The sequence below is a fragment of the Kangsaoukella pontilimi genome (genome assembly GCF_009830125.1).
GTDB lineage: Bacteria > Pseudomonadota > Alphaproteobacteria > Rhodobacterales > Rhodobacteraceae > Kangsaoukella > Kangsaoukella pontilimi.
Genome location: NZ_WUPT01000001.1, coordinates 553,721 through 779,463, shown reverse-complemented (window position 1 = coordinate 779,463; position 225,743 = coordinate 553,721). Strand labels below are relative to the sequence as shown.

Here is a 225,743-nt window from a genome sequence, read left to right as displayed (position 1 = left end):
CGAGCCGGTCGACCGGCCCGTCACCGCCACCTCGCCCTCGCTGTCATAGCTGATCGCGTCGATGGAAACGTTGTCCTGCACCTCGGGCGCGTCACCTGCGGATTGCAGGACGCGCACGCCGGTGCTGTCGGCCAGAAGAACGGTCGGGGCCGAAAGTTGCTCGGGCGCGTTTTGGCTGACCGGGGATGTGGCGGGTGCATCGGGCGCGGTCTCGGGCGCTGCAGCCACCTCAGCTGCGCCAGTCCCTTCAGCGCTTTCCGAAACCGGCGTTTCGGTGAGTGGTTCGTCTGCCGCCGCGATGTCTTCGCCCGAAACGCTTTCGGTCGCGGTGCCTTCGGTCACTTCCTCAGTAGCCTGCTGGTCGGAGATGACGGTCTCGGCGGGCGCGGCGGGGGCGTTTGCGACTGTCTCATCCGCTTGGGTTGGCTCGACGGTCGCTGACGCATCACCGGCTGTTTCGGTCGTGGGCGCTTCAGTCGGCGCCGCCGCGGGGTCCGCCTCGGCGACCATGATCTCGGGGCTCGGCGCGAGGATGATGGTCGCCTCGGCGATCATCTCGCTGCCATCGGCAAAGACCTCTGACAGAGACACGACGCGGGGCCGGTCCGACCGGCCAAGCGACAGAAGCGCCACGAAGCCGCCATCCGGTCCGACCAGCGCCTCGCCTACCGGCTCTCCGTCCAGAAGCACCGTCACGGTCGACCCGGGCGAGGCCCGCCCCGCGATAACGGTCTCGCCATCCGGCTCGACGCGTACGATGTCGAATGTGGCGGAGGGTCGGGCGGGTTCAGCGTCGGTGTCGGCGGCCTGTGCGGGCTCGGCGGCGGCGATGTCGGATACCTCTTTCCCTGAGGCTTCTGCGTCCGACTCGTCGTCAGACACAGCGTCGGCGCTATCCTCTGGCGCCGGAGACGGCTCGCTTCCGCTGTCGATCACGACCGGCGCAGGCACTGGTTCGGATGCCTCGGGGACCGCTGCAACCGGCACCTCATCGGTGTCGCGCAGCGCGAAATAGACGATCAGCAAGATCGCGATAATGACGGCCAGAGCGCCGCCAACCCATGTCCCTTTCACCCGATCGTCTCCTGTACCGGGGCCCCATCCCTTTGAGCGCGGCATCAACTTGTCCCCACCGCGCTTGAGAGACCATAGCAACGCCGCTATCAGGGGTCAAAACCCCTTTCGCCAGAAGGATTTGGACCATGACAGACCGCCCGTTCTCGCTTTGCGTCTATTGTGGCTCTCGCGACGGGGCCGATCCGGCGTACCGGGACGCGGCGACGGAGCTCGGCCGATCCATCGCGGCACGCGGCTGGCGACTGGTCTATGGCGCGGGCGATGTGGGGCTGATGGGGGCGGTGGCGGATGCGGCGACAACCGCGGGCGCGCCGACCCTTGGCGTCATTCCGACCCATCTCTTGTCCACCGAAGCGCCGCGCCGCGCCTTCGGCGACCGCGTCATCACCGAGACCATGCACGAGCGAAAGAAGGTGATGTTCATGAATGCCGATGCTGTCGCCGTTCTGCCCGGCGGCGCGGGGTCGCTGGACGAATTTTTCGAGGTTCTGACATGGGCTCAGCTCGGTCTGCACGCCAAGCCCATCGTCCTTCTGGACGTGAACGGTTACTGGCAACCTCTTGTCGCCCTTGTAGAACATGTGATCCATGAGGGTTTTGCCGCGGAAACGCTGCGGGGGCTGTTTACCGTTGCTGCGACCGTCGATGACCTTGTGGCCGTTCTGGAAAAGGGAACGCCCGCCTGAAGACTCAGACGGGCGCTCTGTCATTCTGCGAGATGCCTGATCAGGCCGCCTTCAACTCCGACTTCACGATTTCTTCGATCTCGTTCACCGGATGGTTGGTCAGCGTCTTGTCGATCTCACCCACGATCTTGCTCTTCACTTCGTCGTGCAGTTCGTCGCGAAGGACGCCCAGCACCTGGGGAGAGGCGACAAGGACGATACGGTCGAATTCTCCGGCGTGAGCTTTCTTGTAAAGAATGTCCGCCAAGTCCTTGGCAAATCTGTCCTTCTCGAACTCGTGCCAGTCGGTGTCCGAATAGGCGTGGCTGCCCACGTTGGCGCTTTGCTGCACGCGTCCACGCCGGTTCGCCGCCCAGTCCTGGGTCTGCGGGTTCTCTTTCGTTTCTTCATCCGTCACGTCGAGATGCGGGTCCTCGCCGTCGGTGAGGTTTTCAAGGATGAGGGCCTTCTGCCCGTCAGCCACCAAAACCCATGTTCCGTTCTCAAGAATGCTCATCGTTGTCTCCCGTCCCGTGGTGACCGCCAAGATCGCCCTGGCCTTTTTCGTCGGACTTCAGAACGCGGGTCGTGACATCGCCCTTTTCGATCTGACGCTCCTCGTCGCGGGTGCCGACCTTGCGCTCGAGATTGCCCTGCGCCCGTCCTTGCTGACTGGGCGTTTCGATATCTTCCAGCAGTTCCTCGGTCTCGCTCCGGCCGTCTTTCGATCTGTGTCTCTCAGCCATTTCCGAACCTCCATTTCATCTGTGAGAGAAACCCGCTCCCCCCGATGACAGTTCCGAGAAATCCGGACATGAAAAAAGGGCCGCACCAAGGTGCGACCCCGTTTTTCCAAGCCTTGAAAGGGGCTTACATGCGGCTTGCGACGTTTTCCCAGTTCACGAGGTTTTCCAGGAAGTTGTCCAGATAGGCCGGGCGCTTGTTCCGGAAGTCGATGTAGTAGGAATGCTCCCACACGTCGCAGCCCAGAAGGGCGGTCTGACCAAAGCAGACGGGGTTCACGCCGTTCTCGGTCTTGGTCACCTTGAGGCTGCCGTCGCTGTCCTTGACGAGCCAAGCCCAGCCCGAGCCGAACTGACCAGCACCGGCGGCGGCGAATTCCTTCTTGAAAGCGTCCACCGATCCGAAGTTTTCGGTCAGCGCCTGCTCCAGTTCACCCGGCATTTTGCTGTCGCCGGGGCCCATCATCTCCCAGAACTGGTTGTGGTTCCAAAGCTGGCTGATGTTGTTGAAGATACCGGACTGGGCGACGGCGCTGGCGTCGTAGGTGCCCTTGATGATCTCTTCCATGGACTTGCCGTCCCACTCGGTGCCGTCAATCAGCTTGTTGCCGTTGTCGACATAGGCCTTGTGGTGCAGGTCATGGTGATATTCGAGCGTCTCGGCGCTCATGCCTTTCGAGGCAAGCGCGTCATGTGCATAGGGCAGATCAGGAAGTTCAAAAGCCATTGGGTCCCTCTTTCGGTTGGTCGCGTCGCTTGGGCCTTTACCTGTGTCCAAGAGGACGCAGGGTCAAGCCGGTTTCAAAGAATTAACGGGCCGGGCCGCGCGCTTGTTCCTTTCTATCACCGAAAATAGCCGACCTCGGCACCCGGTTTCGACGCATTGGCGAGAAGACCGAAGACATAGGCAGCGACGGACCTGAAACAGACGACCGTCGCCGTTCCCTCGTCTTCGAACCAGACTGCCGCCGCGACCTGCGCCAGACGCGTCCGGCGCACCATCCCCACCGGCAGAGCCGAGGGCCGCAGGTCAGCGGGCGTCAGCTTGGCAAGAGCGTCGCGGATCGCCGCGCCCTCGCCGGTCAGACGAAAGACGGCGCGCGCATCAGAGACGTTGCAAACCAGGTGGTGGTGACCGGACAGCGCATCGCCAAGCTTGGTGACGAGATCCGGAGCTTCGGAATGTGCGGCAGTCAGCATGAGCTCGTCCGGCGACATCCAGAGCAATGCCATACCATCCCCTGCCCCCCGCTGTCCCTTTTCCGGGACTGTCAGACCGACAACCTTTTTGAGAGCGTCCGAGACCCCCTTGTCTCCCAGATCGCCGCGGATCGTGACCATGCCCTGAAGCCCGGCTTCTTCCACGCGGATGCTGCCCGATGATGCCGCGCCGGGCAGTGCGCTAATCCTGTCAGACATTCTGCTTCTCCCCGTCCGGGTCATAGAAGACCGGGCTGACGATCTTGGCCTTGACCGACCCGCCGCCGATGAGAGGGAAGTCGATGACCTCGCCCATGCGGTCCGGCCCACGCTCGACCAGGCCCATCGCGATGCCACGGTCCAGCGTCGGCGAATAGTAGGTCGAGGTCACGCGGCCCTCGGTCTTGCGCTGACCGTTGAGGTTCAGCCCCTCTTCGGCGGCATAGGCACCGTCGGGGATGACCGAGCCGTCGAGCGTCTCAAGACCCACCAGCTTCCAGCGGAGCGGATCGGTCATGTGATCCCTCTCTTGCGCGCGTTTGCCGAGATAGTCCTCTTTCTTCTTTGAGATCGCCCAGTTCAGCCCCAGATCCTGCGGGATCACCGTGCCGTCGGTCTCGTCCCCGATCATGATGAAGCCTTTCTCGGCCCGCATGACGTGAAGCGCCTCGGTCCCATAAGGCGTGATGCTATGCTTCCGGCCCGCATCGAGAAGCGCATCCCAGAAGGCGCGACCCTGGCTCGCCGGCACGGCGACCTCATAGGACAGCTCGCCCGAGAACGAGATGCGGAAGACGCGCGCGTCGAAATCGCCGATCCGCCCTTCGGCCCACTGCATGAAGGGCAGCGCCTCTTTCGACAGGTCCATGTCACCGCCGAGCGCCTGAAGAACCTCACGCGCTTTCGGGCCGACCACGGCCACCTGCGCATATTGCTCGGTCACGTTTGCCACGTAGACCTTCCAGTCCCACCACTCGGTCTGGAGCCATTCCTCCATATGGGCGTGGATGCGATCTGCACCGCCGGTCGTCGTGTGGCAGAGCCACGCGTCGTCGGAGAGCCGCGCGACGACGCCGTCATCTGTCAGGAAGCCGTTTTCGGTGCACATCAGCCCGTACCGGCATTTGCCCACCGGCAGGGTCGACATCATGTTGGTGTAAAGCATGTCGAGGAAGCGGCCCGCATCCGGCCCCTTGACGATCAGCTTGCCGAGTGTCGAGGCGTCCAGAAGGCCCACACGCTCGCGCGTCGCCCGCACCTCGCGGGTGACGGCGTCATGTGTGCTCTCGCCCTCTTTCGGAAAGGCATAGGGACGGCGCCAGTGACCGACCGGTTCCCAATGCGCGCCGTTTTCCTCGTGCCAGTCGTGGATCGGCGTGCGGCGGACCGGCTGGAACAACTCGCCCCGCGCCTCGCCACCGATCGCACCCATCGAGATCGGCGTGTATGGCGGACGGAATGTGGTGGTCCCGACGGCAGGGATATCCTCGCCCAACTCGCGGGCAAGGACTGCCAGACCGTTGATGTTGGACAGTTTCCCCTGATCCGTCGCCATGCCGAGCGTGGTGTAACGCTTGGTGTGCTCGACTGACTGGAAGCCTTCGCGCGCGGCAAGCTCCACGTCCGTCACCTTCACGTCGTTCTGGAAATCGAGCCATGACTTCGCGCGCAACGCATAGGGCGCCTGTGCGGGCATGGCCCAGACGGGCATCATCGGCTGACGGTCTTCCGCGTCCGCCTTCGGTGCCTCGCCCGATCCGCCTCCCGCGGCCCAGGCATCGGCCAGAACCTCGGCGGTCGTCACGGCACCGTTGGCGGCACCGGCGGCGGCCACAAATGGCGTACCGTCGGCCCCGGTGGGCGCGCGGTCGGGGTCGGGCCGGAAGCAGGCGTTCTCGTCATCCCAAGTGAGCTTGCCGCCGCAATGGGACCAGAGATGCACGACCGGCGACCAGCCGCCCGACATGGCGACGCAATCGGCGCGGACCTCTTCGACGACGGCACCCGCACCCGCCTGATCGCAGATGTGCACGACCTCGACCTTGCCTTTGCCAGTCACCTTGGCAATGCCGCGACCGGCAGCGACGCGGATGCCCGCCTCGCGCGCGGCGTCGGCCAGCGGGCCGGTGGCCTGCTTGCGCGCGTCCAGCACGACAGGCACTTCCAGCCCCGCCTCTTTCAGCGCAAGCGCGGTGCGATAGCCGTCATCGTTGTTGGTCACAACGACCGTGCGTTTGCCGGGCGCGACACCATAATTCACGACATAGTCGCGCACGGCGGCAGCGAGCATGACACCGGGCAGGTCGTTGCCCGCGAAGGACAAGGGCCGCTCGATGGAGCCGGTCGCAGTGACGATCCGGCCGGCGCGCACCTTCCAGAGCCGATGACGCGGGCGGCTCGGGTCAGGGGCGTGGTCCGTCAGGCGCTCATAGACCAGCGAATAACCGTGGTCATAGACCCCTGCCCCCATGGCGCGGGTCCGAAGACGCACATTCGGCATCGCCTCGAGCTCGGCCACCGTCGCGGCGACCCAGTCTTCGGCGGGCTGCCCGTCGATCACAGCGCCATCGACAGGCGCGCGGCCGCCCCAATTGGCGGTCTGTTCGACCAGCATGACTTCGGCGCCGCTCACGGCGGCGGCCTTGGCCGCCGTGAGACCGGCGATGCCGCCGCCGACCACGAGGACGTCGGTGGTGACATGCATGTATTCGTAATGATCCGCATCCCGGTGGCGCGGCGCCTTGCCCAGACCCGCAGAGGCCCGGATGACCGGCTCGTAGACATGTTTCCAGAAGGCGCGCGGCCAGAGGAACGTCTTGTAGTAGAACCCGGCGGGCAGAAAACGCGAGAGCTTCGCGTTGATCTCGCCCACGTCGAATTCGAGGCTGGGCCAGTGGTTCTGGCTTTCGGCCGTCAGCCCGTCGAAAAGCTCGGTCGTAGTGGCGCGCGCGTTCGGCTCGAAGGTCTTGGCGGTGCCGAGGTTCATCAGCGCGTTCGGTTCCTCGCCGCCGCTCGTCACGATGCCGCGCGGACGGTGATACTTGAACGACCGCCCGACAAGGGTCTGACCGCTGCCCAGAAGCGCCGCGGCGAGCGTGTCGCCCGCGAAGCCGGTCATGGTCTTTCCGTTGAACCGGAAACTGCGGCGCTCGGACCGGTCGATCAGGCGGCCGCCGGTGGACAGACGATGGCTCATGAAAAGTCCCTCCACGACCAGCCGGGCCGTTTCTCGGAGATGGTCTTGCGCAGCTCTGCAGGCGGTTCGGTCGTTTGCGCCGGATAGGTGCCGAAAACTTCCATGGTCATCGTGTCACGGGCTGCGTGGAACCACTTGCCGCAACCATGGGCGTGGCGCCAGCGCTCGAAATGAACGCCGCGCGGGTTTTCCCGCATGAAGAGATAGCCTTCGAACTCGTCTTCCGACGAGCCGGGACCGAAGCGCGTCAGATGCGCCTCGCCTCCGGGGGAAAGTTCGGTCTCGTCGCAGGCGATGCCGCAATAGGGACAGTCTAGGATCAGCATGACAGCGGGGCCTTTCTTGCCGATGCGCTTCCGGACAGGCGCGCGCTGGCTTTGTCATTCGCAGGCATTCGAATAGACTGCCCCGCGAAGTGCGACGCCATGACAACGCGACCGGAGTGTGTATGAAGGGGTTTCTGTTCGTGATCGGCCTGATCGGCGCGCTCTTGCCGCTCAACGCCTTTCAGGCGCGACGTGCTGCAAAGCGCGACCCGATCGACCCGGAGAGCCTGAAGAAGGCGAGCTTCCCGCGCGCCAGCGGCAACGACTGGCCGTCCAAATGACAGCGAAGGAAGATCAGAAGTTCGTGTAGACCGGCGGCATCTGCGGCGGTTCGTCCGCGATTCCGTAGCCCCGGAACGATACGAGAAGCAGCCCCGCCAGGACGAGCGGCACGAAGATGCCCGCGACAAATCCTGCGATGGCGCCACGGCGGCGGTGGATGGTTTCAGCGTCCGGCAGTCGGTCGAGAATGCGCAACGGTTCGGTCCTTTTTCCTCTGCAGCGGCAAATATGTCGCTTGGCAGAACGATCAAGTCCCGATGCCACTTGCGCGCCGCAATCGGCAGGCATAGGTCGCGATTATGAAACCGTATCTTCAGATCGCACCCCTCGCGGTGCTCCTTGCCGGAGCGGCCATCGCCGTTTGGCGCGGCTTCGACACCCCCAAGGATCGTAGCCGCAACAAGAAACCCCGGTTGCCGCGCAAGTAGCGCGACAGCCACCCCTGGCCCCATATTAGGCCGCGATGCCGAATGGGCGTCCGCGACACCCATCAATGTGCCACCCCGGCCGCAACGCTTTCGTCGATGAACCGGCCTTCGCGGAACCTGTCCAGACCGAACTCGGCGGCGAGCGGCCCCGACGCACCCTTTGCGATCATCTCGGCCGTTGCCCAACCCGAGCCCGGAATGGCCTTGAAGCCCCCCGTTCCCCAGCCACAGTTGATAAAGCAATTGCCAAGCGGCGTCGGTGAGATGATGGGCGAGCGGTCGCCCGTCATGTCCACGATCCCGCCCCACATGCGCAACATTTTCAGACGCGAGATAATCGGGAAGGTCTCGTTCAGCGCGCGCACCGTCTCCTCGATATGGTGGAAAGAGCCGCGCTGCGTATAGTTGTTGTAGCCGTCAGCACCGCCACCAATCACCATCTCGCCCTTGTCGGACTGGCTCATGTAGCCGTGGACCGTATTGGCCATGACGACGACGTCCATGCAGGGCTTGATCGGCTCGCTGACGAGCGCCTGAAGCGCCACCGACTCGATCGGCAGACGGAAGCCCGCCATGTCCGCTACATGGCCCGAATGCCCCGCAACGACGATCCCCAGCTTGTCGCAGTCGATATCGCCCCGGTTGGTGGTCACGCCCTTCACGACACCGCCGTCCGAGCGGATCCCTGTGACCTCGCATTTCTGGATCACGTCCATGCCCATTTCCGAGCATTTCCGGGCATAGCCCCAGGCCACCGCATCGTGCCGCGCCGTGCCGCCCCGCGCCTGCCAGAGCGCACCCAGAACCGGATAGCGCGGCCCCCGGATCTCGATGATCGGGCAAAACTCCTTGACGCGTGCGGGCGAAATGAATTCGGTCTTCACCCCCTGCAGCGCGTTTGCATAGGCGGTGCGCTTGTAACCCCGGACCTCGTGCTCGGTCTGGGCCAGCATCATGACGCCGCGCGGGCTGAACATGACGTTGTAGTTCAGATCCTGGCTCAGGTCCTCGTAAAGCGAGCGCGCCTTCTCATAGATCGCGGCTGACGGGTCCTGAAGATAGTTCGAGCGGATGATCGTTGTGTTCCGCCCCGTGTTGCCGCCGCCCAGCCATCCCTTTTCCAGAATGGCCACGTTCCGGATGCCGTGGTTCTTGCCGAGATAATAGGCCGTCGCCAGCCCGTGCCCGCCCGCGCCGATGATGATCACATCGTATTTGCGTTTCGGTTCGGGGCTGGCCCAGGCACGGGTCCAGCCCTGATGGTCGCGGAACGCTTCGCGTGCGACGGCAAATGCGGAATATCGGGTCATCGGCCAAATGCTCCTTCGACTCGCCCGGGGAAGCCCGGCGGTGCGCCCCTGTTTCTTGCCAAATTCCGGGGCAATGAAAAGGCGACAAACGGCGCTCGAACACGGTTATGCGACATGCGCGCCGCGGCGATGCGACAGGGGGCAGAATGCCGCTTTCCCCTTTCGTCCCGCATGGGTCATGTTTATGTGGGCCTGAGGAGGACCGCATGCTTTTCTGGATCATCGCCGGGATCATCGTCATCGCCGTCACAGCCATTCTGGCCGGTGCGATCCGTGCCGCGCGGGTGGATCGGGGCGTGACGCCGCAAGCCTCCGACATGGCGGTCTATCGCGACCAGCTGGCGGAAGTGGACCGGGATCTCGCGCGCGGCGTCCTGACCGAGGCCGAGGCCGAGGCCGTTCGCGTCGAAGTCTCCCGCCGCCTGCTCGACGCCGACCGCCGCGCCGCCCCGTCGGCTCCTGCCGCCAGCGACCGTGCCGGCATTCTCGGCGCGATCCTCGTTTTCGCGATCGTACTGGTGGGCGGCCTTGCGCTTTATTCCACGATCGGCGCGCCCGGCTACGGTGACCGCCCCCTCGCCCAACGCCTGGCCGAAGCCGAAGCTGCCCGTGCGCTCCGCCCGACGCAGGCCGAGGCCGAAGCCGAAGCACAGGCCGCCGGCGTTCTGCCTCCGCCACGCGAAGCGACGCCCGAATTCAACACACTCATGGAACAGCTGCGCGCCGCGGTCGCCGAACGCCCCGATGACCGCGAGGGCCTGACGCTTCTGGCTCAGAACGAGGCACGGCTCGGCAATCTCTCGGCCGCACGCGCCGCGCAGGAAGCGCTGGTTGCCAGCTACGACGGGAACGCGCCGCTGGACCAGCGTCTCGCTCTTCTCGATCTCATGGTGTTCACCGCCGCAGGCACCGTCAGCACCGATGCCGAGGCCGTCCTCCGTGATCTCGAAACGGTGGCGCCCGGCCGGGGTGAGGTTCTCTACTACCGTGGCCTTGTCGAAGTGCAGAGCGGGCGCCCTGACCGTGCGTTCCCGATCTGGCGCCGCCTCTACGAACAAAGCCCCCCTGACGCACCGTGGATGCCCGTCATCGAAGGCGAAATCCGCGCCATCGCCGCTGCCGCCGGTGTCGATTACGTCCCGCCCGAGCGCCGGGGGCCAAGTGCTGCCGATATCGCCGCAGCAGAAGACATGAGCGCCGAGGACCGCGACGAGATGATCCGGGGAATGGTCGCGGGTCTTGCCGACCGTCTTGCCACCGATGGCGGACCGGCCGAAGACTGGGCACGCCTGATCCGCGCCCTCGGTGTTCTGGGACAGGCCGAACGCGCGGGGCGCATCGCCGAAGAGGCCGAAACCGCCTTCGAAGGCAATGAGGACGCGATCCGCATGATCCGCTCGGCCAGCCAGGACGCGATGCGGAATGCCGGGGGCGCCGGCCAATGATCACCGACGATATCGCGGATTTCGCAGGCCGCCTGCCGTCCTTTGGCGCTCTGATGGGCCTCGATCTTGGGACCGAGACCATCGGCGTCGCGGTCACCGACGGGATGCGCAGCGTCGCCACCCCGCTCGAGACGATCCGGCGCAAGAAATTCGGGATCGACGCGGATCGGCTTCTCGCAATTGCCGGGGACCGCGCCATTACCGGCATCATCCTTGGCCTGCCGCTCAACATGGACGGCAGCGAGGGTCCCCGCTGCCAGTCGACCCGCGCCTTCGCCCAGAACCTCTCCGGGCGCACCGACCTGCCCATTGGCTTCTGGGACGAACGCCTCTCGACGGTGGCCGCCGAACGCGCGCTCCTCGAAGCCGACACCAGTCGCAAGCGCCGGAGCGAGGTCATCGACCACGTGGCGGCATCCTACATTCTGCAGGGCGCCCTCGACCGCCTCAGCCACATGGAGCGCAGCCAATGACCGACACCGTCTGGCGCCGGAACGAGATCGAAAGCCCCTGCATCCGTGTGTGCGTGCTCAATCCCGACACGCGGCTCTGCCTCGGCTGTCACCGCACGGCAGACGAGATCGCCGGATGGTCCCGGATGTCGCCCGAGGCCCGGCGCGATATCATCGAGGCCCTTCCCGAGCGCGCAAAATCCCAGCCTCGGACCCGCAAGGGGGGCCGTGCTGCCCGCTTGGCCCGGCGCACCTCCTGACACCTTCTTCTTGGCGAAAATACTCCCCGCGCGGAGCGCGAAACGCGGCGCCTGGAGGGCGGCGCAGACAGCGCGTGCGGGCGCAAGCCCGCGCAACTCGGGAGCAGCCACGAAAAAGCCCGGTCACCGAGGTGCCGGGCCTTGCCAGGTCAGGCGATCGCGCGATCAGTCGTCGCGATGAACCTTCTCGCGGCGCTCATGGCGTTCCTGCGCCTCGAGCGACAGCGTCGCGATGGGCCGCGCGTCGAGACGCTTGAGCGAGATCGGGTCGCCCGTCTCTTCGCAATAGCCGTACTCGCCCTCTTCGATCCGGCGCAGCGCCGCGTCGATCTTGGCCACGAGCTTGCGCTGCCGGTCACGGGTCCGAAGCTCCAGCGCGCGGTCGGTTTCCTCGCTGGCGCGGTCCGCGATATCGGGGATGTTCCGGGTCGAGTTCTGAAGATCGGTGATGGTCGACTTGCTGTCGCCCATCAGGTCCGCCTTCCAGGCCAGAAGCTTGCGGCGGAAATATTCGAGCTGACGCTCGTTCATGAAGGGCTCGTCCTCGGCGGGACGGTAATCCTCAGGCAGAAATACCTCGGCCTTCATTGCGTTCCCCTTTTTTATCATTGCCAAAACCCCCCTAAATTGGGGCCATTGGTCGGAAGCTCGGTCAGGTGGCCTCTCATGGGCGGGCGTGTACCGCATCGCAAGGGGGTTGTCCACGGAGAACGGCGGGCTTGAAGGTCTTTCAGGCGCGGGCTAGCCTCGCTTCTCAGCCCCGCGCGGGAACAGGACCGGATATGCATTTTCAGGGCACAGACGCCTATATCGCCGCCGACGATCTCAGAATCGCCGTCAATGCCGCGATCCGGCTGGAACGCCCTCTTCTGGTCAAGGGCGAGCCCGGCACCGGCAAGACCGAACTGGCCCGCCAAGTTGCCGCCGGCCTGGACCTCCCGCTGATCGAATGGCACGTGAAATCCACCACGCGCGCCGCGCAGGGCCTTTATGAGTACGACGCGGTCAGCCGTCTCAGGGACAGTCAGCTCGGCGAGGGCAAGGTCGAGGATATCGGCGCCTATATCCGCCCGGGCAAACTCTGGGAGGCATTCGCCGCCGAAGAGCGCGTGGTCCTGCTGATCGACGAGATCGACAAGGCCGATATCGAGTTTCCGAACGACCTTCTGCAGGAACTCGACCGGATGGAGTTCCACGTGTACGAGACCGGCGAAACGGTCCGCGCGAAACACCGTCCCGTCGTGATCATCACGTCCAACAATGAGAAGGAACTGCCCGACGCATTTCTGCGCCGCTGCTTCTTTCACTACATCCGCTTTCCCGAAGCCGAGGTTCTGGAAGCCATCGTCCGCGTCCATTTCCCGGATATCAAGGACCGACTTCTGACCACGGCGCTGACCCAGTTCTACGAGCTCCGCGACACGCCGGGGCTGAAGAAAAAGCCGTCGACTTCCGAGGTCCTCGACTGGCTCAAGCTGATCCTCGCCGAAGACCTGTCGCCCGAAGATCTCCGCCGCGACAGCGGTGACGCGCTTCCGATCCTTCATGGTGCGCTTCTGAAGAACGAGCAGGATGTGTCGCTCTTTGAGCGCCTTGCCTTCATGTCGCGGAGCGGTCGCTCGTGAGCGGCGCAGCCCGAGAATGTCATGATGTCTTCGGCGGAGTGGGCACGTCCGCGGAATTCTGGAGGCCCGCATGAAAGCTGCCCTGTTCCTCGCCGCCGGTCTGGCGTTCGCCGCCTGCGCGCCCTCCGAGACCACGCGCCGCGCCGACCCCGGCCTGTCGCTTCCTCCGATGAAGACTTTCGCACCCAGTCCGGCGTCCCGACCGCAACTGCCCAATACCGATCTGGCGCGCGACTTTCTCGAGCTGACCTTCGTGCTGGAAAACGGCACCGAGATGGACCGGTTCACACGTTTCGAGGGCACCGTGACCGTCGGCGTCTCGGGCGAGAGCGGCGCGGTGCCGCCCAGCCTCGACGGCGATCTTGACCGCCTGCTTACGCGTCTCCGCTCCGAGGCCGGGATCGACATCCGCCGCGCCCGCCCGGGCGAGATTCCGTCGATCGTGATCGAGCCGGTCAAGCGGTCGAGCATTCAGCGCGTCGCCCCCTCAGCCGCCTGTTTCGTGCGGCCGAACGTGGCCGGTTGGGACGATTACAAGCGCCGCCGGAACGACCCGACAACCTACTGGAATACACTCCGGGCGCGCGAACGCATGGCGATCTTCCTGCCGAACGACGTCAGCCCGCAAGAGGTGCGCGACTGTCTTCACGAAGAGATCGCTCAGGCCCTCGGCCCGGTGAACGACGTTTATCGCCTCAGCCAGTCGATCTTCAACGACGACAATTTCCACACCGTTCTGACCGGCTACGACATGATGATCCTGCGCGCCTATTACGACCCGGCGCTTCGAAACGGCATGAGCGAGGGCGAGGTCGCGCGGCGCCTGCCCGCAGTCCTGTCCCGCGTGAATCCGGGCGGTGGCCCCATCGGCGCGGTCAAGCGCGGTGGCTTGAGCGAGGACTGGGACCGCGCGATCGACACCGCCACCACACCGCGCTCGCCCCGCGCAAAACGGCTCAGGGCCGCGAATGACGCCGTTGCGCTGGCCCGCGGCTTCGGGCAGTCCGATACGCGCCTCGCCTTCTCGCATTACGTGCTGGGGCGCCTGCTTCTGAGCGAAAGCCCGGACAAGGCCCTTGCGGCGTTCATCGCCGCCGGCCGCATCTATCAGCGCCGCCCGGACACCTCGGTCCAGGAAGCTCATGTCGCCATGCAGATGGCCGCTTTCCAGCTTTCGCTCGGGCGGGCCGACACGGCGATCGGGCTGGTCGATCAAAGCCTGCCTGTCGTCCGACGTTCGGAACATGCCGCGCTGCTGTCGCTGCTTCTGATGGTCAAGGCCGAGGCGCTGATGTTGAAGGGCGACACCGCCGATGGAGAGCGGTTGAAGACTGAAGCGCTCGGCTGGGCTCGCTACGGCTTCGGCTCGGCCAGTGAAATCGCCGCCCGCACCGCCGAGATCGAGGCGATCAGCCCGCGGACACGCAAAGGAGACCCCGCATGATCATTCTCGGCACGCTGATCATCGGCATCGGTCTTGGCCTCAGAACCGCGCGGAAGCGGAACGGCACGAGGCTCGACATGGCGCAATATGCGGCCGGATACGGTATTGCCTTCGCGCTTCTGGGGGTGCTCGTCACCATCGTGATCGAGCGCTCGATCACCTGATGTTCCGCCCGTTCTTCGAGACGCTGCGCCGGAGCGGCGTGCCGGTCTCGCTCAGGGAATACCTGTCCTTCCTCGCGGGTCTCGATGCGGGCCTTGTCACCTATCACGTGGATGGTTTCTATTACCTTGCCCGCGCCACGATGGTGAAGAACGAGGCCCATATCGACCGCTTCGACCGCGCCTTCGCAGAAAGCTTCAAGGGCATCGAAGGACTAACCGAGGCCGATGTGCTGAACGCGCTCGACCTGCCCGAGGACTGGCTGAGGAAGATGGCGGAAAAGCATCTGAGCCCCGAAGAGATGGCCGAGATCGAGGCCCTTGGCGGGTTCGACAAGCTGATGGAGACGCTGCGCGAACGGCTGGAAGAGCAGAAGGGCCGGCATCAGGGCGGCAACAAGTGGATCGGAACGGCTGGCACGTCACCGTTTGGCGCCTACGGGTACAACCCCGAAGGCGTGCGCATCGGTCAGGACCGCTCGCGTCACCAGCGGGCGGTCAAGGTCTGGGACAAGCGCACGTTTCGGGATTTCGACGACACGCGTGAAATCGGGACACGCACGATCAAGGTGGCGTTGAAACGGCTCAGGCAATGGGCGCGCGAGGGGGCGGCGGACGAGTTGGACCTCGACGGTACCATCGACGCCACCGCGCGGCAGGGCTGGCTCGACGTGAAAACGCGGCCCGAGCGGCGGAATGCGGTGCGGGTGATCCTGTTTCTGGACGTTGGCGGCTCGATGGACGGCCATGTGAAGATCGTCGAAGAACTGTTCTCGGCGGCCCGCACCGAGTTCAAGCATCTCACGCATTTCTATTTTCACAACTGTCTCTACGAAGGCGTCTGGCGCGAGAACGCCCGGCGTTGGAATGCCCGCACGGCGACCTGGGACGTGCTGAACACCTACGGACCGACGCACAAATGCATATTCGTGGGCGATGCGGCCATGTCGCCCTATGAAATCGCCATACCGGGCGGCGCGAACGAGCATTGGAACGACGAAGCGGGCGCTGTCTGGCTGGAGAGAGCGCGCACGCACTGGCCCGATTTCCTATGGATCAATCCGGTGCCGGAAGAGCACTGGCGCTATACGCAATCGACCGCAATGATACGCGAGATCATTGGCTCGGAGCGCATGGTGCCCCTTACCCTGGATGGCCTGACGCGGGGTATGAAGCTGCTCGGCTGAGCGAAATCAGCTATTCTTTTCAGATGCTTCGGAGGCTTCTTCGGCCTCACGAAGGCGTTGCAAGAGCCCCTCGAACGCGTCATCGCCTTTGCTGGATGGGGTGCCCATCGCAAACCGTAACGCGTCGTCGAGCAAATCCTCATCTGATTTGCGCTGGCGATATTTTTGCCGAATAAACATAGCTGCCTCGTATGCTAAACTTCGTTTGCGGCAAAAAAGTTTCCACAGATTGAACTTTTTTTGTTCGCGAGAGACATTTTCATATCCGGGGGGCCGCGACACGGCCATTGCTCCACCCTCTCCCTCGCCCCATATGGTGTGCCATGCTGAAATTCACACCGATCCTGCTGGCTATTCTTTACGGTCTCGTCCTCTACCGCTTTTCGGTCTGGCGGACGGGGCGCGAGCTTGATCAGAAGTCGACCGAACTGGCCGATCCGGTTCTGAAACGGCTGACCGATCAGATGGCCGCGTCGCTCGACCTGCCCCGGATCAAGGTGCATATCTACGAGATCGACCCTGTGAACGGCCTTGCGGCGCCGGACGGGCGCATCTTTATCACTCGAGGGTTCTACCGAAAGTACCGCAATGGCGAGGTTTCGGCCGAGGAACTGGCAAGCGTCATCGCACACGAGCTTGGCCATGTGGCGCTTGGGCATTCGCGGCGGCGGATGATCGACTTTTCCGGCCAGAACGCGCTGCGCACGGCCCTCGCGATGATCCTGTCGCGCTTTGTGCCCTTTGTCGGTGTCTATATCGCGGGGTTCCTGACCACGCTTCTGGCTGCGCGGCTCAGCCGGTCGGACGAGTACGAGGCCGACGCCTATGCCTCGGCGCTTCTGGTCAAGTCCGGGATTGGCACGGGGCCGCAGAAGACGCTCTTTACCAAGCTCGAAGACCTCACCCAATCACGCGGCGGCTCGGCCCCGGCCTGGCTGATGAGCCACCCGAAGACCGCCGAGCGGATCGCAGCCATCGAGAAGAACGAGGAACGCTGGAGCGTCTCCGGTCAGGACGCGTAAAGCGCCTTTCCAAGGCGCGGCAGCCGCGCGCGTTTGAGAACGGCGCGCGGATTGCTGACGTCGATCCCGTATGCTCCGGCTATCCTCAGCACATCCGCAACCACGGCCCCGACCCCATCTGGATCGGCGTGCCACGCCTCGCGGGTAAAGCCGTCCGGATCGCGCCGTACGATCCCATGTGAGGACAGCACGTTTGTCGGGAAATCCTTGAGGTTCTGCGTCAGCAGTTCGTCCGCGCCCCCGGCAATAGCTGCGGCAAGAACGTGGGTGTCATCAGGGTCGGGCAAGGACAGGTCGGCCCCGGCGCCGTCCGGCACGGGGACCATCGCATCCGGGAAGCGTGCCTTCAGAGCGGCGATTTCGGCCTCGGCCACCGGCCCGTCGCCCACGCGCACTGCGGCGCGGCGCCATTCCTCGAGAATGCGCTCGGACCAGAGCGGCGTGAAATACCCTCGTTCGGCCAGCCCCATCACGATCTGCCGAAGCACGGTCGGAAACAGAACGTTGGCGTCAATCAGAACCTTCATGGCAGCAGGCGGAAGGTCAGAGCCTTCAGGTATCCCGTCTCGGCAAGATGCGCATGTTGCGGGTGGTCCGGCCCGGCAAAGCCAGTCCGGATCAGCTGCGCGGTCCGACCGGCGCGCCCGATGCCTCTGAGCGATGCCTGCCGGAACTGGGTCAGGTCGGCGGCGTGGCTGCAGGAACAGAGCGTCAGCGTGCCGCCCGGCGCGACCAGCGGCGCGGACAGGCGTGCAACCTTTTCGTAAGCGCGCAGCCCGGCGTCGAGCGCGGGTTTCGCCGGCGCAAAGGCGGGCGGATCGCAGATGACGGTCCCGAACTGCCTGCCCTCTTCCGCAAGAGCGGTCAGCGCGTCGAAGGCGTCGGACTGGAGCGTCTCGAAACGGTCACCGGCGCCGGTCAGGTCAGCGCCGCCCCGCGCAAGCTCCAGCGCCGGAGCGGAGCCGTCCACCGACAGTGCAGACCGCGCGCCCCCCGCAAGCGCGGCAAGGGCGAAGCCGCCCACATGGCTGAACACGTCGAGCACATCCGTGCCCTTCGCCAGCCGTGCCACGAAGGCATGATTGGGCCGCTGGTCGTAGAAAAGCCCCGTCTTCTGCCCACCTTCCACATCGGCCAGATAGGTCGCGCCGTTCATCGGCACAGGGATCGGCCCCGCGACACCGCCCGCAAGCACGGTCGAGACATCATCCAGTCCCTCAAGCGCCCGTGCACGGCCAGAGGCGTTCTTGATCACGGTCGTCACGCCCGTGACATCGATCAGCGCCGCCGTCAGTGTATCGGTCAGGACGTCTGCCCATGCGGCGTTGGGCTGAAGAACGGCGGTATCTCCGAACCGGTCAATCACGACGCCGGGCATCCCGTCGCCCTCGGCGTGGATCAGGCGGTAGAAGGGCGCATCAAAAAGCATCTCGCGCAGGTCCAGCGCCGCGCGCAGCCGTGCCGCCAGCCAGCCCTCGTCGATCACGGCCTCGGGGTCCAGGTCGAGCACGCGGGCGATGATCTTGGAATTGGGATTGACCGCGACTGTCGCGATCGGGCGGCGCTCGGCGTCTTCGAGGCGGGCGATGGTGCCGGGGGGCAGCGCCTTGGTGCGGCGGTCGGTGACCGCTTCGTTCTCGTAAACCCACGGCGCACCGCGCCTTATGCGGCGCGGGTCGGTTTTCGGGCGAAGGCGGATAACGGGGCGCGGATCGGTCATTGCCGTCCTCTACCCCGCTCCGCCTCCGCCGGAAAGCGTTATGTCAGCGCTTGAAGCCGAGCGCGCGGGCAAGCCACATCGCACGCTCTTTCCGGGCGCGGATCTCAATGGCGGTGTAGTCGAGGTCGTAGGCTTTGTTACGGGTCATGGTCCTTGGTCTTTCCATATGCTCTATTGCATTTGACCATCAGCTATTCTTGGGGCGTGGGCGCTTAAACCCACAAAGCTGCAACCCCGTCATGCACGCGCCTCATGGCAGGCAATCGCGACGAAATGCCCGTTGTTAGCGGTAACACGAAGTGATATGAGCGCCCCGACACGAAAAAGGACTCACACCCATGACGACATTGAACGACACCGTCCAGCGCGTCACGGACAGGATTATCGAGCGGTCGCAAGGCGCGCGCGGCAGCTATCTGGACAAGATCGCGCGAGCCCGCGACGCGGGGGTGAAGCGGGCTCACCTCTCCTGCGGGAACCAGGCCCATGCCTATGCCGCGATGGGCGATGACAAGGCCGCGCTTGTGGCCGAAGACGCCCCCAATATCGGAATCGTAACGGCCTATAACGACATGCTGTCCGCGCATCAGCCGTTCAAGGATTATCCCGACCGGATCAAGGCCGCAGCCCGCAAGGCAGGCGCAACGGCCCAGGTGGCAGGCGGCGTTCCGGCCATGTGTGACGGCGTCACCCAGGGACAGCCGGGGATGGAGCTGAGCCTCTTCAGCCGGGACGTGATCGCGCTCGCCACCGGCGTGGCGCTCAGCCACAACACCTTCGACGCCGCGCTTTACCTCGGCGTCTGCGACAAGATCGTGCCGGGCCTGATCATTGCGGCTGCCACCTTCGGCCACCTGCCCGGCATTTTCGTGCCTGCAGGACCTATGACCAGCGGTCTGCCGAATGACGAGAAATCCAAGGTCCGCCAGCAATTCGCCGCCGGCGAGATCGGCCGCGACAAGCTGATGGAGGCCGAAATGGCCTCGTATCATGGCCCCGGCACCTGCACCTTTTACGGCACCGCGAACACGAACCAGATGCTCATGGAGTTCATGGGTCTGCATCTGCCGGGCGCGTCGTTCGTGAACCCGAATACACCGCTCCGCGATGCGCTGACCGACGAGGCCGCGCGACGCGCCGCCGCGATCACCGCGCAGGGCAATGACTATCGCCCCGTAGGCGACATTCTGGACGAACGCGCCTTCGTGAACGGCATCGTCGGCTTGATGGCGACGGGCGGCTCCACGAACCTCGTCATCCACCTGCCCGCCATGGCGCGGGCGGCGGGCGTGATCCTGGACATCGAGGATTTCAACGACCTCTCCGCCGCGACGCCCCTGATGGCCAAGGTCTATCCGAATGGTCTTGCGGACGTGAACCATTTCCATGCCGCGGGTGGCCTCGCCTATATGATCGGTGAGCTTCTGGACCTCGGCCTTCTGCACCCCGATACCCGCACTGTCGCGGGCGATGGGCTGTCGCTCTATGCCTCCGAACCTAAGCTGAAGGACGGCGCGCTCGTCTGGGAGGACGGACCGAAGGAAAGCCTCAACGACAAGATCCTCCGACCTGCCGGCGATCCGTTCCAGCCGTCTGGCGGTCTGAAAGAGTTGAAGGGCAATCTGGGCCGCTCGGTCATGAAGGTCTCGGCCGTCGCGCCCGAGCACCAGATCGTCGACGCACCCGCGCGCATCTTCCACGATCAGTCCGAGGTGAAGACGGCGTTTCAGGCTGGCGAGTTCACCGAAGACACCGTCATCGTCGTCCGGTTTCAGGGACCGAAGGCCAACGGGATGCCCGAGCTGCACTCGCTGACACCCATCCTGTCGGTTCTTCTGGGCCGTGGACTGAAGGTTGCCCTTGTGACCGACGGGCGAATGTCAGGCGCGTCCGGCAAGGTGCCTGCCGCAATTCACCTGTCGCCTGAGGCCGCCGATGGCGGACCCATCGCGCGGCTCAAGGACGGGGACCGGGTGCGCGTGGATGCCACTACCGGCAAGATCGAATGTCTTGCCGACGATTTCGACACCCGCGAGCCAATCTCGATCGACCTATCGGCTAACGATGTCGGGCTTGGCCGAGAGCTTTTTACCGCCTTCCGCAGGAATTGCGGTCTGGCGAGTGACGGCGGCGCAACCGTCGTCTGATCAGGATAAAGGAAGACCGGAATGACACCCCAGGACATCAGCCGCCAAACCGCCGAGATCTGCCAGCTGGCCCCCGTGGTGCCGGTACTCGTGGTCGAGGACGCGGCCCATGCGCGCGGTCTGGCCGAGGCCCTTGTCGCAGGCGGGCTGCCCGCTCTGGAAGTGACGCTCAGAACGCCCGCCGCGCTCGACGTGATCCGCGAGATGGCGGGTGTCGAGGGCGGGGTCGTCGGCGCAGGGACTCTGCTGACGCCCGAGGACGTGATCGCGGCGAAAGAGGCGGGCGCGCTGTTCGGCGTCTCGCCGGGGGCGACCGACCGGCTTCTCGATGCCGCCGAGGACGCGGACCTTCCAATCCTGCCCGGCGCCGCCACGGCGACCGAGGCGATGCGGCTGCTCGAACGCGGCTACAGCGTCCAGAAATTCTTTCCTGCCGAAGCCTCTGGCGGTGTGCCAGCGCTCAAGGCCATCGGCGCGCCCATCCCGCAGGTCCGCTTCTGTCCGACAGGTGGCGTGAGCCTGTCCAATGCACGCGACTATCTGGGTCTGTCGAACACGCTCTGTGTGGGTGGTTCATGGGTTGCGCCGAAGGACGCGGTGCTGGCGGGCGACTGGGAACGGATCACGGCGCTCGCGTCGGAAGCGGCAGCGCTGTCGGCCTGACCTGACCGGCGGCGGTCAGGAGCCTGCCCCGCCGCCGCTCCGGCGCCCCCGCGCGCCACCGCGCCGCCCCGAGCGCGGCGTCTCAGCCAGCGCTTCGGTCAGAACCTTCGTCATGGGGTGGTCGGGATGGCCGGCGGCGTAACGGTCCAGAAGCTGCCGCACATGTTCTGCGCTGTCTTCGCCGACGGGCACGCCAATCGCCCAGTCCAGAAAGATCGACCGGCATTCCGGTTCCTCTATCCCTTCGATGCGATAGCTCTCGCGGATCAGCCCTTTCGGGTCCGAGCGGTCGGTGTCGTTGCGTGGCATCGCGTGCTGTCCTTCGAAAACGGCTTTTGCGGACTTAATCCGGCAGGTCGCTTTCGCCAAGGCCCTTGTCGATCAGGGCGGCGGCTTCGCCCGCCATGTCGTCCAGCGTGGTCATAAGCGCCTCCAGGCTGCCCTGCCCCGATTGCCGGACGAGAAAGTCGGCGGCGCTTGCGCCCGCATCCTCGGCGCGAAGCGGACCCGAGGACATCAGCCGCGCCGCCGCCTGCACCTGCCAGAGCGTCTCGTATATCTCGTCGAGGATCGCAGCATCCTCAGCAGCGAGGCCAAGCGCCGGGGCCGCCGCCGCGATCTGCGCGTTGATCCGGCGGACAGGGCGCCCTGCCAGAAGCGTTCCGGCTTCGGCAAAAAGCTCGATATCCTGAAGCCGCCCCGCCCCCGCCTTGACGTCGAGCGCATGGGAGGCGGGCCGCGCCTCGGCCAGACGGCGGCGCATGTCGCGGACATCCTTGAGCGTGCTCTCCCGGTCCCGGTCCCGCGCCAGAAGTTCGCGGCGGAATGCCTCGACCCGGTCGCCAAGCGCCGCGTCACCCGCAACGCGACGGGCGCGGGTCAGGGCCAGATGCTCCCATGTCCAGGCCTCGTTGGTCTGATATTCTCTAAACGACTCGAACCCCGTCGCCACGGGCCCCTGCCGTCCTGACGGCCTGAGCCGCATGTCCACTTCGTACAGCCGCCCCTCGGCGGTCGGAGCCGAGACCGCGGTCACGAGGGCCTGCGTCAGGCGTGCGTAATAGGCGCGGGTCGCCAGCGGGCGTCGGCCTTCAGACGCCTCGACCCCCTGCCCGTCATAGATGACGATCAGGTCAAGGTCCGAACCGGCATTCAGCCGCCCGGCCCCGAGCGACCCCATGCCCAGAACCGTCGCCCCGCCGCCCGGTGGCTGTCCGTGCTTCTCGGCGAAATTCGCTACCACGACGGGCCAGAGCGCCGACAGCGTCGCCTCGGCCAGATCGGCATAGTCGCGGCCCGCCTCGGCGGCGCTGATCAGGCCGCGCAGGTGGTGGACGCCGATCCTGAACTGCCATTCCTTTTGCCAGAGCCGCGCCCGGTCGAGCCGCGCCTCATAGTCCGGCTGACTGTCCAGCTCGCGGGTCAGGTCCGCCGTCAACGCCGCGCATCCCGGCCAGTCCGAAAAGAAGCCCCCGCCGATGACCGCGTCGAACACCCCGCTGTTCCGCGACAGGTACTGACCCAAGGCCGGTGCCGTGTCGACGATATCCACGACGAGGTCCAGCAATTGCGGGTTTGCCTCGAACAGAGAAAACACCTGAACGCCCGCCGGTAAGCCACTGAGAAAACCATCGAAATGCAGAACGGCCTCGTCCACGCTCCGGGCTTCGCAAAGCCGCCGGATCAGGGCCGGCCGCATCCGGTCGAAGATCTCGACCGCGCGTTTCGAGCGAAGAGCGGGATAGCTTTTCCAACGCTGCACGATGCTCTCAGAGTTCTCGGAGAGTTCTGGCTGATCCTCCGCCGCACTCTCCTTGGGCGCGCCCGGCACGAAAAACGGCTCGGTCAGACAGGAGACACGATGGAACCGTTCCTCGATCTCCCTGGAATATTCAGCAGCCTCGACACCCGACAAAGCCGCAATGCGGGCAAAGTCCTCTTCCGTGGCAGGCAGCGTCTGGGTCTGCTGGTCGGCCACCATCTGCAAGCGGTGTTCCAGCTCGCGGAGCGCGCGGTAATCCTCGGTCAGTTGCCGTGCGTCGCCCTCTCCGATCCAGCCTTTCTTCGCCAAAAGCGCCAGCCCCTCGACCGTCCGGGGCGATCTCAACTCCGGATCGCGCCCGCCCGCGATGATCTGCCGGGTCTGGGTGAAGAACTCGATCTCGCGAATGCCGCCCTGCCCCAGCTTCACGTCATGGCCCAGATGCGAGACCGGCCGCGTCAGCCCTTTGTGGTCGCGGATCCGAAGCCGCATGTCATGGGCATCCTGAATGGCCGCGAAATCTAGATGCCGCCGCCAGACGAAAGGCGTCAGCGTCTTGAGAAACCGCTCGCCCGCCGCGATGTCGCCCGCCGCTGCGCGCGCCTTGATATAGGCTGCGCGCTCCCACGTCCGGCCAAAGCTTTCGTAATAGCGTTCCGCGGCTTCCATCGACAAGGCCACCGGCGTGACCGAGGCATCGGGCCTGAGCCTGAGGTCGGTGCGAAAGACGTACCCGTCCGCCGTCCGTTCGGAAAGTGTCTTGGTCATGCGCCGGACCGCCCGCACGAAGCTGGCCCGCGCGTCGGCATAGTCGGCGGGATCGAATCGGGTCTCGTCGAAAAGGCAGATCAGGTCGATGTCCGAGGAATAGTTCAGCTCGCCTGCGCCCATCTTGCCCATGGCGATCGCGACAAGGCCGCCGCCCGTGGCCACGTCATCGGGTCCCTGCCCCGGAAGCTTGCCGCGCCGGACCTCAGCCGCGACAGCTGCCGTCAAGGCGCGAGAGGTTGCGAGGTCGGCAAAATCGGTGAGCGTCTTCGTGACCTCTTCCAGCGACCAGACACCGCCCAGGTCCGCAAGCGCCGTCAGAAGTGCGATCCGCCCCTTGGCCCGGCGGAGCGCGTGATCGAGCGTCTCGTCCGGCGCGTCGCGCGTCTCTGCAAGGACGCCCTCGCGTGCGGTTTCGGGATCACCGGCGAGCGTATCCATCAGCCAGTCGGCCTCGCGTACGGCCAGTTCGTGCAGAAAGGGCGACGCCCCTGCCGTTCCCGCAACGAGCTCGACAAGCGTCCGGTCCAATCCGCCAAGGCGGCTCTCGATATCTTCGGCACGATCCCGATCCACGGGGCGCGGCAGACGGCTGAGGCGAGCGGCGAATGTCACGCGGGTTTCCTTCCGTTTTCCCGAACGCTATCAGGCCCGTGAACCCGACGCCAAGCCCGGAAGACCCATGAGCAAGAGCCTGAAGCGCGTTCGCGCCGCAATCGAGGCCGCGGGCCTCGACACCACCATCCTCGAGATGCCCGGCGGTACAAGAACCGCCGCCGACGCGTCCCGAGAAGCTGGCTGCGAGATCGATCAGATCGCCAAGTCGATCATTTTCCGGGGCGAGACCACCGGCAACGTTGTCCTGTTCATCACCGCGGGCGGAAGGCAGGTCGATCCGGTGCGTGCCGCCGCGCTTGCGGGCGAGGCTCTTGGGCGCGCGGATGCCGATTTCGTTCGCCAGACAACGGGCTTCGCCATCGGCGGCGTGGCCCCTCTCGGACACCTGACCGAGCCACGCATATTCTTCGACAGAACCCTGTTGGGATTCGAAACGGTCTACGCCGCAGCCGGGACGCCCAGGCATATTTTCTCGGTCGAACCGCGGGCGCTTCAGCGAATTTGTGATGCGCAAGTGTCTGATTTCATATCATAATAAAATAAATGTAAAAAACATTCACATAAAGTCTTGATTGAGAAGCCCCGACCTCCGATATCTGGGATGTGAAACGAATTCACATTCAACCGAAACGGATATTGGAGCACCACAGATGACCACTGCCTCTCTTCACGCCACCCCTGCTCATCGCGGGACCTGGCTGACCCGCGCCGAGGCCTGGCTTGACGACCGGGGCAAAGGCGCCTGGATCGCCGCGATGGTCCTTGGGTTCATCTTCTTCTGGCCGGTCGGCCTGGCGCTTCTGGCCTACATGATCTGGAGCAAACGCATGTTCAACGGTAGCTGCGCCAAGCGCACCCGCTACGCCCACACCGCCTTCAAATCCTCGGGCAACAGCGCCTTCGACGCCTACAAGGCCGAGACGCTGCGCCGCCTGCAGGACGAACAGGACGCCTTCGAGGCCTTCCTCGACCGGCTCCGCGAAGCCAAGGACAAGGCCGAGTTCGACCAGTTCATGGCCGACCGCGACAGCCGCAAGAGCCGCGATATCGACGGCGACGCGGCAGAAGCCTGACACGAATGTCCGGCGGCCCCCAAAACGGGGGCCGTTTGGCGGATGAACGGGGACAGCCTACATGACAGATATGACCCAATACCAAACTTTTGACGCCGGCGGCCTGCCCGACCCGGTCACCGAAGCCGAGTTCTACGCCGATGTCCCGACCAAGCGTCTCATTGCGTGGTTCGTGGATATCGTTCTGATCTCGCTTCTGACCGCCCTGGTGACCATCCTGAGCCTTTTCACGGCACTCTTCATTCTGCCCGTGGTCTACGGCGTGATCAGCTTCGTGTACCGCTGGGTGTCTCTCACGCGGCGCTCGGCGACGCCGGGAATGCGTCTTGTTGCGCTAGAGATGCGCCGCGCCGATGGCGACCGTTTCGACGGACCGACCGCGCTGATGCACACTGCCGGATATTTCGTCAGCGTGGCGGTGTTCCCGCTGCAACTGATCTCGATCGTTCTCATGCTGATGAGTGAACGCCGCCAGGGCCTGACCGACATGGTTCTCGGGACCGCGGCGCTCAATCGCGAGGCGCGCTGACGCCCTCGAAATTGGCTGCATAAAAATGTGGCGGGTCGACGATTGGATTGCTAACGTCCCGATGGACAGCTTGATCGATCGACCCGCCCAATGCGCCACACGCTACCCTTAGCGCCGCAATTCTATGTGACGGCTCCGCAGCCCTGCCCCTACCTCGAGGGCCGGATGGAGCGGAAGTTGTTCACGGCGTTGCAGGGCGAATATGCCGAGAAGCTGAACGACACCTTGTCGAAGCAAGGCTTCCGGCGGTCCCAGAACGTGCTTTACCGTCCGTCCTGCGCCGAGTGCTCTGCCTGCCTCTCGGCCCGTATCCGTGTCGCTGATTTCGAGCCTTCCCGCAGCCAGCGTCGTACTGCGGCCCGGAATGCCGACCTTCGCCGCGAGGCGACGTCGCCCTGGGCCACCGAAGAGCAATACGCGCTGTTCCGCGCCTATCTCGACAGCCGCCATGCAGACGGCGGCATGGCCGATATGGATATCTTCGAATTCGCCGCGATGATCGAAGAGACCCCGATCCGAAGCCGCGTCATCGAATATGCACGGACCGGAGACACGGGCCGGGACGAGCTTGCCGCGGTCTGCCTGACCGATGTCCTTGATGACGGCCTGTCGATGGTCTACAGTTTCTACGACCCCGATCTCGCCCGGCAGAGCCTCGGCACATACGTTATCCTCGATCATATCGACATCGCGCGCGATGCGGGTCTGCCCTACGTCTACCTCGGCTACTGGGTGCCGGGGTCGTCGAAGATGGGCTACAAGGCCAAGTTTTCGGCGGTCGAGATCTATACCGGCGGCGAGTGGCGCGATCTTGGCGATCCTGCCGAATATTCGTCTGACACGCATCCGCTCTCGACCGATCCCATCGCGGAACAGGTCGCCCGGATCAATCTGCCAGACACCCGCCCGACGCGAGGCTGAGACACGGACCGTCGCAGGGGCTCTGCCCCTCGCCGCTGGTGCGGCTCACCCCGGGATATTTCCGAACAGGCGAAGACAATTTGATTTAAATTGTCGCTTCTTCTTGACGGAAATACTCTGGGGGAGCCGAGCGGAGCGAGGCGGGGGCGAAGCCCCGATAGCGCCGCGCCGGGGGATGCCCCGGCGCGGTTCTCATCGGGTCAGTTCGGGATCAGGTCCGGAACGATGGTCACGATAGAGGGGAAGAACCAGAGGATACCGAGCCCCACAACCTGGATCAGCACGAAGGGAATGATGCCCCTGTAGATGTGCTGGGTCGTGACCTCTGGCGGGGCGACTCCTCTTAGGTAGAAGAGCGCGAAGCCGAAGGGGGGCGTCAGGAACGAGGTCTGCAGGTTCACCGCGATCATGATCGTCACCCATTTCGGATCGAACGTGCCGCCATAAATGACCGGCCCCACGATCGGGATCACGATGTAGATGATCTCGAGGAAGTCGAGCACGAAGCCAAGGATGAACAGCACCAGCATGACGATCAGGAAGACCTGGAATTCGTTGTCGAAGGAACGCAGGAACTGCTGGATGTAATGCTCGCCTCCGAAGGAAATGACCACGAGGTTCAGAAGCTGCGACCCGATCAGGATGGTAAATACCATCGAGGTCACCTTGGCCGTCTCGCGCACGACGGGGCTGAGCACGCCCGAGCGGAACAGGACCCAGCACGCGTAGAAGATGCCGAACATCGCGAAGAGATAGGCACCCGTGGCCACGATGTAGGCGACCCAGTTCTCGAAGCCGACCTCGGTCTGCGTTATGCGCAGGTCGAAGTTCACGCCGACGATGATCATGATCACGATGGCGAAAGCAGACTGGATGATGATTTTTCCAGACTTCTCTTCGTCGCGAAGCTTGCGGTAAGCCGCCAGCATGATCGCACCACCCGCGCCGAGCGCCGCCGCAGGCGTCGGGTTGGTGATGCCGCCCAGGATCGAGCCGAGCACCGCCACGATGAGGACGAGCGGCGGGAAGACCACGCGCAGCAGTTCGTTCTGTCCGAGGAGCCCCACCGCGTAGCGACAGGCCCAGAGCGCCACGATCAGCGGGATGGCGATCAGGAGGATCGTCGCGCCGGGCGACGTCACCGGCGAGACCAGCACCACGTCGACCAGCAGCACCGCCGCAAGCGCACCCAGCCCGATCCAGAGCGGACGCGGGTCCGACGACGGCGAGATGCCTCGCGCGGTGGTCAGCACCAGCGCCAGCAGCAGAACCGCGATGGCGATGCCGGTGCCGATGGGCGCGGCATTGGCGATGTTTTCCTGAAGCTGGACGACGCGTTCTTCGTCGGTCAGTTCATGCGACTCTTCGATACCGCCTGCAGCGTCGATGGCACGCTGCTCCTCGACCGCCTCATCCCAGGCCTCCTGCCCGTGCAGGTCGATCATCGCCTGCTGGCATTCGGGCGAGACATTCGTGCGGAGCGACGCGCCCGACCCTGCCTCGCTGAAGCTGTCCACATTCACGTTCTGGGACCCGATGACGTTAGCGCTCGACAGGACCATGAGACCAACGATCATCGCCACCGGCACGCCAAGGAACCAGGTCAGCCCCTCGTTCCGGGTTATGACCTCGGAGTTGGTCGCGCCCATCTCGACCGCCGGCGCCTTGGACGGGTTCAGAAGCGCGAAGCCGAAGGCGTAGAGACCGTAGAGCACCGCCAGCATAATCCCCGGCAGCAGCGCCGCCTGGAACAGCGTGCCGACCGAGACAACGGCGGGTTCGCCGAGATAGGTCAGCGCATCCGAGCAGCCCACCGTCTGCGCGCGCTCTTCCTGTGCCGCCGAGTAGAGGTCACCCGCCAGCGTGCCGAGAAGAACGATGACGATCGACGGCGGAATGATCTGCCCCAGCGTGCCAGACGCCGCGATCACGCCCGTGGCCAGTTCCGGCGAGTAGTTGTTCCGGAGCATGGTCGGCAGGGCCAGAAGGCCCATGGTCACGACCGTCGCGCCCACGATGCCGGTCGACGCAGCGAGGAACGCGCCCACGACGACGATGGACACCGCAAGGCCGCCAGGCAGCGGGCCGAAGACCCGCGCCATGGTCAGAAGAAGGTCATTGGCGATCCGCGACCGCTCGAGCGTGATGCCCATGAGCACGAACATCAGCACCGCCAGCAGGGTCTCGATGGACTGGCCCGCGAGAACGCGCTCGTTCATGCGGTTGACGATAAAGCTGACATTCCGGTCGAGCGCCGTTTCCCAGCCCTGCGGGAAGACCGGTTCGCCGAGGCGTGGCAGCTCGGGATACTTGAATATGGATATGTTCTCTGGCCGGACCCCCTCGGCGATCAGCGCCGCGTATTCCGCCGTGCCGCTGTCGATGGCCTGGTGGATAAGAAGTCCTGCGCTGTCCAGCCCGGCAATGATGCCGAAAGAGATGACAGCCGAACCGCCGATGGCGAAAGCCACGGGAAACCCCGAAAGGATACCGCCGAAGAGGCAGAGAAAGACGATCAAAAGGCCAATCTCGACGCCGTCTAGTCCGAAAAGCATGAGTTCTGTCCCTGTAAGTCGTCTTAGTGGTTAGCGTGCGCGTAGGCGGGGTCTTCGCCCGGCTCGAGCGTGTCCCGATCGAGGTATTTGTCCTCGCTGTCGGGGCCTTCCTTCCATTCCAGATAGGAGCGGTAGAAGAAGGCGATGGCCTGCAGGAAGACCAGAGCGGTGAAGAGCACCAGCAGGATCTTGAACAGGAAGTAGCCGTTGAAGCCGTTGGGCGAGAAGCCGATCGTCTCGACGTTCCAGCGGAAGGCGCGCGCCTTCATAAGCAGCCGGTCCAGTTCTTCCGAGGCCGAGGGTTTCGGCACAACGAGGTGGCGCCACAGGAAGTACCAGCCGTACATCCAGGTCAGAACGGCGGCGGGCATCATGAAGAGAAGCGCGCCGAACATGTCGATGACGCGCTTGGCGCGATAGCTGACCGCCGAATAGATCAGGTCGACGCGGACATGGCCGCCCTGAATGAAGGTGTAGCTGACGCAAAGGCAGACGACGATCGCGTTATAGAACTTCAGCTCTTCGGACCACCATGAGATGTCCTTGGTGAAGGGCACCCCGAAGCCGAGACCGATCTCGGCGGTGGTGAAGATGCGTTGCACGAAGACGATGACGATCTGCTGGAGCACCATGATGAGGCCGGCCCAGGCGGCAACGCGTCCGACCGTGTTGCCGAACGCTTCGAGGACGCGGACAGCGCCCCACATGATGCTGTTCCGCCAGAGGCCGACGACCGTGAGAATGAGAAACGCGGTGAAGACCACGAAGAAGAATTCGACCGACCCGCCGTAGTAGATGAAGCGCATCACCGCTTCGGGATTCGACCAGTCAAGCCAGAGGCCCGGATGCGTCAGCGCATAGAAGAAGTTGTAGAATGCGAGCGCAATGTTCGTGAAGAACCAGACGATACCGTCGACCACGGGTCCCCTCCTCCTGGTCAGGTCGTTCAATCAGATGGACGGGTCCCCGGATGGGAACCCGCCGTTTTCTGTTTTCGGGGTGATTAGCCCAGAACGCGGTCGCGCTGCGTCCGGTAGGCGCCTTCCGAACGGGTCAGCCAGTTCGACGAAGACCGCATCGACGCCATCGCGCTGTCGTGGATGCGCTTGAACAGGTCGTCGCCCATGTTCTCGTCCAGCGTCGCGCGGGCTGCGTCGCCCATGGCATCCCAGACGCTGTCGGGGAATTCGCGAACCGTCACACCGCCCGACTGCAGACGCTGAAGCGCCGCACCGTTGTTGGTGAGGAACTGAGCAAGGTTCCACTGGTGCGATTCCGCAGCAGCGATCTCGATGACCTTCTGGTGGGCCGGCGAGAGCGACTCGAACACTTCGCGGTTGGTCGCCAGCGACAGACCCGCACCCGGCTCGTGGAAACCGGCGGTGTAGTAGATCTTGGTGATCTCCTGGAAACCGGCCTTTTCGTCGGCCCAGGGACCGATCCACTCGGTGCCGTCGATCGCACCCGAGGCGAGCGCCTGGTACACTTCCGAACCCGGCAGGTTCTGGACGCTGGCGCCCATCTTGCCGAGCGCCTGGCCGCCAAGGCCGGGCATACGGAACTTGAGGCCCTGGAAATCTTCCGGACCGTTGATTTCCTTCGCGAACCAGCCGCCGGCCTGTGCGCCGGTGTTGCCGCCGAGGAACGACTTCAGGCCGAAGATCTGGCCCAGCTCGTCATGCAGCTCCTGGCCGCCGTCATGGTAGTACCAGTTGGCCAGTTCCTGCGCCGTCATGCCGAAGGGCACGGCGGTGAAGAAGGCGTAGCCCGGGTGCTGACCGACGAAATAGTAGTCGGCACCATGGTACATGTCGGCCTGTCCGGCGGTGACGGCGTCGAACACTTCGAACGCGCCGACGAGTTCGCCAGCGGCCTTCAGGTCGACCGTCAGCGCGCCATCGGTCATCGCGGTGATGGTGTCGGCGCAACGCTGCGCGCTGTCATGCACGCCGGCAAGGCCGCGACCCCAGGTCGTGACGAGGGTCAGCGTCCGCTTGCCCTGCGCATAGGCCGGAGCGGCCAGCGTCGAAGCGGCAGCAGCCGCGGTGCCGCCGAGCGCGGTATTTTTCAGAAAAGAACGACGATCCATATGAGTTGGTCCTCCCAGTCGTTAACTGCCCGCGCGTCCGAAGACGCCCGAGCGGATCGTTGCAAGTGCGGCGGACCCTAGCGGGGCGACACCAGCGAATAAATACCCGTTAGTGGGTATCATGCGGTCGAATTGCCGATTTTTTTACCAAGTCTTGCACGAAACCCCGTCTCGGATAGGTTGATTCCCCAGATTTCGGCGGGCGACTCGCCCGGAGGAGACACGCTCATGGCGCCGTCCGCGCCCCCCAACGATCAGCGTCAGACCGTGCGCTACCGCCGCAAATTCTTCCTGATGGCGGCGGTTCCTCTCGTTCTGGCAATGGCCGCTCTGGCCGTTCTCGTCGCGATGCAGTCCCGCGACCTGGCCGAACGTGAAATCGCGGCGCTGGAAACGCAGCTGCTGAACGCCAAGAAGGAAGAGCTGCGCAACTATATCTCCATCGCGCGCACCGCCATCGGGGCGACTTACGGCAATGCGCTTCCCGACGACGAGACCGCGAAAACCGAGGTGGCGCAAACCCTGGCCGCAATGCTCTACGGTCAGGACGGCTATTTCTTCGTCTTCGACTATGACGGCAAGAACCTCGTGGCGCCGCGCCAGACCCATCTGATCAACCAGAACTGGCTGGGCCTCACGGATATCGAGGGCACGCCGATCACGAGCGAATTCATCCGTATTGCACGCTCGGGCGGCGGCTATCACACGCATCTCTGGTGGAAGCCGACCACGGGCGAACAGGCCGAGATGGTGACCTTCGTCATCGGGCTTCAGGATTGGCGATGGGCGCTCGGCACGGGCATTTTCATTGACGACATCCGCGACACGGTTGCGGCGGCACGCGCGGGCGTGGAAGAGCGGATTCAGAGAAATTTCCTCTATATCGGCGGCATCACGGCCCTCGCCCTGCTTCTGGTCTTTATTTCGGGGCTCTGGATCAACCTTCGTGAACGCTCGCTGGCGGATGCGGAACTCAAGCGGCTCACACAGCGCATCATCGACACTCAGGAAGAGGAGCGCGGGCGCGTGGCGCGCGAGCTTCACGACGGGATCAGTCAGATCCTCGTCAGCGTCCGCTATGCGCTCGATCTGGCGAGGCGGCGCGTGGCCACAGGCGACGCGCGCGCGGGAGAGAGCCTCGACAAGGGGATCGGCAGCCTGACCACCGCCATTCAGGAAGTCCGCCGGATCAGCCGGGACCTCCGCCCCGGCACGCTGGACGACCTTGGCCTCGGCCCGGCGCTGAAGACCCTGACGGACGAATTTTCGGACCGGACCGGTATCACCAGCGAGCTTGAGACCGTCGTGTTCCGGAACCGACTGGACGAGGATGCGAAGACCGCGCTTTTCCGGGTGGCGCAAGAGGCGCTGACGAATATCGAGCGGCATTCGGGCGCGAGCCATGTGGCGATGCGGGTCTGGGGCCACAAGACCGGCGCGACACTCAGGATACAGGACAACGGCCACGGGTTTCAGCCGACCGAAAAAAGGGGCGGTCTGGGGCTCCGCAACATGCAGGAGCGTGTCGAACAGCTTGACGGCACGCTTCGTGTGCTGTCATCGGAAAGCGGCACCGTGATCGAGGCCGAGGTCCCGCTGACCCACCTCCTCCGTCCCAACGCCAACACGAAGGAAACCGCATGAGCGAGCGCGTCCGCGTCCTGATCGTTGACGATCACCCGATGGTTGCCGAGGGGATCGAGGCCATTCTCGACACCTATGACGATCTCGAAGTGGTCGGCACGCTTTCGAACGGGCGCGACGCGGTGAACCGTGTGGACGAGCTCTGCCCCGACGTGGTGCTTCTCGATCTGAACATGCCGGGCGTGACGGGCTTGTCCGCGACCGAACTGATCCTCGAAAAGCGGCCAGAGACGCGCATCCTGATCCTGTCGATGCATGACGCCGCCGAATACATCTCGACCGCGCTCAGCCATGGCGCGATGGGATATATCCTGAAGGACGTGCCCACCGAAGAGATCAAGACCGCCATCGACAAGGTCATGAACGGCGAGCAGTACCTCTGCACCGGCGCATTTTCCTCGCTCAATCCCAAAAAGATCTCGGACGGGCGCGAACCGCTGACGTCACGCGAGCAGACGATCCTGCTGGAGCTGGCGCAGGGCAAGTCCAACCGCGATGTGGCCGATGCGCTGGAAATCTCTGTGCACACGGTCGAGACCCACCGCAAGAACATCAAGCGCAAGCTGGGTATCAGCTCGACCGCCGGCCTCACCCGCTATGCGCTGGAGCATGGCGTTCTGCAGGGGACGGGACGGCTCTAATCGTAGGTCTTGCCGAGCGTATCGGCCTTAGTCGCGCCCCGCTCTCCCATGGGACGATCCGGCCCGATGGTCGAATCGCGGGCGGTCTGATGTTCGATCTCGGCGTCGAACAGTGCGCCCAGAAGCACGATGAAGGCCGAAAGCCAGAGCCATGTCAGAAGCACGATGACGCCTCCGAGGCTGCCGAAGGTCTCGTTGTAATGCGCGAAGTTCGCGACATAGATCGCGAAGCCGATCGATCCGATGAACCAGAGCGCACTTGCCGCCACAGCCCCCGGCGTCAGCCAGCGCCACCGCGCGCGGCGTCTGGACGGCCCCCAGCGGTAGAGCATGGACAGACCGGCGACGAAGACCACCGCGATGAAGCCCCATCGTGCGGTACGGATCGTGGCCTCGGTTTCGATATCGAGAGGGATGAAGTTCAGGAGCGTTGGAAGGCCCACAAGAAGCAGCAGCAGCAAAAGCCCCCCGAAGAGAAGAGCGCCCGTCATCATGATGATCATGCCCCAGAAACGGAAAAAACTCCGGCTTTCAGCCTCTTCGAAGACGATGTTCAAACCGTGAATCAGGCTGGTGGTGGCGCGGGTCAGAAGATAGATCGCGAAACCCACACCGAAGGCGAGCGTCAGTGACAGCCCCTCGTCATCGGCGCCCGCGACCTCGTTCGCCTGATCGAGCAGGATTTGCGCCGCCTCTTCTGGCAAAAGAGCGGCGACGCCCTGAAGCTGGATCACGACAGCGCCCGGATCTGTGAAAAGGCCGGCCAGTGCCATCAGCGCGGCGATTGCCGGCAGAACGGCCAGAAGGGAATAGAAGGCGACACCGGCGGCGATCAAGCCGATCTGACTGGTGATCGTGCGCTTCACCACCCGGCGGATGATGTCTTGCCAGCCGCGCCAAGGAATATGGGACGGGCGTGCCGCATCGCGTCCGCGGGCCTCTTCTTCGGTGGGGTCGACTGAGCTCATGACAGAAGTGTAATCCGCGCGGACGCTCCGAACACCCCTCGAAGGAAATTTCAAACGAGGCCTTTTTTGCGCAATAACCGCAAATTCGCTGTTGACCCCCCTGACCTGCCCGCCTAGTTTCCCGGCACCTGATGGGAGCGGGACATGACCCCGATTGTCGTACTTGTAGGAACATGGCGCATGGGCCGGTAACGGACACCCAGACGGTACCCCATGCGCCCCCGAAAATCTCGGGGGCTTTTTTTTGCGCGGAACAAAGGACACGGGCGCGATGGCGAAGACGCAGATGACTGGAGCGAAAATGGTGGTCGAGGCCCTGAAGGATCAGGGTGTCGAAGTCGTATTCGGATATCCGGGCGGCGCGGTCCTACCGATTTATGACGAAATCTTTCAGCAGAATCAGATCAAGCATGTGCTGGTGCGCCACGAGCAGGGCGCCGTGCATGCTGCCGAGGGCTATGCGCGTTCGACGGGCAAGCCCGGCGTGGTTCTGGTGACCTCGGGTCCGGGTGCGACCAACGCGGTCACCGGGCTGACCGACGCGCTGATGGATTCGATCCCGATTGTCGTTCTGACGGGCCAGGTGCCCACCTTCATGATCGGCTCTGACGCCTTTCAGGAGGCGGACACCGTCGGCATCACCCGGCCCTGCACCAAACATAACTGGCTCGTGAAGGATACAGACCGGCTGTCCGACACGATTCACCAGGCCTTTCACGTCGCAACCAGTGGCCGTCCCGGCCCGGTTCTGGTCGATATCCCGAAGGACGTGCAGTTCGCCAGCGGCAGCTACGTGACGCCCAAGGCGGCGAAGCCGAGCCACTACCAGCCGCAGGTCAAGGGCGACATCGACACGATCACCGATCTGGTGAAGGCGATGGAGACGGCCAAGCGCCCGATCTTCTACACCGGCGGCGGTGTCATCAATTCGGGTCCGGCCGCCAGCCAGCTTCTGCGCGAACTGGTGGACGCCACCGGTTTCCCGATCACCTCGACGCTGATGGGCCTCGGTGCCTACCCTGCGTCGGGCAAGAGCTGGCTGGGAATGCTGGGGATGCATGGCCTCTACGAGGCGAACCTCGCCATGCATGACTGTGATCTGATGATCAATATCGGCGCGCGCTTCGACGACCGGATCACGGGGCGCATTCAGGACTTCAGCCCGCGCTCGAGGAAGGCGCATGTCGATATCGACCCGTCGTCAATCAATAAGGTCATCCATGTGGACTGGCCCATCGTCGGTGACGTGGCCCACGTTCTGGAAGACATCCTGAAGGTCTGGAAGGCGCGCGGCCGCAAGACCAATGCGGAAGGGCTGTCCAAGTGGTGGGCAACCATCGAGGAATGGCGCGCGGTCGACTGCCTGAAGTTCGAGCAGAAGGGCCCGACGATCCGCCCGCAGCACGCCCTTGCCCGCCTGGAGGCGCTGACCAAGGGGCACGACCGCTACGTATGCACCGAAGTGGGCCAGCACCAGATGTGGGCCGCGCAGTACATGGGCTTCGAGGACCCGAACCGCTGGATGACCTCCGGTGGCCTCGGCACCATGGGTTACGGCTTCCCTGCGTCCATCGGCGTGCAGATGGCGCATCCCGATGCGCTGGTCATCAACGTCGCGGGCGAGGCCTCGTGGCTGATGAACATGCAGGAGATGGGAACGGCGGTGCAGTACCGCCTGCCGGTCAAGCAGTTCATCCTGAACAATGAACGGCTCGGCATGGTCCGCCAGTGGCAGGAACTGCTCCATGGCGAGCGCTACAGCCACTCGTGGTCCGAAGCGTTGCCCGATTTCGTGAAGCTGGCCGAGGCTTTCGGTGCCAAGGGCATCAAGTGCGATGATCCGGCCGACCTCGATGACGCAATCATGGAGATGATCAACCACGACGGTCCGGTGATCTTCGACTGCCTCGTCGAAAAACACGAGAACTGCTTCCCGATGATTCCGTCGGGCGAGCCGCATAACAAGATGCTTCTGGGCGAGGCATCGACCAAGGACGCGATCAAGGAAGGCGGCGCGGTGCTCGTCTGAGCACCGCCCCGAAGGACGAAGACATGTCAGCACTCAAGATCAAAAAAGGCACTTCGCGGCACTCGGCCTACGACCTCCGCGATCCTCATGCAGAGGCGATCGAACGGCACACGCTGGCCGTCGTGGTCGACAACGAGGCCGGCGTTCTGGCGCGCGTCATCGGGTTGTTCTCGGGGCGCGGCTATAACATCGAAAGCCTGACCGTGGCCGAAATCGATCACACCGGGCACCGCAGCCGCATCACAATCGTGACGACGGGAACGCCCCATGTCATCGAACAGATCAAGGCGCAGCTTGGCCGGATCGTGCCGGTGCACGAGGTCCATGACCTTACCGTGGACGGCCCCGCGGTCGAACGGGAGCTTGGTCTCTTCAAAGTGGCAGGCACCGGCGACAAGCGCGTCGAGGCACTGAGGCTCGCCGACATTTTCCGCGCGAATGTCGTGGATTCGACGCTGGAAAGCTTTGTGTTCGAAATCACCGGCAGCCCCGAGAAGATCGACGCCTTCGCCGACCTCATGCGCCCACTCGGCCTGACCGAGCTGGCGCGGACAGGCGTGGCAGCCCTGTCGCGGGGCGAGATGCCTGCAGCCTGATCAGCCTTCGAGGTCTGCGATCAGGCGCTTCATCTCCTCAATCTCACGGCGTTGGGCGGCGATGATCTCGTCGGCCAGCGCCCGCACCCTCGGATCGGTGATGTTCGCGCGCTCGCTGGTCAGAATGGCGATCGAATGGTGCGGGATCATGGCCTTCATCCATGACACGTCGTCGACCGTCGATTGGCTGCGCACCAGCCAGAGCGATACAACGAAGACGAGGGCCGATCCCATCAGTATTGCGGCCTTCTTTCCGGCGCCGTCATACATCCCCCACATCCATGCCAGCATGACCACGGCCATGACGGCGCCCATGTAAAGCACCATGTAGGACCGCGTCTCGCTGAAGAAGACGTGGCTGAACTCCCAGGAATTTGCGTAAGTCAGAACGAACATCGCCACGACGGAGGTGGCAATCATGGCGAAGAAGCGCGGATAGCTGCCCATCGTAAATCTCCTTTTCCGTAAAACGCCGCCCTGCCCTGCACCGTTCCAAAAGAAAAGCCGCCGGCCCTTTCGGACCGACGGCCTCTTCGCCTCCGATCAGGCGATCAGAGGTTCTTGCCAAGCACCACCAGCGCATCGGCATCGTAGAGCTCGTCGAAGGACACGCGGTTGTCGTTGTTCGTGTCGATCTCGTTGAAGTCGATGGCGCTCAGATTGCGGTAGGTGGCCGCAAGTTCACCGAGCGAGGCAAAGCCCGAGCCGTCGGTGTCCACGTCGCTCAGCGACACAAGAACGTTCGAGCCACCGGCGTCATAGCGGCTGACGATGACCTGAGCCTCGGCGCCATAGAGTTCCAGCGCACTGATACGGTTGTCGTCATTCGCGTCGATATCGCTGAAGTCGCTCGCCGTCAGGCCGGGATAGGCCGCGACCAGCTCGGCTTCCGAGACGAAGCCCGAACCGTCGGTATCGAGCGCGGCAAGACCCTGGACACCACCTTCGACGGCGACGCTCCGGCCAAGGACAACCTGGGCGGCGGGCGCAGTGATCTCGACATTCGAGATCCGGCGGTCATCGTTCAGGTCGATGGCGTTGAAGTCGGACGCGGTCAGCGTCGGATAGGCTGCCGTCAGTTCGGCGCGCGAGGCGAAATTGTCGCCATTGGTATCGACCGATCCGATACCCGCAGCAGCGGCGGCGGTGGCAGTGAGGGCGGTGGTGGCAAGGGCCAGAGCAAAGGTTTTCATGTCAGTCTCCAATCAGGGTTTCTGTGTTTTCAGGTGGGTGGCGCAGTGTCCGTCGCCGCCCGTGTGAGAGGCATTTGGGGCCGTGCGAGCGCGCAAAAAACCCCGCTTTTCACACATTTACCTCTGCAAAAATGCAGTTTTTACCATTTTATTTCAGATACTTAACAAAAACGCGATCACGTGCGTGATCGCGCGTGATCGCCAGTGCCTTGAAGGGGTCTGAAACGGAAAACGGCCGCCGGGTTTCCCCGACGGCCGTCCCCTGGGGGTACGATCAGGTCGCTCAGTTCACGGAGCGGCCGAGGATCGTACGGGAGTCGATGTCGTAGAGCTCATCGAAGGACACGCGGTTGTCGTTGTTCGTGTCGATCTCGTCGAAGTCGAGCGACGAGAGGCCGGGATAGGCGCTCTGCAGTTCGACGAGCGAGGCGAAGTTCGAGCCGTCGGTGTCCACGGCGTTCAGCGCGACGAAGGTCCGGTCGGCAACGCGGCGATCCAGGATCACCTGCGTCTCGCCGGCGTAAAGCTCGGACGCATTCAGGCGACCGTCTTCCGAGCCGTCGATTTCGTTCCAGTCAGTCGCGGACAGGCCAGGATAGGCGCCCGCCAGTTCGAAAAAAGAAACGAAGTTGTCTCCGTTCGTGTCGACGGCGGCGACGTCCAGAAGACCGTTCGCGCCCACCTTGTGACGGTTGACGATCGACTGGGCCTCGGGGGCCTGAAGTTCGACGGCCGAGACGCGGCGATCCTTGTTCGCGTCGATGGTCCGGAAGTCCGATGCGGTCAGACCGGGATAGGTGCTGGTCAGTTCCGCGAAGCTGGCGAAGCGGTCGCCGTTCCGGTCGACGGACGCGATATCGCCCGAAGCGAGCGCGGCGGTGGCAGACAGGGCGGTTGCGGCAATGGCAAGGGTCAGGGTTTTCATGTGTGTTTCCTTCGGTTCGTTTTGGAATGTCTTGGCGGCGTCTGGTGGCGTCGTCATGACTGGCAGATGGGAGACCCCTGCCCCTCGAAAAACCGGAAAAAACGCACACTGAACTGTGTAGTTTTGTTTTTATCAATGTTTTTCAGATACTTCACGAAATTGAGAGCAGAAAGTCGCATTTCCGTGAGTCGCGTCGCCTTGAAACGTTGCTGATCGGTCCAAAGCAAACGGCCGCCCCCAGAGGGAGCGGCCGTCAGTGGGTGCGCGTGTCACCCTAGCGTGTCAGCGCTTACGATTCCGAGCGCGAGACGATCTGCTGGGCTTCCGGCGCATAGAGCTCTTGGCTGCTGATGCGGTTGTCGCCATTGCCGTCGATTTCGTTGAAATCGTTCTGGCTCAGGCCCGGATAGGTCGCGACCATCTCTTCAAAGTCGGCAAATGCGTCGCCATTCGTATCGATCTCGGCGATGTCGGTGATCGTACCGATATAGTAGCGGGCAACGATTTCCTGCGCTTCAGGGGCGTAGAACTCCTGATAAGTCACGCGATTGTCGTCATTCGCGTCGATGGTCTGGTAGTCTTCGGCGTCAAAGTCCGAATAGACCGAAGCCATCTCTTCGCTTTCAATGTAGCCATTGCCGTCGAGGTCCAGCACGATCAGGCGCTGTTCTTCAACGGGGGCCATGTCGTAGCGGCCGAGGATTTCCTGGGCTTCCAACGCGAGAATTTCCTGCGCGCCGATGCGGTTGTCGTCGTTCGTGTCGATGTCACCGAACTCGGCAACGTCGAAATCGGGGAAGACCGCTTTCAGCTCTTCGACCGAGGCATAACCGTTGCCGTCAAGGTCGACAGTGTCGATGTCGGTGGCCGCCATGGCGGAATCAGCAGCGAGAGCGGAAATAGCGGTAGCAAACATAAGGCGTTTCATAGTGAACTCCTGTTACTTGTGACATAAGCGAGGCAGCGCATCCGCCCCGCGTTCACCGTACCAATGGTTTCGTCTCCGGGAATGTTCCCGGAATTTCCGGAAATCCGTTCACGTAATTGTGGGCATCCGCATGAAACCTTTACTCGCCTCACGCGTTGCGCAAGCCTTTTTAAACAAAGACAAATTCAACAAAAGTTAAAAGCGACCCCCTCTTTCGAGGGAGCCGCCGAAAGCGCCCGGACTGTCCGATCAGTTCACGTTGAAGATCGCCTGCGCTTCGGGCGCATAATACTCGGTCGATGCGATCCGGTTGTCGCCGTTGACGTCGACCATCTCGAATTCCGAGTGGCTCAGGCCGGGATAGGTCTGGACCAGTTCCTCGAAGCTGACGAAGAAGTCGTCATTCGTGTCGACCTGCATGATGGTGACCAGCATACGGCTGCCCATCTCATACCGCGTGACCAGGGCCTGGGCGAGCGGCGCATAGAGTTCGGACGCAGAAACGCGGTTGTCACGGTTGGTGTCGATATCGCGCCATTCGCTGTCGAGCAGGCCCTCATAGACCGCATTCAGTTCGGCGCGGCTGGCGAAACGGTCGCCATCCGTGTCGACGTCGCTCAGACCATGAACGATGGCCATCCGGTTCTGATAGCGGCCGAGCGTGGCACGGGTTTCGGACGACAGAAGCTCGTTCGAAGAGAGGCGGCGATCCTTGTTCAGATCAACGTCGCGGAAGTCGTGCGACGAGAAGTTCGGGAAGATCGTACGGACCTCTCCGATGGTGGCGAAACCGTCGCCGTTGATGTCGAGGTCCTGCGGCTCCATGGCAGAGGCGGCAGTGGCGGTCATAAGGCCCGCGAGGGCGGTCAGGATAAAGCGTTGCATGGTGTCTACTCCTTCAAGTGTCGCTTTTTGTGTGATCCGGCACAGTGTCCTTTTCGGATTCCCCGACCGGTCCGTGAACCGGCCGGGGCCGAGCGTGACACCACGCGTCGAGCACGATGTTCGTGCTGATGAAGAAGCTATGAACGGCCCCGATCACCTGCAGCGCACAGAGAGGAAAGGGGCGCGTGAGGGGCTGTTTCGGGTGCGCGGCTGTGCGCCGAGCCAAGCAAAAGAAGGCACACGCTGCGCTCGCGAAACCGCCAACGCTTGTAACAGGCGCTCTTGGGGCGGCGCTTTGGTAACGCCGTCTTCACGACGCGCTCACGGCTGCTGTCGGACGCCCTGCCGGTCCGTGAGCGCCGCCGCGCTTTTCGAGAGGATTGTTTCAGAAAAAAAGAATGGGCCCCCGAAGGGGCCCAGTTTCGCTTGTCAGGCTCACTTATTTATACCGCCCGGTTTCTGCCTGCGGCCTGACCCGCGTCAAGGATAGGCTCACCTATCCCCGGTCACTGTTGAAAGCCCCAGGGCTTTCAACGAGCGGGATGCAGCGGATCGCGAAGCGATCTGCGGGTCCCGCCCCGTGTGGGTGGCGGGGCGACACCGTCGCCCTGCCCCGTTCCCTCAGCTACACCCGCTCGTTGCGCCGCAGGTGTTGCACTTCATGCAGGTGCCGTTCCGCACCAGCGTGTAGTTGCCGCAATCGCCGCAAGGATCACCCTCGTAGCCCTGCATCTTGGCCTTCACGCGCGCATCCATCTGGACCGTGCCGCTGGCGACAGCGGTGGTCGTCTCGACCGCCACAGCGGCTGTGGCCACTTCGGGCACCAGCGTCTGAAGCGCGGCCGCGGCATCGGCACCGCCCTGCAGCACAACCAGCTCTTGCGGGACGCGGTTACGGAGGTAGCCGGTCGATGCGACCTGCTTCAGCACTTCCAGAGGCGACGAGCCACGGCTGGACGGCACTTCCGAGAAGTTCCGCAGACCCTCTTCCTCGCCACGACCGAGATCGTCGAAGGTCGAGCCGTCGGGCTTCACATGGGCCAGGTCCGTCCGATCGAGATAGCTGACCGCCAGTTCCCGGAAGATGTAGTCCAGGATCGAGGTTGCGTTCTTGATCGAGTCGTTGCCCTGCACCATGCCCGCCGGTTCAAACCGGGTGAAGGTGAAGGCGTCGACGAACTCTTCCAGCGGCACGCCGTACTGAAGGCCCACCGACACCGCGATGGCGAAGTTGTTCATCATCGCCCGGAACCCGGCGCCTTCCTTGTGCATGTCGATGAAGATCTCACCGAGCTTGCCGTCGGCATATTCGCCGGTGCGGAGATAGACCTTGTGGCCGCCGACGATCGCCTTCTGGGTATACCCCCGGCGCCGTTCGGGCATCCGCTCGCGGCCGCGGGCGATTTCCTTGACCACGATCTTCTCGACGATCTTCTCTGCCAGAACCGCGGCCTTTTCCTGCGGGCTGCCGCTTTCGAGGATTTCGGCGGCTTCGTCGTCATCCTCGACCAGCGCGGCGGCCAGAGGCTGCGACAGTTTCGAGCCGTCGCGGTAGAGCGCGTTGGCCTTGACGCCGAGGCGGTGCGACAGCTCGTAGGCCGCCTTGCAGTCCTCGATGGTGGCGTCGTTCGGCATGTTGATCGTCTTCGAGATCGCGCCCGAGATGAACGACTGCGCCGCGGCCATCATGGTGATGTGGCTTTCCACCGAGAGGAAGCGCTTGCCCTTCTTGCCGCAGGGGTTGGCGCAGTCGAAGACGGTGTAGTGCTCTTCCTTGAGGAAGGGCGCACCTTCGAGCGTCATGGTCCCGCAGACGTGGTCGTTCGCCGCTTCGATGTCCTTCTTGGTGAAGCCGAGGTGGCGGAGAAGGTCGAAGGACGGATCGGTCAGCTTTTCCGTCGGGATGCCGAGCGTTCCGGTGCAGAACTCTTCGCCAAGCGTCCACTGGTTGAAGACGAAGCGGATGTCGAAGGCCGACGGAAGCGCCGCCTCGATCTTGTCCAGCTGCGCCTGACCGAAGCCGTGGCCCACCAGAGCGGTATGGTTGATGCCGGGTGCATTGCCGAGCGTGCCATGGCCCACCGCATAGGCGATGATCTCTTCGATCTCCGCCGAGCTGTAGCCCAGCTTTTCCAGAGCCGCAGGCACCGAGCGGTTGATGATCTTGAAGTAGCCGCCGCCGGCCAGCTTCTTGAACTTCACCAGCGCGAAGTCCGGCTCGATCCCCGTCGTGTCGCAGTCCATGACCAGACCGATGGTGCCGGTGGGCGCGATCACCGTCGCCTGCGCGTTTCGGTAGCCATGCTTCTCGCCAAGGCTCACCGCTTCGTCCCAGGCGCTCTTGGCGAGTTCCGCCAGACGCGCATCAGGGCAGTTCTTGTGATCGAGCGCCACCGGCTTGACGTTGACTTTCTCGTAGCCGGTCGTCTTGCCGTATGCGGCGGTGCGGTGGTTCCGCATGACGCGCAGCATATGCTTGGAGTTGCGCTCATAGCCCGAGAAGGGCCCGAGTTCCGAGGCGATCTCGGCCGAGGTGGCATAGGCCACACCCGTCATCACGGCGGTCAGCGCACCGCAGAGCGCCCGACCCTCGTCCGAGTCGTAACCCAGACCCATGTTCATCAGCAGGCCGCCGATATTGGCATAGCCAAGGCCGAGCGTCCGGAAGTCATAGGAGAGCTGCGCGATTTCCTTGGACGGGAACTGCGCCATCATCACGCTGATTTCCAGCGTCAGCGTCCAGAGACGGGTCGCATGGACATAGTCGTCGGCCTGGAATTCACCGTCCTTGTAGAAGGTGAGCAGGTTCATCGAGGCCAGGTTGCATGCCGTGTCGTCGAGGAACATGTATTCCGAGCAAGGGTTCGAGCCGCGGATCGCCCCGTCTTCCGGGCAGGTGTGCCAGGCATTGACGGTGTCGTGATACTGGATGCCGGGGTCGGCACAGGCCCAGGCCGCATGGCCTACCTGCTCCCAGAGGTCGCGCGCCTTGATGGTCTTGGCGACCTTGCCGTCGGTGCGGCGGATCAGTTCCCAGTCCTCGTCATTCTCAACCGCCTTCAGGAAGGCATCGGTGACGCGGATCGAGTTGTTCGAGTTCTGGCCCGAGACCGAGTTGTAGGCCTCGGAGTCCCAGTCGGTGTCGTAGGTCGGGAACTCGATCGAGCCATAGCCCTGCCGCGCATAGTCGAGCACGCGCTTGATATAGGTCTCGGGGATTGCGGCGCGCTTGGCTTCGCGTACGGCGGACTTGAGCGCATCGTTGCTGTTCGGGTCATAAGCACCCTCTTCAGTGCCGTCGAATTCGCGGATCGCCGCGAAGATGCCGTTGAGCTTTTGCTCGTGCATCTTCGAGCCGGCGACGATGGACGCGACCTTCTGCTCTTCGATGACCTTCCAGTTGATGAAGGACTCGATGTCGGGGTGATCCGCGTCACAGATCACCATCTTCGCTGCCCGACGGGTTGTCCCGCCTGATTTGATCGCGCCGGCTGCGCGATCCCCGATCTTGAGAAAGCCCATGAGGCCCGACGACCGACCGCCGCCCGACAGCGCCTCGCCCTCGGCGCGGAGCGACGAGAAGTTGGTGCCTGTGCCCGAGCCGTATTTGAAAAGACGCGCCTCGCGGACCCAGAGATCCATGATGCCGCCTTCGTTCACCAGATCGTCCGAGACGGACTGGATGAAGCAGGCGTGCGGCTGCGGATGCTCGTAGGCCGAGTCCGACTTGGTCAGCTTGCCGGTCTTATAGTCGACGTAGTGGTGGCCCTGGCTGGGACCGTCGATGCCATAGGCCCAGTGCAGGCCCGTGTTGAACCACTGGGGCGAGTTCGGTGCGGCGCGCTGCGTGGCCAGCATGTAGCGCATCTCGTCGAAATAGGCGCGGGCGTCGGCTTCGGTGGTGAAGTAGCCGCCCTTCCAGCCCCAATAGGCCCATGCGCCGGCCAGACGATCGAACACCTGAGCGGCCTTCGTCTCGCCTCCGAAGCGCTCGTCCTCGGGCAGCTCGGCCAGAGCCTTGTCGTCAGGAACGGAACGCCACAGAAACTCGGGCACGCCCTTTTCCTTGACCTTCTTCAGACGCGCGGGGACGCCCGCCTTGCGGAAATACTTCTGGGCGATGACGTCGGACGCGACCTGGCTCCAGCGCGCAGGCACTTCGACATTGTCCAGCTTGAAGACGACTGTGCCGTCCGGGTTTCTGATTTCGGACGAGGTCGTGGTGAATTCCAGCGCCTCGTAGGCGTCCCGTCCGGCTTTGGTGAACTTGCGTTCGATCTTCATAGTCGTCCTTGCCCCGCGTTCTTCGCTTCTTCTGAAGCGTTGACCTTGTCATTCGTGCCGGGCGGGCGGCAGGGCAAAGAAGCTCTTGTCCGCGCCGATCCCTGCGCGGTCCTGCGCCGTTGCGGCGCGTCTTGGTGAGGTATCTTCCGTCCCTGCCGGCGACACAATATGTTGTGGCGTCCCGTCCGGCTCACACAACCTGCGGCATCATGCCCGCCGCCGTCAACGAGATTTTTACCCTCACACCATACTTTTTTCGGTTGACCGTTTGGCCGAAACAGGACGGGCCGATTCTGCTTCACGCTCCAAGGTCATCGCTCCGTCTGTCTGTTGCCTGTCGGCCGCCGGAAAAAACGATGAAAGCCAAGCTGGTTAACAGCGGAAGTTCAGAGTGTTCGAGCCACCCGAGCCCCGGTCGCTCGACCTTCTTGGAAGGAAATCCCAGATTGCCGGCCGGCCCGCTTTCAGTGGTACCATCCACCACATGTGGCCATGTTACCCACAGCCACCGCCTGAAAATGCACCATTAGTGGGAGAGAGGGGCGGCAGGACACACGATATATGGTGTGCCTCCGCCGATCCGGAAGATGGTCGGGGCGGCGAGATTCGAACTCACGACCCCCTGTACCCAAAACAGGTGCGCTACCAGACTGCGCCACGCCCCGACGTGGTTGTCCTAGTGTCTCTTGGCCGAGGGCGCAACGCCTGACTTTGCCTCAGTCGCAGGGCCAGGCGGCATCATCGCCGATAGCGGGGTGGCGCAACTCGGTTCCCGGTTCGATGCCCAGCCGTCCGGACAGGCCGCCATTGATCTCAAGCACGTATTGAATGCCCTCGCCGCCATCGATCGTCGTCTCGTCCAGCGGGATGGCATTTTCATGAACGTGGCGGACGACGCCGGTCGCATCTGCGAAGATCATGTCGAGCGGGATCAGCGTATTCCGCATCCAGAAAGTGGCCCTTTGCGGCGCGTCGTAGACGAACAGCATCCCCGCGCCCCGCGGCATGGAGGGCCTGTTCATCAATCCGACCGAGCGCTCGCGCGGCTCGTCGGCCAGCTCGACCGTGAAACCCGCCTGCCCCCACGCGCCGCGCAGGTCGACCCGGTCGTCACGACAGAGCGCCCCGGCCTGGGTCGCCGTCAGAGCGAAGACAAATAGAAAAACGGTGCGGATCACTCGCCCGACTTCAGCGCGGCTTCCCAGCTTGTGACCTGGGTCGCCATGCGCCCCCGCTTGCCGTCCACGACACGAAGGGACACGGCCTCGCCCGGCTGAAGGTCGGCAAGACCGCTGCGCCGCAGAACTTCGATATGCAGAAAGACATCCTCGTCGCGGCCGAAGACATTGGCAAATCCAAAGCCCTTGGCCTTGTCGAACCATTTCACGCGCGCCGGTTCGAGAGGCAGGGAAAGGTCCACGGGCTCGGCGATTTCGCCTTCGGGCGCGACCGCATCATCCTCGCCCGCGGGCGGGTCGATCCGAAGAACCTCGACGGCCTGAATGCCGCGCGCAGTTTCTTGAATGATGATTTCGATCCCCGCCGCATCCGCGACGGAGGACTGGCCAAAGTTCCGTAGGACATTGGCATGCAAGAGAATATCCGGCCCGCCGCCCTCAGCGACAACGAATCCGAACCCTTTCGTGGGATCGAACCATTTAACCGTCCCCGAAACCCTCGTACCGTCCTGATCGACGTCCGACATTTTAAGCATCATCCCTGAGCCTTCGGCCCGTTTTTTTTCAGCATGGGCCATCGCCAAGCCGAAAAGCAAGGTTAAAGATGACGTTTTTTTCTCGCCTTGCAGTTTCCCGTGACCGCAAACACACGTTTAGGGCGAGAGACGGTTCTTCTCCCAACCTTCCCCTGCGTCACTCCGCAGGTACCGGAAACGGTCGTGAAGCCGAAAAGCGCCATCGGCCCACAGCTCGATTTCGACCGGGTGGATGCGAAATCCGCCCCAGAATGGCGGGCGTTCGGGGTCTGTCCCCTTCCGCACGCCCAGCTCGGCCACCTTGGTCATCAGCGCCGCGCGGGATTTCAGCGGACGGGACTGCTCACTCGCCCAGGCGCCGATCCGGCTTTGCAGCGCACGGGACTTGTAATAGGCGTCCGCCTGCGGTCCCTCCTCGCGGGTGACCCTGCCGCGCACGCGAACTTGGCGACGCAAGCTCTTCCAATGCATGACAAAAGCCGCCTGGGGATTCGCGGCAAGTTCCTGCCCCTTTGCGCTTTCGTAATTGGTGTAGAAGACGAAGGCATCGTCTTCGATCTCCTTCAGCAGCACCATACGCACATTGGGCAGCCCACCTGCATCAGAGGTCGCCAGTGCGATGGCGTTGGCGTCATTCGGCTCGGTCGCCTCAGCCTCGGCCAACCACCGGCGCGCGATGGCGATGGGGTCATCACCTGCGAAGATGTCGGATTGATCGGCCATGGCGGTCCCTCAGTCTTGATGCGCATCATCTGATGGCATAGACCTGCTCCACCGTAAACGGGTCGAGGGACAGGGAATATGACCGCAGGACTGATGGCGGGAAAGCGCGGCCTGATCATGGGGCTCGCAAACGACAAATCTATCGCATGGGGCATCGCGAAGGCCTGCGCCGATCAGGGCGCGGAACTTGCCTTCTCCTACCAGGGTGAGGCGCTTCTGAAACGCGTGGGTCCGCTGGCCGAAAGCCTCGGCTCGGATATCGTGCTGCCCTGCGACGTGAGCGACGGCGAGTCCATCGACAAGCTGTTCGCAGACCTCAAAGAGCGTTGGGGCAAGCTGGACTTCCTCGTCCACGCCATCGGCTTTTCGGACAAGAACGAGTTGCGCGGGCGCTATATCGACACAAGCCGCAACAACTTCGCCATGTCGATGGATATCTCGGTCTTCTCCTTCACCGCGATCTGCCGCCGTGCGGCGGCCATGATGCCGGATGGCGGCTCGCTTCTGACGATGACCTATTACGGTGCCGAGCGGGTCATGCCGCACTACAACGTCATGGGCGTCTGCAAGGCGGCGCTTGAGGCAAGCGTGCGCTACATCGCCGAAGACCTCGGCCGAGACGGCATTCGCTGCAACGCCATTTCCGCGGGCCCGATCAAGACGCTCGCGGCCAGCGGCATCGGCGATTTCCGTTACATCATGAAGTGGAACGAGTACAACTCGCCGCTTCGCCGCAACGTGACCATCGAGGATGTGGGCAAATCCGCCCTCTACCTTCTGTCCGACCTCGGCTCGGGCGTGACGGGCGAAGTGCATCATGTCGACTCGGGCTATCACGTGGTCGGAATGAAGGCGCTCGACGCGCCGGACATGACCTACGACAAGAAGGAATGAGGCCTTGGAGCCTGCCACGGCGCTCGCGTTCTCGATTGCGATTTTCGGTGCGCTTGTCTCGCCCGGTCCTGCATTCCTGGCACTGACCAAATCGTCGGTCTCGGGGGGACGGCTGCAGGGCATTCTTACCGGTCTGGGTCTCGCCTCTGCAGCGACGCTGTGGTCATTCACGGCCTTTGCAGGTCTGACCGCGCTCTTTGCGCTGGTGCCGGCCGCCTTTCTCATCATGAAAATCGCCGGTGCGGCATATCTTTTTTGGCTGGCATGGTCTCTCTGGCGTCATGCTGACCAAGGCCCCGATACGACTATGCCGCGCGGGCCGAAAGGGTTCGCCCTGGGCTTTGTCACGAACCTGGCGAACCCCAAGGCCGTGATCTTTATCGCGGCGATTTTCAGCACCATCCTGCCCGCCGGCATGTCCATCGCAGCCAAGGGCCAGATTCTGTTGCTGCACTTCACGATAGAAGCGGTGTTCTATACCGGCTGTGCCATCATCCTGACGACCCAGAGGGCGCGGGCGGGCTACCTTCGGCTGAAGAAGGTTTTCGACCGCTGTGCGGCGATCCTTCTCGGCGGCATGGCGCTCCGCATGGCAAGCTGACGACCACAACGACGGGAAACAAGACATATGACCGACCGTTTGCCCCATGAAAAAGGCTTCCACGTCTCCTGGGACCAGATCCACCGAGACAGCCGCGCGCTGGCGTGGCGGCTGGACGGGCGCGGCCCCGATGGCGGCGGCTGGCGCGCCGTGGTGGCGATCACGCGGGGCGGCATGGCACCCGCCATGATTGTGGCGCGGGAACTGGATATCCGCACCGTCGATACGATCAGCGTGAAAAGCTACGACCACCAGAGCCAGTCCGAAGCGGTGGTCCTTAAGGCGCCCGACGCCGAGATGATGGGTGACGGCACGGGGATTCTGGTGGTCGATGACCTCGTCGATTCCGGCAAGACGCTGGAACTGGTCCGCAAGCTCTATCCGAACGCCCATTTCGCGACAGTCTATGCCAAGCCGAAGGGCGAACCGCAGGTGGATACCTTCATCACCGGCGTCAGCCAGGACACGTGGATCTTCTTCCCGTGGGACATGGCGCTGCAATATGTCGAGCCCTATCGCGGCCGCGACTGACCGCGTCTCCCCAGCCGGTTTCCGCCCGCCCCTTGCCCTGTCCTGACCCCTCGCGTAACAAGCGCTGACCGGTCAAAAGGAGTGGGTTTCCCATGGCGAAGAAAAAGGGCGCAAGCGCAGGCGTCTGGGTCATTCTGATCCTTCTTATTCTGGGTCTGGCGGGCTTTGGAGCCACCAGTTTCAGCGGCTCGCAACAGACCGTGGCGACCGTGGGTGACGTGGAAATCGACGCCAACGATTACGTGCGCGCCGTGGACAACCAGCTACGCGCCTTCTCGCAGGCAACCGGACAGCCCCTCAGCTTTTCGCAGGCGCGCATGATCGGCCTCGACAGCGCGGCTCTTGGCACTCTTGTCAGCCGCGCCGCCCTCGAGAACGAGGCGCGTGCCCTTGGAGTGTCTCTTGGCGACGAGACGGTTGCGCAGGAGATCGCACAGACCCGCCGCTTTCAGGACGGCACTGGCAACTTCAACCGGGAAACCTATGAATTCGCTCTGCGCGAGATCGGCTCCAGCGCGCGCGATTACGAGGCCGAAGTCCGCTCGACCCTCGCCTCAGGCCTGCTGCAGGCCTCGGTCGGCGGCGGCGTAATTGCCCCCGACATCTTCGTGGACACGCTCTTCACCTATGCGCGCGAGACGCGGGATGTCACATGGGCGCGGCTGACTGCCAACGATCTGGCAGAACCGCTGCCCGAGCCGAGCGAAGACGTGCTCCGCGCTTTCCACGAAGAATACGCCGAACGCTTTACCCGGCCGGAAACCAAGGTCATCGACTATGCCCTGCTGACGCCGGATATGATCGCGGATGAGATCGAGGTCGACGAAAGCGAAGTGCGCGCGCTTTACGACGCCCGGATCGAGGAATTCGTCCAGCCCGAGCGGCGTCTGATCGAGCGCCTCGTCTTCCAGACCGACGATGCCGCCGCCGAAGCGCTGGCGCGCATTGACGGCGGCAGCGCCAGCTTCGACGATCTGATCGAGGAACGCGGCCTGTCGCTGGATGACGCCGATCTTGGCGATCTTGCGCGCGAGGACCTGCCCACCGAGGCCGCCGAAGTCCTGTTCGGGACAGAAGAGCCAGGCGTGTTCGGCCCCCTGCCCTCATCGCTCGGCCCGGCGCTTTACCGGATGAACGCCATTCTGTCGGCGCAGGAGACGAGTTTCGAAGAAGCCGAAGAGGAACTGTCGCGCGAGGCGGCGTCGGACCGTGCGCGCCGGATCATTCTTGAAAGCGTGGCCAGCGTCGAAGACCTACTGGCCGGCGGTGCGGATATCCCCGCGCTGGTGGAACGGACCGACATGGAAGCGGGCCGTATCGACTTCAACGACGAGGTATTCGAGGGCGTTGCCGCCTACACCGCCTTCCGCGAGGCCGCCGAGGCAGCGCAGCCGGGCGATTTCGCGGAACTGGTCGAGCTGGACGAAGGCGGCATCGCCGTCATTTCGGTGGCCGAAGTGCTCGAACCCGAGCTTCGCCCCTTCGCGGTTGTCCGCGACGAGGTCATCGCGGCCTGGGAAATGGTCGAGACGGAAAAGGCCCTGACCGCACGCGCGGCGGAACTGGTGGCGGCGCTTGAGAACGGCGCCGAAATGGCCGGGCTCGGCCTGAACCTCGGCACCGATCGCGGCGTCGAGCGGCAGGGTTTCGTGCCCGGCACCCCACCCGATTTCAACGAAACCGTCTTCGGTATGGAGCCCGACGATCTGGCCACGCTGTCGGCGGATGGCGATGCATGGATCATCCGGCTCGATGCAATCAACCAGCCCGACCCCGACGCGCCGGAAGCGGCATCCGTTCTCGCCCGCTTCGGCGTCGAGACGGCGCGCGAGATGCAGACCTCGCTCATTCAGGCCTTCACCCAGTCGGTCATCCGTGGCAGCGATGTCCGGATCAATCAGGCGGTGATCGACGCCGTGCACGCACAGATCCCCTGATGGCGCTCGAACCCGCATTTTCCAAGTTCGAGGCCGGCTACGCCGCTGGCGAGAACCAGGTCGTCTACACCCGGCTCGCCGCCGATCTCGATACGCCGGTATCGCTGATGCTGAAGCTCTCGGGCGCGCAGGCGGACGCCTTCATGCTGGAAAGTGTCACCGGAGGCGAGGTGCGCGGGCGCTATTCGATCATCGGTATGAAGCCCGACCTGATCTGGCAGTGCCATGGCGCGCATGCGCGGATCAACCGCACCGCCCGTTTCGACCGCGAAAGCTTCGAGGACGAGGCGGCCGATCCGCTGACCTCGCTTCGCGCCTTGATCGCTGAAAGCCGTATTGCCCTTCCGGACGGGCTGCCTGCGGCATCGGCGGGGCTCTTCGGCTATCTCGGCTACGACATGATCCGTCTGGTCGAGCATCTTCCCGACATCAACCCCGATCCGCTTGGTCTGCCCGACGCGGTGCTTCTGCGCCCCTCGGTCGTGGCGGTGCTGGACGGCGTGAAGGGCGAGGTGATCGTTGTCGCCCCCGCATGGACCGGAAGTGGCCTATCGGCCAAGGCCGCCTATGCGCAGGCCGCTGAGCGCGTCATGGACGCCGTGCGCGATCTCGAGCGCCCGCTGCCCGGCGCCGACCGCGATCTGGGCGACGAGGTGGCGGCGCCCGAACCGGTTTCGAACTTCACCAAGGACGGCTACAAGGCCGCCGTCGAGAAGGCGCGCGAGTATATCGCCGCCGGCGACATCTTTCAGGTGGTGCCGTCGCAGCGCTGGTCGCAGCCCTTCCCGCTGCCGCCCTTCGCGCTCTACCGCTCGCTCAGGCGGACGAATCCGTCGCCTTTCATGTTCCATTTCGACTTCGGCGGCTTTCAGGTGATCGGGGCGAGCCCCGAGATCCTCGTCCGCGTCTTCGAGAACGAGGTCACGATCCGCCCCATTGCCGGAACACGGCCCAGAGGCGCGACACCCGACGAGGACAAGGCGCTGGAAGCCGATCTCTTGTCCGACGAGAAGGAACTGGCCGAGCACCTGATGCTGCTCGACCTGGGACGCAACGACGTGGGCCGCGTTGCCCGGATCGGCACCGTCCGGCCCACCGAGGAATTCGTGATCGAGCGCTACAGCCACGTCATGCATATCGTCTCGAACGTGGTGGGGGAGCTGTCCAAGGACCACGATGCGCTTTCCGCGCTATTGGCCGGCCTGCCTGCAGGGACCGTGTCCGGCGCGCCCAAGGTCCGCGCGATGGAGATCATCGACGAGCTGGAGCCCGAAAAGCGCGGCGTCTATGGCGGCGGCGTGGGCTATTTCTCGTCGAATGGTGACATGGACATGTGTATCGCCCTTCGGACCGCCGTGGTGAAGGACGAGACGCTCTATATTCAGGCCGGCGGCGGCGTCGTCTGGGACAGCGATCCCGAGGCCGAATGGCAGGAAACCGTCAACAAGAGCCGCGCGATCCGCAAGGCCGCCGAAGATGCCGGGCGTTTCAGCCGGAAAGGCAACGCCTAGGCCGCGCAGTTCCGGCAGAAGGGCGTCGCGGGCAGAGTCTCGAGCCGTTCCCCGGAAATCTCTGCCCCGCAGGTGACGCAGGCGCCGTAGTCACCCGCGGCGATCCTTGCCAGGGCCGCGTCGATCGCCTCGATCTCTTGCAAACCGGTCCGACCGAGGCTTTCCAAAGCCTCGTCTTCCTCGTGTTCTATGGCCGCGTCTTCCCAGTCCGCGGTATGCGGCTGATCGAGTTTGTCGTCGATCATTTGCAGGCGGCGTTCCAGAGCGGCACGCCGCGATTCCAGTCGCTGTTTCATATGGTCGGTGTCGATCATGGTGGTCTCCCTTCTCCGCCACCAATTCTGCACGGAGGACACGCTCACCGCCTTGTCATGGATCATTAAATCGGTGCCTCTCGACACCGTGTCCGGAGCGGGCTAGCTCTCGTGAAATGAAGATGGAAAGATCGCATACCCGACTGACGCGCAGGGCCGCTCTGGCCCTTGCTCCGGCGTTCCTCGCCGCCTGTGCCGTACCGCCGGAAAAACGCGCGCCCGCGACCGAGACAGAGATCGCGGCGCTTGCCCATGAGATCAGGGCGCTCGGGGATCACGTCGACCATGAAGAAGCCGCCCGCGCGGCTCGCATCGCCTACCGGCATACCCGGGAACTGGCGATCGCCTATCAGATCACCGACCCTCCGCTCATTCACAACACCAAGGTGAATATGGGGCTGCGCCCGCGGGGGCTCTGCTGGCACTGGGCCGAGGACATGGAAAAACGCCTGGCCCAGGAAAGTTTTCGGACCCTCGACCTGCACCGCGCCATCGCCAATGCGGATAACGAGTGGCTGATCGACCACTCGACCGTGATCATCGGCGCGGAGGGCGACGCATGGGATGAGGGCATCGTGCTCGACCCCTGGCGTCAGGGCGGAACTCTGTTCTGGGATCAGGTCAAGGACGATACGCGGTATCGCTGGGTCAACCGTGAAGACGTCTTCGACTGGAAGCGCCGCCAGTTGATCGCGGAGGGCAAGTGGCCCCCCGCCGAGGCCTGACGATCAGGCGTTGTGCTCGCGAATCTTGTTCGCAGCTTCCTTGTCATAGGTAACGCCCTTGGCATCGAAGAGCTGGTCCAGCTCACCCGAAAGCGTCATCTCGGTGATGATGTCGCAGCCGCCGACGAACTCGCCCTTGACGTAGAGCTGCGGGATCGTCGGCCAGTCGGAATAATCCTTGATGCCCTGACGGATCGCCTCGTCGGCGAGGACGTTCACATCGGCATAGTCCACGCCCATGAAATTCAGTACGCCCGCCACGCGGCTTGAAAAGCCGCACTGAGGCATGGATTTGGTGCCCTTCATGAAGAGGACGACGTCGTTCGACGTGACGGTTTCCGTGATCTGCTGTTCGGCGCTCATCTGAGAAGTCCTTGCTATTCGGGTGCTTTGGTCGTCAGGGCCAGCGCGTGAAGCGCGCCATTCGGGCCGTCCATCTTGCCTTTCAGCGCGGCATAGACCGCGCGCTGCTGCTGGACCCGGTTCATGCCGCGAAAGCTCTCGTCGATGACCATGGCGGACATGTGCACGCCATCGTCTCCTTCGACCTGAATCTTCGCATTGGGGAAGGTTTCGCGCAGAAGCTCTTCGATCTCATGGGCCTGCATGGGCATGGATATGGTGTTCCCTGATCGGTGTTTTCCCTGATGTAGAACCGCCGGAGCCAGTGTGCAAGGGAGGTTGCGCCCGCTTCGCGGTCGCGGTGGGGGCGCTGCCCCCGCGCGCGACGCGCGCTCCCCCGGAGTATTTCCGAACAGAAGAAGGCGGGAGGCCGCGCTCAGCCCACAGCCCGGGCGAAGGCCGTCCGGTAGAGGCGGGAGAGTTCGGCAAGGGGGGCAATTTTGCCGTCCAGCGTGACGCTTTCGCCGCCGACGCGGCCCACCTCGCTGGCCTGCACGCCGGAGGCGGCGGCGGCGTCGAGGAGGTCCGCGACGCGGTCCGGCGCCACGGCGAGAAGGTAGCGGGCCTGATCCTCGCCGAAGAGCACGGCGGTACCGGAGACGTCGAGGCTGAGTCCCTGCCCCGCCGCTTCGGCCATCTCGAAGGCGGCGAGCGCGAGACCGCCATCGGAGAGGTCGGAGGCGGCGCGGATCGTCCCGGCGCTGGCGCGGACGAAGGCGCCGTTCCGTTTCTCGGCGGCGAGGTCGACGGCGGGGGCGTCGCCCTCTTCCCGGCCGAAATGCTCGGCCAGAAGCGCCGACTGGCCCAGATGCGTGCCTTCGCCACCGATCAGGATCAGCGCGTCGCCGTCCCTCGCGACACCTGCGATGAGGTGAGAGGCGTCCGGGATCAGCCCCACCGCGCCAATGGTGGGGGTGGGCAGGATCGCCTGGCCGTCGGTCTCGTTGTAGAGCGAGACGTTGCCCGACACGATGGGCATGTCGAGTGCCGCCACCGCCTGGCCGATGCCTTTGATCGCGCCCACGAACTGGCCCATGATCTCGGGCTTCTCGGGGTTTCCGAAGTTGAGGTTATCGGTCGTGGCGAGCGGCGTCGCACCCACGGCGCAGAGGTTGCGATAGGCTTCGGCAACAGCCTGCTTGCCGCCCTCGACCGGGTTGGCGCGGACGTAGCGCGGGGTCACGTCGGAGGTGAAGGCGAGCATCTTATCCGTGCCGTGGACCCGCACGATCCCCGCGCCGAGGCCCGGTGCCTGCACCGTGTCGGCCATGACCTGCGCGTCGTACTGTTCCCAGACCCAGTGCTTACGGGCGTAGTTTGGTGAGCCGATGAGCGATTTCAGCCCCTCGATGGGATCGACCTCTCCCACCTCGCCCAAGGGGGCGGCGGCGGGCGTCTCGACCCAGGGGCGGTCGTATTCCGGCGCGGTGGAGGCGAGTTTCGAGAGCGGCAGGTCCGCCTTGGTCTCGTTGCCGTGGATGATGAGGAAGCGGTCTTCCGCAATGGTCTCGCCCACGATGGCGAAATCGAGGTCCCACTTGTCGAAGACTGCCTTGGCCTCGGCCTCTTTCTCGGGGCGGAGGACCATGAGCATCCGTTCCTGGCTTTCCGACAGCATCATCTCGTAGGCCGTCATCGCCCGCTCGCGGACCGGCACCCGGTCGAGATCGAGCCGGATGCCGAGGCCGCCCTTGTCGCCCATCTCGACCGCCGAACAGGTCAGGCCCGCCGCGCCCATGTCTTGGATCGAGATCACGGCGTCGGTCGCCATCAGTTCGAGACAGGCCTCGAGCAGGCGCTTTTCGGTGAAGGGGTCGCCCACCTGCACCGTCGGGCGCTTCTCTTCGATCGTGTCGTCGAACTCGGCGGAGGCCATGGTGGCACCGCCCACGCCGTCACGGCCCGTCTTGGCGCCGAGATAAACGACCGGCATGCCCACGCCCGATGCGGCCGAGTAGAAAATTCGGTCGGCATCGGCCAGACCGGCCGCGAAGGCGTTGACGAGACAGTTGCCGTTATAGGCCTTGTGGAAGCGGACCTCGCCCCCCACGGTCGGCACGCCGAAGGCGTTGCCGTATCCGCCGACGCCCTCGACCACACCCGAGACAAGCCGCTTCGTCTTGGGATGGGACGGTTCCCCGAAAGAGAGCGCGTTCATCGCCGCGATCGGCCGCGCGCCCATGGTGAAGACGTCGCGAAGGATGCCGCCCACGCCGGTCGCCGCGCCCTGATAGGGCTCGATGTAGGAGGGGTGGTTATGGCTCTCCATCTTGAAGACCACCGCCTGCCCGTCGCCGATATCCACGACGCCCGCGTTCTCGCCCGGGCCGCAGATCACCTGAGGGCCATCGGTGGGAAGGGTCCGGAGCCATTTCTTGGAGGACTTGTAGGAACAATGCTCGTTCCACATGGCCGAGAAGATGCCGAGTTCCGTGAAGGTCGGTTCGCGGTTCAGAATGCGCAGGACTTCGGCGTATTCCTCGGGCGTAAACCCGTGAGCGGCGATCAGGTCTTCGGTGATGGCGGGTTCGTCCATGGCGCGTGGGTCCCCTTCAGGCGCTTCGGTCATGGGGTTCATAAAAGAGCGTGGACAGAGGGGAAAGCGGAAAGGAGCGGCGCGGTGACCGAGCGTCAGGACAAACCGGCCTTCGGGGTATCGGCGCTTGCCGCGCTCGCGCATGCGGCGATGCGTTTCTCGCGCGTGGCGCCGGTTCTGGCCGACTTGATTTTTTCGAGCCACGCGCGGCGATAGGTTTTCGGCCAGGCGTCCCACCGTTCACGAAGAGGACCGAGCGCGCGCCCGAGATCGTCGGGCACGACGCCCGCCTCGACGTCGTCCAGAAAGGTCCACATGCCGTTTTCTTTTGCAACGGCGATGGCCGCCTCGCCCGCCTCGGTCATCGCGCGTTCGGAACGCGCTTTCTCGACGAGCCGCTTGTTGACGCCGGACCACGCGCTTTTCGGCTTGCGCCGCGAAACCCGCGTCGCGCTCCGCTCACTATCGACCTTTCGCGGGACGCTATCGATCCAGCCCCAGCAGAGAAGCTCTTCGACGAAGTCGGGAAAGGGCACGTAGAAAGGCGTGCCCTACTTCCATGTGACCAGCCATATCGTTTCGGAGGTGGCGTGGTGTTGGGACAACCAGACCCGAAGCTCGGCACGGCTTCGCATCTCGATCTCAGGGTGGTCACATGCCTTGCTCACGCGGCCTTCGTGCCGCGCGCCGGGTAGTCCTTTTCGATGATGAAATCGAGCTTGTCCAAAAGAACCGTCAGGTCCGGTCGGGAGAAGGGCGAATTCGAGATATCGACGAGGTAGAGTTCACCGGTACCTCGGACCAGAAAGAGACCCGGTTCGGCGAAGACATCCGGCTCGGCCTCCTTCATGGACTTGGACAGATACAAACCCCAGTCCGCTGCCTGGTCCTCGGTCAGCCCATAGGCCATCGGGATCGGATCGAGCGCCCAGTCCTCATGCGCCTTTGTGGCGCGGTCCTTGCCGTCCATCGAGACATGCAGAACCTCGACGCCCTTGGCGAGGAACTCGTCGTACATCGCGCGAATCTGCTTCAGATATTTCTCGCACATCGGACAGTGGAGACCGCGATAGACGACGATCATCGTGAAGGCCCCCGGCGATTGCTCGGCCAACGTCCATTTCGAGCCGATGATCAGCGGCAGATGCAGGTCGGGTGCGGTCTGGCCGGGAAGCGGTGTGCGGGGCATTTGGTCAGCGTCCTTTTGGATTGGTACGTTATGACACCCAAGCGCCGCTCGCCGTGACAGGTTCCATCACATCGCGCCTTGAGCCGCCTTTTGCAGGTCGCGCAGAACTTGCAGCGCCTCATCGGCACGGTTCGACGGGACGAAGACATGGTCGTGCAGTGTGGCGGCCACGATGTTCGCCGGAATGCCCTTCTTCTCCAACGCTTCGGCCACCGCGGCGGTCAGCCCGACACCTTCGAGCGCGGAGAAGACCATAAGAGTGATCTGGCGGAGCCGCATGTCATAGGAGAGGCCCAACCGGTCGGCCTCGGCCCGCGGCAGGATCAGCGAGAAGCCCTCGTCCTCGACGAACATGGCGCGCGCCTCGGACAAGGCCTCAAAGGCCACGTCGCGGTTGATCACCGAACAGAACACGAAGATGCCCGATTGCAGGACGGGCGCCATATTGGCGATCATGGACTGTTTGTCGGTCATCTTGGGCATGGCGGTCGGTCTTCTCGGAATCGCGTTGGCCGACATATGGCCGGAAAGGTTTTAAAGAAAAGACATAATCGCCTGCGTCAGTGTGCCTCGGCCCAGTTCGCACCCTGCCCCGCATCGACGACAAGCGGCACGTCCAGCTTGACCGCCGGAAGCGATGCCTCTTCCATCACCGCCCGCGCCGCACCGATCAGGTCATCCACCGCGCCCTCCTCGACCTCGAAGAGAAGCTCGTCATGGACCTGCAGAAGCATCGTCGCGGGCAGCTTGGCGATGGCGTCGGGCATACGGATCATTGCGCGCCGGATAATGTCGGCAGCGGTGCCCTGAATGGGCGCGTTGATCGCGGCGCGTTTGGCGAAGCCGGCTGTCGGCCCCTTGGCGTTGATCTCGGGCGTGTTGATCCGGCGGCCGAACAGCGTCTCGACGTAGCCGGTTTCCTTGGCCCGCGCGACAGTGTCGTCCATATATGCGCGGATACCGGGGAAACGTTCGAAGTAGCGGTCGATAAAGCCCTGCGCCTCGTCCCTCGGGATGCGCAGGTTCCGCGCCAGTCCCCAGCCCGAAATGCCATAGATCACACCGAAATTGATGGCCTTGGCCTGACGGCGCACGTCCGGCGTCATCTGGTCGAGCGGCACACCGAACATCTCGGACGCGGTCGCCGCATGAATGTCCTGCCCTTCGGCAAAGGCCTGTTTCAGCGCGTCGATTCCGGCGATATGGGCAAGGATTCTGAGCTCGATCTGGCTGTAATCCAAGCTGACCAGCCTGTGCCCGTCGGTCGCGACGAAGGCCTCGCGGATACGGCGCCCCTCCTCGGTCCGGACGGGAATGTTCTGAAGGTTGGGATCGGTCGACGCCAGGCGCCCGGTATTCGCTCCCGCGATGGAATAGGACGTATGCACCCGGCCCGTGTCGGGGTTGATATGGTCCTGCAGCGCGTCGGTATAGGTGGATTTGAGCTTCTGAAGCTGGCGCCAGTCGAGCACGCGCGCAGGCAGGTCATGCTCGGTGGCGAGGTCTTCCAGCACGTCGGCAGGGGTCGAATACTTGCCGGTCTTGCCCTTCTTGCCGCCCGGAAGGCCCATCTTCTCGAACAGGATGTCGCCCACCTGAGCGGGGCTGCCCACGTTGAACTTCTCGCCCGCAAGCTCCTGGATCTCGTCTTCCAACGCGGCCATCTTCTGCGCGAAGGCGTTCGACATGCGGCTGAGCGTGCCCTTGTCGACCTTGATCCCAGCCATCTCCATTTCGGCCAGGACAGGCACCAGCGGACGCTCGAGTGTCTCGTAGACCGTGGTCACCCTGGCCCGGTGCAGACGCGGCTTGAACGCCTTCCAGAGGCGCAGAGTAACATCGGCATCTTCGGCGGCATATTTCGCCGCCTCATCAATGGGAACGCGGTCGAACGTGATCTGGCCTTTACCGGTGCCCAGAAGCGTCTTGATTTCGATCGGATGGTGCCCGAGATAGCGCTCGCTCAGCTGATCCATACCATGCCCGTGCAGACCCGCATGCATCGCGTAGCTCATCAGCATCGTGTCGTCGATGGGCGTGACCGCGACCCCGTAGCGGGCAAAGATCTTGGCATCGTATTTCATGTTCTGGCCGATCTTCATCACCGACGGATCGGCAAGAAGGGGCTTCAGCAGGTCCAACGCCTCGTCCAGCGCCAACTGCCCTTCCGCAAGTTCATCCGACCCGAACAGATCGTCCGACGTCGCCGCGCGATGGGTCAGCGGCAGATAGGCCGCCTCGCCGGGCTCGACGCTCAGCGAGACACCCACCAGGTCGGCGGTCATCTCGTTCAGCCCCGTGGTCTCGGTATCGACGGCGACCCAGCCCCGCGCCCGCGCCTCAGCGATCCAGCCCGCGAGCGCATCGGCGTCGCGGATGATCTCGTAGGCCGAGGCATCGAACGGCACCTCCTCGGCCTCGTCGCCCGCATCCTCGCCCTGCTCCGCTTCGGGTGCCTCGATCACCGGCACCTCGGCTCCAAGCGCCTCCGCCACGCGGCGTGTGATGGTGCGGAACTCCATTTCGGTCAGGAAGCCCAGCAGGTCTTCGGCCACGGGCTCCTGCACCTCGAGCGAGTCCAACCCGTAGTCCAGCTCCATATCGCTATCGAGCGTCACCAGCCTCTTCGACAGGCGAATCTGGTCGGCATTCTCGATCAGGGTCTGTCGGCGCTTCGGCTGCTTGATCTCTTCGGCGCGCTCCAACAGCGTCTCGAGGTCGCCGTATTCATTGATCAGAAGCGCGGCGGTCTTGACCCCGATGCCCGGCGCGCCCGGAATATTGTCCACGCTGTCACCCGCAAGCGCCTGCACGTCGACCACGCGCTCAGGCCCGACGCCGAACTTGGCCTCCACCCCTTCGCGCCCGATCCGCACGTTCTTCATGGCGTCGAACATCTCGACCCCGTCGCCCACAAGCTGCATCAGGTCCTTGTCGGAGGAGATGATCGTGACGCGCCCGCCTGCCTCGCGCGCCCGGCAGGCAAGCGTGGCGATGATGTCGTCGGCCTCGAAACCCTCCTGCTCCAGACAGGCGATGTTGAAGGCGCGCGTCGCCTCGCGTGTGAGCGGGATCTGCGGGCGCAGGTCCTCCGGCATCTCGTCCCGGTTGGCCTTGTACTGGTCGTAGAGATCGTTCCGGAACGTGTGGCTGCCCTTGTCGAAGACCACGGCCACATGGGTCGGCGCATCCGGCCCCTTGTTCTCTTCCACCAGCTTCCACAGCATGTTGACGAAACCCGAGACCGCGCCCACGGGGAGCCCGTCGGATTTCCGCGTTAGGGGCGGCAGCGCATGAAACGCCCGAAAGATGAAGGCCGAGCCGTCGATCAGGCTCAGATGATGCCCCTTGCCGAATGCCATGTCGCTGCCTCCACTGTTCCAGAAAGGTCATGCCCCATCCGCCCGCAACTGGCAACGCGCCCCGCCCATTATCGGCCTTCAAATATCCTCGGGGGAGGCCGAGGGGGCAGACAGCCCCCTCGAGCGAATGCGACAGCATTCGCGGGCGGCCGGCAGAAGATCGCAGCGCGATCTTCGAGAGGCCATCGACGAATGCGCCAGCATTCGCGGAAAGCCGGACGCGCCAGCGTCCGACCAACGCGCCGCGGGCGAAGCCCGCGGCGCAACCCCTACCTGCCCTTGAAGAGCCCGCCCAAAATCCCCCGGATGATCCTGCGCCCGGTGGTCCCAGTCAGTTCCTTGACGACCATCTTGGTCAGCTTGTCACCCACGCCCGTGTCGCGGGACGACCGCGACGTGGACCGCCCGACCTGCTTGCCGTCATAGCGACGAGCCTGCTTGAATTCGCGCTCGCGCGCCTCGGCTTCTTCTTCCAGCCGCTCGGCCTCTTCCGCCTCGCGTGCCGCCGCCTCGGCCACGGCCTTGAGCTTTTCATAGGCGCTCTCGCGGTCGAGCGCCTCGTCATACTTGCCCGCCACGGGCGAGCCTGCGATCACGCGCCTCCGTGCCTCGGCGTCGAGCGGACCAAGCTGCGAGGACGGGGGCCGGATCAGCGTCCGCTCTACCACGCCGGGCGCGCCCTTGCGCTCGAGAAAGGACGTCACAGCCTCGCCCACGCCCACCTCGCGGATCGCCTCCTCGGTCGAAAAGCGGGGGTTCGTGCGATAGGTCTCTGCGGCCTGTTTCAGGGCCTTCTGGTCCTTCGGCGTGAAGGCGCGAAGAGCGTGCTGGACCCGGTTGCCGAGCTGACCAAGAATATCTTCGGGCACGTCAGCCGGGTTCTGGGTCACGAAATAGACGCCCACTCCTTTGGACCGGATCAGCCGCGCCACCTGCTCGACCTTGTCGATCAGCGCCTTCGGCGCATCGTCGAACAGGAGATGCGCCTCATCGAAGAAGAAGACCAGCTTGGGCTTGTCGGGATCGCCCACCTCGGGCAGCTCCTCGAACAGCTCGGACAGAAGCCACAGAAGCGATGTCGCATAAAGCCGGGGCGAGGACATGAGCTTGTCCGCGGCAAGGATGTTGATCCTCCCCCGCCCGTCGATATCGGTGCGCATGATGTCGGCAAGCTCAAGCGCGGGTTCCCCGAAGAACTGCGTGCCGCCCTGGTTCTCCAGCACCAAAAGCTGGCGCTGGATTGCGCCGATCGAAGCGGTTGAGATATTGCCGTAGCGAAGCTGGATTTCCTCGCGGTTCTCGCCGATCCAGACAAGCATCGCCTGCAGGTCCTTGAGATCGAGAAGCGGCAGCCCCTCTTCATCCGCCACGCGGACGGCGATGTTCAGGACGCCTTCCTGCGCCTCGGTCAGCTCCAGCAGGCGCGACAGCAGAAGCGGCCCCATCTCGGAGACCGTCGTGCGGATCGGGTGGCCCGCTTCACCGAAGAGGTCCCAGAAGGTGACCGGGAAGCTGTCATAGGCGTAGTCTTCGAACCCGATCGTCCCCGCGCGCGACATGAAGGCGTCGTGCAGTTTGAAATCCTCGCGCCCCGCGGCGGCCAGCCCCGAAAGGTCGCCCTTCACGTCCGACAGGAAGACCGGCACCCCCATTGCGGAGAAGCTCTCCGCCATGATCTGCAGGGTCACGGTCTTGCCCGTTCCGGTTGCGCCAGCCACCAGCCCGTGCCGGTTCGCGTATTTCAGAAGAAGCGTTTGCGGCTCGCCGTATTCCGGCCCGCCGCCGCCAATGAAGATCGTCTCGGACAAGGGTGCCTCGCTGTCGTTTTCGGTTCCGTGCGGCCCGACAATAGCCTGTTAACCTTTTTCTGCCAGTAAGAAGGCGTTGCCGGGCTGTCCTTCCCTGGACGGTTCGGAAACTTCCTCCCTGTAGACTGGCCGTGGCGCTTGCGCCCGGCCTTTTTTTTGATGCAGGCGAAGGCGCGGTGGGACGTGAAAAAAGTGATAATTTAGGCTGTTGACGGCCTCCCCTCCCTGTCGTAGCGTCCCGGCAATCAAAAAGTCGGCCAGTCCGGCAGGGAGCGAAGACGACAGGGTCCTTTACCGGGGACCCTGTTTTCTTTTGAGCGGCGGCGATCCGCCCGCACCTTGACCTGCCCCCCCTGACATACCGGGTCACCCGTGTTAGAGGGCCTGCAACGATCGAGCATATCTGCAAGGATTACGTAATGGGTAAGACGCTTTACACTCTTCTTCTCTGCCTCGCTCTGGCACCGGCCACGGCGCTGGCGCAGGACAGCGGACAGACCGGAACCGACGCCACCGAAGGTGTCGTCGGCGACAGCACGACGCCCGATGACGGCGGCCTGTCTCTCGGAACGCCTGAAAGCGACGGACCGCAGGTTGGGGACACCTATGTCGCGGGCGAGTTCACCGACTGGCAACTCCGCTGCGTGCGCGCCGAGGACGGGAACGATCCCTGCCAGCTTTATCAGCTTCTGGCCGACGATCAGGGCAACGCGGTGGCGGAGATCAACATCTTCGCCCTTCCCGCCGGTCAGGAGGCCGCTGCGGGCGCCACGGTCATTACCCCGCTCGAGACGCTGCTGACCGCGCAGCTCCGGCTTGCCATCGACGGTGGCGAGGCGCGGCGCTATCCCTTTGCCTTCTGCACGCAGATCGGCTGCTACGCGCGTCTTGGCTTCCGCGCCGAGGAAATCGAGCAACTGAAGCGTGGCGCGTCGGGCACCGTGACGCTCGTGTCGGCGGCGCTGCCGACCGAGCCTGTCGCCCTCAAGGTCTCGCTCTCGGGCTTCACCGCCGGTTGGAACGCTCTGAGCGGCGCTCAGTAATTGCGGATTTTTAGCGGTGGCCGGGGCACCGGCCACCGTATTGCTCGCTCAGGCGTCAGGCGCCCTGCGCGCGCCGGATGAAGCCCACAAGCTGACGGGTCGAGCCGTCCTTGTCCTCGCCGCTGACCTCACCTGCAACAACCGGTTCCAGCGCCTTGGCAAGCTCCTTGCCAAGCTCGACACCCCACTGATCATAGCTGTTGATCCCCAGCATCACGCCTTCGACGAACACGCGGTGCTCATATAGCGCGATGACCTGGCCCAGCACGAAGGGCGTCAGCTTGGGATAGATCAGCGTCGTCGAGGGCCGGTTGCCCGGGAAGACTCGATGGCGCGCCTGCCGCTCCAGCTCGGCGCCTTCGAACTTGCCCTCCATAAGTACCCGCGCCTCGTCCAGCGTACGGCCCTTCATCAGCGCCTCTGACTGCGCGAGACAGTTCGAGATCAGAAGCCGGTGCTGATGAGCCAGCTCCGGCTCGTGGCTTTCCGCGCCCACCATGAATTCGCACGGCACGACCCGCGTCCCCTGATGGATCAGCTGGTAGAACGCATGCTGGCCGTTGGTCCCGGGCTCGCCCCAGACGACGGGGCCGGAATGAACGGCAAGCGTCTCACCATCCATCGACACGCCCTTGCCGTTGCTCTCCATTTCAAGCTGCTGCAGATAGGCCGGCAGCCGCGAAAGGCGCTGCTCATAGGGCAGCACGGCGCGGGTGGCATAGCCAAGGCCCTGATTGTGCCAGATGCCGGTCAGCGCCAGCATGACGGGCAGGTTTTCAAGCGGTTCGGCCGAGCGAAAATGCCGGTCCATCGCCTGCCCGCCCGCCAGAAACGCGCGGAAGGCCTGACCGCCGATGGCGATCATCAGGGCAAGCCCGATCGGTCCCCACATGGAATATCGCCCGCCGACCCAGTCCTCGAACCCGAAGACGCGGTCCTCGGCGATCCCGAAGGCCGCCGTCTTGTCCGCCGCCGTGGAAAGCGCCGCGAAATGCCCGCCCGCGTTGTCGGTCCCGACCGCCCTGGCAATCCAGTTCCGCGCGGTCTCGGCGTTGGTCATGGTCTCGATGGTGGTAAAGGTCTTCGACGCAACGATCACCAGCGTCGAAGCGGGGTTCAGCCCCAGCAGCACGTCGTTGATATGCGCGCCGTCGACGTTCGACACGTAATGGCAGCGCGGACCGTCATGGTAAGGCGCCATCGCCAATGTCGCCATGGCCGGCCCGAGGTCCGAGCCGCCGATGCCGATATTCACCACATCGGTGAAAGCGCCCCCGCCCGGTGCGGCGATGCGGCCCGAGCGGATGCCTTCAGCGAACGCTTCCATCTCGTTGAGCGTGTCCAGCACGCCCGGCATCACATCCTTGCCGTCGACCATGACCGGATCGCCATCGAGATTGCGGAGCGCGGTGTGCAGGACTGCGCGGCCCTCGGTCTCGTTGATCTTCGCGCCGGTGAACATCTCTTCCCGGCGCGCCGGGACACCGGCAGCCTCGTACATCTCGACAAGGAGCGCGCGCCCCTTTTCGTCCATCGAGGTCTTGGAATAATCGAAAAGCATTTCGCCCGCCGATACCGAGAACTCGCGCGCCCGCGCGCTGTCGGCAAAACGGTCGATGATCGGGGTTTCGGCGGCGGTCTGCGCCGCTTTTTCCAGACGGGTCCAATCCATGACTCGGTCCTTTCTATTCGGCCCAGTGCACCATTGCGTCGCTCAGAACGGTGGCGATGGGTGCTTCAGCCGGTTTCATGTGTCGCGCCGCCTCGAGCGCCGCGCGTTTCTCGGCTCCGGTGATGACGACATGGGTGCTCATCGCACTGCGCAGGACCGGAGCGGTCAGAGTGATCCGGGGTTCGGGCGCACCGGGCGCGCGCATCGCCATCAGCGGCGGCGCATTCCGGTCGAGCGCATCGGCCAGACGGTCGGCGCCGGGAAAGAGCGAGGCCGTGTGCATGTCGGCCCCCATGCCAAGAAGCAGGATCGAGATGGGCATTTCCGGCCGTATGGTCTCGGACAGCTCGTCGATCACCTCTTCCGGCGTCTCAGCGGGCTTGTAGAGCGGCACATAGGTGGCCGCCGACGCCCGGTCGATCAGTAGGCGCTCGCGCAGAAGGCGCGTGTTCGAACGCTCGTGATCCTCGGGCACCCACCGCTCGTCTGTCAGCATCACGTGGACGCGGCTCCAGTCCAGATCGGCGGAACAGAGATCGTCGAAGATCGGCCCAGGCGTCGTGCCGCCCGGCACTGCGAAAGAGGCCCAGTCATGCTGACGCAGGCAGGTGTTCAGCTCGCCCGCGATGCGGTTTGCGAGGTCGATCATCATCATTTCGCGGTCGGGATACTCGATGAATTCCATGTCTCTCCTCCGTCTCGCGTTACATCGCTGCGTTATGCGTCATGCCTTGATGTCGCGCCACTTGCGGCCCTCGCGGTGCATCAGAACGGCAGCGTCCTCGGGGCCGGTCGAGCCGACGTCGTAGGATTTGGGCCGCTCGCCACGCTCGATCCAGCCCTTGATCAGCGGATCGGTCCAGGCCCACGCGGCCTCGACCTCGTCGCCGCGCATGAACAGCGTCTGGTTACCACGGATGACGTCCATGATCAGCCGCTCATATGCGTCGGGAATCTCGTCTCCATCGGGCCCGAGCGCGTCCTTGAACGTCATGTCCAGAGGCACATCGACAAGACGCATCCCGCCCGGACCGGGTTCCTTGATCGTCACGCCAAGCGTGATCCCTTCGTTCGGCTGAAGCCGGATCGCGAGGATGTTGCGATGCCGTCCGAGCTCCTGTCCGAAGATCGAATGGGGCGCGTCCTTGAACACGATGGCGATCTCGGAGGCGCGCGCCTTCAGCTTCTTGCCGGTGCGCAGGTAGAACGGCACGCCCGCCCAGCGCCAGTTCGAAATGTTCAGCTTCATAGCGATGAAGCTCTCGGTCAGGCTGTCGGGGTCTTCGACCTGCTCCAGATAGCTTTCGCCGTCTTCCTCGGACACATACTGACCGCGCACGATGTCGTTCTTGTCGACCGGATCGAGCGCGCGAATGACCTTCAGCTTCTCATCCCGAACGGCGTCGGGATCGAAGCGCGACGGCGGTTCCATGGCGATCAGGCAGAGAAGCTGCATCAGGTGGTTCTGCACCATGTCCCGCATGGCGCCCGACTTGTCGTAATAGGCGCCCCGCCCGTTCACGCCGACAGTCTCGGCCACCGTGATCTGGACATGATCCACGTATTGGGCGTTCCAGAGCGGCTCGAACAGCATGTTGCCGAAGCGCACGGCCATCAGGTTCTGAACCGTCTCCTTCCCCAGATAGTGGTCAATCCGGTAGATCTGGCTCTCGTCGAAATGGTCGCCGAGCGTGCGGTTCAGCGCCCGCGCGCTTTCAAGGTCACGGCCGAAGGGCTTCTCGACGACGATCCGCGCGTCCTTCACCGCGCATTTCCATTCGTGAAGCCGTTCGGCCAAGGGTCCAAAGAGGCTCGGCGCGACCGAGAAATAGAAGGCCTGCACCACGTCCGAGCGCAGGAGCTTTTTCAGGTCGGACCAGCCCGCCTTGCCGGTTGCGTCGATGGCGACATAGTGGATGCGGTCCAGAAACGCCTTCACGTCCTTCGCGGGCCGCGAGTCCTTCGCGATGAATTCTTCAAGCGCGGCCTTCACCTCGGCGCGATATTCGTCATCACCGTATTCCGACCGCGCCGCGCCGATGACGCGGCTTTCGGGCGGCATTTGACCCGCGAGAAAGCGTCGGAAAAGTCCGGGGAGGATCTTGCGGCGGGCCAGATCGCCTGTACCGCCAAAAATCACGAGGTCGAACGGATCGACCGGGATGACGCGAGAGACCATGATGTCCTCCATCTGTGTCGTGCGCCCGCAGCGTTACCGCTAACAGAACCATTGCCCGCGCGATACACCGATGCCGCTCTCAAGTCCAGTCCGACGCGGCCAAAGGGCCGCAAAAGCGTCTGCGGAGCGCTGATCGGATGCCCCGGCGTTTCGGGCTTTAAGGTGGACAATGTTGGTCGCAGCTGCAAGGTGCTGCAGCGCCTTGTCCGGCCTCACGCGTCGAGCTCGGCGTCCCAATAGAGAAAGTCGAGCCATGTCTCGTGAAGATGGTTCGGCGGAAACTTCCGGCCCTGATTGCGCAACTCTTCCGCTCCGGGCTGTCGCGGCGGACGTCTAAGCGCCATGCCGACCTGCCCAAGGGACTTCGAGCCCTTTTTCAGGTTGCAGCGCGAACATGCCGCGACCACATTTTCCCAGCTCGTCACACCACCCCGCGCGCGCGGCACCACGTGGTCGAAGGTCAGATCGCCCTTCGCACCGCAATACTGACAGCGGAATTCGTCCCTCAGAAAAAGATTGAAGCGCGTGAAGGCCACGCGCTTCTGCAATTGGATATAGTCCTTGAGCACTACAACCGACGGTATTCGTATCTCGGTCGAGGGGCTTCTGACGACGTGGTCATATTCCGCCACGATGTCCACCCGGTCGAGGAACGCCGCCTTGACCGCTTCCTGCCAGGGCCAGAGGGACAGCGGGTAGTAGGAAAGTGGCCGGTAATCCGCGTTCAGAACAAGTGCCGGAAAGTGCCTCAGGTTATTCGGTTCACGCACGAAACTCGTTCTGAAATCGCCGTCCATCAATGACTCCGTCCTCGCCCAGACACCCCGGTTTCCGGTTGCAAGGCGGGACACCCGCCCCAGCTTTGAGACGACTATATATCGCGGTCACATTCTGACAAGACCCATCATTCTGACAGTTTCATGACATACGGCCCACCCGTCAGGAGCCGTCAGGCGGCGGGGACCGACGTTGGCGCCGAAATGTCCGGCTCGCCCGACATAACAAGACGCGCGCGCCCTGCGCGCTTGGCCTCATACATCCGGCGATCGGCCTCGGCCAGGAGCCTGCCGATGGGCGCCGTGCTGGGCGCGCCGGCAGCCCCCACCGAGACGGTCACGCGGACATCCTGACCTTCGAGCTCGTCAAGCGCCAGGCGGATACCCTCCGCCAGACGCTCGCCGATGGCGCGCGCCTTGTCCTGGGGGGCTTCGACGAGAAACACCGCGAATTCCTCACCCCCAAGACGGCCCAGAATGTCCGACTCGCGTGTCATCTGCCGAAGCAGATCCGCCACGGCCTTGAGGCATCGGTCGCCCACATCGTGGCCATAGGTGTCGTTGATCCGTTTGAAGTGATCGACGTCGAGGACCAGCGCGACGCCGCCCCGCGTCTCGGATTCCGTTCCGGCCTGTTCGAAAAAGGCGCGCCTGTTGGCAAGGCCGGTCAGGACATCGGTTGCCGCGAGACGCGCCAGTTCCGACTGCATCCGCGCCATCCGCAGGAACCCGAAAGACACGAAGAGCGCGAAAGGAAGCGACACGACGAAGGCCGCCTGCGCATATTCCAAATCCGCCCTCAGGTCGCCGTCATGGATGAAATGGGTCTTCAGCGTAAACAGTGCCGTAATCGAGATCACCAGCACCAGCGTGAACGCACCGGTTTTCCAGAGACTGTCGGGCACGGAATGGGCGATCAGAAAGTCAAAGAAAGCCTCAAAGCCTGACTTGTGCCGACCCTTCGCGATTGCACGCTTCGACAACCCGGTAACGCCGGAACCGGTAGAACGACGATCCTGCATACCCAACTCCTCCTGTCTCTGTGGCTCTACAGAAGAGGAATTGACGGTTTGTTACTCGTCGGTCTGGGTCTCACCTGACAGAACGTCGCGGATGAAGGACAGCGCCACCGAAAGCCCGTCCGGCGCGATTCCGTGGGCGGTGCCGCGCATCACGTGACCGTAGACCGTAAAGCCGGCAGACTGCAGCGCCTCGCCTGCGACCTGCATCTCGGCGAAGGGGACGACGTCGTCGGCGTCGCCGTGGATCAGGATCACGGGCGGTTTCGACAGCACCTCGGCCTCCAGAGCGTCAGGAAACATCAGCCGCCCCGAGAACCCGACGATGCCCGCCACCGGGTCGGCCCGGCGGGGCGCCACGTGCAGGCTCATCATCGTGCCCTGGCTGAAACCCACGAGGACCAACCGGTCCGGGCTCAGCCCCTCATCGGCCAGAACCTTGTCGATGAATCCGTCAAGGAGCTTGGCCGAGCGGCGCAGCCCCTCGGCTGCTGCCGCTTCGGACGAGCCGTCAATCCACGGGATCGGGAACCACTGAAACCCCATCGGGTTCGCCATCGACCGATCGGGCGCATCGACGGCGACAAAGACGGTGTCCGGCAGATGCGGTGCCAGCGGTTCGGCCAGCCCGAGAAGATCGGCGCCATCCGCCCCGTAGCCGTGGAGGAACAGCACAACAGAGCTGTCTTCTCCCGAAGCCGAGCCGCGGCGTTTGAAATTCAGGTCGCTCATCTTATTCCTTCCCGGTCCTTGGCCACGTGGTAGTAGGCCCAGAGCAGCCGGGCCGCAACCGCGCGCCAGGGCGACCAGGCCTCGGCCAGACTGCGGAGCGCCTTTTCCTTTGGTCGCTCGGGCAAGTCAAAAAGCATCCGGGCCGCTTCCTGCAGGGCCAGATCGCCGGGCGCAAAGACGTCGGCCCGTCCGAGCGAGAACATCGCATAAATCTCTGCGGTCCAGGTGCCGATGCCGGGCACCTCTACCAGGCGCGCGATCACCGCGTCGGTGGGCATCTCGCGCAGCTCGGCATAGCGGATGCCGGACGTCGCGAGCGCGCGGGCGTAGCGCGCCTTTTGCCGGGAAAGTCCGGCGGCGCGCAGTTCTTCGTCGCTCGCCGCCATGATTTTGCGGGGCCCCGTCAGGCGCGCCGCCTCCAGACGCGCCCAGATGGCGTCCGCGGCAGCCACCGAGACCTGCTGAGAGACGATCGCATCGAGAAGTGCCGGAAAGCCGTCCCTGCGGCGGCGAAGCGGCAACGGGCCGGTCAGCGTCAGGGCATGGGCAAATCGCGGCTCGGCCCCGGCCAGCCAGTCGGCCCCCTCGGCAACGCAGGCGGGCGTCTCGATGAGCCGGCCAACGGTCACAGGCGCCGCCGCACCCAGGCGAGGGTTTCGGCGACACTGGCGATCTTCAGGCCGTCGGGCTGTCGTGGCCGGCGAACCATGGCCACGGGCAGACCCAGTTCGCGCGCCGCCTCGATCTTGGGCCAGCTTCCGGGACCGCCCGAGTTCCGTGCGATAACCCAGTCCACGCCCAGACGCTCGAACAGAGCGACCTCATCGGCCACGCGAAACGGCCCCTGCTGGTAGAGAAAGCGCCCGTTGCCAAAGGGGAACGGCTGCTGGGTCCAGTCCCTGATCCGGCAGATGAGCCTCGCTTCGGGGATGTTGCGAAAAGCGTCCAGCTCGCGCCGCCCCGTGGAGAGGAAGACCGTCTTCCCGGGCGGAATGTGGTTGGCCGCCTCGGCCTCGGAGTTGAGAAAGATCCAGTTGTCGCCCTCGGACGGCATCCAGGCCGGACGGAGGAACTGGACATGGTCGATACCCATCTCGTCGGCCACGCGCGCGGCACGGTGCGACATGCCTCTCGCGAATGGATGGGTGGCGTCGATGATCGCCTCGATCCCTTCACGCTTCAGGAAACGGCGAAACGGCTCTTCCCCGCCCCAGCCGCCGATCCGGACGGGCCAGCCGAACGGGCGCGGGTTGCGTTCGGGCGCAGGTAAAGACACCGAGAGCCTGAGATAGCTCTCGCGTGACAGCGCGACCGCGATATGGCGCGCCTCATGCGTTCCGGCCAGCAATAGCAGCCTCATGTGAGAAGGCTCCGGCGTAGTTCAGGACAATCGCCGCCGTGCCTCGCCCCTCGACGTGACACTCCGTCCTCCCGAGTTCCCTTTTTAGTTGTGAAAAGAATAGGGCGCGTCACGCCCTTCGTCCACCATCGTCTACCGTGGTCGGATTCATCTTGCCGGGCGCAGGACGAGCCGCTACGCCATGTCCGAAATGGACATCTCGGACAACAGACGCGCCTATCGGAATGTCGCCGTTCTGGTGGCGGCGCAGGCTATCCTGGGCGCGCAGCTGCCGATGATCTTCATCGTCGCGGGTCTGGCCGGCCAGACCCTTGCACCAAACATCTGCTTCGCGACGCTGCCAATCTCGCTGGTGGTTGTCGGCTCAATGCTGACCGCGACACCACTCTCGGCCTTCATGCAGCGCTACGGCCGCCGCGCCGGTTTCCTTGTGGGCACTCTCGGAGGGACCGTGGGTGCCGCAGTGGGGGCGTGGGGCCTTTACACGGCCAGCTTCACGCTCTTTCTCATCGGGTCGCTCCTGACCGGCATATACATGTCCGCCCAGGGTTTTTACCGCTTCGCCGCAACGGACACCGCATCCGACGCGTTCCGTCCGAAGGCGATCAGCTATGTCATGGCCGGCGGTCTGTTGAGCGCCGTGGTGGGGCCGCAAATGGTCAAGGTCACCGCAACGTCCATGGTGGTCCCGTTTCTCGGCACCTATCTGGCAGTGATCGTGCTGAACGTTCTCGGAGCTTTCCTCTTCGCGGCACTCGACGTGCCCCGCCCGCCCGCTCCTTCGGCCGAGAGCCCGCGGGGGCGCACGCGGTGGGAGCTTCTGACGACGCCTCGCGTGGCCGTGGCGATCATCTGTGCGATGGTGGCCTATGCGCTGATGAACCTCGTCATGACATCGACGCCGCTGGCCGTGGTCGGCTGCGGATTTACGACGGAGAATGCGGCGGACATCGTGTCGGGCCACGTATTGGCGATGTTCGCACCCTCCTTCTTTACCGGACATCTCATCGCGCGTTTCGGCGTCGAACGTATCGTCGCGGTCGGCCTCTTCATTCTGGCCGGCGCCGGCGGCGTTGCGCTGGCGGGGACGGAGCTCGAAAACTTCTTTATCGCCCTGATCCTTCTCGGCATCGGCTGGAATTTCGGATTCATCGGGGCCACGACAATGCTGGCCGCAGCCCACGCGCCTGAAGAACGCGGCCGCGTGCAGGGCATGAACGACATGATCGTCTTCGGCTGCGTGACGATGGCGAGCCTTGCGTCGGGCGGGCTGATGAACTGCTCGGGCGGCGACGCGGTAGAGGGCTGGACCGCAGTCAATATCGCCATGGCACCCTTCCTCGCGCTGGCAGGAGGGGCGCTGATCTGGCTGGTCATGCGTCCGAAACCGGCGACCCGCCCCGCCGAATAACTGCCGCCAGCGGAGCGGGCTTGCGCCCGCACGCGATCTTGGCGGCGCCGTTCCGGCGCCGCGCCGCCTTCGGCGAGAGTATTTTCGCCAAGAAGAGGGACATGTGGTCCGCCAAATGTCTGCCCCTGCGCCCGAACAAGCGCGCATTAACCTTAACAGGCATTAAGGTTAATGCGCTTCTCCTTGCGAAAAATACTCTCGGGGGTGAATGCGCGCGAGAGCGCGCAGAGGGGGCGGACAGCCCCCTGACGCCCGGTGTCACCAGCGGCCGGCTATCGCTTTTGCCGCCAGTGTGACGCTCTTGCGAAATTCGCTTGGCTCAAAGCCGCCCGAGGCAACCCGCTTCGGGTTGCGGGCGACGGTAGAGAGGATCGGGCGCGCCAGCCATGCAGCCCGGAGCGCGGGCACGGCGGGGCCAAATGACCGGGATCGCGCGCTGTCGAGCCGGGCGAGGCCTTCCTCTGCTGCAAGGCGCGCAACGGCATCGGCGCGGCCATCGGCGAGCGGGCGGCGACCGCGCGCCTCGAGCGCCGGAATGGCAAGAAACCAGTTGGCCAGCGCCATGGCGATCCCGACGTCGCGGATCACTGCTTCATCGTCCTCGGACGCGCCCAGCGCTCGGGCGCTGGCCCACATCAGGCCGCCGCCGGTCTTGGCGACATAGTCCAGGAAATGCGCCTCGTCCTCGAAAGGGTCGCGGTAGATATCCCACCGGCGCGCGGCGATGCCAGCATCGAGCGTTTCCGGGTCGAGTCCTGCGCCCCGCACCACCTCGGCAAGCGGCGTGGCCACCTCGTGACGCCGCACGTCGCCGCCCCGGCCAATCTCTTCGAGCACGTCGCGCCACCATTGGAGGCGCATCTCGGCGATCATCGCCTCTTCGGTCACCCAGGGCGCGCGGGCAACCTCGACGTTGAAGGCGTAGAGCGGAAAGAGCGCGCGCCGCGCCTCGACAGGCGCCGCCATCGCGGCCCGGAACCGGTCGGGATCGCCCTGTCGGACGATATCGGCGCAGGCCTGGAGGCTCATTCGGCCGCGTTGGCCTGACCTGCGTGATCGCGGGCCAGTTTCCACGTGATCGCATCCAAGAGCGCCTCGAAGGACGCGTCGACTATGTTGGGAGAGACGCCCACGGTCGACCAGCGCCGCCCCTGCCCGTCTTCACTGTCGATGGTGACGCGGGTGACGGCCTCGGTGCCGCCCTGCGTGATGCGCACCTTGAAGTCCACCAGCCGCATGTCGTCGATTGCCGCCTGGTATGGTCCGAGGTCCTTGGCCAGAGCCTTGGCGAGCGCGTTGACGGGGCCACGGTCCGAGCCCGTCTCGTCCATCGACTCGCTGACCGACAGCATCTTGGTGTCGCCCACCTTGACGACGACCACCGCCTCAGAGAGCGACACCATCCGGTTGTATTTGTTCTTCCGCCGCTCGACCGTGACCTTGTAGCGTTTGACCTCGAAGAAGGTCGGGAGCTGACCGAGGGCGCGGCGCGCGAGGATCTCGAAGGACGCCTGAGCGGTGTCGTAGCTATAGCCCTCGGCCTCGCGCTGCTTGACGGTGTCCAGGATCTCCGCGAGACGCGGATCGCCTTTTTCCGCGGCGATCCCCATGTCCGCGAGGCGGCGGATCAGATTCGATTGCCCAGCCTGGTTCGACATGGGCACGATGCGGGCGTTTCCGACAAGGCCCGGATCGATATGCTCGTAAGTGGACGGGTCCTTGACGATGGCCGAGGCATGAAGCCCCGCCTTGTGCGCGAAGGCCGAAGCGCCGACATAGGGCGCGCTGCGGAGAGGCACGCGATTCAGGATATCGTCCAGCATCCGGCTGGTGCGCGTCAGGCGTCCTAGCGCCTCGCCGGTCACTCCGGTCTCGAAGCGGCTGGCGAAGGGTTCCTTGAGCAGAAGCGTCGGGATCAGCGTCGTCAGGTTCGCATTCCCGCAGCGCTCGCCAAGTCCGTTCAGCGTACCCTGCACCTGCCGGGCACCCGCGTCGATGGCGGCAAGGCTGCCGGCCACCGCGTTGCCGGTGTCGTCATGGGTGTGGATGCCGAGGCGCTCGCCGGGAATGCCTGCCTCGATCACGGCGCGGGTGATGCGCCCGATCTCATCGGGCAGCGTGCCGCCATTCGTGTCGCAGAGGACGATCCAGCGCGCCTCCGCGTCGAATGCCGCGCGAATGCAGGCCAGCGCATAGTCCGGATTGGCCTTGTAGCCGTCGAAGAAATGCTCGGCGTCGAACAGCGCCTCGCGGCCTTCCGCCACCAGATGCGCGACCGAGGCGCCGATGTTCTCGAGGTTTTCGTCAAGCGTGATGCCAAGCGCGGTTTCCACGTGGAAATCGTGGGTCTTGCCCACAAGGCAGACGGCGGGCGTGCGGGCGTTCAGGACGCCCGCCAGCACCTCGTCATTGGCGGCCGAGCGCCCGGCCCGCTTGGTCATCCCGAAGGCGGTGAAGGTGGCGCGTGTCTCGGGGCGCGCCTCGAAGAAAGCGCTGTCGGTCGGGTTCGCGCCGGGCCAGCCGCCTTCGATATAGTCGATGCCCATTGCATCGAGCGCGCGGGCGATCTGGACCTTCTCGTCAGTGGAAAACTGGACGCCCTGCGTCTGCTGCCCGTCGCGGAGCGTGGTGTCGTAGAGATAGAGGCGTTCGCGGGTCATTCTGCGGCTCCCTGACAAGGGCAGCGCCCGACCGAGGGGGGCGCGAAAGCGCCCGCCTGGGGGGCGGGCGGGCGCTGCCCGGCGTGCCGCCGGGCGGAAGATGTGAACGGAGCGCTCATTTCAGGGCCTCCAACTTTGCGAGGTCGAAGTCGGGCGACAATTCCCATTCGGCGCCTTCGGCGGTGTCTTTGACAATTACGCCCGCCGCGGCAAAGGCGTCCCGGATCGCGTCGGCACGGGCAAAGTCCTTCTCAGTGCGGGCGCGCTTACGGTCCGCCAGCAGGTCTTCGATCAGGGCGGCGACCTCGCCGCTCGGCCCCTCTTCCTTCGCCCAGACGGGGATACCGTCCGCCATCAGACCCAGAAACTGCATCGACGAGCGCAGCGTCCCGACATCCCCGGCATGGGCAAGCTGGTGAAGCTCGGACAAGGCGAGATGAGTGTTAAGGTCGTCCGCCAATGCGTTGACAACAGGTCGGTATACCTCCTGACCGTCAGGACCCTGATCCGCCAGACGATACCACTTCCGCAGCGTCGCCTCCGCCTCGCGCGCCTTCTCCGCCGTCCAGTCCATGGGCTTGCGGTAATGCGTGCTCAGGAAAACAAACCGGATCACCTCGCCGGGGATGCCCTGATCCAGCAAATCCCGCACGGTGAAGAAGTTGCCGAGCGACTTCGACATCTTCTTGCCTTCGACCTGAAGCATCTCGTTATGCATCCAGACATTGGCGAAGCCATGCCCCATGCAGCGGGACTGCGCGATCTCGTTCTCGTGGTGCGGGAATTGCAGGTCGTTGCCACCGCCGTGAATGTCGAAACTCTCGCCCAGAAGCTCGAACGACATGGCCGAGCACTCGATGTGCCAGCCGGGCCGCCCCCGGCCCCACGGACTATCCCAGCCCGGAAGGTCGTCCGAGGACGGCTTCCAGAGGACGAAATCCATCGGGTCTTCCTTGTAGGGGGCGACCTCGACACGGGCGCCCGCGATCATATCGTCCACCGACCGGCCCGAAAGCGCGCCATAGTCCTTGTAGGACCGGACCCGGAACAGGACATGGCCCTCGGCCTCGTAGGCGTGCCCCCGCGCGATCAGGCCGGCGATCATCTCGACCATCTGCGCGATCCACTCGGTGGCGCGCGGCATGTGGTCGGGCTCGAGCGCGCCAAGAGCCGCCATGTCGTCCAGATACCAGCGCGATGTCTCGTCCGTGATCTCGCGGATCGACCTGCCCGTCTCGGCGGCGCGGGCGTTGATCTTGTCGTCGACGTCGGTGAAGTTCCGCACATAGGTCACGTGATCGGCCCCGTAGACGTGCCGGAGAAGCCGGTAGAGCGTGTCGAACACCACAACGGGCCGCGCATTGCCCAGATGCGCCCGGTCATAGACGGTCGGCCCGCAGACATACATCCGCACATTCGACGGGTCGATCGGGCGGAACGGCTCTTTCCGGCGGTGGGCCGTGTTGTAGAGCGTGATGTCGGTCATAAGCCTGTCCTTCGGGCAAGAGGCTGCCGCGCGGGGCTTAGCAAGGTCAGAAGAGAGAGAAAAGAGGACCGGCCCGCGCGACGTGATGTCAGCAGGTAATGCAGCAGATGATGCAGATCGAGCGGGTCATGGGCGAGAGGGATAGCCGGGAACGGGGCGCTTGGGAAGGGGAATCACCATCGACTTGAGCGTCCGCTGCATCTCTCAAAGCCCAGCCGACCCGGCTCTCGTGTTTTCGCCGCCATTTCCGGCGCTGACAGGTTGCCCGGCCGGAACGGGAGCCGGCCAAGATTGTCACAGCGCCACGGTGACATTAGGGTCAAACAGGCGGCCCCACCGGCCAATGACGTAACAGGAGTTGGAAAGGAACGAGGGGCCGACATGACGACACCAAACACATATCGAATTTCCGGCAGTTATTACGAGGCCTGCAATTGTGAGGCGATCTGTCCGTGCCGACGACAAGGCAGCGCTCCGGGCGGGCGATCGACCTATGACGATTGCGACTTCGTACTGTCGTGGCGGATCCTCGACGGGCAGTTTGGCGACACCGACATCTCGGACCTGCTTGTCTCGATCGCAGGCACCTATAACAATGACGTCGGTGACGACATCTGGTCGATCCACATCTATATCGACGAGCGTGCATCGGAGGAGCAGTTCGCCGCTCTCGAACAGATTTTCCGAGGGGATGCCGGTGGGAATTTCGCTGTGGCATCCCGGTTCTCCACAATCCTCGGCGTGAAACCCGCCGCTATCCGCGTAGACCACACGCCGGGCGCTGAATCCGTCGAAATCGCGTCGACGGCATCCGCCAATGTCGTACGGAAATTCGAGCATGACGGCACGGTGTCCTGCGGCATCCCCGGTCACGACCATCCCGGACAGGAGTCGGTGTCGAACCTCGCCGTCGAGGATGCGCCCCTGTCCTTCAGCTATTCCGAACGCTGCGGCTTCGCGACAGATTTCGCCTACTGGAACTGAGGCGCGCCAGCCGATGCGACCGGGTCCGACGGGCAGAGATTATCGACAAGCCCTGATCTCGCTCTGCCTTTTGGCGGGGCTCGGATGGGCACTGATCTTCTGGTCCCTGTCGAATATGTCGTCGCCGCTTGTCGCGCTGACCATGCCCGCCGACTCGTTCTGGTCGGTCAGGGAAATCGTCGCGGTCTGGCTTATGTGGGCGGTGATGATGGGTGCCATGATGCTGCCCTCGGCGCTGCCTATTCTGGCGGTGCATCGCAAGATAGCCCGCCACCGTGACCCCGCAACACCCGGTGCCAGCCGCTGGTTCGTCGCTGGCTACCTGATGGGCTGGGCGCTGTTCAGTGCGGCCGCTGCGGCGGCGCAATGGGGATTGCAGCAGGCCGGAATCCTGTCGCACATGCTCAGGCTTGAAAGTCCGGCGGTCTCGGCCGCCATACTCATCTTCGCAGGCGCGTTCCAATTCACGTCCCTCAAAACGGCTTGCCTCAACAAATGCCGGACCCCGATGGGCTTTATCCTTACCGAATGGCGCCCCGGTCGCTCAGGCGCGTTTCGCATGGGGATCAGTCATGGAAAATACTGCATCGGCTGCTGTTGGGCATTGATGCTGGTGCTTTTCGTGGGTGGCGTGATGAACCTGACGGTGATCGCGGTGCTGACCACCATCGTCCTTGCCGAAAAGGTTTTGCCCCGGGGCGATATCACGGCAAGGATCGGCGGGCTGGTCCTCATTCTCTGGGGGCTCGCCCTTATCATCTGATCACATGCCCGCCACGATTTCCCAGCGGCGCATTGAGTGTTAAGCCACAGGAGCCCTCCCCCATGACCTTCCGAGACCTCCACCGCCCCGGCGACCCGTTCATCCTCGCCAACGCCTGGGACCGGGGCTCGGCGCGGATGCTGGCGGCGATGGGGGCGCCGGCCATTGCTACGTCATCGGCGGCACATGCCTTTACCCTCGGGCGGCCCGATGGCGGGCATGTCACCCGGGACGAGTCGCTGGCTCACGCGAAAGACCTGGTGGATGCCGTGAGAGTCCCCGTCTCGGGCGACTTCGAGAACGGGTTCGGGCATGACCCCGACACGGTGGCCGAGACCGTCCGCCTCGCCGCCGGGACGGGTCTGGCCGGTATCTCCATCGAAGACGCCGCCCTTCCCGATGACGAGGCTTATTCGTTCGACGACGCCGTCGCGCGGATAGAGGCGGCGGCGCTCGCTGCGCGGGCGCTTCCAGACGATTTCGTCCTTGTCGCCCGCGCCGACGGGGTGATGAACGGGCATTACGACATCGACGAGGCAATCCGCCGGATAAGGGCCTTCGACGCTGTGGGGGCCGACTGCCTTTATGTCCCGATGCCCGAGACGGTCGATGACCTGAAGCGGGTGATCTCGGCGACATCGAAGCCGGTGAACGTGCTTGTCGCCGGGCGCTATTCCGGCCTATCCCGGGCCGACTATGCCGCCATGGGGGCCGCGCGGCTGTCGCTCGGCTCGGCCTTGGCGCGTGTCACGCACCGGGCCATCCACGACGCGGGGCGGGCGATGTTCGATGCGGGCGATTTCTCGCCCCTCGCACAGGCGATGCCCGGCGGCGAGGTCGATGATCTGATCTCCTGATCTTTCCCGCTGGCCTTCCTGCCGGAAGCCGCCTAAGGGGGGCGCGACAAATAGGACGCGTACCCCATGGACCTGAGAAATATCGCCATCATCGCCCACGTCGACCACGGCAAGACGACCCTCGTGGACGAGCTCTTGAAGCAATCCGGTGTCTTCCGGAAAGGCGAGGTCGTGGCCGAGCGCGCCATGGATTCGAACGATCTTGAACGCGAGCGCGGGATCACGATCCTTGCCAAGGCCACCAGCGTCGAATGGAAGGGCACACGGATCAACATCGTGGACACCCCCGGCCACGCCGATTTCGGCGGCGAGGTCGAGCGGATTCTCTCGATGGTGGACGGCGTGGTCCTTCTGGTCGATGCCGCCGAGGGCCCGATGCCCCAGACCAAATTCGTGACCTCGAAGGCGCTGGCGCTCGGCCTCCGCCCCATCGTGGTCCTGAACAAGGTGGACAAACCCGATGCCGAGCCCGACCGCGCGCTCGACGAGGTGTTCGACCTCTTTGCGGCGCTCGATGCGGACGAGGATCAACTCGATTTCCCGCATCTCTACGCTTCGGGCCGCTCGGGCTGGGCCGATGCCGATCTGGACGGACCGCAGAAAGACCTCTCGGCGCTGTTCGACCTGATCGTCCGTCACGTGCCCCGCCCCCGCCAGCAATCCCGCTCGGGCGAGGATTTCCGGATGCTGGCGACGACGCTGGCGGCGGATCCCTATCTCGGCCGGCTTCTCACGGGCCGTGTGGAAAGCGGCAAGCTGAAGACCGGCGCGACGGTTCAGGCGCTCTCGCGGTCGGGTCAGAAGATCGAGCAGTTCCGTGTGACCAAGATCCTCGCCTTCCGCGGCCTCGGCCAGCAGGCCATCGACGAAGCCGAGGCGGGCGATATCGTCTCGATCGCGGGCATGGCCAAGGCGACCGTGGCCGACACGATCGCAGCCCTTGCCGTGGACGAGCCGCTCCCCGCCCAGCCCATCGACCCGCCGACGATCAGCGTGACCTTCGGCATCAATGACAGCCCGCTCGCAGGCCGCGATGGCAAGAAGGTGCAAAGCCGCGTGATCCGCGACCGCCTGATGAAAGAGGCGGAATCGAACGTGGCCATCCGCGTCAGCGACACGCCCGGCGGCGAAGCCTTCGAGGTCGCGGGCCGGGGCGAATTGCAGATGGGCGTCCTCATCGAGAACATGCGCCGCGAAGGATTCGAGCTGTCGATCTCGCGGCCTCAGGTGCTTTTCCGCGAAATGGACGGTGTCAAACAGGAGCCGATCGAGGAAGTCACCATCGACGTCGACGACGACTATACCGGCCCGGTGATCGAGAAGCTGACCGGCGCGCGCCGTGGCGAGATGATCGACATGCGCCCCGCCGGCGCGGGCAAGACCCGGATCGTGGCACATGTGCCGTCGCGGGGTCTGATCGGCTATCATGGCGAGTTCCTGACCGATACGCGGGGCACAGGCGTCTTGAACCGCGTGTTTCATGGCTGGACGCCCTACAAGGGCGACATTCCGGGCCGCCGCGCCGGTGTCCTGATCTCGATGGAGGATGGCGTCTCGGTTGCCTATGCGCTCTTCAACCTTGAAGACCGGGGTCGCATGTTCATCGGCGCCCAGGAGCAGGTGTATCAGGGCATGATCATCGGTGAGCACAGCCGCGAGAACGATCTCGAGGTCAATCCGCTCAAGGGCAAGAAACTGACCAACGTGCGTGCCTCCGGCACCGACGAAGCGGTTCGCCTGACGACACCGATCACGATGTCGCTGGAAGAAGCCATCGCCTATATCGACGATGACGAACTGGTCGAGGTCACCCCCAATTCGATCCGGCTGAGGAAGCGGCATCTGGACCCGCACGAGCGCAAACGGGCGGCGCGCGCGGGCTAGGCTTTGCGATCGCGGGCGATGCGGCTAGTGTGGACCCGAAGGGGTCCGCATGTATCGCCCGGTTCTTTTTGCACTTTTCGTGTTGGTCCAGCCGCTTGCAGCGGCGCCAATGGTCTGCCCGAACGGGACCGTCACGACCGAGACCGACGACGCCGCGCTCCACCAGCGCATCTGCGGCGCGTCGGATGACGCCATCGCGCTGTTCGCCGAATGCGGTTTCGCCCTGCCCGAGCCGGTCTCCATCACCACTTATTCCGACATTGACCGGAACTGCTTCGGTGTCTTCCACTGCGGCGAGGCGCGGATCGAACTGCTTGAACCCGATAGGATGACCGCTCTTCGCGACGCGGACAGCGTCTTCGCGGACATCCCGACCGAGCGCTTCTTCGATAGTGTCGTGGTGCACGAACTGGCGCACGCGCTTTATGACCAAACCGATTGCCCCTATCCCAACTGCCTCGCCAGCAGCGAGTATTTTGCCTACAGCTATCAGATCATGAGCCTCTCGGACGCGGACCGCGCCGCGCTGGAACAGGGCCTCGACATGGAGCGCCGGATTTCGCGCGACTACATCGTCGGTATCCTGGCGGTCATGTCGCCGGATGCCTTCACCCGCCGTGTCTGGACCCATTTCAGCCAGCGCGACGACCAGTGCGCGTGGCTGGGCGGCATCCTGAGCGGCGCCATCGTCTTCGATCACGACTATCCCTGAACGCCTGCGGCCCCGGAACCGCTTTACCCTTGCAGGACATGGGTATATTCCGGCCCGGTCCGATTTCTCCCCCGTGAAAGACCATGACCAGCCTCAACGATATCCGCTCCACGTTCCTCGACTACTTCGCCCGCAATGGCCACGAGGTTGTCGACAGCTCGCCCCTCGTGCCGCGCAACGATCCGACGCTGATGTTCACGAACTCGGGCATGGTCCAGTTCAAGAACCTCTTTACCGGCGTCGAGCATCGCGACTACGTCCGCGCGACGACCGCGCAGAAATGCGTGCGCGCTGGCGGCAAGCACAACGATCTGGACAATGTCGGCTACACCGCCCGGCACCATACCTTCTTCGAAATGCTGGGAAATTTCTCGTTCGGGGACTATTTCAAGACCGAGGCGATCCCGTTTGCCTGGAACCTGCTGACCAAGGATTTCGGCATCGACAAGAGCCGGCTTCTGACCACGATCTACCACACCGATGACGAGGCTTTCGAGATCTGGAAGAAGGTCGGCGTGCCTGAGGACCGGATCATCCGGATCGCGACCTCGGACAATTTCTGGCAGATGGGGCCGACCGGTCCCTGTGGGCCCTGCACCGAGATCTTCTACGACCACGGCGACCACATCTGGGGCGGGCCTCCGGGCAGCCCGGAAGAGGATGGCGACCGCTTCATCGAGATCTGGAACATCGTCTTCATGCAGAACGAGCAGTTCGAGGACGGCTCTATGCGGGCGCTCGACATGCAGTCCATCGACACCGGCATGGGGCTTGAGCGGATCGGTGCGCTTCTGCAGGGCAAGCACGACAATTACGACACCGACACGATGCGCGCGCTGATCGAGGCGTCGGCCCACGCCACGTCGGTCGACCCCGACGGCGAGGGCAATGTCCACCACCGCGTGATCGCGGACCACCTGCGCTCGACCTCCTTCCTGATCGCCGAAGGCGTGCTGCCGTCGAACGAGGGGCGCGGTTATGTTCTCCGTCGGATCATGCGCCGCGCCATGCGCCACGCGCATCTTCTGGGCGCGAAAGACCCGGTCATGTACCGCCTTGTGCCCTCGCTTGTCCGCGAAATGGGTCAGGCCTATCCCGAGCTCGGCCGCGCTCAGGCGCTGATCGAGGAAACGCTCAAGGCAGAGGAAGGCCGCTTTCAGGCGACGCTCGACCGGGGATTGTCCCTTCTGGACGATGCCGTGGCCGGACTTGGCGACGGCAAGGCGCTTCCCGGCGAGACGGCGTTCAAACTCTATGACACCTACGGCTTTCCGGTCGACCTGACCCAGGACGCGCTCCGCGAAAAGGGTCTGAGCGTCGACATGGAAGGTTTCGACGCCGCCATGGAGGCGCAGAAGGCCAAGGCGCGCGCGGCATGGTCTGGCTCGGGCGAGGCCAAGGACGCCGAGGTCTGGTTCGAACTGGCCGAGAAATTCGGCGCCACGGAATTCCTCGGCTACGAGACCGAGACCGCCGAGGGTCAGGTCCTTGCCATCGTGTCCGAAGGCGAAGTTGTGGATACCGTTCCCGCCGATGGCGCCTGGATCGTCACGAACCAGACGCCGTTCTACGGCGAGGCGGGTGGTCAGGTCGGAGACACGGGCTGGCTCCGCGCCATTGACGACCACGGCGTCAGCGGCGCCATCTCGGACACGCAGCGCTTCGCGGGTGGCCGCATCTGGGCGCACCGCTTCACGCCCGAGGACGGCACGCTCAAGAAGGGCATGCCCGTGCGGCTGGACGTCGACCACGCCCGCCGTTCGTCGATCCGCGCCAATCACTCGGCCACCCACCTTTTGCACGAGGCTCTCCGTCAGGCGCTTGGCGATCATGTCGCGCAGCGCGGCTCGCTCAATGCGCCCGACCGGCTCCGCTTCGACTTCAGCCACCAGAAGGCGCTGAGCCTTGAGGAACTGGCGCGCGTCGAGGACGAGGTCAACGCCTTCATCCGGCAGAACTCGCCCGTCGAGACCCGGATCATGACGCCGGACGATGCCCGTGGCCTCGGCGCGCAGGCGCTGTTCGGTGAAAAATACGGCGATGAGGTGCGCGTTGTCTCCATGGGCCGTTCCGATACCGGCAAAGGCGTCGGCGGCGACACCTATTCGATCGAGCTCTGCGGCGGCACCCATGTGGCGCGCACCGGCGATATCGGCGTCTTCGTCACGCTCGGCGACAGCGCGTCCTCGGCCGGCGTACGCCGGATCGAGGCGCTGACCGGCGCCGAGGCGTTCAAATACCTGTCCGAACAGGATCATCGTCTGGCCGAAGTGGCTCTCGCGCTCAAGGCGCAGCCGACCGAAGTGGTCGACCGCGTGCGCGCCCTTCAGGACGAGCGAAAGGCGCTGCAGAACGAGGTCGCCGAACTCCGCCGCCAACTGGCTATGTCGGGCGGCGGCGGGACCGCGCCCACGGCAGAGGACGTGGCGGGCATCAAGGTTCACACTCAGGTTCTGACCGGCGTCTCCGGCAAGGACCTGCCGCCCCTGATCGACGAGCACAAGGCACGGTTGGAAAGCGGTGTCGTCGTCCTGATTGCCGATACCGGCGACAAGGCAGCTGTTGCGGCGGGTGTGACCGGTGACCTGACCGACCGCGTCTCGGCGGTGGATCTGGTGCGGGCGGCCGTCGCGGAGCTGGGCGGCAAGGGCGGCGGTGGCCGTCCCGACATGGCTCAGGGGGGCGGCCCCTCGGCCGACAACGCCGCGGCGGCACTCGACGCTGCCAAGGCGGTTTTGAAAGGATAGACCTATGGGAGCACTCTGGATCGCCCACGTCACGGTGACCGACGCCGAGGCTTACGGCAAATACGCCGAACTCGCCGGGCCCGCCATCGCCGCCCATGGCGGACGGTTCATCGCGCGGGGCGGCCGCTATGTGCAACTTGAGGGCAATGACCGAGCGCGGAACGTCGTGGCGGTCTTTCCGTCTCTCGAAGCGGCCGAGGCCTGCTACCGCTCCGACGCGTACCAGGCCGCACTTGATCACGCGCGCGGCGCCTCCGAACGCGATCTCGTCATCGTGGAGACGACCGAATAGCGGCCCTTCTGTCCGACATGATGGGGCGCCACGCCAGGCCCGGCCGGATCGAGACGATCCTGATCCGGCCCGAACGGCTGGCGGCGACCGTATCTGTGGCAGAGGCCGCGCTTCTCGAAAACGGCCTTCAGGGGGACCACGCGCGCGCCGGCAAACGTGCGCTCACATTGATCCAGGCCGAGCATCTGCCTGTCATCGCGGCGCTTCTTGAAAGAGACCGCATCGACCCCGCCCTCCTCCGCCGCAACATCGTCGTTTCCGGCCTGAACCTTCTGGCCGCGCGGCACCGACGGCTGGGCCTCGGGGACGCCGTGATCGAGGTGACCGGCCCCTGCCCGCCCTGCTCCCGGATGGAAAAAGCGCTGGGTCATGGCGGATATTCGGCCGTGCGCGGGCATGGCGGCGTCTATGCGAGCGTAGTGCACTCGGGCACCGTGTCGCTTGGAGCCAGCGTGGTTCCTTTACCGGGCGAATGACTTTTCCTCCTCCGGCGGGAGTATTTGGACCAAGAAGAAACCGCAAAATGCGGAAACCCAACGGGGACAATTTGAGTCAAATTTTCTTCTTCTTGGTGAAAATACTCCCGTCGGAGGCATGAAAAAGGGCCGTCGCGACAGCGACGGCCCCACCGCGACCGGGCTTTGCCCGGGCGCAAATACTTTTTTTCGATCAGGCCTCGATCAGCCCGTCATCGCCTTCGTCGGCATCCATGTCCGCCCCATCGAAATCGAGACCGTGTGCCGCGCGAATCTTGTCCTCTATCTCCCAGGCGATATCGGCGTTTTCCTTCAGGAAGGTCTTGGCGTTCTCACGCCCCTGCCCGATCCGCTCATCGCCATAGCTGAACCATGATCCGGATTTCTCGACCACGCCGGCCTTGACGCCAAGGTCCAGAAGCTCGCCGGTCTTCGAGATGCCTTCGCCATACATGATGTCGAATTCCACCTGCTTGAAGGGCGGGGCCACCTTGTTCTTGACCACCTTCACGCGGGTGGTGTTGCCGACCACTTCGTCGCGATCCTTGATCGCGCCGATCCGGCGAATGTCGAGACGGACGGAAGAGTAGAATTTCAGAGCGTTGCCGCCGGTCGTCGTTTCCGGGCTGCCGAACATGACGCCGATCTTCATCCGGATCTGGTTGATGAAGATCACCATGCAGTTCGACCGCGCGATCGAGCCGGTGAGCTTCCGCATCGCCTGGCTCATCAGGCGGGCATGGACGCCCACGGACGAGTCGCCCATGTCGCCTTCCAGCTCGCTCTTGGGGGTCAGCGCGGCGACCGAGTCGACGATGACCATCGAGACTGCGCCGGACCGCACCAGCGTGTCGGTGATTTCCAGCGCCTGCTCGCCCGTATCCGGCTGCGAAATCAGAAGCTCGTCCAGATTCACGCCCAGCTTCTTGGCATATTGCGGATCGAGCGCATGCTCGGCGTCGACAAAGGCGCAGACGCCGCCTTTCTTCTGCTCTTCCGCCACGCAGTGCAGCGTCAGCGTCGTCTTGCCCGAGCTTTCCGGCCCGTAGATCTCGACGATCCGGCCCTTGGGCAGACCGCCGATGCCGAGAGCGATGTCGAGACCAAGCGATCCGGTGGACGTTGCCTCGATTTCGGGCAGCGCATTGTCGCCCCCGAGCTTCATGATCGAGCCCTTGCCGAATTGGCGTTCGATCTGTGCCAGCGCCGATTCCAGCGCCTTGGCCTTGTCCGATTTTGTCTTGTCGCTCATCGAGAGAAGCTCTGCCGCAGCCATAGGTCCTGTTCCTTATTTCACAGCCGCCAGCGGGCGGCAACGATGCTCATGTTCGCCTCTTGTTCTTGTCGCACTGTATGAGACCAAAACGCGAACATTTCAATAGATTTGTTTCAAACTCTAATCATACAGGTGGTTAAGGGGGCGTTACCGCCGGTTCAGGCGGCGAGTTGCCTGTGAACCACCGTCGTGAGATCGGACAGCGAAAACGGCTTGGGCAGAAAGACGGAATTGGGGATTCGCGACTGGTGCTCGGAAAGGCTTTCCTCGGCGTAACCCGAGACGAAAACCACGCGCGTGTCCGGCCGGTCTTTCAGCGCCTCTCGGACCCAGCTTGGCCCGTCCATTCCGGGCATGATCACATCGGTGATGAACAGGTCCACGTCGAGCGAACGGTCTTCCAGTTTCTTCAAAGCCTCTTCGGCATCGGCGGCTTCGATCACGGTATATCCGCGCATCCGGAGCGCGCGCGCCGCGAAAGCGCGTACGGGTGCCTCATCCTCGACCAGAAGGACCACACCTTCTCCGACAGGTGCGCGCGGTCGCTGCCTGGCCGCGCCGGAGGTACCTGCAACCTTCAACGGCTTGTCCATCGCGGGGAAGTAGAGGGTAAAGCATGTGCCACGGCCCGCCGTACTTTCGGCGAAAATGAACCCGCCCGACTGCTTGACGATGCCGTAGGCCATGGAAAGGCCAAGCCCCGTCCCCTCGCCCGTTTTCTTGGTCGTGAAGAAGGGCTCGAATATCTTCTGGAGCGAATCCGGGTCGATCCCGATGCCTTCATCCGCAACGGTGACCACCAGGTAGTCTCCCCGTGGCACCTCGGCCCGGTCGCGTTCGAGAGGGCTGTCCAGCGTTTCTTCCCTGACGGCAATCCCGACGCGGCCGCCGTTCGGCATTGCGTCGCGGGCGTTCACGACAAGGTTCATGACCACCTGCTCGAACTGGCGTCTGTCTGTGCGGATGACCTTGTTGGGGCTCTGCACATCCAGATCCAGCGTAATTTTCTCGCCCACGAGCCGGTTCAGCAGATGGGTCAGATCGGCCATCGTCTCGGCCAGATCCAGAATCTGAGGCTTCATCGTCTGTTTGCGCGAGAACGCGAGAAGCTGACCCACGAGGCTCGCCGCGCGGTTGGCATTCTGCGAGATCTGCATCAGGTCGGCATAGTCGGCGCTGTTCTCGTCCTGACGTAGAAGCAGCAGATCGCAATGCCCGCTGATGGCCGTCAGCAGGTTGTTGAAATCATGCGCCACGCCGCCCGCAAGCTGTCCGATCGCCTGCATTTTCTGGCTTTGGACGAACTGCGCCTCGAGCGATTTCACCTCCGTCGCGTCATGCAGGATGGCGATGATCAGCACCTCGCCCCGCTCTTCGATGCGCCCGAGCGTGACCTGCAGATAGAGGTCGCGCCCCACACGCGTGCTGCGCAGAACCTCGGACCGGTTCAGACCGCGCCCGTCGAAGGCGTCCGCCAGCCATTCGGAGATGGGCCGCCCCACCCCCTCGGCGAGATCGTGGAACGCCGGATAGTCATCCGCCTGAAGGTGCAAAAGAGTCCGTGCCGCGCCATTCGCCTCGCGGATGCTGCCATCCTTGGCGATCTTGATAAGGGCGGCGGGCAGGGCCTCTTCCAGACCGGCGGCGGGGCGGTCCCTGCCCCCGATATTCGCGCCATCATCGGTCCGAGGGGCGTGGCCCACTTCCCCGGCAGGCGCTCCATGAGACCGGAGGGTGTTCTGAGGAGGCAATTCCAGCCGCCAGCCGACCCGCAAGCGCCCAAGCCGGCGCGCGGTGAGGATCGTCGGCTGCGCCCCCTCGGTCACGGAGCGGGCGGCGCCGTCGCGGTTGGCGCGGCTCAGAAGCGACCCGATAACCGATTCAGGGCTGGCCAGATGATCGCTCAGCATATCGGACAGCGTGGCGATCCGCCCAGGCGGAAGAGCCTGAAGAAACGCCGGGTTCGCGCCAAGCGTATTCCCCGCAAGATCGGTCAGAACGAAAGGTCCGGGGTCACGCTCTGCGTGATGAAGGACAAGTCTCGCCACCAGCCGGGACGAGAGGCCAAGGCATACGGGGACTGCAGCCAGAATCGCAGCCATGGACAGGCTGCCTGCCAGCACACCGGCCAGGAGGACCGGAAGAACGGGACCCGGCAAAAGAAGCGCGGTCAGCAGCGATGCGGCCAGGACGGCGATGAGCGCAAGCACAACGGCACCACCCGGCCCGGCGCCCGGACCTTTTGAGCGGACATCCGTCTCTGGCGTCATCAATGCCAAACCTGCCCTCCACTTTCCGAAAAAGCGTCTGGCTTCGTCTATGCGCCGCCAATCGTTAACGGCGGATTAACTATTCGGGAAATGGGGGAGATTATCTCTGGCGTTCCAGAACGGCGAGATAGAAGCCATCGCCACCGTCGAGCGGCGACAGCCGAAGTTCGTCGCTCTGGCGCCAACGCCCGTCCTGCCGTTCGAGAAAGGCAGCGACGCGCTCTTCGTTCTCGTCACGGAAGAGCGAACAGGTCGCATAGGCAAGCCGGCCCTTCTCCGAGACAAGCCCGGAGGCAGTGTCGAGAATATCGTCCTGGATGCGCGTCAGCTCAGCCAAACGCGCCTCGGTCAGCCGCCACTTGCCCTCGGGTTGCCGCCGCCACGCCCCGCTTCCCGAACAGGGCGCATCGCAAAGGACCAGATCGAACCGACCCTCCACCGCTCGGGTGATAGCAACACTCACACCGGCCCGCGCGGCGCGTACAGGCAGATCGCGCATGCGGTCGGGATCGGCGTCATGGGCCGTCACGCGCGCGCCCCGCGCCGCCAGGGCCAGCGCCTTGCCACCGCCTCCCGCGCAATAATCCAACACGTCGAGCCCGCTCAGATCGTCGCCAAGACGATCCACCACAGCCTGGCTCGCCGCGTCCTGCATTTCGAACAGACCCGCCTCGAACGGGGCCGTGGTCTGAAGACCACGGACGCGATCCGTGAGCCGGATCGCGGTTGCGCTCAGCTCCACCGGCGCGACACCATAGCCGGCCGTGGCGAGAGCGGTCATGACCTCGTCCCGCGTGGCGCGGGCAAGGTTGGCCCGAAGGGTGACCGGTGCGCGGTGCCTCAGAGCCTCGGCCACAGCGTCGGCGGTTTCCCCCAACGCCCTGTCGAGCGGGCCGAGCACCCAGTCCTGCAAATCGAGGCGCGTCGCGCGGGGCGCGGTGGTGATGTCCTTGCCCGCCGTTCGCTCGCCTTCACTTAATGCCTCGGGCGCATATTGCGCGCCGGTAAAGACCTGATCCGGATCGTCCCCGTCAAGCCTGAGCGCACCGAGCGCCAGCGCGCGCCCCGTCTCGCCACCGCCCGCCCAGGCGGCAGACCTGCGGCGGCGGGTGATGTCGAAAACGATATCCCTGACCGCGGCCCGGTCCTTCGAGCCGCCATAGCGCGCGCGCCGCCCCCATGTGGTCAGCGCCTGTTCGACGGCCTGCCCCTCGGCCACGCGGTCGAGAATCTCGATCGCGGCGGCCCATCGTGCGGCGGGCGTCATGGCTTACATGATCCGGTAGTTCGGGCTTTCCCGCGTGATCTGCACGTCATGAACATGGCTTTCCTTCAGCCCCGCACCGGTGATCTTCACGAACTGACAGTTCTGGCGCATCTCTTCGACGGTTGCGCAGCCGGTATACCCCATGGCGGCCTTCAACCCGCCGATCAGCTGATGGATCACCGTTCCCGCCGATCCCTTGTAGGGCACCTGCCCTTCGATCCCCTCGGGGACCAGCTTGTCCGAAGCCGCGTCTTTCTGGAAATAGCGGTCGGCGGAGCCCTGCGCCATCGCCGCGAGGGACCCCATGCCACGGTAGGACTTGAAGGACCGGCCGTTGAAAAGGATCACCTCGCCCGGGCTTTCATCGGTGCCCGCGATCATCGAGCCCACCATCGCGCAGGACGCACCGGCCGCGATCGCCTTGGCGAAATCCCCCGAGTACTTGATCCCGCCGTCCGCGATGACGGGCGTATCGCCCGCGCCGGAGGCACAGTCCATGATAGCGGTCAGCTGCGGCACACCTACGCCAGCGACCATGCGCGTCGTGCAGATCGAGCCCGGCCCGATCCCCACTTTGACGGCATCCGCGCCCGCGTCGATAAGCGCACGGGTCGCCTCGGCAGTCGCCACGTTGCCCGCGATGATCTGCACTTCGTTCGACAGGTTCTTGGCCCGCGTCACCGCCTTTGCGACGCCCTCGGAATGGCCGTGAGCAGTATCGATGACGATGATGTCGACCCCGGCATCGACCAGGGCCTCGGACCGCTCAAAGCCCGCGTCGCCCACGGTGGTGGCGGCGGCGACCCTGAGACGACCCAGCCGGTCCTTGCACGCCTGCGGGTTCAGCACCGCCTGCTCGCTGTCCTTCAGCGTCAGGAGACCGGTCAGCTTTCCTTCGCCGTCGGTCACTAGCAGCTTCTCGATCCGCCGGGCCTTCATCAGGCTCCGCGCCTCGTCCAGATCGGCAGGCTCGGTCAGAAGCGCCAGATTGTCGGACGTCATCATAACGCGGACCGGCGTGCTGTCATCCTGGGCGAAGCGCATGTCGCGGTTCGTGACGATACCCACGACCCGGCCCGTCCCGTCAACCACCGGGAAACCGGTCACGCGGTAGCGCTCCTGCAGCGCCTTGGCGTCGGCGAGCGTCTGGTCCGGCGTCAGGGTAATCGGGTTGTAGACGATACCGCTTTCGAACCGCTTCACGCGGCGGACCTCGTCGGCCTGCGCATCGACATCGAGATTGCGGTGGATCACCCCCAGCCCACCGGCCTGCGCCATGGCGATCGCCATGCGTGCTTCGGTCACCGTGTCCATGGCCGAGGACAGAAGCGGGATGTTCATGGCGATATGACGCGTCACCCGTGTGCGGGTGTCGGCAGTGGACGGCAATACGCTCGAAGCGGCCGGAACAAGAAGGACATCGTCGAAGGTAAGCGCCTCGCGAATCTCCATGGGGGTTCTCCTTTGGAGGGTTCGTTTGACGCCTCCCTATTGCACGATGCGGGCGACCGCGAAACCCTTAATTGTGCCGTCCGGCTCAAAAACCGCGACATCTTGGGCAGGATGCAAGGCAAGCGGGCAATGTCCGATCGCACCGCCCCTGCACGCCTCCGCTGCGGCGGCACCCGTATGCGTGAGTATTTTCACCAAGAAGAAGGCGAAATTTGACTCAAATTGTCTTCGCCTGTTCCGAAATATCCCGGGGAGTCGCGCGAAGCGCGGCGGGGCAGAGCCCCTCCGACCTTGCCGCCGCGCGTCTCCCGGGCTTCAGAGAGCCGCCTTGACGGAAGCAGCCTCCGCCGCCGCCGCACGAATGCCGCGCGCGAGGATCGAGACGTCACCGCCCACCGCAACGAAGCGCGCGCCTGCGCGGACCCAGGCAGCGGCTTTCTCCGGATTGAAATCGATGATGCCCGCCGCCTTGCCGGCGCGTGCGATCCGGGCCACCGCATCGCGCAGAGCGGCCTGAACCTCTTCCGCTGCGGGGTTGCCGGGGTGGCCCATATCGGCAGCAAGGTCCGCCGGGCCGAGAAAGACGCCGTCGATCCCGTCCAGCGCCGAGATCTCGTCGAGATTTGCCAGCGCTTCGCGGCTTTCGGCCTGAACGAAAAGGCAGATCTGATCGTTTGCGGTGGTGACCACATCGGTGATCTCACCAAAATTCGCCGCCCGTGCCATCGCCGCTCCGACGCCGCGCATACCCTCTGGCGGATAGCGCGTGGCGCGGACCATGGCGCGCGCCTCGTCCACGGTATTGATCATCGGTACGACCAGCGACTGCACCCCAAGATCGAGCGTCCGTTTAACCAGCATCGGGTCGCCCACGGGCAGTCGCACCACCGGCGTCGCCTGCCCCCCGCCCATGGCGCGGAGCTGTTCGAGGATCAGGGGAATGTCGTTCGGCGCGTGCTCGCCATCGATCAGGCACCAGTCGAAACCCGCCTTGGAGGCGATCTCGGCGCTCGTCGGGTGGGCCATGGCCAGCCAGAGACCCATCTGGCACTCGCCCGCGGCAAGCGCCGCCTTCAGCCTGTTGACCGGAACCGGCATCATCATACTCCCTTGTTCGCTGGCGAGATGACCGGAAAACCCCGGCGGATGCAATCGCCACCCGGCCGGTTCCCGGAACGAAAACGCCCCGCCGGCTGGCGGGGCGCTTCAGTCGGAAGAAGTACCGGCGACTAGTGCGCCTTGGTGGCGATCCGCTTGATCGGGCGGTCGCGATAGAGAAGCGACTGGGTGTCCATGAAGACATGCACCTTCGACGGATCGGCGCCCAGATAGACTTCGTTTCCGCGCAGGTTCTTGTGAATGCCCTGCAGCTTGCCGATGACCGGGTCACGGCCGTCCTGCGGCTCGAAATAGAGAAGCGTCACCTCGCCCAGGGCTTCGGTGATATTCACGATGCCCCTGTAGATGTATCCGGCGCCCGGATCGGCGGCGACGAAATCCTCAGGCCGGACGCCAATATTGACGTCCTTGCCCATGTCCTCGGGCCGCGAAGGCACGTTGGACACAGCCGTGCCGCCGCCCACGACCTCGACCGTGGTCTGGTCGCCGGTGCCGACGATCTTGCCCGGCAGAAGGTTCATCGAAGGCGAGCCGATGAACTGTGCCACGAACTCGTTCTCAGGGCGCTCATAGAGTTCGAGCGGAGAGCCGACCTGCGCGATACCGCCGCCTGCCAGAACGACGATCCGGGTGGCGAGCGTCATGGCTTCGACCTGGTCGTGGGTCACGTAGATCATGGTCGAGTCGGGCATCGCCTCTTTCAGCTGCGCGATCTCGATCCGGGTCGCGACGCGAAGCGCGGCGTCGAGGTTCGAAAGCGGCTCGTCGAACAGATAGACCTTGGGGTCCCGCACGATCGACCGGCCGATGGCGACACGCTGGCGCTGACCGCCCGAGAGGGCCTTGGGAAGGCGGTCCAAAAGGTTGTGAAGCTGAAGGATCTTGGCGGCCTTCTCGACGCGCTCATCGATCTCTTCCTGGCTCTTCTTGGCGATCTTCAGCGCGAACTGCATGTTCTCGCGGACCGTCATATGCGGATAGAGCGCGTAAGATTGGAACACCATCGCGATGCCCCGCTCGGAGGGCGGCACGTCGTTGACGACCATCCCGTCGATCTGAAGCTCACCGCCGGTGATCTTTTCCAGTCCGGCGATCATGCGAAGGAGCGTGGACTTCCCGCAGCCCGACGGTCCGACGAAGACGATGAGCTCGCCCTTCTTGATATCCAGATTGATGTCCTTGAGGACATCGACGCTTCCGTAGGACTTAGCGACATCCGTCAGCAACAGATCGGCCATAACTCCCTCCCTTTTATCCTTATGATCCGGTGGTGGCGAAAAGCGCCTGCCACCCCGGCAATCTTGGTCCCGTTTCAGTGTCTTCGATGGTGAACGGCGCGGCGCGGTCGATCTGCCACGCGCCGTCCGGCATTTTGACGTCCCTCGGCTCGCCCGACAGGTTGAAGGCGCAGAACACGTCGACATTGCCGTGCCGACGGATGAAGGACAGGTATGTGTCGTCGGCCTCGACCGCGTGATAGCTGCCCTTGAGAAGCGCCGGATAGGCTTTGCGGAAGCCGATCATCTCCCGGTAGAAATTCAGCATCGAACCCGGATCGCCATGCTGCACCTCGGCCGCGCTCTGGACGTGTTCCATCGCCACGGGCAGCCATGGCTTATTGTCGGAAAAACCGCCATTGGCACGATCTGCCGCCCACGGCATGGGTGTCCGGCATCCGTCGCGCCCCTTGAACTTGGGCCAGAAGCGCTTGCCATAGGGGTCCTGCAGGTCCTCGAAGGGGACATAGGCCTCGGTCAGGCCCAGCTCCTCGCCCTGATAAAGGCACGCCGTCCCCTTCAGAGACAGAAGCAGCGCCGCGTAGATGCGGTGCGCCTCGGGACCAAGGTTCCAGCGCGAGGTGTGACGCACGACATCGTGGTTCGAATAGGCCCAGCAGGCCCAGCCGTTGGCGACATGGGTCTCGATCTTGTCCATCACGGCGGCGATGCGGGTGCCGCTCGGATAGGCATTCGCCAGAAGGTCAAAGTCATAGGCCATGTGCAGACGTCCCTCGGAGGTGTACTGCGCCTGAACCTGCGTGCCGCGCTGGCTTTCCCCGATTTCGCCCACCGATGTGATCGCCGGATATTCATCAAGAACGGCGCGGAAGTCCTTCAGGAACTGTAGGTTTTCCGGCTGGGTCTTGTCGTAGAGGTGATCCTGATAGTTATAGGGGTTCACCGAGGGCGCGGTGTTGTCGTTCCGCTCGCTTTCGGCCAGTGGCGGATTGTCCCGAAGCTGGGCATCCGCGAAATAGAAGTTCACCGTATCCAGCCGGAACCCGTCGACGCCCCTGTCGAGCCAGAAGCGTGCAACGTCCAGAAGCTCTTTCCGGACCTCTTCGCTGTGGAAGTTCAGGTCGGGCTGCTGGGTCAGGAAGTTGTGCAGATAGTACTGCATCCGCTGCCCGTCCCATTCCCAAGCCGAACCGCCGAAAATCGACAGCCAGTTGTTGGGCGGCGTGCCATCTGGCTTGGGATCGGCCCAGACATACCAGTCGGCCTTGGGGTTATCGCGGCTCGACCGGCTTTCCTTGAACCAGGGGTGCTGGTCCGAGGTGTGGCTGAGGACAAGGTCGACGATAACCTTCACGCCCAGCTCATGCGCGCGTTGCACCAGTGCGTCGAAGTCGCCCAGAGAGCCGAAGAGCGGATCGACATCGCGGAAATCCGACACGTCATAGCCGAAATCCAGCATGGGCGAGCGGTAGAAGGGCGAAATCCAGATCGCATCCACACCGAGTGAGGCGACATGCGGCAGCCGGTGGATGATGCCCGAGAGGTCGCCCACCCCGTCCCCGTTGCTGTCCTGATAGGACCGGGGATAGATCTGATAGATCACCGCGCCGCGCCACCAGTCGGGATCGGTGGTCAGGTCAGGCTTCTGATCGACCCAGGGATCGAGGAAACTCATCTCGGAACTCTCTTCTCTTATCGGATTACTTGACCGAGCCGGCCAGAAGGCCGCGCACGAGGTAGCGCTGCATCGCGAAGAACACGACAAGCGGCACCGCGATACTGACGAAGGCGGCCGTGGCGAGGATCTCCCAGTTGCCGCCTCTGGTCCCCAGAAGTTCGACGATCTGGTTGGTCATGACCGTGGTCGATCCCGTCGCATCGATCAGGAACACCTTGGCCACCAGCAGGTCGTTCCACGTCCAGAGGAACTGGAAGATGGCGAAGCTGGCGAGTGCGGGGAAGGAAAGCGGCAGGATGATCTTGGTGAAGATCTGGAAATCCGTCGCGCCGTCCACCTTGGCGTTCTCGATGATGTCCCGCGGCAGGCCCACCATATAATTTCTGAGCAGGTATATCGCGAGTGGTAACCCGAAGGCCGTATGCGCCAGCCAGACGCCCAGATAGCCTTTGCCGATGCCGATCCCCAGATGCAGCCGAAGAAGCGGGATCAGCGCAAGCTGGAGCGGGACCACCAGTAGCGCCACGACGAGAGCGATCAGCAGCGCGCGTCCTGGGAAGTCCATCCAGGCCAGCGCATAGGCCGCAAAAGCCGCCACCACGATCGGGATGATCGTTGCCGGAACGGTCACGGTCAGGGTGTTGAAGAACGCCTTGGCCATGTTGTCCTGACCGGTGCCGGAGAACAGGATGGTCTGATAGTTGCCAAGCGTGAACTCGGGCGGCACCTCTGCCGTGATGAAGACCCGCTGGCCGCGGCGGCCCGGCTCTTCCGTACTGGTGTAGCGGTAGTCGCCATTGGCGGAGAGGGTCACCGTTTCCGCGCCGTCGCCGAACTCGGCTGTCTCACCGATAGCATAGGCCGAAACGTCCCGCGACGAGACGCCGAAGCGCGTCAGGGTGACATCGGTGCCGGGGCTGTCCTCGTGATCGACGAGAAGGTTGCCCTCGACCACCCAGAGATCGCCCTCTTGCACGGCTGCGTCGCCGCCGCCGGTCCTGAGCTGGATCGTCTGTTCGGCCGGGAACAGGGATGCCCACCAGCCGCTCGACGAAATCTGGTCTGCCGTGCGGAAGGACGAAACAAAGAGACCGATCGTCGGGAAGAGCCAGAGGAACACCAGCGCCGCGACCGAGATGTGCACCGCCCAGGTGAGGCTGGATTTTGAACCTGCGATATTGTCCATGATCTGATCCTCCCTCAGCGCATTTCTTTGCGGGCGTTGTAGACGTTCCAGACAAGGATCGGAGACACGAGGACCATGATGATGATCGCCGAGGCCGAGCCGATACCCCAGTCATTCGCGCGGAACAGCTTGTCGAACATGTAGTTGGCCAGAACCTGCGTCTCCCACTGACCGTTGGTCATGGCGAAGACGATGTCGAAGACCTTGAGCACGACGAGGGTGATCGTCGTCCAGACCACCACGATCGTGGGCATGATCTGCGGTACCTTGATCTTGAAGAAGATCTGGAACGGGTTGGCGCCATCGACGATGGCCGCTTCGACCGTCTCTTCGGGGATACCGCGCAGAGCGGCCGACAGGATCACCATGGCGAAGCCGGTCTGGATCCAGATCAACACCACCATCAGGAAGAAGTTGTTCCAGAGCGGAATGGTCAGCCATGTCTGCGGCTCGCCATACGGCAGGTCGGCGGCGAAGATGCTTGCGAGCGACATCAGAGAGATCACCACCAGCCAGACCGCGACAGCGGCGCCGATCAGACGAACGACGGAGAGGAAGATGCCTTCCTTGCGAGCGCCCTTGTCGATGAAGGGCGTCAGAAGAAGATAGCCAACATAGGCCACGATCGCCGCGAAGCCCGCCACCATTACAAAGGGCAGCACTTTCAGGAACAGGATCGATCCGATCCCGCCCTCGAATTGCAGCCAGACCGCGTTCAGAACGCCGATCTGATCCTGATCGACGGGGCGCGTGTCGTAGATCAGCTTGAAGATTACCGAGGCGCCCACGAACGAGATCGCCATCGGCATGAAGATCAGCGACTTGGCCACGCTGCCCCAGCCGATCCGGTCGGTAAGCTGAGCGGCCAGCAGGCCGAAGGCGGTCGATGCTGCCGGCACCACGATGAGCCAGAGCATGTTGTTGCGGATCGCTTCCCAGAATTTGTCCTCGGCGAACATCTGGTTGTAATTCGCCATGCCCACGAAGGCGCCGCCCTGGCTTCGGTCGGTCAGTGACAGGCGCAGCGTCTCGAAGACGGGATAAGCCAGATAGAGGCCGAGGGCGAACATCGCGGGAAACAGGAACAGCCATGGCCGGATCTGGTTCGCACGGTTGATATTCCGACCGGCGTTCGGACCCTTCGCGGGGAACAGCACCTTGTCGAGAAACTCGTTGGAAAAATAGAAGTAACCGATGCAGCCGCCAACGCCGATCACAATGGTCAACAAGCCTTGCAATGCAGGATGCATGAACCCCTCCCAAGTCTGGCTAAGCGATTATTTTTGTCTTTGTGGAGAGACCCGGACACGCCGGATCTCTCGTTGTCGTCTTTCGCGATCGGGTGCGCTTACTTCAGCGCTTCCCAGCTCGACTGGATGTCCGAGGCGACCTCTCCTGCGGCTTTGCCGCCGGTGAAGTCGACCATGCCGGTCCAGAAGGTCCCGGCGCCGACGCCGCCAGGCATCAGGTCGGACCCGTCGAAGCGGAAGGTGGTGGCGTTGACGAGGATCTCGCCCTGCCCCTTCAGCGCGTCGTTCATGTAGGTCTCCAGATTCACGCCCTTGTGCGGGGTCAGGAAGCCGGTCTGAGCCATCATGATCTCATGCGCGATCGGAAGCTGGAAGTACTCCATCAGGGCCGAAGTGGCGTCCGACGGGTCGGTGATCGCCATCAGCGTGCCGCCACCCAGAACCGGGTTGCCCAGATCCTTCGAGTCGTAGGACGGGAAGTAGAAGAAATCCACGTCATCGCCGAACTCGATGTCTTCCGGGAAAAAGGCCGGAACGAACGACGCCTGACGGTGCATGTAGCACTGCGGCGGCGACGAGAAGAGACCCTTCGGGCTGTCGCGGAAGTCGGTGGTGGCAACGGCACCGGTGCCGCCGGCAACCTTGCCGTCCTCGATGAACCAGCCGAATTCCTCGATCGCGGCGACGACGCGCGGGTCGTCGAACGGGATCTCGTTGGTGGTCCAGGCGTCATAGACGTCGGCAGGCTGGGTGCGGAGCATGATGTCCTCGACCCAGTCCGTCGCCGGCCAGCCGGTGGCTGCGCCAGATCCCAGACCGATGCACCACGGCGTTTCGCCATCGGCTGCGATCTGCTCGGTCAGCGCGCGCAGGTCTTCCATCGATTCGGGCACGTCATAGCCTGCGTCCTCGAAGTTCTCGGGCACATACCAGACCAGCGACTTCACGTTGACGTTGTAGAAGAAGCCGAAGAGCTGATCGTTGCCGTCGGCATCCGAGAAGGTGCCGAGGTCGACCCAGCTTTCACCGGCGCCGTAGTTCTCGGCGGTCCAGGAGCCCATGCTCTCGGGCAGCGGATAGAGAAGACCGCGGCTTGCCATGTCCGAGGCAAGGCCCGGCTGCGGGAAAACGGCGATGTTGGGCGCGGCGCCCGCTTCGGCGTCGATGACGATCTGCTGCTCGAACGAGTCCGAGCCGGTGTAGATCACTTCTGCGCCCGTTGCTTCGGCAAAATAGGCCACTGCCGAGCGGAACACGTCGTCTTCCGGCTGGAGCCACGGACCGGCGATGGTCACGGTCTGGCCGCTGAAGTCAGGCGCGCTGGCGGCCCATTCGTTATAGCTGTCCCAGCTGAAGTCGCCCTCACCCGGAGTGAAAGGCAGATGCCCGCCGGCCACGGCCGAACCTGCCGTCAGGGCAAGAATGGCGGTGCCGGTATAGAAAGTCTTTTTCATGATCGTTCCTCCCAAGACACGATTTCTTTCTGAGTTGAGCGTTTCACCCAGCCCGAAAATTGACAAGCGCCAAACAAATATCAAAGCGCTTTGGATGCGCGGACCCTGTCCGAAACGCGAACGTCTGTCAATCCGACTTTTCTCATCGCACTGAAATTAAATGGTTGTTAGCGCCACCTCTTTCTGCGCCGCAGCAACGACTCTTTGACGCGGCTCGCAGATTTGCCTAACGTTTCCACAAAATTGAAACCGCTTTGAGAATCCAATGAACCTTCGGGAACTGTCAGAGATACTGGGGCTGTCACAGACGACGGTAAGCCGGGCGCTGAATGGCTATCCCGAGGTGGCCGAAGAAACCCGGCGCCGCGTCCGCGAGGCCGCGACAACCTATAATTACCATCCGAATAACCGTGCCCGAAGCCTCGCGACGGGCCGTTCGATGTCGATCGGGCATGTGATTCCCGTCTCGACCCAGCATGAGATCGTGAACCCCATATTCACCGATTTCATCTCGGGCGCGGGCGAGGCCTATGCGGCCGCAGGCTATGACCTGACCCTCAAGATGGTGTCGGATGGCGACGAGGACGAGGTTTACCGCGATCTTGCCAACAGGGGATCGGTGGATGGCGTGATCGTCCATGGCCCCCGCGTCGACGACCGGCGGATCGCGATGCTCAGCGAACTGGGGCTTCCCTTCGTCGTGCATGGCCGCGCCACCGGCTCGACCCGGGAGTATAGCTGGCTCGACGTAAACAACCGCCGCGCCTTCTACCGGGCAACGTCGTTTCTGATCGACTTCGGCCATCGCCGCATCGGCCTGATCAACGGGATCGAGACGATGGACTTCGCCACGCGCCGCCGGACAGGCTATCGCGAGGCGCTGGAGGAGGCCGGGATCGTCCCCTGCCCCGAACTGATCGCCCATGGCGAGATGACGGAGCGGCACGGATACGCAAGCGCGCGCCAGATGCTGAACGACGCCATGCCACCGACTGCCTTTGTCGTGGCCTCCGTGATCTGCGCCATCGGCGTCCGACGCGCGGTGCAGGAGCTGGGCCTTATCGTCGGGCGCGACGTGTCGATCGTCATCTATGACGACGATCTCTCCTATTTCAAAAGCGGCGACGACATCCCCGTGTTCACCGCCGTGCGCTCTTCGGTGCGGGAAGCGGGCCGGAACGCGGCCAACATGCTTCTTGACATCATCGCCGGAACGGGCGACGCGCCGCGCCAACGGCTGATGGAGGCGGAATTGACCGTGGGCAGTTCCACAGGCCCCGCCCCCGACCTAGCGCCCCACCGCCAGCGAGGCTGAGATGAACTTCACACGCGCGGATTTCCCGTCCGACTTCGTTTTCGGGGTCGCCACCTCGAGCTATCAGATCGAAGGCCACTCCTTCGGCGGCGCGGGCCGCACCCACTGGGACGACTTCGCCGCGACGCCGGGCAACGTTGTCCGGGCCGAGCATGGCGCCATCGCCTGCGACCATTACCACCGTCTGGACGAAGACCTCGACCTGATCGCGGGTCTTGGCGTGGACACCTACCGCTTCTCGACAAGCTGGGCGCGGGTCCTGCCCGAGGGACGCGGCACGCCCAATGCCGAGGGGCTCGATTTCTACGACCGTCTTGTGGATGGCCTGCTCGAACGGGGAATCAAACCCGCCGCGACGCTCTATCACTGGGAGCTGCCTTCAGCGCTGGCCGACGAGGGCGGCTGGCGGAACCGCGATATCGCGGGCTGGCTTGCCGATTTCACCGAGGTCATCATGGGCCGGATCGGGGACCGCGTCTGGTCGGCCGCGCCGATCAACGAACCGTGGTGCGTGGGTTGGCTGAGCCACTTCATGGGTGGCCACGCGCCGGGTCTGCGCGACATCCGCGCCACCGCGCGGGCCATGCATCATATCCTTCTGGCCCACGGCCGCTCGATCGAGGTGATGCGGGGCCTCGGCATGTCGAACCTCGGCGCTGTCTGCAACTTCGAGTGGGCCAACCCGGTGGACGACACGCCCGAGGCCGCGGCGGCTGCCGCGCGCTACGATGCCTATTACAACCGTTTCTTCGTCGAAGGCCTGTTCACGGGACGCTACCCCGACCTTGCCATGGAGGGGCTTGAGCCGCATATGCCCGCCGGTTGGCAGGACGATTTCGGCACGATTCAGGCGCCCTTGGACTGGTGCGGGCTGAACTATTACACGCGGAAGAATATCGCGCCCACCGACGCGGCCTGGCCTAGCCTAGAAGAGGTCGAAGGTCCGCTCCCGAAGACCGCCATGGACTGGGAGATCTACCCCGAGGGTCTCTACCGCTTCCTGACGCGACTCGCGCAGGAGTATACCGGCGACCTGCCGCTCTACATCACCGAGAACGGCATGGCGAATTACGATACGCTCGACGCGGGCAAGGTCGATGATCCGGTCCGCATCGACTATCTCAACCAGCATCTGGATTCCGTGCGCCGCGCCATCGCCGACGGAGCCCCCGTGGCGGGCTATATCGTCTGGTCGCTGATGGATAATTACGAATGGTCCTTGGGCTATGAAAAGCGGTTCGGGCTGGTCCATGTCGACTTCGACAGCTTGCAGCGCACCCCGAAAGCGTCCTATCACGCTCTTGCCCGCGCACTGGCCCGTGACGCCTGACCCAGGAAATTCGCCATGACGTCCCGTCCAGCAGATACCTATTCCCTCGTCGCAGATGTCGGCGGCACGAATACCCGCGTCGCCCTTGCCGAGGGCAAGCGGCTTCTGCCCGAAACCATCCGGCGCTACCGGAATTCCGAATATCCGGGGCTCGAGACGGTGCTGCGCGCCTATCTCGACGAGGAAGGCAATGTCGATTGCAAGGGCGCGTCCGTGGCCGTGGCCGGACCGGTCCGCGACGGGCGCGGCGTCCTGACCAATCTCGACTGGGCCATCGACAAGGACACGCTCGCACGCGCTACCCATGCCGAGACCGTGGCGGTCCTGAACGACCTTCAGGCGCAGGGACATGCAATCGGTCACCTCGACGCCGAGAACATCCGAACGGTCGTCCCAGGCCCCGAAGCACAACCCAATTCGGCGCGCCTGGTTATCGGCGTCGGAACCGGTTTCAACGCGGCCCCCGTCTATGACACGGAAACCGGCCGCTACGTGCCGCCCTCCGAAGCGGGCCATGCCAACATGCCGATCCGCACCGATGCGGAACTGCGCCTCTGCCGCTATGTCGAGACCGCGCATGGCTTCCCCGCCATCGAGGACGTCCTGTCCGGTCGCGGGCTGGAACGCGTCTATCGCTGGCTTGCCAGCGAAGCCGGATCGCCGGCGGAAAAGAAGGCCGCCGATATCATGGCCTCTTGCGAAAACGGCGATGACGAGATCGCGGCAGAAGCGGTGGCCGTCTTCATCCGAATCCTCGGCACCGTCGCGGGCAATCTTGCGCTGATCCACCTGCCCTTCGGCGGCGTCTACCTGGTGGGCGGCGTCAGCCGTGCGATGACACCTTATTTTGCCGCCAATGGCTTTGGAGACGCGTTCCGCGACAAGGGCCGCTTCGCCGGTTTCATGCAGAATTTCGCCATTCATGTGGTCGAGGACGACTACGCCGCACTGATCGGGCTGGCGCATCATCTCTCTTCTCAATTCTAGCGCAGGCAAGCGTCTCGTAACTGGGTCTTAACGGACTGCGGGCTAGACCGGCGCCGTTCCGAAAACAGGACGGCGCGATGATTCCTTTTGCATGCTTCTTCCGGGTGTCTGCATGACGGCCCGCATGACCCTGCCCTCCCGTCTGGACACGGGCACCGCCGATGCGCTGGCGGAGGGGCTGCGCGCGCTTGAGGCCGGCCCTGTCACGCTGGACGGATCGCAGGTCGAATTCCTCGGCGGGCTCTGCCTGGAGGCTCTGCTTCTGGCGCGACACGAGCGGACTGCGGATGGCGCAATCCTCACGATAGATGGCGCAACGGACGCCTTTTGCGACGGGCTGAAAACGTTCGGCCTCTCCGAAACCGAATTCACGAGCGGAGATGATTGATGAGTATCTCGGTCCTCGCTGTCGATGACAGCCGAACGATGCGCGACATGATCACACTGGCCCTCAAGGATGAAGGCTTTGAAATTCACCTGGCCGAGGATGGCCAGCACGGCCTGGAGGTGCTCGAAGACATCGCGCCGGATGTCATTATCACCGATATCAACATGCCCCGGCTCGACGGGTTCGGCTTCATCGACGCGATCCGCGACAGATCCCAGACGAAGCACACGCCGATCCTTGTCCTGACCACGGAAAGTTCGGCGGAACTGAAGGCGCGGGCGCGCGACTCCGGTGCCACCGGCTGGATCGTCAAACCCTTCGCACAGGACAAGCTGATCCGCGCACTCCGCATGGTCGCCGGCTGAGGAACGCCATGTCCGATCCCATGAACGATATCCGCGCGTCCTTTTTCATAGAATGCGAAGAGTTGCTGGAAGGGCTTTTCGACGCCCTGCAGACCATGTCCGACGGCTCTGCCGATGACGAGACGATCAACGTCGCATTCCGCGCCGTTCATTCGATCAAGGGTGGTGCGGGTGCCTTTGCGCTGGATCAGGTGGTTTCCTTCGCGCATCACTTCGAGACCGCGATGGATGACGTGCGGTCGGGAAAACTGGCCCCGTCGGACGATCTGGTCCAGCTGTTCTTCCGCTGTGGCGACATCCTCTCCGACCTCGTCCGCGCCGCCCGCGACGAGACAACGGTGGACGCCGCGTTGGTTGATCCGGTTCTGGAAGAACTGGGAAAATACTCCACATCGCCCGACAGCGGCGAGGCTGAAGAAGAAATCAGCGATTTCCAACCGCTGACGCTGGACCTTGGCGACCTCGGTGCGCCCGCAGACGGTGCCGATGACGATTTCGACGCCCTTCTCGCAAGCCTGCCGCCCCTGCCTTCCGACGATGAGCCACAAGAGCCCGTCGCCCGCACGGTCGTCTTCCGTCCCGAGCCGGAACTCTACAAATCTGGGAACGAGCCACTGTTTCTCCTCAGAAGCCTTGGCGAGCTACGCCCTTCGGCCGTCCGGCTTGACTTCGACCCCGACAGCGCGCCGGGCGCGCGCATGACCTGGACCGTCGAATTCGACGATCCCGTCAAATGCGAGATGGTGGAAGAGGTCTTCGAGTTCGTTCAGGGGCTGTGCACGCTCAGCTTCGGCTCGGATGCCTCTCCCAGAGAAAGCGTCCCCGCTGAAGAGGCTGCCGGCACGTTTGCGCCTGCCGATCTGCCGATGGACAAGATACCGGAGCCTGCGTCGCCCACCTCTGACGTGGCACCTCCCCTTGCCACCATCGACCCGGCGGCCACCGACGAAGACGGCCCGGCCGAGGCTACTACCGCGATGCCGGGCGGCGCGCCGAAGGGCGGGGCCGCGCCAAAGAACATGGCAAGCCCGACAGTGCGGGTCGATCTCAGCCGCGTCGACAGACTGGTCAATCTGGTCGGCGAACTGGTGATCAATCAGGCCATGCTGTCTCAATCCGTCGCCCAGTCGAGCCTCGGATCGAACACCGCGATCACCAGCGGCCTGGAAGAGTTCCTGCAACTCACTCGCGACATCCAGGAAAGCGTGATGATGATCCGCGCCCAGCCGGTGAAGTCGCTTTTCCAGCGCATGTCGCGTATCGTCCGCGAGGCCTCGGCAGCGGTCGGCAAGAAGGTCGTTCTCACAACCGACGGTGAAAACACCGAGATCGACAAGACGGTGATCGAGCGCCTCGCCGATCCGCTCACCCATATGATCCGGAACGCCGTCGATCATGGGCTGGAAAAGACCGAAGACCGTCAGGCCGCCGGTAAACCGGCGGAAGGACAGGTGCGCCTCTCGGCGTCCCACAAATCCGGACGCGTCGTGATCGAAGTGTCGGACGATGGCGGTGGCATCAACAGGCCGAAAGTCCGCCAGATCGCCATCGACAAGGGCTTGATCCCCGAGGATGCTGCACTGACCGATGGTGAGATCGACCAGCTACTCTTCATGCCCGGCTTCTCGACCGCGACGACAGTTTCGAACCTGTCAGGACGCGGGGTCGGCATGGACGTGGTGAAGAACGCGATCACCGCGCTTGGCGGCCGGATCTCGATCACATCGCACGCCGGCAAGGGCACCACCTTTTCCATCTCCCTGCCCCTGACGCTCGCCGTTCTCGACGGAATGGTCGTGTCGGTCGCGGGCGAAGCCCTCGTCATGCCGTTGAACGCGATCGTCGAGACCCTGACCCTCGATGGCGAAAGCGTCCGCAGGCTGGGCCCGAACAGCAATGTCGTCCTCGTCCGTGAAAGCTTCGTACCCCTTCTCGATCTCGGCGTCGAACTTGGCTACCGCGCACCAAAAGAGAACTATGCCGGCGCAATCGCGCTTCTCTCCGGGCAGGAGGACGGGCACCGCGCCGCTTTGGTCGTCGATTCCATCGAAGATCAGCGCCAAGTCGTCATCAAGGGCATTCAGGACAGCTATGGCCGCGTGCCGGGTGTGGCCGCGGCCACGATCCTTGGCGACGGTCAGATTGCGCTGATCCTTGATCCCAGCGACCTGATCCAGAATTCCAGCGGCCAGAGCCGCGCCCCCGCAAACATCGAGGCTGTTTGACATGACTGCCGACACAACCAACGCCGCACCGGATCCAAGCGCGCCCCACGAGATCGAACTCCTGTCCTTCCGGGTCGAAGATCATGAATATTCCGTCGACATCATGTCCGTGCGAGAGATCCGCGGCTGGACGCGAACCACCTCGCTTCCGCATTCACCAAGCTATGTTCGCGGCGTCATCAACCTTCGAGGCACGGTTCTGCCCGTGATCGATCTCGCGATGCGCCTCGGCATGGATCCTACGGAGCCGGACGACAGGAACGTGATTATCGTGATCGACGTCGACGGGCGGACACTCGGCCTGCGCGTCGATGCCGTCTCGGATATTCTGACGCTCCCCACAGAGAAACTCCGCTCACCGCCCGAAATCGCCGCTGACGAGAACCAGACATTTCTGCGCGCTCTGACGATCATCGACGAACGCATGGTTCGCGTTCTCGATCTCTCATCGATCATGCCGGACATTGGCGAGGTTGCCGCTTGAACGCTTCATCCGCCATATCAACCGACCTCGCAGGGACAGGTCCGTCCCTGTCCAGCGCGCAAATGAGCATCATTGCCGGCATCGCTCGGGAAGATGCGGGCCTGACCTTGCCCGACGCCAAGCGGCTCATGGTTCAATCGCGGCTCGCGCGCCGTATGCGCAGTGTCGGCTGTCTGAGCTTTGATGACTACATCGCCCTCCTGACGGCGTCCCCCGATGCCGAAGAACGCCGCGCGCTCATTTCAGTTCTGACCACAAACGTGACCAGCTTCTTCCGTGAAGCGCACCACTTCGAAACCCTTCGAACGCAAGTCTTGCCGGCCCTTCTCCGAGAAGCGAAACGCGGCAGGCGTCTGCGCTTCTGGTCTGCGGGCTGCTCAACAGGCGAGGAGCCTTACTCTCTCGCCATGCTGCTTCTCGCGCTTGATCCGATGGCAAGCGACTACGACATTCGCATTCTCGCGACGGATATCGATCCCAAGGTTCTTTCGAAAGCCAAATCAGCGCGTTACGAGGCAGCAAGCCTGTCCGCGCTGCCCGATTTCTACGAGCAGGCACTGAGAGCGACGCGGCAGGAAGACGGGTCTCTCGTAATGCCGGACAGCGTTCGCAGACTCGTCACTTTCCGCCAGCTCAACCTTCACGCCCAGTGGCCAATGAAGGGGCGATTCGATGCAATCCTCTGCCGCAACGTATTGATATATTTCGATTTCGAACATCAATCGGCCCTTTGGCCCAGGTTTCGCGCCAGCCTCGGCACCGAAGGATGGCTCTTTCTCGGCCACTCCGAACGCATCCACCCGATCGAGACATCGGGGTTCATTCAAACTGGTGTAACGACATATCGCCGGACAGACGCACGTCCTGTCGGCACTCCGGAAAGGGAAGACTGATGGCACTCAGAGAACAGTTGCGTCTGATGGTCGTAGATGACATGTCGACCAGCCGCGGCCTGATCACCCAGGCACTGGACTCGATCGGAATTCGCAATGTCGCGACCGCGTCCGATGGAGCAGCGGCCCTGCAGGCTGTCCTGAAATCCCCGGTGCATCTCGTCATCTCGGATTACAACATGCCGGGCATGGATGGGCTGCACCTTTTGCACTATTTGCGAAATACCCCGCAGACGGCCAAGGTCGGATTTCTTCTCATCACCGGGCGCGCCGACCCCGCCATCATCGACAAAGGCCGCAAGCTCGGAATGAACAATTTCCTAAAGAAGCCCTTCGAGACCGCAGACATGAAGGCGGCGATCGAAGCGATTGTCGGACGACTGTGACGATGACGACGCTGATGGACGCCGAACATCTGGATTTCGACAGCGCCCTCCGCGCAGTGGCGGCGATGCTGAAGGACGCGCAGTCGGCGAACCTGTCGGTCCAGGACCATCTCGGCCAGTTCCTGGATCGCAAGATCGACGCCGCATCGCTAATCCAGGAGCTTCAGACCCTCGACCGAACGGCGCAGGTCCTCGCGGACCTCGCCGCGATATGCACACATATTGCCGACGGCTTGCCGGCCGACGCGATGGGCCAGGGTGTCGACCTGAGACGGGTCGTCACTCTGGACACCACCCGCAAGGCGCTCCATTCGGCCCAAAACGGCATCACCGTCGCCGATGATGGTGAGGATCTGCACCTCTTCGGGTAGTGCGCCGCGCCGCCGTCGCGTCTCAGAACAGTTCGACAGAGTTCAGTTCCGGGACTTCCACCGGCTTCAGGACCGGCGCCTCGTTGACGAATTTCTGTTGTACCCGGCCCGTTGCCGCGTGAAAGCGGAGGCGCCGTGCCTGCGCCCCGCCAAGACTTTCCGCGTGGCATGGCATCCCTTCCGACGCGAGATAGGCGCGCGCAAAGGCTGCGTTCCGCGCGCCGATATCCGTCAGCCCCGAGAGCATCGACGCGCCGCCAAAAACCTTGGCCTGAAGCCGCTTACGCGACGCGCCGAGATGCACCATCTTGTTGATGAGCAGGTCCATCGCGGCTGCACCAACGGTATCGAGACCGCCGCCACCCGAGCTCATTTCCGGCAGAAGCAGATGGTTCATCCCGCCGATCTTCGCGTCCGCGTCATAGAGGCAGAACGAGACGCAGGACCCGAGAATGGTCGAAATGACGACATCCGGCTCACCTGAAACGCCATCTTCGCCCTGTGAGATGTAGATCGTGCGCCCGCCGCTCATCCAGTTACCCGCGAAACGATACGCTCAGACGACGAGGTCAACGCAAGGATGCGGGGGGTGATATCGGAGAGATCGAGAACCGCTTCAGCCGCACCGAGTTCGCGCGCGGCCTTGGGCATCCCGTCAATCACCGCGCTTCGCCCGGATTGCGCGATCGTGGACGCGCCGGCATTCCTCATGTCCAGCAATTCGGCCGCACCGTCGCGGCCCATTCCCGTCAGCATGACGCCGACGACACCATTTCCAAGCGGCGCTGCCGAGCTGAAGAGGCGCGCCACGGACGGAACGTACAGATCCTCGCCAGTATCCGCGACGAGCGACACACGAAGCTCGCCACGGTTTCTCAGGACCGCGTGAAAACCGCCCCCCGGTGCGAGAAGCACCTCGCCCTGTGTCAGCACATCCCCGTCGCGCGCCAAACGGACGGTCGCCGGGGAATGGGTATTCAGACGGGTTGCGAAACTTTCCAGGAATTGCGACGGCATGTGCTGCGCAACGACCGTCGGCGGCCCGTTCGGAGGGTAGGAGCCGAAGAGGTTCAGAAGCGCATCGACCCCGCCGGTCGAACTGCCGACGACAACGGAGCGGCCATTCCAGTCGAAAGCGCGGTTCGCACCTTCGGCGTCCTGGCTTTTCGGCCTGTCGGCAAGGGCCTGACCGCGAACGCGGGCGCGCGCCGCCGTCACCAGCATGTCGCCGAGATCGGGCAAACGCGGGTCGCCGCTCCGCAGACGACGCAGGTCCACACAATCGAGCGCGCCAAGCGAAAGCGCCGTCACCGCCTCTTCGCTGTCCTCGACGGTGCGGGACGACACCATGATGACCGGCATCGGCCTGAGGCGCATGATCTTTTCCAGAAAGACCAGGCCATTCATGCGCGGCATCTCGACATCCAGCGTCAAAACATCGGGATTGAGCGACTTGATCAGCGCGCGGGCCTCGTAGGGATCACCCGCCTCGCCCACGATTTCGATACGGGGATCATCGGCGAGAAGCGCGCGGAGAAGCCGGCGGATCGTGGCCGTATCGTCCACGATGAGAACCCGCACCTTGCGGGCATCGGAATGTGACGTACCAAGCAAGACGACGCTACCCATACAACGAAACCCGGACCGGCTAAGACCGGCCCGAGCACGTCGTAAAGGCAGAGACTGAAGAATTCGTTTAGTTCACCGGCGGGGCCGTTCTGAGAAGCGCGCCCTCGACCACCACGCTTTCGGGCCGCCCGAGGTGGAACATGGTATAGCTGAGACCGGTTTCGCTGAAGCGCGACACACCGGCCTGCCCGATCAGGGACGCGGCCTCTTCGAAGCGGCCTTCCGGTGTCTCCACGATCTGCCGGGGCGAGACGAGGATATCGTTTGAAGGAGCTTTGCCCCCAAAGGCACCTGCGCGGATGCAGACGGGGTGCGAGTCGGGCTTTTCAGCCAGAAAGGCCTGGTCGAGAAGCACACGATTCAGCCAGAGGATGGGCTTGTACTCGCCCGACGCCGTCAGAATCTCGTCCCCCTTGCGAAGCGCCACGGCATGGACATCGCCGAAGATGGTCCGCACACGGGTCATGGGCGCAAGACCGGCAAGCGGCCACCATTCCGAGCGATCCCGGGGCGCAGCCGCGGGGGACGCCAGGGGTCTGGTTTCCCGCATGCGGCGCTCTTTCTGCGCCAGGCGGTCTTCGAAACTGTTGCTGTTCAAACTGGTCGACATTGCACTCATCACATCACCTTTACCGGTCCGTTCTGGACCCACACGCTCTAAAAGTGGGACGTGCCGCCACCACTCTGTGGCACGCCCCCAACCCGAAATTCCAACCAACATGGCCGGATCACACTTGTTACGCAGCAGGGGCGATGAGGTGGACCGCTCTGCCGCTGACAAACCCTTTATGCCCCGTCCCCCCGGCAAAAGTTTGACGGCTCATACCGGGAATTCGGCAGAATTGGGCACTTTGGTGTCGAAGCCCACCATATCTAGGAATAACGGATCATTTCCGGAAACAGTTCTGAAGACAGGTCAGCCGGGAAACCAAGCTGGCATGGATATCCGCCAAAACTCGTTGCTTACCGTGCGACAATGAAGTCGAGAAAATTATCCTAAGAAAAAACGAAAAAACTTCTCTGCTGGCCTTCAGTAGTACCGGCGGAGCGCCCGATACGCACGAAACCGAGTCGTTCCGACACCCGAAGAGCGACGGAATCGGCCATCTGCGGCAGTGATTAGACCGGTCGCAGCGGTAAACTCGACACCCTCTCGAATCGCGGATCAGGTAAAGCGGCGGATCTCGGCAAATCGCCGCCTGCAGGCCCCGGCTTACGCGTGGTCGCCCGGCGCGACAGGCGGAATTTCCTTGCACTCGGAGAATGAGGTTCAAGAATGGGAGCATTCCGCATCCGGCGCCTTCCCTAAGGGACCAAAATTGACCGGATGAGAGACAACGAGAAGGGAGTTCTCCATGAAGACATCCATTTTTGCACTTTCGACTGTGGGTCTATTGCTGACCTCTGCGGCGTCCTTTGCCGCGGGCACGCATCCCGAAACCGGCGAAGCGCTGGCCGATGACCAGACCTTTTCCTATCGCCTCCTCGACGATGTGCCGACGCTCGACCCGCAGCTGATCGAAGACGTCTCGGGCAGCCACGTCGCGCGCCAGCTTTTCGAAGGCCTGCTCAACCAGAACGCTCCGGGCGACAACATCCCCGGCGTGGCGACCGAATGGGAAGCCTCTGAAGGCAACACGGTCTGGACGTTCAAGCTGCGCGAAAACGCCAAGTGGTCGAACGGCGATCCGGTTACCGCGCATGATTTCGTCTACGCCTGGCAGCGCGCCGCCGATCCCGCGACCGCGTCGCCCTATGCGTGGTACATGGAAATCACCGAGATCGTGAACGCCGCCGACATCGTGGCCGGCAACGCCGCGCCCGACACACTGGGCGTCGAGGCGGTGGATGACTACACGCTCAAGGTCACGCTCAATAACCCTCTGCCCTATTTCCCGTCGATGACGACCCACGCGACGCTCTTCCCGACGCACAAGGGGACGATCGAGGCACATGGCGACGACTGGACCCGCCCCGGCAACCTTGTCGGCAACGGCGCCTACGTGCTGGAAAGCCGCTCGCTTGGCGAGGGCTTCACCATGGTCAAGAACGACATGTACTGGGATGCCGAGAATACGATCATCACCGAGATCAACGGCGTGATCGTCAACGACTCGGCGCAGGCGCTCACGCGCTACGAGGCGGGCGAATACGACCTTCTGGAACCCGTTCCCGCCGGTCAGTTCCCGCGTCTTCAACAGGAGCGTCCGGACGAGGCCCACAGCGTGCCGCGTCTCTGCTCGTATTACTACGCGATCAATGTCAGCGACTCGGGCCCCGAGGCGCTGAAGGACGAGCGCGTGCGCGAGGCTCTGTCCTATGCGGTCGACCGCGACGTGATCGTGGATCAGATCCTGAAGGGCGGTCAGACGGCGGCTTACTCGTTTACCCATATCGCGACCGCAGGCTTCGAAGCGCCCGAGATCGACTACGGCACCTGGAGTCAGGCCGAGCGCGACGCAAAGGCCAAAGAGCTGATCGAGGCCGCCCGCGCAGACGGTGTGCCGGTGGACGAGATGGGTCTCGACATCCTCTATAACACCTCCGACCAGCATAAGCAGATCGCGACCCTCATCAGCCAGATGTGGAAGCAGAAGCTGGGCGTCGAGGCCGGTCTCGAGAACCAGGAATGGGCAACCTATCTGGAAACCCGCTCGCAGCAGGACTTCGACGTCGCGCGGGCCGCGTGGTGCGCCGACTATAACGAGGCGTCGACCTTCCTCGATCTGATGACCACGACCCACGGCTCGAATGACGGCAAGTATTCCAACGCCGAGGTCGATCAGCTAATGAAGGCGTCCAAGACGTCGGACGATCCGCAGCCCAACTATACGCGGGTCGAAGAAATCATCGCCGACGAGATGGGCATGATCCCGATCTATCACTACGCCAATACGTTCCTTCTGGACGCGTCGCTCAAGGGCTTCCCCTATGAGAACGCCGAGAACAACTGGTACGTGAAAGAGTTCTACCGCGTCGCCGACTGACGCGTGAGACGCGGCGCGCCGGGCCACCCGGCGCGCCGTTTTCCGGTCCGTCCATGGCATGGGAACCCTGCCGGGCGGTCTTGAAACGGAAAAGGCCCGACGCTTGCTGTCCTATACCCTCCGGCGCGTTCTTGTCGCGATACCGACGCTTCTGATCCTGATCGTCTTCTCCTTCCTTCTGATGGAGGCCGCCCCCGGCTCGCCTTTCGCCACCGAGCGCGGCGTCCCGCCCGAGGTTCTGGCCAACCTGGAGGCGAAATACGGTCTGGACGAACCGCTCTGGAAGCGGATGGCGATCTATGTCTGGAGCGTCGTGACCCAGTTCGACTTCGGGCCGTCGTTCAAGTTCAAGGACCGCACGGTCAACGACATCATCGCACAGGGCTTTCCCGTCACGCTGACCTATGGCTTCTGGTCCTTCGTGGTCGCGGTCATCGTGGGCGGCACGCTCGGCATTCTGGCGGCGGTCCGTCACAACACCTGGCTCGACTATCTGGCGGTCGGCGTCTCGGTCGGCGCGCAGGTCCTGCCCAACTTCGTCATGGCGCCGATCCTCGTCATCGTCTTCACGCTCTGGCTCGGTTGGCTGCCGGGCGGCGGATGGCAGGGCGGACAATGGCAGTTCGTCATCATGCCGGTGATAGCGCTCTCGACGTCCTATATGGCCTCCATCGCGCGACTTACCCGGTCGTCGATGCTGGAGGTGCTCAACTCCAACTTCATCCGCACCGCCCGCGCCAAAGGCCTGCCGATGCGGCGTGTGATCCTCGTCCATGCCCTCCGCCCCGCTCTTCTGCCGGTCATCTCCTATCTCGGCCCCGCCTTCGTCGGCATGATCACCGGATCGGTAGTAGTGGACGTCTTCTTCTCGACCGGCGGGATCGGGCAGTTCTTCGTCAACTCGGCGCTCAGCCGCGACTATTCGATGATCATGGGCATCACGATCCTGATCGGCGCGCTGACCATTCTCTTCAACCTCGTGGTCGATATCCTCTACGCGTGGATCGACCCGAAAATCCGGTACTGATCCGATGCGCGTCCCCCTTCTCCATCGTGCCGCCGCGACCGAGGCTTTCCTCGGCGCCGAGGCCGTGGCGGGCCGGTCGCTCTGGCAGGATGCCCGAACGCGGTTCTTCCGGAACAAGGCGGCCGTCGCGGGGCTGGTCGTTCTGATCTTCGTCTTTCTCTTCGCCTTCTTCGGTCAGTTCCTTGCCCAATGGTCGAACGAAGAGGTGGACTGGGGTATGCTCGGCAGCATCTCCGAGATGGGCGGCCCCTCGATCGCGAACGGGCATTATTTCGGCGTCGACGAACTGGGCCGCGACCTCTACGCCCGCACCGTGCAGGGCACGCGGATTTCGCTCATGGTGGGCGTCGTGGGCGCGCTGATATCGGTGATCGTCGGCACGATCTGGGGCGCGACGGCGGGATACCTCGGCGGGCGCATAGACGGTGCGATGATGCGCGTCGTCGATATCCTCATGGCCATTCCCTACATGTTCGTGCTGATCCTTCTGCTGGTGGTCTTCGGCCGGTCGATCCTGATGCTCTTCGTGGGTATCGGCCTGATCTCGTGGCTCGACATGGCCCGGATCGCGCGGGGCCAGACGCTGTCGATCAAGAACAAGGAGTTCATCGAGGCCGCCATCGCCATCGGCGTGCCCACCGCCACGATCATCCGCCGCCACATCGTGCCGAACCTTCTCGGCGTCGTGATCGTCTATTCCACGCTGCTGGTGCCCACGATGATCATCTTCGAGAGCTTCATCTCGTTCCTTGGCCTCGGCGTGCAGGAACCAAATACGTCACTAGGGGCGCTGATCTCGGCCGGCGCGAACCAGATGCGCTACGGCGTGCCGTGGCAGCTGGGCTTCCCCCTCTTTTTCTTCGTCATCACGCTCTTCGCCTTCTTCTTCGTCGGCGACGGTTTGCGTGACGCGCTCGACCCGAAGGATCGCTGATGAGCCTTCTGTCCGTCCGCGATCTTACCGTCTCGTTCGAGACAGGCGACGGCACCGTCAACGCGGTCAACGGCGTCAGCTTCGACATCGACCCGCGCGAAACCCTCGCCATCGTGGGCGAGTCCGGCTCGGGCAAATCCCAGACCGTCTTCGCGATCATGGGCCTTCTGGCGCGGAACGGACGCGCCACGGGCGAAATCACCTTCGACGGTACGCGGATCGACGGCCTGTCCGAGGATGCGCTCAACCGCATCCGGGCCGACAAGATCGCCATGATCTTTCAGGACCCGATGACCTCGCTCAACCCCTACATGCGCGTCTCGGATCAGATGACCGAGGTCCTGAGGTTGCACAAGGGAATGAGCCACCGCGAGGCCGAAGCGGAAGCGGTCCGGATGCTTGACGCGGTCCGCATCCCAGAGGCACGGGCGCGGGTCCGCATGTATCCGCACGAGTTCTCGGGCGGGATGCGCCAGCGGATCATGATCGCGATGGCGCTTCTTTGCCGTCCGAAGCTCCTGATCGCGGACGAGCCCACCACCGCGCTCGACGTCACCGTGCAGGCGCAGATCATGGACCTTCTGCGGGACGTGCGTGAGGAGTTCGGCACCGCCATCATCCTGATCACACACGACCTCGGCATCGTGGCAGGCGCCGCGGACAGGACCATCGTGCTCTATGGCGGGCGGATCATGGAGAAAGGTCCGACGCCTGACATCTTCGCTCATCCCACGCACCCCTATACGCAAGGGCTTCTCCGCGCCGTTCCCCGGCTTGACGTGGATCACGACGTGCTGCCAACGATCGACGGTGAGCCGCCCAACATGCTGGGACTGCCCAGGGGCTGCCCCTTCTCGCCCCGCTGCGCCTTTGTCCGCGACGCCTGCCGCGCCACCATGTCGCCCCTGACCGAGGCGGGCACCATCGCGCGGGCCTGCCATGCTCCGGTGGACGAGGTGCGCACATGACGGCACCTCTTCTCAGGGTCGAGAACCTTGCCGTGAGCTTTCCGATCCGGCCGCGCGGCGCATGGCCCTGGACACCGTCGCTTGAGCTGAAGGCCGTGGGCGGCGTCAGCTTCTCGCTCAATGCGGGCGAGACGCTCGGCATCGTTGGCGAATCCGGGTCTGGCAAATCCACGCTCGCCCGCGCCGTCATCGGCACGATCCCCTCGTCGGGCGGGTCCGTCGAGTGGGAAGGCCGAGACATCGCGGCGCTCGACCCGCGCGGCCGTCGTGCGCTTCGGCGCGACATCCAGATGATCTTTCAGGACCCGCTGGCGGCACTCAACCCGCGGATGACGGTGGGCGAGATCATTGCGGAACCGCTCGTCACCCATCACCCCGACCTGAGCCGCGCCGAACGCCGCGAGAAAGTCGCGGACCTGATGGCGCGGGTGGGCCTTTTGCCGAACCAGATCAACCGCTATCCGCACGAGTTCTCAGGCGGCCAGTGCCAGCGGATCGGCATCGCGCGGGCGCTGATCCTGAACCCGCGCCTTCTGATCTGCGACGAGCCGGTCTCGGCGCTCGACGTCTCGGTGCAGGCGCAGGTCATCAACCTCTTGAAAGAGCTTCAGGGCGAATTCGGCCTGTCTCTGATCTTCATCGCCCACGACCTGAGCGTGGTGAAGCACATCTCGGACCGGATCGCGGTCATGTATCTGGGCCGCCTGATGGAGACCGCGCCCGCCAAGGCGCTGATCCGCACGCCGTTCCATCCCTATACCAAGGCGCTCGTCGCCTCGGTTCCGATCCCCGACCCCGAGACTGAAGCAAAGCGCCGGGCCGCGCCGATCTCGGGCGAACTGCCCTCGCCCATCTCGCCGCCCTCGGGCTGCGTCTTCCGTACGCGATGCCCCATCGCGCGGGAAAGCTGCGCGGGCGAACGCCCGCCCCTCCTTGAACCGCAGCCAGGCCGCTTCGTCGCCTGCCCGTTCCATGACGGCTGACCGGGTCTTGCCTTTTCCTGCGGGGCGTCCACTTTGACGCCCATGTATTCCGATCTGGACAGCCTGATCGCCTGCCCGTCCTGCGACGCGCTTTACACCGCGAAACGCCCGGCCAAGGGTGAACGGGCGGCGTGCGCGCGGTGCCATACGGTGCTGATCGCACCCCGCCGGAATGCGGGCCTGAGGATCATCGCCTATGCGCTGGCCTCGCTTGTGCTGGTCATGGGCGCGCTGGCCTTTCCGTTCCTCGGGCTCAGCGTAGCGGGCCTCGGCAACAAGGCGACGCTGATCGACGCGGCGCTGGCCTTTTCCGAGGGGCCTTTCGTGATCCTATCCCTCGCGGTGGTGGCGCTGATCGTCTTCCTGCCGGCGCTCCGGCTCCTGCTGACGATCTATGTGCTCACGCCCCTCGTGCTCGACCGCCCGGCATGGCCCGGCGCCAAGCGCGCTTTCCGGTGGGCGGAACGGATCAAGCCGTGGTCCATGGCCGAGATTTTCGTGATCGGCTGCGCGGTGGCGCTGGTCAAACTGGTGGATCTGGCGCGGGTCGAACTTGGTCCCGCCTTCTGGATGTTCTCGGTTCTGGTCGTCCTTCTGGTGGTGCAGGACACATTGATGTGCAGGTGGTCGGTATGGCGCGCACTGAACCGCTAAGCGGCCCCATCGTCACGGCGCGCGAGGCGGGTCTTGTCGCCTGCACGCGCTGCACCCGCGTATGGCCCCTGTCCGAGACGCGGTGCGCGCGCTGTGGCTCGAAACTGGTCAGCCGGGACACCCAGAGCCTTCAGAGGGTCTGGGCGTGGTGGATCGCGGGGTTCATGGCCTATATTCCGGCCAATCTCTACCCGATGCTCGAGACGCGCACGCTGGTCTATAACCAGTCCGACACCATCGTCGGCGGCGTCATCGAGCTTGCCAGCCACGGCGCCTATGGCATCGCCTTCGTGATCCTTCTGGCATCGGTCGGCATCCCCATCGCCAAATTCGTGGCCATCGCCTTTCTGGCGCTGTCGGTCCGGCGCGGATCGCGCATTGGTCAGGTCCGCCGCCAGCAGGTCTACGAGGTGGTCGAATATATCGGGCGCTGGTCCATGATCGACGTTTTCGTCGTGGCAATCCTTGCCTCGCTGGTGCAATTGAACATCGTGGTGACGATCACACCGGGACCGGCGGCCCTGACATTTGCGCTTTCGGTCATTTTCACCATGCTGTCGGCCCAGGCATTCGATTCCCGGATGATCTGGGACCGGCAAGAGCAGGACGGAAAGGCCAAGGCGTGAGCGATACCCCCCCAGAGGTGCCCATCGAGGGCGCGCGCCAGAGTCTGTTCGAGCGTGCCTCCATCGTCTGGATCGTCCCGCTCGGCGCGCTTCTGATCGCGCTCGGCGTGGCCTGGAACGCCTATTCCGAGCGCGGCCCCCTGATCGAGATCAGCTTCGAGAATGCCGAGGGCATTGGCGCAAACGAGACCGAATTGAAATACCGGAACGTCTCGGTTGGCGTGGTCGAGGCGGTGCGCTTTACCGACACGCTCGACCGGGTGCTGGTCTCGGTCCGTCTGGACAAGGAGGTCGCCGCCTTCGTCGACGCGGAGTCCGAATTCTGGGTGGTCCGCCCAGAGGTGTCCGCCTCGGGTGTGTCGGGGCTTGAAACCGTCCTTTCGGGCGTCTTCATCGAAGGCGCGTGGGACAGCGAGATCGGCGAACCCGCCACCCGCTTCGAAGGGTTGGATGACGCGCCGGTCTTCACCCCGTCGAGCCGGGGTCTGAGGTTCGAACTCCGCACGTCCCGTCAGGAAGGACTGACCGACAACACGCCCATTCTCTACAAGGGGATCGAAGTGGGCCGCATCGGGTCCGCTCGCATTTCGCAGGACGGCCAGTGGATCTTTGCCGAGGCCATCATCTTCGAGCCTCATGACAGGCTGATCACCAGCGCCACGCGCTTCTGGGACACCTCCGGCTTTTCGCTGAACATCGGCCCGAACGGCGCCGAACTGGCCTTTTCCTCGGTCGCCTCTCTGATCTCGGGCGGCATCACTTTCGATACTCTGGTCTCGGGCGGGCAGCGCGTGCGAAGCGGCACCGTATTCGAGATCTTCCCTGACGAGGCCGCTGCCCGAAACAGCGTTTTCGAGGAGAACGACGGCACAACCGTGACCCTGTCGGCCATTTTCTCCGAGAATGTGAGCGGCCTCAGCACCGGCGCGCCGGTCGAATGGCGCGGCGTCCGCGTGGGCGAGGTGCTGAACGTCACCGGTCTGATCGACCCCGACCGCTTCGGGGACGAGCGCGTCCGGCTTCTTGTGGCAATGGACGTGCGCCCGGGCAGGTTCGGGCTTCAGGGTGATCAGTCCGAGGAAACGGCGCTCGCCTTTCTGGAAGAACGGGTAGAGGCCGGGCTGCGGGCGCGGCTCGCTACAGCGTCGATCCTGACCGGCGGTCTGAAGATCGAATTCGTTCAGGTCGAGGAACCGCCCGGAGAGGCGCGGCTCGAAGATGCCGACCCCTTCCCGCTCATGCCGGTGACAGATGCGGCCGTGAGCGACGTGACCGCCTCTGCGGAAGGCGTTCTGGAACGCGTGGCCGCGCTGCCGATTGAAGGGCTTCTGGACAGCGCGATCAACTTCCTCGACAGCGGCACGGCCTTTGTCACCAGCGAGAACGTGCGCGAGACGCCCGCCGAGCTGCGCGGCCTTCTGGCCGACGCGCGGGGCGTCATCGGCTCGGACGAGGTGCAGGCCATTCCGGGCGAGGTCGCGGCGATCCTCGGCGATATCCGCCTCGCATCGGCTGATCTGCGCCGGATCGTGACGGCGCTGGAAGAGGCCGACGCTGTCAGCCGGCTGGTGACGGCCATCGACGACGCAGGTGCGGCAGCGCGAAGCGTCGAGACCACGCTTAACGATCTTCAACCCCTGACCGACCGCCTCGTCGCTTTGGCAGACAAGGCGAACGCGCTGCCTCTGGAGGAACTTCTGGCCGAGGTCACTGGGCTGGCCGAGGACGGGCGCGGGCTGATCGCGTCGGACGCCGCGCAGGTTCTGCCCGAACGCTTCGGCGAGGCGCTCGACAGTCTGAACGCCATCCTGACCGATATCGACGAGGCGGGCGCCGCGGACCGCCTGACCGCCGCGCTGAGTGCTGCCGAGGATGCCGCGCGCGGGGTCGAAAACTCTGTCGCCGGTGTGCCGGAACTCGTGGAACGGATTGACGCCATCGCCGCCGATATCGGCACGGTGCCGTTTGAACAGGTCGCGAACGATCTCTCCGAGGTGCTGGCCACCGCGAACCGCCTGATCGGAGATGCCACCGCAGAACGCTTGCCCGCCGCGCTGGCCGGTGCCCTCTCTCAGGCCGAAGCGGCGCTTGCCGATCTGAACGAGGCCGGGATCGTCGCCACGGCCAACCAGACCCTGGAAGCCGCCGAGCGCGCCGCCGAGGCTGTGGCCGAGGCCGCAGACGGCCTGCCCCAACTCGTGGCCCGCGCCAATGCCGCTATCGCGCAGGCCGAGACCACGCTTCAGGGCTACCAGACAAACTCACCCTTCGCCCGCGAAGTGCAGACCGCGCTTCGCGATATCCAGGCCGCCGCCGATGCCGTGACCTCCCTGTCGCGCGCGCTGGAACGGCGCCCGAACTCGATCATACTGGGACGCTGAGCATGCCCCTTCGCCCGATCGCCCTTGCCATGGGGCTTGCCGTCCTGACCGCCTGCGGCCCGTCAGACACGTTCTACACCGCCCCCCAGACCGAAGTGACCGAGCGTATCCCTAGCCGCTATTCCAGCATCGAGGTGCTGGAGGTCTCGCTGCCGCTCTATGCCTCGGGCGAGGACGTGCTGGTTCAGAGCACGGGCGGCACGTTACAGGCGGGTGAGAACCTCTGGGCCGACGATCCGACCCGCGCCGTGACGCTGTCGCTGACCCGCGCCCTGACCGAGATCACGGGCGCGCGCGTCGCACCGTCGCCCTGGCCCTTCGACAGCTTCCCCGCCGCGCGCGTCGATGTCCGGGTCGAGCGCCTTCTCGCGGATGAGAGCGGGCGGCTGAATCTGTCCGGTCAGTATTTCGTGGCCGATCTCGACAGCCGCGCCCGCGACCGCGCCCGGCTCTTCGACCTGAGCACGCCCGTCTCGGACCCCGCCAACCTGTCCGAGCTTCTGGCCGCACGAAGCCGCCTCGTGGGCGATCTGGCAGTTATGATCGCGCGGGACGGTCTCGGGTAAGTGAACGGTTTTCGCTGTTCCCGGCCCGTCCGAGGCGCTAGGTTCAGCCCCTGACAGCAGCCGGGAGCCACAACCCTGACACGCAAACGCGACATTCGGCACGAAGCCGCGCGGCTGACCACCGGTCAGATCAACCGCCGTCGCTTCGTGATGTCGGCGCTTGCCACCGGCGTGACCATGCCCACCGCCATGTCGCTTGCCAGCCGCGCCGAGGCGGCGCAGCCCCGCGCGGGCGGGCATTTGCGGATCGCCGTCGCGCCCGGACCGGATGCCGACGCGCTTCTGGCCTTCGCCACGGGCAACGCCCTTGTCGAACGAACGCCCGAGGGCCGTCTGACCGGCGATCTCGCCGAAGCCTTCCATGCCGAAGAGAACGGCCGTGTCTGGCACGTCGCACTCCGGTCCGATGTGACCTTTCACGACGGCACGCCGCTCGACACCGGGACAGCACTTCGGGCCATGGCCTCGGTCGCCGCCCTGCCCGAGGTCGAGGCGCTGGCCGCCTCGGGGCCGCGTCACCTGATGATCCGACTGACGGCGCCCGATTCGCTCTTTGCCGAGCGTCTGGCCGAGCCCGCGCATGTGCTGCGCCTGCCGTCGGAAGATGGCACTTTACTTGGCACCGGCCCCTACCGCGTCGACCACAGTGCGCCGGACAAGATCCACCTCACGCGCCGCGCGGACGGCTACTGGAAACCGGGCCGCGCGAATGTGGACGAGGTAACGCTATCGTTCGTCGCGCTTCCCGCCGCCCGGCAGGCGGCGGTGATGAGCGGCGAGGTCGACTATGCCGCGCCGATCCCGCCCGAGACGGTCGCCTTTCTGAAGAACCTGCCCGGCATCGACCTGGCCGCGTCACGGGGCGCGACTGCTCTGATGGCGGGTGCCGCGGACACGACCGAAGGCGCCCGCGCGCTCGACGCCTTGCGGGGTGCGGTGCCGCGTGCCGACGTGCTGGGCCTTGTTCTTGCCGGTCAGGGCCGCCTTGGGGATGACACGCCCTGGCCCGTCGCTGACCGCTCCGCACCGGATGCCCCCGCCGTGCCACAGCGCGTCGGAGGCTCCTATGGCCTCGCTTCCGGGACAGAGACCACCTGGGCGCGCCAGCTCTCCGGCCTCGCCCGGGCACGAGGGCTGGACCTGACCGTGTTCGAGGGCGACGGCGCCGAGACCGCACCGCTCTATTCTCGCGTCATTCCCGCAGCCGAGATCGCCCGCTTGGCCTGGACGCCTGCTCTGGCCGCACGTTTCATGCGGGCGGAGAGCGACGCCTGCAACGCTCTCACAGGGTGCCTCTCGGCGGCGCGGGCCACGCTGGACGCAAAGGCGCGCGCCGCTCTTCTGGATGAGGCGCGCACGCATGTTGCCCGCTCTGGCCGGGTGTTTCTGCCTGCATGGTCCGATGGGCTGGCCGCCCATCGCACCGCGCTTCACCATGGCCGGATTCAGGCCGGTGCGCCCAATGACGGGCACAGGATGATCGAACGGTGGTGGTTCGCTTGAGCCTGCGCCGCCCCTGAAGGGCGGCACGACCGTTCGTCAGCTTCCGCCGTTCAGAAGCGCCGCCGAGACCGGCGCGAATTGCACGCTGTCGGCCCGGTCGCCCTGCATCCACTCGTTGACCGCCTGAACCGTCGCGGGCGCGGTCCTGCCCACAAGGATCACGGGACGGTCGGTCCGTGCGCGGAAGGCGGCGCGGTCCATGGCGCGCGCGATCTGTTCCTCGTTCTGCCCCTGGCTGTCGATATCGCGGAAGATCAAACCCGTCGCGACCCCTGCGCGGCCGGCGCGCTGATGCGCCGTGTTCAGACCGCGCGGGAAGGTGATCAGACCATGACCGGTTGCCGTCACCACGTCCACGACCTGCGCGACCGCATCCCTGTCGGACTGGAAGCTGTCACCGGAATTGTCCATCAGCGCGACCGCTTCGGGCACCGTGTCGAGGTTCACGCGTAGCGCGACTTCGACGTCCTGCGGGGTCGCGCCGAAGGGCAAGGAAGGTATCATCACCACCTCGCGCCCGGCGGCGCGGTAGGCCTGAGCGATCTCGGCGGCGGCGACACTGCCAGCGTCGACGGCAAAACCCACGCTGAATGGCAGCCGCTGGATCTCGGCGCCGCTCGGCACGCCGTCGCCCTGATGGACAAGTACAAGCGACACGATGGGACGGAGCGGATCGACCGCGAAGTCCTGCCGCCAGGCATCGAGAGCGGGTCCGCCCTCGTCATCATCATCGTCGGGCGTAAGGGGCTGAGGCGCCGGCGTGATGGCGGTTCCGGGCAGCCGGCGCACGACCGGCAGGCTGTCCTCCTCGCTGGCAGGTGCGGGCGCTTCGGTTTCCGGCTCGGGTGCGGCGGCGGCTTCGATCCTCGGCAGGCGGTCCGTCTCGACATCGGTGTCGATGCTGCCGATCTCGTCGACCGGCTGGAAGAAGCTGCCTTCGCCACCATCGACACGGATCGTCGCCTGACCCGAAGGGCCTTCGACCGGAGGCGTCATGAAGGACGGCGCGTCGCCGGTCTCGGGCGCAGGCGCGGTGGCCGTGTCGCCCTGGATGGGAAGCGATACCTCGGGTTCCGGCTCGGCCTCGGCCAGCGGCTCGGAGGCCGCGCTGTTCTCTTCGGACGGGGTCACGATGTCGGGGCTGTCGCCCATGTCCGGCGCGACAAGGCCCGCCACAGGCTCGTCCGCGATCTGGGGTGCAGGCGAGGCGACCTCGGGTGCAGGCGCAGGGGCCGGCGCCTCGGTCGCGCGCTCGGGTGCGGGCAACGGCGCATCCGGTTCGCCCAGTTCGGGGCCCGGCGCGGCGATCCCGCCGCTCTCGCCCTGCCCCGGTCCGGTCACATCGATCTCGGCCTCTTCCGCAATATCCGGCAATTCGCCCAGCCCGCCGGGCGCGTCCAGCGTCGGCTGCGGCACCTCGAGCGACGAGGTGTCGAAACGCGGCGGTTCCTCGACCAGGTCCGGGGGCGCGGCCACACCGCCTGCCACCTCGCCCGAGGGGCGCGTCTCGACCTCGGGCACGACCGGTTCGGTTTCGGGCCGGGCCTGATCGAATTCCGATCCGGCGGGCACCTCGACCGGCACGGCTTCGGGGCGCGGAAAGCTCAATTGCTGCCGCTCCATCGTGACGTTGGAGACCAAAAGGATGGACGCGCCGACAATGGCGCCCCAGAAAATGCCTGCGAGAAAGCCGCGACCCAACGCTCTCTCCTTTGCTCTGCCCAATTCTATTGGGTGCCTTGACGATGCCCGGCACCTCTGGCCAAGTATACAGGCCGTTCCGGCGGCTGACACCCCATAACTGCACTTCGACCGCTCGGACACGCAACATGCTGCTTCTTATCGACAACTACGACAGCTTCACTTTCAATCTCGTGCATTATCTGGGCGAGTTGGGGGCCGAAACCGCCGTTTACCGCAACGATGCGCTCGATGTGCAGCAGGCGATGGCGCTCAATCCGTCGGGCATCATCCTGTCGCCCGGCCCCTGCGACCCCGACCGCGCGGGGATCTGCCTTGCGCTGACCGAAGCAGCCGCCGAGACGGGCACGCCGCTTCTGGGCGTCTGCCTTGGCCACCAGACCATCGGTCAGGCCTTCGGGGGCAAAGTGGTGCGCGCGGGCGAGATCGTACATGGCAAGATGGGCGCGATGCACCATTCGGGCGACAGCGTCTTCCGCGGCCTGCCCTCGCCCCTCGCCGCCACCCGCTATCACTCGCTGGTGGTCGAGCGCGAGACGCTACCCGATACGCTCGAGGTCACGGCATGGCTTGAGGACGGCACCATCATGGGCCTGAAACACAAGGAGAAGCCGATCCATGGGGTACAATTCCACCCCGAGTCGATCCGCTCCGAGCATGGCCACGCGATGCTGAAGAACTTCCTCGACCTCGTTCCGGTGCCGGCATGAGCGACCGCCTGAAACCGCTGATCGCCGCGGCCGTCGACCGGCCGCTCACCCGCGACGAGGCCGAAGCCGCCTTCACCGCGCTCTTCGAGGGCGAGGCGACGCCCAGCCAGATGGGCGGGCTTCTGATGACGCTCCGCACGCGGGGCGAAACGGTCGAGGAATACGCCGCCGCCGCAGCCGTCATGCGCCGGAAGTGCAAGCCCGTCAAAGCGCCCGAAGGCGCGATAGACATCGTCGGCACGGGCGGCGACGGCAAGGGAACGCTCAATATCTCCACCGCGACCGCCTTCGTCGTCGCAGGGGCCGGCGTCACCGTGGCCAAGCACGGAAACCGGAACCTGTCGTCCAAGTCGGGTGCGGCGGATGCGCTGACCCAGATGGGCATCAACGTGATGGTCGGCCCGGAAGTTGTTGAAGCCGCTCTGAAAGAAGTGGGCATCGGCTTCATGATGGCGCCCATGCATCACCCGGCCATCGCGCACGTTATGCCGACACGGGCCGAGCTTGGGACGCGCACGATCTTCAACATCCTAGGGCCGCTGACCAACCCCGCCGGGGTGAAACGGCAACTGACCGGCGCCTTCTCGGTCGAGATGCTGATGCCCATGGCCGAGACGCTTCGCTCGCTCGGGTCCGAGGCTGCGTGGCTTGTCCATGGCTCGGACGGCACAGACGAGATCACGATTACCGGGGTGACCGAAGTGGTCGAGCTGAAGGACGGCGAGATCACCTGCCTGGAGGTTCACCCCGAAGAGGCGCATCTGCCCGTCCACCCGTTCGAGGCGATCATGGGCGGCACGCCCGAGGAAAACGGCCGGGCCTTCCGTGCGCTACTGGCGGGCGAGACCGGCGCCTATCGCGATGCGGTTCTGTTGAACGCGGCAGCGGCGCTTTTGATCGCGGGCGAAGTGGCCACGCTGGCGTCAGGCGTAGACATGGCCGCGCAGTCGATTGACAGCGGCGCCGCCCGCGAAAAGGTCGAGGGTCTGGCCCGCGTCACGAGCGCGGGCTGATCCGCGGTCTTCAGGAGCGCTGCAGGTCCTTGCTCCAGTGAAAATTTTGGCTGCAGAGCGCGACAAGGCGCAGCGCCGTTCCGCCGACGGTGATCACATCGCCGTCACGCAGCCCCGTCGGCGCGTCGCTCTGGACCCCGTTCACGCGTAGCCGCGCGCCCTCGGGACAGGACAGCACGAAACGATGATGCGCCTCGTCATAGTTCAGAACGGCGTGGCCCTCGGCATGGACGGCATCGTCGCCATGTTCCAGCCGAACGGTCTGTCCGGCGCCAGAGCCGATGTGAGACACGCCCCGTTCCAGCGGGTACCAGTCGCCCGTGCCCGGCCCTTCGACAATGACGAGCCAGCCGTAGGGAAAGCGCGGCCGCACGCCGGTCTGGGCGGCGGGCGCATTCGCGGGGGCTGTGGGCGCAACGGGTGCGGCGGGCGTCGCGGAGGCCGGTGCGGCGGCCGGAGCCTGGCGCGGCATGGCCTGTTTCGACGACGGGGCCGGCGATGCCCGCCCGCCCGGTGCCACGTCCTTCTTGGTTCCGACCTTGTCCATCCACGAGGAATCCGGCGGATTGACTGGCTTCTCCCGCGGTGCAAGCACCTCTTCCGGGACGCTCTGGTGGATAATGGCCTTGTCTTTCTTCGGTTTTTTCGGGCTGGATCCCGCCCCCTCATCCGAACTGCGCCGTCCAATAAGTCGTTCAAAAATCGGCATGACTGCCTCCGCTCCTGTTGCGCCAATACGCGCGCTTGCCGGTAAAATGGCCCGGAAATCTGACGAAACGAGGGCTGCCGGGCGGCGATACGACGATCCCGCCGCGCCTGTGACCCGCGCGCATCGCCTACCACCAGTTGCCGCCATCTTGTCCGGCAGCGTCCTAGCGGCTACTCCCGCGTCTATGACCGACGACCTCGCCCGCCTCGGCCCATGGCGCGATCTGCCCTTTTTCCATCTCGTCTGGCCCGACCTGCGAGGCCTGGTCGGCGAAGACGCGCTTCCGCCCGCGCCCATGCGTTTCCGCGCGCTGGAGATGACGCCACCCGATGCCGTGCGGGTGCTGATCCTCGGTCAGGACCCCTACCCGACGCCCGGCCATGCCAACGGGCTGGCCTTTTCGGTCACCGCCGACACACCGCTTCCCCGCTCGCTGACGAATATCTTCCGCGAGATGGAAGACGATCTCGGCCATCGCCCCGGCACCGGAGACCTGTCCGGCTGGGCCGATCAGGGCGTTCTGCTTCTGAACACCGCGCTTTCGACACCGCCCGGTCAGGCCGGCGGACACGCGCGGCTGGGCTGGCAGCGGCTTGCGGAAGAGGTGCTCGACCGGCTGAACGACCGGCCCCGCGCCGCGCTCCTCTGGGGCAATCATGCCCGCGCATTCGCGCCACGCCTCAGCCACCCCGATCACCTGATCCTTGAGAGCGCGCATCCCTCGCCCCTCTCCGCACGGCGCGGCTTTTTCGGCTCGCGCCCCTTCAGCCGGATCAATGACTGGCTGGCGGCGCGGGGTGAGGCCCCCATCGACTGGACGGCAACCGAGACCTGACGCGGCCCTTCCCCGCTTTTCACCGCCTTCGGATCGGGTTATTTCACCCCCATGACAACCGTTCTCGACCGCATCAAGAGCTACAAGCTCGACGAAATCGCCGCCGCAAAGGCCCGCGTTCCCCTGTCAGAGGTGGAAGACGCCGCCCGCGCGCAGACGCCGGTGCGCGGCTTTGCCGACGCCCTCGCCACGGCCAGCGCCACCGGTTACGGCCTGATCGCCGAGATCAAGAAGGCGAGCCCGTCCAAGGGCCTGATCCGCGCCGATTTCGACCCGCCCTCTCTGGCCCGCGCCTATGAAGCGGGTGGCGCGACCTGCCTGTCGGTCCTGACCGACACGCCCTCCTTTCAGGGCGCGCCCGAGTTCCTGACCGCCGCCCGCGAAGCCGTGTCGCTGCCGTGCCTCCGGAAGGATTTCATGTACGACACCTATCAGGTCGCCGAGGCGCGCGCCTGGGGCGCCGATTGTATCCTGATCATCATGGCGAGCGTCACGGATGCGCAGGCAAAAGAACTTGAAGATTGTGCCGTAAACGACTGGAATATGGACGTTCTGGTCGAGGTGCATGACGAAGAGGAGCTCGACCGCGCGTTGGCGCTGTCCTCGCCGCTTCTGGGCGTCAACAACCGCAACTTGAAAACCTTCGAGACCGATATCGGCACCACTGAGCGGCTGGCCAAGGGCGTGCCCGAAGGCAAGATGCTGGTTGCCGAGAGCGGACTTTTCACCCCTGCCGATCTGGCGCGGCTGGCCGAAGCCGGGGCGCGCACCTTCTTGATCGGGGAAAGCCTGATGCGGCAGGATGACGTGACCGCCGCAACACGCGCCATTCTCGCCGACCCTCTGCCGGTTCGGGGCGCGGCATGACCGGCGGCCTGACCCATTTCGACGCGGCCGGTCAGGCCCATATGGTGGATGTGTCCGACAAGGCCGTGACCGACCGGATGGCAGTGGCTGAAGGCTATGTCAGGATGTCACCGGAAACCCTTGAAATCATAACAAGTGGCACCGTCAAGAAGGGCGACGTGCTGTCAGTGGCGCGGCTGGCCGGGATCATGGGCGCCAAGCGCACGGCTGACCTTATCCCGCTCTGCCATCCGCTGCCGGTGACCAAGGTCTCGCTTGAGCTCGATGTCGCCGCCGACCGGCCCGGCATCCGCGTGGAGGCGACCGTCAAGACCAGCGGCCAGACCGGCGTAGAGATGGAGGCGCTGACCGCCGTGACCACCGCCTGCCTGACGATCTACGACATGGTGAAAGCCGTGGAAAAGGGCATGGTGATCGAGGATATCCGCCTGCTTCTGAAAGATGGCGGTAAATCAGGACGTTACGAGGCGCGCCCGTGATCTCGGTCTCCGAGGCGCTGGACAAGGTTCTGGCCCTCGTCACACCGCTTGCCCCGGAGACTGTCGATCTGAGGCACGCTGCGGGGCGTGTGCTTGCAGCAGATATCGTCGCCACGCGGGACCAGCCGCCTTTCGCAGCGTCCGTGATGGATGGCTACGCGGTACGGAACGCCGATGTTGTGGCGGGCGCAAAGCTCCGCGTCATCGGCGAGGCCGCCGCCGGTCACCGCTTTGACGGCGCTGTGGGACAGGGAGAGGCCGTCCGCATCTTTACCGGCGCGCCGGTGCCGGACGGGGCCGACCGGGTGATCATACAGGAAGACGTCCACCCTGATGGCGACAGTATCACGCTATCGGATGCCATGGACTCCTCCATGTATATCAGACCCTTGGGCACTGACTTTAAGGTCGGGGACCGTATCGCCGCCGGACGCCGCCTGACCCCAGCCGACGTGGCCCTTGCCGCGTCGATGAACGTCCCTGAACTGCAGGTCGCCCGACGCCCCGATGTCGCCCTGATCGCCACAGGCGATGAACTCGTCATGCCAGGCGAAACGCCCGAAGACAGTCAGATCATTGCCTCCAACGCCTTCGGTCTGGCCGCCATGCTGGAAGCCGAGGGCGCCCGCGTCCGGCTGCTGCCGATCGCGGGCGACAGCGCCGAAGCGCTGGCCTCCGCCTTCGATCTGGCGAAGGGTGCTGATCTGGTTGTGACCATCGGCGGCGCATCGGTGGGAGACCACGACCTTGTCGGTCAGGTCGCCGCCGGTCTGGGTCTCGACCGATCCTTTTACAAGGTGGCAATGAGGCCGGGCAAACCGCTGATGGCCGGACGGCTGGGCGACATGCCGATGGTCGGCCTGCCCGGAAACCCCGTGTCTTCAATGGTTTGCGGGCATATCTTCCTTCGGCCCTCAATCCGCGTCTTTCAGGGGCTGCCGGCCGCATCCATGCCGCGCGAGACCGCAAGGCTGGCCGTGCCGGTCGAGGCGAACGGTCCCCGCGAACATTACATGCGGGCGGCGCTCAAGCCGGATGGCACCGTGACGGTTCTGGAACGGCAGGACAGTTCGCTTCTGAGCGTGCTCGCCTCTGCCGATTGCCTCGTCGTCCGCGCGCCGCACGATCCCGCCCGAGAGGCAGGCGACGAAGTTGCGATCGTCCGGCTCTGATGCAAGCGCTTGACACAAAACGAGAACGCTTATAGAACATCCCCTGAACAGATGCGCCTGAACGCATGATCGAGCAGAGGAGGTTCGCGCGAATGCTGACCCGTAAACAACTGGATTTGCTGGAATTCATCCACAAGCGCCTGCAGCGCGACGGCGTTCCGCCTTCGTTCGACGAAATGAAAGAAGCGCTCGATCTGCGTTCGAAATCCGGCATTCACCGCTTGATCACGGCGCTTGAGGAACGCGGCTTCATCCGCCGCCTCGCCCATCGGGCGCGCGCCATCGAAATCGTGAAGCTGCCCGAGGCGATGGAAAGCGGCGAGACCTTCGTGCCCCGCGTCATCGACGGCGACAAGCGCGCGGCGCCCGCTGCCGCCATGCCGGTCGGCGGATCGGGCGCCACGGATTTGCCCGTCATGGGCCGGATCGCGGCGGGCGTTCCCATCGCCGCCATCAGCGAGGTGCAGAACCACGTAGCCGTCCCCGGCTCGATGCTATCGGGCAAGGGTCATCACTACGCGCTCGAAGTGAAGGGCGACTCGATGATCGACGTGGGCATCAACGACGGCGATATCGTCGTCATCCGCGAGACGTCGACGGCCGACAACGGCGACATCGTCGTCGCGTTGGTCGAGGATCAGGAAGCCACGCTCAAGCGGTTCCGCCAGCAGGGCAACACTATCGCACTCGAAGCTGCCAACCCGGCCTACGAGACGCGGCTCTACCGCGACGATCAGGTCAAGGTGCAGGGCCGTCTTGTCGGGCTGATCCGCAGCTACTGAGACCAGGGGCGTCCCGGCCCCTGCCCGCGCGCCGTCTCGATCCGCGGCGCGCCGCTCTCGTCGAAGAACACCGCCACTGCCCCGCTTCGCGCGAGGCTTTTCGGGTCATGGACCACGCAGCCGGGCGGCGCATCAACCGGCTGGTTGACGATCACCACACCTTCGGCGCAGCGTGCCAGCGCCTCTTTCGCGCCCGCCTTGCCGGTGCCGTGCAAGAGCCTGAGCGACCCGGTATCGTAGACCCGCACCCGCCCTTCCAGACGCCAGCCGCCCCGCGCGGCGGCAGCGTCCTGAGCCGCACCATCCCCGTCATTTTCAAGCCAGTTCGACACCGCGAAACCGTCTCCCCGCGGACGTGACACCGCGCGCCCCTCAGCGGTGAGCACCCCGACCTGCCCGCCGCTTTCGGCCACCAGAATGTCGGGGCGTTCCGCCAGGCTCCAAAGCACAAGCGCCGCACCGAGCGGCATTGCCGCTGCCGCCCTCAAGCGACCCTTCAGTCCCGCCACCATCGCCCCGCCAAGCGCGATGAGCGGCAGCACCCAAGGCCCCGGCGCCCAGACCTGACTGAGCGCGCCGGGCCAGTCCGCGATCCGGTCGGACACCGCCAGTATCCAGAGGATGCCCGGCTCCATCAGTTTCAGCCCCAGAACCGACAACCCAAGCGGCCAGAGCACCGCCGCCAGCACCGCCGCAGGCATGATGACGAGGCCCATGAGCGGCACCGACAAAAGGTTCGCCAGCAGCCCGTAATGCGGCACCTGGTTGAAATGCGCCGCCGCGATGGGGGCCGTCGCGATCCCCGCCACGGCAGAGGACAGCGCCACGCCGCCCGCATAGCGTACGGCCTTCGGCCAGCGGCTTTCCGACCAGTCGCGCTCGCGCATCCACCCATAGACCGCAACCAGCGCGGTGGTCGCGGCGAAGGACATCTGAAAGCCGGGGCCGAGCAGCGTCTCGGGCCGGAGCGTCAGCACGACGAGCGCCGCCAGCGCGACCGAGCGCATCGACACCGCCTGACGGTCCGCCAGCACGGCAAGAAACATCACCGCCACCATGATGAAGGCCCGCTCGGTCGCGACGTTGTTGCCCGAGATGGCCAGATAGGCCGCGCCCGACATCAGCGCGGCCACGGCAGCGATCTTCTTCGTGGGCCGCCTCAGCGCAAGCCCGGGCACCAGTGCCATGCTGATCCGGAGCGCCGCGAAGACGAACCCCGTCAGCAGCCCCATATGCAGGCCCGAGATCGCCAGAAGGTGGGCGAGGTTCGTGGCGCGCAGATTCTCCAGCGTCGCTTCGTCCAGCGCCGAGCGGTCACCGGTGGTGATCGCGGCGGCGAAGGCGCCCGCGCGCCCCGGCAGATCGGCGCGCACCCGGTCGGCCATTGCCATCCTCAGGCGCAGAATGCGCAGCGCGCCCGGCTCGGCGGCGAGGAATTCCAGCGCGGGGCTCCGCGTATAGCCCACCGCACCAAGGCCCAGATACCAGGCGTGGCGGCGAAAGTCGTACCCCCCCGGCTCAACCGGACCGCCCGGAGGCGACAGGTGCCCGGTCAGAACCACCGTCGTGCCGGGGCCAGGGCGCGGCAGCCCGTCCTGTCCATGCAGCGCCACGCGGACGCGCCCCGGCGTGCGTTCGGGCGGCACATCGCGCAGCCGTACACGGTCCAGCGTCAGCCGCACCGCGTCCGATTGCGAGCGGTCGATGGCGACGACCCGGCCCTCGACGGGCCCATAGTAGCGGAAGGTCAGCACGTTATCGGCCACCGCCGAGGTCCGCGTGCCCGCGATCAGAAAGCCAAGCGCGGGGATCAGCAGGCATAGCGTCAAGGGTCGCCAGACCGGTCCCAGAACGGCCGACAGGACGCCTGCGAAGGCCGTCAGCGCCCCTGCCATCAGCCACTCTGCCGGGGCAGGCTCAAACGGCAGCGCAAAGTACAGACCGATCCCCGCGCCATAGAGCACCGCGACCCACGGAAAAAGCGTGCCCCGATGCGTATCGAACGTCTGTATGAGCCGTTGAAGACGCGGCACCCTTGTCACCCTTCCATGGCCGGACTACACCCTCGGCACGCTATCCAGATCATGCTTTCCAAGTGGTTAAAGCCACCTGTTCAATTTCCCGGAGTACCCGCCGATGCCCTCAGGTTCCGTCGTCACACGTTTCGCTCCCTCGCCGACCGGTTACCTCCATATCGGCGGAGCGCGCACGGCGCTTTTCAACTGGCTCTACGCCCGCGCGAAGGGCGGCAAGTTCCTGCTCCGGATCGAGGATACCGACCGCGCCCGCTCGACGCCCGAGGCGACCGAGGCGATTTATCGGGGTCTGAAATGGCTGGGGCTCGACTGGGACGGCGACGCGATCAGCCAGGCCGCCCGCGCTGACCGCCATGCCGAGGTCGCGCGCCAGATGCTCGAGAGCGGCGCGGCCTACAAGTGTTTCTCGACGCCGGAGGAAATCGAAGCCTTCCGCGAGACGGCGCGCGCCGAGGGCCGCTCGACGCTCTTTCGCTCGCCCTGGCGCGACGTGCCGGAAAGCGAACACCCCGACGCGCCCTATGCGATCCGCGTGAAAGCCCCCCGCGACGGCGAGACGGTCATCCATGACCGTGTGCAGGGCGATGTGACGATCCGGAACGATCAGCTTGACGATATGATCGTTCTCAGGTCCGACGGCACCCCGGTCTACATGCTGGCGGTTGTCGTGGACGACCATGATATGGGCGTGACCCACGTGATCCGAGGGGACGACCATCTGAACAACGCGGCCCGCCAGATGCTGGTCTACAACGCCATGGGCTGGGACGTGCCGGTCTGGGCGCATATCCCCCTCATCCACGGCGAGGACGGCAAGAAACTGTCCAAGCGCCACGGGGCGCTCGGTGTCGAGGAATGGCAGGCCGAGGGCTATCCTGCGGCGGGCATGCGGAACTATCTCGCCCGTCTCGGCTGGAGCCATGGCGACGACGAGTTCTTCACCACCGAACAGGCCATCGAATGGTTCGACCTCGACGGAATCAAGAAATCACCCGCCCGGTTCGACACCAAGAAACTCGCCAATCTCTCGGGCCAGCACATCGCCATCATGGACGATGCTGCACTCGTAGCGGAAATGCAGGATTTTCTGGCAGCATCGGGCGCCGAAACCCTGTCCGAGGCGCAAATGGACGCAGTCGGCCGCGCCATGTACTGCCTCAAGGACCGGGCCCGGACCTATCCGGAACTTCTTGAAAAGGCTCACTTTGTTCTGACGGAACGCCCTATTGTCCCGGACGAGAAATCGGCCGCGCAGCTCGATGCGGTATCCCGTGGTATACTGTCCGAATTGACGCCGCACCTGCAAAATGCTAGCTGGGATCGCGAGACGCTGGAAGGGGTCGTTCAGGCCATAGCAGAGGCACATGGAACCAAGCTCGGCAAGCTGGCCGGGCCGCTTCGGGCCGTGCTGGCAGGACGCTCCGTTTCACCGAGTGTATTCGACATGATGCTGGTCCTCGGCCGCGATGAAACTCTTCTGAGGCTCGCGGACGCAACCGGTTAACCGGCCCTAAACAGAGGCCGGACAAGACGCTTCACCGCGCTCCCTGCCCGGGCGCGGACCATCAACGACCCGCTTGCGGGCCCGAGACACAGGGACGACCATGGCCGACACGAAGAAATCCGCTACGCTCACCATCGACGGCAAGAACTACGAACTGCCCGTTCTGTCTCCGACCGCGGGCCCCGATGTGATCGACATCCGCAAGCTCTATGCGCAGGCGGACGTGTTCACCTACGATCCCGGCTTCACGTCGACCGCGTCCTGCGACTCGACCATCACCTTCATCGACGGCGACAAGGGCGAGCTGCTGCACCGGGGCTATCCCATCGACCAGCTCGCCGAGAAGTCGCATTTCCTCGAAGTGGCCTATCTGCTGCTTTACGGCGAACTGCCGTCCGCCGACCAGCTTGAGGATTTCGAGAGCCGCGTGACCATGCACACGATGCTGCATGAGCAGATGGTCAACTTCTTCCGCGGCTTCCGCCGGGACGCGCATCCGATGGCGGTCATGGTGGGTGTCGTGGGCGCGATGTCGGCCTTCTATCACGACTCGACCGATATCTCGGACCCCTGGCAGCGCGAGGTCGCCTCGATCCGCCTGATCGCCAAGATGCCGACCATCGCGGCATGGGCCTATAAATATCATATCGGTCAGCCCTTCGTGTATCCGAAGAACGACCTCGATTACGCGTCGAACTTCCTGCGCATGTGTTTCTCGGTCCCGGCCGAGGAATATGTAGTGAACCCGATACTCAGCCGCGCGATGGACCGTATCTTCACGCTCCACGCCGACCACGAGCAGAACGCGTCCACATCGACGGTGCGCCTTGCCTCGTCCTCGGGCGCGAACCCGTTCGCCTGCATCGCCGCAGGCGTCGCCTGCCTCTGGGGGCCGGCCCATGGCGGCGCGAACCAGGCCTGTCTGGAAATGCTGCGCGAGATCGGCTCGGTCGATCGCATCCCCGAGTTCATCGAGCGCGCCAAGGACAAGAACGATCCGTTCCGCCTGATGGGCTTCGGACACCGTGTCTACAAAAATTTCGACCCGCGCGCGAAGGTCATGAAGCAATCGGCGGACGAGGTGCTCGACCTTCTGGGCGTCGAGAACAACCCGACGCTTCAGGTCGCCAAAGAACTGGAGCGGATCGCGCTCGAAGACCCGTATTTCAAGGAAAAGAAGCTCTACCCAAACGTGGATTTCTATTCCGGCATCATCCTCGACGCGATGGGCTTCCCGACCTCGATGTTCACGCCCATCTTCGCACTCGCGCGCACGGTGGGCTGGATCAGCCAGTGGAAAGAGATGATCGCGGACCCGCAGATGAAGATCGGCCGTCCGCGCCAGCTTTACGTGGGCGAGACGGCGCGCGACTACGTCGACGTCGAGGACCGCTGAGGGGGCGCTGCCCCCTCGCCCCTCCGGGGCTCACCCCCGGAGTATTTCCAAACAGAAGAAAGCCCGCGTTAACCTTAATATCTGTTAAGGTTAACGGCCCGACCTTTTTTGGGTCCGGAAAATCCTCGGGGGGAGTCGCCCGTCAGGGCGGCGGGGGGGCAGACAGCCCCCCTCTTTGTTTGACGCGCGCGCCACCGCCGGAATTGACATGGGCGCCAGCCGGTCCACTTCATTTTCTATGAGGAGATCACTCGCCGCCTTCGCCCTTGCCACAGTGCTGACGACTCCCGCCGCGGCGCTCGACCTGAAACTGCTCGACCGCTATTCGCTGAACCGGCCTGCCAGTCTCGACTACGATCCGGCCTTCTGTGGTCTCTGGATCGCGAATGAGGGGCCGGAGGTCATTCTGGTCACGCTGCAGGGCGAGGAACTCCGGCGGTTCGGTTCCGACCTGTCACGAATCAAGGCGATTTCCATCGAGGGCAACGACCTGATCGTAGCGGATGGCGACGGGATGTTTCAGCGCCTCACCAAGTCCGGACAGGTCCTCGGTGCACCGTTTCAGGTCTCCACCGGCTGGGCCGACACGGAGGGCATTGCGGTCGATGCCGACGGCACCCTCATCACTGTCGAGGACGATCCCGAATGGCTGAGCTGGCTCTCGCCGGATGGAACCATGATCCGCCGGATCGACACGACCACATTCGACCCGCCGATCTACGAGGCACAGGGGATTGCGCGCGATCCGCGCACAGGTCACCTGCTGATCGTCGACGACATGGAGGGCTCGAACAGCCTTTTCGAGTTCGATGCCGAGGGCCGGCTTCTCGCCTCGCAATCGCTGATCGAGTTCGGCTTGGACCCCGAGGGTATTGCGCTTCGCCCCGGATCTGACGAGCTTTTCATCGCCTTCGACAGCGGCGCGGCGATCGCAAGTTTTGCCTACACCCCAACGCTGCCCGAAGGCGCCGAGCCATTGCCGCCCGGCGCCGATTGCATGATGTTCTAGCGGCCTTCGAAGCCGGCCTTCCGCTTCTCGACGAAGGCCAGAACGCCTTCGCGGAAATCCCGCGTCTTGCCGCACTGGCCTTGCAATTTCGCCTCGGCCAGGAGCTGTTCGTCATAAGTACGGTTGAAGCTGCCGCGAAGCGCCTCCTTCATGCTGGTATAGGCGACAGTCGGACCGTTCGCCAAAGCCTCGGCACGGGCGCGCCAATGCGCCGCGAAACGGTCATCGGCCACCGCTTCCCAGATCATGCCCCAATCGGCCGCCTGCCTTGCAGTGACCGGCTCGGCGAAGAGCGCTGCGCCCATGGCGCGCTGAAAACCTATCTGGCGCGGCAGCCAGTAGGTGGCGCCCGCATCCGGCATCAGGCCGATCCGAGCGAAGGCCTGAAGGAAGACTGCGCTTTCGGTCGCGATCACCACGTCGGCAGCGAGCGCAAGGCTGGCGCCGGCCCCAACCGCTGCGCCGTTCACCGCCGCGATCACCGGCAGCGGGCTGTCGGCGATGGCCTTGAGCATGGGGTTGTACTCGTCACGAAGCGTCCTCTCGAGATCGGCGGAGGCAAGCGTGGCCCCTCCGCCCAGATCCTGACCCGAGCAGAATGCATTGCCGGTCCCGGTCAGCACGATCACCCGCGCATGACGCTCGGCCGCCTTGACCGCATCCAGAATCTCGGCCCGCATCTGCGTGTTGAGCGCGTTCATGACCTCGGGCCGGTCCAGCGTGATCACCGCGACGCCGGCGTCGATGTTCAGGCGGATGGTGCTGTATTCCATCGGAATGTCCTCTCGCTTCGTTGACACCGAGATAAGTGAACGAAACGGTTCGGAAAAGAGCGACGGGACGTCACTCGCCGATTAATTCCTTGAGCCGCGCCTTTTCTTCTTCGCTGAGAGATGCATTCCCGGCCACGGGACGGTTCCGGCGAAGATAGAGCGCCGCGATCAGAAGCGCGAAGAGAAGCGCCGCGGGACCTGCAATCCAGAGGATCAGGGTCGAGCCCGTCGCGCGCGGTGCGAGCAGGACGTATTCGCCGTAGCGCGCCACAACGAAGTCGATGATTTCTGCGTCCGTGTCGCCCGCCACGAGACGTTCGCGCACCAGAAGCCGCAGATCTCGGGCGAGGTCGGCGTTGGATTCGTCGATATTCTCGTTCCGGCAGACAAGACAGCGCAGCCCCTTGGAAAGTTCGCGCGCTCGTTCCTCGAGAACCGGATCGTCCAACACCTCGCCCGGCTCCACGGCGAAAGACGGCACCGACAGAAGCACCCAGATCAGAAGCGCGCGAACGATGCTCATTCCGCTGGAACCCCGCCCGTTGGCGCGGCAGGCCGCCGGACACCTGCCGCAACGCGGTAGCGGCGGTCGGTCAGGGACAGGACACCGCCCAGAGCCATGATGATCGCACCTGCCCAGATCCAGTTGGCAAATGGCTTTATGAAGGTCCGAACGGCCCAGCCGCCGCCTTCTTGCGGGTCGCCGATGACCACGTAGAGGTCACGGAACACGCCATTGTCGATCGCCGCCTCGGTGGTGGGCATCCCCGCCACGGGGTAGATGCGCTTTTCCGGCGTCAGACGCGCAACCTCGCGCCCGTCGCGCGCAAGCGAGATTTCGGCCATGGTCGAGATGTAGTTCGGCCCCTGCACCCTGCGGACACCTTCCAGCGTCACGTCATAGCTCGCCACGCGGAAGGTCTCGCCCTCGCGGGCGACGCGGATATCCTCGACCTGCCAGGCGGTCAGGAAGGCGATCCCGATAAAGGTGATGCCAAGCCCTGCATGGGCCACGACGCGGCCCCAGTCGGCACGCGGCAGCCGGAGCACCCGGCCGATCTTTCCCGAGAGATCGCCGCGCCCGGTTCTGAGCCAAAGGTCCGCCGCCGCGCCGAAGACAAGCCACGCGCCAAGGAACGCACCCACCGGTGCGATCAGCGTTCCGCCTGTGCCAAAGACCCACGCAAGTGCCGCCACCACGAAAGCCGCCGCAAGCGCCGCCCAGAGCGGGCGCATGACCTTGCTCACGGACGCGCGCTTCCAGGGCAGGATCGAACCGAGAGGCAGCAAAAGCGCCAGCGCCATCATGAAGGGAGTGAAGGCCGCGTCGAAAAACGGCGGTCCGACCGACAGCTTCCGGTCCCAGATCATCTCGGCCACGAGGGGCCAGATGGTGCCGAGGAAGACCACGAAAGTGGCCACCGCCAGAAGCAGGTTGTTCGCCACCAGCGCGCTTTCCCGGCTGACCGTGCTGAAGACGCCTTTGGCCTGCATGCCGCCCGCGCGGGCGGCGTAAAGCGTCAGCGCGCCGCCCATGAAAATGGCCGTGATGATCAGCAGGTAAACGCCCCGCTCGGGGTCATTCGCGAAGGCATGCACACTCGTCAGCACGCCCGAGCGCACGATGAAGGCACCGATCAGAGAGAACCCGAAGGCGAGGATGGCAAGAAGGATCGTCCAGCTTTTCAGCGCCTCGCGCTTTTCGACCACGATGGCCGAGTGCAGAAGCGCGGCGGCGATGAGCCACGGCATGAAGCTTGCATTCTCGACCGGATCCCAGAACCAGAAACCGCCCCAGCCAAGCTCGTAATAGGCCCACCAGGACCCGAGCGCGATGCCGATGGTCAGGTTGAGCCAAGCCAGTAGTGTCCAGGGCCGCACCCACCGCCCCCAGGCCGCGTCCACGCGCCCCTCGATCAGGGCGGCCACAGCGAAGGAAAAGCTCATCGAGAGGCCGACATAGCCGATATAGAGGAACGGCGGATGAAAGGCCAAGCCGGGATCCTGCAGAAGCGGGTTCAGATCCTGCCCGTTCAGAGGCGGGTTAACGAGGCGGAGGAACGGGTTCGACGTGAAGATCAGGAAGGCGAGGAACGCCACGCCGACCGACGCCTGCACGCCCAGCACGCGCGCCTTCAGCCGGTCAGGCAGATTGCCCCCGAACCACGCCGCCAGTGCGCCGAAAAAGGCCAGGATCAGACACCAGAGCAGCATCGAGCCCTCGTGGTTCCCCCAGACGCCGGTGACCTTGTAAAGCATCGGCTTGTCGGTATGGGAATTGGCTGTAACCAGACGTACCGAGAAGTCCGACGCAACAAAGGCCCATGTAAGCGCCGCGAAAGAGAAGAGTAGCAGCGCGAATTGCACGGTGGCGGCAGGCTCCGCGACGGCCATCCAGCCGCGCCAGCCTTTATGCGCGCCGACCAGCGGCAGAACGGTCTGTGCCAGTGCAACGACCAGCGCAAGAATAAGGGCGAAATGTCCGAGTTCCACTATCATGGGCGGAGATTAGACGCCGCCGCGCGCCCCGCCAAGAGGACGGGACGCTTGGTCGCGGGGAAATGATCTCAGAAGACGATCTGAATCAGGACCGACACCGACACCGCCCCCAGGACCGGCATCAGAAAGCTCAGACGCGGCGCGCCAAAGGACCGCCCGATCACCGCGAAATGCAGCACCGCGCCGCAGAAATAGAGCGCCAGAAAGACAAACAGTGCCGCGCTGTCCACCATCGCCGCCGGTGCCTCCATCAGCCGGTAGACCCACCACCAGCCCAGAACGCTCGACGCGCCCGCCCATGTGAAGGACATGCCAAGCGCCAGGGGCGTCGCCCTCCGCGCCCAGAGCCAGAGAAAGGTCAGCGAGATCATCGCCGCCATCATCGTCAGAGCGCCATAGGCGGTCTGATAGACGATGTCATAGCCCAGCCAGGCATCGCCCGAGAGAAATGCCGCAAGGATCGTGATCAGGATCAGAATGGCTTGTGTCATCGCTTCAGCGCCTCTTGTAATGCGCAGTCCAGCCGCTCGGCGGCTTCGGTATTCCGGTCGAGCGCGTCCTGCAGGCGCCGCCCGATCAGGAGTGCTCTCAGTTTCTGCCAGATGGTCCGCATCGCCCCGCCCCTTAGCCCCGTGGCATCCGCTCGCGGATCACCGTGGCGATCTCGGTCAGAACCAGCGCATTCTTGTCCAGAACCGAGCGTGTCGCCTGATCCTTCTGCAGGTCCCGCCAGAGCAGAAAGAAGACCAAGAGCACCCACGGGCCATGCTCGGCAGCAAGGCGCGCGAACACGTCACCGCTCATGGCGCGCCCTCCATTCCTGGACCGCCGCGTTGGCGTCGGGCGCGACGTGCTGCTGTGCGGCCATGAGGCCGGCAGACTGTGCCGCCGCCGCCTCGATCTTTCGCGCCAGTGCAAGGCTACCCGCCATATCCTTCTGGAAGTCCTGATTTTTCGTCTGGTGACGTGCGCCAAAGTAAAAGCTCACGATAGCGCCCATCAGCCACCAGAGCGCTTCAGGGATCAGTGCAATCCCCTGCATGCGCTCCGCGAACCAGACCGGCTCGGCCATGGCCGCGACGAACAGCCCGATCGTCCCGAAGGCCAGCATGGGCCTCGGCAGACGGTTCAGCCCGTCAACCGCACGGTCGAACCAGCCGCGCTTCGGCAATGCGAATTCCGCCGCGAACTGCCCCAGCGCCGCTGCGGCCCGCGCCGCATCCCGCGTCTCGGACGCCTCGGCATTCGGTCGGAAGACCTCGACGGTCTCACGGACCGCGTTTCGCCCGCCCCCGAACAAGAGCGCCATAAGCGTCCCGATCAGTCCCATGCCGCCACCCGTGCTGCATGTTCCGCCGCGCTCAGATGATAGCGGGGATGAATGAACTCTTCGGCCCTTGTGATCCAGCCGCCCTTCCCGCCATCGCGGCGGCGGGCAAACTTCCGGCTTGCGGGGCGCCTGTCGGCAAGGCGGTAGTAGAAATTCCGCCGCTCGATTCCGTAGGCATCGACGAAATGCTCGGGCGCATTGCGGAACGCGCCCGCCGCCGCTGCCTCGGTCCGCTCTCCGATGATGCCGTCTTCCTCGGTCGGATGCCCGAACGCGCCACACAGTCGCTGCAGGATACGCACCGCCTCGCGGCCGGCGTTCACCTGCATGTCGAAAACACTGGGCTGCACCGGGACGGGCAAGCGGTGAAGGCCCGGACCGCGGAAATACTCCGTCACGAAAATCCGCCGCGCCGCGGATCGCGTCAGACGCCGCACATCCGCCGCCCCGACCTTGCCATCCCCGGTCAGATCCAGACCAAGCCGGCGCATCGTGCCGACCGTTACCCCGTATTTGGTGGCACCGCCCGGATCGTCCGGATCGTTTACGAAGCCGCCTTCCCGCGCGATGATCTCATCGGCAATCTCTTCCACCGAACGCATGTCCGCCCCCGCCTGTCACGTCGGGGGTCACGCTCGCTGAAAAGGGTTAATGGGTCCGATACTAACCGTTCGGCTCCTGATAGACGCCCTGCTCCTTCAGCGCGTCGATCACCTCGGCCGGCATGTAGGTCTCGTCGTGGCGGGCAAGAATCTCGGTCGCCTGAAAGACGCCGTCGATATAGCGCCCAGTGCCGACCATGCCCTCACCTTCGCCGAACAGGTCCGGCAGGACGCCCGTGTAGGCGACGGGCACCGACGCGCCGCCATCGGTCACACGAAAGGTGATCGTCTCACCCTGACCACGCACCAGGCTGCCCTCCTCGACCAGTCCGCCGATCCGGAAAAGCTCGTTGGGCGGCGGCGGCGTTTCGGCCACCTCGGAAGGCGAACGGAAAAACTGCAGCGCATCCGGCGCCGCGATGTAGAACGCACCGAACGCCGCGACCATCGCAATCGTCGCCAGCACGATGATCTGAATGCGGCGCTGCTTCTTCAAGCCCTTCATGACAGCCCCCTCACATTGGCCGTTAAGACTTCGCGCGTCTTCTTCTGTTCGAAAATACTCTGGGGGAGCACTAGGGGGCAACGCCCCCTCGCTCCTGCCGGGCGCGGCATCGCGTCCGACCACCGCGACCGCGAAGCGGGCGCAAAACCTGTCACGGGAAAACCGGCGCTGCCATCAGCCCCGCCGTCTCTTCCACACCCAGCATCAGGTTGGCGTTCTGAACAGCCTGTCCCGCCGATCCCTTGGTCAGGTTGTCGAGCACCGCGACCACGGTGGCCCGCCCGTCGATCCGGTCGCCCACCACGCCGATATGGCAGAAATTCGAGGCGCGGACGTCCTTCATCTGCGGCACCTCGCCCATCGGCAGAACCCGGATGAAGACCTCTTCGGCATAGGCCGCCGTCAGCGCCGCATGGATGGCCTCGGGATCACCGCTGACGTAGTTGGTCAGCAGGATACCCCGCGTCGCCGGGATCAGGTGCGGCGTGAACTGCACGCGCACCTCGCGCCCGGCGATGGCGGAAAATTCCTGATCGAACTCGCCCAGATGACGGTGCGTGCCGCCCATGGAATACCCCTTCACGTTCTCGAAGAGCTCCGAGAACAAAAGATGCTCCTTCAGCGAGCGTCCGGCACCTGACGCGGCGGCCTTGAGGTCCATGACGATCCGGTCAAGGTCGATGACCCCCGCCGCGATCAGCGGGCGAAGCGCGAACTGCCCGGTGGCCGCGTTGCAGCCGGTGCCCGCAACAAGGCGCGCTGCGCGGATCTCTTCGCGATAGAACTCGGTCAGCCCATAGACGGCCTCAGCCTGCTGATCGAGCGCCTGATGCGCCCCGCCGTACCACCTGGCATAGGCCTCCGGGTCGCGCAGCCTGAAATCGGCGGACAGGTCCACGACCTTCAGGTCTTTCGGCAAATCCCGGATCACCGCCTGGCTGGTGGCGTGGGGCAGTGCGCAGAAGGCCAGATCGACGCCTGAGAAGTCGATATCTTCGATGGTAACCAGATCGGGAAGATCGAGATGGCGCAAATGCGGATAGACCGACGACATCGGCTGACCGGCCTTTCGGTCGCCCGACAGCGCCACGATCTCGAATGTCGGATGCGTGGCAATAAGCCGGATTAGTTCGGCGCCGGTGTATCCGCTGGCGCCCAGAATGGCGATTTTATGGGACATGTCCCTCGCTCCCGTAGCTTTTCGGTCATGTAAGACGAATGGGCTGCCGCCGCAATCAGGCGGCGTGGAAATCGACCCGTCGTCGGAGGAACCGCGTCGCCTGGTCGCTGACGCGCGCCGGATCGCCGGTGGTGAGGAACATGGTCACCTTGCCCGGCCCCACCATTTCGGGACGCCGGTCGAGGTAATCGGCCAGGCTTTCGGCCACCAGCTTGGGCTGGCTGAAAACGGTGACGCCCTCGCCAAGCGCATCGCGGAAGATGTCTTCCACGATAGGGTAATGCGTGCAGCCCAGAACGGCGGCATCCGGCTCGGGCATCTTGCGCTTCAGCGCGTCCACATGGCTCCGGACCAGCGCCTCAGCCAGGATCATGTCGCCATCCTCGATCGCGTCCACCACACCCCCGCAGGCCTGCGCCTCGACATCGACGCCGATGGCACGGAAGGCCAGCTCCCGGCTGAAGGCGCGGCTCCTGACGGTCGCGGGCGTCGCGAAAAGCGCCACATGCTTTACGGCGACCTCACGCGGAGGCGAGTTGTCGCCCCATTGCCGTTCGGTCAGCGCCTCGATCAGGGGCACGAACACGCCAAGGACGCGTTTGTCCTCGGGCACCCAAGCCTCCTGCATCTTCCGAAGCGCCGCCGCCGACGCCGTGTTGCAGGCCAGGATCACCAGATCGCAACCCGCATCGAACAGGCGCTGGCAACCCTTGGTGGTCAGGTCGTAAATGTCATCGGCATCGCGCACGCCGTAGGGCGTGTGAGCGTTGTCGCCGTAGTAGACGACCGGAAGGTCCGGAAGTCGCTCCGCGACGGCCCGGTAGACCGTCAGCCCGCCCAATCCGCTGTCAAATATCCCGACCGACATGCCCGCCTGCCCGCTTGTACCGCGCCTCGAACTCGAACCCGTAATCGGCCCGCCCAAGAGGCTTCGGGGACAGGGCATAGGTCCGAGCGCGAAGAAAGTCCATCATTCCCTTGGCATCGCCCCTGTATCGCGCAAGGTCGTCCTGAGGGATCGGCTCACCGATGACGGCCCGGACCGGCTCGTCCACCCGGCGTTTGAATTCGTTGATCAGAAGCGCCATGCGCAGCGTCACATGCAGGTGGCTCGCGATCTGGAACAGGCGGGAATTGGCGCCTTCGAAATAGATTGGGACTACGGTCGCCCCCGATTTCGAGATCATCTTGGCCGTGAAAGACCGCCAGCCGGGATCGAGCGGGCGCGAAAACGGGCGCGCTGCGGTCGAAACCGTGCCACCCGGGAAGATGCCGATCGCTCCACCCTCGGCGAGATAGCTCAGGGCTGCCTTACGCGTTTCCAGATTGGTGAGCTGCGCCTCGCGGGTTTCGTCGAAGCTGACGGGCAGAATGATGCGGTCCAGATCCTCGGCCTTGCGGAAGACCCGATGGGCCAGGATACGAAAGTCGCCTGCGCGCCGACGGCTCAGGATATGGCCCATCATCAGCCCGTCGAGAATCCCGTAGGGATGGTTCGCGACCACGATCAGCGGCCCGGTCTCGGGCAGGTTGTCCAGCGATCCGCCCACCACGTCCAGGCTGAGACCATAGCGGCTGATCATCACATCCCAGAAATCGGCGCCGCCCGCGACATCCCGGTGATAGCCTTCGGCGCGCCGGATCAGACGCAACCTGCCTGTGGCGTTTTCAAGCGTGCGGATGACGGCCCTGCCGCCTCTTGTGGACGCCGAATAAGCGTAACTGATGTCGCGCGCGACCTGCCGGTTCATCGGCCCTGCCCGATATGTTTCCCTGAGACTAGCTAGACCGGTTTTCGCAAAGCCGAGAATGCTGCTGCGTCTATCCGGGCGCAGGTTGGACGCAGGGTGTTGCGCCCCGGCTACTGTTACTCGCCGGCCATCAGATCGCGCGCGGGGGCGCCCTTGGCGACCCGGTCGCGGAGTTCGTCCCGGCGCTTCGCGGCGGCCTTCGCGTTAGCCTCCTTGACCGGCCCGAATCCGCGGATGTCGAGCGGCAACCTTGCAAGCGCAACGGCTGCATCGGGGTCTTTCACCTCCCCAGTCAGCAGCCGCTCCATATCGGCCTCGTACTCCCGGATTGCATGGCGCTCCATGCGTCGCTCGGAAGTGCGGCCGAACGGGTCGAACGGGGTGCCGCGCAGCCACTTCAGACGCGCAAGCAACGGGAAAAGCCGCTCGATCCCCTCGCCGAACCCGCGCTTCTTCGGGCGGCCATCCGCGCCTGTGCGGGACAGGATCGGCGGAGCAAGGTGATAGGTCAGCTTCAGATCGCCCGCAAAAGCGTCTTCCGCCTTCGCACGGGTCTCGGTGGCGAGCCGCGCAACCTCGTATTCGTCCTTGTAGGACAAGAGCTTGTGGTAACCGAGAGCAACAGCCTCGCGCAGCCTCGCGTCGTCGAAGCGGTCGACCAGCCGCCGATACCGCCGCGCCAGACGCGCCGACTGATAGGCCGTCAGGTGCCGCTCGCGATAGGCGATGCGCTCGTCCAGTGTCTTTGGCTTGTCGATCACCTCGGCCGAGACCAGACGCGCCGCGGCTTCTGGGTGGACCACGGCCCAACGCCCGATCTCGAAGGCCTTCAGGTTCTCTTCCACCTTTGCGCCATTGAGACGGATCGCCTCGCGGAGTGCGGCGCGGGTCAGCGGCATATGGCCCGACTGCCACGCGGCACCAAGCAACACCATGTTTGCGTAGATCGAGTCGCCGGTTCCCCGCGCGGCCAGTTCGGTCGCATCGAGAATTGTCATTCCGCCCCCGATCCGGTCCTCAAGAACGTCACGCAACTCCTTGCCCGGAATTCGGAATTCTGTGTCGCGAGTAAAGGCCCCAGTCATGATCTCGTGGGTGTTCACCACCGCCCCAGTCCGCCCCGAGCGCATCAGGTCGAGGGTTTTCGCCCCGGCCGTCACGACAAGGTCGCCACCGATCACCGCATCCGCCTCGCCCGGCGCGACGCGGATCGCGCTGATATCCTCTGGACGCTCGGCAAGGCGGCAGTGGATATGCACCGCGCCGCCCTTCTGGGCGAGGCCTGCCATCTCCATCATCGCGGCGCCCTTGCCGTCGATATGGGCTGCCATGGCCAGAAGCGCGCCAATGGTCACAACCCCCGTGCCGCCAACACCGGTGATGACGACGCTGTAGGTCCCCGAGATCGCTGGCAAGGACGGCTCAGGCAGGCCATTCGTGTCGATTTCGGCGCTGGCCGCCTTGCGGGGCGTGCCACCTTCGACGGTTACGAAGGACGGGCAGAAGCCCTTGAGGCACGAGAAATCCTTGTTGCAGGCGGACTGGTCTATGGCCCGCTTCCGGCCCAGTTCCGTTTCGACCGGAACGATGGCGACGCAGTTCGACTGAACCCCGCAATCGCCGCAGCCCTCGCAGATGTCTGTATTGATGAAGACCCGCTTGTCGGGGTCCGGGAACGTCCCGCGCTTCCGGCGGCGGCGCTTTTCGGCGGCGCAGGTCTGCACGTAAACGATGGCGCTCACGCCCCTGATCTTGCGGAATTCTTCCTGAACCTCTCCAAGTTCGGACCGGGGATGCCAGCCGATGCCTGACGGGAAATCCTCACGACGCGGCTCTTCTTTCTCGTCAAAGACAACGGCCACGCGCGACACACCGGCGGCGAGCACCTCGCGGACGATCCGGTCAGGGCCAAGGCCGCCATCGTTCCCCTGCCCGCCGGTCATCGCGACGGCATCGTTATAGAGGATCTTGTAGGTGATGTTCACGCCCGAACCGACAGCCGCCCTGATCGCCATCAAGCCCGAGTGATTGTAGGTGCCATCCCCGATATTCTGGAAAACGTGGTCCGTTTCCACGAAAGGCGCCTCGCCGATCCAGTTGGCGCCCTCGGCGCCCATATGGGTGTAGTTCGACGTCTCGCGATCCATCCACATCGCCATGATGTGGCACCCGATCCCGGCATAAGCGCGGCTGCCCTCCGGCACCTTGGTCGAGGTATTGTGCGGGCAACCGGCGCAGAAATAGGGCGTGCGCACGGCCAGGTCAGGCGCATCGTTGCCGTGATGGGTCGCCGCCAGCCGGTCGAGCGCGGCGCGAAGACGGTCGGTCTCGCGCCCCTCTTCGAGCAGGATGCCGCCCAGTTTCTCGGCGATCATCACAGGATCGAGCGCGAAGCGTGTCGGAAACAGTTCTTCGCGGTGCAGGCCACCCGCACCGCCCTTGTGCCAGCCATAGACCCGCCGGCCGCGCCGGTCGTCGAAGATGGCTTCCTTGATCTGGACCTCGATCAGTTTGCGCTTTTCCTCGACCACAACGATCAGATCGAGCCCCTCGGCCCAGTCGTGGAACCCCGCCATGTCCATCGGGAAGGTCTGGCCGATCTTGTAGGTCGTAATCCCAAGCCGCTCGGCTTCGCCCTCGTCGATACCGAGAAGCCCCAGAGCATGCACCAGATCGAGCCAGTTCTTGCCCGCCGCGACGAAGCCGATCTTTGCACCGGGCTTGCCCCAGATGCGCCGGTCGATCCTGTTGGCATGGGCGAAGGCCTCGGCGGCCCACCGTTTGTGGTCGATCAGACGGGCTTCCTGCGCGATCCAGTGATCGCCCTGCCGAATGTTCAGCCCGCCCGCGGGCAGGTCGATCTCGGGCTGGACGAAGTGCATACGGTCGGGACGGCCATCCACGACCGATGTGACCTCCACCGTGTCCTTCATCAGCTTCAGCCCGCACCACATGCCCGAGAAGCGGCTGAGCGCGTAACCATAGAGCCCGAAATCGAGTATTTCCTGCACACCTGCCGGGGACAGGATGGGAATATAGGCGTCCATTACCGCCCAGTCGGACTGGTGGCAGGTGGTCGAAGATTCGCCCGTGTGGTCGTCACCGAGGGCCATCAGAACACCGCCATGGGGCGCCGTCCCGGCCATGTTGGCGTGGCGCAGCACATCGCCCGAACGGTCGACGCCCGGCCCTTTGCCGTACCAAAGCGCAAAGACGCCGTCATGCTTGCCGTCGCCCTTCAAACCGGCTTGCTGCGTGCCCCAGATCGCGGTCGCCGCCAGATCCTCGTTCAGACCCGGTTGAAAAAGCACACCCGCGGCCGTGAGGTCCTTTGCCGCCTTGGCCATCTGCTGGTCCACCGCGCCAAGGGGCGAGCCGCGATAGCCCGAGACATAGCCGCCCGTATCCAGCCCCGCAGCACGGTCACGGGCCGATTGCGTGAGCATGAGCCGCACCAGCGCCTGCGTCCCGTTCAGAAGCACATGCTCCTTCGACAGGTCGTATTTGTCGTGCAGACTGACGGATTGCGTGCTCACCACTTCCTCCTCGTGGATATCCGCATTATAGGTCAAAAACTCTGACCTACAAATGAAACATCCGTCATCTGAGCGTTGTCATGGGGCTTTATCCGCAGCGCAAGGCATGTGAAGAAGTTAACGCAAACATCGCGGGGCCAAGACCAAATGGACTGGGACAAGCTCAGAATCTTTCACGCCGTCGCGGATGCAGGCAGTCTGACCCACGCGGGCGACACGCTGCATCTGAGCCAGTCGGCCGTCTCGCGTCAGATTCGCGCGCTGGAGGAAAGCCTCAACACCACCCTGTTCCACCGTCACGCACGGGGACTGATTCTCACCGAACAGGGAGAGCTCCTGTTCGATGCCACGTCCGCCATGACCCGGCGCCTCGATACAGCCGAAGCGCGCATCCGCGACAGCGAGGAGGAAGTTTTCGGCGAATTGCGCGTGACCACCACGACAGGCTTCGGCTCGCTCTGGCTGGCGCCACGCCTGCCCAAACTCTACGAGAAATACCCCGAACTCAGCATCGACCTGATGCTTGAAGAGCGTGTGCTGGATCTGCCCATGCGCGAGGCCGACGTCGCCATCCGCATGAAAGAACCCAGCCAGGCCGACCTGATCCGGCGACGCCTGATGACCGTCCACATGCGGCTCTATGCAACAGAAGACTATCTCGAACGCCGCGGCGTGCCGAAGACGATGGCGGATTTGTCCGGGCACCGGCTGATCTACATGAACACCGGCGTCACGCAGGTGATCGCCGGCGCAAACCTCGTGCGCGAGCTTCTGACCTATGACATCCCCTCGCGGCTGACCGTGAATAACTACTTCGGCGTTCTTCAGGCCGTCCGCTCCAATCTCGGCATCGGGGTGCTGCCCGATTACGTGATCGAGGATTTCCCGGAGATCACCCACGTCCTGCCCGATATCGAGTCGAGCGAGGTGCCTGTCTTCCTCGCCTACCCCGAGGAACTCAGGCAGTCGCGCCGGATTGCGGCCTTCCGCGATTTCGTGACCGAAGAAATCATCACGCAGCGGAAAAAGATGAAGGCTGAAGCAAAGAGCGCCGAATAAACGCGCAGCCATGCAGGATTTGCATGGCGGGTTTGCTTACTAATTGGTCAACTTATGCTTGATCGGAACGGGCGCCGCTCATAAATCCCTTCCCGAACGCGACGCGCTGCGTCGTATTCTACCTCCCTGTTGGACTGGCCCGGCTTTCGCCGGGCCTTTTTTTTGGGCCTCGCCCAGCCACCCCGCGCTGGCGCGGTTTTCTCTGATGCAGAGGGCGCGCCTACATGCTACCCGCTTCCGCATGTGGGAGATTTTTCTGAAGACCCTACCGTTCTTCGCCGTGATCGGTCTGGGATACTGGGCCGGACGGACCCGCTTTTTCACGGAAGAGGCCACCGCGTATCTTACGAAGTTCGTCTTCTATTTCGCGCTTTCCGCGATGCTGTTCCGGTTCTCGGCCACGCTCGAACTCGGCTCGGTGCTGGACTGGAATTTCGTCTCGGCCTACTTGGCCGCGACCCTGGCCGTCTATCTTATGGCCACAGCGGTCGCGATTTTCCGCAAACTCTCGATCGCCGAGGCCGCAGTCGAGGCGCAATGCGCAGTCATCGGCAATGTAGGCTTTCTGGGCGTACCCATGTTGTCACTCCTCCTGGGCCAAGAGGCGATCGGACCGGTGATCATGGTTCTGTCCGTGGACCTGATCTTCTTCGGCAGCCTGATCGTGGTGCTGATCACCGGCTCGCGTGACGGCCGGATGCGCCCGGCGATCCTAAAGACCGTCGCACTCGGCCTGATCAAGAACCCCATGATCGTGTCGATCACGCTGGGACTGATCTGGTCGTCCTACGCGCTGCCCATGCCGCAGCCGGTAGACGAGTTCCTGACGCTGCTCGGAGCCGCCGCCACGCCCGGCGCGCTTTTTGCCATCGGGGCGAGCCTTGCGTCGAAATCGGCGGAGCGGTTGTCGGCGGCGCTCTGGCTGTCGTCTGTCAAACTGATCCTCCACCCTGCCGCCGTGGCCATCGCCGCGCTTCTGATCTGGCCGGTCGAGCCCTTCGCCGCCGGTGTGATGATCGCCGCCGCCGCCTTGCCCGTGGCGGGCAACGTTTACATTCTGGCCCAGCATTACCGCGTCGCGCCGCAGCGCGTGTCTGCGTCGATACTGATCTCGACGGCGGCGTCCGTCGTGACAGTCGCCGCCGTCATCGCCTGGATCGGAACACTGTGAAGGAGACACCATGAAAACCCTTTCGGAAAACAAGTGTTTCGGAGGCGTCCAGGGCGTCTACAGCCATGCGTCGAAGGCGACCGGCACCGATATGACCTTCGGCCTGTTCCTTCCGGAGGGGGTCGAGGACGGGCCGGTCCCTCTGCTCTGGTACCTCTCCGGCCTGACCTGCACGCACGAGAACGCCATGGTGAAGGCAGGCGCGCAGGCACATGCCGCGCTTTACGGCATGGCGGTCGTCTTTCCCGACACGTCCCCGCGCGGCGATGGCGTGGCGGATGACGAGGCCTATGACCTCGGCCAGGGCGCAGGCTTTTACGTCGACGCAACGGAAGCGCCTTGGGCACCGCATTTCCGGATGGAAAGCTATATCCTGAACGACCTGACCGATCTTCTCTTTTCCGAGTTCCCCCTCGACGCCGAGCGTCAGGCCATCACGGGCCATTCCATGGGCGGGCACGGCGCGATCACGCTGGCCGCCAAGTCACCGGGCCGCTTCCGTTCGGTCTCGGCCTTCGCTCCGATCTGCAATCCGTCCGCGTCCGACTGGGGCCGGAAGCAGTTCGCGGCCTATCTGGGCAGCCCCGAGGCCGGCACGGCCCATGACGCCACATGCCTTGTCCGTAAGGGCGCGCTCGATGCGCCCCTTCTGATCGACACCGGCACCGACGATCAGTTCGGAGACCTCCTGAAGACCGAAGCTCTGGCCGAAGCGCTGGCCGCACGCCGCGCCGAGGCGACGGTGCGTCTGCAAAAGGGCTATGACCACAGCTATTTCTTCGTCTCGACCTTCATGGCCGACCACATCGCTTTCCACGCCGAGGCGCTTGCCCGGTGATCTATGTCGACGCCGATGCCTGCCCTGTGAAGGCCGAGGTCGAAGCCGTGGCTACCCGCCACGGAACACGGGTCGCCATGGTCTCGAACGGCGGCATCCGGCCCTCGCCCAATCCACTGATCGAAAGCGTCTTTGTCGATCAGGGCGCGGATGAGGCCGACAAATGGATTGCCGAGCGCGCTGGTCCGGGCGATGTCGTCATCACCAGCGACATCCCCCTCGCAGCGCGAGCGGTCGAGGCAGGTGCGCGCGTGCTGAAGCCCAATGGCGAGGCACTGACCGAGGCCAATGTCGGCAATGCGCTCGCCACGCGGGACCTTATGGCGGATCTTCGTGCCGCAGACCCCTTCCGCCAGGGCGGCGGACGGCCCTTCGGCAAGGCGGACCGCGCACGGTTCCGCGAGGCCCTGGAACGTGAATTGAGGCGAACGAAAGGATAAAGGCATGGAACGCGTCGTCGTTTTCGATATCGGCATGGTGCTGGTCGAATGGCACCCCGAACGGGTCTATGATGCACGGATCGGTCAGGACGCCCGCAAGCGTCTTTTCGAAGAGGCCGATCTTCACAAGATGAACGCGCTGATCGACCTCGGCGGGCATTCCCGCGACGTGGCCTATTCTCATGCCAAGAAATTCCCCCACTGGGCCGATGAGATCCGCGCCTGGCATGACGACTGGCTGTCGATGCTCTCTCCCGACATTCCGGGCTCGGCCGCGCTTCTGAGGGCGCTGAAGGCCAAGGGCATCAAGGTCGTGGCGCTTACGAATTTCGGCTGGGATACGCTCGAGCTCGCGCAGGCCAATTACCCCATTCTAAATGAGTTCGACGATACCTTCGTCTCGGGACGTCTTGGCGTGATCAAACCGGACCCGGCGATCTACGAACATGTCGAGCGGGGTACGGGAAAGAGTGGCGCAGAACTGGTCTTCGCCGATGACAGCCTCAAGAACGTCGAAGCGGCTCGCGCGCGGGGCTGGGTCGCGCACCACTTCACGCAGCCCGAAGGCTGGGCCGAGGTTTTGGTCGCGGAAGGGCTTCTGACGGCGGACGAAGCCCGCGCCGCGCTCGCCAGCGCTTAGGCCGCGGCGGCGGGCGGAACGGCGGGGCGGTTCTCGCGGATCGGCAGGTGGATGATCGCGCTGAAGGCACCTACGCCCACGCCGATCCACCAGACAAGCGTATAGTCGCCCGTCACGTCGTAAAGCCGCCCGCCCAGCCACACCCCCAGGAACGAGCCCAGCTGGTGGCTGAAGAAGACGAAGCCATAGAGCGTCCCCATATAGCGCAGCCCGTAAAGATGCGCGACGAGGCCGCTGGTCAGCGGCACGGTGGCCAGCCAGAGCGATCCCATGGCCGCCGAGAACAACAGAACCGTCGCAGGCGTAATGGGTGTCATGATGAAGGCCGCGCCCACCAGCGTCCGCGCGGCATAGATGCCGGCCAGCAGGTATTTCTTGGAATAACGCTTGCCCGCCCAACCTGCGGCGAGCGTGCCGGCGATATTGAAGAAGCCGATCACGGAAATCGCGATTGCGCCTAAGGCCGAGGTTGTTGTGATCCCGAGCCCATGGAGCAGTCCGCCCGGCAGGATCGGGCCGCACATCTCGGTGACGAGGGCGGGAAAATGTGCGGTCGTAAAGGAAAGCTGATAGCCGCAGGAGAAGAACCCCATGAAGATCAGCGCATAGGACGGGTCGCGGAAAGCGCGCCGCAGAACCGTGCCCATGCTCTCTTCCAGCTCGGCCTTGCTCGCCGCCGGGGCGCGCATCATGGGCAGCGTCAGGAGGACAGCAAGGATGGACACCGCGAAGACGAGGAACACCGACTGCCAGGGCATGACCGTCAGAAGCGCCTCGGCCAGAGGGGGCCCGATCACCTGCCCGCCCGAGCCTGCCGCCGTCACGATTGCCAGCGACATCGACCGGTTCTCGTCGGACGCCGCGCGCCCGACCACTGCAAGGATCACGCCAAAACCGGTGCCCGCGATCCCGAAGCCAACAAGCACCTCGAGAGCCTGGATCGAGAAAGGCGTCGTCGACATAGACGACAGACCAAGGCCGAGCGCATAGAGAAGCGCGCCAAGGATGATCGCCTTCCGGTCCCCGATCCGCTCGCCGAGCGCACCGAAAAGCGGCTGTCCGATCCCCCAGAACAGGTTCTGGATGGCGATGGCGAGCGAGAACTCGGCCCGCGCCCAGCCGAATTCCTCGGCGATGGGAATCTGGAAGATTCCGAAGGCCGACCGGATGGCAAAGCTGACGAGGATGATGGCACAGCCGACCAGCAGCACCGGTGTGAACAGGGGAGTGCGCGTTTCCATGACTTCGATTTGCGCCGAAAACGCGACCCGGTCAAACGACAAAGCATGATGACATGGTTCAGGAATTCTGATCCGGCGCCTAGCCGGCCACCATTCTCAGGCCCTGCGTGACATCGGACCGGACGGCAAGGCGCAGGCCCGGCTCGTCCCCTGCCCTGAGTGCTGCCAGAATCAGACGGTGGTTCTTGGGCACTTCCGTACGCCGCAGCCGACCGTAGAGGTTCCGCATCGTCGGCCCGAGCTGAAGCCACACGGTTTCCGCCATGGCCAGCATCGCGGGCGCCTGGGCCCGCAGGTAGAGCGTTCTGTGAAATTCCAGGTTGGCGCGGATGTACGCCACGGCATCGCCCTTGGCGATGGCCTCGGCGATGGTGTTGTTGATGGTCTGCAAGCGGTCGATCAGTGCCAGATGCGCACGCGGCAGGGCGCGGCTCGCCAGCTCGGTCTCGATAAGTGCCCGGAGCGCGGCCAGTTCTTCGATCCGCTCATTCGAAAGCTCCGGTGTCGAGACCCTTCCCGATGCCGACAGGGTCAGCGCCCCTTCTGCCACCAGACGCCGCACCGCCTCGCGCGCAGGCGTCATCGAGACGCCGAACTCCTTTCCGATCCCCCTGAGGGTCAGCGCCGCGCCCGGGTCGATCTCGCCGTGCATGATGCGCGATCTGAGCGCGCGATATACGCGGTCATGGGCGGCGGGCAATGGATCGGCGGAACGGCTCAGCATGGGCGGAACGTGACCACGGAACGCCTATCCCCGTCAATCGAAGCGATAGCGGTGCAGATCGTGCCCTTCGCGCCGCAGCCAGCGCCGTGGGGCCGCATAGCCGGGGTAGATCGCCGCGACGGCCGCCCAGAAGTCCGGGCTGTGGTTCATCTCAGCCAGATGCGCCACCTCATGCGCCACGACGTAGTCGAACACTTCCGACGGCGCGAGGATGAGACGCCAGGACAGCATGATATTGCCCGCCTCGGTGCACGAGCCCCATCGGGACCGTGTGTCGCGAAGCGTCAGCCTGCCCGGCTTTCTGCCGATCTGTGCCGAGTAGCCGCCGATCCGCGCCATCGCGCGCGCCCGCGCCCGCTCGACCAGCCAGGCCCTGAGCGCCCCGGCGGTGCCGGATACAGGCGCCTCAAGTCCCGCCTCGGTGAGCCGCGGCACCCTGCCCGCGCCGGGGACGATTTTATGGTGCACCCCTTCCACTGGGAGGAGGCTGCCAAAGCCCACCGCCACCTCGGACGGGCGCGCCGTCACGTTGCCGGCGATCCAGTCGCTCTTCGATTCCGCAAAGCGGCGCCCTTCGTCGAGGCTGACCCCCCGCGGCAGGGTCAACGTCACGCGCCCGTCCAGCCGGGACACCCTGAGCGACAGCCGGCGCGCCCGGCCGCTCTGCCGGACAAGCACATCAATCGGGGGGTTGCCCTGAAGCGTGATCCGCCCCATATGCCTGCCTCTCGTCCTGCTGCCTCGGGGCTCACGATACCGCCGGGGCGCGCGTTCGCAAGCCCTGCCGCGAAAGGCTTTGACAGTGTCAGACCTTTATGGCAGGTGGCGCGACAATCCTGATAGGTTTTAGACAAAAAGGGAAACCCATGCCCAAGGAAGAATGGGGTACGAAACGCATCTGCCCGACGACCGGTAAGCGCTTCTACGACATGAACAAGAACCCTGTGGTCAGCCCGTATACGGGCGAAGTGGTCAATCTGGACACAGGTAAGGCCACGCGCACCATGGTCGCCGACAAGGCCGACGCCCGGTCCAAGAAAGAAGAAGACCTGGTCGATGACGATGATGTCATCCTCGACGACGACGATGACGACACCGATGTCGATCTCGGTGATGACGTTCTGGACGATGACGACGACAGCGATGACGTGTCGCTCGACGACATCGCCGATGTCAGCTCGGATGACGACGACTGACGGATTTTTCGCTTGCGGGCGAAGTCGGGTTTGAGTAACCCACGCGGGCAGGCAGAAACTGCCCGCACCCGGATGGGGCCATAGCTCAGTTGGGAGAGCGCTTGCATGGCATGCAAGAGGTCAGGGGTTCGACTCCCCTTGGCTCCACCATCACCTACAGTTCAATAGTTTAGCTAGATACTAGAACAGTGTGACACATAGGTGTGACACACAATGAAGCTACCTGCGTATCTTAGCACTTCACGCCACGGCATATTTTACTTCCGTTGGCCGCTGCCTCAGAACAAGGCCAAATGACCCTCGCAGAACTGTCCGGGTACCTGCGCGCCTTTGACAGCGTAACGGTCGCCCGTGAAACCCTGCGAAGGTATCTGGAGTTCTACAACACACGCAGACCGCATTCATCGCTGGACGGGCAAACGCCCGATCAGGCATACATCCACCCGTCGTCACCAATCCCGGTGGCGGCATAATCGAGCGGGAAATCCACTTAAGAAACGGCTCGAAACTGTCAAAACAAACCGAACCACCTCTGCTGTTCACGGAAGCTTCAGGCCGATGTTCAAAATAACCAACCCTATCACGACGCCCCCAAGGGCAAGGGCATCCGGCAATTGCGGAACTTGGCCAAGGGCCGGAACAGCAAGTATGGCCGCGACGCCTGGTGTCAGGGCCGACAGGACGGGCGCCTGCCCACCAATGAGCCGAAGCGCCCGGCCGAAAGCGTAAATGGAAATCAAGCCCGAAATGATGCCTTGAAAGAGCGCCTGAAAGGCAATGTCGGTCCAATGCGTCTCGGCAATATTGGATAGATCGGACACTATCCAAAGCGGCAACAGCCAAATTATCGATACAGCGCCCACTAAGGCAGTCCCCAGGAACGCAGGGATTTCGAACGCTCGAATTGTTACGGCGAAACACGCCCAGCAGAGCGCCCCCAACAAAAAGAGAAGGTGTCCAAGTCTCATATCATGCACTGCCAACTCGTCCGCGCCGCGAAGAAGAATCGCCGCTGCGCTGGAAAGGATGAGCGTGAGGGCGAGGAAACTGCCTCTGCTCAGCCGCTCACCCAGAAAAACATAGGCCAGAGCAACGGCGAAGACAGGCATCAAGCCAGGAACCACTGCACCTGCGTGGGCCACCGGCGCTATGCTCAATCCATGGCCCACAAGCAAGGAGAATGGCGCCCCGTAGGCAGACAGCAACAAGCATCGTGCTGCGCCTAATTGGGCGATGGTGCGACGGTGGTGCCAAAGCAATGGTGCCAGCACCACCGTCGGGATTATGGCGCGAAAACCGGCGAGATCGATGACCGCAAGAGTCGTCGTGCGCCCCGAAGAGGTTAGAACCAGCCAACTCGCCCAGATCAGGACAGCAAGCGACATCCAAGCGTAACCCGCCAGTGACGAGGATCTTTCGCCGAACGTCTGACTCCCCACGACCGCCCGATCGGCACGACGCGCCAAGACGGCAGCGTTCGGCTTGGCCGCAAGCCTCGCAGTGTACCAGCGAATTCCTGACATCGGACGCGCCCTTCTCGCCTAAGCGCTACAAGCGCGCCAAAGCCCTTGGATGATTGCGTAGGACCCGGGAGGTCAGCTCTGCTCGGCGCGAATTGTGCTGACCTGCCGCCCCTCAATGCCCCAGTTTTGCAGCGGGACTTCGTCGATGACTACGAAGGTCGTGGCGGGTTTCTTGCCCAACACTCTGAACAAAAGGTCCGTCACGCCTGCGACGAGTTGCTGCTTTTCTTCCGTCGAGGGGCCCGTACCATTGGGACCGCCTTCCTGGGTTACCTTGATATTTACGTAGGGCATTCGTTCAGGCCTTTCTTTCCACAAACGAGAAGACTTTGGTGAGCACGCGCCAGCCGTCATCCGTATTGATGATCGTGAGCAGGTCTTGATAGTTCCGGCCCATCATAGTCATGCGTGCCTCGACGATGCCGATGCGATCGCCCTTGAAGGCTATCCTTTCGATTATCTCTTCTCTGACGTCGCCGCGTGATGCCGGGGGCGTCCGCGCATCAATTCGAGCCATGTATTCTTCGAAATCCAAATGCTCGTAGTTGCCAGTTGTCCCGTTTACATAAGCGAGGTCCGGGTGGAAAACGGTCCGCAAGATGTCGCTGCTCGAATGATAGAGACCGTCGAAATAAGACTTCATGAGCTCCCGGATTTCGGTTTCATGCGATCCGTTCATCCTTCAACGCCTCCTGTCCCAAAGGTAGCCGTCGCTATGGGCCGAGCCTTGCGATCGCCCGGCGTGCTCGCATCGCCAAGGTTACGAACCCAGGATCTGGAATAGAGTTTGATTAGGCGCTCCGTTTCAGTGTCTCGCCCGAACGCGGCGAAGCGACGAAGCCAGAATTTGGAATAGTGTCTCATAAGACGCTCCGTTTTGTTGACTCGCCCGGAGTTAGCAACAGAGACTGTCAAAAGATAATATCGAGTTTTCACGATTACGATCTCATAAAAAGATCATATGGGCGACGTCATGCCTACAAAGCATCATCAAGCAAGTGCCAAGTCGGTTTTCGAAACCAAAGGCGAACAAACCGCTGTCACTTTGCCCGAGTGGTTACAAACCGACCGTCGTCGACGACAACCCCATCTGGTCATTTCAAAAGACGATGCACGACTACATCGGCTTCGCACCTTAGAGTGCTTTTTCCGCCAACTTTTCCCACATGCTCGACATGACCTTTCCCATAGGGCGGTCCCGGCGCCTAATCGCAAATACTTCGGTATGACGCGGAGGATAGCCCTCCACTGCCAAGGGCACGAGTTCGCCTTTCGCCAATTCCTCGGCCATCAGGTGCTCCGGAATTCCACCCCAGCCGAGGCCTGCCTTGATGATCGCCTTCTTGGCCTGAAAGTCGGAGACTGTCCAACGCTGCCCGCCAGACAGCAGATCGCGGCTCTGGTCGTATTCCTTGCCGCCCGTTCCAGATACAATGATTTGCGTGTAGCTCTGCATCTCGCGACGCGATTTGACCCCTGACCGGTCGGCCGCTGGAAATCTAGGACTGGCGACGGGTCGGATCGAAATCGTGCCAACCGGGAGCGTCTCAACTTCGTCGATCGGAACGCCATCAAGCCCCGCAATAGCCACGTCCGCATCACCGCTCATCAGACGCGCCAGCGGACCTCCCATCATTTCGGTTGCCAGCTTGATATGCGTTCCAGGATAGGCTCGTCCGACCTCACCCAGAATATCGAGGATCGGATCGAGCGACATTGTTGCTGTGATCGCAATCGAAATCATCGGCTCCTGCTCGCTTCGGAGACCTGCGGCCACATTCTTCAATCCACGCACCTGCCCAAGAACCCGCGTCGCTTCTCGGAAGAAGACTTCGCCTTCTGGTGACAGCCTTGGTCTGTAGGCATCGCGCAAGAAAAGATCGAACCCCAACTCGTCCTCAAGCTTCTTTATTTGATGGCTGACGGCGGATTGCGCCTTGTTCAGTCGATCAGCTGCCCCGCGGAAGGTTCCGGAGGCGACGATCGCGTCGAGGACGACGAGTTGATCCAATGTCATATGGCACCTCAGATGATCTTCTTTGAAGATCGTAATCATGAAAACTCGATATTATCAATTGGCGCTTTTCCTCGGTATGCCCCAACCAGACATCAAATCGGAGTGCGCGCTATGGCTCTACTCCAAGTCGTAGATGTCGCAAGTAACGGCGAACCGGCCAGCAAGACCGGCTCAAAACAAATGGAGAATGCAATGGTGAAGATAGCAATTGTCTACCACAGTGGTTACGGCCACACCGCAGTCCAAGCCGAAGCGGTTCGGCGTGGTGCGAGCGAAGTCGACTGGACGGATGTGGCTCTGATTTCGGTCGAAGAGTATGAGCAGAACTGGGACGTGATCGACGCAGCCGACGCGATCATCTTTGGCTCACCAACCTATTTCGGCAGCGCATCGGCGCAGTTCAAAGCGTTCCTCGATGCAACGTCGGGTCGGTGGCTCGAAGGCCGTTGGTCGAACAAACTAGCCGCGGGCTTCACGAACTCGGCAGGCATGAGTGGGGACAAATTAGCGACCCTGCAGCAGATCAATCACTTCGCCATGCAGCATGGCATGATTTGGGTAGGGCTGGGGTTGCCTCCGGGGAACCACACGAGCGCAGGGTCGCCAGCAGATCTGAATCGCCTCGGTAGTTTCTTGGGAGCGATGTCCCAGGCGGATGCGGACGTTCCGCCGGAAGTGGCCCCAGCTGGCTCAGACCTGGAAACCGCTGAATACCTCGGCCGTCGTGTTGCGGAGGCCGCGCAACGCTGGCTTTCCAATCAGAGAGAAGAGGCGGTGGCCGCTTAACCAAAATGGGTAGCTGGGTAAACTCCGTTGCTTTGGACGTAACAGAAACATCAACGCCCCCCGCCCCCGGTAGCGGCAGAAGAACAGCAACTCGTGGCGTGAGTTACGGGTCTGCTGTTCCGATTTCTAGGCAGGGAAAGCTTGGCGACGTTCGAGTTCATCGACGAAGTGCCTGTCGAACACCGGTTCTTGGAGGGGAGGCAGGTCACCATAGGTAAAACGGAACGGACGTGAATGCTGAGCCCCATGCAATGCCGCATCGGCGCGATGCAGGCGCGCAGTCATAAAGGAGACTTCTGATGTCTAGATTTGAAAAGATTGGTCCAGATGCAACCGGCACGCTCACATTTCACCGAGCGAACCTGCGCATACTAAAGGTAAGGCCGAAACAAGTGGCGGACTGGTATGCGTGTCCCAGCGTGAACGGCCACATCCTCTGTCAGCGGCTCCCGTCCAATGACGACGGGTGCCTGTGATCAGGCGAAACGTGACCAGATGGGAGACAGCTCCTCAAATTACGCACTAAGGGGATGCGCTCAAATATGCAGGCGAGGATTGTGCTTCTGCATTGTGGACAGGATTTCTGGGAGCGCATTAGGAGATGGCCTAAAGCTGAGACATTTCAGCTGCTTCGATTGCGCCTCGCGTTATGTCCATTGGCAGCGCTCGACTTATCCGGCTTGGCTCCGGAAAAGCATTAGCAAACTGAAAGCGAGAAATAGGTGGACCTGAAGGTTCGATACTTTGCCCCGTGCGGCCCAAGCGGATTTCGGTCACTGCATCGTTTGTGTCTCAGTCACTACCGAGTTCCTCCCGCAATGAATTCTCTGGAAGACCGCGTCCTGAAGGGCACGCTCTCCCCTGCGCCCTATGAATGAGATCCTCCTTTTCCTTGCGGCCGGGTTTCTCGGAGGCGCCGTAAACGCCGCAGCGGGGGGCGCCAAGCTCTTCGTTTTTCCGTTTCTGCTCGCCTCTGGATTGCCGCCCATCGCCGCAAACGTGACCCAGGGCGTTGCGCTCTGGCCCGCCCAACTCCCGGCAGTTTGGGTCTACCGAGCCGAAATCCGTGCCGAGTTCAGAAACCTATTCACTCTGCTGATCCCCGCCTTCCTTGGAGCCTTGTCCGGCGCGATCATCATGGTGAATTCAAGCGATGCGGCCTTTGTTGGTGTCGTCCCTTTTCTTTTGGCTATTGCAGTCGCTGCAATCGTACTCGGACCCCGAACGACAGATCTCATGCGCCGAGTACTTCCGGCTGCGCGACTTAAAGCGGCCACGGCAGTGCTCATGGCTGCCACCGGCTTTTACGGCGGGTTCTTTGGTGCGGGCATGGGTTTCATGCTCCTCGCAGTCCTGTCGATCGCGACCGGCAGGGGACTAGTTCAGGTCAACGGCGCGAAGAACCTATTCGCTTTTGTTATCCAATCTGTCGCGGTGGGACCGATGGTCCTGTCGGGTCTCGTCAACTGGCCTGCCGCCGTCTGCGTGCTTATCGGTGGCGTCATTGGCGGCTACGGCGGCGCCCAACTTGTCCGCCGTTTACCAGAGAACCTTGTCCGGCTCGGCGTTGCCGCACTTGGCGTAGTCCTGACTCTTACCTTTCTGGCGTCGTGAGGCAGGAAGCGAGCTTTGAGCGATCGGGTGTTCGCGCATTCCTGTGGTTTAGGAATGAGCGTTAGAGATCGCCAACTCTGGCCGTCGTTCCCCTCGCCTTCTTTCTAGCGTGGAACCCTTTACCCGGGAGCCTAATGAGGCACGTGTCCGTTCCGGAACATGCAATGGGCTTGGGCTGTCCGCTATGTCCGCAGGGCCGCCCTTCAATCTCGCCACTACCGGCCGCGTGGCACTCGCAAGCACAACGAAGGTGATCCAAGTTGCAATCGGCCTCGCCTTCTTCGGCCCACCGGTCTCTACGAACTGAAAACCTGACGCGCAGTCGAGCAAAACGGCGGTTGCTCACTCCAACCGGACGATCCGCCCCTCTCTGTGGCTCTGCGTCGCCGCGTCAGCCAGACGTTGCGCGGCTACGCCGTCGGCGATGCCGGGGGACGGGGCGCGGCCTGCCTCGACGGCCTCGATGAAGTGGCGCATTTCGGCCAGATAGGCGGCCTCGTAGCGCTCCAAAAAGAAGTGCTTGTTGGGCGCGCTGGTGAATCCACCCTCCCCGGCCTTGGTCAGGAAGTTCTCGGGCTGGTTCGCGGCCTGCAGCATTCCCGTCGCGCCGTGAACCTCGATCCGCTGATCGTAGCCATAGGTGGCGCGGCGCGAGTTGTTGATCTGGCAAAGCCGCCCGCTGGCCGTCTTCAGCGTCACAGCCGCCGTGTCCACGTCGCCTGCCGCGCCGATGGCCGGGTCCACGAGGCTGGACCCTTGGGCCGAGATCTCGACCGGCTCTTCTCCCAGCAGAAAACGCGCCATGTCCAGATCGTGGATCATCATGTCACGGAACAGCCCGCCCGATTGCTCGATATAGCTGACGGGTGGCGGAGACGGATCGCGCGATGTGATGACGACGATCTCCACGTTCCCGATGGCCCCGTCGCGAAGCGCCGCTTCGAGCGCGGCGAATTGCGGATCGAAACGACGGTTGAAGGCCGTCATGAACGCGACGCCCGCCTTGTCGACGGCCGCCTGGCACTCCGCCGCGCGAGTGGCCGACAGGTCGATCGGTTTTTCGCAGAAGATAGCCCTGCCCGCGGAGGCCAGCGCGTGAACCTGGTCGTAATGCAGCGTCGTGGGCGTGGCGATGATGACCGCGTCGATGTCACCGGCCGTGATGATCGCTTCGGCGTCCCGCACCTCGGCCCCATGAGCGGCTGCCAGCCGTTCCGCCGCCTCGGGTACGGCATCGGCCACGGCGACGAGGCGCGCATTCGAAAGACGGGCAAGCGAACCTGCATGGACCTGCCCGATACGGCCGCAGCCGAGAATTCCGAAAGAAATCATGCGCCCTCTCCTTTGGGACCGATGGAGCGAAGCGCGGCACGCGCGGCTTCGCAAATTGGGGCCTCGACCCCGGACAGTAACTGAACACGGTCGAACGTGTCCGGCATCTCGGCAAGGCGGTCCCGCAGAGATTTCCCGAACACCATCCGCAGTTCCGTGCCGATGTTGAACTTGGCGATGCGCGTGGACCGCGCCAGCAGCGCCCGCTCGGCATGGGGCACGCCTGAGCCGCCATGGATGACCAGCGGCACGTCCGTTACCACCTCGATTGCGCGGATACGGTCGTGGTCCAGCCCGCCCTCGTGGTTCTCCTGCAGGTGGACGTTGCCCACCGAGATCGCCATGGCATCCACGCCGGTCTCACGGGCAAAGCGCGCAGCCTCTTCGGGGTCGGTTCCGTTCGAAGCCTCGCCGCCACTATAGCCCACGAAGCCGATCTCGCCCTCGCAGGAGACACCGGCGGTATGGGCCATCTCGGCAATCGCAGCGGTCTCGTCGATATTCTCGGACAAGGGCTTGCGGGAGCCATCGAACATCACCGACGTGAACCCCGAAGCGATGGCAAGCCGGCATTCCTCGACCGTGTAGCCATGATCGAGATGCGCGACGACCGGAACTGAGGCGCTCTCGGCCAGATGCCGGAACATGGCCCCCAGAACCGGCAGCGGCGTGTGCTTGCGACAGGATGGACCTGCCTGAAGGATGAGCGGCAGCCCCTCGGCCTCTGCGGCGGCGGTATAGGCACGCATGTCTTCCCAACCGAGGCAGACAAGCCCGCCTACGGCATAGCCGTCCCGATTGGCCGCGGTCAGGACATCGCTGAGAGTTGCAAGTGTCATTTGAACTTGGCCACCATATCCATGATCCCCGGGATCGTGTGAAGCTGTTCCGCATGGGTCGGCTGAAAATACTGCTTCAGGCTGCGCTGGCTGAGTCCGCCAAGGATGGTGAAGTAGTACATCTCGTAACCGGGAAGCACGCAGCAGGGATGATAACCCTTGTCGATGCAAATCGTTGAGCCGTCGACGATGTGATAGGCATCGCCCGGCTCGTTATCGATCCGCTGAAGCATCTGCAGCCCCGAGCCATAATTGGGCTTGAAGCGGAAGTTGTAGGTCTCGTCGTGCCGGGTCTCGTCGGGCAGACGGTCTGTGTCGTGCTTGTGGCTGGGAAAACCGGACCAGCCGCCCGCCCCCACGGTGAAGAGCTCCGACACCAGAAGGCGCCCCACCCTGTCATGCTGCTTCTGGCCGAGGATGTGCTTGATCTTGCGATGCGTTTTCGTGTCATCCGAGCCATATTGCACGAGGTCGATTTCGTCGGCACGGACCGCGAAGGGCTCTAGCACGTCGTCAAAACGCGCGCCCGCGACGAAGACCTCTGCCGCATCCGACAGGCAGGTGATACGCGCTTCGGCACCGGAAGGGACATAGACGCCCTCAGGCTCGCCATCCCAGACATCGACGCCGCGCCCGCCGAGCTCGGTCGCCGTGAAACCGGCTGCTGTCACCTCGATCAGCCCGGTCGCAGGGACCACGCAGGTCTCGTAGCCCGGCACGGCATAGTCGAAACTTTCGCCCTTCTTCAGCTTGACGATGTTGAAATAGTTGAGCGGTACAAGCGCATCATCCACATCGACGATGGGCGCGTTCTTGTTATCGTAAGGGGGAATATGCATCGCGTCAGCCCTCCAGGCTTTCGGTTCGATCTTCCAGGAACGCGTCGAGTTCCGCGCCCGTCGGCATGGCAGGAGAACACCCTGGCCGCGTCACCACTATGGCGGCGGCGGCCGACCCACGGGTCACCGCCTCTTTCAGCGCGCGCGCCTCTGCGAGCGCGGCAAGGAACCCCGCCATGAAGGTATCGCCCGCGCCCACCGGCTTGATCGCCTCGACCGGGAAGACGCCCGTGCGCGTCTCTTCGCCCTCGGCAAAGGTGATCGCGCCCTTCTCGCCCATCTTGTAGATCACTATGGCCGCGCCGTCCTGAGACAGCTCCCTGGCCTTGGCCAAGCCCTTGTCGATGCCGCCCGCCATGAAGCCGAACTCCTCGTCATTCCCGACAATCACGTCGGACAATGCGCCGGCGCGCGACAGCACGTCCGATGCCACGTCGGCCGAGGGCCAGGAATAGGGCCGGTAGTCGATGTCGAAGACGATGGGCAGCCCGGCAACCCGCGCCCGCTCGAAGGCGTGGAAGGTTGCCGAGCGCGACGGCTCGGCGGCGAAAACCGTGCCGGCAGTCACCAGGGCGCCGTAGGGCGTCAGGTCCACGCGGTCCACATCCGCCTCGGTCACCTGGAAATCGGCGGCGCCGTTGCGATAGATGACGTTCTGGAAATTCTCGGTCCGGCTCTCGTAGATCGCCATCGAGGTTCGGTACTCGCCGTCTATGCTTTTGACGTAGCGGGCATCGACGCCGTATTGCTTGAGCTGGTTCAGACAGAACCGGCCCACCGCATCGTTCGACACGGACGTCACCAGAGCCGAATGCTGACCCAGCTTGCAAAGCCCCGCCGCGATATTCGCGGACGAGCCGCCAAGGCCTGCGTGAAATACCTCGGCCTCTTCGCTTTTCACCCCGACCGGGTCCGCGAAAAGGTCCATTCCCGCACGTCCGAAAACCACGAAGTTTCCCCGCGCCACCGATTGGCGCAGGTCCGAAAGGGTCATCCCCGCCATCAGACGCCCCGCCGTTGCTTGGCGCGCTCGGCCTCGATCTCGGCGTGCTTCTCACGCACCTTTGCATGCTCGGACACTTCGGGCGTACCGACCTCCCACCATGTGTGACCCTCGGTGGTCCAGCCTTCATAGGCGTCCACATTCATCACGATGACCGTGGTCTTGTCCGCGGCTTTCGCCGCCTTGAATGCCTCGCCCAACTGGTCCGGCGTGTCGACCCGCACCGCCTCCGCGCCCATGGATGCCGCATGGGCCGCGAAATCGACAGCGAAGGCCTCCGGAATTGTCGGCGCGTCCGCGAAGAGGTTGTTGAAGCTCTCGTTTCCAGTGTTGTTCTGCAGCTTGTTGATGACCGCGAACCCGCCGTTGTCGAGGACAAGAACGATCATCTTTTTCTGTGTCAGAACAGACGAGTAAATGTCGGAGTTCATCAAAAGATACGAGCCATCGCCGCAGAAGACGATGGTGTCTGCATCAGGCTCTGTCTCGGACTGCGCGATCCGCGCGCCCCAGCCTCCGGCGATCTCGTATCCCATGCAGGAAAAGCCGAACTCCACGTCCACCGTCCCGATATCGAGGGTGCGCCAGTTGGCGGTGACCTCGGCCGGAAGTCCCCCGGCGGCGGCCACGACGCGGTCGCGCTTGTCGCAAAGCGCGTTCACCACGCCGATGGCCTGCGCGTAGGAGTTGGGCCGGTTTCCGGGCCGCACGTTTTCGGCCACATAGGCCTGCCATTTCCGGCGCTCGTCCTTGGCAAAGCCGGTCCAGCTTTCGGGCGACGTATAGCCGGACAGCGCGGCGCCAAGCGCCTCGAGCCCCAGCTTGGCATCGCCCACCACGGGCAGCGACATATGCTTGCCCGCATCGTGACGGCCCACGTTGAGCGAAATGATCCGCGCGTCCTTGGCGAAGGCCGTCCAGGACCCGGTGGTGAAATCCTGCAGGCGCGATCCGACCGACAGAATCACATCCGCCGCCTCGGCCACCGCATTGGCGCTGTCGGACCCGGTGACGCCCACCGGTCCGATATTCAGCGGGTGGTCGTCGAGCAGGTTGGCACGGCCCGCTATGGTTTCGATGACGGGAATGTCGTGGGCTTCCGCGAATGCGGTCAGTTCCTTGACTGCGCCTGAATACTGTACGCCGCCGCCCGCGATGATCACCGGACGCTCTGCAGAGCGCAAAAGGCCGGCGGCAGCGGCGATTTCGGCCTCATCCGCCGGCTGGCGGCGAATGCGGTGCACGCGCTTTTCGAACAGCTCGACCGGATAGTCATAGGCCCAGCCCTGCACGTCCTGCGGCAATGCAAGGAAGGCCGGACCGCAATCGGCAGGGTCGAGCATCGTGGCCAAAGCCGCGGGAAGCGTCTGAATGATCTGCGCCGGGTGGGTGATCCGATCCCAATACCGGCTGACGGCGCGGAATGCGTCGTTCAGACCATAGGCGGGGTTCCCGAAGTGCTCGATCTGCTGAAGCACCGGATCGGGCAGACGCGTGAGGAAGGTGTCGCCGCAGAGCATCAGCATGGGCAGGCGGTTGGCGTGCGCGAGTGCGGCAGCAGTCAGAAGGTTCGCCGTGCCCGGCCCCGCCGATGCTGTGCAGAACATGAACCGGCGGCGCAGGTGGTACTTTGCATAGGCCGCGGCAGCGAATCCCATGCTTTGCTCGTTCTGCCCGCGATAGAGCGGCAACGTGTCCTTGTGGTCGTAAAGCGCCTCGCCCAGACAAGTGACGTTGCCATGGCCGAAGATGCCGAACCCGCCTCCGCAGACCCGGACCTCGCGCCCGTCGATGTCGATGAATTGCGCGTCGAGAAACCGGATAATGGCCTGCGCCGTCGTCAGGCGGATCGTCCTGTCGGACATCTGTCTTCCTCCCAAAGGTCGTGGTTGCGGGCCGTTCTACACTCTTCGGCGCTTGACCCGAATACCGCTTTGAAGATACTCGTCTTGCAACCGGTTGCAATGTGTTTTTCGGGCGGGCCCATGTCAGAGATCGGAATAGGTATCATCGGCGGCGGCTACATGGGCAAGGCCCATGCGGTGGCCCATGCGGCGGTCGGCGCAGTGTTCCAGACCGCACTCAGACCTCGTCTCGAGATGGTCGCGGCCTCGTCGCCCGCCTCCGCCGAACGCTACCGCGATGCCTTCGGCTTCGCGCGCGCTGCGGGCAGTTGGGAAGAACTGGTCGATGATCCGCGCGTCGAGGCCGTGATCATCGCCTCGCCCCCCGAAACCCACCTCGCGATCACCCGGCGCGCCGCCGATCTGGGCAAGCCGGTTTTCTGCGAAAAGCCCCTGGGCGCATCGATCAGCGATGCCGCAGCCATGACCGAAACTGTCGAAGCCGCGGGCGTGCCGAATATGATCGGCTTCAACTATATCCGCACCCCGGCTTCGCAATACGCCCGCCGCCTTGTGGCCGAAGGCGCTATCGGGGATGTGACGTGGTTCCGGGGCGAGCATACCGAAGATTTCTATGCCGACCCCGAAGCACCGGCCTCGTGGCGCACCTCCGGCGAGGCGAATGGATGCATGGGCGACCTTGCCCCCCACATGATCAACGCGGCGCTGGCCCTGATGGGACCGGTCGCCTCGGTCATGGCCGAGATCGAGACGGTGCACACGATGCGCGGGTCCGATCCGGTCACCAATGACGATCAGGCCCAGATCATGTGCCGGTTCGTGAACGGCGCCATGGGTCACCTGTTCTTCAGCCGCGTCGCGACGGGCCGGAAAATGGGGTATATCTACGAGATCACCGGCACCAAGGGGGCCATCCGCTTCAATCAGGAGGACCAGAACTCGCTCTGGCTCTACAAGGCCGAAGGTCCCGAGGCCGACCGCGGCTTCCGGCAGATCCTGATCGGTCCGGCGCATCCCGATTATGAGCCGTTCTGTCTCGGCCCCGGCCATGGCACGGGCTATCAGGACCAGATCATCATCGAGGCGCGCGACTTTCTTGAATCCGTCGCCGAGGGCCGCTCTCGCTGGCCCACGTTTCGGGATGGACTGGCCGTCTCGCGCATCGTATCGGCGGCGCGAACTTCGCATGAGAATCGCTCTTGGGCGCATGTCGCCGGCGATTGAGGGAGACTTTGGAAATGACGATCAAGATAGGCAACGCGCCCTGTTCATGGGGTGTGGAATTCGCGGGTGATCCCCGCAACCCCGACTGGCGCGACGTCCTCCGCGAGAATGCCCAAGCCGGCTATACGGGCATCGAGCTTGGCCCCGTGGGCTTCATGCCCGAAGACCCGCCGCAAGTGGCCGAAGCGCTGGACGAGCATGGCTTGGACCTGATCGGCGGCGTGGTGTTCCGCCCCTTCCACGACGCGGACGTCTGGGACGATGTGCTGGACGGCTCGGTCCGGACCTGCAGGGCGCTGGTGGCGCATGGCGCGCAGCATCTGGTGCTGATCGATTCGATCTCGCCTCGTCGCGCCGCCACCGCCGGGCGCTACGATGCGGCTGAGAAGATGGACGCCACCGAATGGGCCGCCTATCGCGACCGGATCGCCCATGTCGCCCGGATGGGCGCCGAGGAATACGGCCTGACCGTCGGCATACACGCCCACGCCGCCGGCTTCATGGACTTCGAACCCGAGCTTGAGCGGCTTCTGGACGAGGTCGACGAAAGCATCCTGAAGATCTGCTTCGACACCGGGCACCATTCCTATGCAGGCTACGACCCCGTCGCCTTCATGGAGCGGCATATCGGGCGGATCAGCTACATGCATTTCAAGGATATCGACCCCGCCGTGAAGGCCGACGTCGTGGCCAACGGGACCGATTTCTACAAGGCCTGCGGTCAGGGCATCTTCTGCAACCTCGGCGATGGCGATGTCGATTTTCCGCGCGTCCGGCAAATCCTGCTGGATAGCGGATTCGATGGCTGGTGCACGGTGGAACAGGACTGCGACCCTACCCTGCCCGATACCGACCCGGCGCGCGATGCGAAGATCAACCGCGACTACCTCGCGTCCATCGGCTTCAACTGAGAAGGACCGGTTCTTATGGCGAAACTGAAATGGGGCATGATCGGCGGCGGACAGGGCAGCCAGATCGGGCCGGCACACCGCCTTGGCGCCTTGGCAGACGGACTTTTCGAGATGACGGCGGGCGCACTCGACGTCGATCCAGAGCGCGGCCGCGCCTTCGCGATGTCGCTCGGCGTCGCCGAAGACCGTGCCTATGCCAACTGGCAGGAAATGCTCGAAGGCGAGCGGAAGCGCGACGACCGGGTCGACCTTGTTACCGTCGCCACCCCCAACAACACCCATTTCGAGATCACCAAGGCGTTCCTCGAAGCGGGCTTTCACGTGCTATGCGAAAAGCCCATGACGATGACGGTCGAGGAAGGCGAGGAGATCGTCCGCACTGCCCGCGCCTCGGGCAAGGTCTGCGCGGTGAACTATTGCTACAGCGCCTATCCCATGGTGCGCCAGATGAAGGCGATGGTGGCAGCGGGCGAGATCGGGCGCGTGCGCTCCATCGTCGCCAATTTCAGCCACGGACACCATGCAGCGGGCGACGACGCGGAAAACCCCCGCGTTCGCTGGCGCTATGATCCCGCGCAGGCGGGTATCTCGGGCCAGATGGCCGATTGCGGCATCCACGCCCTGCACCTCGCGACCTTCATCACTGGCGACGAGATCGAGAAACTCTCGGCGGATTTCGCCTCTACCGTCGAAGGCCGGCAGCTTGAAGACGACGCGATGGTGAACTTCCGCATGTCGGGCGGCACGGTCGGACGGCTCTGGTCGTCGTCCATCGCGCTCGGCCGGCAGCACGGGCTGGACATCCAGATCTTCGGGGAAACCGGCGGGTTTCGGTGGGCCTCGGAACAGCCGAACCAGGTTTATTACCACAAGCTGGGCGGCCGGGTTGAGATCATGGAAAAGGGCGAAGCCGGCCTCGGCGAAGACGCGCAGCGCCTCAGCCGGGTCGCCATCGCCCACCCCGAGGGCTTCCCTCTGGCCGTCGCGAACATCTATGTCGATCTCGCGGCCCGCATCGCAGGCAAGGACGAGGGCAACCTGCCCACCGCAGAGGACGGTCTGAGGTCCATGGCATCGGTCTATGCCGCTGTGGCATCGGCCAGGGACGGCAGCGCCTGGGTCGACGCGCGCCCGCCGATGTTCCGCTAGGGCCGAAGACTTTCAAAGTCTTCGGGCAAGACTCTTTCAAAGAGTCTTGCCGCCCCGCGGCGGACGAAGCGTGCCCCGTTCGACGATTTCGCACCCGAAAAGCCGTGCCTCTGGGTGACGGTCAGGATTATCCAGCATCGCAACCACCAGCTCGATCGAACTGTCGATGATCTGGCGGATCGGCTGGCGGATCGTCGTCAGGTTGATGTTCGGCCAGCGCGCCATGTCCATGTCGTTCAGCCCGATGATGCCGATATCCTCGGGCACCTTCAGCCCCTTGTCCCATATCGCGCTCAGCGCGCCCACGGACAGAACGTCGTCGCCGCAGAAATAGGCCTCAGCCGCCCTGCCCTTTTCCAGAAGGGCCAGCATCTCGGCCCGTCCGGCATCGAAGGAATAGGCGGTTGCGAAGCTTTCGGTGACACGGAGCCCTTTGACGCTGCCTGCTACCTCCCAAAAGCCCTTCCGGCGGTCCACGGTGGAGGTCGCGGTCTTCGGTCCGCCCAGAAATCCGATCCTGTCATAGCCGCGCTCGATCAGGGTCCGGGCCGCCATGCGCCCGCATTCTACGTTGTCGATTCCTACCACGTGGACGCGGGGCGCGCTGGCGAAACGTCCGAAGGAATGGACGACGGGAATCTTCGCGTCCTGGAAGGCGACCGAGAACTCGGGCGACAGGGTCGAGGATGCGACGATCACGCCATCCACGGAATACTGCCGCAATAGCCTGAGCGAGTTCTCGGGATCGGTCTCGTCGGTCAGGTTCACGAGAAGCGGCCTCAGGCCCCTGTCCTGCAGGCTGCGGGTAAACAGGTCGAAGACCTGAAGAAAGAGCGGGTTGTGAAAGTTGTTCGAGATCAGGCCGATCAGCTTGGTCCGCCCGGTGGTCAGTGACGAGGCCAACGCATTCGGGCTATAGCCAAGCTCGGCCGCTGCCTTTTCGACCTTCTTGCGGGTCTTCGCGGACACCGACGCACCCTCGGTGAAGGTACGCGACACCGCAGAGCGCGAAACGCCCGCACGGGCGGCGACATCTTTCAGCGTTATCGGCATGTTCCCTCCATCACGGCCAACTTAGGCAGGGGGATGCAGAGCGCAAAGATCATTTTTGCAACCGGTTGCATTATTTTCCGGACTGTGCTTCCCTACCGTCAGGCGGGGAACCGCCACAGGGAGAAAAACACACACCGTCTGGGAGGACCCAATGAAGAAATTGATGACCTCGCTCGCCGTCGGCGCAGCGATCATTTCGGCACCCGTCGCGGCGACCGCCGGCGCGCATGAAGAGCTGAACTACGTGCTTGTCAGCCACGCGCCCGACAGCGACACGTGGTGGAACACCATCAAGAACGGCATCGCACTGGCCGGCGAGCAGGTCGGCGTGAATGTCGAATACCGCAACCCGCCCACCGGCGATATCGCCGACATGGCCCGCATTATCGAGCAGGCCGCCGCGTCGAGCCCCGATGGCATCATCACGACGCTCGCGGATTTCGACGTGCTGTCGGGCCCGATCTCGGCCGCCGTGGACCAGGGAATCGACGTCATCATCATGAACACCGGCACGCCCGAGCAGGCGCGTGAAGTCGGCGCTCTGATGTATGTCGGTCAGCCCGAATACGACGCCGGCTTCGCCGCCGGTCTCCGCGCCAAAGGCGAAGGCGTGACCAAGTTCCTCTGCGTGAACCACGCCATCCAGCAGCCGACCGTGGGCGAACGTTGCCGCGGCTATGCCGACGGCCTCGGCATCGACCTTGGCGATGCGATGATGGATTCCGGCACCGACCCGGCGGAAATCAAGAACAAGGTCATGGCCTATCTGTCGGCCAACGAAGACGTTGACGGCATCCTGACGCTCGGCCCGGTTTCGGCCGACCCGACCATCGCCGCGCTCGACGAAATGGGCCTTGCCGGCGACATCCACTTCGGCACCTTCGACCTCGGCGAGGAAATCGTGAAGGCGATCAAGGGCGGCACCATCAAGTGGGGCATCGACCAGCAGCCCTTCCTGCAGGCCTACTTGCCCGTCGTGATCCTGGCCAACTGGGACCGCTACGGCGTTCTGCCGGGCAACAACATCAACTCGGGCCCCGGCTTCGTCACCGCCGCCGGACTTGAGAAGGTCGAGGCCTTCGCGGGCGAGTACCGCTAAGCGCCACACCATATGGACGGCCGCCCTCGGGCGGCCGTTCTTCTTCGGGGACAATCAATAAAAACAAGGGAGGGAGTCATGGCCGAAACAGCCACGCCAACAGACGAACGCGTCAAGGAGATGTCGCGGCTCAGGCTCGCACTGATGCGACCCGAGCTTGGCGGCATGGTGGGCGCCGTCGCGGTTTTCACATTCTTTCTTCTCTTCGCCTTCGACAGCGGCATGTTCGCCAGTCAGGGGATCATGAACTGGACGGTCGTCTCGGCGCAGTTCATGATCATCGCCGTCGGCGCGTGCCTGTTGATGATCGCGGGGGAATTCGATCTTTCGGTCGGCTCCATGATCGGTTTCGCGGGCATGATGATCGCCGTCTTCGGCGTGGTCCTCGCCTGGCCGATGTGGATCGCCATCCTGATCACCTTCGCCATCTGCGTCGCGATAGGCGCGCTCAACGGCTACATCGTCATCCGCACCGGACTTCCGAGCTTCATCGTGACGCTGGCGTTTCTCTTCATCCTGCGCGGCTTCACCATCTACATTCCCCAGACCATCGAGCGGAAAACCATTATCGGCGGCATCCGCGAGGCAGCCGAAGGTGACTGGCTCGCCCCGATCTTCGGCGGCAAGATCCTGACCGGCTTCTTTCAATGGCTTGGCGATATCGGCGTGCTCGAGACCTTCAGCCGTGGCTCCCGCGAGGGGCAACCGGTTGTGGACGGCATCCCGATGCTGATCGTCTGGGCGCTGATCCTCGTGGCGTTCGGGCATATCCTTCTGACGCGCACCCGCTTCGGCAACTGGATCTACGCCTCCGGCGGCGACGCCGAGGCAGCGCGCAACTCGGGCGTGCCGGTCAACCGCGTGAAAATCGCCATGTTCATGTTCACCGCCTTCTGCGCCACGGTCTTCGCACTTTGTCAGGTGATGGAATTCGGCTCGGCGGGCGCGGACCGCGGCCTCCTGAAGGAATTCGAGGCCATCATCGCCGTGGTGATCGGCGGTGCGCTTCTGACCGGCGGTTACGGCTCGGTCATCGGGGCGGCGCTTGGCGCGCTCATCTTCGGTGTCGTGCAGCAGGGCCTTTTCTTTGCGGGTGTCGAAAGCTCGCTCTTCCGGGTGTTCCTCGGCGTCATCCTGTTGGGCGCGGTTATCCTGAACACCTACATTCGTCGTATGATCACTGGGGAACGTTGACATGAATACCAGATCCGATCACGCCCCCATCGTCCAGATGAAGAACATCGAAAAGCATTTCGGCCCGGTCATCGCGCTGGCCGGGGTTTCGGTCGATGTCTATCCGGGCGAGTGTCACTGCCTTTTGGGCGACAACGGCGCGGGGAAGTCCACCTTCATCAAGACCATGTCCGGCGTCCACAAGCCGACAAAGGGAGAGATCCTGTTCGAGGGTCGCCCGATGAACTTTTCGACCCCCCGCGACGCAATGGATGCGGGCATCGCAACGGTCCACCAGCATCTTGCGATGATCCCGCTGATGTCGGTGGCCCGGAACTTCTTCATGGGGAACGAGCCCACGAAGAAGATCGCGGGCATCTCGTTCTTCGACCGCGAGTTCGCCGACCGCGTCACCATGGAAGAGATGCGCAAGATGGGCATCAACCTGCGCGGCCCCGATCAGGCTGTGGGCACGCTCTCGGGTGGCGAACGCCAGACGGTCGCCATCAGCCGGGCAGTCTATTTCGGGGCCAAGGTCCTGATCCTCGACGAGCCGACCTCGGCCCTTGGCGTGCGGCAGACCTCGAACGTGCTGGCGACCATCGACAAGGTGCGGAAGCAAGGCGTGGCAGTGGTCTTCATCACTCACAACGTGCGCCATGCACTTGCCGTGGGCGACCGCTTCACCGTGCTCAACCGCGGCCAGACGCTCGGCACGGCGCAGCGCGGCCAGATCACGCCTGACGAGCTGCAGGACATGATGGCCGGCGGTCAGGAACTGGCGACGCTGGAAGGCTCTCTCGGCGGCACCGTATGAGCAGGCTCCTGATCAAACCGCAGGGGACCAGCGGCAAGGTGCATGACATAACGCCCGCCTCGGCAGGCTGGGGCTATGTCGGCTTCGGTCTCTATCGACTGACGGCGGGAGAGACCGTGTCGGAAGACACCGGCGACCGCGAAGCGATCCTCGTCCTTGTCGAAGGCAAGGCCGAGGTCACCGCCGACGGAACCGCATTCGGGCCGATGGGGGACCGCATGTCGGTCTTCGAGAAATCCGCCCCCCATTGCGTCTATGTCCCCGGTCAAAGCCAGTGGAGCGCGACGGCATCGACCGACTGCGTCCTCGCGGTCTGCACAGCGCCCGCGATCGCCCCCTACCCTGCCCGTCGCCTCGGCCCGGACGGCATCGCGCTGACGCCGCGCGGCAAGGGGCAGAACACGCGCCACATCAACAATATCGCGATGGAGGATCACGACGTCGCCTCCAGCCTGTTGGTGACCGAAGTGTTCACGCCTGCGGGCAACTGGTCGTCCTATCCCAGCCACCGGCACGATGAGGACGACTACCCCCGCATGACATATCTCGAAGAAACCTATTACCACCGGCTGAACCCGGCTCAGGGCTTTGGCGTTCAGCGGGTCTATACCGAGGACGGCACTCTGGACGAGACCATGGCGGTCAAGGACGGCGACGTGGTTCTGGTGCCGAAAGGCCACCACCCCTGCGCCGCGCCATACGGCTACGAGATGTATTACCTGAACGTCATGGCGGGGCCTATGCGGAAATGGCGGTTCCAGAACGATCCGGATCACGACTGGATCGCCCAAAGGGACGCGGGTTGACGAACGGAGAAAGGCCGCCATGACCGAACCGGCTTGGTTTACCGAAGACGACTGCAACCTCCGAGACATGGCAGCGCTCTGCGACCGGCAGACAAGCGCGGCGATGGCGCCATCGGCGGACCGGATCGTCTCGAAGATACCGATCTACGACATCCCCGCGCTTGGCCAGCGCCTTGCCGACATGTCCGAACGTCGCGCCCTGATGGCGGAATGGGCGCACATCCTCCGTAGCGGGCCGGGGGTGCTCGTCCTCAGCATCGCCTATGCCGACACGGCGCCCATCGACGCGGCCACGGCCGTCTATGAAGAGGTCATCCGTCAGGAAAAAGCGGCCCAAGGCGGCGGCGCAGACCATTTCGCCGCCTCGGGCGCAAATGACCGTATCTGGAATTCGCTCGCCAAGCTCGGCCTTGCCGCGCCAGAGGTCTTTGTGCCCTACTTCGCTTGTCCCGCCATCGACGCGGTTTGCGAGGCTTGGCTCGGCCCCGGCTATCAGATGACGGCACAGGTGAATGTGGTCCGTCCCGGCGGCGCGGCACAGCAGGCGCATCGCGACTATCATCTGGGCTTTCAGACGGCGGAGCTTTCCGCGCGATACCCGGCCCATGTCCACGACCTGTCGCCGGTCCTGACGCTTCAGGGCGGGATCGCGCATGTGGACACGCCCATCGAGAGCGGGCCGACCAAGCTGCTGCCCTTCTCCCAGCTCTACCGCCCCGGCTATGCCGCGTGGCGGCGCGACGATTTCCGCGCCTATTTCGAAGAGCATCACGTGCAGGTTCCGCTCAAGAAGGGGGATGCCGTCTTCTTCAATCCCGCCCTCTTCCACGCTGCCGGATCGAACGACAGCGCCGATGTGCAGCGGATGGTCAACCTGCTTCAGGTCTCGTCGCCTTTCGGTCGCGCGATGGAAAGCATCGACCGTACCGGCCTGTCGCTCGCCATTTTCGAGCCGCTTCAGGCCGCGTGGCAGGCCGGACGGCTGACGCAGGCCGAGCGGGACGCCGTGATCGCCGCCAGCGCCGAGGGCTACAGCTTCCCGACCAATCTCGATACCGACCCGCCGTTGGGTGGTCTCGCGCCGAAAACCCAGGCCGCGGTTCTGCGCGAGGCCGTCGTAGAGGGCTGGGTGACCGAGCGGCTTGCCGAGGCTTTCGCCGCACAGAACGCCCGCCGCCTGCCCTGATCTATTCCGCCGCCTGCAGTATAGGCATAGGGGCGACAGCGCTGTGCGGGGCCTCAAAGCTTTCTTTGTTCATCCGGTTATTCCTCCCCGCATAAACCAGCCGGAACGCGGGCGGAGTGAAGTAGAAACTCACCACTGTGGACAAAAGCACGCCCCCCGCCACGGCCATTGCAAAGGGCGGCCAGAAGCCACCACCGGCAAGGATCAGCGGCAGAAAGCCACCGAAGGTGGTGACGGTGGTCGAGACGATGTGGCGGGACGATCCCATCACCACATCGGCCATGGCATCGGCATCCCCGGCAGCGGCGCCCGGGTCCTCCTGAAGCGCTGTCATGATAATGAGCGCCGCGTTGATACTGACCCCGATCGAGCCGATCAGGCCGATGATCGCTGTGATCCCGAAGGGATAGTTGAAGGCCGCCAGGGCCAGCATGGACAGGCCCGCCGAAAGACCGCTGACCACCAGCGCTACAGCGGCGAGACGGAAGGACCGGAAGGTCATCACGACCACGGCGACGGACAGGGTGATGATCAGGCCGAGCGGCGCAAGAAGGTTGTTCAGCGTCGAGGCGCGCGCGTCGGAATCTCCCCCCACTTCCAGCCGGTATCCGGGCGGAAGCGCGAAGCCGCTTTCCTCCATGGTCTGGCGGATGTCGGCCAGCGCCTCTTCCGGCAGGACGCCGCGCAAAAGATAGGCCTGGACCGTGTTCGCGCGCTCGGCGTTCCGGCGGGTGACGATGCCCTCGCCGGGTTCGAGCGCGACGGTCGCGAAGCCCGAAAGCGGCACCGGAGCCGCGCCGGGACGCGGGATCGACAGATCGCGGATGCGCGCGGGATCGGCCCGCACCTCGTCGCCAAGGCGCACGCGAATCGGCAGCTCCTCGGTTCCCTCCACCAAGGACCCGCCGGTGACGCCGACGAGCGCGGCCTCCAGCTCGGCGGCCACAGCGGCAGGTGTCAGCCCCAGCAGGCGGGCGCGTGCCTCGTCGATATCGACTTTCAGCTTGGGCGCGCCTTCGGTGAGGGACGTGCGTGCGAGGATGACCGCGTCATCCTCGGCCACGAGTCGGCGCAAACGCTCGCCCTCGGCACGAAGGACGCTGGTGTCTGGCCCGACGATCCTCAGTTCTACCGGCGCGTTGACGGGTGGCCCCTGCACCAGCCCGCGCACCAGCACCTGCGCCTCGGGCGCGATGGCCGATAGGCCGCGCTGAAGGCGGGGCAGCATCGCCTCCGTCGCGTCAGGCGAAGCGGTGCGGATCAGCGCATGGGCATAGCGCGGCGCGGCATCGCGGCCGGCGGTAATGTTGTAGTAGAAGGCAGGCGCCGAGCGCCCGACGCTCCATGTCACGCTTTCGATCCCCTTCTCGCCGCGCAGCGCCGTATCCAGCCGCGCCACGACCTCTTCGGTGCGCTCGATGCCGGTGCCGGGGGCGAGGTCGACCTCGATATGGAACTGGTCGCGGTCGACGCCGGGGAAGAACTGGGCCGTCAGTGTGGGCAGCGACAAGAAGCCCATGACCGGCAGCACCAGCGCCAGGGCCATCGCGCGGAGCGGGTTCCGCACACTGGCCGCAAGCGATGCGCGGAAAACCCGACCCAGAGCGCCCGAGGGCAGGCCCGCGCCCAGCATGCCTTTCCGCGGCGCGTCGGGCAGCAGCCACCCCGCAACCGCGGGCGTGATCGTCACGGCCACGACGAAGGACCAGGCCAGCATGATGACCACCGCGATGGCGATGGCCCCGACGAAGTCGCCAGCCGGGCCGGGCAGGATGATCATGGGCACGAAGCTGAGCGCGGTCGTCGCGGTCGAGGCGAAGAGCGGCACGGTCAGGCGGGTGACGGCTCCGCCCACGGCGGCCGCGCGCGTGAGACCCGCGCGCAGGCGCTGGCCCACCTCATCGGTCATGACGATACCCGCATCCACCAACAGGCCGAGCGCGACGATCAGGCCGGTGACGCTCATCTGGTGGATCGGCAGGCCGATCAGGTTCATCGTGGCAAGACTCGCCAAGGTCACGACCGGCAGGATCAGCGCCACGATCAGCGCGGCGCGCGCGCCGAGCGTCAGGAACAGGACCGCCACCACAAGCAAGACGCCGAGGATCATGTTGCCGGCGACCTCGGTCAGGCGCTCGGCGGTGTAGGTGGATTGATCGAAGACCAGGTCCTGCGACAGCCCGGTCGGAAGGACGGTACCGAACTGATCCAGCTCGTCGCGAATGAACCCGGCCCAGGCGTCGACCTGCCGTCCGTTATCCTCCAGTTTGGCGGCCACGAGGATCGCAGGCCGTCCGTTGTGATAAGCAGCCTCGCCAACCGGCAGGCGCGGCCCCCGGTCCAGGGTCGCCACATCCCCCAGCCTCAGTGTCGCGCCGGCGGCACCTTCGCGGAGAACGATGTCGCGGACGCGGCCAAGGCTGTCGATCTCGCCCGAGACCTCGACGATCAGGTTGTCGCCGCCGCCAGTCACCTGCCCCGCCCGCACCTTGGCATCGCTTGCGCGGATGACTTGCGCGACCTCTGCCGCCGACAGGCCGAGCGCGGCGGCCCGGGAGCGGTCGAGCGTGACCGTGATCTCTTCCTCCGGCGCGCCGAAGACCTCGACCAGCTTGGTGCCGGGCACGTTTCTCAACCGGTCTGCCAAGGCGTCGCCATAGCGGGCGGCAAGCGTCATCGGCACGCCGTCGTGCTCGGCACTGAGCGCAACAATCGCGCCGTAGGTCCCGGCAAGATCAGTTGAGAGGTCGGGCTCGCCCACACCCTGAGGGAAGCGCAGAGCCGCATCGTCCAGCTTGTCCCGGACACGCGACCAGACACCCTCGATCGCGTCCGCCTCCATCGTTTCCAGAAGCTCGACCTGAATGATCGAAATTCCCGTGGCCGAGGTGGATTCAAGCGTATCGACTTCCGCCACCTCGCGCAGCACTTCCTCGATCTCGGCGGTCACAAGCGCCTCGACGCGGGCGGGTTCTGCGCCGGGATATGGCGTGGTGATGGTCGCGAAAAGGTTGGTGATCGTCGGGTCTTCCTGACGTCCGATGGACAGAAGCGCCGAGAGACCCGCCGCGACGATAACCAGAATGGCCAGCGCGACAATACGCGGTTCGCGAAAGGTCAGCGTGCCCATGACAGCACCTCGTCCTGACCCGGAATGCGCACCCGTTCGCCGGGTACGACCCGGTGCGCTCCGGTGCCGAGCAGCAGATCGCCTTCCTTGAAAGTGCCCCGTACAAACGCGCGGCCGCTGTCCAGATGCACAATCTCAACCGCCGCCAGCCCTGCCGTTAGGTCACCGTTCTCCGCTGCGTCCACTGTCAGCACCGTCCAGGTGCCGCGCGGGCCCTGCCGCAGCGCCGAAAGGGGAAGCCAGAGGCCGGGCTCCGCAACCGAAATCTGGTCCCGAATGACGATCTCACCGGTCAAACCCGCGGGCGGCGCCCCGCCATCGAGCGTGAAGAAGGCCCGCCGTGCCCGTGTCGCGGGGTCGAGCGTGGGGGAGAGTTCGGTCAGCGACGCGGTGAAGGCGCCGGCTTCCGTTTCGACGGTGACTTGTGTCCCCGCCTCAAGACGCGAGGCAAGATCCGCGGCCAGATCGGTGCGGAAACGCACCGGCCCTTCTTCGACCAGCGCCAGAACAGGCGCGCCCGGTCCCACCACGGTGCCTTCGTCCAGCAGACGCGCCGCGACCCGCCCCGCGAACGGGGCTTTGATCTTTGCCTTCTCCAGCTGCACCTCAACCGCACCGATGGCCGCGTCCAGCTCGGCCAGACCGGCCTCTGCGCGCGCCAGTGTCAGCGAGGTGTCGTCCACACGCTGATCCGTCGCAAAACCTCGCTCGCGCAACTCCGCCTGCCTTGCATTGGTCCGCCGCGCCAGTTCCGCATCGGCTTCGAGCGCCTTTCGCGCCGCCGCGAGACGCGCCCGCTCGAGGTCGAGCAGCCGCGTGTCGATCTCGGCAAGAGCTTCACCCTCCGCGACCCGCTGCCCTTCCCGAACGAGAACCAACGACAGCGAACCGCGCGCCTCGAACCCGAGAGAGGCCTCGCGGATCGGTTCTATTTCGCCTGAAAAGCGCCGTTCGATCGCGTAGCTGTCCTGTAGGATCACCGCCACAGGCGCGACTGGCGTCGCGGGAGCAGGCGGCGGCCCGATCTCTTCACCGGACCGCGCGGCAAGAACACTGGTTCCCGTCACGACCGCGCCAACGGCAAGGGCCGTGACGACGAGGGTCAACGTCACCCGACCGAGGGTCCGAACGAGACGTTTCCATAGTGGCAAAGGCGTGTCAGACATGGTTCTTGCCCTTCAAGTTAGTATTGCTTACATATGTTTGCGACACTAACTTGGTCAATCGATATCTTGCAATTTGCGTCTGGAGACCTGACAAACAACTGATGGCAAACAAGAAAAAGTATCACCACGGCGATCTGAGAGACGCGCTTCTCGATGCGATCCGGCAGTTGATCGAGCGCGACGGCCCCGACGGATTCTCGATCGCCGAGGCGTGCCGGATGGCTGGCGTGTCGACCGCCGCGCCGTACAAACACTTCAAGGACCGGGGCGACATGCTGAAGGGCATCGTCCTTCTGGGCATGGAGCGTCTCTACCAGGCCATGCAGCACGCCGCCGACGCTCATCCGGCCGGCGACCCGCTCAGGATCGTGGGACTTGGACGGTCCTATATCGACTTCGCCAAGGCCGAACCGGGCGTCTTCCGCATGATGTTCAGCCTCGCCAAATCCGGCCCCGAGGATGACGATCTGCGCGCCGCCGGAGATGCCGCCAACACGCTGGTCGAGCGCATCGTGGCCGAACATCTGGGTATCGACCCCGACGGCGAAGAGGCAAAACTGCGCGCCTATGCGCTCTGGTGCTTCGTCCACGGTCACTGTTTCCTGATGCTCGATGGCAAACTCGAGCCCGGACTGACGGTCGAGGAAGAGGACACGCTTCTCTATCTGGTCGGCCGTGCCATGCTGCCACCGCGCGAGGACGCCGGTTAAGCAGCTTTTCGCGGGACGGGTCGCCTTGCCTTTCCCCCTGCCCTTGCCTCAGATGGGCCAGACAAAGAAGGAGCAGCCGGACATGTACGATCTTGCCGTGATGTGGGACTGGGCGGAATTCGCGGTCCGCTGGCTGCATGTGATTACCGCCATCGCCTGGATCGGCTCGTCCTTCTACTTCATCGCGCTCGATCTCGGGCTGAACCGATCCATCCCCGGCCCGGCCGACGGCGAGGAATGGCAGGTCCATGGCGGCGGATTCTACCATATCCAGAAATACCTCGTCGCACCCGAGGCCATGCCGGAGCATCTCACGTGGTTCAAATGGGAGGCCTACTGGACCTGGATTTCGGGCGCCGCACTTCTGATGATCGTCTACTGGGTTGGCGGCGAGCTTTATCTTCTCGATCCCACGAAAGCCGATCTGGCGCTCTGGCAGGGGATCGCGATCTCTGCCGCCGCCATCGGGGTCGGCTGGCTTCTCTACGACACGCTCTGCAAATCGCCCCTGGGCGAGCGGCCCGCCGCCATGATGCTGGTCCTCTTCGGCATCATCGTGGCGATGTCATGGGGGCTCCATCAGGTCTTCACCGGCCGGGCGGCGCTACTGCATCTGGGCGCCTTCACCGCCACGATCATGAGCGCAAACGTCTTCTTCATCATCATGCCGAACCAGAGGATCGTTGTGGCCGATCTCAAGGCGGGTCGCAAACCCGATCCGAAATACGGCAAGATCGCCAAGCTGCGCTCGACGCATAACAACTATCTGACCCTTCCGGTCGTCTTCCTGATGCTGTCGAACCACTACCCGCTGGCCTTCGGCACTGAATACGCCTGGATCATCGCCAGCCTCGTCTTCCTGATGGGCGTCACGATCCGGCATTTCTTCAACACGATGCACGCGCGCCAGGGCAAACCTCACTGGACATGGGGCGCGACCGTAATCCTCTTTCTCCTCATCGCGTGGCTCTCGACCGCTCCGATGGGCAACAGCTACGACGAGGCCGAAGCCCGCCCGCTGACCGACTACGAAACACGTTTCGCCACCGCACCGGGCTTCGACGAAGCCTATGACGCGGTCCTCGGCAACTGCTCGATGTGCCACGCACGCGAGCCTGTCTGGGGCCGCCTTCAATGGCCGCCAAACGGCGTGGTCCTCGAGACCGAAAGCGATCTCGCCCGCCACGCGCGCCCCGTCTACCTGCAGGCCGGCATGAGCCACGCCATGCCGCCCCCCAACGCCGTCGAGATGTCTGAAGAGGACCGCGCAGCGATCCGCCGCTGGTTCCGCGCAGCAACAGGGTCGGCCCAGGCGTCCTGACCCTGAGAGCTTCTTCTGTTCGGAAATACTCCGGGGAGGTCCGGAGGGGTGGAACCCCCTCCGGCCGGTCGGACGCGTCAGCGTCCGATCCACACCTCAGGCGGCGCTGTCGCGCAATACGGCGTCAGGTAGCGTCAGAAGCTCGATCAGCTCTGCGCAGAGACCCCGGCAGCCCGCGCAGCCGACACAGGCGCCGCCCAACCGCGCCACACCCGACACCAGCCGCACGCCCTCGCCGGACGCTCCTACCTTGCGTTCGATGTCCATCGTCATGGCCGTTCCCCGTTCCTCTCTCAGGACGCAGAGAGACACCGTCGGTCAGGCGTTCCAAACCACCCGGCCCAGATCGCTCGCGTCCAGTCCTGCCATCTTTGATAGATGGTCCCGGAAGACCGCGCTTTGCGCGAAATCAAATAGCGCCTGCAGACCGGGCTCGAACCAGGACTTCCGATCAACGAGGATATCGAAGCTTTCTTCGACGACCGGATGAAAGGCGAGCCCGAAGGGTTCGGCCAGCGCACGAAGGCCGAAGGCCACGTCCGCCTCCCCCTGCAGGACGGCCAGGACGGCCTCCTGTTCTGACCGGACAGCCGGGATGGTTCTGAGGCTCTTATTCGGCACACCGGCCTTGGAGAAAACCTCGCGCATGAGCACCTCCGCCCCGGCCTCGGACTGCCGGGGCGCAAGGCGAAGACGGGCAACGGCCCCGATATCGGCAAGCGCACCTGCGTGTTCGGGGCGTGCGACGAATCCCCGTTCACGCCGGGTCCAATGGACAAGTGCGGCATTCGCATTCCCCACGGCACCGGCCACGGTAGTGCGGTTCCAGCCGCCATCGTCTTCGTGAATATGCAGGCCCGCAGCCACACCCTCGCCCGCCTGAAACCGCCTCAGCCCGTCGAGGCTCGCGTCGAAAATCGTGGCAAGGCCCGAGCCGGAGTGCCGGATCGCCCATTCGAGAAGCGGATCGTGACTGCCCAGAAACACTGCCGGGCGCTCGGCCATGGGTGCCGCGCCCCCGGCAGGCCCGCTCCGCGCAGCGTCGAGCCAGGCGCGGACCTCGGTTTCGGGGAAGAGGAGCTTGCCTGTCGCCTTGCTGACCGGCACCTGCCCCGAGGCGGCAAGGTCATAGACCTTGCGCTCGCTCACCCTCAGAAGCGCCGCCAGTTCGCGGACCGTCAGGAACGTCTGATGTGTCTGGATATCAGTCATGGCCCGGCGCGTTCGGAAAAAAGAGCTGCTGTCCGGCCACTGTGAACGATGCGATGGCCTCCTGTCCGTTCTCTGACAGGAGCCAGTCGATAAAGGCCTGTCCGCCCTCGGCGTTGACCGACGGGCAGGCCTCCGGGTTGCCCAGGATCACACCGTATTGGTTGAAGAGCCGTTCGTCCCCTTCAACCACGATCCGGTGGGCCGCCTTGTTGCCGAAGCTGATCCAGCTTGCACGGTCGGTCAGCGTGTAGGCATCCATCCCGACCGCGACGTTCAGCGTCGCGCCCATACCCGAACCTGCTTCGCGGTACCATGCGCCCGCCTCATCGCCCGGTGTCGCGCCCGCATCCTCCCAAAGCGCGCGCTCTTTCTTGTGTGTGCCGCTGTCATCTCCCCGGCTGACGAACGGCGATCCGCTCTCCGCGATGCGTGCGAGCGCCGCCAGGACGTCTTCGCCTCCCGCGATGCCCGCCGGGTCGCTGGCCGGCCCGACGAGCACAAAATCGTTGAACATAAGGTCCGTCCGGGACACGCCACCGCCGGAGGCAACAAAGGCCTCTTCGGCGGCCTTGGCATGGACCAGAAGCACGTCGCCGTCGCAATTGGCGGCGTTCTTGATGGCCTGGCCGGTCCCGACCGCGACAACCCGCACCTCCAGGCCCGTCGCCTCCTGAAACTGCGGCAGAAGGTGATCGTAGAGCCCGGAATTCGCGGTCGACGTCGTGGACTGCACGAGGATCGGCTCGGCGGCGAAGGATGGCCCGGCCCAAAACGCGAAAGCGGCGGTAAAAGCAAATAATGTCGGAGTGTTACAGAGCGCTCTTGGTGTCATAGGATCAATTTCCCTTGGAGATAGGCATCGGCTTCGGGCGACCGGGGCGCGTCGAAAAACCGCTCGGCCGCCCCCTGTTCAACCGCACGTCCGTTCGCCAGAAAAACCACGTCATCGGCCAGCCGCCGCGCCTGTCCCACGTCGTGGGTGACGAAGATCACCTTGACGCCTCTCAGCGCCACGTCCCGGACAATCAGTTCGATCGCTGCGGTCGACGCCGGGTCGAGACTGGCCGTTGGTTCGTCCAGAAGCAGGACCCGCGGTTCGGTCGCCAGTGCCCGCGCCATCTGCAGCCGCTGCTGTTCTCCCCCCGAAAGCCGCCGCGCCGCGACACGTGCAAAGCCGGTCAGGCCAACGCGCCGCAGAAGCGTTTCGCGCATCTCGACCGACGCACGGCCGCGAGACTTCAGGACGAAATCGACATTCGCCGCAACCGACCGGCGCAGAAGCACCGGCGTCTGAAAAACCAGCGCCTGATCCCGCGCGACACTCCGGCCGACAGGCGCATCGCCCCAGCGAATGGCACCTTCGTCCGCGTGAATGAGGCCATGAGCCAGACGCAGAAAAAGGCTCTTGCCCGCGCCGTTCGGCCCCATCACCACGGTGACGCCCCGGTCCGGCACGTCCACCGTCATCCCGTCGATCAGACGGCGGCCCGCAATCGAGTATCCGACATCCCGAAACGACAGACCTGCCCCGGCGGAAACCGCCTCGCCCTCCAGAGACCTGCCGATCACCGCCTCACGCATGGGACCACCGTGTCGCCGTCAGCCTCAGTGAGTGGACCGCCGCATTCACGCCAAGCGCCAGCATCATCAGGATGACCCCAAGCGCCATGGCCAGCGCAAGGTTGCCCCGGCTGGTCTCGAGCGCGATGGCCGTGGTCATGACCCGCGTCGCGTGGTCGATATTGCCGCCCACGATCATCACCGCGCCCACCTCGGCCACGGCCCGCCCGAAGCCCGCCAGCGCCACCGTGACCAACGCGAAACGCCCGTCCCAGAGGAGCGCCGCAAGCGTTTGCCGCCCGCTCAGCGCCAAGGAGCGAAAGGTCTCCGCGTATTCGGCGTGCAGCTCTTCCAGCACCTGCCGCGAGAGCGCCGCCACGATCGGGGCAATCAGAATGGTTTGCGCGATGATCATCGCCGTGGGCGTGTAGAGCAGGCCCAGAAATCCGAGCGGCCCCGCACGCGAAAGGTGCAGGTACACCAGCAGCCCCACCACAACGGGCGGCAACCCCATCAGCGCGTTGACCAGAACGATGGCCGCGTTCCGGCCCGGAAACCGCGCAATGGCCAGAACCGCGCCAAGCGGAAGCCCGATCAGACAGGCCAGCAGCGTCGCGGAGATGCTGACCCTCAGCGACAGCCAGACGATCTCGGCCAGATCGCCATCGCCGGACAGCACCAGATCGAAGGCGAGCGCCAGAATTTCTCCGAATCCTTGCAAATTTTCCCCACCTTGCAGAATTTCCCGAACCTGAGGGTATCGCCGAAAAATCTGCAGTCAACGGATTTCCCCGGTTTCCCGTTCTCAAGCCATCGCTCCGCCGCTACTCTTTCGACATGACCGATGACAGCGATATCCGCCCCGGCGAGACCTGCCTGCACCACGCCCCGCCTGAGGACGCCTGGCTTCAATTCATCGGCGTCATCCACACGCCGTTCCTCACACGCGCAGACTGTCCGCGTCAGGGGCGTGCTAACGGCCCTGTTTGCGAGGTCGAGGTTTTCGGTCCCTGGGCACCGGCGCTTGAAGGCATCGATGCGTTCGAGACGATCGAGCTTCTCTACTGGCTCGACCGGAGCCGCCGGGACCTGCTGACCCAAAGCCCGAAATCGGACGGCCGGACTGTCGGCACCTTCGCCCTCCGAAGCCCCGTGCGCCCCAACCCCATTGGCACCGCGCGCGTCAGGCTTGAAAGGCGCGAGGGCAATCGCCTTCTGGTCAGGGGACTGGATTGCCTCGACGGCACGCCGCTTGTCGATATCAAGCCCGATCGCTGCGCCTTCACACCCCAGGCGCCGGACAAGCCCGGCGTCTCCTGAATGGCGCTTCTTATTCCGCCGCCATCACGGCCCCCATTAACAGGCCGGAAGTAAATTTCGCTTATCGCGTCCCACTATCGATCCGTTTTTCGGGAATCATCCAAAGGGGACGTACCTATGCACTTCCGAACCGCAGCCCTCCTTTCCATTGCCTTGGCCAGCCCCGTTGCAGCCGACGAATTTGCCGCCGCCGCCGAGGAATTCTATCGCAGCAGCGTGGCGACCTGGGCCGCTGACCCACGCCTCGTGGCCGCGATCACTGAACAGAACAACCGGACCACCGGCTACACACAGGCCGAAATCGATGCGCTCGATCAGGCATGGCGCGCCGAGGTCGGCATGTCGGACGCTCCCACGATCACACCGGTTCTGACCAGCGAACTTTCGGAATTCCTGCGTGAGCAGGTGGCGCAATCCGGCGGCCGAATCACCGAGGTTTTCGTGATGGACGGCGTTGGCCTGAACGTGGCGACCAGCGATGTGACCTCGGATTTCTGGCAGGGTGATGAGGAAAAGTTCACCGAAACCTTTGGCCAGGGACCGGGCGCGATCCACGTGTCCGAGATCGAACTCGACGAATCCACGCAGCGCTATCAGGGCCAGGTCTCCGTCACTATCGTCGATCCCGCATCCGGCCTGCCCATCGGCGCAATGACCGTGGGCGTCGACGCAGAATCCTTGATGTAAATCCCGCATTCGAAGTCAGGAGTCCGGAACATGTCCGCGTCACCCAATGCCGTTCGTCGACCGAGGTTCTCGGTCTTCATGAAATGCGTTCTGATCGTTGCGACGACAACCGCCATCGTCGCCGGCATTTTGGCGGTGAACGCGGATCGCACGGTAAGGCGCGTGGCCGAAGACGGGCTCCGGGCTTTGGCAAGCGATGTCACCTCCTATCAGGCAGCGGCGCTTGGCGGGGCCGTTCGATTTCGCAAGGTCGAGGACATCCAGGCACTTCTCGATCACCTTATTGCCGAAGACGGCGACCGGATCCGCGCAGCCGTTGTGACCGCCGCGGATGGCACAGTGCTTGTCGAGGTGAAGTCCGATCAATCCACGCCCGCCGATGTCATCGACCAGATGATCGTTGCCGCCAATTCGGCGCGGGACAACGGCGAGAGAGACGTCAGCGAGGACGGCTTCGTCAGGGCGAAACCGATCCGGTCTGGCGATCAGGTGGTCGGCGGCATCGCAATCGCGTGGACAGCGGCACCGCTTCTCCAACGGATCGCCAGCGAAACCGCGAAGAAATACCAAACCGCCGGCCTGGTTTTTCTGGTGCTGACCGTGGCCGCCGGCCTGTTTTTCCGGCAGGCGCTTGCGGTTCCGCTTCGGCGTCTATCCGTCCGCACACGCGGGCTGGCCGATGGTGATCTGACTTCAGAAGTTCACGGACAGAAACGCCGGGATGAGATCGGAGACATCGCGGCGCAATTGGATCTGCTACGCGATCAACTCACGTTGGCCGAAGCGGCCGCAGAGGAAGTGCGCTTCAAGAGCGCTGGCTTCCAGCAGGCTTCGGTCGGCCTTGTGATGACCGATGCCGATCTGAAAATCACCTTCACGAATACCGCGTTCGAGGCGCTTTTCGAACGTCCCGAGCTGATGGCGCTGCTTTCCGAGAAGGGAGAAACCGGCCTCGTCGGTGCACTTCTCGATCCCAGACGGGTCGATGGTTCAACAATCAAGAGCTTGCCCGTTCCAAAGGGAAAACCCGCGGCAACTGACATTTGCATTGGCGATCAGACCTTCACCGTCATGATGAACGCAATTGCCGGAGCGGACGGACAAACGAGCGGTTTCGTCATGGAATGGTCGGACGCCACGGAGGCGCGCGTGACATCGGCAGTTCTGCACGCTTTGGAGGCTACGCAGGTTAGGGCGGATTTCACAGGCGACGGACATCTCAAGGCGACGAATGCGATGCTAGACAAGATTGCGCCGGAAGTCCGGAATGGCGTCGGGAAAACCTTGCTGGATGAGGTTCTCGCCTCGAGTTCGGGCGACGTGCACAATCTTCAGAGAAGCACCGCAACAGCTCGGTTCGACAAGTACCGGCTCGGAAAGGACCGGCTTGTTTCCGGCATTCTGTCGCCCATAGTGAATAGCTCGGGCCTGCCTTCCGGCTTCGTCTTTCTCGGCAACGACATCACCGCTTCAGAGCAGGCGAGAAACGAGGCGGAGGCCGCACGCGTTCAACTCGAGGATGCGCAGCAGGCCGTCGTGCAATCACTCAGCCAGGCTCTGAACAGCCTGGCAGAGGGCAATCTTTCGGTCCGCATCGAAAGCCCGTTCTCGCAGGAATACGAAGACCTTCGCCACCACTTCAACGCATCAGTGGCCGCCATCGAAAGTGCCGTGTCAGTGGTTCGGGACAATTCGACCACCATCCTCTCGGAGGTTGAGAATATCGCGGGGGCTGCCGACGACCTGTCTCGGAGGACCGAGCAGCAGGCCGCAACGCTGGAGGAATTCGCGGCCTCGTTGACCGAACTCACCGCTTCCGTCGGCGCCACGGCCGATGGGGCGAGCCAGGCCAATGAGGTCGTGTTGACCGCCCGTACCAATGCCGAGAACTCCGGCAGTGTTGTCCGCGAGGCCGTGACCGCCATGGGTGAGATTGCAGAATCGTCGGAACAGATTTCGCGCATCATCGGTCTGATCGACGATATCGCCTTCCAGACCAACCTTCTTGCCCTGAACGCGGGCGTCGAAGCGGCGCGGGCCGGTGATGCTGGTCGGGGATTTGCCGTCGTTGCCTCAGAGGTGCGGGCGCTTGCACAGCGTTCCTCTGATGCCGCGCGCGAAATCAATGAGCTGATCTCGGCCTCGACCGGCCAGGTCAAAAAAGGTGTGTCTCTGGTGGATAAGGCCGGAAACGCCCTAGGCGATATCGTCTCGTCCATTGGAAACATTGCAGACCATGTGAATTCGATCGCAAGCTCGGCGCGCGAGCAGTCCATCGGCATTGGTGAAATCAATACCGCCATGGCGCAGCTCGATGAAGCCACACAGCAAAACGTTGCGATGTTCGAAGAAACCACCGCTGCGACCCATACGCTCAAATCTGAATCAAACGCGCTGGTGCGCGCCACCAGCCAGTTCACTCTGGGCGACAAGGCTGAGACTGGCTACTTCAGTTCGAACCGAAAAGCGGTCGGGCAGAAGGCGCCTGCCCGCAAACCCGCCGCAGCAGGTGCGTTGACGGATGGGGCCCTCGCCCTCGCCGCCGCAGACTCTGCAGAGGATGATTGGGAAGATTTCTGAGCCGGAGGGACGATAGACCGAAACCCGACCAAAGAAAACGCTCGTCTACCGCGTGAAAATGCAGGGAAATTTCGGCGCCCCCACTTGAAGCAAGGGGCGCCGGACTGTTCCCGCACTGACCTTTGCATCCCGACGCAGCCTGGTGCCATCGGCGGCTAGCCGATCGTCAGGACCTCTATCCCCGAAGTCGAACGCCATCTGCGTCGAAGGGCGGTTCGGTGAGAAACTCGGCCCGCCGCATCTCCCCCAGGATTTCGATCTCGACCGGTCGCGCATCCTCGATGACCTCGCGCGGCACAAGAGCCATGGCGACAGACATGCCGCTCCAATGGGCAAATCCGCCGGACGTACAGAACCCCACCACGGCGCCATCTTGCCAGACGGGCTCATATGCGACGACATCGCTGTCACCTGCGTCCACCCGAAAAGCCGCAAGGCGGCGAACCGGAGGTGTCCGGCGGTCTTCCTCAGCGGCATGCTGCCCGATGAATTCGGCGGATTTCCGGAAATCGATGAAGCGGTCCAGCCCGGTTTCAGCTGCCGTGTAATCCGGAGTGAATTCGCGCCCCCATGACCCGAATAGCCGATCGAGCCGAAGAGACATCATCGCGCGCATCCCGAACGGCGTGAGATCAAGCTCGGCCCCCTTCTGTTGCAGGCACGACCACAGGTGAAACTGCACCGATGGAGCGCAATAGATCTCATATCCAAGATCTCCGGTATAGCTGATCCGCTGCACGAGACAGTCCGCCATGCCGATGGTCGCGCGCCGCAGGTGCAAAAAGCGCAGATCGGACAGAGACGGATCGCCCGCCGCCACGAGCAGCTTGCGCGCATTCGGTCCGGCGATCTGGAAACCGGTCAGCGCGTCCGAGACATTCTCGACGACGACGCCCGGCACCATGTGCTGTGCGAACCAGCGCGCATGTGCATCCTGCATCCCATAGCTTGCCGTCAGGTGAAACGTTCCCTCATCGACACAGGCCACGGTGAAGTCGCCCATAAGCCGCCCCGAGGGCGAAAGCATCGGTGTCAGCGCCACGCGTCCCGGCGGCGGGATCCGGCCGGCCATGATCCGGTCGAGCCACCCGCGCGCGTTCCCGCCCGTGACCCTGAACTTCCCGAAATTCTGCAGCTCGTTGATGCCGACGCCCGTCCGGACGCCGTGAACCTCGCGCCGCACCGCCTCCCAGCCATTGGAGCGCCGGAAGCTCGGTGTTTCGAAGCGCGCTTCGCCGGGACGGGCAAAATAGTTCACGACCTCCAGCCCGTATTGCGCCCCCCAGACCGCGCCCATCTCGTCGAAAGTCCTGTACATTGCCGTGGTCCGAAGCGGACGCGCCGCCGGGAGTTCCTCATTCGGGTAGCTCACCGAGAAGCGGCGCTGATAATTCTCGATCACCTTGGGCAGAGTGTATCCCGGCGTCGTCCAGCGGCCGAAGCGGGCAACGTCCATGGCGAAAACGTCGCGCTCGGGCTCGCCCTCGACCATCCATTGCGCCAGAGACAAACCGACCCCTCCGCCCTGGCTGAACCCCGCCATGACGGCGCAGGCAGACCAGTAGTTGCGCAGCCCCGGCACCGGCCCGACCAGCGGATTGCCGTCGGGGGCGAAGGTGAAGGGGCCGTGGATCACCCGCTTGACCCCGGCGCGTTCGAGAACGGGAAAGCGGCGATAGGCGAAGGCGACGCTGTCCTCAATCTTCTCGAACTGGTCGTTCAGAAGCTCATGCCCGAAGTCCCAGGGCGTTCCGTTCACCGACCAGGCCTCACAGGGTTGTTCATAGAACCCGATGCACAAGCCGCGCCCTTCCTGGCGGAGGTAGCTTTCGCCGCCGGGGTCCATGACGTGGGGAAATTCGGCGCCGCGCTCGTAGATTTCGGGGATGTCGTCCGTCACCAGATACTGGTGCGCCATGGGCATCAGCGGCAGGTACACGCCGGCCATCGCGGCCACTTCGCGCGCCCAGAGACCGCCGGCATTCACCACATGCTCGGCGTGGATGGTGCCCTGCTCGGTCACCACGTCCCAGGTGCCATCGGCGCGCGGGTTGGTCTCGACCACCTTGCACTGCGTGACGATCCGGGCGCCGCCCATCCGGGCCGCCCGGGCATAGGCGTGTGTCGTCCCTGATGGATCGAGATGACCGTCGAGCGGATCGTAGAGCCCGCCCAGAACGCCGTCGATATTCACAAGCTCGGCGCGCTCGGCGATTTCAGCAGGTGTCAGAAGCTCGGTTTCAAGCCCCATGTAGCGATGTTTCGCGCGCTCGGCCTTGAGCATGTCGAGCCGTTCGGGACTGTCGGCAAGGGTGATGCCACCCACGTGGTGCAGACCGCAGGACAGACCCGTGATCTCTTCAAGCTCGCGGTAGAGGCGGATGGTATAGCCCTGCAGCGCTGCCATGTTGGTATCGCCGTTCAGCGTGTGAAACCCGCCGGCCGCGTGCCACGTAGAGCCGCTGGTCAGTTCGGATCGCTCGAGCAGAAGCACATCCGACCAGCCGAGTTTCGTCAGGTGATAGAGGACCGAGCAGCCCACGACGCCTCCGCCGATCACCACCACGCGCGCTGTATCAACCATGATCTCTGCTCCTTCCCCTCAGACGCGACCCATGCGGCGCAGCCGCTCGTGGCAGGCCTCGGCCAACGGATCGTCCGCTTCCAGCGCGAAGACCCAGGCATGGGTCAGAAAGAACGCCGCGCGGTCGTTGTCTTCGCCCTCGGCCGCCATGTCGGCTGCCGTCAGGTAGGCGCGCGCGACCGCCCAAGCGTCGCCCCGGGCATGGGCGGAAAGCAGGTCTGTGTCGGCGGTGCTCATCGTTCTGGGCTTTCTCGCGTCGTTGATGCCGATGCTGGCCGCTCAAGACGCTCCCGGATAACCCGTTTCCGACAGCTTTTGTCGCGGACGACCTATGCCGATCCCGCGCTGCGGTCGATCAGACGGCGCGCCACCCAGCGGTGAAACTCGTGCGTAGGTCCGTCCATCGCCGGCGAAAACCGCCCGCCGTCAAAGCCCGGAGCGGCGCGGCCCGTCTGCATGCCTTCGACCACGCCGATATCCTCTTCGAAGACAACGCGCCATTGCGCCGTGTTCCGCGCGCGCATGTCATCAGGCGTGTCATCTGTGGCGTAATAGAGATGGATGTGCTCGCGCGTACGATCGGGTCCGCGGGGTTCGAGGATGATCGCGAAGACATGGTCGCGCTGCACGCCCAGCATCACGTTCGGAAGAACGGTAAGGTACTCGCCCGCCTGCTGCCACTTCTCTGAGAGGCCGGGAAAATCGGGAAAGGTGCGCCCCGCGTCATCGGTGAACTGCCGATAGACATGGGTGCCCTGCCCCGAAAAGCGGTCGGGGTTGACGATGTGGTAGTGGTCTTCTAGCCGCGAATAGCTGTTCAGGCCGGGATGGACCCACGGCAGGTGATAGCTTTCGCAATAATTCTCGACCGCCAGTTTCCAGTTGGTCCGGCAGTCGAGCGTGAAGCAGCTGTCGGCCCCGCCGTGGTGGAGCGGCACATCGAATTCGGCCCAGCGCGCGATCAGATCGCCATTCACGTCGGCAAAGTCGGGGGCCGTGCCGGAGAGGTTGACGAAAACGATGTCCATCCAGATATGCGCGCGCACCTCGATCAGTCCGAGCGTCCCGCGGTCGATCCCTTCGGCTGTGTTCATGCCCGGCCCGCCCACATGGGGGGTGGCGACAAGCCGACCCTCGTGACTGTAGCACCAGGAATGGTAAGGGCAGCGGATCGCGCCCTCGATCCGGCGCGGCTCGGTCACCAGGATCATGCCCCTGTGTCTGCAGACATTCTGAAAGACCCGGACGACGCCGTCTTTGCCCCGCATCGCAAGAAGAGGCACGCCGAGGAAATCGAGTGGCAGCGCATCGCCCGGCTGCGGGATCTCGGATGCCGTACAAAGGCCCGCCCATTCCGCGAACCAGAGCGCATCCCGCTCGGCCTCGAAGGCGGCAGGTGACGTGTATTGCGCATTGGGCAGGCCCGTTGCGGTCTCGATCGGGTCAAGGACGCGGGTCAGATCGTCAGGGGTCGGCATCGGCGGTCACCTTCTTCGGATGCCGCCGATGCTGGGGGATCAGGCGGTGCCCATCGCGCCGTTCTGCGACACCTGAGCGTCAACAGGCGGCGTCGGCAGGTCCAGCCGGACGGTCTCGCCGGTCAGTGCAGCTTCCTGGGCGGCAAGCCCCATGGCCACCGCGCGGGCACCGTCGGCCAGCGTCACGTCGGGCGTGCCGCCGTTCCGGACGATGTCGAGGAAGCGCGCGTGCTGGTAGAAGGTCGAGCCGTTGTGGTCACCCGCGCTCAGGATCGTCGGGTCCACGGGGATGTCGACGGCCTGCGGTCCCTTGGGATTGCGGGGCGAGACGATGACCTGCGCCACGGGCGGCACGCCCAGATGCGTGGGCCAGAACCGGCCAGGTCCGGGGACCAGCGCCTCGATCTTGCCGACGGGGCCGACCGCGCTGATCTCTTCCTGATAGCGCGCGCCCTCGGCGTACATGCAAAGCTCAAGCATCGCGCGGGCGCCGCTAGCAAAATCGACGATCACGTAGCCGCTGTCCCAGATATCGGGCGCCTCGTCGCCATAGCGCTCGTCCTTGTGGTTCACCACCTGTCCGGCACTGGCCATGACGCGCACCGGCTCGGACTGAAGAATCAGGCGCATGAGGTCGAAGAAATGGCAGCATTTCTCGACCAGCGTGCCGCCGGTATAGCGGTTGAACCGGTTCCAGTCGCCGACCTTGGGCAGGAAGGGGAAGCGGTGCTCGCGGATCGTCAGCATGGTCGGCCCGCCCGTGGCAGTCTGCATCTGCTCGATCAGCGTCTGGATCGGCGGCATGTAGCGGTATTCCATGGCGACCCAGACCGGCGCAGGATAATCGGCCTCGAGCGCGGCAAGGCGCGGCGCGTCGGAGGGATGGGTGTAAAGCGGCTTCTCGATCAGCAGAGGCAAGGGCCGGATCGCGGCGATCTTCTCGAATTGCTCGACATGGAGGTGGTTGGGCGAGGCCACCAGAAGGCAATCGAGGCTGTCATCCTCCAAAAGCTCTTCGATGGAGGATTTCAGTCGCGCATTGGGCGCAATGGCCTTGGACGCATCGGCCATGTAGCGGTCGGGCTCGTAGATGGCCGCGACGCGTGCTTCAGGCAGAAGCGCGATGTTTCGCAGATGCTCCTGCCCCATCATGCCACAGCCGATGACCCCGTAGTTGATGATCTTGCTCATTCCCGTTCCTATCTGAGCCGCGAGACATAGCGCGCGACGCCCGTGTCAAACCAAGTGCGTGAGTATTCCGCTAGCGCCCCGTCCTGGGACCGGCTGAAGCGTTCGATGTATCCGGCCAATGTGCCGGGCCGCGGCGGAAAACGGTTGTCCGACCAGTCGGGGATCGGCGCTAGACCGATCCGGTCCTCAGCCCCCGAGATCCAGAGGCCCAGCCTCTGCCGGTAAAAAAGGTAGAGCGACTCCGACAGGTCCGCCTTCGACAAATGATCCGCCCAGGATCCGTCCAGCCAGATTTCCTCAAGAGCCGCAGGCGTGCCCGACAGGTGCCGAAGACGCCTGATCCGGAACGCGCGCTCAGAGGGGCCGAAATCCGGCAGGTCATCCGGTTTCGCCATACCGTCGACCGACAGCGTCATCGCCGTCGGAAGCCCGCCGCCCCCCAGAAGCTCCAGCCGGAAGAAGGCATAGACTCCAGCCGCCTCGGCGCGATGCCTGACGTAGTTGCCCGAGCCGTGGACGCGATCCAGAAGCCCCTTCTCGGTCAGGTCGTCGAGCGCCTTTCTCAGCGTCCCGATACTGACCCCGAGGTCGACCGCCATCTCGCGTTCGGGCTTCAGGCGCGCGCCATCCGCGATCCGACCGGCAGCGATCTCGCGGATCAGAAGCTCGGCGGTCTGCACGTATTTCGGTAAGGCGCTGTGATCGGCGGGCATGGCGGACCAAAGAATTGATACAGTATTGATATACATCAAAGCCGGTGCTACGCAACTGGGGAAACGACACGCCTCCGGAGATTCGTATGACAATCGTTCCCGTGACCTCCGCCGATCTGGACGCGGCCGAGGTAAGCTGGTTTTCGGCCCTGTGTTCAGATGATTACCAGTATCTGGGCGTGCCGGATGGGGCTCTGCGCTCGTCCTGGGAACATTGCCGCGACATCCTGCTGGAAGCAGAAAAGCAGGGCTTTCGGAACATCCTTTGCCCGTCTTCCTATCAGGTCGGACAGGACACGCTGAGCTTTGTCGCGGGCTGCGCGCCGCTCACTGACAAGATCAACATGCTGGCCGCCGTCCGCTGCGGCGAGATGCAGCCGATCATGCTGGCGCGGACCATCGCGACGCTGGATCACATGCTCAAGGGCCGCCTGACGATCAACATCATCTCGTCGGACTTCCCCGGCGAGAAGGCCGAGTCGAACTTCCGCTACCAGCGCTCGCGCGAAGTGGTCGAGATCCTGCGCCAGGCCTGGACACAGGACGAGATCAACTACGAGGGCGAGGTCTATAACTTCAAAAACGTGCCCACGGACCCGGCCCGCCCCTATCAGCAGAACGGCGGCCCGCTGATGTATTTCGGTGGCTACTCCCCGGCGGCGCTGGAACTGTGCGGCCAGCATTGCGACGTCTACCTGATGTGGCCCGAGACCAAGGACCAGCTTGCGCAGCGCATGAAGGACGTGCACGCCGTGGCCGAAAAATACGGCCGCACGATGGATTACGGTCTCCGCGTCCACATGATCGTGCGCGACACCGAGGCGGAGGCCAAGGAATACGCCGAACACCTCGTCTCAAAGCTGAACGACGAATACGGCAAGCTGATCCGCGACCGGGCACATGATTCCAGCTCGCTCGGCGTGTCGCATCAGGCGCGCGCGCGCGAGTTGGCCGACCAGTTCGGCTATATCGAGCCACATCTCTGGACCGGCGTGGGTCGTGCCCGCTCGGGCTGTGGCGCGGCGCTGGTGGGCTCCACCGATCAGGTTCTGTCCGAGATCGAGAATTACAAGAAAATGGGCATCCGCGCCTTCATCTTCTCGGGCTACCCCCATATCGACGAGTGCGAGTCCTTCGGCCAGCGGGTTCTACCCGAGCTGAAGACCTGCTCGCTTCCCCAGGAATACGGACGGGTGCCGTCCGAGACACCGGCAACGCCCCTCGGCGCCGGAGAAAGAAAGTAAGATGGACCGCGTAAAGATTACCGACACAGTCAGCTTCAGCCGCATCGTCTATGGCATGTGGCGTCTGGACGAGGATGACACGAGCCCGGCGCATATCCGCGCCAAGATCGACGCCTGCCTCGAACAGGGCATAACGACGATCGATCAGGCAAACATCTATGGCGGCTATACCGCCGAGGGTTATCTGGGCGGCGCGCTGAAAGAGGATCCGAGCCTCCGCGACAAGATCGAGCTGGTCTCGAAATGCGACATCGTCGCGCCGGTGGGCCGGTTCGAGGACGCGCGGGTCAAGCATTACGACACCTCGGCCGCGCATATCGCGTCCCAGATCGACCAGTCGCTTGCGGACATGGGGACAGACTATCTCGATCTGCTGCTCATTCACCGGCCCGACCCGCTGATGGACCACCACGAGACGGGACGCGCGCTGGATGACGCGGTCAAATCGGGAAAAGTGCGTGCGGTGGGTGTGTCGAACTTCAAGCCGTGGGATTTCACGCTGCTTCAATCCGCGATGGAAACCCCGCTCGCGACCAACCAGATCGAGCTGTCGCTTTCGGCCCATTCCGCCTTCACCAACGGCGACGTTGCCTTCGCGCAGGAGCGCGGACTGCCGCTGATGGCGTGGTCGCCGCTTGGTGGCGGGTCTCTCGTCGGCAAGAAAAGCGCGGGCGATCTCAGCGCGACGCTGGACCGCGTGGCCGAGGCCAACGGCACCGACACCGCCGCCGTTGCCATCGCTTGGCTTCTGGCGCATCCGTCGGGCATCCTGCCTGTGATGGGCACCAACAAGATCGCGCGGATCAAGGCATTTTCCGACGCCTTCAAGGTCGGGATGGACCGCCAGACGTGGTACGAGCTTTACACCGCCGCTCTCGGACATGAGGTTGCCTGAATGCCCGACGGAGGACACTGGCCCATGACACGTTTTACGCCCGGACCGGATACCGCACGGGATTTCCGCGATGCGCTCGGACAATTCGCGACCGGCGTCACCATCGTGACCTGCCTCTCCGAAGCCGGTCCGCTCGGCATAACGGCGAACAGCTTTGCGAGCGTCTCACTCGATCCGCCGCTGGTCCTCTGGTCGCCTGCGCGCGCCTCGAAACGCTTCTCCGCCTTCGAGGCGGCCGAGCACTACGCGATCCACATCATCGGTGAGGATCAGATCGATGTCTGCGGCCATTTCGTCAAGAACGGCACTGATTTCGACGGGCTGGACTGGCACGAGGGCGCGCATGGCGTGCCGCTTCTCGACGGCTGTCTCGCCCGCTTCGAATGCACCCGCCACGCCATCCACGACGGCGGAGATCATGCCATCATCGTCGGCCGCGTGACCGCGGCTGCCATCGGTCAGGGAAACCCTCTTCTTTTCGCGAAAGGGGCATACGGACGCTTTACAGGCGCGGGTTAACGCCCGAAGGTAAACGCAACGGCCCAATAACAAAAATACAATGGGCCGACAGGGAGGAGGCGCGTCATGGCGCTGTTGCATGGCCTTCTTTGGCCTTTTCAAACGTGGAACGACGTCGTTCTCAAGATCGGCCGCTGGATCTCTATCGTCGCCATCGCGCTGATGGTGTTCGCGATCCTGGTTCAGGTCTTCTTTCGCTACGTGCTGAATAACGCGCTGCCCTGGCCCGATGAGGCGGCGCGCTTCATGATGCTCTGGATGACCGGGCTCATGGCGCCCATGGCTTACCGCCGGGGTGGCTTCGTCGCCATCGACATGCTGATCGAGGCGCTGCCCAAGTCGGTGGGCGGCATCCTGTCCCTGATCCTTCTCGTCATCTCGGGGCTTGTTCTCGCGCTCGCCGTCTCCATCGGCTGGGGCGAGGTCACAGGCTTTTCGGGCCGCTTCACCACCGCGTCGCTCTTCGTTCCGGGCGGCGGGTCGGGCCTCTGCGAGGCGGTCGGCGCCAAGCAGATGGGTCAGACCATCTGGTGCCGGGTGCCGCGCTCCTGGATGATGGCCTCTTTCTTCATCGGCGTTCTGTTCCTGCTGATCGTCAATATCGAGCTGATCCTGAGAACGCTCATCCAACTCCTCGGCGGAGAGGTCAAAGACCTTGCCCCCGCCGAAGAAGAAATCATGGCGGAGTGAGACAATGCTGATCTGGTTCCTCCCCGTCTTCCTCGTCTTCCTGATGATCGGCCTTCCGGTGTTCTTCGGCCTGCTGGCCGCGCCCGGCATCCTTCTTTGGCTTAACGGTCAGGAAAAGGACATTACTCTTCTTTACCGCAATGTTTACAACGGGATGGACAGCTTTCCCCTGATGGCGATCCCCTTCTTCATGCTCGCGGGCGAGCTGATGAACAAGGGCGGCATTACCGAGCGGCTGGTCGAGTTCTCTCAGGCGCTGATGGGCCATCTGAGAGGCGGTCTCGCCCATGTGAACATCCTGTCCTCAATGCTTTTCGCGGGTCTCTCGGGGTCCGCGGTGGCCGACACGTCCGCTCTCGGCTCCATGCTGATCCCGGCGATGGAGAAACAGGGTTATACCCGCCGTTTCGCCGCCGCCGTTACTGCCGCCTCTTCGGTGATCGGCCCGATCATCCCGCCCTCGGGCATCATGATCATCTACGCCTATGTGATGGGCGAATCCGTTGCCGCGCTCTTCCTTGCCGGCATCGTCCCCGGCATCATGGTGGGCGTGGGCCTTATGCTCGTCGTCAAGCTGATGGCCAACCGCTACGACCTGCCCAAGGCCGAGCGGATCGTCCGGAAGGGCCAGCCCCTCACCGCGCGCGAGCACTGGGTCAGCTTCGTTCTGCTCAGGCTCAATCTCGGCTGGGTGATCTTCGCCCTCTTCCGCGGCTCGACCGGCATCGCCAGCGGCGACGAGGCCTCTGCGATCCTCGTCTGGGGCACCTTCGCGGTCTCGGTTCTTGCCGCCCACGTCCTTCTGATGAACATGCGCGGGCGGGTGGACCCAGATTTCCGCAACGTGACCAAGCGTGCCGTGGTGCCTCTGCAGACGCCGATCCTGATCCTGGGCGGCATCCTTCTCGGCGTCTTCACCCCCACTGAAGCCGCCGCCGTCGCGGTCGCCTATGCGATCCTAGTCGCCTTCTTCATCCTGAAGACGATGACGCTGGCCGACCTGCCCGACGTGCTCAGCCGGTCGGCCATGACCTCGGCGGTCGTCCTGCTTCTGGTCGGCGCCGCCATGGCCTTCAAGACCGTCGTATCGCTGTCCTACGCGCCGCAGATCCTGGCTGACTACATCCTGGCGCTTTCGGACAACCCGCTGATCCTTTTGTTCCTGATCAACATTCTTCTGTTCATCGTGGGCATGTTTCTCGATGCGGGTCCGGCGATCATCATTCTCGGGCCGATCCTCGGGCCGATCTTCGTCGAAATGGGCGTTCACCCCGTCCATTTCGCCATCATCATGAGCGTGAACCTGACCGTTGGTCTGGCCACGCCACCCATGGGGCTTGTCCTTTTCGTTGCGTCTTCGGTCGCCAATGAGAAGGTCGAAACCATCGCCAAGGCGATCCTGCCCTTCCTCGCCGTGGAAGTCCTGGTGATCTTCCTGATCACCTATGTCCCGGCCATTTCAATGACGATCCCGCGCCTGACCGGGTTCGTTCAATAACCAACAGCAATATCCAAGGGAGAATGAGATGCTGAAAGGTCTAACCAAGTCGCTGATGGTGGCGACGATGCTTGCGGGCACGGCGCTCGCCGCGCAGGCGCAGGAAATCACGCTCCGCGCCACGGCGAACTCGAACGAGAACGACGAGGACTATGACGGCCTCGTAGTCTTCAAGAACTACGTCGAACAGGCATCGAACGGCGCGATCGCCGTCGAGATGTTCATCGGCACGCAGCTCTGCTCGAACGGAGCGGAATGCCTTCAGGGCATCGCGGATGGCAATATCGACATCTATATCTCCACCTCGGGCGGCGCCTCGGGCATCTTCCCCTTCGTTCAGGTGCTCGACCTGCCCTACCTGATGGCGAATGACCGCGTCGCCGAAGGCGTCATGGCCAACGACACCGAGTTCATGGCCGCCATGAAGGAAATGACGCTCGAGAATTCGGGCGGCGCGATCCGCCTGATGACCGTCGGCAACACCGGCGGCTGGCGCAACTTCGCCAACACGCAGCGCCGGGTGGCCAAGCCTGAAGACCTCGCCGGCCTCAAGATCCGGACGGTCGTGGCCGACCTGCCGCAGGAACTGGTTCGCGCCCTCGGCGCCGCCCCGACGCCGATCCCATGGCCCGAGCTCTTCACCTCGCTGCAGACCGGCGTTGTCGAAGGCTCGAAGAACGGCATCACCGACATCATGGGCATGAAGTTCCCCGATGCCGGACTGCAGTATGTCACGCTCGACGGCCATGCCTACATGGGCGCGCTCTGGTTCATGAACAACGAACAGTTCATGGGCATGTCGGATGCGAACAAGCAGGTCGTGCTTGACGGCTTCTATGCGCTTCAGCAGGCCACCTTCGCCTCGCCCAAGCGCAAGTCGATCCAGGCCTATCAGGACTTCCAGGCCGGCGGCGGCGACCTCTACGTGCCGACGCCCGAGGAAAAGGCCGCGTTCCGCGATGCCGCCGCGCCGGTCTATGACTGGTTCAAGGCCAACGTGGACGGTGGCGAGCGCATCTTCGACGCGCTCAACGCCAGCGTCGCCGCGGTCGAGGAAGAAATCGCCGCCCAGCGCGCCGCCGACATGCAGTAAGGTCCAGCCACACGCCGGACGACCGAAGGGCGCCCCTCACCGGGCGCCCTTTTCTTTCTTCTTGGTGAAAATACTCCCGCCGGAGGCGAAACACGCCGCGAAACGGCCCACCGCGACGGGGTGAAGCCCCGGCGCAATCCCTCTCAGCGGAACGGGTACATCCAGGGTTTGTAGTCGTCGATCAGCACCTGCGCCCGCTCGATCTCTTCCCGCGTCATCCGCTTCTGAATTTCCTCCAGTGACAGAACCGCGTCGGGATCGCCCCCGATGGCCGACAGCCCGTACCAGAGATAGGCCCGCACGAGGTCCGGTGCCGGCAGGCCGAGACCCAGCTCATAATACCAGCCCAGCCCCGATTGCGCGCCCGGATGCCCCTTGAGGGAGGACCGCAGATACCATTCGAAAGCGCGCTCCGGATCGCGCTCTACGCCGAGGCCAAGGGCATACATCACGCCGATCAGCTCTTCGGCATCGGCATTCCCTGACCGCGCAGCAGGCAGAAGCGCCTCGCGCGCCTCCTCGAAGCGGCCCGCCTCCATCAGGTCGCGCGCCTCTTCGATCTCGGCGAAACCCGGGCTTGCAGAGCCCAGCAGGATCGCCAAAATCACGGCATGAACCGCCTGTTTCATATCGCGTTCCTCCTTCTTGCCGGCCCGGCGCTTGCCGCCGATCTGCCGCGCCTGCTCACCGATGCAGACTTCATCGCCTTCGACCCGGACAAGGCCAAAATCGGGCAGCTTCTTTTCTATGACAAGATCCTCTCGGGCAACCGGAATATCGCCTGCGGAACCTGCCACCACCATGACCTCGCCGGCGGTGACGGGCTGTCACTCGGAATAGGCGAAGGGGGTCGGGGGCTGGGCCCTGAACGGCTGGCAGAAGACGGCGCCGACCGCATCCGGAAGCGCATCCCGAGGAACGCGCCCGCACTCTGGAACCTTGGTGCTGTCGAGATCAAGACGCTCTTCCATGACGGGCGGCTCGAGACCTCGGACCTTTACGGCAACGGGTTCAACAGCCCGGCCGAGGAATGGCTTCCGCAAGGTCTTGAGACGATCCTTGCCGCTCAGGCGCTTTTTCCGATCACCGCCCGGTTCGAGATGGCCGGCGACCCCGAGGAAAACGAAGTCTCGGGCGCGGTCAACGACAGGGTGGACAACGCCTGGCCGATCATCGCCAAGCGGGTCCGCATCATTCCCGAATACGGGCAGATGTTCGTAGAGGCCTTCGACCATATCGACCGGCCCGAACAGGTCACCATCGTCGAGATCGGCAACGCGCTCGCGGCCTTCATCGGCACGGAATGGCGCAACCACGACAGCCCGTTCGACGCCTATCTCTCAGGTGACACGGATGCGCTCAGCCCCGAGGCCGAGGCCGGGATGGAGCTTTTCTACGGCCCCGCCGGCTGCGCCGCCTGCCACTCGGGCCCGCTTCTGAGCGATCAGGGCTTTCACGCCCTCGCCCTACCCCCCTTCGGCCCCGGCAAGACCCGCCGCTTCGACCTTCAGCCCCGCGATGTGGGGCGGATGGGCGAGAGTAACCGGATAGAGGATGCCTACAGGTTCCGCACGCCCATGCTCAGAAACGTGGCCCTTACCGCGCCCTATGGGCATAACGGCGCATATCCGACGCTCGAAGGCATTGTGCGGCACCATCTCGACCCGGTCGCCGGCTTCGAGACATGGACGCCCGACCTCGCCAAACTGCCTGCCGCGCCATGGTTCCAGGAGATCGACTTTATCGTCCGCGCCGACAGTCGCGAAATCGCACGGCAACGCGCAAAGGTCGATATCGCCCCTCTCGATCTCGACGACGCCGAGGTGGCCCGGATCGTCGCCTTTCTGGAAAGCCTGACAGGTGCCACCGCGAAAGACCGCCCGCTCGGGCGTCCCGAGACTGTGCCATCTGGTCTCACCGTCGATTGAGCCCTCGCAACCGGGCGTGGCCGGGTTAAGTCTGTCTCCCATGTTGCTCGATCTGAAAGACATTCGGAAATCCTTTGGCGAGGTGACCATACTCGACGGTGTGTCGCTGTCGCTCGACCGTGGCGAGACGCTGGCGCTTACGGGTGACAGCGGGTCGGGCAAGTCGACGCTCCTCCATATCGCGGGCGCGCTCGAACCCTTCGACACCGGCGAGGTTCTGATCAATGGCAAGGCTCTCTCCGGTCTGGGGGATGCTGGCCGAGCCGAGATCCGGCGCGACGCGATCGGGCTGATCTTTCAGCAGTTCAATCTGATCCCATCGCTGGACGTGGCGGCCAATATCGCGTTCCAGGCCCGTCTTGCGGGTCGCGAGGACAAGGACTGGACCGCGAAGCTGATCGAGCGCCTCGGCCTTTCGGACCATCTGGGCAAATACCCCGAGGAGCTTTCCGGCGGGCAGCAGCAGCGCGTCGCCATCGGACGGGCGCTGGCCGGGCGTCCTCCCCTTGTTCTGGCCGACGAACCCACAGGCAACCTGGACGAGGCGACCGGCGACGCCGTCATGGACCTGTTGTTCGAACTGACCGAGACCAGCGGTGCGGGCCTGTTGATGGTGACCCATTCGCCCCGGCTTGCCGCGCGCGCCGGACGGCGACTGCATCTTAGGCACGGAACGTTGACAGAATGACCTGGCCCGTCCTTCAGGCGCTTCTCGGCCATTGGCGGCGGCATCCGTTCCAGATGGTGACGCTGATCCTGGGCCTCGCGCTGGCCACAGCGCTCTGGTCGGGGGTGCAGGCGATCAATGCCGAAGCGCGCGCCAGCTACGACCGGGCAGCCAGCGCCATCGGCGGCGGACAGGCCGACGAGCTGATCTCACCCGATGGTCCGATCCCGCTCGCCACCTATGCCGCGCTCCGCCGTGCGGGCTGGCGCGTGAGCCCGGTGGTCGAAGGCTGGGTCGACGGACCGGGCGGCCGCGTGCGCCTGATCGGGATCGACCCTCTCAGCGCGCCACCGGGCACGCCCGCCGCCATGGCGGCAGTCGGGATAGAGGGCGGAATCCTGTCCTTCATCGGCCCACAGGGCGCGCTTCTGGCCACGCCCGCCACCGCAGAGCGGCTCGAGGGCGGTTCTCGCCCGGTCCGCGCGGTCGAGGGTCTTGCGCCCGGTCTTGCCTTTGCCGACCTGCCCAACGCGCTGGCGCTTCTTGACCGGCAGGATGTGGACCGGCTGGTGATCCACCCCGATCAGCCGCTCCGCCAGAGCCCGCTCACCGAGGTCGCCCCCGGTCTGGAGCGTGCCCGCCCCGCAACCGCCGATGATCTTGGCCGCCTGACCGACAGCTTCCACCTGAACCTGACGGCCTTCGGACTTTTGTCCTTCGCGGTGGGGCTGTTCATCGTCAACGGCGCGGTTGGCCTCGCCTTCGAGCAACGCCGCCCGATGTTCCGCACGCTCCGCGCGCTAGGCGTCTCGTCCGGGCGGCTGGTGGCGACCGTTGTGGCGGAACTTCTTGTCTTCGCGCTGGTCGCAGGGCTGATCGGCGTGGCGCTCGGCTACCTGATCGCGGCGGCGCTTCTGCCTGACGTGGCCGCGACTCTGCGCGGGCTCTATGGCGCGGCGGTCGAGGGCACGCTGACCCTGTCCCCTGTCTGGTGGCTGTCGGGACTGGCAATTGCGGTCGCTGGCACCGCGCTGGCCGCGGTCACCTCGCTCTGGGGCGTGGCGCGGCTGACCCCGCTCGCCTCCGCCCGTCCGCGCGCATGGGCGCGCGCGAACCGGCAGACCATGCTGGCGCAGCTTGCCGCAGCCCTTTTGGCGCTGATGATTGCGCTTGGCGCCGGTGTTGCGGGCCACGGTCTTCTGTCGGGGTTCATCCTGCTTGGCGGACTTCTGATCGCAGCAGCCCTCGCGCTCCCCGCCGCGCTGACCGGCTTGCTCGCGCTGGCCGGACGACAGCGCGGCACGGCGCTCCGTGAATGGTTCTGGGCCGACACGCGCCAGCAGGTGCCGGGCCTGTCGCTCGCACTCATGGCGCTCCTCCTTGCGCTGGCAGCGAATATCGGTGTGGGCACGATGGTGCAAAGCTTTCGCGACACCTTCACCGGCTGGCTCGACCAGCGCTTGGCATCCGAACTTTACGTCACCGCCGAGACCGAGGCACAGGCAGCCGAGATGCTCGACTGGCTGGACGGCCGCACCGACGCGGTTTTGCCGATCTGGGACACCGAGGGCGAGGTTCTGGGCGCACCCGCCGAGATCTATGGCGTGGTCGATCATCCGACCTATCGCGACAACTGGCCCCTTCTCGACGCCGTGCCCGATGTCTGGGACCGGATCGGCGCCGGTCAAGGCGCTCTGGTGAACGAGCAGCTTGCCCGCCGCGAAGGGCTTGCACCCGGCGATCCGCTCCCAATGCCGGGCGGCTGGACCACCGAGGTGACGGGCATCTACAGCGACTACGGCAATCCGCTTGGTCAGGTGATCCTGCCCAATGGCGTCCTCATCGAACGCTACCCGGATGTGGACCGGCTGAATTTCGGCCTCAGGATAGACCCAGCCCGCGTCGATGAGATCACAGCCGGCCTTGAGGACGAGGTCGGACTGCCGCCCGACAACATGGTGGATCAGGCTGCGCTCAAGGCGTTCTCGCTCGACGTATTCGAGCGGACCTTCGCCGTCACAGGCGCGCTCAACGTGCTGACGCTCGCCGTGGCGGGTGTCGCTATCCTGACCAGTCTTCTTACGCTGGCAAACATGCGCCTGCCGCAGCTCGCCCCCGTCTGGGCGTTGGGGGTGACGCGCGACTGGCTTGCTCGGATCGAGCTTTTGCGGTCTGTCATCCTTGCCGCGCTTACCTTCGTTCTGGCGATCCCCGTGGGGCTGGTGCTGGCCTGGGTTCTGCTGGCCGTTATCAACGTCGAGGCCTTTGGCTGGAGGCTGCCAATGCATCTCTATCCACTTGACTGGCTTTGGCTCGGCCTTCTCTCTGCCGCCGCGGCGGGGCTGGCAGGGCTCTGGCCCGCGCGGCGCCTCGCGAGCCGTCCACCATCAGACCTGATCCGGGTTTTTTCCAATGAACGCTAGGGTTTACGCGCACATCCTCTCGGTTATCGGCGTGCTACTGACGGTGCCCGGCACCGTGCTGGCGCAAGGCTTTGCGGGCCTCGGCAGCAGCGCCGTGGGCTTTGACTTGCCCGACCCGGATACCCGCTTCACATTCCCCGAGGATCATGGCGCGCACCCCGAATTCCGGATCGAGTGGTGGTACCTGACTGCGAACCTTACCGGCGCCGATGGCGAGGACTACGGCATTCAATGGACGCTCTTCCGGAACGCAATCGCCCCCGGCGGCGCACCCGAAGATCAGGTCTGGATGGCCCATGCCGCCGTCTCAGCCCCAGATATGCACCTGACCGCCGAGCGCTTCGCGCGGGGCGGTCTGGGGCAGGCCGGGGTCACGGCCACGCCTTTCGAGGCTTGGCTCGATGAGTGGCGCATGGCGGGTCCGTCACTGGCCGATGTGGACCTGACCGCGCAAGGTAGTGACTGGGCCTATGACCTGACCTTCAGCGCAACCGGCCCCTTCGTGCCGCAGGGGCAGAACGGCTATTCGGTCAAATCCGAGGAGGGGCTCGCCAGCCAATATTATTCGCAGCCCTTCTATGAGGTCACGGGCACCCTGACGCTGCCTTCTGGCGCGGTCGACGTATCGGGACAGGGCTGGCTCGACCGCGAATGGTCGTCGCAACCACTCGCCCCGGACCAGACCGGGTGGGACTGGGTGTCGCTTCATCTGGACGGGGGCGCAAAGCTGATGGGCTATCGCCTCCGCCGCGCCGATGGCACGGACTATACCGTTGGCACCTGGATCACGGCGGATGGCGCGCCGACGCCGCTGAACGACGGTGAGATCACCATGACCGATGAGCGCCGCGCCATTGTGGCGGGCCGCGACGTTCCGGTTGCCTGGGCCGTCGCGGTGCCCTCGCACGGCGTGGATATCCGGGCCGAGGCGCTGGGGGACCAGAGTTGGATGGAGGCTGCCGTCCCCTATTGGGAGGGGCCGGTCACCGTGGAAGGCAGCCATTCAGGACGCGGCTATCTGGAGATGACGGGCTATGAATGATGATTTCGGGACCCTTGACGGGACGCTGGACGCGGTCTGGTCCCGCCTGTCGAACGGGGTGACGAATGCCGATGCACCGGCGCGGACCCTTGCGCTCGCCACTGACGGTCCGGCCGTGCGGATGGTGGTGCTCCGCGGGGCGGACCGGGCGTCAGGCACTCTGACGATCTGGACCAATCGCGCTTCGGACAAGGTCTCGCAACTGGCCGGCGATCCCCGCGCCGAGGCGCTGATCTGGGACAGTGCGGCGGACTTCCAGATCCGTCTGGCGCTCGAGGTCTCGATTGCCCGGGGCGACGCCGGGACCTGGGACGCTCTCGGCCCGGGCAGCCGCGTGAACTATGCCCGTGTGCCGCCGCCGGGTGCTCGGCTGGCAGAACCGGACGCGGTGCAGGTTCAGCCCGATCCGGCCATGTTCGCCGTTCTGACCGGTCGCATTATGCGGATCGAAACGCTCCACCTGACGCGCGAGCGGCAGGCCCGCGCCCGCTTCCCGCACGGGCGATTGGACGCGGCACACTGGATCGCGCCCTGAGCGCTCTCGCCAAATCGCCGCCGCCGCGCTAGGCCATTGGCATGATGACACAAGCCGCCCTGCCCCTTGTCCGTGATGTCGTTCTTGTCGGCGGCGGTCATGCCCATGCGCTGCTCCTCCGTTCCTGGGGGATGGAGCCGGTGGCGGGCACCCGGCTGACCCTCATCAACCCTGCGCCCACGGCGCCCTATACGGGTATGCTGCCCGGCCATATCGCGGGGCATTACGGCCGCGACGCGCTGGAAATCGACCTTGTCCGTCTGGCGCGGCACGCAGGCGCGCGCCTGACTTTCGGGCGTGTGGAGGGGATAGACCGTCAGGCGCGCCGGCTTCACATCGCCGGGCGGCCGCCTGTGGCCTATGACATCGCGTCTCTGGACATCGGGATCACCTCCGCAATGCCCGACATTCCCGGCTTCGACGCTCACGCGGTGGCGGCCAAGCCGCTCGGACCCTTTGCCGAACGCTGGCGCGACTTCGTCGAGGCTGACGCGAGCCGTCCTGTCGCGGTGATCGGCGGTGGCGTTGCGGGCGTCGAACTGGCGCTTGCCATGCGTCACAGAATGACCGCGGCCGGTGCCGACCCTTCCATCCCGGTGACGGTGATCGAGGCCGCGACCGCCCTGACCGGGCTTGGTGACGGGACGCGGAGGACGATTCTGGAGGCACTGAAGGCATCTCGGATAGACCTGATCGAGGATGCGGCCATCGCGAGGATCGACGCGGAAAGCGTCCGGCTGGAGGACGGTCGCGAGGTGCCCGCTCATCTCGTAGTCGGCGCGGCCGGCGCGCGGCCCTTCGGCTGGCTGGAAGACACCGGCCTTGCCCTGACCGATGGTTACGTGGCGGTGGACGAGGCTCTGCGCTCGGTCAGCGATCCGGCAATCTACGCGGTGGGCGACTGTGCCCACCTGTCCCACGCGCCCCGCCCCAAAGCGGGGGTCTTCGCCGTGCGCGCGGCGCCGGTTCTGACCCACAACATCCGCGCCGACCTGACCGGTGGCGCACGAAAGAGCTTCCGGCCGCAGAAACACTACCTGAAACTCGTCTCGCTCGGGAAGAAGACGGCACTGGCCGAGAAATGGGGGCATTCCATAGGCGGCGATTGGGCCTGGACCTGGAAGGACCGGATCGACCGGCGCTTCATGGACCGCCTGTCGGACCTGCCCGAGATGGACCCGCCGCCTGCGCCGAAATACGCCGCGAAGAGCAGCGATGGGCCGCCCGCACCCCTTTGCGGCGGCTGCGGCGCCAAGGTGGGCGGCGGAGCGCTGACCCGCGCCCTGGCGGGTGTGGGCAGCGGGGCGCGCGACGACATCGAAACCGGCAGCGGCGATGACGCGGCGGTCGTCAGGCTGGGCGACCGGAGGCTCGTGATCTCGACCGATCACCTGCGTGCCTTCTGGGATGACCCTTATGTCATGACCCGGATCACGGTCTGCCACGCGCTTGGAGACGTCTGGGCCATGGGGGCTGAGCCGCAGGCGCTTCTGGCGCAGATCACGCTTCCGCGCATGGGCGAAGCGCAGCAGGAGGCATGGCTGGAAGAGATCGTGGCCGCGACGCAGGACATCGCCGCTGCCACCGGCGCGGCGCTTGTGGGCGGCCACACCACGATGGGCGCCGAACTGACCATCGGTTTCACGGTGACGGGCCTGCCCGCCGCGCGTCCGCTGACGATTGACGGCGCGCGTGAGGGGGACTCGCTGCTCCTGACCCGACCACTCGGGACCGGGACGCTTTTTGCCGCCGAGATGCGCAAGAAGGCGCGGGGCGAGGATATCCGCACGGCGCTTGACCTCATGGCCGAGCCGCAGGGCGACATTGCGGCCCGTCTCGCGCTTCGCGCCCACGCGATGACGGATGTGACGGGTTTCGGGCTGGCCGGGCATCTGGCGCGGATGGCAGACGCGTCAGACCTGAGCGCCGAGGTCGATCTGGCCGCCCTCCCCCTCTACCCCGGCGCCGAAGCCTTGGCAGAGGCCGGCATCCGCTCGACCATCTTTGAGGCGAACCGGAAAGACATTCTGGCCGACGTGCCGGACACGTCACGTGCCGCCCTTCTCTTCGATCCGCAGACAGCGGGAGGCTTGCTGGCGGCTCTTGCGCCGGACGACGCGACACAGGCGGTGAAAGACCTCGCCGTCCAGGGCCACGAGGCGTGGATCATCGGAGACATGAAAGCCCGCGGTCCGGTCAGCCTGACTGCCCGCTGATCACGGCGGCGATCCGGTCGGCCAACCGCTCCCGCCCATCCAGGTCCAGCGTCTCGGTCGCCACCTCGGTCATCCGCTCGGTCGTGGTCCGGGCGCGCACCTTTGCGTAGCGTGGATCGTAGTGCCGTGTGATCAGTTCGCGGGCGAGGTCACTGTACCGGCCTTCCCGCGCCATGGCCTGCCAGGCATCCACCGCCTCATGCCCCTGAAGCGGGCGCAAAAGATCCAGCCGGTCGATCCGTCCATCCGAGGCTTCGATCAGCCCGGCATAGTCTTCGACCAGGTAAGCCGCCCGCGCCTCGACCGGGGCCGTGACCTCGATCGCGGGGGCGGCTTTCATGGCGTTGAACAGCGACGGCGGCAGGATCAGGCGCCCGATCTTGCTCGATTCCGCCTCGACCACGACTGGCCGCGCCGGATCGAGCCTTGCCATTTCGGTGGCGAGCGCGGTCTCGAACGCCTTCTGCGCCGGCTGCGGCCCCTGAGACCCGAGTGCCGAGCCCTTGTGGTTGGCGAGCCCCTCAAGGTCGATGACCTGAACCCCGCGCGACGCGAGCCGGGCCAGAAGGTCCGTCTTGGCTGTGCCGGTATTTCCGTCGAGCAGGATTACGGGCGCGGGAAAGGGCCGGTCATAGAGCGCTTCCTTCACGAGCCGCCGCCAGCGCCTGTAACCGCCCTCGACCGTGTCGGCCCGCCAGCCGATCTGACCGAGGATCGACGCGAACGAGCCCGACCGCTGGCCGCCGCGCCAGCAATAGACGAGCGGCTTCCACCCGCCCTCCAGATCGGCAAGCGGCCCCTCGATATGCGTTGCCGCGTTTCGCGCGACGAGGGCCGCGCCGATCTTGCGGGCCAGAAACGGGCTTTCCTGCACGTAGATCGTGCCGACCCGCGCGCGCTCCTCGTCCGAGAGGACCGGAAGGCTGATGGCCCCCGGCACATGGTCCTCGGCATATTCCGACGGCGAGCGCACGTCGATGACCGCGTCGAACGGCGCGGCGAGGAAGTTCTGAACGGTTTCGGGCGCGAATGGCATTCGCCGGTCTTAGCGGTAGGCGAGTTCCTGCGAAAGGATGGAATGCGCCATCGCCCGCCCGCTGTCGAACCCGTCCTCCGCCCTGCGGCCGAGCGTCCAGTCGCCCCCAACAAGAAGGTCCTGATGCGAAGACATCAGATAGGGCCTGCCAAGAGGCTGATCCGCGAACGCAAAGCGCCAGCGATGGGCTGACAGGTAGATCACGCCCGGAAGCTCCATTCCGCAGGTCTCGGCAAAGGCTTCCAGGATCTGGGGCGCCATAAGCTCAGGGTCGACATTGATCGTCGCTTCCGCAAATTCGGGTTTCATATGAATGACCCAGGCGTTGCGGTCATCTGTCCGGCCCGGCTTGCCGCCCATGCGGTCGGCGCGCAGCACGGGCCCGTTCTCGGACATATCCGGACAGTCGACCGGGGTTTCGAACTCGACCATGCAGGTCCAGACCGGCTGCATCCTGACCGCAGACACCTCGTAGGCGAGCGAGGGATCGACCGAACGGACAAGATCGGCCGCCTGCGGGGCCGGAATGGTCACGATAACATGATCGTAATGCGCGAATTCCCGACCATCTCTGCGTCTCAGAACCCAGCCTGGCGACTCGCGTTTCAGACCGGCGATCTCAGTCGCCTGCCGGATGGTGACCGCTTCGCCCAGAGGGTCGAAGATCGACCGCATTCCCGGCTTGCCGAAGAGGCGTCCGTGCGCGTCGCCGACAGCGCCCAAAGTGTTGAGAAATCTTCGAAAATCCTCACCCCGCGCATCAATTTCCGGCGCACCATGGTCGAAAAAGCCCCGCGGTGTGCGCCGCGTGGAGATACGTCCCCCCCGCGCGCGTCCCTTCTCGAATACGCTGACATTCCATCCCGCTGAAGTCAGCTTGTCAGCAACGGTAAGCCCGGTCATCCCTGCCCCGATCACGGCGGCAGACCTTGCACGCTCCAACATTTGTTCCCATTCCTTTTTAAGGAGACGCGTGTTACCCGCGCCTTATATCTGTAAGAGTCTCCATCTTTCTGTTCCGGTTCCAGCCATTATGAAAATCCATTTCCGAGACCGCATGAGGGACCTAGTTCTGATGTCAGCCGTGGCAATATTCGCGGCGACGGAATCGCAGGCAGACTGCGCGGTTCTTCTGCACGGGCTTGCGCGCGGGCCGGGATCGATGGCGATCATGGAACAGGCCCTGCGCTCGGCGACCCTCGAGACCGTCAACATGGGCTATCCGTCAACGTCACTGCCCTTCGAGCAGCTGGTGGGCGTGGCGCTGAACGATGCGGTGGCGGCCTGCGGCGACGAGCGCACACATTTCGTCACGCATTCCATGGGCGGTATCCTTCTCCGCGCATGGCTGGAAGACAATCGCCCCGCCGTAATGGGCCGCGTCGTCATGCTGGGGCCGCCCAATAACGGCTCGGAACTGGTCGATATCTTCGGGGACCTCGGTCCGTTCCGCTGGCTAAACGGGCCGGCGGGTCTCGCACTTGGGACGGGGGAGAACAGCGCGCCGAACCGACTGGGCCTGCCGCCGGTCGAAGTGGGCGTGATCGCGGGAAACCAGTCGCTGAACCCGGTCTATTCCTACCTGATCGACGGGCCGGATGACGGAAAGGTCTCGGTCGCCTCGACAAGGCTTCCGGGACTGACCGACCACATTGTTCTGCCAGTCACGCACACATTCATGATGAACGACCCGATGGTGATCCGCCAAACGCTTCTGTTCCTGAGGGACGGCGCGTTCCAGCCGGACCTGACCTACGGCGACCTCGTGCGGGAGCTTCTGGAGTAGCGCCTCTCGCGCCGATACAGCCGTGGACGGTGGTGCCCCCAAGAGGGCATAAATAATCTATATCTTGCTGGCTCAGCATGTACCGCACCTTGTGAAAACAAACGATAAATTTGCAAGAAGCGGTTTCATTGCGCTCCGCCCTGCCCCATAGCACCCCACATTTAGCAGGGGACTGTCTGGGGGATTATGACCGGCACACTTCATCGCATACAGCCAACGCAACTTAAGGCAGCCGCCTTGGGCAGCAAACTTGCCGATGGCGGTGGTCTCTATTTCTATAAGCGGAAAGTCGATGCCGGCATCTGGGTTCTTCGCTACACGCTTTACCGACGCCGCCATGAAATGGGTCTCGGCAGCTATCCGGATGTCTCGCTGAAAGAAGCGCGGGATGAAGCGTAGAAATGGCGAGCCGTGGTTCGGCAGGGCAAGGACGCTATCAAAGAGCGTGAGCGCCAGCGCCAAGAGGCCGAGCGCAACATGCATATCCTTCAGGATATTGCGCTCGATGCTTTCGAAAGCCGCAAGGCCGAGTTGAAAGGTGACGGCAAGGCCGGCCGCTGGTTCACGCCGCTCGAACTCCACGTCCTCCCCAAGCTTGGACGGATGCCCGTCTCAGAAATTGATCAGCGTGATATCCGAGACACCCTCGCCCCGATCTGGCACACGAAGGCGGATACCGCGCGAAAGGCCATGAACCGGCTGGCGATCTGTCTTCGACACGCGGCGGCACTCGGTCTCGACGTCGACCTTCAAGCCACGGACAAGGCAAAGGCGCTTCTCGGAAAACAGCGTCATACAGCGCAGCACATTCCAGCCATGAAATGGCAGGACGTTCCTGCGTTCTATCGAAACCTCGGCGGGTCAGTGACTGAACTGGCGCTTAAACTTCTTATCCTGACCGCGGTACGCTCGTATCCGCTCAGGCACATTCACGAGGACCAAATCGATGGTGACATCTGGACTATCCCCTCCGCTCACATGAAAGGCCGTGTCGGCGCAACGTCTGACCTCCGCGTGCCGCTATCGACAGAAGCGCAGGCTGTGATCGAAGAAGCCCGAAAGTTCTCCCGCGATGGATTTCTCTTTCCTGGGACCATCAAAGGCGTGATCTCTGACATGACCATGTCAAATTACATGAAGCGGATGGGACTGGAGGCGCGACCACATGGTTTCCGTTCATCGTTTCGGGACTGGTGCGCCGAGGCGACGGACACGCCACGCGAGATTGCAGAGACCGCGCTCGGTCACGTCAGCGGTGGGTCGGTGGAGCGGGCGTATCGTCGAACTGACTACTTGGACCAGCGGCGAGATATTGCCCGGGTCTGGAGCGAATTCGTTATTCGCCGTCAGTCCTCCTGAACCTAAGATAGAACCAAATGAACCGAAGCAGCACCGAGAGCGAAGACCTATTGTCGGTAATCCATCGGCACCTTCCGTCGCTCTCGAAGCGTGGGGACGCCGAAGGAATTGCATACGAAATGTCTCTCGCATCAACATCGACGGGCGGATATTTCGGTGTGACACGGATTTCCACAATATTGAGGATGCGAAAAGAAAAGCATGGCAATTCGCGCGTAGCCTGCAAAGTCTGACTCGATCAACGCGCCGAACTCTTAGTTTAACTGGAGATTTCGATATTGAAGAGCTGGAGGACAAGCTCGATCGGTTTCAAAAAGGCCTTTCCAAATATCCTTCTTACTACCGCCGCCCGTCTACCAAAGCCGACATGCGTGTGGCGGATATAGCTGCCAAGGCCAGGTGGTGGTGGGCATGGGAGAACTGGCTTTCATCTGGAAAGGAATTAACGCTTGAAGCTTGGCCGGTCTTGGAAACTCACCTTAGGGACTTCGCTCCGCGATCGCAGAACCACTATCGGCCAGGGCCATTTGGAAGATTCTTGGAGGAAATTTTCGAGGCTCTGGGAGTTGAGGCGACAGACGGCGGTCCAGTCTCTGCAGCGACGGCGCTCGATACATTGTCGAATGTGTCGCGTCAGGAGTTGGGGAAAGATTAGTTAGCATCTCCTGATCATCGCCGGTCAAGTTCGGATAGCAAAGTGCAACATGGCAATGCACGGAGCGAAAATGCGTTATCTTAACTTCCACGACCTTCAATCCAAACTCGGCAATCGCAGCCGCAGTTCGATCTATCGCGACCTAGACTGCGGTCGCCTTCCCCGCCCGATCAAGATTGGATCGAGGCTCTATTGGCCCGAAGCCGACATCGACGCGGCCATCGCCGCCCTGGCGGAATGACAACCACCCCCGGCTTCGGGAACCCGAGGCGCTGGGGGTGGATGAAGTTCTTTGGCGAGAACACCGTTACTCTACCTCCGGCGCCTCTCAAGTTCAACGAGAGGCACAACATGAGCAGCCATTCTAAAATCCTTAATCCCGAAATTTCTCTACAGGAAACGAGCGACGACTATTCCCGCGTCGCTGCTCGTCTCTGCGATCGTCATCGGGTCGTCGTCTGCCATGACGACTGTCAATGGATCGCACAACGCCGCAAGAGAGGTAGCGCCGAGCGGCCGTGGCGCAGCGTCGGGTACTTCCGGACCCGCGACGCCCTGATCCAGGCCTGCGCCAGCTTGTGTGGCCGAATTGACCCCAATGCGATGGCCATCCTCGCTGCGCTTCCGGCTCATTTTGGAGGGGCTGCGTGATGAGAAAGAAGCACCCTCTTTTTGCGACGTCGGAAAACTGCAACGTCAATGACGAAATTCCCCTACCCTCAGCACATGCCACTTTCACGGAGTTACAGACACGGCGGCTGGTCCGTCGGCACGGTCTCTCTTCGCGGCGCGCGCGTCTCCTCGCCCCTTTTGCTTTCGGAGATCGCGATGAGACGTGAATACGCATATCTAGCGCACTGCGACGCGCGGTGGACGCTTTCACCATGGCGCGGGAGCTGCCGCGGAATTAGTCACGATCGTCGCCGCCTTGGGATGAGAAATGGCCAACAAACAGCCTCGTTGCTCTTTCCGGCAATAACCTCTCACGGGAGGCACTGATGGCCGGCGAAGGTGGCGAGCACTGGACCAAGATGATCCGGCAGAACATGGAATATCCAGCGTGGCGGGCGCTGTCCCCCTACGCCCAGGCGCTCTACCCTTGGATCAAGCTGGAATGGAAAGGACCGAGCAATAACAACAACGGTCGTATTCAGATGAGTGTACGCCAGGCCGCCCATCTTCTTGGCTGCAGCACCAAGACGGGCGCAAAGGCTCTGATCGAGCTGCAACAGAAAGGATGGATCGTCGTCACACAGGTCGCTGTCCTGGGCGTCAAAGGTAAAGCACGGGCGCATTCCTATGAACTCACCGAGATCGCCCTTCCAAAGGGGCTTGGTGATGTCTCTGCCGCCAAGGGCAATCCCGTTCCGCGCAATCTCTTTCGGGACTGGAGACCGGGCGACGACTTCCCAGTCGCCGAGGTGCGCACGAACAATCCATGCCGCAAGAATGGAATTTAGAATCCCGTCATACGAGATACCACGTCACGTCATCCCTCGTAGCACGTGCGCTTGCGGCACGTGGTATCTCCTACCACAGCACGTGCTACCAGGGGGGACGAACAACGCCATTTTGCCCTTCTCCACGTCATCCCTCGTAGCACACCCTTACCTACCAGGGGCATGGGGATGAAGGAGGTGAATGTCCGGCCATCTCGGCATCACGGTCATCCGACCAAAAGCGTCAGATGTCCGCTCTGAGCCCGAAGCGGTCATCCACCGGACCAGCAAACGTCCATGCAAAAGCAGGTCCAAGGCCAGGATGATGGAAGGCAAGTACTGCCCGCAATGCTCGGAACCCAACAGCCGACCCCATTCTGTCGTACCGCAAAATTGCGGATTTTCTTTGACCGCTCCCAAATCCAGGGGTTACCCTACGTCAATTGTTTCATTTGCATTTGCTAAAATGTTCCAGCCTGTAGCCATTCTCGCGCTGACTTCGGCGTTCTTCTATTGCGTTGCTATGGTCGCGATGAAGTCGTGGGCCGAACTGCCGAGCACTGGGCTGGCTTTGATCATAGGAGCCGCGCTACTTACGGCCGGCACTTTTGAGGTCTTTGCACTTCGACAGGAGCGGCTCGGCTTAATTTATGTCGGCATCCTTGGTGCGGAGGTAGTAATCTTGGGAACGATCTCATTTCTGCTCTTTGACGAGGCCTACACAGCCAGAGAACTCTCGGGCATGGGTCTAGTCCTGATCGGCACTGCAGTGGCTTGGACCTGAACAGGGCGTCGATGCACCCGACTGAACAGGCGTTATCGGCCTATGGTAAATGTCGCCCAATTATTCAGAGTTTCCATCAGTTCGCACAGTGGATGCTGGTCAGATGCCGGCTGTGAGCCCAATTCTGACAATTGCGGCGGGACGCTCGAATGTCGGCAATGGGGTCGGCCTTGATACCGAAACGGGCATTTCTGCAATCGTTGCGTGCAATGTTGTCCGTCGACGCATTTGATGGCCCCGCCTAGCCTTCTCTTGTCGGGGCCTAAGTACATCCCGGATCACCCTGAACTCGGCAGTAAGAACCCTCGTTGCGAGGGCCGATGCCGCTCGACCTGACGAAGGAGCCCTTATGCTGATCTACACTGAAATGGAGGCGGCAATGCGCGCCGATGATGCCGAGCGCTATGCTGCACTTCTGGCGGAGGATTTCGAGTATGTCCGCCACAAATCACAGGACACAATTAACCGCGAGGCGATGCGTGACCTGCTGCAAAAGGTTTGGCGTCCTGGCAATCGCATCATCGAGGACATGCGTTGCCTCTACGAGAACGACGACATCCTGGTTGTTCATATGACCTTGTCCTTCGCGAGCGGATCGCGCGAAGGCGCCATGGTCGTCCACCAAAAGCGCGACGGCCGGATCGTGCGGATCGAGTCCGGCGTCTCCGACCTATCCGGCGGCGCAAGCGCATCGACGATGCCGAAGCTGGTCCAAGTACCGGCGGCATCCGCCAACGGCCCGATCCCTGACGAAACCAGCACCTGAAACGAAAGGAAAGTCTCATGCCCTACGTCATTTCTCATTTCTTTCCATCTGGAACCGCCGCGCAATACGAAGCGGCCATGAAGGCGATGAACGGAGAGCTCGGCCGCATACCGGATGGTCAGATCGCCCATGTTGCTGGGCCGGTGCCCGGCGGCTTTCGGGTCATCGCGATCCAGGGCTCGAAGGAGAACTGGGATCGCTTCATGAACGAGGTTTTCGCAACCGTCATGGGGCGCGGGGTCGAAGGCAGCTTCATTGCACCGCCCACGGAACTGAAATTCGAGGCGACACACTTCTACCGCTGAAGCCTGACGCCTAAGATATCAGCTCTTACGCCCGACCAGGGTTGCGCGCCGCTCGATATGGAAAGCGACCAGAAGATCGAGCACGGCGCGTAGTCGCGCCGAACCGCGCATTGATTGGTGATAGACGATGTTCATGTCGGTGACGTCGATCGGCTCTTCGAATAGCCTGACCAGCCGATCATCCGCGTCTCCGGCAATGCAATAGAGGACCCCGATCCCCGAACCGCTGGCGATCCTGTGCTGGGCCATGTCGATGTTGTCCACGCGAATGCCTGGCTTGCCCGGCCTTGCAAACTGCTCGATCCATGCGAAGGGCGGCATGTGCAGGAACGCTTCAGCGTATCGAACGAGAGCGTGCGCAGCGATATCCTCCGGTGTCGACGGACGACCCTGTGCCTCGATGTAGGACTCCGCTGCGAAGACACCCGATCCAAGTCCGAAGGAATGCGCGACGGCGAGATCCATGTCGGCCTGTCGGACCGCCCGGATCGATATGTCGGCTTCGCCTTTCGCAAGATTGACTGGCGCACGGCCGGACAGAAGCTCGACACCGATGCCCGGATGCTCCGAGGCCACTGCCCCGGGAAAGTCTTCGAGATAGCGGACGGCGACGGGGGGACAGGCAATGCGCACGACACCCTCCAGCGAGCCACGCGCATCGCGTATTTCCGCGCGGGCCCGGTCCGCAACCGCCTCCATGGCTTCAGCGGCTGCAAAGGCCGATTTCCCCTCTCTGGTAAGAGAAAACGCGCGGGCCTCTCTCACGACGAGGACGGCCCGGAACGCTGTCTCGGCTGCCGCCAGCCTGCGGCTGACGGTAGAAGGATCGACTTTGAGCAAATGCGCCGCCCCTGCGACGGAGCCGGCCCGGCCAAGCGCAAGGATAACGCGAAAATCATTCCAGTCCGGCTCAGCAGGCACTATGCATCAACCCATACATCAGGGACATGAGTTCCCCAACTTGTGTGCCATGATTGGCGTTGAGACGTCGAGTGTCTTCGCCGCAAAGGCAGCGCTTGCTCCACTAGCGGCCAAAACAGCCATTCATCCGAAACGGGCGAGCGACAGCTTCGTCCGCAGGGCGGTCATCTGACGAAATGGATCAGGTGTCCGCTGTGAGCCCGAAGGGCATTGGCACGGCGCAATTTCAGCGGCGCAAGCCGATGTCTCTGAGGAAACGCTCATTGACGCGGCGAAGGTCGACATCGGAGCCGGGGCGCGGTCCGAAGAGAGACTTCACGAGCGCCAGCGGAAGGCGCAGGATGCGTGCTAGGGGCGACTTCAGTTTGCCGGACTGCAGCGGTGCTGAAAGATCGGTCATGTCTGGTATCCTTCTGAATATCTTGCCGGAATGGCCTGTTTGTGCAGCCAGACTGGCAGCCAGAAGGGTGAATGTCCTGAAACGGCCCGAACCGTTCCGAAAACTTCCTAAAGAGCCGGAAGCGCCGACAGATTCTTTATTGGCGTCTATAGGTTGGGGGCAGGCACACGCTGCGATCGCCCGACACCGAGGGACCGGGTCGCGCGGTTATGCCGTAGCGGCGGCCGCACGCGCATCAAGGTCGCGAATGAGGCGCTGAAAGCGAGGAAGCTCGCGCAGGGCGTCGAGGTCGTTATCCTGTGCGATCCAGACAGAGAAGGTGACGGCATCGACCCGCGGCAGGCAGTCTTCGAGCATATCGAGTGCGGTCTCCGTTTCACCGAGCAGCGCCATCGCGCAAGCGATGTTGTAGTCGATGCTTGGGTCATCTGGATCAACGGCCTTGACCCGCAGGGACCATTGCTTTGCGCGTTCGGCTTCGCCCAGTTTCGCAAGCGCACTGACACCGGTGATCAGTGCGTAGGAATCTGATGAGTTCTCCGCAAGCACGCGTTCCGCTCGCATGAGCGTCCGGCGGGCTGTGTCCAGCACCTTCTCATGCTGGCCTGTTGCCTTGTAGCACATGGCGACATGGGAGGAGGCCGCCAAATCTGCTTCCGAAAGTTCGGTTGCGCGTTCCCAGTGCAAAATGGCTTCTTCGTGCCGTCCGGTCTGGAAACACGTTCGCCCAAAGAGAAAGCGCACATCGTAGGAATCCGGATCGAGTTGGAGCGAGCGTTCGTGAAGCTCGAAAGCCTCGTCGAAGCGACCAAGACCGGCGAGCACGAAAGCCTTGGCAGCTAGGGCCTCGGATAAATCCGGATTGAGAGCAAGGGCGCGTTCCGCCGCTTGCAGGCCGTGCTCAGCCGAAGCTGAAAGCCCGAAAAGCCCGGTCTGGCTAATGGCCAGAAGCGCCCATGCCAGATCGTACTCGGGGTCGATTTCAAGCGCCTGCTGCGCGAGGCGGCCGGCAATCTCAAAATTGCGCCTGTCCAGACGCGTGTGGTGGTAGCGCGCCTGGAGATAGAGTTCATAGGCTTCGAGATTGTCGGTCGGTCGCGACTGGATTGCCACGCGCTCTTCCGGAACAAGTCTTACCTTGAGCGCGGTGACGATGGCTTCGGTGATGCGATCCTGAAGATCGAAGATGTCGGCCAGATCGCGATCGAAGCGCTCCGCCCAGATCGGACGCCCCGTCGAGCCATCTACAAGCTGAGCATTTATTCGAATCCTATTGCCGGATTTGCGTACGCTGCCCTCGACCACATGGGTCAGGTTCATGGTCTGGGCTATTTGCGCAACGTCGACGGCGCGCCGCTTGAAGGTGAAGGCCGTGTTGCGGGCGACGACGGACAGGGCCGCTACCTTGGAGAGATCGGTGATGATATCCTCGGTGATCCCGTCAGCAAAATACTCCTGATCGGGATCATTCGAACTGTTGGTGAAGGGGAGTACAAGAACGTCGGTGAACGCGGTTTCGCGATTGTCGGTGTCAGTGGCAGGGACAGCCGTGTTCTCCTTTTCAGTGAGCACGAACTGGTAGCCCCGGCCAGGTATCGTTGCCAGCGCCTTGGGTCCGAGTACCTTTCGCAGGGCCGAGACCTGAACGGTCAGGTTGCTTTCCTCAACCGCGATGTCCGGCCAGACGGCGTCGAGTATCTCTGCCTTGGTCAGGACGCGATGTCGGTTCTCGACCATGAAGCACAGCATGTCGAAAGCCCTGGCGCCCAAAGGCAATTCGATCCCATCGCGGGTCAACTTGCGCTCGTCCGGCGCCAGGATGAATTCGCCGAAGCGGAAGGATGACACCGAACTCTGTCCGATCTGGCTTTCGATCACCTAAGGTTTCATTTTGGCAGCGGAGAAAAGAACGTACCAGAAAATACTGACAAGACCCGAAGGCCCTATGCCTTTTCAATAAAGGGTTCATCCGTGACAGCAGTGATTTCCGTCCGCACGGAGCAGCGAATGCCGGCTATCCGACGTGGGAGATTTTGGCGGCATCTGCAGTAAGTCGAATGCTGCCTTCAATCATTGGGGCTGCAATGGCAGCTCCGTCCGCTGAGCGGACATTGAGTCAAATCTTCCGGAGGTCCGCTTTCTGCGTAAGCGGCCCTTCGCGTCCGGAACTCTGTATCGACAGACACCAATGACCGGTTACACCAAGAGCGGTCACTCAGTCGAATCCGGCCAACGACCGCTCCGCGGACCAATGCGCCATTCGGCGTAGTTACACTCGGAGACCTTCCGCACTGCTGCGGTATTGACCGTCGTGCGCCGCGACGCCAGCCGCATGTGCTTCAGCGTGTATCCATTCCGAAAACTCGCGCACCATAGGATCATCTGTCCGAGATCTTGGATAAGCTACGGAATACATCACAAAGGGCATGGTGATCGCATCAAACAGTCGCACAAGAATGCCACTTTCCAATGTCGCCCTCACGACGGCGTCATATGCCAGGGCAACTCCCTGTCCTTGTTCAGCTGCGGTAGTGGCAAGCTCGCAGTTCGGAAATGTAGGTCCACATGGAAAGATCGGGGGCTCGACACCAGCAGAAGCGAACCATTCGCCCCACGCATCCATCGTCTCATCGTGCATCAGGGTTGCCCGGCATAAATCTTCGGGCTTGTGAAGTCCCAACTTGCCAACGGTCGCAGGGCTCG

General features: G+C 64.0%; 218 protein-coding genes, 2 tRNA genes and 1 pseudogene (2 of these 221 running past the window's edge). 111 read left to right on the top strand and 110 right to left on the bottom strand.

What is annotated here, in order from left to right; all coding sequences use genetic code 11:
• Positions 1–1,074 carry the 5' portion of a LysM peptidoglycan-binding domain-containing protein gene (locus GQ651_RS19020; RefSeq protein WP_160762903.1) on the bottom strand. Its footprint begins 390 nt before the window's first position, so the window shows 1,074 of its 1,464 coding nt (coding positions 1–1,074); its start codon is at positions 1,072–1,074; its stop codon lies beyond the left edge, outside the window.
• Between the two features lie 128 nt (positions 1,075–1,202).
• Between GQ651_RS19020 and GQ651_RS03940 the strand changes: the two genes are divergently transcribed.
• Positions 1,203–1,763: an LOG family protein gene (locus GQ651_RS03940; RefSeq protein WP_160762902.1), complete on the top strand. Its 561-nt coding sequence runs from the start codon at positions 1,203–1,205 to the stop codon at positions 1,761–1,763.
• Between the two features lie 40 nt (positions 1,764–1,803).
• Here the strand turns inward: GQ651_RS03940 and GQ651_RS03935 are convergent, their stop codons facing one another.
• From GQ651_RS03935 to GQ651_RS03910, 6 genes are all read right to left on the bottom strand, one after another.
• Complete coding sequence (locus GQ651_RS03935) at positions 1,804–2,259, bottom strand: VLRF1 family aeRF1-type release factor (protein WP_160762901.1); 456 nt, start codon at positions 2,257–2,259, stop codon at positions 1,804–1,806.
• Positions 2,246–2,488 (bottom strand): hypothetical protein, encoded by a 243-nt coding sequence (locus GQ651_RS03930; protein WP_160762900.1) that lies wholly within the window; start codon positions 2,486–2,488, stop codon positions 2,246–2,248. Before GQ651_RS03930 ends, GQ651_RS03935 begins: the two co-directional genes overlap by 14 nt.
• A 124-nt stretch (positions 2,489–2,612) precedes the next feature.
• Positions 2,613–3,212 carry a superoxide dismutase gene (locus GQ651_RS03925; RefSeq protein ID WP_160762899.1) on the bottom strand — a complete coding sequence of 200 codons (600 nt, stop codon included), beginning with the start codon at positions 3,210–3,212 and terminating at the stop codon, positions 2,613–2,615.
• Between the two features lie 116 nt (positions 3,213–3,328).
• Positions 3,329–3,904 (bottom strand): sarcosine oxidase subunit gamma, encoded by a 576-nt coding sequence (locus GQ651_RS03920; RefSeq protein WP_160762898.1) that lies wholly within the window; start codon positions 3,902–3,904, stop codon positions 3,329–3,331.
• A complete protein-coding gene (locus GQ651_RS03915; protein ID WP_160762897.1) occupies positions 3,897–6,881 on the bottom strand; it encodes a sarcosine oxidase subunit alpha family protein in 2,985 nt (994 codons plus the stop codon). Before GQ651_RS03915 ends, GQ651_RS03920 begins: the two co-directional genes overlap by 8 nt.
• On the bottom strand, positions 6,878–7,207 hold the full coding sequence (locus GQ651_RS03910) for a sarcosine oxidase subunit delta (protein ID WP_160762896.1): 330 nt from the start codon (positions 7,205–7,207) through the stop codon (positions 6,878–6,880). The genes GQ651_RS03915 and GQ651_RS03910 overlap by 4 nt, the downstream gene beginning before the upstream one ends.
• Positions 7,208–7,329: 122 nt before the next feature.
• Here GQ651_RS03910 and GQ651_RS03905 point away from each other — a divergent pair, with 122 nt between their 5' ends.
• Complete coding sequence (locus tag GQ651_RS03905) at positions 7,330–7,488, top strand: hypothetical protein (protein ID WP_160762895.1); 159 nt, start codon at positions 7,330–7,332, stop codon at positions 7,486–7,488.
• A gap of 13 nt (positions 7,489–7,501) precedes the next feature.
• Here the strand turns inward: GQ651_RS03905 and GQ651_RS03900 are convergent, their stop codons facing one another.
• Positions 7,502–7,684, bottom strand: a complete 183-nt coding sequence (locus GQ651_RS03900) for a hypothetical protein (RefSeq protein ID WP_160762894.1) — start codon at positions 7,682–7,684, stop codon at positions 7,502–7,504.
• Positions 7,685–7,788: 104 nt separating this feature from the next.
• On the opposite strand from GQ651_RS03900, the gene GQ651_RS18880 reads away from it, so the two are divergent.
• Positions 7,789–7,917, top strand: a complete 129-nt coding sequence (locus tag GQ651_RS18880; protein WP_264464681.1) for a hypothetical protein — start codon at positions 7,789–7,791, stop codon at positions 7,915–7,917.
• A gap of 62 nt (positions 7,918–7,979) precedes the next feature.
• On the opposite strand, the gene GQ651_RS03895 is transcribed toward GQ651_RS18880, so the two are convergent.
• Positions 7,980–9,227: a sarcosine oxidase subunit beta family protein gene (locus GQ651_RS03895; protein WP_160762893.1), complete on the bottom strand. Its 1,248-nt coding sequence runs from the start codon at positions 9,225–9,227 to the stop codon at positions 7,980–7,982.
• A gap of 206 nt (positions 9,228–9,433) precedes the next feature.
• Here GQ651_RS03895 and ccmI point away from each other — a divergent pair, with 206 nt between their 5' ends.
• From ccmI to GQ651_RS03880, 3 genes are read left to right on the top strand one after another with little or no spacing between them, the layout of a single operon-like run.
• Entirely contained in the window at positions 9,434–10,672 is a 1,239-nt protein-coding gene (gene ccmI, locus GQ651_RS03890; protein WP_160762892.1) for a c-type cytochrome biogenesis protein CcmI, read from the top strand.
• Positions 10,669–11,145, top strand: a complete 477-nt coding sequence (gene ruvX, locus GQ651_RS03885; RefSeq protein WP_160762891.1) for a Holliday junction resolvase RuvX — start codon at positions 10,669–10,671, stop codon at positions 11,143–11,145. Before ccmI ends, ruvX begins: the two co-directional genes overlap by 4 nt.
• Positions 11,142–11,384, top strand: coding sequence for a DUF1289 domain-containing protein (locus GQ651_RS03880; protein ID WP_160762890.1), 243 nt, complete (start codon positions 11,142–11,144; stop codon positions 11,382–11,384). The genes ruvX and GQ651_RS03880 overlap by 4 nt, the downstream gene beginning before the upstream one ends.
• 165 nt (positions 11,385–11,549) lie before the next feature.
• On the opposite strand, the gene dksA is transcribed toward GQ651_RS03880, so the two are convergent.
• Positions 11,550–11,972 (bottom strand): RNA polymerase-binding protein DksA, encoded by a 423-nt coding sequence (gene dksA / locus GQ651_RS03875; protein ID WP_160762889.1) that lies wholly within the window; start codon positions 11,970–11,972, stop codon positions 11,550–11,552.
• Positions 11,973–12,166: 194 nt separating this feature from the next.
• On the opposite strand from dksA, the gene GQ651_RS03870 reads away from it, so the two are divergent.
• From GQ651_RS03870 to GQ651_RS03860, 4 genes are all read left to right on the top strand, one after another.
• On the top strand, positions 12,167–13,009 hold the full coding sequence (locus GQ651_RS03870; RefSeq protein WP_160762888.1) for an AAA family ATPase: 843 nt from the start codon (positions 12,167–12,169) through the stop codon (positions 13,007–13,009).
• A 70-nt stretch (positions 13,010–13,079) separates the two neighbouring features.
• Positions 13,080–14,453: a DUF2927 domain-containing protein gene (locus GQ651_RS03865; protein ID WP_227257950.1), complete on the top strand. Its 1,374-nt coding sequence runs from the start codon at positions 13,080–13,082 to the stop codon at positions 14,451–14,453.
• A complete protein-coding gene (locus GQ651_RS18635; RefSeq protein WP_227257949.1) occupies positions 14,450–14,617 on the top strand; it encodes a hypothetical protein in 168 nt (55 codons plus the stop codon). The genes GQ651_RS03865 and GQ651_RS18635 overlap by 4 nt, the downstream gene beginning before the upstream one ends.
• Positions 14,617–15,801, top strand: coding sequence for a vWA domain-containing protein (locus GQ651_RS03860; RefSeq protein ID WP_160762887.1), 1,185 nt, complete (start codon positions 14,617–14,619; stop codon positions 15,799–15,801). Before GQ651_RS18635 ends, GQ651_RS03860 begins: the two co-directional genes overlap by 1 nt.
• A gap of 6 nt (positions 15,802–15,807) precedes the next feature.
• Here GQ651_RS03860 and GQ651_RS03855 read toward each other — a convergent pair whose 3' ends face one another.
• Positions 15,808–16,089 (bottom strand): hypothetical protein, encoded by a 282-nt coding sequence (locus GQ651_RS03855; protein ID WP_160762886.1) that lies wholly within the window; start codon positions 16,087–16,089, stop codon positions 15,808–15,810.
• 35 nt (positions 16,090–16,124) lie between these two features.
• Between GQ651_RS03855 and GQ651_RS03850 the strand changes: the two genes are divergently transcribed.
• Complete coding sequence (locus tag GQ651_RS03850; RefSeq protein WP_160762885.1) at positions 16,125–16,823, top strand: M48 family metallopeptidase; 699 nt, start codon at positions 16,125–16,127, stop codon at positions 16,821–16,823.
• On the opposite strand, the gene GQ651_RS03845 is transcribed toward GQ651_RS03850, so the two are convergent.
• Positions 16,811–17,350, bottom strand: coding sequence for an RSP_2648 family PIN domain-containing protein (locus GQ651_RS03845; protein WP_160762884.1), 540 nt, complete (start codon positions 17,348–17,350; stop codon positions 16,811–16,813). The two genes, GQ651_RS03850 and GQ651_RS03845, sit on opposite strands and share 13 nt — an antisense overlap.
• On the bottom strand, positions 17,347–18,543 hold the full coding sequence (locus GQ651_RS03840) for an RSP_2647 family RNA methyltransferase (protein ID WP_160762883.1): 1,197 nt from the start codon (positions 18,541–18,543) through the stop codon (positions 17,347–17,349). Before GQ651_RS03840 ends, GQ651_RS03845 begins: the two co-directional genes overlap by 4 nt.
• Positions 18,544–18,881: 338 nt before the next feature.
• Here GQ651_RS03840 and edd point away from each other — a divergent pair, with 338 nt between their 5' ends.
• Entirely contained in the window at positions 18,882–20,690 is a 1,809-nt protein-coding gene (gene edd, locus GQ651_RS03835; RefSeq protein ID WP_160762882.1) for a phosphogluconate dehydratase, read from the top strand.
• 21 nt (positions 20,691–20,711) lie between these two features.
• The gene (gene eda, locus GQ651_RS03830; protein WP_160762881.1) at positions 20,712–21,353 is read left to right on the top strand and encodes a bifunctional 4-hydroxy-2-oxoglutarate aldolase/2-dehydro-3-deoxy-phosphogluconate aldolase; all 642 of its coding nucleotides are present in this window, start codon (positions 20,712–20,714) and stop codon (positions 21,351–21,353) included.
• Positions 21,354–21,368: 15 nt separating this feature from the next.
• Here eda and GQ651_RS03825 read toward each other — a convergent pair whose 3' ends face one another.
• Positions 21,369–21,662, bottom strand: coding sequence for a hypothetical protein (locus GQ651_RS03825; RefSeq protein WP_160762880.1), 294 nt, complete (start codon positions 21,660–21,662; stop codon positions 21,369–21,371).
• A gap of 34 nt (positions 21,663–21,696) precedes the next feature.
• Positions 21,697–24,498, bottom strand: coding sequence for a bifunctional [glutamine synthetase] adenylyltransferase/[glutamine synthetase]-adenylyl-L-tyrosine phosphorylase (locus GQ651_RS03820; RefSeq protein ID WP_160762879.1), 2,802 nt, complete (start codon positions 24,496–24,498; stop codon positions 21,697–21,699).
• A 67-nt stretch (positions 24,499–24,565) separates the two neighbouring features.
• On the opposite strand from GQ651_RS03820, the gene GQ651_RS03815 reads away from it, so the two are divergent.
• From GQ651_RS03815 to GQ651_RS03800, 4 genes are all read left to right on the top strand, one after another.
• Positions 24,566–25,036 (top strand): YbaK/EbsC family protein, encoded by a 471-nt coding sequence (locus GQ651_RS03815; RefSeq protein WP_160762878.1) that lies wholly within the window; start codon positions 24,566–24,568, stop codon positions 25,034–25,036.
• A gap of 115 nt (positions 25,037–25,151) precedes the next feature.
• Positions 25,152–25,574, top strand: coding sequence for a DUF2852 domain-containing protein (locus tag GQ651_RS03810; RefSeq protein ID WP_160762877.1), 423 nt, complete (start codon positions 25,152–25,154; stop codon positions 25,572–25,574).
• Between the two features lie 61 nt (positions 25,575–25,635).
• Complete coding sequence (locus GQ651_RS03805; protein ID WP_227257948.1) at positions 25,636–26,103, top strand: RDD family protein; 468 nt, start codon at positions 25,636–25,638, stop codon at positions 26,101–26,103.
• 90 nt (positions 26,104–26,193) lie between these two features.
• Positions 26,194–27,024 carry an arginyltransferase gene (locus GQ651_RS03800; RefSeq protein ID WP_160762876.1) on the top strand — a complete coding sequence of 277 codons (831 nt, stop codon included), beginning with the start codon at positions 26,194–26,196 and terminating at the stop codon, positions 27,022–27,024.
• A 200-nt stretch (positions 27,025–27,224) separates the two neighbouring features.
• On the opposite strand, the gene GQ651_RS03795 is transcribed toward GQ651_RS03800, so the two are convergent.
• The 3 genes from GQ651_RS03795 to GQ651_RS03785 all read right to left on the bottom strand — a co-directional run bounded on the left by GQ651_RS03795 (position 27,225) and on the right by GQ651_RS03785 (position 31,668).
• Positions 27,225–29,579, bottom strand: a complete 2,355-nt coding sequence (locus GQ651_RS03795) for a TRAP transporter large permease (protein WP_160762875.1) — start codon at positions 29,577–29,579, stop codon at positions 27,225–27,227.
• Between the two features lie 23 nt (positions 29,580–29,602).
• The gene (locus tag GQ651_RS03790) at positions 29,603–30,499 is read right to left on the bottom strand and encodes a TRAP transporter small permease subunit (protein WP_160762874.1); all 897 of its coding nucleotides are present in this window, start codon (positions 30,497–30,499) and stop codon (positions 29,603–29,605) included.
• An 83-nt stretch (positions 30,500–30,582) separates the two neighbouring features.
• A complete protein-coding gene (locus GQ651_RS03785) occupies positions 30,583–31,668 on the bottom strand; it encodes a TRAP transporter substrate-binding protein (RefSeq protein WP_160762873.1) in 1,086 nt (361 codons plus the stop codon).
• A 228-nt stretch (positions 31,669–31,896) separates the two neighbouring features.
• Here GQ651_RS03785 and GQ651_RS03780 point away from each other — a divergent pair, with 228 nt between their 5' ends.
• Together GQ651_RS03780 and GQ651_RS03775 are read left to right on the top strand one after the other, a co-directional pair.
• Positions 31,897–33,312 (top strand): cache domain-containing protein, encoded by a 1,416-nt coding sequence (locus GQ651_RS03780; RefSeq protein WP_160762872.1) that lies wholly within the window; start codon positions 31,897–31,899, stop codon positions 33,310–33,312.
• Positions 33,309–33,953: a response regulator transcription factor gene (locus GQ651_RS03775; RefSeq protein WP_160762871.1), complete on the top strand. Its 645-nt coding sequence runs from the start codon at positions 33,309–33,311 to the stop codon at positions 33,951–33,953. The genes GQ651_RS03780 and GQ651_RS03775 overlap by 4 nt, the downstream gene beginning before the upstream one ends.
• Here the strand turns inward: GQ651_RS03775 and GQ651_RS03770 are convergent.
• On the bottom strand, positions 33,950–34,921 hold the full coding sequence (locus GQ651_RS03770) for a YihY/virulence factor BrkB family protein (RefSeq protein ID WP_160762870.1): 972 nt from the start codon (positions 34,919–34,921) through the stop codon (positions 33,950–33,952). The genes GQ651_RS03775 and GQ651_RS03770 overlap by 4 nt on opposite strands.
• Positions 34,922–35,192: 271 nt before the next feature.
• Here GQ651_RS03770 and GQ651_RS03765 point away from each other — a divergent pair, with 271 nt between their 5' ends.
• On the top strand, positions 35,193–36,950 hold the full coding sequence (locus GQ651_RS03765; RefSeq protein WP_160762869.1) for an acetolactate synthase 3 large subunit: 1,758 nt from the start codon (positions 35,193–35,195) through the stop codon (positions 36,948–36,950).
• A 23-nt stretch (positions 36,951–36,973) separates the two neighbouring features.
• Positions 36,974–37,546 carry an acetolactate synthase small subunit gene (gene ilvN / locus GQ651_RS03760; protein WP_160762868.1) on the top strand — a complete coding sequence of 191 codons (573 nt, stop codon included), beginning with the start codon at positions 36,974–36,976 and terminating at the stop codon, positions 37,544–37,546.
• On the opposite strand, the gene GQ651_RS03755 is transcribed toward ilvN, so the two are convergent.
• The 10 genes from GQ651_RS03755 to pdxH all read right to left on the bottom strand — a co-directional run bounded on the left by GQ651_RS03755 (position 37,547) and on the right by pdxH (position 48,198).
• A complete protein-coding gene (locus GQ651_RS03755; RefSeq protein WP_160762867.1) occupies positions 37,547–37,993 on the bottom strand; it encodes a DUF305 domain-containing protein in 447 nt (148 codons plus the stop codon). It lies immediately after the preceding gene.
• Between the two features lie 104 nt (positions 37,994–38,097).
• Entirely contained in the window at positions 38,098–38,739 is a 642-nt protein-coding gene (locus GQ651_RS03750) for an EF-hand domain-containing protein (protein WP_160763931.1), read from the bottom strand.
• A gap of 283 nt (positions 38,740–39,022) precedes the next feature.
• Positions 39,023–39,664 carry an EF-hand domain-containing protein gene (locus tag GQ651_RS03745; protein WP_160762866.1) on the bottom strand — a complete coding sequence of 214 codons (642 nt, stop codon included), beginning with the start codon at positions 39,662–39,664 and terminating at the stop codon, positions 39,023–39,025.
• Between the two features lie 289 nt (positions 39,665–39,953).
• Entirely contained in the window at positions 39,954–40,538 is a 585-nt protein-coding gene (locus GQ651_RS03740) for a CREC-EF hand family protein (protein WP_160762865.1), read from the bottom strand.
• Between the two features lie 303 nt (positions 40,539–40,841).
• A complete protein-coding gene (locus GQ651_RS03735) occupies positions 40,842–41,477 on the bottom strand; it encodes a CREC-EF hand family protein (RefSeq protein WP_160762864.1) in 636 nt (211 codons plus the stop codon).
• 621 nt (positions 41,478–42,098) lie between these two features.
• Complete coding sequence (locus GQ651_RS03730) at positions 42,099–45,761, bottom strand: vitamin B12-dependent ribonucleotide reductase (RefSeq protein WP_160762863.1); 3,663 nt, start codon at positions 45,759–45,761, stop codon at positions 42,099–42,101.
• A gap of 588 nt (positions 45,762–46,349) precedes the next feature.
• Positions 46,350–46,426, bottom strand: a tRNA-Pro gene (locus GQ651_RS03725).
• A gap of 51 nt (positions 46,427–46,477) precedes the next feature.
• A complete protein-coding gene (locus GQ651_RS18630) occupies positions 46,478–46,939 on the bottom strand; it encodes a DUF192 domain-containing protein (RefSeq protein ID WP_319637311.1) in 462 nt (153 codons plus the stop codon).
• Entirely contained in the window at positions 46,936–47,478 is a 543-nt protein-coding gene (locus GQ651_RS03715) for a cold-shock protein (protein ID WP_227257946.1), read from the bottom strand. The genes GQ651_RS18630 and GQ651_RS03715 overlap by 4 nt, the downstream gene beginning before the upstream one ends.
• A gap of 114 nt (positions 47,479–47,592) precedes the next feature.
• Positions 47,593–48,198: a pyridoxamine 5'-phosphate oxidase gene (gene pdxH / locus GQ651_RS03710; protein WP_160762860.1), complete on the bottom strand. Its 606-nt coding sequence runs from the start codon at positions 48,196–48,198 to the stop codon at positions 47,593–47,595.
• Positions 48,199–48,276: 78 nt separating this feature from the next.
• On the opposite strand from pdxH, the gene fabI reads away from it, so the two are divergent.
• From fabI to trpE, 5 genes are all read left to right on the top strand, one after another.
• The gene (fabI, locus tag GQ651_RS03705; protein ID WP_160762859.1) at positions 48,277–49,092 is read left to right on the top strand and encodes an enoyl-ACP reductase FabI; all 816 of its coding nucleotides are present in this window, start codon (positions 48,277–48,279) and stop codon (positions 49,090–49,092) included.
• Positions 49,093–49,096: 4 nt separating this feature from the next.
• Entirely contained in the window at positions 49,097–49,693 is a 597-nt protein-coding gene (locus GQ651_RS03700; RefSeq protein WP_160762858.1) for a LysE family translocator, read from the top strand.
• Between the two features lie 27 nt (positions 49,694–49,720).
• Positions 49,721–50,224, top strand: a complete 504-nt coding sequence (gpt, locus tag GQ651_RS03695) for a xanthine phosphoribosyltransferase (RefSeq protein ID WP_160762857.1) — start codon at positions 49,721–49,723, stop codon at positions 50,222–50,224.
• 92 nt (positions 50,225–50,316) lie between these two features.
• Positions 50,317–52,161, top strand: coding sequence for a peptidylprolyl isomerase (locus GQ651_RS03690; RefSeq protein ID WP_160762856.1), 1,845 nt, complete (start codon positions 50,317–50,319; stop codon positions 52,159–52,161).
• Entirely contained in the window at positions 52,161–53,672 is a 1,512-nt protein-coding gene (gene trpE, locus GQ651_RS03685) for an anthranilate synthase component I (protein WP_160762855.1), read from the top strand. The genes GQ651_RS03690 and trpE overlap by 1 nt, the downstream gene beginning before the upstream one ends.
• On the opposite strand, the gene GQ651_RS03680 is transcribed toward trpE, so the two are convergent.
• Positions 53,669–53,986 carry a TraR/DksA family transcriptional regulator gene (locus GQ651_RS03680; RefSeq protein ID WP_160762854.1) on the bottom strand — a complete coding sequence of 106 codons (318 nt, stop codon included), beginning with the start codon at positions 53,984–53,986 and terminating at the stop codon, positions 53,669–53,671. The genes trpE and GQ651_RS03680 overlap by 4 nt on opposite strands.
• 122 nt (positions 53,987–54,108) lie before the next feature.
• On the opposite strand from GQ651_RS03680, the gene GQ651_RS03675 reads away from it, so the two are divergent.
• Positions 54,109–54,711, top strand: coding sequence for a hypothetical protein (locus GQ651_RS03675; protein ID WP_160762853.1), 603 nt, complete (start codon positions 54,109–54,111; stop codon positions 54,709–54,711).
• Between the two features lie 3 nt (positions 54,712–54,714).
• Here the strand turns inward: GQ651_RS03675 and grxD are convergent, their stop codons facing one another.
• The 8 genes from grxD to GQ651_RS03635 form a co-directional block, all read right to left on the bottom strand.
• The gene (grxD, locus tag GQ651_RS03670; RefSeq protein ID WP_160762852.1) at positions 54,715–55,074 is read right to left on the bottom strand and encodes a Grx4 family monothiol glutaredoxin; all 360 of its coding nucleotides are present in this window, start codon (positions 55,072–55,074) and stop codon (positions 54,715–54,717) included.
• Positions 55,075–55,088: 14 nt separating this feature from the next.
• Entirely contained in the window at positions 55,089–55,325 is a 237-nt protein-coding gene (locus tag GQ651_RS03665) for a BolA/IbaG family iron-sulfur metabolism protein (RefSeq protein WP_160762851.1), read from the bottom strand.
• 164 nt (positions 55,326–55,489) lie between these two features.
• Positions 55,490–57,649, bottom strand: a complete 2,160-nt coding sequence (purL, locus tag GQ651_RS03660; RefSeq protein WP_160763930.1) for a phosphoribosylformylglycinamidine synthase subunit PurL — start codon at positions 57,647–57,649, stop codon at positions 55,490–55,492.
• Between the two features lie 95 nt (positions 57,650–57,744).
• Positions 57,745–58,185 carry a YdeI/OmpD-associated family protein gene (locus GQ651_RS19015; RefSeq protein ID WP_160762850.1) on the bottom strand — a complete coding sequence of 147 codons (441 nt, stop codon included), beginning with the start codon at positions 58,183–58,185 and terminating at the stop codon, positions 57,745–57,747.
• Positions 58,186–58,313: 128 nt separating this feature from the next.
• On the bottom strand, positions 58,314–58,838 hold the full coding sequence (locus GQ651_RS03650) for a redoxin domain-containing protein (protein WP_160762849.1): 525 nt from the start codon (positions 58,836–58,838) through the stop codon (positions 58,314–58,316).
• Between the two features lie 66 nt (positions 58,839–58,904).
• On the bottom strand, positions 58,905–59,321 hold the full coding sequence (locus tag GQ651_RS03645) for an ACT domain-containing protein (protein WP_160762848.1): 417 nt from the start codon (positions 59,319–59,321) through the stop codon (positions 58,905–58,907).
• Positions 59,322–59,398: 77 nt separating this feature from the next.
• On the bottom strand, positions 59,399–62,200 hold the full coding sequence (gene polA / locus GQ651_RS03640; protein ID WP_160762847.1) for a DNA polymerase I: 2,802 nt from the start codon (positions 62,198–62,200) through the stop codon (positions 59,399–59,401).
• Positions 62,201–62,469: 269 nt separating this feature from the next.
• A complete protein-coding gene (locus GQ651_RS03635) occupies positions 62,470–64,008 on the bottom strand; it encodes a helicase HerA-like domain-containing protein (RefSeq protein ID WP_160762846.1) in 1,539 nt (512 codons plus the stop codon).
• Between the two features lie 419 nt (positions 64,009–64,427).
• Here GQ651_RS03635 and GQ651_RS03630 point away from each other — a divergent pair, with 419 nt between their 5' ends.
• Entirely contained in the window at positions 64,428–65,051 is a 624-nt protein-coding gene (locus GQ651_RS03630) for an invasion associated locus B family protein (protein WP_160762845.1), read from the top strand.
• Positions 65,052–65,106: 55 nt separating this feature from the next.
• Here the strand turns inward: GQ651_RS03630 and pgi are convergent, their stop codons facing one another.
• The 8 genes from pgi to GQ651_RS03590 form a co-directional block, all read right to left on the bottom strand.
• The gene (gene pgi, locus GQ651_RS03625; RefSeq protein ID WP_160762844.1) at positions 65,107–66,723 is read right to left on the bottom strand and encodes a glucose-6-phosphate isomerase; all 1,617 of its coding nucleotides are present in this window, start codon (positions 66,721–66,723) and stop codon (positions 65,107–65,109) included.
• Positions 66,724–66,736: 13 nt separating this feature from the next.
• Positions 66,737–67,408 (bottom strand): 6-phosphogluconolactonase, encoded by a 672-nt coding sequence (pgl, locus tag GQ651_RS03620; protein WP_160762843.1) that lies wholly within the window; start codon positions 67,406–67,408, stop codon positions 66,737–66,739.
• A gap of 39 nt (positions 67,409–67,447) precedes the next feature.
• Positions 67,448–68,902, bottom strand: coding sequence for a glucose-6-phosphate dehydrogenase (gene zwf, locus GQ651_RS03615; protein WP_160762842.1), 1,455 nt, complete (start codon positions 68,900–68,902; stop codon positions 67,448–67,450).
• A gap of 212 nt (positions 68,903–69,114) precedes the next feature.
• The gene (locus GQ651_RS03610) at positions 69,115–69,699 is read right to left on the bottom strand and encodes an HNH endonuclease (protein ID WP_160762841.1); all 585 of its coding nucleotides are present in this window, start codon (positions 69,697–69,699) and stop codon (positions 69,115–69,117) included.
• 152 nt (positions 69,700–69,851) lie between these two features.
• Positions 69,852–70,700: a GGDEF domain-containing protein gene (locus GQ651_RS03605; RefSeq protein ID WP_160762840.1), complete on the bottom strand. Its 849-nt coding sequence runs from the start codon at positions 70,698–70,700 to the stop codon at positions 69,852–69,854.
• Positions 70,701–70,751: 51 nt separating this feature from the next.
• Entirely contained in the window at positions 70,752–71,429 is a 678-nt protein-coding gene (locus GQ651_RS03600) for an alpha/beta hydrolase (RefSeq protein ID WP_160762839.1), read from the bottom strand.
• Entirely contained in the window at positions 71,426–72,058 is a 633-nt protein-coding gene (locus tag GQ651_RS03595; RefSeq protein ID WP_160762838.1) for a DNA-3-methyladenine glycosylase family protein, read from the bottom strand. The genes GQ651_RS03600 and GQ651_RS03595 overlap by 4 nt, the downstream gene beginning before the upstream one ends.
• Entirely contained in the window at positions 72,055–72,789 is a 735-nt protein-coding gene (locus tag GQ651_RS03590) for a precorrin-6A/cobalt-precorrin-6A reductase (protein WP_160762837.1), read from the bottom strand. Before GQ651_RS03590 ends, GQ651_RS03595 begins: the two co-directional genes overlap by 4 nt.
• A gap of 181 nt (positions 72,790–72,970) precedes the next feature.
• Here GQ651_RS03590 and GQ651_RS03585 point away from each other — a divergent pair, with 181 nt between their 5' ends.
• On the top strand, positions 72,971–74,200 hold the full coding sequence (locus tag GQ651_RS03585) for an MFS transporter (RefSeq protein WP_160762836.1): 1,230 nt from the start codon (positions 72,971–72,973) through the stop codon (positions 74,198–74,200).
• 258 nt (positions 74,201–74,458) lie between these two features.
• On the opposite strand, the gene GQ651_RS03580 is transcribed toward GQ651_RS03585, so the two are convergent.
• The 3 genes from GQ651_RS03580 to cysS form a co-directional block, all read right to left on the bottom strand.
• On the bottom strand, positions 74,459–75,229 hold the full coding sequence (locus GQ651_RS03580; RefSeq protein WP_160762835.1) for a phytoene/squalene synthase family protein: 771 nt from the start codon (positions 75,227–75,229) through the stop codon (positions 74,459–74,461).
• A complete protein-coding gene (gene cimA / locus GQ651_RS03575) occupies positions 75,226–76,860 on the bottom strand; it encodes a citramalate synthase (RefSeq protein ID WP_160762834.1) in 1,635 nt (544 codons plus the stop codon). The genes GQ651_RS03580 and cimA overlap by 4 nt, the downstream gene beginning before the upstream one ends.
• A gap of 115 nt (positions 76,861–76,975) precedes the next feature.
• On the bottom strand, positions 76,976–78,346 hold the full coding sequence (gene cysS, locus GQ651_RS03570; RefSeq protein WP_160762833.1) for a cysteine--tRNA ligase: 1,371 nt from the start codon (positions 78,344–78,346) through the stop codon (positions 76,976–76,978).
• 381 nt (positions 78,347–78,727) lie between these two features.
• Between cysS and GQ651_RS03565 the strand changes: the two genes are divergently transcribed.
• The 8 genes from GQ651_RS03565 (at position 78,728) to GQ651_RS03530 (ending at position 87,061) form a co-directional block, all read left to right on the top strand.
• Positions 78,728–79,330, top strand: a complete 603-nt coding sequence (locus tag GQ651_RS03565) for a DUF1326 domain-containing protein (protein ID WP_160762832.1) — start codon at positions 78,728–78,730, stop codon at positions 79,328–79,330.
• A 13-nt stretch (positions 79,331–79,343) separates the two neighbouring features.
• Positions 79,344–80,093, top strand: a complete 750-nt coding sequence (locus GQ651_RS03560) for a DUF2182 domain-containing protein (protein ID WP_160762831.1) — start codon at positions 79,344–79,346, stop codon at positions 80,091–80,093.
• A 62-nt stretch (positions 80,094–80,155) separates the two neighbouring features.
• The gene (locus GQ651_RS03555) at positions 80,156–80,950 is read left to right on the top strand and encodes an isocitrate lyase/PEP mutase family protein (RefSeq protein ID WP_160762830.1); all 795 of its coding nucleotides are present in this window, start codon (positions 80,156–80,158) and stop codon (positions 80,948–80,950) included.
• A gap of 66 nt (positions 80,951–81,016) precedes the next feature.
• On the top strand, positions 81,017–82,834 hold the full coding sequence (typA, locus tag GQ651_RS03550) for a translational GTPase TypA (RefSeq protein ID WP_160762829.1): 1,818 nt from the start codon (positions 81,017–81,019) through the stop codon (positions 82,832–82,834).
• 49 nt (positions 82,835–82,883) lie between these two features.
• Positions 82,884–83,546, top strand: a complete 663-nt coding sequence (locus GQ651_RS03545) for a hypothetical protein (protein ID WP_160762828.1) — start codon at positions 82,884–82,886, stop codon at positions 83,544–83,546.
• An 83-nt stretch (positions 83,547–83,629) separates the two neighbouring features.
• Positions 83,630–86,293, top strand: coding sequence for an alanine--tRNA ligase (gene alaS / locus GQ651_RS03540; RefSeq protein ID WP_160762827.1), 2,664 nt, complete (start codon positions 83,630–83,632; stop codon positions 86,291–86,293).
• Positions 86,294–86,297: 4 nt separating this feature from the next.
• Positions 86,298–86,585 (top strand): DUF1330 domain-containing protein, encoded by a 288-nt coding sequence (locus GQ651_RS03535; protein WP_160762826.1) that lies wholly within the window; start codon positions 86,298–86,300, stop codon positions 86,583–86,585.
• Positions 86,586–86,605: 20 nt separating this feature from the next.
• On the top strand, positions 86,606–87,061 hold the full coding sequence (locus GQ651_RS03530) for an MOSC domain-containing protein (RefSeq protein ID WP_319637309.1): 456 nt from the start codon (positions 86,606–86,608) through the stop codon (positions 87,059–87,061).
• Between the two features lie 193 nt (positions 87,062–87,254).
• Here GQ651_RS03530 and recA read toward each other — a convergent pair whose 3' ends face one another.
• The 10 genes from recA to GQ651_RS03480 all read right to left on the bottom strand — a co-directional run bounded on the left by recA (position 87,255) and on the right by GQ651_RS03480 (position 101,251).
• Complete coding sequence (recA, locus tag GQ651_RS03525) at positions 87,255–88,337, bottom strand: recombinase RecA (RefSeq protein ID WP_160762824.1); 1,083 nt, start codon at positions 88,335–88,337, stop codon at positions 87,255–87,257.
• 158 nt (positions 88,338–88,495) lie between these two features.
• Positions 88,496–90,607 (bottom strand): hybrid sensor histidine kinase/response regulator, encoded by a 2,112-nt coding sequence (locus GQ651_RS03520; RefSeq protein WP_160762823.1) that lies wholly within the window; start codon positions 90,605–90,607, stop codon positions 88,496–88,498.
• A gap of 100 nt (positions 90,608–90,707) precedes the next feature.
• Positions 90,708–91,874: an RsmB/NOP family class I SAM-dependent RNA methyltransferase gene (locus GQ651_RS03515; RefSeq protein ID WP_160762822.1), complete on the bottom strand. Its 1,167-nt coding sequence runs from the start codon at positions 91,872–91,874 to the stop codon at positions 90,708–90,710.
• 3 nt (positions 91,875–91,877) lie between these two features.
• Positions 91,878–93,326 (bottom strand): IMP dehydrogenase, encoded by a 1,449-nt coding sequence (gene guaB / locus GQ651_RS03510; protein WP_160762821.1) that lies wholly within the window; start codon positions 93,324–93,326, stop codon positions 91,878–91,880.
• A 315-nt stretch (positions 93,327–93,641) separates the two neighbouring features.
• Positions 93,642–94,427, bottom strand: a complete 786-nt coding sequence (locus GQ651_RS03505; protein WP_319637307.1) for an HpcH/HpaI aldolase family protein — start codon at positions 94,425–94,427, stop codon at positions 93,642–93,644.
• A 128-nt stretch (positions 94,428–94,555) separates the two neighbouring features.
• Positions 94,556–95,683: an ABC transporter ATP-binding protein gene (locus GQ651_RS03500; protein ID WP_160762820.1), complete on the bottom strand. Its 1,128-nt coding sequence runs from the start codon at positions 95,681–95,683 to the stop codon at positions 94,556–94,558.
• A 19-nt stretch (positions 95,684–95,702) separates the two neighbouring features.
• Complete coding sequence (locus GQ651_RS03495; protein WP_160762819.1) at positions 95,703–97,358, bottom strand: alpha-glucosidase; 1,656 nt, start codon at positions 97,356–97,358, stop codon at positions 95,703–95,705.
• A 25-nt stretch (positions 97,359–97,383) separates the two neighbouring features.
• Positions 97,384–98,547, bottom strand: coding sequence for a carbohydrate ABC transporter permease (locus GQ651_RS03490; protein WP_160762818.1), 1,164 nt, complete (start codon positions 98,545–98,547; stop codon positions 97,384–97,386).
• A 14-nt stretch (positions 98,548–98,561) separates the two neighbouring features.
• Positions 98,562–99,797 carry a carbohydrate ABC transporter permease gene (locus GQ651_RS03485; RefSeq protein ID WP_160762817.1) on the bottom strand — a complete coding sequence of 412 codons (1,236 nt, stop codon included), beginning with the start codon at positions 99,795–99,797 and terminating at the stop codon, positions 98,562–98,564.
• Between the two features lie 98 nt (positions 99,798–99,895).
• Positions 99,896–101,251: an ABC transporter substrate-binding protein gene (locus tag GQ651_RS03480; protein WP_160762816.1), complete on the bottom strand. Its 1,356-nt coding sequence runs from the start codon at positions 101,249–101,251 to the stop codon at positions 99,896–99,898.
• 265 nt (positions 101,252–101,516) lie between these two features.
• Between GQ651_RS03480 and GQ651_RS03475 the strand changes: the two genes are divergently transcribed.
• The 10 genes from GQ651_RS03475 to GQ651_RS03430 all read left to right on the top strand — a co-directional run bounded on the left by GQ651_RS03475 (position 101,517) and on the right by GQ651_RS03430 (position 109,995).
• The gene (locus GQ651_RS03475; RefSeq protein ID WP_160762815.1) at positions 101,517–102,566 is read left to right on the top strand and encodes a substrate-binding domain-containing protein; all 1,050 of its coding nucleotides are present in this window, start codon (positions 101,517–101,519) and stop codon (positions 102,564–102,566) included.
• A gap of 1 nt (position 102,567) precedes the next feature.
• Positions 102,568–103,896, top strand: coding sequence for a GH1 family beta-glucosidase (locus GQ651_RS03470; RefSeq protein ID WP_160762814.1), 1,329 nt, complete (start codon positions 102,568–102,570; stop codon positions 103,894–103,896).
• A gap of 15 nt (positions 103,897–103,911) precedes the next feature.
• Entirely contained in the window at positions 103,912–104,883 is a 972-nt protein-coding gene (locus GQ651_RS03465) for a glucokinase (protein ID WP_160762813.1), read from the top strand.
• Between the two features lie 124 nt (positions 104,884–105,007).
• On the top strand, positions 105,008–105,271 hold the full coding sequence (locus GQ651_RS03460) for an STAS domain-containing protein (protein ID WP_160762812.1): 264 nt from the start codon (positions 105,008–105,010) through the stop codon (positions 105,269–105,271).
• On the top strand, positions 105,271–105,636 hold the full coding sequence (locus GQ651_RS03455; RefSeq protein ID WP_160762811.1) for a response regulator: 366 nt from the start codon (positions 105,271–105,273) through the stop codon (positions 105,634–105,636). Before GQ651_RS03460 ends, GQ651_RS03455 begins: the two co-directional genes overlap by 1 nt.
• Positions 105,637–105,644: 8 nt before the next feature.
• The gene (locus tag GQ651_RS03450) at positions 105,645–107,861 is read left to right on the top strand and encodes a chemotaxis protein CheA (protein WP_160762810.1); all 2,217 of its coding nucleotides are present in this window, start codon (positions 105,645–105,647) and stop codon (positions 107,859–107,861) included.
• A 1-nt stretch (position 107,862) separates the two neighbouring features.
• Positions 107,863–108,345: a chemotaxis protein CheW gene (locus GQ651_RS03445; RefSeq protein ID WP_160762809.1), complete on the top strand. Its 483-nt coding sequence runs from the start codon at positions 107,863–107,865 to the stop codon at positions 108,343–108,345.
• Positions 108,346–108,407: 62 nt separating this feature from the next.
• Positions 108,408–109,238, top strand: coding sequence for a CheR family methyltransferase (locus GQ651_RS03440; RefSeq protein ID WP_160762808.1), 831 nt, complete (start codon positions 108,408–108,410; stop codon positions 109,236–109,238).
• Positions 109,238–109,624: a response regulator gene (locus GQ651_RS03435; RefSeq protein ID WP_160762807.1), complete on the top strand. Its 387-nt coding sequence runs from the start codon at positions 109,238–109,240 to the stop codon at positions 109,622–109,624. The genes GQ651_RS03440 and GQ651_RS03435 overlap by 1 nt, the downstream gene beginning before the upstream one ends.
• Positions 109,625–109,626: 2 nt before the next feature.
• Complete coding sequence (locus GQ651_RS03430) at positions 109,627–109,995, top strand: hypothetical protein (RefSeq protein ID WP_160762806.1); 369 nt, start codon at positions 109,627–109,629, stop codon at positions 109,993–109,995.
• A 22-nt stretch (positions 109,996–110,017) separates the two neighbouring features.
• Here GQ651_RS03430 and GQ651_RS03425 read toward each other — a convergent pair whose 3' ends face one another.
• The 3 genes from GQ651_RS03425 to GQ651_RS03415 form a co-directional block, all read right to left on the bottom strand.
• On the bottom strand, positions 110,018–110,527 hold the full coding sequence (locus tag GQ651_RS03425; RefSeq protein ID WP_160762805.1) for a chemotaxis protein CheD: 510 nt from the start codon (positions 110,525–110,527) through the stop codon (positions 110,018–110,020).
• A complete protein-coding gene (gene cheB / locus GQ651_RS03420) occupies positions 110,524–111,624 on the bottom strand; it encodes a chemotaxis-specific protein-glutamate methyltransferase CheB (protein WP_160762804.1) in 1,101 nt (366 codons plus the stop codon). Before cheB ends, GQ651_RS03425 begins: the two co-directional genes overlap by 4 nt.
• A 67-nt stretch (positions 111,625–111,691) precedes the next feature.
• Positions 111,692–112,090, bottom strand: coding sequence for a Hint domain-containing protein (locus tag GQ651_RS03415; protein WP_160762803.1), 399 nt, complete (start codon positions 112,088–112,090; stop codon positions 111,692–111,694).
• An 889-nt stretch (positions 112,091–112,979) separates the two neighbouring features.
• On the opposite strand from GQ651_RS03415, the gene GQ651_RS03410 reads away from it, so the two are divergent.
• From GQ651_RS03410 to GQ651_RS03365, 10 genes are all read left to right on the top strand, one after another.
• Positions 112,980–114,611 (top strand): peptide ABC transporter substrate-binding protein, encoded by a 1,632-nt coding sequence (locus GQ651_RS03410; protein WP_160762802.1) that lies wholly within the window; start codon positions 112,980–112,982, stop codon positions 114,609–114,611.
• Between the two features lie 58 nt (positions 114,612–114,669).
• Positions 114,670–115,638, top strand: coding sequence for an oligopeptide ABC transporter permease OppB (gene oppB, locus GQ651_RS03405; RefSeq protein ID WP_406565443.1), 969 nt, complete (start codon positions 114,670–114,672; stop codon positions 115,636–115,638).
• A 4-nt stretch (positions 115,639–115,642) separates the two neighbouring features.
• Positions 115,643–116,572, top strand: coding sequence for an ABC transporter permease subunit (locus GQ651_RS03400; RefSeq protein ID WP_160762801.1), 930 nt, complete (start codon positions 115,643–115,645; stop codon positions 116,570–116,572).
• A complete protein-coding gene (locus GQ651_RS03395; protein ID WP_160762800.1) occupies positions 116,572–117,540 on the top strand; it encodes an oligopeptide/dipeptide ABC transporter ATP-binding protein in 969 nt (322 codons plus the stop codon). Before GQ651_RS03400 ends, GQ651_RS03395 begins: the two co-directional genes overlap by 1 nt.
• Entirely contained in the window at positions 117,537–118,523 is a 987-nt protein-coding gene (locus GQ651_RS03390; RefSeq protein ID WP_160762799.1) for an ABC transporter ATP-binding protein, read from the top strand. The genes GQ651_RS03395 and GQ651_RS03390 overlap by 4 nt, the downstream gene beginning before the upstream one ends.
• A 42-nt stretch (positions 118,524–118,565) precedes the next feature.
• Positions 118,566–119,177 (top strand): paraquat-inducible protein A, encoded by a 612-nt coding sequence (locus GQ651_RS03385; RefSeq protein ID WP_160762798.1) that lies wholly within the window; start codon positions 118,566–118,568, stop codon positions 119,175–119,177.
• The gene (locus tag GQ651_RS03380; RefSeq protein ID WP_160762797.1) at positions 119,156–119,803 is read left to right on the top strand and encodes a paraquat-inducible protein A; all 648 of its coding nucleotides are present in this window, start codon (positions 119,156–119,158) and stop codon (positions 119,801–119,803) included. The genes GQ651_RS03385 and GQ651_RS03380 overlap by 22 nt, the downstream gene beginning before the upstream one ends.
• Positions 119,800–122,184 carry a PqiB family protein gene (locus tag GQ651_RS03375; protein ID WP_160762796.1) on the top strand — a complete coding sequence of 795 codons (2,385 nt, stop codon included), beginning with the start codon at positions 119,800–119,802 and terminating at the stop codon, positions 122,182–122,184. Before GQ651_RS03380 ends, GQ651_RS03375 begins: the two co-directional genes overlap by 4 nt.
• Positions 122,185–122,186: 2 nt before the next feature.
• Positions 122,187–122,750 (top strand): PqiC family protein, encoded by a 564-nt coding sequence (locus GQ651_RS03370; protein ID WP_160762795.1) that lies wholly within the window; start codon positions 122,187–122,189, stop codon positions 122,748–122,750.
• Between the two features lie 150 nt (positions 122,751–122,900).
• On the top strand, positions 122,901–124,253 hold the full coding sequence (locus tag GQ651_RS03365; protein ID WP_160762794.1) for an ABC transporter substrate-binding protein: 1,353 nt from the start codon (positions 122,901–122,903) through the stop codon (positions 124,251–124,253).
• A 36-nt stretch (positions 124,254–124,289) separates the two neighbouring features.
• On the opposite strand, the gene GQ651_RS03360 is transcribed toward GQ651_RS03365, so the two are convergent.
• Positions 124,290–125,954, bottom strand: a complete 1,665-nt coding sequence (locus tag GQ651_RS03360; RefSeq protein ID WP_160762793.1) for a divergent polysaccharide deacetylase family protein — start codon at positions 125,952–125,954, stop codon at positions 124,290–124,292.
• A 128-nt stretch (positions 125,955–126,082) separates the two neighbouring features.
• Here GQ651_RS03360 and GQ651_RS03355 point away from each other — a divergent pair, with 128 nt between their 5' ends.
• Both GQ651_RS03355 and trpD read left to right on the top strand, forming a co-directional pair.
• A complete protein-coding gene (locus GQ651_RS03355; RefSeq protein WP_160762792.1) occupies positions 126,083–126,664 on the top strand; it encodes an anthranilate synthase component II in 582 nt (193 codons plus the stop codon).
• Positions 126,661–127,677 (top strand): anthranilate phosphoribosyltransferase, encoded by a 1,017-nt coding sequence (gene trpD / locus GQ651_RS03350; RefSeq protein WP_160762791.1) that lies wholly within the window; start codon positions 126,661–126,663, stop codon positions 127,675–127,677. The genes GQ651_RS03355 and trpD overlap by 4 nt, the downstream gene beginning before the upstream one ends.
• 10 nt (positions 127,678–127,687) lie before the next feature.
• On the opposite strand, the gene GQ651_RS03345 is transcribed toward trpD, so the two are convergent.
• Positions 127,688–128,224 carry an FHA domain-containing protein gene (locus GQ651_RS03345; protein ID WP_160762790.1) on the bottom strand — a complete coding sequence of 179 codons (537 nt, stop codon included), beginning with the start codon at positions 128,222–128,224 and terminating at the stop codon, positions 127,688–127,690.
• Positions 128,225–128,570: 346 nt separating this feature from the next.
• Between GQ651_RS03345 and GQ651_RS03340 the strand changes: the two genes are divergently transcribed.
• The 5 genes from GQ651_RS03340 (at position 128,571) to lexA (ending at position 132,521) form a co-directional block, all read left to right on the top strand.
• Positions 128,571–129,221, top strand: a complete 651-nt coding sequence (locus tag GQ651_RS03340; protein WP_160762789.1) for a uracil-DNA glycosylase — start codon at positions 128,571–128,573, stop codon at positions 129,219–129,221.
• A gap of 51 nt (positions 129,222–129,272) precedes the next feature.
• Positions 129,273–130,088 (top strand): indole-3-glycerol phosphate synthase TrpC, encoded by an 816-nt coding sequence (gene trpC / locus GQ651_RS03335; RefSeq protein ID WP_160762788.1) that lies wholly within the window; start codon positions 129,273–129,275, stop codon positions 130,086–130,088.
• Positions 130,085–130,567, top strand: a complete 483-nt coding sequence (moaC, locus tag GQ651_RS03330; protein WP_160762787.1) for a cyclic pyranopterin monophosphate synthase MoaC — start codon at positions 130,085–130,087, stop codon at positions 130,565–130,567. The genes trpC and moaC overlap by 4 nt, the downstream gene beginning before the upstream one ends.
• Positions 130,564–131,739 (top strand): molybdopterin molybdotransferase MoeA, encoded by a 1,176-nt coding sequence (locus GQ651_RS03325; RefSeq protein WP_160762786.1) that lies wholly within the window; start codon positions 130,564–130,566, stop codon positions 131,737–131,739. The genes moaC and GQ651_RS03325 overlap by 4 nt, the downstream gene beginning before the upstream one ends.
• 92 nt (positions 131,740–131,831) lie before the next feature.
• The gene (lexA, locus tag GQ651_RS03320; RefSeq protein ID WP_160762785.1) at positions 131,832–132,521 is read left to right on the top strand and encodes a transcriptional repressor LexA; all 690 of its coding nucleotides are present in this window, start codon (positions 131,832–131,834) and stop codon (positions 132,519–132,521) included.
• Here the strand turns inward: lexA and GQ651_RS03315 are convergent.
• Positions 132,515–134,554, bottom strand: a complete 2,040-nt coding sequence (locus tag GQ651_RS03315) for a ComEC/Rec2 family competence protein (protein WP_160762784.1) — start codon at positions 134,552–134,554, stop codon at positions 132,515–132,517. The genes lexA and GQ651_RS03315 overlap by 7 nt on opposite strands.
• 103 nt (positions 134,555–134,657) lie before the next feature.
• On the opposite strand from GQ651_RS03315, the gene gltX reads away from it, so the two are divergent.
• The 3 genes from gltX to GQ651_RS03300 all read left to right on the top strand — a co-directional run bounded on the left by gltX (position 134,658) and on the right by GQ651_RS03300 (position 138,466).
• A complete protein-coding gene (gltX, locus tag GQ651_RS03310; RefSeq protein ID WP_160762783.1) occupies positions 134,658–136,061 on the top strand; it encodes a glutamate--tRNA ligase in 1,404 nt (467 codons plus the stop codon).
• 100 nt (positions 136,062–136,161) lie between these two features.
• The gene (gene gltA / locus GQ651_RS03305; protein WP_160762782.1) at positions 136,162–137,457 is read left to right on the top strand and encodes a citrate synthase; all 1,296 of its coding nucleotides are present in this window, start codon (positions 136,162–136,164) and stop codon (positions 137,455–137,457) included.
• 238 nt (positions 137,458–137,695) lie between these two features.
• A complete protein-coding gene (locus GQ651_RS03300; protein WP_160762781.1) occupies positions 137,696–138,466 on the top strand; it encodes an SdiA-regulated/phytase-like domain-containing protein in 771 nt (256 codons plus the stop codon).
• Here the strand turns inward: GQ651_RS03300 and GQ651_RS03295 are convergent.
• The 13 genes from GQ651_RS03295 to GQ651_RS03240 all read right to left on the bottom strand — a co-directional run bounded on the left by GQ651_RS03295 (position 138,463) and on the right by GQ651_RS03240 (position 150,660).
• Positions 138,463–139,239: an enoyl-CoA hydratase-related protein gene (locus tag GQ651_RS03295; RefSeq protein WP_160762780.1), complete on the bottom strand. Its 777-nt coding sequence runs from the start codon at positions 139,237–139,239 to the stop codon at positions 138,463–138,465. The genes GQ651_RS03300 and GQ651_RS03295 overlap by 4 nt on opposite strands.
• A 70-nt stretch (positions 139,240–139,309) precedes the next feature.
• Positions 139,310–139,762: a cytochrome c-type biogenesis protein gene (locus GQ651_RS03290; RefSeq protein ID WP_160762779.1), complete on the bottom strand. Its 453-nt coding sequence runs from the start codon at positions 139,760–139,762 to the stop codon at positions 139,310–139,312.
• On the bottom strand, positions 139,759–141,738 hold the full coding sequence (locus GQ651_RS03285) for a heme lyase CcmF/NrfE family subunit (RefSeq protein ID WP_160762778.1): 1,980 nt from the start codon (positions 141,736–141,738) through the stop codon (positions 139,759–139,761). The genes GQ651_RS03290 and GQ651_RS03285 overlap by 4 nt, the downstream gene beginning before the upstream one ends.
• A 68-nt stretch (positions 141,739–141,806) precedes the next feature.
• A complete protein-coding gene (locus tag GQ651_RS03280; protein ID WP_160762777.1) occupies positions 141,807–142,229 on the bottom strand; it encodes a hypothetical protein in 423 nt (140 codons plus the stop codon).
• On the bottom strand, positions 142,226–142,351 hold the full coding sequence (locus GQ651_RS18875) for a hypothetical protein (RefSeq protein ID WP_264464679.1): 126 nt from the start codon (positions 142,349–142,351) through the stop codon (positions 142,226–142,228). The genes GQ651_RS03280 and GQ651_RS18875 overlap by 4 nt, the downstream gene beginning before the upstream one ends.
• Positions 142,352–142,362: 11 nt before the next feature.
• Positions 142,363–142,542 carry a hypothetical protein gene (locus GQ651_RS03275; protein WP_160762776.1) on the bottom strand — a complete coding sequence of 60 codons (180 nt, stop codon included), beginning with the start codon at positions 142,540–142,542 and terminating at the stop codon, positions 142,363–142,365.
• Positions 142,532–143,068 (bottom strand): holin family protein, encoded by a 537-nt coding sequence (locus tag GQ651_RS03270; protein ID WP_160762775.1) that lies wholly within the window; start codon positions 143,066–143,068, stop codon positions 142,532–142,534. Before GQ651_RS03270 ends, GQ651_RS03275 begins: the two co-directional genes overlap by 11 nt.
• On the bottom strand, positions 143,059–143,670 hold the full coding sequence (locus GQ651_RS03265; protein ID WP_160762774.1) for a holin-associated N-acetylmuramidase: 612 nt from the start codon (positions 143,668–143,670) through the stop codon (positions 143,059–143,061). Before GQ651_RS03265 ends, GQ651_RS03270 begins: the two co-directional genes overlap by 10 nt.
• A gap of 61 nt (positions 143,671–143,731) precedes the next feature.
• Positions 143,732–144,175: a cytochrome c maturation protein CcmE gene (ccmE, locus tag GQ651_RS03260; protein WP_160762773.1), complete on the bottom strand. Its 444-nt coding sequence runs from the start codon at positions 144,173–144,175 to the stop codon at positions 143,732–143,734.
• 151 nt (positions 144,176–144,326) lie between these two features.
• A complete protein-coding gene (argC, locus tag GQ651_RS03255; protein ID WP_160762772.1) occupies positions 144,327–145,355 on the bottom strand; it encodes an N-acetyl-gamma-glutamyl-phosphate reductase in 1,029 nt (342 codons plus the stop codon).
• Between the two features lie 55 nt (positions 145,356–145,410).
• The gene (locus tag GQ651_RS03250) at positions 145,411–146,223 is read right to left on the bottom strand and encodes a glutamate racemase (RefSeq protein WP_160762771.1); all 813 of its coding nucleotides are present in this window, start codon (positions 146,221–146,223) and stop codon (positions 145,411–145,413) included.
• On the bottom strand, positions 146,204–147,106 hold the full coding sequence (locus GQ651_RS03245; protein WP_160762770.1) for a lysophospholipid acyltransferase family protein: 903 nt from the start codon (positions 147,104–147,106) through the stop codon (positions 146,204–146,206). Before GQ651_RS03245 ends, GQ651_RS03250 begins: the two co-directional genes overlap by 20 nt.
• Before the next feature lie 116 nt (positions 147,107–147,222).
• Positions 147,223–150,660 carry an indolepyruvate ferredoxin oxidoreductase family protein gene (locus tag GQ651_RS03240; protein ID WP_160763927.1) on the bottom strand — a complete coding sequence of 1,146 codons (3,438 nt, stop codon included), beginning with the start codon at positions 150,658–150,660 and terminating at the stop codon, positions 147,223–147,225.
• Positions 150,661–150,789: 129 nt separating this feature from the next.
• On the opposite strand from GQ651_RS03240, the gene GQ651_RS03235 reads away from it, so the two are divergent.
• The 5 genes from GQ651_RS03235 to GQ651_RS03215 all read left to right on the top strand — a co-directional run bounded on the left by GQ651_RS03235 (position 150,790) and on the right by GQ651_RS03215 (position 154,790).
• Positions 150,790–151,701, top strand: a complete 912-nt coding sequence (locus GQ651_RS03235) for a LysR family transcriptional regulator (RefSeq protein ID WP_160762769.1) — start codon at positions 150,790–150,792, stop codon at positions 151,699–151,701.
• 241 nt (positions 151,702–151,942) lie between these two features.
• A complete protein-coding gene (locus GQ651_RS03230) occupies positions 151,943–152,872 on the top strand; it encodes an AEC family transporter (RefSeq protein WP_160762768.1) in 930 nt (309 codons plus the stop codon).
• Positions 152,873–152,882: 10 nt separating this feature from the next.
• Entirely contained in the window at positions 152,883–153,710 is an 828-nt protein-coding gene (gene fghA / locus GQ651_RS03225; protein WP_160762767.1) for an S-formylglutathione hydrolase, read from the top strand.
• Entirely contained in the window at positions 153,707–154,150 is a 444-nt protein-coding gene (locus GQ651_RS03220) for a YaiI/YqxD family protein (protein WP_160762766.1), read from the top strand. Before fghA ends, GQ651_RS03220 begins: the two co-directional genes overlap by 4 nt.
• A gap of 4 nt (positions 154,151–154,154) precedes the next feature.
• Positions 154,155–154,790 carry an HAD family hydrolase gene (locus GQ651_RS03215; protein WP_160762765.1) on the top strand — a complete coding sequence of 212 codons (636 nt, stop codon included), beginning with the start codon at positions 154,155–154,157 and terminating at the stop codon, positions 154,788–154,790.
• Here GQ651_RS03215 and GQ651_RS03210 read toward each other — a convergent pair.
• The 3 genes from GQ651_RS03210 to GQ651_RS03200 all read right to left on the bottom strand — a co-directional run bounded on the left by GQ651_RS03210 (position 154,787) and on the right by GQ651_RS03200 (position 157,472).
• Complete coding sequence (locus GQ651_RS03210; protein ID WP_160762764.1) at positions 154,787–156,031, bottom strand: MFS transporter; 1,245 nt, start codon at positions 156,029–156,031, stop codon at positions 154,787–154,789. The genes GQ651_RS03215 and GQ651_RS03210 overlap by 4 nt on opposite strands.
• Before the next feature lie 79 nt (positions 156,032–156,110).
• Complete coding sequence (locus tag GQ651_RS03205) at positions 156,111–156,755, bottom strand: GntR family transcriptional regulator (RefSeq protein WP_160762763.1); 645 nt, start codon at positions 156,753–156,755, stop codon at positions 156,111–156,113.
• Between the two features lie 33 nt (positions 156,756–156,788).
• Positions 156,789–157,472: a M48 family metallopeptidase gene (locus GQ651_RS03200; protein ID WP_160762762.1), complete on the bottom strand. Its 684-nt coding sequence runs from the start codon at positions 157,470–157,472 to the stop codon at positions 156,789–156,791.
• Positions 157,473–157,621: 149 nt separating this feature from the next.
• Here GQ651_RS03200 and GQ651_RS03195 point away from each other — a divergent pair, with 149 nt between their 5' ends.
• The 3 genes and pseudogenes from GQ651_RS03195 to GQ651_RS03185 all read left to right on the top strand — a co-directional run.
• Positions 157,622–157,951, top strand: coding sequence for a TIGR02300 family protein (locus tag GQ651_RS03195; RefSeq protein ID WP_160762761.1), 330 nt, complete (start codon positions 157,622–157,624; stop codon positions 157,949–157,951).
• 74 nt (positions 157,952–158,025) lie between these two features.
• A tRNA-Ala gene (locus GQ651_RS03190) sits at positions 158,026–158,101 on the top strand.
• Between the two features lie 167 nt (positions 158,102–158,268).
• Positions 158,269–158,424, top strand: a pseudogene (locus GQ651_RS03185) (integrase core domain-containing protein); the annotation flags it as partial.
• A gap of 66 nt (positions 158,425–158,490) precedes the next feature.
• Here GQ651_RS03185 and GQ651_RS03180 read toward each other — a convergent pair.
• From GQ651_RS03180 to GQ651_RS03165, 4 genes are all read right to left on the bottom strand, one after another.
• Positions 158,491–159,390 (bottom strand): DMT family transporter, encoded by a 900-nt coding sequence (locus GQ651_RS03180; protein ID WP_319637380.1) that lies wholly within the window; start codon positions 159,388–159,390, stop codon positions 158,491–158,493.
• A 156-nt stretch (positions 159,391–159,546) separates the two neighbouring features.
• A complete protein-coding gene (locus GQ651_RS03175; RefSeq protein WP_160762758.1) occupies positions 159,547–159,768 on the bottom strand; it encodes a tautomerase family protein in 222 nt (73 codons plus the stop codon).
• 4 nt (positions 159,769–159,772) lie between these two features.
• Positions 159,773–160,153, bottom strand: coding sequence for a nuclear transport factor 2 family protein (locus tag GQ651_RS03170; RefSeq protein ID WP_160762757.1), 381 nt, complete (start codon positions 160,151–160,153; stop codon positions 159,773–159,775).
• A gap of 456 nt (positions 160,154–160,609) precedes the next feature.
• Positions 160,610–161,530 carry a LysR family transcriptional regulator gene (locus GQ651_RS03165; protein WP_319637305.1) on the bottom strand — a complete coding sequence of 307 codons (921 nt, stop codon included), beginning with the start codon at positions 161,528–161,530 and terminating at the stop codon, positions 160,610–160,612.
• A gap of 72 nt (positions 161,531–161,602) precedes the next feature.
• On the opposite strand from GQ651_RS03165, the gene GQ651_RS03160 reads away from it, so the two are divergent.
• Together GQ651_RS03160 and GQ651_RS03155 are read left to right on the top strand one after the other, a co-directional pair.
• Positions 161,603–162,277 (top strand): flavodoxin family protein, encoded by a 675-nt coding sequence (locus GQ651_RS03160; protein ID WP_227257943.1) that lies wholly within the window; start codon positions 161,603–161,605, stop codon positions 162,275–162,277.
• An 870-nt stretch (positions 162,278–163,147) separates the two neighbouring features.
• A complete protein-coding gene (locus tag GQ651_RS03155) occupies positions 163,148–163,891 on the top strand; it encodes a sulfite exporter TauE/SafE family protein (protein ID WP_160762756.1) in 744 nt (247 codons plus the stop codon).
• 342 nt (positions 163,892–164,233) lie between these two features.
• On the opposite strand, the gene iolG is transcribed toward GQ651_RS03155, so the two are convergent.
• From iolG to iolD, 5 genes are read right to left on the bottom strand one after another with little or no spacing between them, the layout of a single operon-like run.
• Entirely contained in the window at positions 164,234–165,223 is a 990-nt protein-coding gene (gene iolG, locus GQ651_RS03150) for an inositol 2-dehydrogenase (protein WP_160762755.1), read from the bottom strand.
• A complete protein-coding gene (locus tag GQ651_RS03145) occupies positions 165,220–166,062 on the bottom strand; it encodes a class II fructose-bisphosphate aldolase (RefSeq protein WP_160762754.1) in 843 nt (280 codons plus the stop codon). The genes iolG and GQ651_RS03145 overlap by 4 nt, the downstream gene beginning before the upstream one ends.
• Positions 166,059–166,901 carry a 5-deoxy-glucuronate isomerase gene (locus tag GQ651_RS03140; protein WP_160762753.1) on the bottom strand — a complete coding sequence of 281 codons (843 nt, stop codon included), beginning with the start codon at positions 166,899–166,901 and terminating at the stop codon, positions 166,059–166,061. Before GQ651_RS03140 ends, GQ651_RS03145 begins: the two co-directional genes overlap by 4 nt.
• Before the next feature lie 4 nt (positions 166,902–166,905).
• Complete coding sequence (gene iolC / locus GQ651_RS03135) at positions 166,906–167,904, bottom strand: 5-dehydro-2-deoxygluconokinase (RefSeq protein WP_160762752.1); 999 nt, start codon at positions 167,902–167,904, stop codon at positions 166,906–166,908.
• Entirely contained in the window at positions 167,904–169,769 is a 1,866-nt protein-coding gene (gene iolD, locus GQ651_RS03130) for a 3D-(3,5/4)-trihydroxycyclohexane-1,2-dione acylhydrolase (decyclizing) (protein WP_160762751.1), read from the bottom strand. Before iolD ends, iolC begins: the two co-directional genes overlap by 1 nt.
• A 120-nt stretch (positions 169,770–169,889) precedes the next feature.
• Between iolD and GQ651_RS03125 the strand changes: the two genes are divergently transcribed.
• Genes GQ651_RS03125 through GQ651_RS03115 form a run of 3 tightly spaced genes read left to right on the top strand, consistent with a single transcriptional unit; the run spans position 169,890 to position 173,053 of the window.
• Positions 169,890–170,993, top strand: coding sequence for a Gfo/Idh/MocA family protein (locus GQ651_RS03125; protein ID WP_160762750.1), 1,104 nt, complete (start codon positions 169,890–169,892; stop codon positions 170,991–170,993).
• A 14-nt stretch (positions 170,994–171,007) separates the two neighbouring features.
• Positions 171,008–171,904, top strand: a complete 897-nt coding sequence (locus tag GQ651_RS03120) for a TIM barrel protein (protein ID WP_160762749.1) — start codon at positions 171,008–171,010, stop codon at positions 171,902–171,904.
• A 15-nt stretch (positions 171,905–171,919) separates the two neighbouring features.
• Positions 171,920–173,053, top strand: coding sequence for a Gfo/Idh/MocA family protein (locus GQ651_RS03115; RefSeq protein WP_160762748.1), 1,134 nt, complete (start codon positions 171,920–171,922; stop codon positions 173,051–173,053).
• Positions 173,054–173,089: 36 nt separating this feature from the next.
• Here the strand turns inward: GQ651_RS03115 and GQ651_RS03110 are convergent, their stop codons facing one another.
• Complete coding sequence (locus GQ651_RS03110) at positions 173,090–174,106, bottom strand: LacI family DNA-binding transcriptional regulator (RefSeq protein WP_160762747.1); 1,017 nt, start codon at positions 174,104–174,106, stop codon at positions 173,090–173,092.
• Between the two features lie 151 nt (positions 174,107–174,257).
• Between GQ651_RS03110 and GQ651_RS03105 the strand changes: the two genes are divergently transcribed.
• The 5 genes from GQ651_RS03105 to GQ651_RS03085 all read left to right on the top strand — a co-directional run bounded on the left by GQ651_RS03105 (position 174,258) and on the right by GQ651_RS03085 (position 179,187).
• Positions 174,258–175,205, top strand: a complete 948-nt coding sequence (locus GQ651_RS03105; RefSeq protein ID WP_160762746.1) for a sugar ABC transporter substrate-binding protein — start codon at positions 174,258–174,260, stop codon at positions 175,203–175,205.
• Positions 175,206–175,283: 78 nt separating this feature from the next.
• Complete coding sequence (locus GQ651_RS03100) at positions 175,284–176,399, top strand: ABC transporter permease (protein ID WP_160762745.1); 1,116 nt, start codon at positions 175,284–175,286, stop codon at positions 176,397–176,399.
• 1 nt (position 176,400) lies between these two features.
• On the top strand, positions 176,401–177,195 hold the full coding sequence (locus GQ651_RS03095) for an ATP-binding cassette domain-containing protein (RefSeq protein WP_160762744.1): 795 nt from the start codon (positions 176,401–176,403) through the stop codon (positions 177,193–177,195).
• Entirely contained in the window at positions 177,192–178,001 is an 810-nt protein-coding gene (iolB, locus tag GQ651_RS03090) for a 5-deoxy-glucuronate isomerase (RefSeq protein ID WP_160762743.1), read from the top strand. Before GQ651_RS03095 ends, iolB begins: the two co-directional genes overlap by 4 nt.
• Positions 178,002–178,020: 19 nt before the next feature.
• Positions 178,021–179,187 (top strand): phytanoyl-CoA dioxygenase family protein, encoded by a 1,167-nt coding sequence (locus tag GQ651_RS03085; protein WP_160762742.1) that lies wholly within the window; start codon positions 178,021–178,023, stop codon positions 179,185–179,187.
• A 1-nt stretch (position 179,188) separates the two neighbouring features.
• On the opposite strand, the gene GQ651_RS03080 is transcribed toward GQ651_RS03085, so the two are convergent.
• Positions 179,189–182,317 (bottom strand): efflux RND transporter permease subunit, encoded by a 3,129-nt coding sequence (locus GQ651_RS03080; RefSeq protein WP_160762741.1) that lies wholly within the window; start codon positions 182,315–182,317, stop codon positions 179,189–179,191.
• Positions 182,305–183,483, bottom strand: a complete 1,179-nt coding sequence (locus GQ651_RS03075) for an efflux RND transporter periplasmic adaptor subunit (protein ID WP_160762740.1) — start codon at positions 183,481–183,483, stop codon at positions 182,305–182,307. Before GQ651_RS03075 ends, GQ651_RS03080 begins: the two co-directional genes overlap by 13 nt.
• 101 nt (positions 183,484–183,584) lie before the next feature.
• Between GQ651_RS03075 and GQ651_RS03070 the strand changes: the two genes are divergently transcribed.
• Entirely contained in the window at positions 183,585–184,193 is a 609-nt protein-coding gene (locus GQ651_RS03070; protein ID WP_160762739.1) for a TetR/AcrR family transcriptional regulator, read from the top strand.
• A gap of 82 nt (positions 184,194–184,275) precedes the next feature.
• Entirely contained in the window at positions 184,276–185,514 is a 1,239-nt protein-coding gene (locus GQ651_RS03065; RefSeq protein WP_160762738.1) for a urate hydroxylase PuuD, read from the top strand.
• A 96-nt stretch (positions 185,515–185,610) separates the two neighbouring features.
• Here the strand turns inward: GQ651_RS03065 and GQ651_RS18620 are convergent, their stop codons facing one another.
• Genes GQ651_RS18620 through GQ651_RS03045 form a run of 5 tightly spaced genes read right to left on the bottom strand, consistent with a single transcriptional unit; the run spans position 185,611 to position 189,007 of the window.
• Complete coding sequence (locus tag GQ651_RS18620) at positions 185,611–185,787, bottom strand: hypothetical protein (protein WP_227257942.1); 177 nt, start codon at positions 185,785–185,787, stop codon at positions 185,611–185,613.
• Between the two features lie 45 nt (positions 185,788–185,832).
• A complete protein-coding gene (locus tag GQ651_RS03060; RefSeq protein WP_160762737.1) occupies positions 185,833–186,726 on the bottom strand; it encodes a helix-turn-helix transcriptional regulator in 894 nt (297 codons plus the stop codon).
• On the bottom strand, positions 186,719–187,558 hold the full coding sequence (locus tag GQ651_RS03055) for a substrate-binding domain-containing protein (protein ID WP_160762736.1): 840 nt from the start codon (positions 187,556–187,558) through the stop codon (positions 186,719–186,721). Before GQ651_RS03055 ends, GQ651_RS03060 begins: the two co-directional genes overlap by 8 nt.
• On the bottom strand, positions 187,555–188,307 hold the full coding sequence (locus GQ651_RS03050) for an ATP-binding cassette domain-containing protein (RefSeq protein ID WP_160762735.1): 753 nt from the start codon (positions 188,305–188,307) through the stop codon (positions 187,555–187,557). Before GQ651_RS03050 ends, GQ651_RS03055 begins: the two co-directional genes overlap by 4 nt.
• Positions 188,300–189,007: an ABC transporter permease gene (locus GQ651_RS03045; RefSeq protein WP_160762734.1), complete on the bottom strand. Its 708-nt coding sequence runs from the start codon at positions 189,005–189,007 to the stop codon at positions 188,300–188,302. Before GQ651_RS03045 ends, GQ651_RS03050 begins: the two co-directional genes overlap by 8 nt.
• 116 nt (positions 189,008–189,123) lie before the next feature.
• Between GQ651_RS03045 and tsaA the strand changes: the two genes are divergently transcribed.
• The 3 genes from tsaA to GQ651_RS03030 all read left to right on the top strand — a co-directional run bounded on the left by tsaA (position 189,124) and on the right by GQ651_RS03030 (position 192,873).
• Entirely contained in the window at positions 189,124–189,606 is a 483-nt protein-coding gene (gene tsaA, locus GQ651_RS03040) for a tRNA (N6-threonylcarbamoyladenosine(37)-N6)-methyltransferase TrmO (protein WP_160762733.1), read from the top strand.
• Positions 189,607–189,723: 117 nt separating this feature from the next.
• A complete protein-coding gene (locus tag GQ651_RS03035; RefSeq protein ID WP_160762732.1) occupies positions 189,724–190,293 on the top strand; it encodes a hypothetical protein in 570 nt (189 codons plus the stop codon).
• 318 nt (positions 190,294–190,611) lie between these two features.
• Entirely contained in the window at positions 190,612–192,873 is a 2,262-nt protein-coding gene (locus GQ651_RS03030; RefSeq protein WP_160762731.1) for a methyl-accepting chemotaxis protein, read from the top strand.
• 175 nt (positions 192,874–193,048) lie between these two features.
• Here the strand turns inward: GQ651_RS03030 and GQ651_RS03025 are convergent, their stop codons facing one another.
• From GQ651_RS03025 to GQ651_RS03005, 5 genes are all read right to left on the bottom strand, one after another.
• Positions 193,049–195,457, bottom strand: coding sequence for a GcvT family protein (locus GQ651_RS03025; RefSeq protein WP_160762730.1), 2,409 nt, complete (start codon positions 195,455–195,457; stop codon positions 193,049–193,051).
• Between the two features lie 18 nt (positions 195,458–195,475).
• On the bottom strand, positions 195,476–195,694 hold the full coding sequence (locus GQ651_RS03020) for a hypothetical protein (RefSeq protein WP_160762729.1): 219 nt from the start codon (positions 195,692–195,694) through the stop codon (positions 195,476–195,478).
• A gap of 92 nt (positions 195,695–195,786) precedes the next feature.
• Positions 195,787–196,935, bottom strand: a complete 1,149-nt coding sequence (locus tag GQ651_RS03015; protein ID WP_160762728.1) for an aromatic ring-hydroxylating oxygenase subunit alpha — start codon at positions 196,933–196,935, stop codon at positions 195,787–195,789.
• A 39-nt stretch (positions 196,936–196,974) separates the two neighbouring features.
• The gene (locus GQ651_RS03010; RefSeq protein WP_160762727.1) at positions 196,975–198,126 is read right to left on the bottom strand and encodes a Gfo/Idh/MocA family protein; all 1,152 of its coding nucleotides are present in this window, start codon (positions 198,124–198,126) and stop codon (positions 196,975–196,977) included.
• 8 nt (positions 198,127–198,134) lie between these two features.
• Positions 198,135–198,839 carry a GntR family transcriptional regulator gene (locus GQ651_RS03005; RefSeq protein ID WP_160762726.1) on the bottom strand — a complete coding sequence of 235 codons (705 nt, stop codon included), beginning with the start codon at positions 198,837–198,839 and terminating at the stop codon, positions 198,135–198,137.
• 86 nt (positions 198,840–198,925) lie between these two features.
• Here GQ651_RS03005 and GQ651_RS03000 point away from each other — a divergent pair, with 86 nt between their 5' ends.
• From GQ651_RS03000 to GQ651_RS02975, 6 genes are all read left to right on the top strand, one after another.
• Positions 198,926–200,083 (top strand): LLM class flavin-dependent oxidoreductase, encoded by a 1,158-nt coding sequence (locus GQ651_RS03000; protein ID WP_160762725.1) that lies wholly within the window; start codon positions 198,926–198,928, stop codon positions 200,081–200,083.
• Between the two features lies 1 nt (position 200,084).
• Positions 200,085–200,978, top strand: coding sequence for an aldo/keto reductase (locus tag GQ651_RS02995; protein ID WP_160762724.1), 894 nt, complete (start codon positions 200,085–200,087; stop codon positions 200,976–200,978).
• A 24-nt stretch (positions 200,979–201,002) separates the two neighbouring features.
• The gene (locus GQ651_RS02990) at positions 201,003–201,497 is read left to right on the top strand and encodes a flavin reductase family protein (RefSeq protein ID WP_160762723.1); all 495 of its coding nucleotides are present in this window, start codon (positions 201,003–201,005) and stop codon (positions 201,495–201,497) included.
• A gap of 66 nt (positions 201,498–201,563) precedes the next feature.
• Positions 201,564–202,187 carry a TRAP transporter small permease gene (locus GQ651_RS02985; RefSeq protein ID WP_160762722.1) on the top strand — a complete coding sequence of 208 codons (624 nt, stop codon included), beginning with the start codon at positions 201,564–201,566 and terminating at the stop codon, positions 202,185–202,187.
• A gap of 4 nt (positions 202,188–202,191) precedes the next feature.
• A complete protein-coding gene (locus GQ651_RS02980) occupies positions 202,192–203,685 on the top strand; it encodes a TRAP transporter large permease (protein WP_160762721.1) in 1,494 nt (497 codons plus the stop codon).
• A 28-nt stretch (positions 203,686–203,713) separates the two neighbouring features.
• On the top strand, positions 203,714–204,778 hold the full coding sequence (locus GQ651_RS02975) for a TRAP transporter substrate-binding protein (RefSeq protein ID WP_160762720.1): 1,065 nt from the start codon (positions 203,714–203,716) through the stop codon (positions 204,776–204,778).
• A 143-nt stretch (positions 204,779–204,921) separates the two neighbouring features.
• Here the strand turns inward: GQ651_RS02975 and GQ651_RS02970 are convergent, their stop codons facing one another.
• On the bottom strand, positions 204,922–205,407 hold the full coding sequence (locus tag GQ651_RS02970) for a tetratricopeptide repeat protein (protein WP_160762719.1): 486 nt from the start codon (positions 205,405–205,407) through the stop codon (positions 204,922–204,924).
• Between GQ651_RS02970 and GQ651_RS02965 the strand changes: the two genes are divergently transcribed.
• From GQ651_RS02965 to selD, 6 genes are read left to right on the top strand one after another with little or no spacing between them, the layout of a single operon-like run.
• Complete coding sequence (locus tag GQ651_RS02965; RefSeq protein ID WP_160762718.1) at positions 205,390–206,706, top strand: cytochrome-c peroxidase; 1,317 nt, start codon at positions 205,390–205,392, stop codon at positions 206,704–206,706. The genes GQ651_RS02970 and GQ651_RS02965 overlap by 18 nt on opposite strands.
• A 40-nt stretch (positions 206,707–206,746) precedes the next feature.
• A complete protein-coding gene (locus tag GQ651_RS02960) occupies positions 206,747–207,394 on the top strand; it encodes an ABC transporter ATP-binding protein (protein ID WP_160762717.1) in 648 nt (215 codons plus the stop codon).
• Positions 207,391–209,796: an FtsX-like permease family protein gene (locus GQ651_RS02955; protein ID WP_160762716.1), complete on the top strand. Its 2,406-nt coding sequence runs from the start codon at positions 207,391–207,393 to the stop codon at positions 209,794–209,796. The genes GQ651_RS02960 and GQ651_RS02955 overlap by 4 nt, the downstream gene beginning before the upstream one ends.
• A complete protein-coding gene (locus GQ651_RS02950) occupies positions 209,786–210,838 on the top strand; it encodes a lipocalin-like domain-containing protein (RefSeq protein ID WP_160762715.1) in 1,053 nt (350 codons plus the stop codon). Before GQ651_RS02955 ends, GQ651_RS02950 begins: the two co-directional genes overlap by 11 nt.
• Entirely contained in the window at positions 210,831–211,373 is a 543-nt protein-coding gene (locus tag GQ651_RS02945; RefSeq protein ID WP_160762714.1) for a PNPOx family protein, read from the top strand. Before GQ651_RS02950 ends, GQ651_RS02945 begins: the two co-directional genes overlap by 8 nt.
• Before the next feature lie 41 nt (positions 211,374–211,414).
• Entirely contained in the window at positions 211,415–213,589 is a 2,175-nt protein-coding gene (selD, locus tag GQ651_RS02940; protein WP_227257941.1) for a selenide, water dikinase SelD, read from the top strand.
• Here the strand turns inward: selD and mnmH are convergent.
• Positions 213,570–214,625, bottom strand: coding sequence for a tRNA 2-selenouridine(34) synthase MnmH (mnmH, locus tag GQ651_RS02935; protein ID WP_160762713.1), 1,056 nt, complete (start codon positions 214,623–214,625; stop codon positions 213,570–213,572). The genes selD and mnmH overlap by 20 nt on opposite strands.
• A 9-nt stretch (positions 214,626–214,634) precedes the next feature.
• Positions 214,635–215,570: an NAD(P)/FAD-dependent oxidoreductase gene (locus tag GQ651_RS02930; protein WP_160762712.1), complete on the bottom strand. Its 936-nt coding sequence runs from the start codon at positions 215,568–215,570 to the stop codon at positions 214,635–214,637.
• A gap of 112 nt (positions 215,571–215,682) precedes the next feature.
• Between GQ651_RS02930 and GQ651_RS02925 the strand changes: the two genes are divergently transcribed.
• The 9 genes from GQ651_RS02925 to GQ651_RS02890 all read left to right on the top strand — a co-directional run bounded on the left by GQ651_RS02925 (position 215,683) and on the right by GQ651_RS02890 (position 221,719).
• Complete coding sequence (locus tag GQ651_RS02925) at positions 215,683–216,411, top strand: esterase/lipase family protein (protein ID WP_160762711.1); 729 nt, start codon at positions 215,683–215,685, stop codon at positions 216,409–216,411.
• Between the two features lie 186 nt (positions 216,412–216,597).
• Positions 216,598–216,810 carry an Arm DNA-binding domain-containing protein gene (locus GQ651_RS19010; protein WP_319637300.1) on the top strand — a complete coding sequence of 71 codons (213 nt, stop codon included), beginning with the start codon at positions 216,598–216,600 and terminating at the stop codon, positions 216,808–216,810.
• 12 nt (positions 216,811–216,822) lie between these two features.
• A complete protein-coding gene (locus GQ651_RS02920) occupies positions 216,823–217,770 on the top strand; it encodes a tyrosine-type recombinase/integrase (protein WP_319637299.1) in 948 nt (315 codons plus the stop codon).
• A 725-nt stretch (positions 217,771–218,495) separates the two neighbouring features.
• Positions 218,496–218,666, top strand: a complete 171-nt coding sequence (locus tag GQ651_RS02915; protein WP_160762710.1) for a helix-turn-helix transcriptional regulator — start codon at positions 218,496–218,498, stop codon at positions 218,664–218,666.
• 110 nt (positions 218,667–218,776) lie between these two features.
• Positions 218,777–219,076 carry a hypothetical protein gene (locus GQ651_RS02910; protein WP_160762709.1) on the top strand — a complete coding sequence of 100 codons (300 nt, stop codon included), beginning with the start codon at positions 218,777–218,779 and terminating at the stop codon, positions 219,074–219,076.
• Between the two features lie 347 nt (positions 219,077–219,423).
• A complete protein-coding gene (locus GQ651_RS02905) occupies positions 219,424–219,885 on the top strand; it encodes a helix-turn-helix domain-containing protein (RefSeq protein ID WP_160762708.1) in 462 nt (153 codons plus the stop codon).
• A gap of 181 nt (positions 219,886–220,066) precedes the next feature.
• Positions 220,067–220,648: a hypothetical protein gene (locus GQ651_RS18615; RefSeq protein WP_227257940.1), complete on the top strand. Its 582-nt coding sequence runs from the start codon at positions 220,067–220,069 to the stop codon at positions 220,646–220,648.
• 349 nt (positions 220,649–220,997) lie between these two features.
• On the top strand, positions 220,998–221,414 hold the full coding sequence (locus GQ651_RS02895; RefSeq protein ID WP_160762707.1) for a nuclear transport factor 2 family protein: 417 nt from the start codon (positions 220,998–221,000) through the stop codon (positions 221,412–221,414).
• Positions 221,415–221,431: 17 nt separating this feature from the next.
• Positions 221,432–221,719 (top strand): hypothetical protein, encoded by a 288-nt coding sequence (locus tag GQ651_RS02890; protein ID WP_160762706.1) that lies wholly within the window; start codon positions 221,432–221,434, stop codon positions 221,717–221,719.
• Positions 221,720–221,737: 18 nt separating this feature from the next.
• Here the strand turns inward: GQ651_RS02890 and GQ651_RS02885 are convergent, their stop codons facing one another.
• The 4 genes from GQ651_RS02885 to GQ651_RS02870 all read right to left on the bottom strand — a co-directional run.
• Positions 221,738–222,640, bottom strand: coding sequence for a LysR family transcriptional regulator (locus GQ651_RS02885; protein WP_160762705.1), 903 nt, complete (start codon positions 222,638–222,640; stop codon positions 221,738–221,740).
• A gap of 226 nt (positions 222,641–222,866) precedes the next feature.
• Entirely contained in the window at positions 222,867–223,040 is a 174-nt protein-coding gene (locus tag GQ651_RS02880; RefSeq protein ID WP_160762704.1) for a hypothetical protein, read from the bottom strand.
• Between the two features lie 207 nt (positions 223,041–223,247).
• The gene (locus tag GQ651_RS02875; RefSeq protein ID WP_160762703.1) at positions 223,248–224,918 is read right to left on the bottom strand and encodes a winged helix-turn-helix domain-containing tetratricopeptide repeat protein; all 1,671 of its coding nucleotides are present in this window, start codon (positions 224,916–224,918) and stop codon (positions 223,248–223,250) included.
• A 391-nt stretch (positions 224,919–225,309) separates the two neighbouring features.
• On the bottom strand, positions 225,310–225,743 hold the end of the coding sequence (locus GQ651_RS02870; protein WP_227257939.1) for a LysR substrate-binding domain-containing protein. 514 nt of this gene lie beyond the right edge of the window; 434 of the gene's 948 nt are visible here — the last part of the coding sequence; its start codon lies beyond the right edge, outside the window — the gene reads right to left on this strand; it ends in the stop codon at positions 225,310–225,312.

Excerpts from the sequence above, each read along its gene's own strand:
- GQ651_RS03940 (WP_160762902.1), top strand. The coding sequence starts at position 1,203 with ATGACAGACCGCCCGTTCTCGCTTTGCGTCTATTGTGGCTCTCGCGAC.
- GQ651_RS03935 (WP_160762901.1), bottom strand. The coding sequence starts at position 2,259 with ATGAGCATTCTTGAGAACGGAACATGGGTTTTGGTGGCTGACGGGCAG.
- GQ651_RS03930 (WP_160762900.1), bottom strand. The coding sequence starts at position 2,488 with ATGGCTGAGAGACACAGATCGAAAGACGGCCGGAGCGAGACCGAGGAA.
- GQ651_RS03925 (WP_160762899.1), bottom strand. The coding sequence starts at position 3,212 with ATGGCTTTTGAACTTCCTGATCTGCCCTATGCACATGACGCGCTTGCC.
- GQ651_RS03920 (WP_160762898.1), bottom strand. The coding sequence starts at position 3,904 with ATGTCTGACAGGATTAGCGCACTGCCCGGCGCGGCATCATCGGGCAGC.
- GQ651_RS03915 (WP_160762897.1), bottom strand. The coding sequence starts at position 6,881 with ATGAGCCATCGTCTGTCCACCGGCGGCCGCCTGATCGACCGGTCCGAG.
- GQ651_RS03910 (WP_160762896.1), bottom strand. The coding sequence starts at position 7,207 with ATGCTGATCCTAGACTGTCCCTATTGCGGCATCGCCTGCGACGAGACC.
- GQ651_RS03905 (WP_160762895.1), top strand. The coding sequence starts at position 7,330 with ATGAAGGGGTTTCTGTTCGTGATCGGCCTGATCGGCGCGCTCTTGCCG.
- GQ651_RS18880 (WP_264464681.1), top strand. The coding sequence starts at position 7,789 with ATGAAACCGTATCTTCAGATCGCACCCCTCGCGGTGCTCCTTGCCGGA.
- GQ651_RS03895 (WP_160762893.1), bottom strand. The coding sequence starts at position 9,227 with ATGACCCGATATTCCGCATTTGCCGTCGCACGCGAAGCGTTCCGCGAC.
- ccmI (WP_160762892.1), top strand. The coding sequence starts at position 9,434 with ATGCTTTTCTGGATCATCGCCGGGATCATCGTCATCGCCGTCACAGCC.
- ruvX (WP_160762891.1), top strand. The coding sequence starts at position 10,669 with ATGATCACCGACGATATCGCGGATTTCGCAGGCCGCCTGCCGTCCTTT.
- GQ651_RS03880 (WP_160762890.1), top strand. The coding sequence starts at position 11,142 with ATGACCGACACCGTCTGGCGCCGGAACGAGATCGAAAGCCCCTGCATC.
- dksA (WP_160762889.1), bottom strand. The coding sequence starts at position 11,972 with ATGAAGGCCGAGGTATTTCTGCCTGAGGATTACCGTCCCGCCGAGGAC.
- GQ651_RS03870 (WP_160762888.1), top strand. The coding sequence starts at position 12,167 with ATGCATTTTCAGGGCACAGACGCCTATATCGCCGCCGACGATCTCAGA.
- GQ651_RS03865 (WP_227257950.1), top strand. The coding sequence starts at position 13,080 with ATGAAAGCTGCCCTGTTCCTCGCCGCCGGTCTGGCGTTCGCCGCCTGC.
- GQ651_RS18635 (WP_227257949.1), top strand. The coding sequence starts at position 14,450 with ATGATCATTCTCGGCACGCTGATCATCGGCATCGGTCTTGGCCTCAGA.
- GQ651_RS03860 (WP_160762887.1), top strand. The coding sequence starts at position 14,617 with ATGTTCCGCCCGTTCTTCGAGACGCTGCGCCGGAGCGGCGTGCCGGTC.
- GQ651_RS03855 (WP_160762886.1), bottom strand. The coding sequence starts at position 16,089 with ATGGCCGTGTCGCGGCCCCCCGGATATGAAAATGTCTCTCGCGAACAA.
- GQ651_RS03850 (WP_160762885.1), top strand. The coding sequence starts at position 16,125 with ATGCTGAAATTCACACCGATCCTGCTGGCTATTCTTTACGGTCTCGTC.
- GQ651_RS03845 (WP_160762884.1), bottom strand. The coding sequence starts at position 17,350 with ATGAAGGTTCTGATTGACGCCAACGTTCTGTTTCCGACCGTGCTTCGG.
- GQ651_RS03840 (WP_160762883.1), bottom strand. The coding sequence starts at position 18,543 with ATGACCGATCCGCGCCCCGTTATCCGCCTTCGCCCGAAAACCGACCCG.
- edd (WP_160762882.1), top strand. The coding sequence starts at position 18,882 with ATGACGACATTGAACGACACCGTCCAGCGCGTCACGGACAGGATTATC.
- eda (WP_160762881.1), top strand. The coding sequence starts at position 20,712 with ATGACACCCCAGGACATCAGCCGCCAAACCGCCGAGATCTGCCAGCTG.
- GQ651_RS03825 (WP_160762880.1), bottom strand. The coding sequence starts at position 21,662 with ATGCCACGCAACGACACCGACCGCTCGGACCCGAAAGGGCTGATCCGC.
- GQ651_RS03815 (WP_160762878.1), top strand. The coding sequence starts at position 24,566 with ATGAGCAAGAGCCTGAAGCGCGTTCGCGCCGCAATCGAGGCCGCGGGC.
- GQ651_RS03810 (WP_160762877.1), top strand. The coding sequence starts at position 25,152 with ATGACCACTGCCTCTCTTCACGCCACCCCTGCTCATCGCGGGACCTGG.
- GQ651_RS03805 (WP_227257948.1), top strand. The coding sequence starts at position 25,636 with ATGACAGATATGACCCAATACCAAACTTTTGACGCCGGCGGCCTGCCC.
- GQ651_RS03800 (WP_160762876.1), top strand. The coding sequence starts at position 26,194 with ATGCGCCACACGCTACCCTTAGCGCCGCAATTCTATGTGACGGCTCCG.
- GQ651_RS03795 (WP_160762875.1), bottom strand. The coding sequence starts at position 29,579 with ATGCTTTTCGGACTAGACGGCGTCGAGATTGGCCTTTTGATCGTCTTT.
- GQ651_RS03785 (WP_160762873.1), bottom strand. The coding sequence starts at position 31,668 with ATGGATCGTCGTTCTTTTCTGAAAAATACCGCGCTCGGCGGCACCGCG.
- GQ651_RS03780 (WP_160762872.1), top strand. The coding sequence starts at position 31,897 with ATGGCGCCGTCCGCGCCCCCCAACGATCAGCGTCAGACCGTGCGCTAC.
- GQ651_RS03775 (WP_160762871.1), top strand. The coding sequence starts at position 33,309 with ATGAGCGAGCGCGTCCGCGTCCTGATCGTTGACGATCACCCGATGGTT.
- GQ651_RS03770 (WP_160762870.1), bottom strand. The coding sequence starts at position 34,921 with ATGAGCTCAGTCGACCCCACCGAAGAAGAGGCCCGCGGACGCGATGCG.
- GQ651_RS03765 (WP_160762869.1), top strand. The coding sequence starts at position 35,193 with ATGGCGAAGACGCAGATGACTGGAGCGAAAATGGTGGTCGAGGCCCTG.
- ilvN (WP_160762868.1), top strand. The coding sequence starts at position 36,974 with ATGTCAGCACTCAAGATCAAAAAAGGCACTTCGCGGCACTCGGCCTAC.
- GQ651_RS03755 (WP_160762867.1), bottom strand. The coding sequence starts at position 37,993 with ATGGGCAGCTATCCGCGCTTCTTCGCCATGATTGCCACCTCCGTCGTG.
- GQ651_RS03750 (WP_160763931.1), bottom strand. The coding sequence starts at position 38,739 with ATGAAAACCTTTGCTCTGGCCCTTGCCACCACCGCCCTCACTGCCACC.
- GQ651_RS03745 (WP_160762866.1), bottom strand. The coding sequence starts at position 39,664 with ATGAAAACCCTGACCCTTGCCATTGCCGCAACCGCCCTGTCTGCCACC.
- GQ651_RS03740 (WP_160762865.1), bottom strand. The coding sequence starts at position 40,538 with ATGGCGGCCACCGACATCGACACTGTCGACCTTGACGGCAACGGTTAT.
- GQ651_RS03735 (WP_160762864.1), bottom strand. The coding sequence starts at position 41,477 with ATGCAACGCTTTATCCTGACCGCCCTCGCGGGCCTTATGACCGCCACT.
- GQ651_RS03730 (WP_160762863.1), bottom strand. The coding sequence starts at position 45,761 with ATGAAGATCGAACGCAAGTTCACCAAAGCCGGACGGGACGCCTACGAG.
- GQ651_RS03715 (WP_227257946.1), bottom strand. The coding sequence starts at position 47,478 with ATGATGCTTAAAATGTCGGACGTCGATCAGGACGGTACGAGGGTTTCG.
- pdxH (WP_160762860.1), bottom strand. The coding sequence starts at position 48,198 with ATGGCCGATCAATCCGACATCTTCGCAGGTGATGACCCCATCGCCATC.
- fabI (WP_160762859.1), top strand. The coding sequence starts at position 48,277 with ATGACCGCAGGACTGATGGCGGGAAAGCGCGGCCTGATCATGGGGCTC.
- gpt (WP_160762857.1), top strand. The coding sequence starts at position 49,721 with ATGACCGACCGTTTGCCCCATGAAAAAGGCTTCCACGTCTCCTGGGAC.
- GQ651_RS03690 (WP_160762856.1), top strand. The coding sequence starts at position 50,317 with ATGGCGAAGAAAAAGGGCGCAAGCGCAGGCGTCTGGGTCATTCTGATC.
- trpE (WP_160762855.1), top strand. The coding sequence starts at position 52,161 with ATGGCGCTCGAACCCGCATTTTCCAAGTTCGAGGCCGGCTACGCCGCT.
- GQ651_RS03680 (WP_160762854.1), bottom strand. The coding sequence starts at position 53,986 with ATGATCGACACCGACCATATGAAACAGCGACTGGAATCGCGGCGTGCC.
- GQ651_RS03675 (WP_160762853.1), top strand. The coding sequence starts at position 54,109 with ATGGAAAGATCGCATACCCGACTGACGCGCAGGGCCGCTCTGGCCCTT.
- grxD (WP_160762852.1), bottom strand. The coding sequence starts at position 55,074 with ATGAGCGCCGAACAGCAGATCACGGAAACCGTCACGTCGAACGACGTC.
- GQ651_RS03665 (WP_160762851.1), bottom strand. The coding sequence starts at position 55,325 with ATGCCCATGCAGGCCCATGAGATCGAAGAGCTTCTGCGCGAAACCTTC.
- purL (WP_160763930.1), bottom strand. The coding sequence starts at position 57,649 with ATGGACGAACCCGCCATCACCGAAGACCTGATCGCCGCTCACGGGTTT.
- GQ651_RS03650 (WP_160762849.1), bottom strand. The coding sequence starts at position 58,838 with ATGCCCCGCACACCGCTTCCCGGCCAGACCGCACCCGACCTGCATCTG.
- GQ651_RS03645 (WP_160762848.1), bottom strand. The coding sequence starts at position 59,321 with ATGCCCAAGATGACCGACAAACAGTCCATGATCGCCAATATGGCGCCC.
- polA (WP_160762847.1), bottom strand. The coding sequence starts at position 62,200 with ATGGCATTCGGCAAGGGGCATCATCTGAGCCTGATCGACGGCTCGGCC.
- GQ651_RS03630 (WP_160762845.1), top strand. The coding sequence starts at position 64,428 with ATGGGTAAGACGCTTTACACTCTTCTTCTCTGCCTCGCTCTGGCACCG.
- pgi (WP_160762844.1), bottom strand. The coding sequence starts at position 66,723 with ATGGATTGGACCCGTCTGGAAAAAGCGGCGCAGACCGCCGCCGAAACC.
- pgl (WP_160762843.1), bottom strand. The coding sequence starts at position 67,408 with ATGGAATTCATCGAGTATCCCGACCGCGAAATGATGATGATCGACCTC.
- zwf (WP_160762842.1), bottom strand. The coding sequence starts at position 68,902 with ATGGTCTCTCGCGTCATCCCGGTCGATCCGTTCGACCTCGTGATTTTT.
- GQ651_RS03610 (WP_160762841.1), bottom strand. The coding sequence starts at position 69,699 with ATGGACGGCGATTTCAGAACGAGTTTCGTGCGTGAACCGAATAACCTG.
- GQ651_RS03605 (WP_160762840.1), bottom strand. The coding sequence starts at position 70,700 with ATGCAGGATCGTCGTTCTACCGGTTCCGGCGTTACCGGGTTGTCGAAG.
- GQ651_RS03600 (WP_160762839.1), bottom strand. The coding sequence starts at position 71,429 with ATGAGCGACCTGAATTTCAAACGCCGCGGCTCGGCTTCGGGAGAAGAC.
- GQ651_RS03590 (WP_160762837.1), bottom strand. The coding sequence starts at position 72,789 with ATGAGGCTGCTATTGCTGGCCGGAACGCATGAGGCGCGCCATATCGCG.
- GQ651_RS03585 (WP_160762836.1), top strand. The coding sequence starts at position 72,971 with ATGTCCGAAATGGACATCTCGGACAACAGACGCGCCTATCGGAATGTC.
- GQ651_RS03580 (WP_160762835.1), bottom strand. The coding sequence starts at position 75,229 with ATGAGCCTCCAGGCCTGCGCCGATATCGTCCGACAGGGCGATCCCGAC.
- cimA (WP_160762834.1), bottom strand. The coding sequence starts at position 76,860 with ATGACCCGCGAACGCCTCTATCTCTACGACACCACGCTCCGCGACGGG.
- cysS (WP_160762833.1), bottom strand. The coding sequence starts at position 78,346 with ATGACCGACATCACGCTCTACAACACGGCCCACCGCCGGAAAGAGCCG.
- GQ651_RS03565 (WP_160762832.1), top strand. The coding sequence starts at position 78,728 with ATGACGACACCAAACACATATCGAATTTCCGGCAGTTATTACGAGGCC.
- GQ651_RS03560 (WP_160762831.1), top strand. The coding sequence starts at position 79,344 with ATGCGACCGGGTCCGACGGGCAGAGATTATCGACAAGCCCTGATCTCG.
- GQ651_RS03555 (WP_160762830.1), top strand. The coding sequence starts at position 80,156 with ATGACCTTCCGAGACCTCCACCGCCCCGGCGACCCGTTCATCCTCGCC.
- typA (WP_160762829.1), top strand. The coding sequence starts at position 81,017 with ATGGACCTGAGAAATATCGCCATCATCGCCCACGTCGACCACGGCAAG.
- GQ651_RS03545 (WP_160762828.1), top strand. The coding sequence starts at position 82,884 with ATGTATCGCCCGGTTCTTTTTGCACTTTTCGTGTTGGTCCAGCCGCTT.
- alaS (WP_160762827.1), top strand. The coding sequence starts at position 83,630 with ATGACCAGCCTCAACGATATCCGCTCCACGTTCCTCGACTACTTCGCC.
- GQ651_RS03535 (WP_160762826.1), top strand. The coding sequence starts at position 86,298 with ATGGGAGCACTCTGGATCGCCCACGTCACGGTGACCGACGCCGAGGCT.
- GQ651_RS03530 (WP_319637309.1), top strand. The coding sequence starts at position 86,606 with ATGGGGCGCCACGCCAGGCCCGGCCGGATCGAGACGATCCTGATCCGG.
- recA (WP_160762824.1), bottom strand. The coding sequence starts at position 88,337 with ATGGCTGCGGCAGAGCTTCTCTCGATGAGCGACAAGACAAAATCGGAC.
- GQ651_RS03520 (WP_160762823.1), bottom strand. The coding sequence starts at position 90,607 with ATGACGCCAGAGACGGATGTCCGCTCAAAAGGTCCGGGCGCCGGGCCG.
- GQ651_RS03515 (WP_160762822.1), bottom strand. The coding sequence starts at position 91,874 with ATGACGCCCGCCGCACGATGGGCCGCCGCGATCGAGATTCTCGACCGC.
- guaB (WP_160762821.1), bottom strand. The coding sequence starts at position 93,326 with ATGGAGATTCGCGAGGCGCTTACCTTCGACGATGTCCTTCTTGTTCCG.
- GQ651_RS03505 (WP_319637307.1), bottom strand. The coding sequence starts at position 94,427 with ATGATGCCGGTTCCGGTCAACAGGCTGAAGGCGGCGCTTGCCGCGGGC.
- GQ651_RS03500 (WP_160762820.1), bottom strand. The coding sequence starts at position 95,683 with ATGGCCGATCTGTTGCTGACGGATGTCGCTAAGTCCTACGGAAGCGTC.
- GQ651_RS03495 (WP_160762819.1), bottom strand. The coding sequence starts at position 97,358 with ATGAGTTTCCTCGATCCCTGGGTCGATCAGAAGCCTGACCTGACCACC.
- GQ651_RS03490 (WP_160762818.1), bottom strand. The coding sequence starts at position 98,547 with ATGGACAATATCGCAGGTTCAAAATCCAGCCTCACCTGGGCGGTGCAC.
- GQ651_RS03485 (WP_160762817.1), bottom strand. The coding sequence starts at position 99,797 with ATGCATCCTGCATTGCAAGGCTTGTTGACCATTGTGATCGGCGTTGGC.
- GQ651_RS03480 (WP_160762816.1), bottom strand. The coding sequence starts at position 101,251 with ATGAAAAAGACTTTCTATACCGGCACCGCCATTCTTGCCCTGACGGCA.
- GQ651_RS03475 (WP_160762815.1), top strand. The coding sequence starts at position 101,517 with ATGAACCTTCGGGAACTGTCAGAGATACTGGGGCTGTCACAGACGACG.
- GQ651_RS03470 (WP_160762814.1), top strand. The coding sequence starts at position 102,568 with ATGAACTTCACACGCGCGGATTTCCCGTCCGACTTCGTTTTCGGGGTC.
- GQ651_RS03465 (WP_160762813.1), top strand. The coding sequence starts at position 103,912 with ATGACGTCCCGTCCAGCAGATACCTATTCCCTCGTCGCAGATGTCGGC.
- GQ651_RS03460 (WP_160762812.1), top strand. The coding sequence starts at position 105,008 with ATGACCCTGCCCTCCCGTCTGGACACGGGCACCGCCGATGCGCTGGCG.
- GQ651_RS03455 (WP_160762811.1), top strand. The coding sequence starts at position 105,271 with ATGAGTATCTCGGTCCTCGCTGTCGATGACAGCCGAACGATGCGCGAC.
- GQ651_RS03450 (WP_160762810.1), top strand. The coding sequence starts at position 105,645 with ATGTCCGATCCCATGAACGATATCCGCGCGTCCTTTTTCATAGAATGC.
- GQ651_RS03445 (WP_160762809.1), top strand. The coding sequence starts at position 107,863 with ATGACTGCCGACACAACCAACGCCGCACCGGATCCAAGCGCGCCCCAC.
- GQ651_RS03440 (WP_160762808.1), top strand. The coding sequence starts at position 108,408 with ATGAGCATCATTGCCGGCATCGCTCGGGAAGATGCGGGCCTGACCTTG.
- GQ651_RS03435 (WP_160762807.1), top strand. The coding sequence starts at position 109,238 with ATGGCACTCAGAGAACAGTTGCGTCTGATGGTCGTAGATGACATGTCG.
- GQ651_RS03430 (WP_160762806.1), top strand. The coding sequence starts at position 109,627 with ATGACGACGCTGATGGACGCCGAACATCTGGATTTCGACAGCGCCCTC.
- GQ651_RS03425 (WP_160762805.1), bottom strand. The coding sequence starts at position 110,527 with ATGAGCGGCGGGCGCACGATCTACATCTCACAGGGCGAAGATGGCGTT.
- cheB (WP_160762804.1), bottom strand. The coding sequence starts at position 111,624 with ATGGGTAGCGTCGTCTTGCTTGGTACGTCACATTCCGATGCCCGCAAG.
- GQ651_RS03415 (WP_160762803.1), bottom strand. The coding sequence starts at position 112,090 with ATGACCCGTGTGCGGACCATCTTCGGCGATGTCCATGCCGTGGCGCTT.
- GQ651_RS03410 (WP_160762802.1), top strand. The coding sequence starts at position 112,980 with ATGAAGACATCCATTTTTGCACTTTCGACTGTGGGTCTATTGCTGACC.
- oppB (WP_406565443.1), top strand. The coding sequence starts at position 114,670 with ATGGGAACCCTGCCGGGCGGTCTTGAAACGGAAAAGGCCCGACGCTTG.
- GQ651_RS03400 (WP_160762801.1), top strand. The coding sequence starts at position 115,643 with ATGCGCGTCCCCCTTCTCCATCGTGCCGCCGCGACCGAGGCTTTCCTC.
- GQ651_RS03395 (WP_160762800.1), top strand. The coding sequence starts at position 116,572 with ATGAGCCTTCTGTCCGTCCGCGATCTTACCGTCTCGTTCGAGACAGGC.
- GQ651_RS03390 (WP_160762799.1), top strand. The coding sequence starts at position 117,537 with ATGACGGCACCTCTTCTCAGGGTCGAGAACCTTGCCGTGAGCTTTCCG.
- GQ651_RS03385 (WP_160762798.1), top strand. The coding sequence starts at position 118,566 with ATGTATTCCGATCTGGACAGCCTGATCGCCTGCCCGTCCTGCGACGCG.
- GQ651_RS03380 (WP_160762797.1), top strand. The coding sequence starts at position 119,156 with ATGGCGCGCACTGAACCGCTAAGCGGCCCCATCGTCACGGCGCGCGAG.
- GQ651_RS03370 (WP_160762795.1), top strand. The coding sequence starts at position 122,187 with ATGCCCCTTCGCCCGATCGCCCTTGCCATGGGGCTTGCCGTCCTGACC.
- GQ651_RS03365 (WP_160762794.1), top strand. The coding sequence starts at position 122,901 with ATGTCGGCGCTTGCCACCGGCGTGACCATGCCCACCGCCATGTCGCTT.
- GQ651_RS03355 (WP_160762792.1), top strand. The coding sequence starts at position 126,083 with ATGCTGCTTCTTATCGACAACTACGACAGCTTCACTTTCAATCTCGTG.
- trpD (WP_160762791.1), top strand. The coding sequence starts at position 126,661 with ATGAGCGACCGCCTGAAACCGCTGATCGCCGCGGCCGTCGACCGGCCG.
- GQ651_RS03345 (WP_160762790.1), bottom strand. The coding sequence starts at position 128,224 with ATGGACAAGGTCGGAACCAAGAAGGACGTGGCACCGGGCGGGCGGGCA.
- GQ651_RS03340 (WP_160762789.1), top strand. The coding sequence starts at position 128,571 with ATGACCGACGACCTCGCCCGCCTCGGCCCATGGCGCGATCTGCCCTTT.
- trpC (WP_160762788.1), top strand. The coding sequence starts at position 129,273 with ATGACAACCGTTCTCGACCGCATCAAGAGCTACAAGCTCGACGAAATC.
- moaC (WP_160762787.1), top strand. The coding sequence starts at position 130,085 with ATGACCGGCGGCCTGACCCATTTCGACGCGGCCGGTCAGGCCCATATG.
- lexA (WP_160762785.1), top strand. The coding sequence starts at position 131,832 with ATGCTGACCCGTAAACAACTGGATTTGCTGGAATTCATCCACAAGCGC.
- gltX (WP_160762783.1), top strand. The coding sequence starts at position 134,658 with ATGCCCTCAGGTTCCGTCGTCACACGTTTCGCTCCCTCGCCGACCGGT.
- gltA (WP_160762782.1), top strand. The coding sequence starts at position 136,162 with ATGGCCGACACGAAGAAATCCGCTACGCTCACCATCGACGGCAAGAAC.
- GQ651_RS03300 (WP_160762781.1), top strand. The coding sequence starts at position 137,696 with ATGAGGAGATCACTCGCCGCCTTCGCCCTTGCCACAGTGCTGACGACT.
- GQ651_RS03295 (WP_160762780.1), bottom strand. The coding sequence starts at position 139,239 with ATGGAATACAGCACCATCCGCCTGAACATCGACGCCGGCGTCGCGGTG.
- GQ651_RS03290 (WP_160762779.1), bottom strand. The coding sequence starts at position 139,762 with ATGAGCATCGTTCGCGCGCTTCTGATCTGGGTGCTTCTGTCGGTGCCG.
- GQ651_RS03285 (WP_160762778.1), bottom strand. The coding sequence starts at position 141,738 with ATGATAGTGGAACTCGGACATTTCGCCCTTATTCTTGCGCTGGTCGTT.
- GQ651_RS03280 (WP_160762777.1), bottom strand. The coding sequence starts at position 142,229 with ATGACACAAGCCATTCTGATCCTGATCACGATCCTTGCGGCATTTCTC.
- GQ651_RS18875 (WP_264464679.1), bottom strand. The coding sequence starts at position 142,351 with ATGCGGACCATCTGGCAGAAACTGAGAGCACTCCTGATCGGGCGGCGC.
- GQ651_RS03275 (WP_160762776.1), bottom strand. The coding sequence starts at position 142,542 with ATGAGCGGTGACGTGTTCGCGCGCCTTGCTGCCGAGCATGGCCCGTGG.
- GQ651_RS03270 (WP_160762775.1), bottom strand. The coding sequence starts at position 143,068 with ATGGGACTGATCGGGACGCTTATGGCGCTCTTGTTCGGGGGCGGGCGA.
- GQ651_RS03265 (WP_160762774.1), bottom strand. The coding sequence starts at position 143,670 with ATGCGTTCGGTGGAAGAGATTGCCGATGAGATCATCGCGCGGGAAGGC.
- ccmE (WP_160762773.1), bottom strand. The coding sequence starts at position 144,175 with ATGAAGGGCTTGAAGAAGCAGCGCCGCATTCAGATCATCGTGCTGGCG.
- argC (WP_160762772.1), bottom strand. The coding sequence starts at position 145,355 with ATGTCCCATAAAATCGCCATTCTGGGCGCCAGCGGATACACCGGCGCC.
- GQ651_RS03250 (WP_160762771.1), bottom strand. The coding sequence starts at position 146,223 with ATGTCGGTCGGGATATTTGACAGCGGATTGGGCGGGCTGACGGTCTAC.
- GQ651_RS03245 (WP_160762770.1), bottom strand. The coding sequence starts at position 147,106 with ATGAACCGGCAGGTCGCGCGCGACATCAGTTACGCTTATTCGGCGTCC.
- GQ651_RS03235 (WP_160762769.1), top strand. The coding sequence starts at position 150,790 with ATGGACTGGGACAAGCTCAGAATCTTTCACGCCGTCGCGGATGCAGGC.
- GQ651_RS03230 (WP_160762768.1), top strand. The coding sequence starts at position 151,943 with ATGTGGGAGATTTTTCTGAAGACCCTACCGTTCTTCGCCGTGATCGGT.
- fghA (WP_160762767.1), top strand. The coding sequence starts at position 152,883 with ATGAAAACCCTTTCGGAAAACAAGTGTTTCGGAGGCGTCCAGGGCGTC.
- GQ651_RS03215 (WP_160762765.1), top strand. The coding sequence starts at position 154,155 with ATGGAACGCGTCGTCGTTTTCGATATCGGCATGGTGCTGGTCGAATGG.
- GQ651_RS03210 (WP_160762764.1), bottom strand. The coding sequence starts at position 156,031 with ATGGAAACGCGCACTCCCCTGTTCACACCGGTGCTGCTGGTCGGCTGT.
- GQ651_RS03205 (WP_160762763.1), bottom strand. The coding sequence starts at position 156,755 with ATGCTGAGCCGTTCCGCCGATCCATTGCCCGCCGCCCATGACCGCGTA.
- GQ651_RS03200 (WP_160762762.1), bottom strand. The coding sequence starts at position 157,472 with ATGGGGCGGATCACGCTTCAGGGCAACCCCCCGATTGATGTGCTTGTC.
- GQ651_RS03195 (WP_160762761.1), top strand. The coding sequence starts at position 157,622 with ATGCCCAAGGAAGAATGGGGTACGAAACGCATCTGCCCGACGACCGGT.
- GQ651_RS03175 (WP_160762758.1), bottom strand. The coding sequence starts at position 159,768 with ATGCCCTACGTAAATATCAAGGTAACCCAGGAAGGCGGTCCCAATGGT.
- GQ651_RS03170 (WP_160762757.1), bottom strand. The coding sequence starts at position 160,153 with ATGAACGGATCGCATGAAACCGAAATCCGGGAGCTCATGAAGTCTTAT.
- GQ651_RS03165 (WP_319637305.1), bottom strand. The coding sequence starts at position 161,530 with ATGATTACGATCTTCAAAGAAGATCATCTGAGGTGCCATATGACATTG.
- GQ651_RS03160 (WP_227257943.1), top strand. The coding sequence starts at position 161,603 with ATGGCTCTACTCCAAGTCGTAGATGTCGCAAGTAACGGCGAACCGGCC.
- GQ651_RS03155 (WP_160762756.1), top strand. The coding sequence starts at position 163,148 with ATGAATGAGATCCTCCTTTTCCTTGCGGCCGGGTTTCTCGGAGGCGCC.
- iolG (WP_160762755.1), bottom strand. The coding sequence starts at position 165,223 with ATGATTTCTTTCGGAATTCTCGGCTGCGGCCGTATCGGGCAGGTCCAT.
- GQ651_RS03145 (WP_160762754.1), bottom strand. The coding sequence starts at position 166,062 with ATGACACTTGCAACTCTCAGCGATGTCCTGACCGCGGCCAATCGGGAC.
- GQ651_RS03140 (WP_160762753.1), bottom strand. The coding sequence starts at position 166,901 with ATGCATATTCCCCCTTACGATAACAAGAACGCGCCCATCGTCGATGTG.
- iolC (WP_160762752.1), bottom strand. The coding sequence starts at position 167,904 with ATGGCGGGGATGACCCTTTCGGACCTGCGCCAATCGGTGGCGCGGGGA.
- iolD (WP_160762751.1), bottom strand. The coding sequence starts at position 169,769 with ATGTCCGACAGGACGATCCGCCTGACGACGGCGCAGGCCATTATCCGG.
- GQ651_RS03125 (WP_160762750.1), top strand. The coding sequence starts at position 169,890 with ATGTCAGAGATCGGAATAGGTATCATCGGCGGCGGCTACATGGGCAAG.
- GQ651_RS03120 (WP_160762749.1), top strand. The coding sequence starts at position 171,008 with ATGACGATCAAGATAGGCAACGCGCCCTGTTCATGGGGTGTGGAATTC.
- GQ651_RS03115 (WP_160762748.1), top strand. The coding sequence starts at position 171,920 with ATGGCGAAACTGAAATGGGGCATGATCGGCGGCGGACAGGGCAGCCAG.
- GQ651_RS03110 (WP_160762747.1), bottom strand. The coding sequence starts at position 174,106 with ATGCCGATAACGCTGAAAGATGTCGCCGCCCGTGCGGGCGTTTCGCGC.
- GQ651_RS03105 (WP_160762746.1), top strand. The coding sequence starts at position 174,258 with ATGAAGAAATTGATGACCTCGCTCGCCGTCGGCGCAGCGATCATTTCG.
- GQ651_RS03100 (WP_160762745.1), top strand. The coding sequence starts at position 175,284 with ATGGCCGAAACAGCCACGCCAACAGACGAACGCGTCAAGGAGATGTCG.
- GQ651_RS03095 (WP_160762744.1), top strand. The coding sequence starts at position 176,401 with ATGAATACCAGATCCGATCACGCCCCCATCGTCCAGATGAAGAACATC.
- iolB (WP_160762743.1), top strand. The coding sequence starts at position 177,192 with ATGAGCAGGCTCCTGATCAAACCGCAGGGGACCAGCGGCAAGGTGCAT.
- GQ651_RS03085 (WP_160762742.1), top strand. The coding sequence starts at position 178,021 with ATGACCGAACCGGCTTGGTTTACCGAAGACGACTGCAACCTCCGAGAC.
- GQ651_RS03080 (WP_160762741.1), bottom strand. The coding sequence starts at position 182,317 with ATGGGCACGCTGACCTTTCGCGAACCGCGTATTGTCGCGCTGGCCATT.
- GQ651_RS03075 (WP_160762740.1), bottom strand. The coding sequence starts at position 183,483 with ATGTCTGACACGCCTTTGCCACTATGGAAACGTCTCGTTCGGACCCTC.
- GQ651_RS03070 (WP_160762739.1), top strand. The coding sequence starts at position 183,585 with ATGGCAAACAAGAAAAAGTATCACCACGGCGATCTGAGAGACGCGCTT.
- GQ651_RS03065 (WP_160762738.1), top strand. The coding sequence starts at position 184,276 with ATGTACGATCTTGCCGTGATGTGGGACTGGGCGGAATTCGCGGTCCGC.
- GQ651_RS18620 (WP_227257942.1), bottom strand. The coding sequence starts at position 185,787 with ATGACGATGGACATCGAACGCAAGGTAGGAGCGTCCGGCGAGGGCGTG.
- GQ651_RS03060 (WP_160762737.1), bottom strand. The coding sequence starts at position 186,726 with ATGACTGATATCCAGACACATCAGACGTTCCTGACGGTCCGCGAACTG.
- GQ651_RS03055 (WP_160762736.1), bottom strand. The coding sequence starts at position 187,558 with ATGACACCAAGAGCGCTCTGTAACACTCCGACATTATTTGCTTTTACC.
- GQ651_RS03050 (WP_160762735.1), bottom strand. The coding sequence starts at position 188,307 with ATGCGTGAGGCGGTGATCGGCAGGTCTCTGGAGGGCGAGGCGGTTTCC.
- tsaA (WP_160762733.1), top strand. The coding sequence starts at position 189,124 with ATGACCGATGACAGCGATATCCGCCCCGGCGAGACCTGCCTGCACCAC.
- GQ651_RS03035 (WP_160762732.1), top strand. The coding sequence starts at position 189,724 with ATGCACTTCCGAACCGCAGCCCTCCTTTCCATTGCCTTGGCCAGCCCC.
- GQ651_RS03025 (WP_160762730.1), bottom strand. The coding sequence starts at position 195,457 with ATGGTTGATACAGCGCGCGTGGTGGTGATCGGCGGAGGCGTCGTGGGC.
- GQ651_RS03020 (WP_160762729.1), bottom strand. The coding sequence starts at position 195,694 with ATGAGCACCGCCGACACAGACCTGCTTTCCGCCCATGCCCGGGGCGAC.
- GQ651_RS03015 (WP_160762728.1), bottom strand. The coding sequence starts at position 196,935 with ATGCCGACCCCTGACGATCTGACCCGCGTCCTTGACCCGATCGAGACC.
- GQ651_RS03010 (WP_160762727.1), bottom strand. The coding sequence starts at position 198,126 with ATGAGCAAGATCATCAACTACGGGGTCATCGGCTGTGGCATGATGGGG.
- GQ651_RS03005 (WP_160762726.1), bottom strand. The coding sequence starts at position 198,839 with ATGCCCGCCGATCACAGCGCCTTACCGAAATACGTGCAGACCGCCGAG.
- GQ651_RS03000 (WP_160762725.1), top strand. The coding sequence starts at position 198,926 with ATGACAATCGTTCCCGTGACCTCCGCCGATCTGGACGCGGCCGAGGTA.
- GQ651_RS02995 (WP_160762724.1), top strand. The coding sequence starts at position 200,085 with ATGGACCGCGTAAAGATTACCGACACAGTCAGCTTCAGCCGCATCGTC.
- GQ651_RS02990 (WP_160762723.1), top strand. The coding sequence starts at position 201,003 with ATGACACGTTTTACGCCCGGACCGGATACCGCACGGGATTTCCGCGAT.
- GQ651_RS02985 (WP_160762722.1), top strand. The coding sequence starts at position 201,564 with ATGGCGCTGTTGCATGGCCTTCTTTGGCCTTTTCAAACGTGGAACGAC.
- GQ651_RS02980 (WP_160762721.1), top strand. The coding sequence starts at position 202,192 with ATGCTGATCTGGTTCCTCCCCGTCTTCCTCGTCTTCCTGATGATCGGC.
- GQ651_RS02975 (WP_160762720.1), top strand. The coding sequence starts at position 203,714 with ATGCTGAAAGGTCTAACCAAGTCGCTGATGGTGGCGACGATGCTTGCG.
- GQ651_RS02965 (WP_160762718.1), top strand. The coding sequence starts at position 205,390 with ATGAACCGCCTGTTTCATATCGCGTTCCTCCTTCTTGCCGGCCCGGCG.
- GQ651_RS02970 (WP_160762719.1), bottom strand. The coding sequence starts at position 205,407 with ATGAAACAGGCGGTTCATGCCGTGATTTTGGCGATCCTGCTGGGCTCT.
- GQ651_RS02960 (WP_160762717.1), top strand. The coding sequence starts at position 206,747 with ATGTTGCTCGATCTGAAAGACATTCGGAAATCCTTTGGCGAGGTGACC.
- GQ651_RS02955 (WP_160762716.1), top strand. The coding sequence starts at position 207,391 with ATGACCTGGCCCGTCCTTCAGGCGCTTCTCGGCCATTGGCGGCGGCAT.
- GQ651_RS02950 (WP_160762715.1), top strand. The coding sequence starts at position 209,786 with ATGAACGCTAGGGTTTACGCGCACATCCTCTCGGTTATCGGCGTGCTA.
- GQ651_RS02945 (WP_160762714.1), top strand. The coding sequence starts at position 210,831 with ATGAATGATGATTTCGGGACCCTTGACGGGACGCTGGACGCGGTCTGG.
- selD (WP_227257941.1), top strand. The coding sequence starts at position 211,415 with ATGATGACACAAGCCGCCCTGCCCCTTGTCCGTGATGTCGTTCTTGTC.
- mnmH (WP_160762713.1), bottom strand. The coding sequence starts at position 214,625 with ATGCCATTCGCGCCCGAAACCGTTCAGAACTTCCTCGCCGCGCCGTTC.
- GQ651_RS02930 (WP_160762712.1), bottom strand. The coding sequence starts at position 215,570 with ATGTTGGAGCGTGCAAGGTCTGCCGCCGTGATCGGGGCAGGGATGACC.
- GQ651_RS02925 (WP_160762711.1), top strand. The coding sequence starts at position 215,683 with ATGAGGGACCTAGTTCTGATGTCAGCCGTGGCAATATTCGCGGCGACG.
- GQ651_RS19010 (WP_319637300.1), top strand. The coding sequence starts at position 216,598 with ATGACCGGCACACTTCATCGCATACAGCCAACGCAACTTAAGGCAGCC.
- GQ651_RS02915 (WP_160762710.1), top strand. The coding sequence starts at position 218,496 with ATGCGTTATCTTAACTTCCACGACCTTCAATCCAAACTCGGCAATCGC.
- GQ651_RS02910 (WP_160762709.1), top strand. The coding sequence starts at position 218,777 with ATGAGCAGCCATTCTAAAATCCTTAATCCCGAAATTTCTCTACAGGAA.
- GQ651_RS02905 (WP_160762708.1), top strand. The coding sequence starts at position 219,424 with ATGGCCGGCGAAGGTGGCGAGCACTGGACCAAGATGATCCGGCAGAAC.
- GQ651_RS18615 (WP_227257940.1), top strand. The coding sequence starts at position 220,067 with ATGTCCGGCCATCTCGGCATCACGGTCATCCGACCAAAAGCGTCAGAT.
- GQ651_RS02895 (WP_160762707.1), top strand. The coding sequence starts at position 220,998 with ATGCTGATCTACACTGAAATGGAGGCGGCAATGCGCGCCGATGATGCC.
- GQ651_RS02890 (WP_160762706.1), top strand. The coding sequence starts at position 221,432 with ATGCCCTACGTCATTTCTCATTTCTTTCCATCTGGAACCGCCGCGCAA.
- GQ651_RS02880 (WP_160762704.1), bottom strand. The coding sequence starts at position 223,040 with ATGACCGATCTTTCAGCACCGCTGCAGTCCGGCAAACTGAAGTCGCCC.